At 70.5% G+C, this 226,290-nt stretch carries 226 protein-coding genes, 4 tRNA genes and 1 pseudogene (1 of these 231 only partly in view); 71 read left to right on the forward strand and 160 right to left on the reverse strand.

Annotated features, from left to right (window positions below; all coding sequences use genetic code 11):
• The 49 genes from KBX46_RS03425 to KBX46_RS03665 all read right to left on the reverse strand — a co-directional run.
• The coding region (locus KBX46_RS03425; protein ID WP_210790857.1) for a DUF1707 domain-containing protein at window positions 1–537 on the reverse strand (537 nt) is incomplete at its 3' end.
• 148 nt (window positions 538–685) lie between these two features.
• The gene (map, locus tag KBX46_RS03430) at window positions 686–1,537 is read right to left on the reverse strand and encodes a type I methionyl aminopeptidase (protein WP_099848674.1); all 852 of its coding nucleotides are present in this window, start codon (window positions 1,535–1,537) and stop codon (window positions 686–688) included.
• Window positions 1,538–1,624: 87 nt separating this feature from the next.
• Entirely contained in the window at window positions 1,625–2,278 is a 654-nt protein-coding gene (locus KBX46_RS03435; protein WP_088950228.1) for an adenylate kinase, read from the reverse strand.
• Window positions 2,279–3,607: a preprotein translocase subunit SecY gene (gene secY / locus KBX46_RS03440; RefSeq protein WP_088950229.1), complete on the reverse strand. Its 1,329-nt coding sequence runs from the start codon at window positions 3,605–3,607 to the stop codon at window positions 2,279–2,281.
• A 234-nt stretch (window positions 3,608–3,841) separates the two neighbouring features.
• Complete coding sequence (gene rplO, locus KBX46_RS03445; RefSeq protein ID WP_030329906.1) at window positions 3,842–4,285, reverse strand: 50S ribosomal protein L15; 444 nt, start codon at window positions 4,283–4,285, stop codon at window positions 3,842–3,844.
• Window positions 4,285–4,467, reverse strand: coding sequence for a 50S ribosomal protein L30 (gene rpmD / locus KBX46_RS03450; RefSeq protein WP_007465262.1), 183 nt, complete (start codon window positions 4,465–4,467; stop codon window positions 4,285–4,287). The genes rplO and rpmD overlap by 1 nt, the downstream gene beginning before the upstream one ends.
• Window positions 4,467–5,081 (reverse strand): 30S ribosomal protein S5, encoded by a 615-nt coding sequence (rpsE, locus tag KBX46_RS03455; RefSeq protein ID WP_088950231.1) that lies wholly within the window; start codon window positions 5,079–5,081, stop codon window positions 4,467–4,469. Before rpsE ends, rpmD begins: the two co-directional genes overlap by 1 nt.
• A 33-nt stretch (window positions 5,082–5,114) precedes the next feature.
• Window positions 5,115–5,504, reverse strand: coding sequence for a 50S ribosomal protein L18 (rplR, locus tag KBX46_RS03460; RefSeq protein WP_088950232.1), 390 nt, complete (start codon window positions 5,502–5,504; stop codon window positions 5,115–5,117).
• The gene (gene rplF / locus KBX46_RS03465) at window positions 5,501–6,043 is read right to left on the reverse strand and encodes a 50S ribosomal protein L6 (RefSeq protein WP_088950233.1); all 543 of its coding nucleotides are present in this window, start codon (window positions 6,041–6,043) and stop codon (window positions 5,501–5,503) included. Before rplF ends, rplR begins: the two co-directional genes overlap by 4 nt.
• 16 nt (window positions 6,044–6,059) lie before the next feature.
• Window positions 6,060–6,467: a 30S ribosomal protein S8 gene (gene rpsH, locus KBX46_RS03470; RefSeq protein ID WP_088950234.1), complete on the reverse strand. Its 408-nt coding sequence runs from the start codon at window positions 6,465–6,467 to the stop codon at window positions 6,060–6,062.
• Window positions 6,468–6,583: 116 nt separating this feature from the next.
• Window positions 6,584–6,769 (reverse strand): type Z 30S ribosomal protein S14, encoded by a 186-nt coding sequence (locus tag KBX46_RS03475; RefSeq protein WP_007465272.1) that lies wholly within the window; start codon window positions 6,767–6,769, stop codon window positions 6,584–6,586.
• A gap of 1 nt (window position 6,770) precedes the next feature.
• A complete protein-coding gene (gene rplE / locus KBX46_RS03480) occupies window positions 6,771–7,337 on the reverse strand; it encodes a 50S ribosomal protein L5 (protein ID WP_088950235.1) in 567 nt (188 codons plus the stop codon).
• Window positions 7,337–7,657: a 50S ribosomal protein L24 gene (gene rplX, locus KBX46_RS03485; protein WP_030489591.1), complete on the reverse strand. Its 321-nt coding sequence runs from the start codon at window positions 7,655–7,657 to the stop codon at window positions 7,337–7,339. Before rplX ends, rplE begins: the two co-directional genes overlap by 1 nt.
• Complete coding sequence (rplN, locus tag KBX46_RS03490; RefSeq protein ID WP_007465279.1) at window positions 7,654–8,022, reverse strand: 50S ribosomal protein L14; 369 nt, start codon at window positions 8,020–8,022, stop codon at window positions 7,654–7,656. Before rplN ends, rplX begins: the two co-directional genes overlap by 4 nt.
• 97 nt (window positions 8,023–8,119) lie before the next feature.
• Window positions 8,120–8,398, reverse strand: a complete 279-nt coding sequence (rpsQ, locus tag KBX46_RS03495; protein ID WP_030489590.1) for a 30S ribosomal protein S17 — start codon at window positions 8,396–8,398, stop codon at window positions 8,120–8,122.
• A complete protein-coding gene (gene rpmC, locus KBX46_RS03500) occupies window positions 8,395–8,631 on the reverse strand; it encodes a 50S ribosomal protein L29 (RefSeq protein ID WP_007465283.1) in 237 nt (78 codons plus the stop codon). The genes rpsQ and rpmC overlap by 4 nt, the downstream gene beginning before the upstream one ends.
• Window positions 8,631–9,056, reverse strand: a complete 426-nt coding sequence (gene rplP, locus KBX46_RS03505) for a 50S ribosomal protein L16 (RefSeq protein ID WP_007465292.1) — start codon at window positions 9,054–9,056, stop codon at window positions 8,631–8,633. Before rplP ends, rpmC begins: the two co-directional genes overlap by 1 nt.
• Window positions 9,057–9,059: 3 nt before the next feature.
• Window positions 9,060–9,947 (reverse strand): 30S ribosomal protein S3, encoded by an 888-nt coding sequence (rpsC, locus tag KBX46_RS03510; protein ID WP_088950236.1) that lies wholly within the window; start codon window positions 9,945–9,947, stop codon window positions 9,060–9,062.
• Complete coding sequence (gene rplV, locus KBX46_RS03515; RefSeq protein ID WP_007465297.1) at window positions 9,947–10,405, reverse strand: 50S ribosomal protein L22; 459 nt, start codon at window positions 10,403–10,405, stop codon at window positions 9,947–9,949. Before rplV ends, rpsC begins: the two co-directional genes overlap by 1 nt.
• A gap of 41 nt (window positions 10,406–10,446) precedes the next feature.
• The gene (rpsS, locus tag KBX46_RS03520; RefSeq protein WP_007465299.1) at window positions 10,447–10,728 is read right to left on the reverse strand and encodes a 30S ribosomal protein S19; all 282 of its coding nucleotides are present in this window, start codon (window positions 10,726–10,728) and stop codon (window positions 10,447–10,449) included.
• A 12-nt stretch (window positions 10,729–10,740) separates the two neighbouring features.
• Window positions 10,741–11,580, reverse strand: a complete 840-nt coding sequence (gene rplB / locus KBX46_RS03525; protein WP_088950237.1) for a 50S ribosomal protein L2 — start codon at window positions 11,578–11,580, stop codon at window positions 10,741–10,743.
• Window positions 11,581–11,592: 12 nt separating this feature from the next.
• The gene (gene rplW, locus KBX46_RS03530; protein WP_007465304.1) at window positions 11,593–11,895 is read right to left on the reverse strand and encodes a 50S ribosomal protein L23; all 303 of its coding nucleotides are present in this window, start codon (window positions 11,893–11,895) and stop codon (window positions 11,593–11,595) included.
• Window positions 11,892–12,542: a 50S ribosomal protein L4 gene (gene rplD / locus KBX46_RS03535; RefSeq protein WP_099848678.1), complete on the reverse strand. Its 651-nt coding sequence runs from the start codon at window positions 12,540–12,542 to the stop codon at window positions 11,892–11,894. Before rplD ends, rplW begins: the two co-directional genes overlap by 4 nt.
• On the reverse strand, window positions 12,539–13,204 hold the full coding sequence (gene rplC, locus KBX46_RS03540; RefSeq protein ID WP_099848680.1) for a 50S ribosomal protein L3: 666 nt from the start codon (window positions 13,202–13,204) through the stop codon (window positions 12,539–12,541). The genes rplD and rplC overlap by 4 nt, the downstream gene beginning before the upstream one ends.
• Window positions 13,205–13,215: 11 nt before the next feature.
• The gene (gene rpsJ / locus KBX46_RS03545; protein ID WP_007073037.1) at window positions 13,216–13,524 is read right to left on the reverse strand and encodes a 30S ribosomal protein S10; all 309 of its coding nucleotides are present in this window, start codon (window positions 13,522–13,524) and stop codon (window positions 13,216–13,218) included.
• A 350-nt stretch (window positions 13,525–13,874) separates the two neighbouring features.
• Window positions 13,875–15,068, reverse strand: coding sequence for an elongation factor Tu (gene tuf / locus KBX46_RS03550; RefSeq protein ID WP_088950239.1), 1,194 nt, complete (start codon window positions 15,066–15,068; stop codon window positions 13,875–13,877).
• Window positions 15,069–15,280: 212 nt separating this feature from the next.
• On the reverse strand, window positions 15,281–17,377 hold the full coding sequence (gene fusA, locus KBX46_RS03555) for an elongation factor G (RefSeq protein ID WP_088950240.1): 2,097 nt from the start codon (window positions 17,375–17,377) through the stop codon (window positions 15,281–15,283).
• 75 nt (window positions 17,378–17,452) lie between these two features.
• Entirely contained in the window at window positions 17,453–17,923 is a 471-nt protein-coding gene (rpsG, locus tag KBX46_RS03560; RefSeq protein ID WP_007465317.1) for a 30S ribosomal protein S7, read from the reverse strand.
• 1 nt (window position 17,924) lies between these two features.
• Window positions 17,925–18,299: a 30S ribosomal protein S12 gene (gene rpsL / locus KBX46_RS03565; protein ID WP_007465318.1), complete on the reverse strand. Its 375-nt coding sequence runs from the start codon at window positions 18,297–18,299 to the stop codon at window positions 17,925–17,927.
• A gap of 505 nt (window positions 18,300–18,804) precedes the next feature.
• On the reverse strand, window positions 18,805–19,185 hold the full coding sequence (locus KBX46_RS03570; protein WP_088952026.1) for a hypothetical protein: 381 nt from the start codon (window positions 19,183–19,185) through the stop codon (window positions 18,805–18,807).
• Between the two features lie 577 nt (window positions 19,186–19,762).
• Window positions 19,763–20,131, reverse strand: a complete 369-nt coding sequence (locus KBX46_RS03575; protein ID WP_088950241.1) for a hypothetical protein — start codon at window positions 20,129–20,131, stop codon at window positions 19,763–19,765.
• A gap of 94 nt (window positions 20,132–20,225) precedes the next feature.
• Window positions 20,226–24,113 (reverse strand): DNA-directed RNA polymerase subunit beta', encoded by a 3,888-nt coding sequence (locus KBX46_RS03580; protein ID WP_088950242.1) that lies wholly within the window; start codon window positions 24,111–24,113, stop codon window positions 20,226–20,228.
• An 81-nt stretch (window positions 24,114–24,194) separates the two neighbouring features.
• The gene (locus tag KBX46_RS03585; RefSeq protein WP_088950243.1) at window positions 24,195–27,626 is read right to left on the reverse strand and encodes a DNA-directed RNA polymerase subunit beta; all 3,432 of its coding nucleotides are present in this window, start codon (window positions 27,624–27,626) and stop codon (window positions 24,195–24,197) included.
• A gap of 572 nt (window positions 27,627–28,198) precedes the next feature.
• Window positions 28,199–28,588 (reverse strand): 50S ribosomal protein L7/L12, encoded by a 390-nt coding sequence (rplL, locus tag KBX46_RS03590; protein ID WP_088950244.1) that lies wholly within the window; start codon window positions 28,586–28,588, stop codon window positions 28,199–28,201.
• Between the two features lie 55 nt (window positions 28,589–28,643).
• A complete protein-coding gene (gene rplJ / locus KBX46_RS03595; protein WP_030329872.1) occupies window positions 28,644–29,189 on the reverse strand; it encodes a 50S ribosomal protein L10 in 546 nt (181 codons plus the stop codon).
• A gap of 339 nt (window positions 29,190–29,528) precedes the next feature.
• Complete coding sequence (locus KBX46_RS03600) at window positions 29,529–30,218, reverse strand: hypothetical protein (protein WP_210790860.1); 690 nt, start codon at window positions 30,216–30,218, stop codon at window positions 29,529–29,531.
• Window positions 30,215–31,081, reverse strand: a complete 867-nt coding sequence (locus tag KBX46_RS03605; protein ID WP_210790862.1) for an ATP-binding cassette domain-containing protein — start codon at window positions 31,079–31,081, stop codon at window positions 30,215–30,217. The genes KBX46_RS03600 and KBX46_RS03605 overlap by 4 nt, the downstream gene beginning before the upstream one ends.
• Before the next feature lie 79 nt (window positions 31,082–31,160).
• Window positions 31,161–31,877, reverse strand: coding sequence for a 50S ribosomal protein L1 (gene rplA, locus KBX46_RS03610; protein WP_088950246.1), 717 nt, complete (start codon window positions 31,875–31,877; stop codon window positions 31,161–31,163).
• Window positions 31,878–31,955: 78 nt separating this feature from the next.
• Window positions 31,956–32,387, reverse strand: a complete 432-nt coding sequence (rplK, locus tag KBX46_RS03615; protein WP_088950247.1) for a 50S ribosomal protein L11 — start codon at window positions 32,385–32,387, stop codon at window positions 31,956–31,958.
• A gap of 187 nt (window positions 32,388–32,574) precedes the next feature.
• Window positions 32,575–33,297 carry a transcription termination/antitermination protein NusG gene (gene nusG / locus KBX46_RS03620; RefSeq protein ID WP_088950248.1) on the reverse strand — a complete coding sequence of 241 codons (723 nt, stop codon included), beginning with the start codon at window positions 33,295–33,297 and terminating at the stop codon, window positions 32,575–32,577.
• Between the two features lie 39 nt (window positions 33,298–33,336).
• Window positions 33,337–33,729, reverse strand: a complete 393-nt coding sequence (gene secE, locus KBX46_RS03625; RefSeq protein ID WP_088950249.1) for a preprotein translocase subunit SecE — start codon at window positions 33,727–33,729, stop codon at window positions 33,337–33,339.
• Between the two features lie 214 nt (window positions 33,730–33,943).
• Window positions 33,944–34,016, reverse strand: a tRNA-Trp gene (locus KBX46_RS03630).
• 129 nt (window positions 34,017–34,145) lie between these two features.
• Complete coding sequence (locus KBX46_RS03635) at window positions 34,146–34,538, reverse strand: MaoC family dehydratase (RefSeq protein WP_088950250.1); 393 nt, start codon at window positions 34,536–34,538, stop codon at window positions 34,146–34,148.
• 1 nt (window position 34,539) lies between these two features.
• A complete protein-coding gene (locus KBX46_RS03640; RefSeq protein ID WP_088950251.1) occupies window positions 34,540–34,986 on the reverse strand; it encodes a MaoC family dehydratase N-terminal domain-containing protein in 447 nt (148 codons plus the stop codon).
• A 124-nt stretch (window positions 34,987–35,110) separates the two neighbouring features.
• The gene (rpmG, locus tag KBX46_RS03645) at window positions 35,111–35,278 is read right to left on the reverse strand and encodes a 50S ribosomal protein L33 (protein ID WP_007073056.1); all 168 of its coding nucleotides are present in this window, start codon (window positions 35,276–35,278) and stop codon (window positions 35,111–35,113) included.
• A gap of 134 nt (window positions 35,279–35,412) precedes the next feature.
• Window positions 35,413–35,485 (reverse strand) — tRNA-Met (locus KBX46_RS03650).
• 24 nt (window positions 35,486–35,509) lie between these two features.
• A tRNA-Thr gene (locus KBX46_RS03655) sits at window positions 35,510–35,582 on the reverse strand.
• A gap of 93 nt (window positions 35,583–35,675) precedes the next feature.
• Window positions 35,676–38,204 carry a bifunctional diguanylate cyclase/phosphodiesterase gene (locus KBX46_RS03660; protein WP_210790864.1) on the reverse strand — a complete coding sequence of 843 codons (2,529 nt, stop codon included), beginning with the start codon at window positions 38,202–38,204 and terminating at the stop codon, window positions 35,676–35,678.
• A 50-nt stretch (window positions 38,205–38,254) separates the two neighbouring features.
• Complete coding sequence (locus KBX46_RS03665; RefSeq protein ID WP_157744079.1) at window positions 38,255–38,395, reverse strand: hypothetical protein; 141 nt, start codon at window positions 38,393–38,395, stop codon at window positions 38,255–38,257.
• Window positions 38,396–38,989: 594 nt separating this feature from the next.
• On the opposite strand from KBX46_RS03665, the gene KBX46_RS03670 reads away from it, so the two are divergent.
• Window positions 38,990–39,343, forward strand: a complete 354-nt coding sequence (locus KBX46_RS03670) for a hypothetical protein (protein ID WP_088952028.1) — start codon at window positions 38,990–38,992, stop codon at window positions 39,341–39,343.
• A gap of 439 nt (window positions 39,344–39,782) precedes the next feature.
• On the opposite strand, the gene KBX46_RS03675 is transcribed toward KBX46_RS03670, so the two are convergent.
• The 9 genes from KBX46_RS03675 to KBX46_RS03715 form a co-directional block, all read right to left on the reverse strand.
• The gene (locus KBX46_RS03675) at window positions 39,783–41,171 is read right to left on the reverse strand and encodes a pentapeptide repeat-containing protein (protein WP_210790866.1); all 1,389 of its coding nucleotides are present in this window, start codon (window positions 41,169–41,171) and stop codon (window positions 39,783–39,785) included.
• A 149-nt stretch (window positions 41,172–41,320) separates the two neighbouring features.
• The gene (locus tag KBX46_RS03680; RefSeq protein ID WP_210790868.1) at window positions 41,321–42,757 is read right to left on the reverse strand and encodes a site-specific integrase; all 1,437 of its coding nucleotides are present in this window, start codon (window positions 42,755–42,757) and stop codon (window positions 41,321–41,323) included.
• On the reverse strand, window positions 42,754–42,939 hold the full coding sequence (locus KBX46_RS03685; protein WP_030329852.1) for an AlpA family transcriptional regulator: 186 nt from the start codon (window positions 42,937–42,939) through the stop codon (window positions 42,754–42,756). Before KBX46_RS03685 ends, KBX46_RS03680 begins: the two co-directional genes overlap by 4 nt.
• Complete coding sequence (locus tag KBX46_RS03690) at window positions 42,936–44,690, reverse strand: replication initiator (RefSeq protein ID WP_210790870.1); 1,755 nt, start codon at window positions 44,688–44,690, stop codon at window positions 42,936–42,938. Before KBX46_RS03690 ends, KBX46_RS03685 begins: the two co-directional genes overlap by 4 nt.
• Entirely contained in the window at window positions 44,687–45,229 is a 543-nt protein-coding gene (locus tag KBX46_RS03695; protein WP_210790872.1) for a DUF2637 domain-containing protein, read from the reverse strand. Before KBX46_RS03695 ends, KBX46_RS03690 begins: the two co-directional genes overlap by 4 nt.
• Window positions 45,226–45,414, reverse strand: coding sequence for a hypothetical protein (locus KBX46_RS03700; protein ID WP_210790873.1), 189 nt, complete (start codon window positions 45,412–45,414; stop codon window positions 45,226–45,228). The genes KBX46_RS03695 and KBX46_RS03700 overlap by 4 nt, the downstream gene beginning before the upstream one ends.
• Window positions 45,415–45,417: 3 nt before the next feature.
• On the reverse strand, window positions 45,418–45,684 hold the full coding sequence (locus KBX46_RS03705; RefSeq protein WP_210790875.1) for a hypothetical protein: 267 nt from the start codon (window positions 45,682–45,684) through the stop codon (window positions 45,418–45,420).
• Window positions 45,681–47,276 carry an FtsK/SpoIIIE domain-containing protein gene (locus KBX46_RS03710; protein WP_210790878.1) on the reverse strand — a complete coding sequence of 532 codons (1,596 nt, stop codon included), beginning with the start codon at window positions 47,274–47,276 and terminating at the stop codon, window positions 45,681–45,683. Before KBX46_RS03710 ends, KBX46_RS03705 begins: the two co-directional genes overlap by 4 nt.
• Window positions 47,277–47,451: 175 nt before the next feature.
• Window positions 47,452–47,847 (reverse strand): transcriptional regulator, encoded by a 396-nt coding sequence (locus KBX46_RS03715; RefSeq protein WP_091402451.1) that lies wholly within the window; start codon window positions 47,845–47,847, stop codon window positions 47,452–47,454.
• Between the two features lie 956 nt (window positions 47,848–48,803).
• On the opposite strand from KBX46_RS03715, the gene KBX46_RS03720 reads away from it, so the two are divergent.
• Window positions 48,804–49,247: a hypothetical protein gene (locus KBX46_RS03720; RefSeq protein ID WP_210790880.1), complete on the forward strand. Its 444-nt coding sequence runs from the start codon at window positions 48,804–48,806 to the stop codon at window positions 49,245–49,247.
• On the opposite strand, the gene KBX46_RS03725 is transcribed toward KBX46_RS03720, so the two are convergent.
• The 4 genes from KBX46_RS03725 to KBX46_RS03740 all read right to left on the reverse strand — a co-directional run bounded on the left by KBX46_RS03725 (window position 49,237) and on the right by KBX46_RS03740 (window position 51,603).
• Window positions 49,237–50,013 (reverse strand): glycosyltransferase, encoded by a 777-nt coding sequence (locus KBX46_RS03725; protein WP_308159358.1) that lies wholly within the window; start codon window positions 50,011–50,013, stop codon window positions 49,237–49,239. The two genes, KBX46_RS03720 and KBX46_RS03725, sit on opposite strands and share 11 nt — an antisense overlap.
• A complete protein-coding gene (locus KBX46_RS03730; protein ID WP_210790882.1) occupies window positions 50,001–50,822 on the reverse strand; it encodes a GntR family transcriptional regulator in 822 nt (273 codons plus the stop codon). Before KBX46_RS03730 ends, KBX46_RS03725 begins: the two co-directional genes overlap by 13 nt.
• Window positions 50,823–50,956: 134 nt before the next feature.
• Window positions 50,957–51,202: a precorrin-4 C11-methyltransferase gene (locus tag KBX46_RS03735; protein WP_210790884.1), complete on the reverse strand. Its 246-nt coding sequence runs from the start codon at window positions 51,200–51,202 to the stop codon at window positions 50,957–50,959.
• A 92-nt stretch (window positions 51,203–51,294) separates the two neighbouring features.
• Window positions 51,295–51,603 (reverse strand): hypothetical protein, encoded by a 309-nt coding sequence (locus tag KBX46_RS03740; protein WP_247666963.1) that lies wholly within the window; start codon window positions 51,601–51,603, stop codon window positions 51,295–51,297.
• Window positions 51,604–52,181: 578 nt separating this feature from the next.
• Between KBX46_RS03740 and KBX46_RS03745 the strand changes: the two genes are divergently transcribed.
• The 3 genes from KBX46_RS03745 (at window position 52,182) to KBX46_RS03755 (ending at window position 55,534) form a co-directional block, all read left to right on the forward strand.
• A complete protein-coding gene (locus tag KBX46_RS03745) occupies window positions 52,182–52,604 on the forward strand; it encodes a GntR family transcriptional regulator (RefSeq protein ID WP_210790885.1) in 423 nt (140 codons plus the stop codon).
• 188 nt (window positions 52,605–52,792) lie between these two features.
• Complete coding sequence (locus tag KBX46_RS03750) at window positions 52,793–54,112, forward strand: serine/threonine-protein kinase (RefSeq protein ID WP_210790894.1); 1,320 nt, start codon at window positions 52,793–52,795, stop codon at window positions 54,110–54,112.
• A 60-nt stretch (window positions 54,113–54,172) separates the two neighbouring features.
• Window positions 54,173–55,534, forward strand: coding sequence for a DNA methyltransferase (locus KBX46_RS03755; RefSeq protein ID WP_210790896.1), 1,362 nt, complete (start codon window positions 54,173–54,175; stop codon window positions 55,532–55,534).
• 11 nt (window positions 55,535–55,545) lie between these two features.
• Here KBX46_RS03755 and KBX46_RS03760 read toward each other — a convergent pair whose 3' ends face one another.
• The 3 genes from KBX46_RS03760 to KBX46_RS03770 all read right to left on the reverse strand — a co-directional run bounded on the left by KBX46_RS03760 (window position 55,546) and on the right by KBX46_RS03770 (window position 59,851).
• The gene (locus tag KBX46_RS03760; protein ID WP_210790898.1) at window positions 55,546–56,565 is read right to left on the reverse strand and encodes a hypothetical protein; all 1,020 of its coding nucleotides are present in this window, start codon (window positions 56,563–56,565) and stop codon (window positions 55,546–55,548) included.
• Window positions 56,562–58,940, reverse strand: a complete 2,379-nt coding sequence (locus tag KBX46_RS03765) for a hypothetical protein (protein ID WP_210790900.1) — start codon at window positions 58,938–58,940, stop codon at window positions 56,562–56,564. Before KBX46_RS03765 ends, KBX46_RS03760 begins: the two co-directional genes overlap by 4 nt.
• Before the next feature lie 827 nt (window positions 58,941–59,767).
• Window positions 59,768–59,851 (reverse strand) — tRNA-Tyr (locus KBX46_RS03770).
• A 147-nt stretch (window positions 59,852–59,998) separates the two neighbouring features.
• Here KBX46_RS03770 and KBX46_RS03775 point away from each other — a divergent pair.
• Together KBX46_RS03775 and KBX46_RS03780 are read left to right on the forward strand one after the other, a co-directional pair.
• Window positions 59,999–60,493 (forward strand): YajQ family cyclic di-GMP-binding protein, encoded by a 495-nt coding sequence (locus KBX46_RS03775; protein ID WP_088950253.1) that lies wholly within the window; start codon window positions 59,999–60,001, stop codon window positions 60,491–60,493.
• A gap of 54 nt (window positions 60,494–60,547) precedes the next feature.
• Window positions 60,548–61,186 carry a class I SAM-dependent methyltransferase family protein gene (locus KBX46_RS03780; RefSeq protein WP_210790902.1) on the forward strand — a complete coding sequence of 213 codons (639 nt, stop codon included), beginning with the start codon at window positions 60,548–60,550 and terminating at the stop codon, window positions 61,184–61,186.
• A 99-nt stretch (window positions 61,187–61,285) separates the two neighbouring features.
• Here the strand turns inward: KBX46_RS03780 and KBX46_RS03785 are convergent, their stop codons facing one another.
• The 10 genes from KBX46_RS03785 to KBX46_RS03830 all read right to left on the reverse strand — a co-directional run bounded on the left by KBX46_RS03785 (window position 61,286) and on the right by KBX46_RS03830 (window position 71,452).
• Window positions 61,286–61,555, reverse strand: a complete 270-nt coding sequence (locus KBX46_RS03785) for a hypothetical protein (RefSeq protein ID WP_210790904.1) — start codon at window positions 61,553–61,555, stop codon at window positions 61,286–61,288.
• 228 nt (window positions 61,556–61,783) lie between these two features.
• Window positions 61,784–62,311 carry a dihydrofolate reductase family protein gene (locus KBX46_RS03790; protein WP_210790906.1) on the reverse strand — a complete coding sequence of 176 codons (528 nt, stop codon included), beginning with the start codon at window positions 62,309–62,311 and terminating at the stop codon, window positions 61,784–61,786.
• Window positions 62,312–62,441: 130 nt separating this feature from the next.
• Complete coding sequence (locus KBX46_RS03795) at window positions 62,442–63,701, reverse strand: MFS transporter (protein WP_099848700.1); 1,260 nt, start codon at window positions 63,699–63,701, stop codon at window positions 62,442–62,444.
• A gap of 144 nt (window positions 63,702–63,845) precedes the next feature.
• Window positions 63,846–64,721 carry a zinc metalloprotease HtpX gene (gene htpX / locus KBX46_RS03800; protein WP_088950258.1) on the reverse strand — a complete coding sequence of 292 codons (876 nt, stop codon included), beginning with the start codon at window positions 64,719–64,721 and terminating at the stop codon, window positions 63,846–63,848.
• 124 nt (window positions 64,722–64,845) lie between these two features.
• On the reverse strand, window positions 64,846–66,339 hold the full coding sequence (locus KBX46_RS03805; protein ID WP_210790907.1) for an NADH-quinone oxidoreductase subunit N: 1,494 nt from the start codon (window positions 66,337–66,339) through the stop codon (window positions 64,846–64,848).
• 55 nt (window positions 66,340–66,394) lie between these two features.
• On the reverse strand, window positions 66,395–67,903 hold the full coding sequence (locus KBX46_RS03810; protein WP_210790909.1) for a NuoM family protein: 1,509 nt from the start codon (window positions 67,901–67,903) through the stop codon (window positions 66,395–66,397).
• A gap of 55 nt (window positions 67,904–67,958) precedes the next feature.
• Window positions 67,959–69,887: an NADH-quinone oxidoreductase subunit L gene (locus KBX46_RS03815; RefSeq protein WP_210790912.1), complete on the reverse strand. Its 1,929-nt coding sequence runs from the start codon at window positions 69,885–69,887 to the stop codon at window positions 67,959–67,961.
• On the reverse strand, window positions 69,884–70,246 hold the full coding sequence (gene nuoK / locus KBX46_RS03820) for an NADH-quinone oxidoreductase subunit NuoK (protein WP_099848708.1): 363 nt from the start codon (window positions 70,244–70,246) through the stop codon (window positions 69,884–69,886). Before nuoK ends, KBX46_RS03815 begins: the two co-directional genes overlap by 4 nt.
• The gene (locus tag KBX46_RS03825; protein WP_210790914.1) at window positions 70,243–70,809 is read right to left on the reverse strand and encodes an NADH-quinone oxidoreductase subunit J; all 567 of its coding nucleotides are present in this window, start codon (window positions 70,807–70,809) and stop codon (window positions 70,243–70,245) included. The genes nuoK and KBX46_RS03825 overlap by 4 nt, the downstream gene beginning before the upstream one ends.
• A 25-nt stretch (window positions 70,810–70,834) precedes the next feature.
• On the reverse strand, window positions 70,835–71,452 hold the full coding sequence (locus KBX46_RS03830) for an NADH-quinone oxidoreductase subunit I (RefSeq protein WP_210790915.1): 618 nt from the start codon (window positions 71,450–71,452) through the stop codon (window positions 70,835–70,837).
• 95 nt (window positions 71,453–71,547) lie between these two features.
• Here KBX46_RS03830 and KBX46_RS03835 point away from each other — a divergent pair, with 95 nt between their 5' ends.
• Entirely contained in the window at window positions 71,548–72,123 is a 576-nt protein-coding gene (locus KBX46_RS03835; protein ID WP_088950265.1) for a Uma2 family endonuclease, read from the forward strand.
• On the opposite strand, the gene KBX46_RS03840 is transcribed toward KBX46_RS03835, so the two are convergent.
• Window positions 72,104–72,532 carry an ester cyclase gene (locus KBX46_RS03840; protein WP_210790917.1) on the reverse strand — a complete coding sequence of 143 codons (429 nt, stop codon included), beginning with the start codon at window positions 72,530–72,532 and terminating at the stop codon, window positions 72,104–72,106. The genes KBX46_RS03835 and KBX46_RS03840 overlap by 20 nt on opposite strands.
• Window positions 72,533–72,621: 89 nt before the next feature.
• Here KBX46_RS03840 and KBX46_RS03845 point away from each other — a divergent pair, with 89 nt between their 5' ends.
• The gene (locus KBX46_RS03845; RefSeq protein ID WP_210790919.1) at window positions 72,622–73,641 is read left to right on the forward strand and encodes a glutathione S-transferase family protein; all 1,020 of its coding nucleotides are present in this window, start codon (window positions 72,622–72,624) and stop codon (window positions 73,639–73,641) included.
• A gap of 9 nt (window positions 73,642–73,650) precedes the next feature.
• On the opposite strand, the gene KBX46_RS03850 is transcribed toward KBX46_RS03845, so the two are convergent.
• Both KBX46_RS03850 and KBX46_RS03855 read right to left on the reverse strand, forming a co-directional pair.
• A complete protein-coding gene (locus KBX46_RS03850; protein WP_088950268.1) occupies window positions 73,651–74,613 on the reverse strand; it encodes a complex I subunit 1 family protein in 963 nt (320 codons plus the stop codon).
• A 242-nt stretch (window positions 74,614–74,855) separates the two neighbouring features.
• Window positions 74,856–75,452: pseudogene (locus KBX46_RS03855) on the reverse strand (NADH-quinone oxidoreductase subunit C); the annotation flags it as partial.
• 106 nt (window positions 75,453–75,558) lie between these two features.
• Here KBX46_RS03855 and KBX46_RS03860 point away from each other — a divergent pair.
• The gene (locus KBX46_RS03860) at window positions 75,559–76,605 is read left to right on the forward strand and encodes a glucose 1-dehydrogenase (RefSeq protein ID WP_210790929.1); all 1,047 of its coding nucleotides are present in this window, start codon (window positions 75,559–75,561) and stop codon (window positions 76,603–76,605) included.
• A 16-nt stretch (window positions 76,606–76,621) separates the two neighbouring features.
• On the opposite strand, the gene KBX46_RS03865 is transcribed toward KBX46_RS03860, so the two are convergent.
• Both KBX46_RS03865 and KBX46_RS03870 read right to left on the reverse strand, forming a co-directional pair.
• Window positions 76,622–77,938, reverse strand: a complete 1,317-nt coding sequence (locus KBX46_RS03865) for a DUF2252 domain-containing protein (protein WP_210790931.1) — start codon at window positions 77,936–77,938, stop codon at window positions 76,622–76,624.
• Between the two features lie 36 nt (window positions 77,939–77,974).
• Window positions 77,975–78,556, reverse strand: coding sequence for an NADH-quinone oxidoreductase subunit B (locus KBX46_RS03870; RefSeq protein ID WP_091402527.1), 582 nt, complete (start codon window positions 78,554–78,556; stop codon window positions 77,975–77,977).
• Between the two features lie 135 nt (window positions 78,557–78,691).
• On the opposite strand from KBX46_RS03870, the gene KBX46_RS03875 reads away from it, so the two are divergent.
• The 5 genes from KBX46_RS03875 to KBX46_RS03895 all read left to right on the forward strand — a co-directional run bounded on the left by KBX46_RS03875 (window position 78,692) and on the right by KBX46_RS03895 (window position 83,462).
• On the forward strand, window positions 78,692–79,261 hold the full coding sequence (locus tag KBX46_RS03875; RefSeq protein ID WP_210790939.1) for a SigE family RNA polymerase sigma factor: 570 nt from the start codon (window positions 78,692–78,694) through the stop codon (window positions 79,259–79,261).
• The gene (locus KBX46_RS03880; protein WP_210790941.1) at window positions 79,254–80,450 is read left to right on the forward strand and encodes a hypothetical protein; all 1,197 of its coding nucleotides are present in this window, start codon (window positions 79,254–79,256) and stop codon (window positions 80,448–80,450) included. The genes KBX46_RS03875 and KBX46_RS03880 overlap by 8 nt, the downstream gene beginning before the upstream one ends.
• A gap of 138 nt (window positions 80,451–80,588) precedes the next feature.
• On the forward strand, window positions 80,589–81,533 hold the full coding sequence (locus KBX46_RS03885) for a hypothetical protein (protein ID WP_210790943.1): 945 nt from the start codon (window positions 80,589–80,591) through the stop codon (window positions 81,531–81,533).
• 191 nt (window positions 81,534–81,724) lie between these two features.
• Window positions 81,725–82,285 carry an RNA polymerase sigma factor gene (locus KBX46_RS03890; protein ID WP_088950275.1) on the forward strand — a complete coding sequence of 187 codons (561 nt, stop codon included), beginning with the start codon at window positions 81,725–81,727 and terminating at the stop codon, window positions 82,283–82,285.
• Entirely contained in the window at window positions 82,278–83,462 is a 1,185-nt protein-coding gene (locus KBX46_RS03895; RefSeq protein WP_088950276.1) for a hypothetical protein, read from the forward strand. The genes KBX46_RS03890 and KBX46_RS03895 overlap by 8 nt, the downstream gene beginning before the upstream one ends.
• 91 nt (window positions 83,463–83,553) lie before the next feature.
• Here the strand turns inward: KBX46_RS03895 and KBX46_RS03900 are convergent, their stop codons facing one another.
• The 3 genes from KBX46_RS03900 to KBX46_RS03910 are packed head-to-tail and all read right to left on the reverse strand — an operon-like array spanning window position 83,554 to window position 86,813.
• A complete protein-coding gene (locus KBX46_RS03900) occupies window positions 83,554–85,032 on the reverse strand; it encodes an aminotransferase class V-fold PLP-dependent enzyme (protein WP_210790945.1) in 1,479 nt (492 codons plus the stop codon).
• 21 nt (window positions 85,033–85,053) lie between these two features.
• Window positions 85,054–86,466, reverse strand: a complete 1,413-nt coding sequence (locus tag KBX46_RS03905; protein WP_210790947.1) for an MFS transporter — start codon at window positions 86,464–86,466, stop codon at window positions 85,054–85,056.
• 32 nt (window positions 86,467–86,498) lie between these two features.
• Window positions 86,499–86,813 carry an MGMT family protein gene (locus KBX46_RS03910; protein WP_210790949.1) on the reverse strand — a complete coding sequence of 105 codons (315 nt, stop codon included), beginning with the start codon at window positions 86,811–86,813 and terminating at the stop codon, window positions 86,499–86,501.
• 13 nt (window positions 86,814–86,826) lie between these two features.
• Between KBX46_RS03910 and proB the strand changes: the two genes are divergently transcribed.
• Window positions 86,827–87,984, forward strand: a complete 1,158-nt coding sequence (gene proB, locus KBX46_RS03915) for a glutamate 5-kinase (protein WP_088950280.1) — start codon at window positions 86,827–86,829, stop codon at window positions 87,982–87,984.
• Window positions 87,985–88,074: 90 nt separating this feature from the next.
• A complete protein-coding gene (locus tag KBX46_RS03920; RefSeq protein ID WP_210790952.1) occupies window positions 88,075–89,316 on the forward strand; it encodes a glutamate-5-semialdehyde dehydrogenase in 1,242 nt (413 codons plus the stop codon).
• Window positions 89,317–89,372: 56 nt separating this feature from the next.
• Here KBX46_RS03920 and KBX46_RS03925 read toward each other — a convergent pair whose 3' ends face one another.
• The 6 genes from KBX46_RS03925 to KBX46_RS03950 all read right to left on the reverse strand — a co-directional run bounded on the left by KBX46_RS03925 (window position 89,373) and on the right by KBX46_RS03950 (window position 96,633).
• A complete protein-coding gene (locus tag KBX46_RS03925) occupies window positions 89,373–90,335 on the reverse strand; it encodes a prenyltransferase/squalene oxidase repeat-containing protein (protein ID WP_374224940.1) in 963 nt (320 codons plus the stop codon).
• A gap of 38 nt (window positions 90,336–90,373) precedes the next feature.
• On the reverse strand, window positions 90,374–91,555 hold the full coding sequence (gene moeZ, locus KBX46_RS03930; RefSeq protein WP_088950282.1) for an adenylyltransferase/sulfurtransferase MoeZ: 1,182 nt from the start codon (window positions 91,553–91,555) through the stop codon (window positions 90,374–90,376).
• A gap of 123 nt (window positions 91,556–91,678) precedes the next feature.
• Window positions 91,679–92,500: a DUF3152 domain-containing protein gene (locus tag KBX46_RS03935; RefSeq protein ID WP_210790955.1), complete on the reverse strand. Its 822-nt coding sequence runs from the start codon at window positions 92,498–92,500 to the stop codon at window positions 91,679–91,681.
• A gap of 100 nt (window positions 92,501–92,600) precedes the next feature.
• On the reverse strand, window positions 92,601–93,455 hold the full coding sequence (locus KBX46_RS03940; protein WP_210790957.1) for a DUF3152 domain-containing protein: 855 nt from the start codon (window positions 93,453–93,455) through the stop codon (window positions 92,601–92,603).
• A 5-nt stretch (window positions 93,456–93,460) separates the two neighbouring features.
• Entirely contained in the window at window positions 93,461–94,435 is a 975-nt protein-coding gene (locus KBX46_RS03945; protein WP_210790959.1) for an alpha/beta fold hydrolase, read from the reverse strand.
• A gap of 23 nt (window positions 94,436–94,458) precedes the next feature.
• Complete coding sequence (locus KBX46_RS03950) at window positions 94,459–96,633, reverse strand: hypothetical protein (protein ID WP_247666999.1); 2,175 nt, start codon at window positions 96,631–96,633, stop codon at window positions 94,459–94,461.
• A gap of 1,382 nt (window positions 96,634–98,015) precedes the next feature.
• On the opposite strand from KBX46_RS03950, the gene KBX46_RS03955 reads away from it, so the two are divergent.
• The gene (locus tag KBX46_RS03955) at window positions 98,016–98,654 is read left to right on the forward strand and encodes a TetR/AcrR family transcriptional regulator (RefSeq protein WP_088950287.1); all 639 of its coding nucleotides are present in this window, start codon (window positions 98,016–98,018) and stop codon (window positions 98,652–98,654) included.
• Between the two features lie 64 nt (window positions 98,655–98,718).
• Entirely contained in the window at window positions 98,719–98,946 is a 228-nt protein-coding gene (locus KBX46_RS03960; protein WP_088950288.1) for a DUF3107 domain-containing protein, read from the forward strand.
• A gap of 69 nt (window positions 98,947–99,015) precedes the next feature.
• On the opposite strand, the gene KBX46_RS03965 is transcribed toward KBX46_RS03960, so the two are convergent.
• Window positions 99,016–99,207 carry a hypothetical protein gene (locus KBX46_RS03965; RefSeq protein ID WP_210790961.1) on the reverse strand — a complete coding sequence of 64 codons (192 nt, stop codon included), beginning with the start codon at window positions 99,205–99,207 and terminating at the stop codon, window positions 99,016–99,018.
• A gap of 336 nt (window positions 99,208–99,543) precedes the next feature.
• Here KBX46_RS03965 and KBX46_RS03970 point away from each other — a divergent pair, with 336 nt between their 5' ends.
• Both KBX46_RS03970 and KBX46_RS03975 read left to right on the forward strand, forming a co-directional pair.
• Complete coding sequence (locus KBX46_RS03970; RefSeq protein WP_210790963.1) at window positions 99,544–101,256, forward strand: DEAD/DEAH box helicase; 1,713 nt, start codon at window positions 99,544–99,546, stop codon at window positions 101,254–101,256.
• A gap of 86 nt (window positions 101,257–101,342) precedes the next feature.
• Window positions 101,343–102,503, forward strand: a complete 1,161-nt coding sequence (locus KBX46_RS03975; RefSeq protein ID WP_210790965.1) for an SAM-dependent methyltransferase — start codon at window positions 101,343–101,345, stop codon at window positions 102,501–102,503.
• Here KBX46_RS03975 and KBX46_RS03980 read toward each other — a convergent pair.
• Entirely contained in the window at window positions 102,500–102,958 is a 459-nt protein-coding gene (locus KBX46_RS03980; RefSeq protein ID WP_210790967.1) for a hypothetical protein, read from the reverse strand. The genes KBX46_RS03975 and KBX46_RS03980 overlap by 4 nt on opposite strands.
• 244 nt (window positions 102,959–103,202) lie before the next feature.
• On the opposite strand from KBX46_RS03980, the gene KBX46_RS03985 reads away from it, so the two are divergent.
• Window positions 103,203–103,619: a helix-turn-helix domain-containing protein gene (locus KBX46_RS03985; RefSeq protein WP_088950292.1), complete on the forward strand. Its 417-nt coding sequence runs from the start codon at window positions 103,203–103,205 to the stop codon at window positions 103,617–103,619.
• Window positions 103,620–103,648: 29 nt separating this feature from the next.
• Here the strand turns inward: KBX46_RS03985 and KBX46_RS03990 are convergent, their stop codons facing one another.
• The 3 genes from KBX46_RS03990 to KBX46_RS04000 form a co-directional block, all read right to left on the reverse strand.
• Window positions 103,649–104,575 carry a hypothetical protein gene (locus KBX46_RS03990; RefSeq protein WP_210790969.1) on the reverse strand — a complete coding sequence of 309 codons (927 nt, stop codon included), beginning with the start codon at window positions 104,573–104,575 and terminating at the stop codon, window positions 103,649–103,651.
• 280 nt (window positions 104,576–104,855) lie between these two features.
• Complete coding sequence (locus KBX46_RS03995; RefSeq protein WP_210790971.1) at window positions 104,856–106,979, reverse strand: RecQ family ATP-dependent DNA helicase; 2,124 nt, start codon at window positions 106,977–106,979, stop codon at window positions 104,856–104,858.
• Between the two features lie 39 nt (window positions 106,980–107,018).
• Complete coding sequence (locus KBX46_RS04000) at window positions 107,019–108,848, reverse strand: AfsR/SARP family transcriptional regulator (protein ID WP_210790972.1); 1,830 nt, start codon at window positions 108,846–108,848, stop codon at window positions 107,019–107,021.
• A gap of 143 nt (window positions 108,849–108,991) precedes the next feature.
• On the opposite strand from KBX46_RS04000, the gene KBX46_RS04005 reads away from it, so the two are divergent.
• Window positions 108,992–109,813 (forward strand): hypothetical protein, encoded by an 822-nt coding sequence (locus KBX46_RS04005; RefSeq protein WP_210790974.1) that lies wholly within the window; start codon window positions 108,992–108,994, stop codon window positions 109,811–109,813.
• A gap of 68 nt (window positions 109,814–109,881) precedes the next feature.
• Here the strand turns inward: KBX46_RS04005 and KBX46_RS04010 are convergent, their stop codons facing one another.
• The 7 genes from KBX46_RS04010 to KBX46_RS04040 all read right to left on the reverse strand — a co-directional run bounded on the left by KBX46_RS04010 (window position 109,882) and on the right by KBX46_RS04040 (window position 117,059).
• On the reverse strand, window positions 109,882–110,628 hold the full coding sequence (locus KBX46_RS04010; RefSeq protein ID WP_210790976.1) for an SDR family NAD(P)-dependent oxidoreductase: 747 nt from the start codon (window positions 110,626–110,628) through the stop codon (window positions 109,882–109,884).
• Between the two features lie 120 nt (window positions 110,629–110,748).
• Window positions 110,749–111,852 carry a branched-chain amino acid ABC transporter permease gene (locus KBX46_RS04015; RefSeq protein WP_099848772.1) on the reverse strand — a complete coding sequence of 368 codons (1,104 nt, stop codon included), beginning with the start codon at window positions 111,850–111,852 and terminating at the stop codon, window positions 110,749–110,751.
• A complete protein-coding gene (locus KBX46_RS04020; protein WP_088950297.1) occupies window positions 111,849–112,739 on the reverse strand; it encodes a branched-chain amino acid ABC transporter permease in 891 nt (296 codons plus the stop codon). The genes KBX46_RS04015 and KBX46_RS04020 overlap by 4 nt, the downstream gene beginning before the upstream one ends.
• On the reverse strand, window positions 112,739–113,464 hold the full coding sequence (locus KBX46_RS04025) for an ABC transporter ATP-binding protein (protein ID WP_172862113.1): 726 nt from the start codon (window positions 113,462–113,464) through the stop codon (window positions 112,739–112,741). Before KBX46_RS04025 ends, KBX46_RS04020 begins: the two co-directional genes overlap by 1 nt.
• 11 nt (window positions 113,465–113,475) lie before the next feature.
• Complete coding sequence (locus KBX46_RS04030; protein ID WP_088950298.1) at window positions 113,476–114,219, reverse strand: ABC transporter ATP-binding protein; 744 nt, start codon at window positions 114,217–114,219, stop codon at window positions 113,476–113,478.
• 3 nt (window positions 114,220–114,222) lie between these two features.
• On the reverse strand, window positions 114,223–115,422 hold the full coding sequence (locus KBX46_RS04035; protein WP_210790978.1) for a substrate-binding domain-containing protein: 1,200 nt from the start codon (window positions 115,420–115,422) through the stop codon (window positions 114,223–114,225).
• Between the two features lie 524 nt (window positions 115,423–115,946).
• Complete coding sequence (locus KBX46_RS04040) at window positions 115,947–117,059, reverse strand: glycerophosphodiester phosphodiesterase (RefSeq protein ID WP_210790981.1); 1,113 nt, start codon at window positions 117,057–117,059, stop codon at window positions 115,947–115,949.
• Window positions 117,060–117,200: 141 nt separating this feature from the next.
• Between KBX46_RS04040 and KBX46_RS04045 the strand changes: the two genes are divergently transcribed.
• Both KBX46_RS04045 and KBX46_RS04050 read left to right on the forward strand, forming a co-directional pair.
• Window positions 117,201–118,535 carry a TrkH family potassium uptake protein gene (locus tag KBX46_RS04045; protein ID WP_088950301.1) on the forward strand — a complete coding sequence of 445 codons (1,335 nt, stop codon included), beginning with the start codon at window positions 117,201–117,203 and terminating at the stop codon, window positions 118,533–118,535.
• A 17-nt stretch (window positions 118,536–118,552) separates the two neighbouring features.
• Window positions 118,553–119,224, forward strand: coding sequence for a TrkA family potassium uptake protein (locus KBX46_RS04050; protein WP_308159361.1), 672 nt, complete (start codon window positions 118,553–118,555; stop codon window positions 119,222–119,224).
• A gap of 41 nt (window positions 119,225–119,265) precedes the next feature.
• Here the strand turns inward: KBX46_RS04050 and KBX46_RS04055 are convergent, their stop codons facing one another.
• The 7 genes from KBX46_RS04055 to KBX46_RS04085 form a co-directional block, all read right to left on the reverse strand.
• Entirely contained in the window at window positions 119,266–120,915 is a 1,650-nt protein-coding gene (locus KBX46_RS04055; RefSeq protein ID WP_210790989.1) for a serine/threonine-protein kinase, read from the reverse strand.
• Window positions 120,916–120,986: 71 nt separating this feature from the next.
• Window positions 120,987–122,549: a fused MFS/spermidine synthase gene (locus KBX46_RS04060; protein WP_210790991.1), complete on the reverse strand. Its 1,563-nt coding sequence runs from the start codon at window positions 122,547–122,549 to the stop codon at window positions 120,987–120,989.
• A gap of 36 nt (window positions 122,550–122,585) precedes the next feature.
• The gene (locus KBX46_RS04065; RefSeq protein ID WP_088950304.1) at window positions 122,586–123,590 is read right to left on the reverse strand and encodes a hypothetical protein; all 1,005 of its coding nucleotides are present in this window, start codon (window positions 123,588–123,590) and stop codon (window positions 122,586–122,588) included.
• Window positions 123,591–123,838: 248 nt separating this feature from the next.
• Complete coding sequence (locus tag KBX46_RS04070) at window positions 123,839–124,648, reverse strand: inositol monophosphatase (RefSeq protein ID WP_210790993.1); 810 nt, start codon at window positions 124,646–124,648, stop codon at window positions 123,839–123,841.
• The gene (locus tag KBX46_RS04075) at window positions 124,641–125,093 is read right to left on the reverse strand and encodes a response regulator (RefSeq protein WP_088950306.1); all 453 of its coding nucleotides are present in this window, start codon (window positions 125,091–125,093) and stop codon (window positions 124,641–124,643) included. Before KBX46_RS04075 ends, KBX46_RS04070 begins: the two co-directional genes overlap by 8 nt.
• A complete protein-coding gene (locus tag KBX46_RS04080; RefSeq protein WP_308159363.1) occupies window positions 125,090–126,823 on the reverse strand; it encodes an ATP-binding protein in 1,734 nt (577 codons plus the stop codon). Before KBX46_RS04080 ends, KBX46_RS04075 begins: the two co-directional genes overlap by 4 nt.
• Entirely contained in the window at window positions 126,820–128,019 is a 1,200-nt protein-coding gene (locus tag KBX46_RS04085) for a PP2C family protein-serine/threonine phosphatase (RefSeq protein WP_088950308.1), read from the reverse strand. Before KBX46_RS04085 ends, KBX46_RS04080 begins: the two co-directional genes overlap by 4 nt.
• Before the next feature lie 290 nt (window positions 128,020–128,309).
• Here KBX46_RS04085 and KBX46_RS04090 point away from each other — a divergent pair, with 290 nt between their 5' ends.
• Entirely contained in the window at window positions 128,310–130,730 is a 2,421-nt protein-coding gene (locus KBX46_RS04090) for a M28 family peptidase (protein WP_374224937.1), read from the forward strand.
• A 52-nt stretch (window positions 130,731–130,782) separates the two neighbouring features.
• On the opposite strand, the gene KBX46_RS04095 is transcribed toward KBX46_RS04090, so the two are convergent.
• The 6 genes from KBX46_RS04095 to KBX46_RS04120 all read right to left on the reverse strand — a co-directional run bounded on the left by KBX46_RS04095 (window position 130,783) and on the right by KBX46_RS04120 (window position 135,331).
• Window positions 130,783–131,724 (reverse strand): threonine/serine dehydratase, encoded by a 942-nt coding sequence (locus KBX46_RS04095; RefSeq protein WP_210790995.1) that lies wholly within the window; start codon window positions 131,722–131,724, stop codon window positions 130,783–130,785.
• Window positions 131,725–131,828: 104 nt separating this feature from the next.
• A complete protein-coding gene (locus tag KBX46_RS04100) occupies window positions 131,829–132,845 on the reverse strand; it encodes a hypothetical protein (RefSeq protein ID WP_088952035.1) in 1,017 nt (338 codons plus the stop codon).
• Window positions 132,846–132,988: 143 nt separating this feature from the next.
• Entirely contained in the window at window positions 132,989–133,483 is a 495-nt protein-coding gene (locus KBX46_RS04105) for a GNAT family N-acetyltransferase (protein WP_210790997.1), read from the reverse strand.
• Between the two features lie 203 nt (window positions 133,484–133,686).
• Window positions 133,687–133,941, reverse strand: coding sequence for a Smr/MutS family protein (locus KBX46_RS04110; RefSeq protein ID WP_007465523.1), 255 nt, complete (start codon window positions 133,939–133,941; stop codon window positions 133,687–133,689).
• Between the two features lie 138 nt (window positions 133,942–134,079).
• Window positions 134,080–134,448 (reverse strand): M48 family metallopeptidase, encoded by a 369-nt coding sequence (locus KBX46_RS04115; RefSeq protein ID WP_210790999.1) that lies wholly within the window; start codon window positions 134,446–134,448, stop codon window positions 134,080–134,082.
• A gap of 112 nt (window positions 134,449–134,560) precedes the next feature.
• Window positions 134,561–135,331 carry an ROK family protein gene (locus KBX46_RS04120; protein ID WP_088950313.1) on the reverse strand — a complete coding sequence of 257 codons (771 nt, stop codon included), beginning with the start codon at window positions 135,329–135,331 and terminating at the stop codon, window positions 134,561–134,563.
• 62 nt (window positions 135,332–135,393) lie between these two features.
• Here KBX46_RS04120 and KBX46_RS04125 point away from each other — a divergent pair, with 62 nt between their 5' ends.
• From KBX46_RS04125 to KBX46_RS04135, 3 genes are all read left to right on the forward strand, one after another.
• Entirely contained in the window at window positions 135,394–137,031 is a 1,638-nt protein-coding gene (locus KBX46_RS04125; protein WP_099848797.1) for an ABC-F family ATP-binding cassette domain-containing protein, read from the forward strand.
• Window positions 137,032–137,069: 38 nt separating this feature from the next.
• On the forward strand, window positions 137,070–137,378 hold the full coding sequence (locus KBX46_RS04130; protein WP_088950315.1) for a hypothetical protein: 309 nt from the start codon (window positions 137,070–137,072) through the stop codon (window positions 137,376–137,378).
• A 218-nt stretch (window positions 137,379–137,596) separates the two neighbouring features.
• Window positions 137,597–138,322 (forward strand): methyltransferase domain-containing protein, encoded by a 726-nt coding sequence (locus KBX46_RS04135; protein ID WP_088950316.1) that lies wholly within the window; start codon window positions 137,597–137,599, stop codon window positions 138,320–138,322.
• Between the two features lie 15 nt (window positions 138,323–138,337).
• Here KBX46_RS04135 and KBX46_RS04140 read toward each other — a convergent pair whose 3' ends face one another.
• Window positions 138,338–139,345, reverse strand: coding sequence for a LacI family DNA-binding transcriptional regulator (locus KBX46_RS04140; RefSeq protein WP_210791001.1), 1,008 nt, complete (start codon window positions 139,343–139,345; stop codon window positions 138,338–138,340).
• A 146-nt stretch (window positions 139,346–139,491) separates the two neighbouring features.
• Between KBX46_RS04140 and KBX46_RS04145 the strand changes: the two genes are divergently transcribed.
• The 5 genes from KBX46_RS04145 to KBX46_RS04165 are packed head-to-tail and all read left to right on the forward strand — an operon-like array spanning window position 139,492 to window position 145,259.
• A complete protein-coding gene (locus tag KBX46_RS04145; RefSeq protein ID WP_088950318.1) occupies window positions 139,492–141,006 on the forward strand; it encodes an alpha-N-arabinofuranosidase in 1,515 nt (504 codons plus the stop codon).
• A 59-nt stretch (window positions 141,007–141,065) separates the two neighbouring features.
• Window positions 141,066–142,397, forward strand: a complete 1,332-nt coding sequence (locus tag KBX46_RS04150) for an ABC transporter substrate-binding protein (protein WP_210791003.1) — start codon at window positions 141,066–141,068, stop codon at window positions 142,395–142,397.
• 6 nt (window positions 142,398–142,403) lie between these two features.
• Window positions 142,404–143,369 (forward strand): carbohydrate ABC transporter permease, encoded by a 966-nt coding sequence (locus KBX46_RS33080; RefSeq protein ID WP_210791005.1) that lies wholly within the window; start codon window positions 142,404–142,406, stop codon window positions 143,367–143,369.
• Between the two features lie 10 nt (window positions 143,370–143,379).
• Window positions 143,380–144,237, forward strand: coding sequence for a carbohydrate ABC transporter permease (locus KBX46_RS04160; RefSeq protein ID WP_172862114.1), 858 nt, complete (start codon window positions 143,380–143,382; stop codon window positions 144,235–144,237).
• Window positions 144,234–145,259, forward strand: coding sequence for a glycoside hydrolase family 43 protein (locus KBX46_RS04165; RefSeq protein ID WP_210791007.1), 1,026 nt, complete (start codon window positions 144,234–144,236; stop codon window positions 145,257–145,259). Before KBX46_RS04160 ends, KBX46_RS04165 begins: the two co-directional genes overlap by 4 nt.
• 50 nt (window positions 145,260–145,309) lie before the next feature.
• Here KBX46_RS04165 and KBX46_RS04170 read toward each other — a convergent pair whose 3' ends face one another.
• Entirely contained in the window at window positions 145,310–146,806 is a 1,497-nt protein-coding gene (locus KBX46_RS04170) for an amino acid permease (protein WP_210791009.1), read from the reverse strand.
• Between the two features lie 206 nt (window positions 146,807–147,012).
• Between KBX46_RS04170 and KBX46_RS04175 the strand changes: the two genes are divergently transcribed.
• Together KBX46_RS04175 and KBX46_RS04180 are read left to right on the forward strand one after the other, a co-directional pair.
• Window positions 147,013–148,695, forward strand: a complete 1,683-nt coding sequence (locus tag KBX46_RS04175) for a glycoside hydrolase family 10 protein (protein ID WP_210791011.1) — start codon at window positions 147,013–147,015, stop codon at window positions 148,693–148,695.
• 107 nt (window positions 148,696–148,802) lie between these two features.
• Window positions 148,803–149,342, forward strand: coding sequence for a phospholipase (locus KBX46_RS04180; protein WP_088950324.1), 540 nt, complete (start codon window positions 148,803–148,805; stop codon window positions 149,340–149,342).
• A gap of 138 nt (window positions 149,343–149,480) precedes the next feature.
• On the opposite strand, the gene KBX46_RS04185 is transcribed toward KBX46_RS04180, so the two are convergent.
• Entirely contained in the window at window positions 149,481–152,321 is a 2,841-nt protein-coding gene (locus KBX46_RS04185) for an adenylate/guanylate cyclase domain-containing protein (RefSeq protein WP_210791013.1), read from the reverse strand.
• A gap of 152 nt (window positions 152,322–152,473) precedes the next feature.
• The gene (locus KBX46_RS04190; RefSeq protein WP_088950326.1) at window positions 152,474–152,689 is read right to left on the reverse strand and encodes a zinc ribbon domain-containing protein; all 216 of its coding nucleotides are present in this window, start codon (window positions 152,687–152,689) and stop codon (window positions 152,474–152,476) included.
• Between the two features lie 55 nt (window positions 152,690–152,744).
• Between KBX46_RS04190 and KBX46_RS04195 the strand changes: the two genes are divergently transcribed.
• From KBX46_RS04195 to KBX46_RS04205, 3 genes are all read left to right on the forward strand, one after another.
• On the forward strand, window positions 152,745–154,103 hold the full coding sequence (locus KBX46_RS04195) for a lytic transglycosylase domain-containing protein (RefSeq protein ID WP_210791015.1): 1,359 nt from the start codon (window positions 152,745–152,747) through the stop codon (window positions 154,101–154,103).
• A gap of 75 nt (window positions 154,104–154,178) precedes the next feature.
• Window positions 154,179–155,195, forward strand: coding sequence for a GNAT family N-acetyltransferase (locus tag KBX46_RS04200; RefSeq protein WP_210791434.1), 1,017 nt, complete (start codon window positions 154,179–154,181; stop codon window positions 155,193–155,195).
• Between the two features lie 94 nt (window positions 155,196–155,289).
• The gene (locus KBX46_RS04205) at window positions 155,290–158,562 is read left to right on the forward strand and encodes a lamin tail domain-containing protein (protein WP_210791017.1); all 3,273 of its coding nucleotides are present in this window, start codon (window positions 155,290–155,292) and stop codon (window positions 158,560–158,562) included.
• 59 nt (window positions 158,563–158,621) lie between these two features.
• On the opposite strand, the gene KBX46_RS04210 is transcribed toward KBX46_RS04205, so the two are convergent.
• The 6 genes from KBX46_RS04210 to KBX46_RS04235 all read right to left on the reverse strand — a co-directional run bounded on the left by KBX46_RS04210 (window position 158,622) and on the right by KBX46_RS04235 (window position 165,428).
• Window positions 158,622–159,143 (reverse strand): helix-turn-helix transcriptional regulator, encoded by a 522-nt coding sequence (locus tag KBX46_RS04210; protein WP_210791019.1) that lies wholly within the window; start codon window positions 159,141–159,143, stop codon window positions 158,622–158,624.
• Window positions 159,144–159,717: 574 nt separating this feature from the next.
• Window positions 159,718–160,701, reverse strand: coding sequence for a porphobilinogen synthase (hemB, locus tag KBX46_RS04215; protein WP_210791021.1), 984 nt, complete (start codon window positions 160,699–160,701; stop codon window positions 159,718–159,720).
• 20 nt (window positions 160,702–160,721) lie between these two features.
• Complete coding sequence (locus KBX46_RS04220) at window positions 160,722–162,302, reverse strand: uroporphyrinogen-III synthase (RefSeq protein ID WP_088950332.1); 1,581 nt, start codon at window positions 162,300–162,302, stop codon at window positions 160,722–160,724.
• Complete coding sequence (hemC, locus tag KBX46_RS04225) at window positions 162,299–163,267, reverse strand: hydroxymethylbilane synthase (RefSeq protein ID WP_210791023.1); 969 nt, start codon at window positions 163,265–163,267, stop codon at window positions 162,299–162,301. The genes KBX46_RS04220 and hemC overlap by 4 nt, the downstream gene beginning before the upstream one ends.
• Complete coding sequence (locus tag KBX46_RS04230) at window positions 163,264–164,661, reverse strand: glutamyl-tRNA reductase (protein ID WP_099848822.1); 1,398 nt, start codon at window positions 164,659–164,661, stop codon at window positions 163,264–163,266. The genes hemC and KBX46_RS04230 overlap by 4 nt, the downstream gene beginning before the upstream one ends.
• Entirely contained in the window at window positions 164,658–165,428 is a 771-nt protein-coding gene (locus KBX46_RS04235; protein ID WP_088950335.1) for a redox-sensing transcriptional repressor Rex, read from the reverse strand. Before KBX46_RS04235 ends, KBX46_RS04230 begins: the two co-directional genes overlap by 4 nt.
• Before the next feature lie 373 nt (window positions 165,429–165,801).
• Between KBX46_RS04235 and KBX46_RS04240 the strand changes: the two genes are divergently transcribed.
• On the forward strand, window positions 165,802–167,106 hold the full coding sequence (locus KBX46_RS04240; RefSeq protein WP_088950336.1) for a sensor histidine kinase: 1,305 nt from the start codon (window positions 165,802–165,804) through the stop codon (window positions 167,104–167,106).
• Window positions 167,107–167,218: 112 nt separating this feature from the next.
• Window positions 167,219–167,872 (forward strand): response regulator transcription factor, encoded by a 654-nt coding sequence (locus KBX46_RS04245; RefSeq protein ID WP_088950337.1) that lies wholly within the window; start codon window positions 167,219–167,221, stop codon window positions 167,870–167,872.
• Here KBX46_RS04245 and KBX46_RS04250 read toward each other — a convergent pair.
• The 3 genes from KBX46_RS04250 to KBX46_RS32840 are packed head-to-tail and all read right to left on the reverse strand — an operon-like array spanning window position 167,853 to window position 168,986.
• Window positions 167,853–168,515 (reverse strand): HAD family hydrolase, encoded by a 663-nt coding sequence (locus KBX46_RS04250; protein WP_210791026.1) that lies wholly within the window; start codon window positions 168,513–168,515, stop codon window positions 167,853–167,855. The genes KBX46_RS04245 and KBX46_RS04250 overlap by 20 nt on opposite strands.
• Before the next feature lie 23 nt (window positions 168,516–168,538).
• Window positions 168,539–168,793 (reverse strand): glutaredoxin family protein, encoded by a 255-nt coding sequence (locus KBX46_RS04255; RefSeq protein ID WP_030329740.1) that lies wholly within the window; start codon window positions 168,791–168,793, stop codon window positions 168,539–168,541.
• The gene (locus tag KBX46_RS32840; protein WP_210791028.1) at window positions 168,783–168,986 is read right to left on the reverse strand and encodes a hypothetical protein; all 204 of its coding nucleotides are present in this window, start codon (window positions 168,984–168,986) and stop codon (window positions 168,783–168,785) included. Before KBX46_RS32840 ends, KBX46_RS04255 begins: the two co-directional genes overlap by 11 nt.
• Before the next feature lie 572 nt (window positions 168,987–169,558).
• Here KBX46_RS32840 and KBX46_RS04265 point away from each other — a divergent pair.
• The 3 genes from KBX46_RS04265 to KBX46_RS04275 all read left to right on the forward strand — a co-directional run bounded on the left by KBX46_RS04265 (window position 169,559) and on the right by KBX46_RS04275 (window position 172,671).
• The gene (locus KBX46_RS04265; protein WP_088950340.1) at window positions 169,559–170,512 is read left to right on the forward strand and encodes an ECF subfamily RNA polymerase sigma factor, BldN family; all 954 of its coding nucleotides are present in this window, start codon (window positions 169,559–169,561) and stop codon (window positions 170,510–170,512) included.
• Between the two features lie 281 nt (window positions 170,513–170,793).
• Window positions 170,794–171,672 carry a DUF5667 domain-containing protein gene (locus KBX46_RS04270; protein WP_374224941.1) on the forward strand — a complete coding sequence of 293 codons (879 nt, stop codon included), beginning with the start codon at window positions 170,794–170,796 and terminating at the stop codon, window positions 171,670–171,672.
• Window positions 171,673–171,801: 129 nt separating this feature from the next.
• Entirely contained in the window at window positions 171,802–172,671 is an 870-nt protein-coding gene (locus KBX46_RS04275) for an HAD family phosphatase (protein ID WP_088950341.1), read from the forward strand.
• A gap of 1 nt (window position 172,672) precedes the next feature.
• On the opposite strand, the gene KBX46_RS04280 is transcribed toward KBX46_RS04275, so the two are convergent.
• From KBX46_RS04280 to KBX46_RS04325, 10 genes are all read right to left on the reverse strand, one after another.
• The gene (locus KBX46_RS04280) at window positions 172,673–173,530 is read right to left on the reverse strand and encodes a lysophospholipid acyltransferase family protein (protein ID WP_088952038.1); all 858 of its coding nucleotides are present in this window, start codon (window positions 173,528–173,530) and stop codon (window positions 172,673–172,675) included.
• A gap of 298 nt (window positions 173,531–173,828) precedes the next feature.
• Window positions 173,829–174,902 carry an NAD-dependent epimerase/dehydratase family protein gene (locus tag KBX46_RS04285; protein ID WP_088952039.1) on the reverse strand — a complete coding sequence of 358 codons (1,074 nt, stop codon included), beginning with the start codon at window positions 174,900–174,902 and terminating at the stop codon, window positions 173,829–173,831.
• 122 nt (window positions 174,903–175,024) lie between these two features.
• Entirely contained in the window at window positions 175,025–175,126 is a 102-nt protein-coding gene (locus tag KBX46_RS04290; protein ID WP_007465623.1) for a 30S ribosomal protein bS22, read from the reverse strand.
• 270 nt (window positions 175,127–175,396) lie between these two features.
• Complete coding sequence (locus KBX46_RS04295) at window positions 175,397–175,606, reverse strand: helix-turn-helix domain-containing protein (RefSeq protein WP_007465625.1); 210 nt, start codon at window positions 175,604–175,606, stop codon at window positions 175,397–175,399.
• A 212-nt stretch (window positions 175,607–175,818) separates the two neighbouring features.
• Window positions 175,819–177,003, reverse strand: a complete 1,185-nt coding sequence (locus KBX46_RS04300) for an ABC transporter permease (protein ID WP_210791030.1) — start codon at window positions 177,001–177,003, stop codon at window positions 175,819–175,821.
• Window positions 177,000–177,953, reverse strand: coding sequence for an ABC transporter ATP-binding protein (locus tag KBX46_RS04305; protein ID WP_210791032.1), 954 nt, complete (start codon window positions 177,951–177,953; stop codon window positions 177,000–177,002). Before KBX46_RS04305 ends, KBX46_RS04300 begins: the two co-directional genes overlap by 4 nt.
• Window positions 177,950–179,341, reverse strand: coding sequence for an efflux RND transporter periplasmic adaptor subunit (locus tag KBX46_RS04310; RefSeq protein WP_210791034.1), 1,392 nt, complete (start codon window positions 179,339–179,341; stop codon window positions 177,950–177,952). Before KBX46_RS04310 ends, KBX46_RS04305 begins: the two co-directional genes overlap by 4 nt.
• A gap of 84 nt (window positions 179,342–179,425) precedes the next feature.
• Window positions 179,426–180,715, reverse strand: coding sequence for a hypothetical protein (locus tag KBX46_RS04315; protein ID WP_210791036.1), 1,290 nt, complete (start codon window positions 180,713–180,715; stop codon window positions 179,426–179,428).
• 44 nt (window positions 180,716–180,759) lie between these two features.
• Window positions 180,760–181,560: an alpha/beta fold hydrolase gene (locus tag KBX46_RS04320; RefSeq protein WP_210791037.1), complete on the reverse strand. Its 801-nt coding sequence runs from the start codon at window positions 181,558–181,560 to the stop codon at window positions 180,760–180,762.
• Between the two features lie 105 nt (window positions 181,561–181,665).
• Entirely contained in the window at window positions 181,666–182,586 is a 921-nt protein-coding gene (locus KBX46_RS04325; protein WP_088950347.1) for a proline dehydrogenase family protein, read from the reverse strand.
• A gap of 149 nt (window positions 182,587–182,735) precedes the next feature.
• Between KBX46_RS04325 and KBX46_RS04330 the strand changes: the two genes are divergently transcribed.
• From KBX46_RS04330 to KBX46_RS04340, 3 genes are read left to right on the forward strand one after another with little or no spacing between them, the layout of a single operon-like run.
• The gene (locus KBX46_RS04330; RefSeq protein WP_231927149.1) at window positions 182,736–183,008 is read left to right on the forward strand and encodes a hypothetical protein; all 273 of its coding nucleotides are present in this window, start codon (window positions 182,736–182,738) and stop codon (window positions 183,006–183,008) included.
• Window position 183,009: 1 nt separating this feature from the next.
• The gene (locus KBX46_RS04335; protein ID WP_210791039.1) at window positions 183,010–184,176 is read left to right on the forward strand and encodes a glutathionylspermidine synthase family protein; all 1,167 of its coding nucleotides are present in this window, start codon (window positions 183,010–183,012) and stop codon (window positions 184,174–184,176) included.
• Window positions 184,177–184,195: 19 nt separating this feature from the next.
• Complete coding sequence (locus tag KBX46_RS04340; protein WP_088950349.1) at window positions 184,196–184,783, forward strand: CGNR zinc finger domain-containing protein; 588 nt, start codon at window positions 184,196–184,198, stop codon at window positions 184,781–184,783.
• 29 nt (window positions 184,784–184,812) lie between these two features.
• Here KBX46_RS04340 and KBX46_RS04345 read toward each other — a convergent pair whose 3' ends face one another.
• Both KBX46_RS04345 and KBX46_RS04350 read right to left on the reverse strand, forming a co-directional pair.
• A complete protein-coding gene (locus KBX46_RS04345; RefSeq protein ID WP_088950350.1) occupies window positions 184,813–185,619 on the reverse strand; it encodes a sugar phosphate isomerase/epimerase in 807 nt (268 codons plus the stop codon).
• A gap of 75 nt (window positions 185,620–185,694) precedes the next feature.
• Window positions 185,695–186,639: a Ppx/GppA phosphatase family protein gene (locus tag KBX46_RS04350; protein ID WP_088950351.1), complete on the reverse strand. Its 945-nt coding sequence runs from the start codon at window positions 186,637–186,639 to the stop codon at window positions 185,695–185,697.
• 80 nt (window positions 186,640–186,719) lie between these two features.
• Between KBX46_RS04350 and KBX46_RS04355 the strand changes: the two genes are divergently transcribed.
• The 3 genes from KBX46_RS04355 to KBX46_RS04365 are packed head-to-tail and all read left to right on the forward strand — an operon-like array spanning window position 186,720 to window position 188,136.
• Window positions 186,720–187,517 (forward strand): hypothetical protein, encoded by a 798-nt coding sequence (locus KBX46_RS04355; RefSeq protein WP_210791435.1) that lies wholly within the window; start codon window positions 186,720–186,722, stop codon window positions 187,515–187,517.
• Between the two features lie 35 nt (window positions 187,518–187,552).
• On the forward strand, window positions 187,553–187,753 hold the full coding sequence (locus KBX46_RS04360; RefSeq protein ID WP_145790112.1) for a CopG family transcriptional regulator: 201 nt from the start codon (window positions 187,553–187,555) through the stop codon (window positions 187,751–187,753).
• Window positions 187,753–188,136 (forward strand): type II toxin-antitoxin system death-on-curing family toxin, encoded by a 384-nt coding sequence (locus tag KBX46_RS04365; RefSeq protein WP_210791041.1) that lies wholly within the window; start codon window positions 187,753–187,755, stop codon window positions 188,134–188,136. Before KBX46_RS04360 ends, KBX46_RS04365 begins: the two co-directional genes overlap by 1 nt.
• Window positions 188,137–188,151: 15 nt before the next feature.
• On the opposite strand, the gene KBX46_RS04370 is transcribed toward KBX46_RS04365, so the two are convergent.
• Window positions 188,152–188,730, reverse strand: a complete 579-nt coding sequence (locus tag KBX46_RS04370) for a TetR/AcrR family transcriptional regulator (RefSeq protein ID WP_210791043.1) — start codon at window positions 188,728–188,730, stop codon at window positions 188,152–188,154.
• Between the two features lie 190 nt (window positions 188,731–188,920).
• Between KBX46_RS04370 and KBX46_RS04375 the strand changes: the two genes are divergently transcribed.
• Complete coding sequence (locus KBX46_RS04375) at window positions 188,921–189,247, forward strand: hypothetical protein (protein ID WP_210791045.1); 327 nt, start codon at window positions 188,921–188,923, stop codon at window positions 189,245–189,247.
• Window positions 189,248–189,318: 71 nt separating this feature from the next.
• Entirely contained in the window at window positions 189,319–189,972 is a 654-nt protein-coding gene (locus tag KBX46_RS04380; protein ID WP_210791047.1) for an NADPH-dependent F420 reductase, read from the forward strand.
• 61 nt (window positions 189,973–190,033) lie between these two features.
• Here the strand turns inward: KBX46_RS04380 and KBX46_RS04385 are convergent, their stop codons facing one another.
• Window positions 190,034–190,717 (reverse strand): response regulator transcription factor, encoded by a 684-nt coding sequence (locus KBX46_RS04385; protein WP_210791049.1) that lies wholly within the window; start codon window positions 190,715–190,717, stop codon window positions 190,034–190,036.
• Between the two features lie 23 nt (window positions 190,718–190,740).
• Window positions 190,741–192,024 carry a cell wall metabolism sensor histidine kinase WalK gene (locus KBX46_RS04390; protein ID WP_210791051.1) on the reverse strand — a complete coding sequence of 428 codons (1,284 nt, stop codon included), beginning with the start codon at window positions 192,022–192,024 and terminating at the stop codon, window positions 190,741–190,743.
• 204 nt (window positions 192,025–192,228) lie between these two features.
• Here KBX46_RS04390 and phoU point away from each other — a divergent pair, with 204 nt between their 5' ends.
• Window positions 192,229–192,882, forward strand: coding sequence for a phosphate signaling complex protein PhoU (phoU, locus tag KBX46_RS04395; RefSeq protein WP_088952041.1), 654 nt, complete (start codon window positions 192,229–192,231; stop codon window positions 192,880–192,882).
• A gap of 65 nt (window positions 192,883–192,947) precedes the next feature.
• On the opposite strand, the gene KBX46_RS04400 is transcribed toward phoU, so the two are convergent.
• Window positions 192,948–193,715, reverse strand: coding sequence for a phosphoglyceromutase (locus KBX46_RS04400; protein ID WP_141911319.1), 768 nt, complete (start codon window positions 193,713–193,715; stop codon window positions 192,948–192,950).
• Between the two features lie 152 nt (window positions 193,716–193,867).
• Here KBX46_RS04400 and KBX46_RS04405 point away from each other — a divergent pair, with 152 nt between their 5' ends.
• Together KBX46_RS04405 and KBX46_RS04410 are read left to right on the forward strand one after the other, a co-directional pair.
• Window positions 193,868–195,154, forward strand: coding sequence for an MFS transporter (locus KBX46_RS04405; RefSeq protein ID WP_210791053.1), 1,287 nt, complete (start codon window positions 193,868–193,870; stop codon window positions 195,152–195,154).
• Window positions 195,155–195,252: 98 nt separating this feature from the next.
• Window positions 195,253–196,548, forward strand: a complete 1,296-nt coding sequence (locus KBX46_RS04410) for an MFS transporter (protein WP_210791056.1) — start codon at window positions 195,253–195,255, stop codon at window positions 196,546–196,548.
• A gap of 372 nt (window positions 196,549–196,920) precedes the next feature.
• Here KBX46_RS04410 and KBX46_RS33085 read toward each other — a convergent pair whose 3' ends face one another.
• From KBX46_RS33085 to mshA, 3 genes are all read right to left on the reverse strand, one after another.
• Window positions 196,921–197,802 (reverse strand): hypothetical protein, encoded by an 882-nt coding sequence (locus KBX46_RS33085; RefSeq protein WP_374224942.1) that lies wholly within the window; start codon window positions 197,800–197,802, stop codon window positions 196,921–196,923.
• 360 nt (window positions 197,803–198,162) lie between these two features.
• Window positions 198,163–198,678 carry a YbjN domain-containing protein gene (locus tag KBX46_RS04420; protein WP_088952043.1) on the reverse strand — a complete coding sequence of 172 codons (516 nt, stop codon included), beginning with the start codon at window positions 198,676–198,678 and terminating at the stop codon, window positions 198,163–198,165.
• Between the two features lie 57 nt (window positions 198,679–198,735).
• Complete coding sequence (mshA, locus tag KBX46_RS04425) at window positions 198,736–200,100, reverse strand: D-inositol-3-phosphate glycosyltransferase (RefSeq protein ID WP_210791060.1); 1,365 nt, start codon at window positions 200,098–200,100, stop codon at window positions 198,736–198,738.
• A gap of 203 nt (window positions 200,101–200,303) precedes the next feature.
• Between mshA and KBX46_RS04430 the strand changes: the two genes are divergently transcribed.
• On the forward strand, window positions 200,304–201,071 hold the full coding sequence (locus KBX46_RS04430; protein ID WP_210791062.1) for an SDR family oxidoreductase: 768 nt from the start codon (window positions 200,304–200,306) through the stop codon (window positions 201,069–201,071).
• Between the two features lie 80 nt (window positions 201,072–201,151).
• A complete protein-coding gene (locus KBX46_RS04435; RefSeq protein ID WP_210791064.1) occupies window positions 201,152–201,952 on the forward strand; it encodes a class I SAM-dependent methyltransferase in 801 nt (266 codons plus the stop codon).
• Here the strand turns inward: KBX46_RS04435 and KBX46_RS04440 are convergent.
• Complete coding sequence (locus tag KBX46_RS04440) at window positions 201,949–203,031, reverse strand: UDP-N-acetylmuramate dehydrogenase (protein WP_210791065.1); 1,083 nt, start codon at window positions 203,029–203,031, stop codon at window positions 201,949–201,951. The genes KBX46_RS04435 and KBX46_RS04440 overlap by 4 nt on opposite strands.
• 69 nt (window positions 203,032–203,100) lie before the next feature.
• Between KBX46_RS04440 and KBX46_RS04445 the strand changes: the two genes are divergently transcribed.
• From KBX46_RS04445 to KBX46_RS04480, 8 genes are all read left to right on the forward strand, one after another.
• Window positions 203,101–203,859, forward strand: coding sequence for a maleylpyruvate isomerase family mycothiol-dependent enzyme (locus KBX46_RS04445; RefSeq protein WP_088950360.1), 759 nt, complete (start codon window positions 203,101–203,103; stop codon window positions 203,857–203,859).
• 183 nt (window positions 203,860–204,042) lie between these two features.
• On the forward strand, window positions 204,043–205,350 hold the full coding sequence (locus tag KBX46_RS04450; RefSeq protein WP_210791067.1) for an ABC transporter substrate-binding protein: 1,308 nt from the start codon (window positions 204,043–204,045) through the stop codon (window positions 205,348–205,350).
• Between the two features lie 69 nt (window positions 205,351–205,419).
• Entirely contained in the window at window positions 205,420–206,409 is a 990-nt protein-coding gene (locus KBX46_RS04455; protein WP_088950362.1) for a carbohydrate ABC transporter permease, read from the forward strand.
• The gene (locus tag KBX46_RS04460) at window positions 206,406–207,239 is read left to right on the forward strand and encodes a carbohydrate ABC transporter permease (protein WP_088950363.1); all 834 of its coding nucleotides are present in this window, start codon (window positions 206,406–206,408) and stop codon (window positions 207,237–207,239) included. Before KBX46_RS04455 ends, KBX46_RS04460 begins: the two co-directional genes overlap by 4 nt.
• Complete coding sequence (locus KBX46_RS04465) at window positions 207,236–208,684, forward strand: GH1 family beta-glucosidase (RefSeq protein WP_307871403.1); 1,449 nt, start codon at window positions 207,236–207,238, stop codon at window positions 208,682–208,684. Before KBX46_RS04460 ends, KBX46_RS04465 begins: the two co-directional genes overlap by 4 nt.
• A gap of 20 nt (window positions 208,685–208,704) precedes the next feature.
• Entirely contained in the window at window positions 208,705–209,712 is a 1,008-nt protein-coding gene (locus tag KBX46_RS04470) for a LacI family DNA-binding transcriptional regulator (protein WP_210791069.1), read from the forward strand.
• An 81-nt stretch (window positions 209,713–209,793) separates the two neighbouring features.
• Entirely contained in the window at window positions 209,794–210,207 is a 414-nt protein-coding gene (locus KBX46_RS04475; protein ID WP_099848873.1) for a RidA family protein, read from the forward strand.
• A gap of 1 nt (window position 210,208) precedes the next feature.
• Complete coding sequence (locus KBX46_RS04480) at window positions 210,209–211,105, forward strand: GNAT family N-acetyltransferase (protein WP_088950367.1); 897 nt, start codon at window positions 210,209–210,211, stop codon at window positions 211,103–211,105.
• Between the two features lie 28 nt (window positions 211,106–211,133).
• On the opposite strand, the gene KBX46_RS04485 is transcribed toward KBX46_RS04480, so the two are convergent.
• The 5 genes from KBX46_RS04485 to KBX46_RS04505 all read right to left on the reverse strand — a co-directional run bounded on the left by KBX46_RS04485 (window position 211,134) and on the right by KBX46_RS04505 (window position 215,054).
• Window positions 211,134–211,718 carry a TetR/AcrR family transcriptional regulator gene (locus tag KBX46_RS04485; protein WP_210791071.1) on the reverse strand — a complete coding sequence of 195 codons (585 nt, stop codon included), beginning with the start codon at window positions 211,716–211,718 and terminating at the stop codon, window positions 211,134–211,136.
• 70 nt (window positions 211,719–211,788) lie between these two features.
• The gene (locus KBX46_RS04490; RefSeq protein ID WP_088950368.1) at window positions 211,789–212,517 is read right to left on the reverse strand and encodes an ABC transporter ATP-binding protein; all 729 of its coding nucleotides are present in this window, start codon (window positions 212,515–212,517) and stop codon (window positions 211,789–211,791) included.
• Window positions 212,514–213,644, reverse strand: coding sequence for an ABC transporter permease (locus KBX46_RS04495; protein ID WP_210791073.1), 1,131 nt, complete (start codon window positions 213,642–213,644; stop codon window positions 212,514–212,516). The genes KBX46_RS04490 and KBX46_RS04495 overlap by 4 nt, the downstream gene beginning before the upstream one ends.
• A 101-nt stretch (window positions 213,645–213,745) precedes the next feature.
• A complete protein-coding gene (locus tag KBX46_RS04500) occupies window positions 213,746–214,261 on the reverse strand; it encodes an O-acetyl-ADP-ribose deacetylase (RefSeq protein ID WP_210791075.1) in 516 nt (171 codons plus the stop codon).
• Window position 214,262: 1 nt separating this feature from the next.
• Window positions 214,263–215,054, reverse strand: coding sequence for an EI24 domain-containing protein (locus KBX46_RS04505; protein WP_099848883.1), 792 nt, complete (start codon window positions 215,052–215,054; stop codon window positions 214,263–214,265).
• Between the two features lie 198 nt (window positions 215,055–215,252).
• On the opposite strand from KBX46_RS04505, the gene KBX46_RS04510 reads away from it, so the two are divergent.
• Genes KBX46_RS04510 through KBX46_RS04530 form a run of 5 tightly spaced genes read left to right on the forward strand, consistent with a single transcriptional unit; the run spans window position 215,253 to window position 219,819 of the window.
• Complete coding sequence (locus KBX46_RS04510) at window positions 215,253–216,161, forward strand: ABC transporter ATP-binding protein (RefSeq protein ID WP_210791077.1); 909 nt, start codon at window positions 215,253–215,255, stop codon at window positions 216,159–216,161.
• A gap of 12 nt (window positions 216,162–216,173) precedes the next feature.
• Window positions 216,174–216,908 (forward strand): ABC transporter permease, encoded by a 735-nt coding sequence (locus KBX46_RS04515; RefSeq protein ID WP_210791079.1) that lies wholly within the window; start codon window positions 216,174–216,176, stop codon window positions 216,906–216,908.
• Window positions 216,909–216,919: 11 nt separating this feature from the next.
• Window positions 216,920–218,188, forward strand: coding sequence for a sensor histidine kinase (locus KBX46_RS04520; protein WP_247666968.1), 1,269 nt, complete (start codon window positions 216,920–216,922; stop codon window positions 218,186–218,188).
• Window positions 218,185–218,826 (forward strand): response regulator transcription factor, encoded by a 642-nt coding sequence (locus KBX46_RS04525; protein WP_210791083.1) that lies wholly within the window; start codon window positions 218,185–218,187, stop codon window positions 218,824–218,826. Before KBX46_RS04520 ends, KBX46_RS04525 begins: the two co-directional genes overlap by 4 nt.
• A 24-nt stretch (window positions 218,827–218,850) precedes the next feature.
• Window positions 218,851–219,819 carry a YafY family protein gene (locus tag KBX46_RS04530; protein ID WP_088950376.1) on the forward strand — a complete coding sequence of 323 codons (969 nt, stop codon included), beginning with the start codon at window positions 218,851–218,853 and terminating at the stop codon, window positions 219,817–219,819.
• On the opposite strand, the gene KBX46_RS04535 is transcribed toward KBX46_RS04530, so the two are convergent.
• The 6 genes from KBX46_RS04535 to KBX46_RS04560 form a co-directional block, all read right to left on the reverse strand.
• Entirely contained in the window at window positions 219,810–220,724 is a 915-nt protein-coding gene (locus tag KBX46_RS04535) for an SDR family oxidoreductase (protein ID WP_210791085.1), read from the reverse strand. The genes KBX46_RS04530 and KBX46_RS04535 overlap by 10 nt on opposite strands.
• 218 nt (window positions 220,725–220,942) lie before the next feature.
• Entirely contained in the window at window positions 220,943–221,680 is a 738-nt protein-coding gene (locus KBX46_RS04540) for an alanyl-tRNA editing protein (protein ID WP_141911352.1), read from the reverse strand.
• A gap of 11 nt (window positions 221,681–221,691) precedes the next feature.
• Window positions 221,692–222,579: an alpha/beta fold hydrolase gene (locus KBX46_RS04545; RefSeq protein ID WP_088950379.1), complete on the reverse strand. Its 888-nt coding sequence runs from the start codon at window positions 222,577–222,579 to the stop codon at window positions 221,692–221,694.
• Window positions 222,576–222,890, reverse strand: coding sequence for a DUF2516 family protein (locus KBX46_RS04550; RefSeq protein ID WP_210791087.1), 315 nt, complete (start codon window positions 222,888–222,890; stop codon window positions 222,576–222,578). The genes KBX46_RS04545 and KBX46_RS04550 overlap by 4 nt, the downstream gene beginning before the upstream one ends.
• Window positions 222,891–222,961: 71 nt before the next feature.
• On the reverse strand, window positions 222,962–223,675 hold the full coding sequence (locus tag KBX46_RS04555; protein WP_210791094.1) for a hypothetical protein: 714 nt from the start codon (window positions 223,673–223,675) through the stop codon (window positions 222,962–222,964).
• The gene (locus KBX46_RS04560) at window positions 223,672–224,304 is read right to left on the reverse strand and encodes a helix-turn-helix domain-containing protein (RefSeq protein ID WP_141911357.1); all 633 of its coding nucleotides are present in this window, start codon (window positions 224,302–224,304) and stop codon (window positions 223,672–223,674) included. Before KBX46_RS04560 ends, KBX46_RS04555 begins: the two co-directional genes overlap by 4 nt.
• Before the next feature lie 111 nt (window positions 224,305–224,415).
• Between KBX46_RS04560 and KBX46_RS04565 the strand changes: the two genes are divergently transcribed.
• The gene (locus tag KBX46_RS04565; RefSeq protein ID WP_210791096.1) at window positions 224,416–225,213 is read left to right on the forward strand and encodes an alpha/beta fold hydrolase; all 798 of its coding nucleotides are present in this window, start codon (window positions 224,416–224,418) and stop codon (window positions 225,211–225,213) included.
• Window positions 225,214–225,220: 7 nt separating this feature from the next.
• Here the strand turns inward: KBX46_RS04565 and KBX46_RS04570 are convergent, their stop codons facing one another.
• Complete coding sequence (locus tag KBX46_RS04570) at window positions 225,221–226,180, reverse strand: asparaginase (protein ID WP_088950384.1); 960 nt, start codon at window positions 226,178–226,180, stop codon at window positions 225,221–225,223.
• 94 nt (window positions 226,181–226,274) lie between these two features.
• Window positions 226,275–226,290, reverse strand: the end of a protein-coding gene (locus tag KBX46_RS04575) for a 3-keto-5-aminohexanoate cleavage protein (protein WP_179781158.1). The gene runs 812 nt beyond the window's last position; 16 of the gene's 828 nt are visible here — the last part of the coding sequence; its start codon lies beyond the right edge, outside the window; it ends in the stop codon at window positions 226,275–226,277.

Genomic DNA, 226,290 nt, shown 5'->3' on the forward strand with positions numbered 1-226,290 from the left:
GGGCGGGGGGTTTTCTGGGTTGGTGATGGGGGGTTTGCGCTTTGCCCGTTTGCGCTGTCGCTTGGCCGCTTGGCGCCTTGGCTCTCCCCCGGCCAGCCCGGTGACCGTCTGGACCGCCAGCACCGCGCCCCACGGCCCTGCCACCCAGGCCGGCCAGAAGTAGAGCAGGTCCTGGCTGAGCAGCGACGTCACCGCCCAGATGGTCACCACGATGGCGATCACCTTCAGGTACGGCAGCCACACCTCGGCCAGCCAGCGGGCCGTGACGCCGCGCGCCACCGGCGCAGGCTGGTCACCGACACTCGGCGGGGCAGCCGGGGTGAGCGGCGACAGCGCCGAACGCTCCACCGGCGCAACCGGCGGCAGGTCGGTCAGCAGCCCGTCCAACTCGGCGTACGTGCGCGCGGCGTAGGCACGCTGCAACCGCTCGTCATACTCGTGCAGATCCAGCCGACCCTCGTTGAGGGCGACCCGTAACCGGTCGGCCACCGCCGTACGGTCCGAGTCCGAGGCTCGCATCCCGTCGCGCCCGTCCATGCCGGCAAGCATGCCACCGTCACGCCAGTCATGCCCCACCCCAGGACTCGGTCGATCATGAGGTTATCGCCACCGACGCCGGCGTGTCGTGACCACAACTTCATGATCAACGGGCGGTGCCGGGGGTGGAGGCCCTGGGGTGGGAGGTTCAGGGGGTTTTGGAGGCAGCGGGTTGACGGGCGGTCACCAGGTCGCCCAGGCGAGCCCGGCCGCCGTCGAACGCGGTCAGCACCCAGACCCCGTCCGGCAGCAGAGCCATCGAATGCTCGACGTGCGCCGCAACCGAGCCGTCGCGGGTCACCACCGTCCACCCGTCGGACAACTCGACGGTACGCGGGGACGCCATCGTGATCATCGGCTCGATGGCCAACGCCATGCCGGGGACCAGGCGTGGGCCCTTGCCCGGCCGACCGTGGTTGAGCACGTGCGGGTCCTGGTGCATCTCGGTGCCGATGCCGTGCCCGCCGTAGCCGTCGACGATGCCGTACCGGCCACCCTTGCGGACGGCGGTCTCCACCGCGTGCGAGATGTCGGTGAGTCGGCCCTTGCCGCTGGCCGCACCGCGGGCGGCGGCGGCGATGCCGGCCCACATCGCGTCCTCGGCGACCGCGGCCATCTTCAGCAGAGCCGGGTCGACCTCGCCGACCCCGACGGTGATCGCAGAGTCGCCGTGCCACCCGTCCAGGACCGCACCGCAGTCGATCGAGATCAGGTCACCGGCCTGGAGCACCTGCTTCGGCGACGGGATGGCATGCACGATCTGCTCGTTGACCGAGGAACAGATCGACGCCGGGAAACCGTGGTAGCCCTTGAACGACGGAACGCCACCTGCCTCGCGGATGGTCGACTCGGCGATGGCATCCAGATCGGCGGTGCTCACCCCGGGGGCGACAGCCTCCCGCATCCGGCGAAGCGCCTCGGCGACCACCAGCCCGGCGGCCCGCATCTTCTCGATCTGGTCAGGGGTCTTCAGCTGGATGTCCAGCTGGGGACGACGCATGGAGCGATTACCTTTCGTTGCCGAACAGCGGGGCACATAACGCGTACCCCGCTGTTCGCACTCTATCCGCCGTGGCCCGGCCGGACCTCAGCCGCCGTACGACCGCAGGGCGTCGATGGCCCGGGTGGTCACGTCCTCCACCGGGCCGGTGGCGTCGATCCCGACCAGCTTGCCCTGAGCGCCGTAGTAGTCGACCAGGGGTGCGGTCTTCTCGCTGTATTCGCGGAGCCGCGTCGCGATCGTCTCCGGCTTGTCGTCGTCGCGCTGGAACAGCTCGGCGCCGCACCGGTCACAGATGCCGGGCCTGGTCGTGGCGTCGAACTCGACGTGCCAGATCTTGCCGCAACCCCGGCAGGTGCGCCGGCCGGAGAGCCGCCGGATCACCTCGTCGTCGTCGACCACCAGCTCCAGGACCAGATCGAGCGCGGTGCCCAGGTCAGCGAGGAGCTTGTCCAGAGCGGCCGCCTGCGGAGTGGTCCGCGGGAAACCGTCGAGAAGGAAACCCTCGCTGGCGTCGGGCTCGGCCAGCCGGTCCCGGACCATGTTGATGGTGACCTCGTCCGGAACCAGCTCGCCCGCGTCCATGTAGCGCTTCGCCTCGACCCCGAGCGGCGTGCCCTGGGTGACGTTCGACCGGAAGATGTCTCCGGTCGAGATCTTCGGCACCGAGAGGTGCGCGGCGATGAACTCGGCCTGTGTGCCCTTGCCCGCCCCCGGCGGGCCAACCAGAACGAGTCTCATCTACCGCAGGAACCCTTCGTAGTTCCGCTGCATGAGTTGGCTCTCGATCTGCTTCACGGTCTCCAGACCGACGCCGACCATGATGAGCACAGCGGTGCCGCCGAACGGGAAGTTCTGGTACTGCTGGTTGTCCAGCCAGATGAAGAAGAAGTTCGGCAGGATCGAGATGACGCCCAGGTAGAGCGCGCCCGGCAGGGTGATCCGACTGAGGATGAAGTCCAGGTAGTCGGCGGTCGGCTTGCCCGGGCGGATGCCCGGCACGAACCCGCCGTACTTCTTCATGTTGTCCGCGACCTCGGTCGGGTTGAACGTGATCGAGACGTAGAAGTACGTGAAGAAGATGATCAGCAGGAAGTAGACCGCGATGTAGATCGGGCTGCTCGGGTTGACCAGGTTGTTCTGGATCCACGCCTGGGTCTTGCCCGGGTCGGTCTGATCGAAGAACTGCAGGGCCAGCTGCGGCAGGTAGAGCAGCGACGAGCCGAAGATGACCGGGATGACACCCGCCTGGTTGACCTTCAACGGGATGTAGGTCGAGGTGCCGCCGTACATCCGCCGGCCGATCATCCGCTTGGCGTACTGCACCGGAATGCGGCGCTGCGCCTGCTCGATGAAGGTGACCGCGGTGATGACCACCAGGACCAGCGCGATGACCAGGGCGAACATGTCCCAGCCCTTGCTGGTCTTGATCTGCCAGCCCTCGCTGGGCAGCCGCGCCGCGATCGAGGTGAAGATCAGGACGGACATGCCGTTGCCGACGCCGCGGTCGGTGATCAGCTCACCGAGCCACATGACCATGCCGGTGCCGGCGGTCATCGTCATCACCAGGATGGTCAGGGTCAGCCAGTCCGGGATGCCGGTGCCGGTGGGGATGATCGGGAACTGGTCGCACTTGTTCTGGAACAGCTGCCCGGAGCGGGCCAGGGCCACGAAGGCCGAGGCCTGGAGCACACCGAGGCCGAGGGTCAGGTAGCGCGTGTACTGCGTGATCTTCGCCTGACCGGCCTGGCCCTCCTTGCGGAGCTGCTCCAGACGCGGGATCACGACGGTCAGCAGCTGCAGGATGATCGACGCGGTGATGTAGGGCATGATGCCCAGCGCGAAGACCGAGAGCTGTAGCAGCGCTCCGCCGGAGAAGAGGTTGAGCAGGTTCACCACCCCGGTGGTGTCACCCTGGATGGTGTCGAGGCACTTCTGCACGTTGCCGTACGAGACGCCCGGGCTGGGGAGCGTCGCGCCCAGCCGGTAGACCGCAATGATGCCTACTGTGAACAGCAGCTTCTTGCGCAGGTCAGGCGTACGGAACGCACTGAGAAAGGCGGACAGCAACTTCTTCCTCCTGCGCGAGGCGGGCCGCCGGTGATCCCTGGCGGGTCGGGGTGGATCACGGGCGAGCGCCCGCAATCCATGGCTGGGATGGGACTCTAACAGCCCCACCCCGGTCCGGGCAGATGCGCCCGACTACATAAATCGATTCCGATATTACCGGGCGCTAAGGCCCCAGGCAGACCATGGCGCCCGTCCAGTTGCTCACAACTGAACGGGCGCCATGGGTTGTACGCCTTACAGCTCGGTGACGGAGCCACCGGCAGCAGCGATCTTCTCCTTGGCCGACGCACTGAACGCGTGCGCAGACACCTGGAGCGCCACACCGCCGAGATCCCCGGTGCCGAGGACCTTGACCGGGTGACCCTTGCGGACCGCGCCGGACTCGACGAGCTCCAGCGGGCCGACCTGACCACCATTCGGGAACAGCTCAGCGAGCCGGTCCAGGTTGACCACCTGGAAGACGACCTTGAACTTGTTCTTGAAGCCCTTCATCTTCGGAAGGCGCATGTGGATGGGCATCTGCCCACCCTCGAACGCCGCCGAGATGTTCTTACGGGCCTTGGAACCCTTGGTGCCGCGACCAGCGGTCTTGCCCTTGGAACCCTCACCGCGACCCACACGGGTCTTCGCGGTCTTGGAACCGGGCGCCGGGCGCAGGTGGTGAACCTTGATCGTCATTACTCGACCTCCTCGACCTTCACGAGGTGGCTCACAGTGAAGATCATGCCGCGGATCTCGGGCCGGTCCTCCTTGACCACCACGTCGTTGATCCGCTTGAGACCGAGCGAACGCAGCGACTCACGCTGGTTGTGCTTGGTCCCGATACCGGACCGGAGCTGGGTGACCTTCAGACGTGCCATCAGCGAGCCACCCCCGCACGCGACGCCAGCATGGCTGCCGGCGCGACGTCCTCCACCGGCAGACCACGACGCGCCGCGACCTGCTCGGGGGACTCAAGCCCCTTCAGGGCCGCCACGGTGGCGTGCACGATGTTGATCGGGTTCGACGAGCCGAGGCTCTTCGAGAGCACGTCGTGGATCCCGGCGCACTCCAGCACGGCGCGCACCGGACCGCCGGCGATGACACCCGTACCGGCCGAGGCCGGCTTGAGCAGCACGACGCCAGCGGCGTCCTCACCCGTGATCGGGTGCGGGATCGACTGGCCGATCCGCGGAACCTTGAAGAAGTGCTTCTTGGCCTCCTCGACACCCTTGGCGATGGCCGCGGGCACCTCCTTGGCCTTTCCGTAGCCCACGCCGACCGTGCCGTCGCCGTCGCCCACGATCACCAGGGCGGTGAAGCTGAAGCGACGACCACCCTTCACGACCTTGGCGACGCGGTTGATCGCGACGACCCGCTCAAGGTGCGGGGTCTTCTCGACGGGCGCGTTTCCGCGGCCGCCCTCACGGCGGTTGTCGCGGCGACCACCCTCGTTGCCACCGGACCCGCCGCCACGGCGCTGTTGACCTGGCATCAGCAGCCTTCCTTATCTCTCGTGACGGGGTTGTTAGAACTCGAGCCCGGCTTCGCGGGCGGCGTCGGCAAGCGCGGCGACTCGCCCCGCGTACCGGTTGCCACCGCGGTCGAAGACGACCTTGGAGACGCCGGCGGCCTTGGCCCGCTCGGCGAGCAGCGCGCCCACCTTGCCGGCCAGGGCGCTCTTGTCGCCCTCCGTACCACGCAGCGAGGCGTCCAGGCTCGACGCCGACGCCAGGGTGTGACCCTTGGTGTCGTCGACGACCTGGGCGACCATGTGCCGCAGCGAGCGGGTGACGACCAGGCGCGGACGCTCGGCCGTACCACTGACGTTCTTGCGGACGCGGAAGTGCCGACGCGCACGCCCGACGGCGCGCTTGGCGGCAACGCCGCGGCGGCGCTTGAGCAGCGTGGCGCTCACTTCTTACCTGCCTTTCCAGCCTTGCGGCGGATGACCTCGCCCTGGTACTTCACGCCCTTGCCCTTGTAGGGCTCCGGCGGGCGGATCTTCCGGATGTTGGCGGCGACCTCACCGACCTGCTGCTTGTCGATGCCAGCCACGTGGAACAGGGTCGGCCGCTCCACCGTGAAGGTGATGCCCGCCGGGGCGGGGACGACCACCGGGTGCGAGAACCCGAGCGCGAACTCGAGGTCCGAACCCTTGGCGGTGACCCGGTAACCGGTGCCGGCGATCTCCAGGCTCTTGCGGTAGCCCTCGGTGACACCGACGATCATGTTGGCGACCAGCGTACGGCTCAGGCCGTGGAGTTCCTTGGCCTTGCGCTCATCGTTCGGCCGGTTGACGCTCAGCTGCCCATCCTCGGCCCGCTCGACCGTGATCGGCTCGGCGAGGGTGTGCTCAAGCTGGCCCTTGGGGCCCTTGACCTTGACGGTCTGCCCGTCGATCGTGATGTCGACGCCGGCTGGCACCGGGATCGACTTACGTCCAATTCGCGACATTTCTACCAGTCTCCCGTTACCAGACGAAGGCGAGGACTTCCCCGCCAACACTCCGCTTGCGGGCCTGCCGGTCGGTCAGCAGCCCCTGGGACGTCGAAATGATCGCCACGCCCAGCCCACCGAGCACCCGCGGGAGCCCGTCCGACTTGGCGTACACCCGGAGACCGGGCTTGGACACGCGCTTGATGCCGGCCAGGCTCCGCTCGCGGCTCTGGCCGTACTTCAGCTCGACGACCAGTCGCTTGCCGACGGCGCCCTCTTCGGGCTCCTCGACCGACCAGGCAGCGATGTAACCCTCGGCCTTCAAGACCTCGGCGATGTTCGCCTTGATCTTGGAGTAGGGCATCTTCACCTGATCGTGGTACGCCTGGTTGGCGTTACGCAGACGCGTGAGCATGTCTGCGATCGGGTCGGTCATCGTCATGGATTTCGTCAGCCTTTCTCGCCGGGGTTCCCCGGGCATCAGCCCCGGGCCTACGGCGAAGAGCAATACCTAATCGGTGCAGGAGTTCCCGGCCGACGGCCGGGACGCGGTCGCCCTTACCAGGAAGCCTTGGACACGCCCGGCAGCTCACCGCGGTGAGCCATCTCCCGGATGCAGACCCGGCAGAGCCCGAACTTGCGGTAGACCGCCTTCGGACGCCCGCACCGCTGGCAGCGGGTGTACGCGCGAACCGAGAACTTCGGCTTCGCGGCCGCCTTGATGATCAGCGCCTTCTTGGCCATCTCAGTTCTCCTTGAACGGGAAGCCCAGGAGCTTGAGCAGCGCCCGGCCCTCGTCGTCGGTCGTGGCGGTCGTGACCACCGTGATGTCCATGCCCCGCTGGCGATCGATCCGGTCCTGGTCGATCTCGTGGAACACCGACTGCTCGGTCAGACCGAACGTGTAGTTGCCGTGCCCGTCCAGCTTGCGCCCGTCCAGGCCGCGGAAGTCGCGGATACGCGGCAGCGCGATGGAGAGCAGCCGGTCCAGGAACTCCCACATCCGGTCGCCACGAAGGGTGACCTTCGCGCCGATCGGCATGCCCTCGCGGAGCTTGAACTGCGCGATGGACTTGGTCGCCCGCCGCACCTGCGGCTTCTGGCCGGTGATCGTGGCGAGGTCACGGACCGCGCCGTCGATCAGCTTGGCGTCGCGAGCAGCCTCGCCGACACCCATGTTGACGACGACCTTGACCAGCCGCGGCACCTGCATGGGGTTGCCGTAACTGTGCTGCTCACGCAGCTGGGCCACGATCTCGTTGCGGTACCGCTCCTTGAGGCGCGGCAGGGTCTTTTCGGTAGCCGTGGTCATCACAGGTCCTTACCGGTGCTACGCGCGATGCGGACCTTCTGGCCGTTGTCGTCGAACCGGTAACCGACGCGGGTCGGCTTGCCGTCGGAGTCCAGGACCTGCACGTTCGAGACGTGGATCGGGGCCTCCTGAGTGACGATGCCGCCGGTCTTGGCGCCACGCTGGGTGGTGCTGATACGGGTGTGCTTCTTGACCCGGTTCACGCCCTCGACCAGGACCTTGTCCTGCCGCGGGTAGGCCGCGATGACCTTGCCCTTGGCACCCTTGTCCTTGCCGGCGATGATGACGACCGTGTCGCCCTTCTTGACCTTCACGGTCACAACACCTCCGGCGCGAGGGAGATAATCTTCATGAACCGCTTGTCCCGCAGCTCCCGGCCCACCGGGCCGAAGATGCGGGTACCACGCGGGTCCCCGCCGTCCTTGATGATGACGGCGGCGTTCTCGTCGAAGCGGATGTACGAGCCGTCCGGCCGACGCCTCTCCTTGGCGGTGCGAACGACGACTGCCTTGACGACATCGCCCTTCTTCACACCGGCACCCGGGATCGCGTCCTTGACCGTGGCCACAATGACGTCGCCGATGCTCGCGTAGCGCCGACCCGAGCCACCGAGAACCCGGATGCACAGGATCTCCCGAGCACCCGTGTTGTCGGCGACGCGCAGTCGCGACTCCTGCTGAATCACGTCTATCTCCTATGTCTGCCGGTTCTCCGGCCGCCGTAGCGGCCGGCCGGAGCCTGGCGGAACCTACGCCCGACGCAACGCCGGGCTCGAGCCTTCGCTACTTGGCCTTTTCCAGGATCTCCACGATCCGCCAACGCTTGGTGGCGCTCAGCGGCCGGGTCTCCATGATGAGAACCCGGTCGCCGGTGCCAGCGGCGTTCTGCTCGTCGTGCACCTTCAGCTTGGCCGTACGGCGCATGATCTTGCCGTACAGCGCGTGCCGAACCCGGTCCTCGACCTCGACCACGACGGTCTTGTCCATCTTGTCGCTGATCACCAGGCCCTCGCGGACCTTGCGGCGCGACCGCGCGGCGGCGGTGGCGGTCTCTTCGGTCATGATGCAGTCACCTCAGTCGGCGCGGCCGAGAGCCCCAGCTCACGCTCACGCATGATCGTGTAGATCCGGGCAATCTCCCGACGGATGACCTGCAGCCGCCGGTTGTTGTCCAGCTGCCCGGTTGCGGCCTGCACGCGGAGGTTGAACAGCTCCGCCTTGGCCTCCCGCAGCTTCGTGACCAGCTCCTCTTCGGAGAGCTCACGCAGCTCGGTCGCCTTAACGCCCGCTGCCATCAGGATTCACCCACTTCGCGCGTAACAATGCGGCACTTCATCGGGAGCTTGTGGATCGCGCGACGCATGGCCTCTCGCGCGATCTGCTCGTTGGGGAAGGACATCTCGAAGAGAACCCGCCCCGGCTTGACGTTGGCGACCCACCACTCGGGCGAACCCTTACCGGAACCCATCCGGGTCTCGGCAGGCTTCTTGGTGAGGGCCTGGTCCGGGAAGATCGTGATCCAGACCTTGCCACCACGCTTGATGTGGCGAGTCATCGCGATACGTGCCGACTCGATCTGCCGGTTCGTCACGTACGCCGGCTCGAGAGCCTGGATCCCGAACTCGCCGAAGACCACCCGGTTACCACCCTTGGACGCGCCACTGCGGTCCGGGTGGTGCGGCTTGCGGAAGCCCTTCGGGGGCTTGCGCGGCATCAGCATCTGTCAGCCCTCCTGCTGCGTTTCTGCCGGCTGAGTCGCGGCCGGAGCGGTAGCCGTTGCGGCGACAGCTGCGCTGTCGACCGGCTCGCCACTCGGCGTCTCGGCCTGCTGCGCGATGGTGGTCGCAGCAGCCCGGCCGGCCTCGGTGCCACCAGCCGTGGTGCCGGACGAACCCGACCGACCACGGCGCGGACGCTCGGGACGGTCGCCACGCTCACCACGACGCGGGCGGGACGGACCGGCCTCGGCCGGAGCCTCCCGGCCCGGAACGGCGTCGCCCTTGTAGATCCAGACCTTGACACCGATCCGGCCGAACGTCGTACGGGCCTCGAAGAAGCCGTACTCGATGTTGGCCCGCAGCGTGTGCAGCGGAACCCGGCCCTCACGGTAGAACTCGGTCCGGCTCATCTCGGCGCCGCCCAGGCGACCCGAGACCTGAACCCGAATGCCCTTGCAGACCGGGTTCTTCATCGCCGACTGCATGGCCTTGCGCATCGCCCGACGGAAGCTGACCCGGCTGGACAGCTGCTCGGCCACGCCCTGCGCAACCAGCTGGGCGTCCGACTCGGGGTTCTTCACCTCGATGATGTTCAGCTGAACCTGCTTGCCGGTGAGCTTCTCCAGCTCGCCGCGGATCCGGTCGGCCTCCGCACCCTTACGGCCGATGACAATGCCCGGCCGGGCGGTGTGGATGTCGACGCGAACCCGGTCGCGGGTGCGCTCGATGTCGACCTTGGAAATCCCGGCACGCTCGAGGCCCTTGGACATCATGCGGCGGATCTTGACATCCTCGCCGATGTAGTCCTTGTAGAGCTTGTCCGCGAACCAGCGGGACTTCCAGTCGGTCGAGATGCCGAGCCGGAACCCAGTGGGGTGAACCTTCTGACCCATTACTCGGCGTCCTCCGTCTTGCTCTGCGCTTCGGCCGGTGCGGCCTCCGTGGCCGGGGCGGCCTTCTTCGCCGCGGCCTTCCTCGGCGCTGCCGGCGCGACCGCTTCGACCGCCACAGTGATGTGGCAGGTGCGCTTGCGGATTCGGTACGCCCGACCCTGCGCCCGCGGCTGGAACCGCTTCATCGTCGGGCCCTCGTCAACGAAGGCCTCGCTGACGAGCAGCGCGTCAGGGTCCAGCCGCTCGTTGTTCTCCGCGTTGGCGATCGCGCTAGCGAGCACCTTGTACACCTGCTCGCTCGCAGCCTGCGGCGCGAACTGCAGCACCGTTAGCGCCTCCTTCGCGGGCAGGCCGCGGACGAGGTTGACCACCCGGCGCGCCTTCATCGGCGAGATGCGCACGTGCCGCGCAACCGCCCGCGCGCCCGGAAGCACCGGAGCGTCGCCCTTTCCTGGCATCGCTGTAACCCCTTGTTCCCTCTATCCGTATGCCCGCGGCGTCAGCGCCGACGGCTCTTCCGGTCGTCCTTCTCGTGACCCTTGAACGTGCGGGTCAGCGCGAACTCGCCGAGCTTGTGCCCGACCATCGCCTCGGTCACGAACACCGGGACGTGCTTACGTCCGTCGTGCACGGCGATCGTGTGCCCCAGCATCTCGGGGATGATCGTCGAGCGCCGCGACCAGGTCTTGATCACGTTCTTGGAACCCTTGTCGTTCTGTACTTCCACCTTCTTGAGCAGGTGGTCGTCGACGAACGGGCCCTTCTTCAGGCTGCGAGGCATGTCTTATCTCCCTCAGCCGCGCTTACGCGTGGCGTAGCGGCGGCGGACGATCAGCCGGTCACTCGGCTGGCCCTTACGGCGGGTGCGGCCCTCGGGCTTACCCTGCGGGTTGACCGGGTGGCGACCACCGGAGGTCTTACCCTCACCACCACCGTGCGGGTGGTCGACCGGGTTCATGGCGACACCACGGACGGTCGGGCGCTTGCCCTTCCACCGCATCCGGCCGGCCTTGCCCCAGTTGATGTTCGACTGGTCGGCGTTGCCGATCTCGCCGACGCTCGCGCGGCAGCGCACGTCCACCCGCCGGATCTCGCCGGACGGCATACGCAGGGTCGCGTACGCGCCCTCGCGGCCGAGCAGCTGGATGCCGACGCCGGCGGAACGAGCCAGCTTGGCCCCGCCACCCGGACGCAGCTCCACGTTGTGGATCGTGGTGCCGACCGGGATGTTGCGCAGCGGCAGGTTGTTGCCGGGCTTGATGTCGGCGCCCGGACCGGACTCGACGCGGTCGCCCTGCTTCATGTCCTTCGGCGCGATGATGTACCGCTTCTCGCCGTCGGCGTAGTGCAGCAGCGCAATGCGCGCCGTGCGGTTCGGGTCGTACTCGATGTGAGCGACCTTCGCCGGCACGCCGTCCTTGTCGACCCGCTTGAAGTCGATCAGACGGTACTGACGCTTGTGACCGCCGCCGTGGTGCCGCGTGGTGATCCGGCCGTGGGCGTTACGCCCGCCCTTCTTCGGCAACGGAGCCAGCAGCGACTTCTCCGGCGTGGACCGGGTGATCTCGGCGAAGTCAGCGACGCTGGAGCCACGTCGGCCCGGCGTCGTCGGCTTGTACTTACGGATAGCCATTGTCTACACCCCTCAGCTGACCGGGCCGCCGAAGGCCTCGATGCGGTCACCGTCAGCCAGCTTCACGATCGCCCGCTTGGTCGCCTTGCGCTGACCGAAGCCGGTCTTGGTGCGCTTGCGCTTACCCTGGCGGTTGAGCGTGTTGACCGTCAGGACGCGGACGTTGAAGATCTGCTGGATAGCGATCTTGATCTCGGTCTTGTTCGCGTCCGGGTGCACCAGGAAGGTGTACCAGTTCCGGTTCAGCTCGCTGTAGCTCTTCTCCGAGACGACCGGCGCGACGATGATGTCGCGCGGGTCGGCGATGGTGCTCACTTGCCACCCTCCTCGGTGGTCTCGGCGGGCACGCCCAGGAACTCGTCCAGGGCGTCCTTGGTGAAGACCACGTCGTCGGCCACCAGCACGTCGTACGTGTTCAGCTGGCCGGACTCGATCAGGTGCACCCGCGGCTCGTTGCGCAGCGACACCCAGTTCAGTTCGTCGGTGCTGCTCAGCACGACCAGGACCCGACGGGCCTCGGTGAGCTTGGTCAGCGTGGCCAGGGCCGCCTTGGTCGACGGCTTCTCGCCCGAGACGAACGCCTCGACGACGTGCACCTGCCCGGCGCGTGCCCGGTCGGAGAGGGCACCCCGCAGAGCGGCGGCCTTCATCTTCTTCGGGGTCCGCTGGCTGTAGTCGCGCGGCACGGGACCGTGCACGACGCCACCGCCGGCGAACTGCGGCGCGCGGATCGAGCCCTGGCGGGCGCGACCGGTGCCCTTCTGCTTGTACGGCTTCTTGCCGCCACCGGCGACCTCGCCGCGGGTCTTGGTCTTGTGCGTGCCCTGTCGGGCCGCCGCGAGCTGGGCCACCACGACCTGGTGCATCAGCGCGACGTTGGCCTGCACGTCGAAGATGTCCGCCGGCAACTCGACCGAGCTGCTGGTGGTGCCTTCGACGGTGCGCACGTCAACGGTGGTCACTTGGCCGCACCGCCCTTCTTCACCTTGCTCTTGGCCGCGGTCCGGACCAGAACCAGCGCGCCCTTGGGACCAGGAATGGCACCCCGGACGAGCAGCAGGTTGTTCTCGGTGTCGACCGCCTGGACGGTGAGGTTCTGCACGGTGTACCGCACGCCACCCATCCGGCCGGCCATCCGGGTGCCCTTGAAGACACGACCCGGAGTGGCGCAGGCGCCGATGGAGCCGGGCGAGCGGTGCTTGCGCTCGACACCGTGACCGGCACCCAGACCGTGGAAGCCGTGCCGCTTCATCGGGCCGGCGTAGCCCTTGCCCTTGGTCTTGCCGGTGACGTCGATGGTGACGCCGGCCGGGAACTCCTCGACCGTGACTTCCTGGCCGAGCGAGTATTCCCCAGCGTCCGTGGTGCGCAGCTCGACGATGTGCCGGCGCGGCGCCACGTCCGCCTTGGCGTAGTGGCCGCTGATCGGCTTCTTGACCTTGCGCGGGTCGATGATGCCGTACGCCAGCTGGACCGCTGAGTAACCGTCCTTCTCGGCGCTACGAACCTGGCTGATGACGCACGGGCCGGCCTCGACCACGGTCACGGGAACAACACGGTTGTTGTCCCAGACCTGGGTCATGCCGAGCTTGGCGCCCAGGATCCCCTTGACTTGCCTGTCCATTTGTCCGGTCCCTACAGCTTGATCTCGATGTCGACGCCAGCCGGCAGGTCGAGGCGCATGAGCGAGTCGACCGTCTTCGGGGTCGGGTCGATGATGTCGATCAGCCGCTTGTGCGTGCGCATCTCGAAGTGCTCGCGCGAGTCCTTGTACTTGTGCGGCGAGCGGATAACGCAGAAACGGTTGATCTCCGTGGGCAGCGGCACCGGGCCCGCGACCTGCGCCCCGGTGCGCGTCACCGTCTCGACGATCTTCCGAGCCGAGGAGTCGACGACCTCGTGGTCATAGGCCTTGAGCCGGATGCGGATCTTCTGTCCCGCCATGGTGGCTTCTGTTCCTTCTCTCGATGCCGCTGTGTTGCGGGCGCCTGTACCGGCTGGTACAGGCCCACTTCGCCGACCCCCGCGGTCGGGCGTGTCGCGCCCTCGGATCGGGCTCCGCCCCGTGGTTCCGGAGCGGTGCTGACCGCGCGGTGGGTCAAGGCGCCGATCGCATTACCGCGACCTGAACGCCGTGCGAGGGTGGTTGGCGACTGGGCCGCCAACCACCCCACGCTCGACTGCCTCGCCACCCGGAGGTTCAGCGAAAGCCGAACACAGGCGACGAACTGTCGTTACGCAACCTGACTAGTATGCCGCACGACCGGCGGCGGGTCTAATCGGGGTTACCTAGTTCACTTGATGATCTTGGTGACGAACCCGGCGCCGACGGTGCGGCCACCCTCGCGGATCGCGAACTTGAGGTTCTCCTCCATGGCGATGGGCTGGATCAGCTTCACCGACATGGTGGTGTTGTCGCCCGGCATGACCATCTCGGTGCCCTCGGGAAGGGTGACGACACCGGTGACGTCCGTGGTCCGGAAGTAGAACTGCGGGCGGTAGTTCTGGAAGAACGGGGTGTGCCGGCCGCCCTCCTCCTTGGAGAGGATGTAGACCGTCGCCTCGAACTCCGTGTGCGGGGTGTTCGAGCCCGGCTTCACGACGACCATGCCGCGCTCGACCTCGTCGCGCTTGGTGCCACGCAGCAGCAGGCCGACGTTCTCGCCTGCGCGGGCGTCGTCCAGGGTCTTCCGGAACATCTCGATCGCGGTGACCTTGGTCTTGAAGCTCTTCTCCTTGATACCGACGAGCTCAACATCCTCGTTCGGCAGGAGAACGCCGCGCTCCACGCGACCGGTGACGACGGTGCCACGACCGGTGATCGTGAAGACGTCCTCAACCGGCATCAGGAACGGCATGTCGACCTCGCGCTCCGGCTGCGGGATCGAGGTGTCGACCGCGGTCATCAGGTCCAGCAGCTTGCCGGTCCACTCGGGGTCACCCTCGAGGGCCTTCAGCGCCGAAACCCGAACCACCGGCAGGTCGTCGCCCGGGTACTCCTGCGACGAGAGCAGCTCACGGACCTCGAGCTCGACGAGCTCCAGGAGCTCCTCGTCATCGACCATGTCGCTCTTGTTGAGCGCCACGACGATGTACGGCACACCAACCTGACGGGCCAGCAGCACGTGCTCGCGGGTCTGCGGCATCGGGCCGTCGGTCGCCGCGACCACCAGGATCGCGCCGTCCATCTGCGCGGCACCGGTGATCATGTTCTTGATGTAGTCGGCGTGCCCAGGGCAGTCGACGTGCGCGTAGTGCCGCGACTCGGTCTGGTACTCGACGTGCGCGATCGAGATCGTGATGCCGCGGGCCTTCTCCTCCGGCGCCTTGTCGATCTCGTCGAACGGCGTGTAGGGGTTCAGGTCCGGGTACTGGTCGTGCAGGACCTTGGTGATGGCCGCCGTCAGCGTCGTCTTACCGTGGTCGATGTGACCAATGGTGCCGATGTTGACGTGCGGCTTAGTCCGCTCGAACTTAGCCTTCGCCACTGGTGTCCTCCTGTGGACTTCTTGGTTCGTACGCCCGGCGCGCCGGTCGGCGCTTAGGACTCTGTCGACAGCCTTTCCGGCCAGAAGGCCGGGAAGCCATTGTGGGTTCTGCGGCGATGAAGCCTACAGGCCCGGTCTCACGCGATCCGATCGTGGTGGCCGCGGGCGGGTGAAACCTCCCGCGACCAACCACGAATCACCTGCTCAGGGCGTTACTCGCCCGTTGCCTTGGCGATGATCTCCTTCGCGACGCTCTGCGGAACCTCGGCGTAGGAGTCGAACTGCATGCTGTAGCTAGCCCGGCCCTGGGTCTTCGACCGCAGGTCGCCGACGTAGCCGAACATCTCCGACAACGGCACCAGAGCCCGGACGATGCGGGCGCCGCTGCGCTCCTCCATCGCCTGGATGATGCCGCGGCGGGAGTTGAGGTCACCGATGACGTCACCCATGTTCTCCTCAGGAGTGGTGACTTCAACGGCCATCATCGGCTCGAGCAGCGCGGGATCGGCCTTGCGGGCCGCGTCCTTCATCACCATCGAGCCGGCGATCTTGAATGCCATTTCCGACGAGTCGACCTCGTGGTACTGGCCGTCGAGCAGCGTCAGCTTCACACCCACCAGCGGGAAGCCCGCCAGGATGCCGTACTGAAGCGCGTCCTGCGCACCGGCGTCCACCGACGGGATGAACTCCCGGGGGATGCGGCCACCGCTGACGGCGTTGGCGAACTCGTAGGTCGGCGATTCGTTGTCCAGCGGCAGCGGCTCGACGCTCACGATGACGCGGGCGTACTGGCCGGAACCACCGGTCTGCTTCTTGTGGGTGTACTCGACCTTGTCCACCTTGCGGCGGATGGTCTCGCGGTACGCCACCTGCGGCTTGCCGACGTTGGCCTCGACGTTGAACTCACGCCGCATCCGGTCGACCAGGATGTCCAGGTGCAGCTCGCCCATGCCGGAGATGACCGTCTGACCGGTCTCCTCGTCCAAGCGGACGCGGAAGGTCGGGTCCTCTTCGGCCAGCCGCTGGATCGCGGTGCCGAGCTTCTCCTGGTCGGACTTGGTCTTCGGCTCGATCGCCACCGAGATGACCGGCTCCGGGAAGGTCATCGACTCCAGGATCACCGGGTTCGCCGGGTCGGAGAGCGTGTCGCCGGTGGTGGTCTGCTTGAGACCCTGCACGGCGATGATGTCGCCGGCCTGCGCCGTCGGACGCTCTTCGCGCTTGTTGGCGTGCATCTGGTAGATCTTGCCGATCCGCTCCTTGCGGTCCTTGGTGGAGTTGACCACCTGGGAACCGGATTCGAGCAGACCGGAGTAGACCCGGACGTAGGTGAGCTTGCCGAGGTGCTTGTCCGTCTGGATCTTGAAGGCCAGACCGGAGAACGGCTCCGACTTGGAAGGCTTGCGGAGCAGCGGCGTCTCGCCGTCCGGCGCGGTGCCCTCGATGGCCGGAACGTCCAGCGGCGACGGCAGGAAGTCGACCACGGCGTCGAGCATGGGCTGGACGCCCTTGTTCTTGAACGCCGAGCCGCACAGCACCGGGTTGGCCTTGCCGGCGATGGTGGCACGCCGGATGGCGGCCTTGATCTCCTCGGGGGAGACCTCCTCGCCTTCCAGGTACTTCTCCATCACCGAGTCGTCGACGTCGGCCAGGGTCTCCATCAGCTTCTCGCGCCACTCGGCCGCGGAGTCGGCCAGCTCGGCCGGGATCTCCTCGATCGCGTAGTCGTCACCCTTCTGGGTCTCCCCACGCCAGGTGAGAGCGCGCATGCCGATCAGGTCGACGACACCGATGTGGTCGCCCTCGAGCCCGATCGGGATCTGGAGCACCAGCGGGGTGGCGTTCAGCCGGTCGATCATCATCTGCACGCAGCGGAAGAAGTCGGCGCCGGTCCGGTCGAGCTTGTTGACGAAGCACATACGCGGGACGTTGTACTTGTCGGCCTGCCGCCAGACGTTCTCCGTCTGCGGCTCCACGCCGGCGACACCGTCGTAGACCGCGACCGCACCATCCAGAACCCGCAGCGACCGCTCGACCTCGACCGTGAAGTCGACGTGGCCCGGCGTGTCGATGATCTGGATCGTGTGGCCCTTCCACTCACACTTGGTAGCAGCGGAGGTGATGGTGATGCCACGCTCCTGCTCCTGCTCCATCCAGTCCATGACGGCAGCGCCCTCGTGGACCTCACCGATCTTGTACGTGATGCCGGTGTAGAACAGGATCCGCTCGGTGGTCGTGGTCTTACCGGCATCGATGTGCGCCATGATGCCGATGTTGCGTACGTTGGCGAGCGCGTCTGCGGCGGCCACTTCAATCCCTACTTATCGTCGTCTCGACTCAACTGGTGGCGGTTCCGGCGCCGCGAGGGCGCCGGAACCAGGGTGTTACCAGCGGTAGTGCGCGAAGGCCTTGTTCGACTCGGCCATCTTGTGCGTGTCCTCGCGCCGCTTGACGGCGGCACCGAGGCCGTTGCTCGCGTCCAGCAGCTCGTTCATCAGCCGCTCGACCATGGTCTTCTCGCGACGAGCGCGGGAGTAGGTGACCAGCCAGCGCAGGCCCAGCGTGGTCGCCCGGGTCGGGCGGACCTCGACCGGCACCTGGTAGGTGGCGCCACCAACACGACGGCTGCGTACCTCGAGGGTCGGCTTGACGTTGTCCATCGCCCGCTTGAGGGTGACGACCGGGTCGGTGCCGGACTTCTCGCGGCAGCCCTCGAGGGCCGCGTACACGATCGACTCGGCGAGCTGACGCTTGCCGCGGAGCAGGATCTTGTTCACCAGCTGGGTGACCAGCGGCGAGTTGTACACCGGGTCAGCGACCAGTGGCCGCCGCGGAGCGGGTCCCTTACGCGGCATGTCAGCTCTTCTCCTTCTTCGCGCCGTAACGGCTGCGCGCCTGCTTGCGGTTGCGGACACCCTGGGTGTCCAGCGAGCCGCGAACGATCTTGTAACGCACGCCGGGGAGGTCCTTCACCCGGCCACCGCGCACGAGCACGATCGAGTGCTCCTGGAGGTTGTGACCGACGCCCGGGATGTAGGCGGTCACCTCGATCTGGCTGCTGAGCTTCACGCGAGCGACCTTGCGCAGCGCCGAGTTCGGCTTCTTGGGAGTGGTGGTGTACACGCGGGTGCACACGCCGCGCCGCTGAGGGGAACCCTTCAGCGCCGGGGTCTTGGTCTTGGTCGTCTTCGCCTGGCGGCCCTTTCGGACCAGCTGCTGGATCGTGGGCACCGGGTTTCTCCGCTCCCTTCGGCCGCATTCGCGGCCGCGCCGTCGCTCGTTAGCCGGCCTGATGACCGGCTCTCCTACATTCCGACCAGGGTCACCTTGCGGAGACCCCGGCACCCGCGGTCGGGCGTGTCGCCCTCGTCACGGCCCCGTTGCGACGCTTTCGCGTGCGTACCGGGTTTGTTCACCGGTGCGCGGGTCGCCCCGCCCCGGATCTTTGGCTTGTCGTGCCGCCGCCCGAACTCCGGGGACAGCGCACGCACGAGTTGCCCGGGCATGCCCGGGCACAAGGGGAAAGAGTACCTACCACAACCGCCCAGGTCAAAACGGAATGGCCCGGCGACTGTCTCACATCCGCCGGCCGGATCTCGTCCTGCCCCGTCGCCCGCGATGGGCACCTGCAGACACAAGTGTACCGGCTTCCCCGCGCGGCCACCCGTCGGCCCCAGGCCGGCACCGGGCAGTCACCGCGGGGGCCTCCGCATCGCGGACCGGACGGTGACGGGCCTCAGGCCAGGGTGAGAAGCAGTGCCAGGCCCAGGCCCAGGAGGCTGAGCACTCCTCCCGCCACGCCACAGCTGATTCCGGCCACGGCAAGCCCACGGCCGGTGAACCGGACCGCGGGAGGCGCCACCGGCCGACGGATCTGCCGCTGGCCGAGCAGACCGGTGACGATCGCCGCCACGCCGGCCAGCACCCCGAGCACGGTGAACGCTCCGGAGGCCCAGGCCCCGCCGTCGTCCTTGAAGCTCACCCCGAAGCAGATCACCAGCAGCGAGACCAGGACCGAGGCCACCCCGGCCACCAGCGCCCCGACGGCCAACCCGGAGGTGACCGGCGCCACGTCCAGGTGCACGACACCGAACGGCGTGCCGGGCACCATCTCCACCCGCTTCGGCGGTCGGCGTTGGTCATCGGTGGGCGGCGGCACCGGATGCCCGGTCATGCCACCCCAACCGGGCGCGTGACCCGGTGGCGGCGGCCCCCAACCCGCAGGCACGCCAGGCGTGGACGAGGGCGGACCCCAACCGGAAGGTGCGCCAGGCCCAGACGAGGGCGGACCCCATCCGGGAGGTGCGCCAGGCCCAGACGACGGCGGACCCCAACCCGGCGGGGTAGGCGCACCGGAGACCGGGTACGGCTGGCTGGGGCCGGTCGGGGTGGTCGCGCCCCAGCCGGGGTGCGGCGCGGGAGATGACGGCGCGGGAGATGACGGCGCCGGCGATGACGGCGCGCTCGGCGTGGCCGCGGGCGGGTGCGGCTCGCTGTTCGGGTCCGGTCGCGCCCAGTCACTCGGCTCGGGCGGGGTCGGCGCGTCCGGATGACCGGCCGGTTCGTCCGCAGGGGGCCGCGCCGGTTCCGTCACGAGGTCCTCCTGTCGAAAGGGCACCGCCGCCGCACGGCGGACACCGGCCAGGCTACCGCCGAGGGCACCGCCGTCCGCGCCCGGCGCGGCCACGGGCGGCTCAGTCCATGTTCGCCGGGTAGTCATGGCCGAACGGCGCGCCGGCCAACCGCACCACCCCGATCACCACCGCGGCCACCACGGTGACCGCGACCAGCACGAGGCCGGTCCAGGCCATCCGCTCCCCCCGTCGCAGCCAGGCGCCGCCGGTCAGGAAACCCCCCGAGGCGTACGCCTCACGGCGCGCCTGCCGGGCCAGTTGCAGCGCCACCGTCGCCGGCACCACCCCGCCGATGAAGAGCCCGGTCAGCATGCCGAGCAACCCCAGCGCGAAGACCGCCCGCGCCTTCGTGGCACGGGCCGGATCCGGGTCCAGCGGGTGGCGCAGGCCCTGCTGCGCGACGGGCACCTGCCCGGGTGCGGTCGTCATACCCCCATCATGCCGAACTCGGCCCGGGGGTGGGTGGGTCCGGACACGACGAGGCCCCCGGCGGAAACCGGGGGCCTCGTCGTGCGATTGGTGCTTAGCGGTACGACCCGAAGTCGAAGTCGTCCAGCGGCACAGCCTGCCCGCCGGCCGGCCCGAAGCCGTAGTCGGTTTCCGGGTACCCGGTCATCGAGTAGACCTTGGCCTTGGCCTCCTCGGTCGGCTCCACCCGGACGTTGCGGTACTTGCTGATGCCCGTACCGGCCGGGATGAGCTTTCCGATGATCACGTTCTCCTTGAGGCCGACCAGCGAGTCGCTGCGCGAGTTGATCGCAGCGTCGGTCAGCACCCGGGTGGTCTCCTGGAAGGAGGCCGCCGAGAGCCAGGAGTCCGTGGCCAGCGAGGCCTTGGTGATACCCATCAGCACCGGACGACCAGCGGCGGGCTCGCCGCCCTCCGAGACGAGTCGGCGGTTCTCCGACTCGAACAGCGCCCGGTCGACCAGCACACCCGGCAGGAACTCGGTCGAGCCGGAGTCGATGACCGTCACCCGCTTGAGCATCTGGCGGATGATGATCTCGATGTGCTTGTCGTGGATGAGCACACCCTGCGAGCGGTAGACCTCCTGGACCTCACTGGTCAGGTGGACCTGGACCGCCCGCGGACCCATGATCCGCAGAAGCTCGTGCGGGTCGATGGTGCCCTCGGTCAGCTTCTCGCCGACCGCGACGTGACCGCCGTCGTGGGTCCGGAGCTTGACGCGCTTCGAGATCTTGTCGTAGACGATCTCTTCGCTGCCGTCGTCCGGCACCACGATGATCTTGCGCGAGCGCTCGCCGTCCTCGATCCGGATCCGGCCGGGGGTGTCGGCAATGGGCGCCTTACCCTTCGGGACCCGAGCCTCGAAGATTTCCTGAACACGCGGCAGACCCTGGGTGATGTCCTCACCAGCGACACCACCGGTGTGGAAGGTACGCATCGTCAGCTGCGTACCGGGCTCACCGATGGACTGGGCGGCGATGATGCCGACCGCCTCGCCGATGTCGACCGACTTACCGGTCGGCAGCGACCGGCCGTAGCAGGCCGCGCAGACACCCAGCTTGGACTCGCAGGTGAGCACGCTGCGCACCCGGACCGTCTCCACGCCGGCGGCGACGATCTTGTCGACCCCGATGGAGTTGATGTCCTGGCCGCGCTCGGCCACCACGGTGCCGTCCGGCCCCTTGATGTCGTCGGCCAGCGTCCGGGCGTGCACGCTGGTCTCGGCGTGGGTGTGGACGACGAGCTTGCCGTCCAGCTTCTCGCCGATCTGCATCGGGATCGCCCGGTCGGTGCCGCAGTCCTCTTCACGGATGATGACGTCCTGCGAGACGTCCACCAGACGACGGGTCAGGTAACCCGAGTCGGCGGTCCGCAGCGCGGTGTCGGCGAGACCCTTACGAGCACCGTGCGTGGAGATGAAGTACTCCAGCACGGACAGACCCTCCCGGTAGCTGGCCTTGATCGGCCGCGGGATGATCTCGCCCTTCGGGTTGGCCACCAGACCACGGATCGCCGCGATCTGCCGGAGCTGGAGCAGGTTACCGCGGGCACCCGAGTGGATCATCTTCCACAGTGGGTTCTCCTGCGGCAGCGCGGTGTCCATCTCCTTGGCGACCTCGTTGGTCGCCTTGGTCCAGATCTCGATGAGCTCGCCGCGACGCTCCTCGGCGGTCATCAGACCACGCTGGTACTGCTTGTCGATCCGGTCGGCTTCCTTCTCGTACTTCGCCAGGATCTCCGCCTTGCGCGGCGGAGCGATGACGTCCTCCATGCCGATCGTCACGCCGGACCAGGTGGCCCAGTGGAAACCGGCCTCCTTGAGCCCGTCCAGGGTGGCGGCCAGCGCCACCTTGGGGAAGCGCTCGGCGAGGTCGTTGACGATCGCGGAGAGCTGACCCTTGCGGATCTCGTAGTTCACGAAGCGGTAGCCCTGCGGCAGCGTCTCGTTGAACAGCACCCGACCCAGGGTGGTCTCCACGGTCAGCGCGTCACCCTCGACGAAGCCCTCCGGAGCGGACCACGCCTCGGCGCCGGCACCGTTGTCGACCTCGACCACACCACGAAGGCGGATCTTGACGGGCGCCTGCAGGTGCAGCTCACCGTTGTCGAAGGCCATCCGCGCCTCGGCGTCCGAGCTGAACGCCCGGCCCTCGCCCTTCTCACCGGCGGTGAGGTGGGTGAGGTGGTAGAGACCGATGACCATGTCCTGGGTGGGCATGGTGACCGGCTTACCGTCGGCCGGCTTGAGGATGTTGTTCGACGACAGCATCAGGATCCGCGCCTCGGCCTGAGCCTCGGCGGACAGCGGCACGTGCACCGCCATCTGGTCACCGTCGAAGTCGGCGTTGAACGCCGTGCAAACCAGCGGGTGGATCTGGATGGCCTTGCCCTCGACCAGCTGCGGCTCGAAGGCCTGGATGCCCAGGCGGTGCAGGGTCGGCGCCCGGTTGAGCAGCACCGGGTGCTCGCCGATGACCTCTTCCAGCACGTCCCACACGACCGGGCGCTGACGCTCGACCATCCGCTTGGCGGACTTGATGTTCTGCGCGTGGTTGAGGTCCACCAGCCGCTTCATGACGAACGGCTTGAACAGCTCCAGGGCCATCTGCTTGGGCAGACCACACTGGTGCAGCTTGAGCTTCGGGCCGACCACGATGACCGAACGGCCGGAGTAGTCGACGCGCTTGCCCAGCAGGTTCTGGCGGAACCGGCCCTGCTTGCCCTTGAGCATGTCGGACAGCGACTTGAGCGGGCGGTTACCCGGGCCGGTGACCGGCCGGCCGCGACGGCCGTTGTCGAACAGCGCGTCGACGGCCTCCTGGAGCATCCGCTTCTCGTTGTTGACGATGATCTCGGGAGCACCGAGGTCGATCAGCCGCTTGAGGCGGTTGTTCCGGTTGATCACGCGGCGGTACAGGTCGTTCAGGTCCGAGGTCGCGAACCGGCCACCGTCGAGCTGCACCATCGGGCGCAGGTCCGGCGGGATGACCGGGACGCAGTCCAGCACCATGCCGAGCGGCGAGTTGCGGGTGTTCAGGAACGCCGCCACGACCTTGAGCCGCTTGAGCGCCCGGATCTTCCGCTGGCCCTTGCCGGACCGGATGGTCTCCCGCAGGCTCTCGGCCTCGGCGTCGAGGTCCATGTTCTGGACCAGCGCCTTGATCGCCTCCGCGCCCATGGAACCGGTGAAGTACTCACCGAACCGGTCGCGCAGCTCGCGGTAGAGCAGCTCGTCGGTGACCAGCTGCTTCGGCTCCAGCTTGCGGAAGGTGTCCAGCACCTCGTCCAGGCGGTCGATCTCGCGCTGGGCCCGGTCGCGGATCTGGCGCATTTCGCGCTCTCCGCCCTCCTTGACCTTGCGCCGGACGTCCGCCTTCGCGCCCTCGGCCTCCAGCTCGGCCAGGTCGGCCTCGAGCTTGGCGGCGCGCTTCTCGATCTCCGAGTCGCGGCTGTTCTCGGACTGCCGCTTCTCGGCCAGGATCTCGTTCTCGATCGTCGAGAGGTCACGGTGACGCGACTCCGCGTCCACGCTCGTCACGACGTACGAGGCGAAGTAGATGATCTTTTCGAGGTCCTTGGGGGCGAGGTCCAGCAGGTAGCCCAGCCGGCTCGGAACGCCCTTGAAGTACCAGATGTGGGTCACCGGAGCAGCGAGCTCGATGTGCCCCATCCGCTCACGACGGACCTTGGAGCGAGTCACCTCGACGCCGCAGCGCTCACAGATGATGCCCTTGAACCGAACGCGCTTGTACTTACCGCAGTAGCACTCCCAGTCGCGCTGCGGACCGAAGATCTTCTCGCAGAAGAGCCCGTCCTTCTCCGGCTTCAGGGTGCGGTAGTTGATCGTCTCAGGCTTCTTGACCTCGCCGTGCGACCACTGACGGATGTCGTCGGCGGTGGCGAGACCAATGCGCAGCTCGTCGAAGAAGTTGACGTCGAGCACTATGTCCCCTATGTCGTCGTCTGTACTGCTAATTCTCGGGCGGGGTCGGGGGGCGGGCGACCCGCCCCCCGACCGCTCACCTCAGACCTCTTCGACCGAGCTCGGCTCGCGCCGGGACAGGTCGATGCCCAGCTCCTCAGCGGCCCGGAACACCTCGTCGTCGGTCTCGCGCATTTCCAGGGCCACACCGTCGCTGGAGAGCACCTCAACGTTGAGGCACAGCGACTGCAGCTCCTTGAGCAGCACCTTGAACGACTCCGGGATGCCCGGCTCCGGGATGTTCTCGCCCTTGACGATGGCCTCGTAGACCTTCACCCGGCCGAGCACGTCGTCGGACTTGATCGTGAGCAGCTCCTGCAGGGCGTACGCGGCGCCGTACGCCTGCATCGCCCAGCACTCCATCTCACCGAAACGCTGACCACCGAACTGCGCCTTACCACCCAGCGGCTGCTGCGTGATCATCGAGTACGGCCCGGTCGAACGAGCGTGGATCTTGTCGTCGACCAGGTGGTTGAGCTTCAGGATGTAGACGTAGCCGACCGCGATCGGGTCGGGCAGCGGCTCGCCGGAACGACCGTCGAACAGCTGCGCCTTGCCGGTACGCCCGATCAGCTGCTTGCCGTCCCGGTTGGGCAGGCTCGACTCGAGCAGACCGGAGATCTCCTCCTCGCGGGCACCGTCGAAGACCGGGGTGGCCACGTTGGTGTCCCCCTCGGACTCGTGCGCGTCGATCGAGCGGAGCTGGCGCTTCCAGTCGGCGTCGTCACCCTCGACCTTCCAACCGGTCTTGGCGACCCAACCGAGGTGGGTCTCCAGAACCTGGCCGATGTTCATCCGGCTCGGCACACCGAGCGGGTTGAGCACGATGTCGACCGGGGTGCCGTCCTCAAGGAACGGCATGTCCTCGATCGGAAGGATCTTCGAGATGACGCCCTTGTTGCCGTGCCGGCCGGCGAGCTTGTCGCCGTCCTGGATCTTGCGCTTCTGGGCGACGTAGACCCGGACCAGCTCGTTGACACCCGGCGGCAACTCGTCGCCGTCCTCGCGGGAGAACGTGCGCACACCGATGACCGTGCCGGTCTCGCCGTGCGGCACCTTCAGCGAGGTGTCCCGAACCTCACGCGCCTTCTCACCGAAGATCGCGCGGAGCAGTCGCTCCTCCGGGGTCAGCTCGGTCTCACCCTTGGGCGTGACCTTGCCGACCAGGATGTCACCGGGGACGACCTCGGCACCGATCCGGATGATGCCGCGCTCGTCGAGGTCAGCGAGCATTTCCTCGCTGACGTTCGGGATGTCGCGGGTGATCTCCTCCGGACCGAGCTTGGTGTCCCGGGCGTCGACCTCGTGCTCCTCGATGTGGATCGAGGTGAGCACGTCCTGCTGCACGAGGCGCTGCGACAGGATGATCGCGTCCTCGTAGTTGTGACCCTCCCAGCACATGAACGCCACCAGCAGGTTGCGTCCGAGTGCCATCTCGCCTTCGTCGGTGCACGGACCGTCGGCGATGACCTGACCGGCCTCGACGCGGTCGCCCTCGAAGACCACCGGCTTCTGGTTGACGCAGGAGCCGGCGTTGGAGCGGCGGAACTTGTGCAGCAGGTACGTCCGGCGGTGGCCGTCATCCTGGTGGATGGTGACGTAGTCGGCGCAGAGATCCTCGATCACACCGCCGACCTCGGCGACGACCACGTCGCCAGCGTCGACCGCGGCCCGGTATTCCATGCCCGTACCCACGAGCGGCGCCTCGGCCTTGACCAGCGGCACCGCCTGGCGCTGCATGTTCGCGCCCATCAGTGCCCGGTTGGCGTCGTCGTGCTCGAGGAACGGGATCATGGCGGTCGCGACCGAGGTCATCTGCCGGGGCGAGACGTCCATGTAGTCGACGGCACCGGGGACGACGTCCTCGGTCTCGCCGCCCTTACGACGGCAGAGCACCCGCTCCTCGGCGAACGTGCCGTCAGCCTTCAGGCGCGCGTTGGCCTGGGCCTTGACGAACCGGTCCTCCTCGTCCGCGGTCAGGTAGTCGATCTGGTCGGTGACCCGACCCTCGACGACCTTCCGGTACGGCGTCTCGATGAAGCCGAACGGGTTGACCCGGGCGAAGGTGGACAGGGCGCCGATCAGGCCGATGTTCGGGCCTTCCGGCGTCTCGATCGGGCACATCCGGCCGTAGTGGGACGGGTGCACGTCGCGGACCTCGAAGCCGGCCCGCTCACGGGACAGACCACCCGGGCCGAGCGCGCTCAGCCGGCGCCGGTGGGTCAAGCCCGCCAGCGGGTTGGTCTGGTCCATGAACTGGGACAGCTGCGACGTACCGAAGAACTCCTTGATCGCCGCCACCACCGGGCGGATGTTGATCAGGGTCTGCGGCGTGATCGCCTCGACGTCCTGCGTGGTCATCCGCTCGCGGACGACCCGCTCCATGCGGGACAGGCCGACCCGAACCTGGTTCTGGATCAGCTCACCCACGGTGCGCAGGCGACGGTTGCCGAAGTGGTCGATGTCGTCGGCCTCGTAGCCGTCCTCACCGGCGTGCAGCCGGCACAGGTATTCCACGGTGGCGACGATGTCGTCCTCGGTCAGCGTGCCAGTGGTGATCGGCACGCCAACTTCGAGCTTCTTGTTGAACTTGTAGCGCCCGACCTTGGCGACGTCGTACCTCTTCGGGTTGAAGAAGAGGTTGTCGAGCAGGGTCTGGGCGTTCTCGCGCGTCGGCGGCTCGCCAGGGCGCAGCTTGCGGTAGATGTCGAGCAGGGCCTCGTCGGCTCCGGCGATGTGGTCCTTCTCGAGCGTGGTCATCATCAGCTCGGACCAGCCGAACCGCTCGCGGATCCGCTCAGCCGACCATCCGACGGCCTTGAGCAGGACCGTGACGGCCTGCCGACGCTTACGGTCGATACGAACGCCGACCGTGTCGCGCTTGTCAATGTCAAACTCCAGCCAGGCACCCCGACTCGGGATGACCTTGACGCTGGAGAGGTCGCGGTCGGAGGTCTTGTCCGGCTCCTTGGAGAAGTACACGCCCGGGGACCGGACGAGCTGGCTCACCACGACGCGCTCGGTGCCGTTGATGACGAAGGTGCCCTTGGGCGTCATCATCGGGAAGTCACCCATGAACACCGTCTGGCTCTTGATCTCGCCAGTGGTGTTGTTGGTGAACTCCGCGGTCACGAAGAGCGGAGCGCAGTAGGTCAGGTCCTTCTCCTTGCACTCCTCGATCGAGGCCTTGACCTCGTCGAAGCGTGGCGCCGAGAAGGAGAGCGACATGGTGCCGGAGAAGTCCTCAATGGGACTGATCTCTTCAAGGATCTCCGCGAGACCCGAGCGTGCGTGCGGGTCGTCCGCCGACCGGCCCTGCCAAGCCTCGTTGCCGACGAGCCAGTCGAAGGACTCGTTTTGAATGGCAAGGAGGTTGGGGACCTCGAGGTGTTCGGTGATCCTGCCGAATGAAACTCGGCGGGGAGCGAATGCGCTCGACGTACGACTGGTCTTCGCAGGGCGGGAAGCTGCCAAGATGCGTCCTTCCGAGGACCGGTGCTGCAGAACGGCTGGTACGCGTGCACTCCAATGACCCCACCAGAAATATCCGTAAACGGACATTTCCGAGCAGGGGTCAAGTCGGAAGGCAGCGCAAACTAGCAGTGTAGCCGAGAGGCTAACCGCTGTCCAGCCCACCCCGCAGGTAGTTTGCGGAACGTGCCTCGGCCCCCGTCAACCGGGGTCTGCCGGGCCGCTCAGAACGCAACGTCCCCACTGGGCCGCTCAGGTCGAAGCGGCCGATGGTGCCGCCGCTGTCATACCCACGTCGTGGCCGTCGCAAGCGCGGTGTCTTGCTGGTGTCAGCGTGCCTGGCAGCCTGGGGCCGCGTCAAGGGCCGGTATCCGGGTCGCCGCTTCTTTCCTCCTGGCGGGCGACCCTCCGCGCTCGTTCGGGCCGCTGGCGCCGGTGGTCCTGGCCCAGCTCAGAGCCGGTCGGCGCCGGATCCACCAACACGGCGGGCGGCGATCCGTGTCGGATCACCGCCCGCCGCGATGCGATCGTGTCCCGGCTCACGAGCCGGGACACGCGCGCTGGTGGAGCTCAGGTCACTTGAGGGTGACCTTGGCGCCTTCGCCCTCGAGCTTGGCCTTCGCCTTGTCGGCGGTCTCCTTGTTGACCTTCTCAAGGATGGCCTTCGGCGCGGACTCGACCGCGTCCTTGGCCTCCTTGAGGCCCAGGCCGGTCAGCTCACGCACGACCTTGATGACCTGGATCTTCTTGCCGCCGTCAGCCTCGAGGATGACGTCGAACTCGTCCTTCTCCTCCTCGACCGGAGCAGCAGCAGCGCCGCCGCCGCCACCCGGGCCCGCCATGGCGACCGGAGCCGCGGCGGTGACCTCGAAGGTCTCCTCGAACTGCTTCACGAACTCAGAGAGCTCGATCAGCGTCATCTCCTTGAACGCGTCGAGCAGCTCGACAGTGCTGAGCTTCGCCATATCTGGCGTCCTTTCCTGATTCTGTTAAGTAAGAACTGGTGCGCCGTGGGGACCATCAGGCCGCCTCGGCGCCCTCCTTCTCGCGCTTGTCCTGCAGAGCTGCCGCCAGGCGGGCGGTCTTCGACAGCGGGGCCTGGAACAGGGCCGCAGCCTTGCTCAGGTTGCCCTTCATCGCGCCGGCCAGCTTGGCCAGCAGCACCTCGCGGGACTCCAGGTCGGCAAGCTTCGTGACCTCGGCCGCAGAAATGGCCTTGCCCTCGAAGACACCGCCCTTGATGACGAGCTTCGGGTTGGCCTTCGCGAAGTCGCGAAGCCCCTTCGCCGCCTCGACGACGTCGCCCGAAACGAAAGTCAGCGCGGTAGGACCGGTGAACAGCTCGTCGAGGCCGGTGATGCCCGCGTCCGTCGCAGCACGCTTCGCGAGCGTGTTCTTCGCGACCGTGTAGCTGGTGTCGGCGCCGAGCGAGCGCCGAAGCTGGGTGAGCTGGGAAACCGTCAGACCGCGGTACTCGGTCAGCACGGTGGCGCCCGAGCTGCGGAAACTCTCGGTCAGCTCAGCAACGGCCGTGGCCTTGTCGGCCCGGATCGGCTTGTCCGCCATGTCCCTCCTCTCTCGTTACTCGAGGCTGGTCCCCGTCACCGCCGAGGCGGGAACGGGGGCGGAGGCAGCACGACAACGAAAAGCCCCGGCGCAGGGCGCACGGGGCGAGGGCCGGAAGATCATCACGGTCGGCGGACCATGAACACTGCCGAGTTACGCTTGCCGCCCTACGCGGGTCGCCCGATGTCGCGGGGCCTTCGACCGTGCCGAAGCACGGTGACCAGCGGTCTCTGGGTGGTTCCTCATCCGTGAGAACACGGATGACGGTTGAAGAGTACGCGCCCCGGCCACCAGCGCCAAATCGCGGTGGGTGAGCCGCGCCACGGACGCTGGCAGCGGTCAGCCCTGGGCCCGCCGCCGCCACAGATAGCCGCCGAGCACCGCAGCGCTCCAGGCCAGCGCCCACCCGCTCAACCCCAGCAGGGTCAGCGCGGCCGCGTCGCCACCGGTGGTGCGTGCGGCGGCCATGATCGGCGGCGCCAGCCAGGGGGCCACCGACCCACTCAGGCCGAGCACCACCGCGCCGACCCCGCCGAGGGCCAGCACCGCGACGCCGTACCCGGCACCGCCCACCGACGCCCGGCTGGCCAGCGCGCCGAGGGCAACCGCAGCGGGTACGGCGAGCAGGTGCGCCCACACTCCCAGCGCGAGCCCGACCGGGATCGACCGGTCCCCCGGGTCGACCGGGCCGGAGACCCCGCCGACCAGCCACGGAAAGAGCAGCGCCACGGCCACCGTCACCAGAGCCACCACACCGGCGGCGAGGAGCCCGGCAAGCCGCTCGCGGGCCACCCCGACCGCCACCTGCGCCAGGCGGCGCTGCACGTCCGGCTCCACGTCCAGAAGGATCTTGGTCTGCCAGGCGACGACCGGGAAGAGGACCACGGCCGAGACGCCGTACGCCTCCGCCGGTTGTGCGCGGCCACCGCCGTAGAGGGTGCCGAGAACGACCAGGCCGGCGAGCAACGGGGCCACCGCACGCCCGGTCCGCAGGAAACCGGCCAACCGCATCCGCACCAGGGGGATCACCGGGCCTCCCCCGCTGCTGGCTCGATCATCGGGTCGACGCCCTGGTCGGCCCCGGACTGCGCGGGTGTCGGCTCACCGGTCGCCGATCGGATCGACGGTGCGGCGGGTCGCGCCTGTGCGGCGGCGGTGGAGGCGTCGGCGCGTACTCCCAGGACGTGGTGGCCCTCGGCGCGCAACCGGGCGACGGTGCCGGCGACCCGCGCGGCCGGCACCGCGACCTCGACCACGGCGAACGTCTCGTCCGCCGACGACGTCTCCTCGGTCAGCGAACCGTCGGCCACCAGCCAGCGGCGCGCGGCCGGCAGCCGGATCGTCTCGCCACGGTGGTCGCTGACCAGAACGGCGCCGTCGGCGGCGAGCACCTCGGCGATCAGCTCGGGAACCAGCTCGCGGGTGGCGGCGTCCAGCCCCTCCCACGGCTCGTCGAGCACCAGCAGGCCCGGCGGGCGCAGCATCGCCTGGGCCAGGCCCACCTTCTGCGCGGTGCCCTTGGACAGCTCGGGCAGTCGGACCGAGCGGAAGGCGGACAACCCGAGCCGGTCGGTCCAGGATGTCACCGCCTCGTCGGCCGCCGCTCCGCGCAACCCCGCCACCCGGGCCATCCCGGTGAGATAGCGGACCACGGTGAACGGCTGGTCGGCCGGGAAACGCTCCGGCACCCAGCCCACCCGCGTCGGGCGGCCGGTGACCCGGCCCCGGCCCGGCCGGAGCACGCCGGCGGCCACCTGGAGCAGCGTCGACTTGCCCACCCCGTTGCGGCCCAGCACGACCGCCGCCTCGCCCGGACCGATGTGCACGTCAATGCCTCGCAGCACCCACGGCCCGCGCCGGTGGTACCGCAACCAGACGTCTTCCAGCCGCATGGGCCGAGCCTGCCACATCTCAAACGCGCCGGGGCGCCGCCCCCGTAGTGGCGGCGCCCCGGCGGAGCGAACTGTCGGCTCAGGCCTCGGCCTGGTCCTCCCGGAGGTTCTTCACCAGGTTCGGGTCGACCGGGACACCCGGGCCCATCGTGGTGGTCAGGATGACCTTGCGGAGGTACTTGCCCTTGGACGCGGACGGCTTGGCACGCAGCACCTCGTCGAGCACCGCAGCGTAGTTGTCCACCAGCTGGCTCTCCGTGAAGGAGGCCTTGCCGATGATCAGGTGCAGGTTGGAGTGCTTGTCCACCCGGAAGGTGATCTTGCCACCCTTGATGTCCTGCACCGCCTTGGTGACGTCCATGGTCACAGTGCCGGTCTTCGGGTTCGGCATGAGACCGCGCGGGCCCAGGATCCGCGCGATCCGGCCGATCTTGGCCATCTGGTCCGGCGTGGCGATCGCCGCGTCGAAGTCCAGCCAACCACCCTGGATCCGGGCGACCAGCTCGTCGGTGCCCACCTCGTCGGCACCCGCGGCGGCGGCCTCTTCGGCCTTCGCGCCGCTGGCGAACACGATCACGCGGGCGGTCTTACCGGTGCCGTGCGGCAGGTTGACCACGCCGCGGACCATCTGGTCCGCCTTACGGGGGTCGACGCCGAGGCGCATGGCGACCTCAACCGTGGCGTCGAACTTGACGTTGGTGGTCTCCTTGGCCAGCTTCACGGCCTCGGAGGGGGTGTAGAGCTTCGACCGGTCGATGACATCGGCGGCCTTGCGGTAGCTCTTGCTGCGCTGCATTGCTGATTACTCCTGTGGTCTCTGGCGGGCCGCTCGGCGCGAGCCCTCCCACGGTCGGGTCGAAGGCTTTGGCCGACGTCAGTCGTTGACGGTGATGCCCATCGACCGGGCGGTGCCGGCGATGATCTTCTCGGCCTGGGCCAGGTCGTTGGCGTTGAGGTCGGCCATCTTCTTCTCGGCGATCTCACGCAGCTGGGCGCGGCTGACCGACCCGACCTTCTCGGACTGCGGAACACCCGAGCCCTTCTGCACACCGGCGGCCTTGATCAGCAGCCGGGCAGCGGGCGGGGTCTTCAGCACGAAGGTGAAGGACCGGTCCTCGTAGACGCTGATCTCGGCGGGGACGATGTCGCCCCGCTGGGACTCGGTCTGCGAGTTGTAGGACTTGCAGAACTCCATGATGTTCACGCCGTGCTGGCCGAGCGCGGGGCCGACCGGCGGCGCCGGCGTGGCCTGGCCCGCCGGCAGCTGAAGCGTGAACGTCTTGACGAGCTTCTTCTTCGGAGGCATGTCACTTCCTGGGGCTTGGAGCTGGGAAAATGCGGCTGTCGCCGCCCTCGGAGCGCGCACGGTCAGCGCGGTGCGACAGCGGCGACATTCAAGAGTAGCGCAGGCCGCAGCCCACTCGTCCGCCGAGGTCGAGCGGGAGGGCATACGCCGACGTCGGCGGCGGGCCAGGCCCGCCGCCGACGACCAGTCAGATCTTGGCGACCTGGTTGAAGTTGAGCTCCACCGGGGTCTCGCGACCGAAGATCGACACCAGCACCTTGAGCTTCTGCTGGTCGGCGTTGATCTCGCTGATGGTGGCCGGCAGCGATGCGAACGCGCCGTCGGTGACGGTGACGGAGTCGCCCACCTCGAAGTCGAGGACCTTGATCTCCGGCTTCGACTTCTTCTGCTCGGTCTCGACGGCCGGTGCCAGCCACTTCAGCACCTCGTCGAGGGAGAGCGGGGCGGGCCGGTCGGCCCGGTCGGTCGCGCCGACGAAGCCGGTCACGCCCGGGGTGTTACGGACACAGGAGTACGACTCGGCGGTCAGCTCCATCCGGACCAGGATGTAGCCCGGGAAGACCTTGGCCTGGATCTGGGAACGCTTACCGTTCTTGACCTCGACCTCTTCCCGGGTCGGCACCTCGACCTGGTAGATGAAGTCCTCCATGTCGAGGCTCGTGATCCGGGTCTCGAGGTTGGTCTTGACCTTGTTCTCGTAGCCGGCGTAAGAGTGCACCACATACCAGTCACCCGGCGCGTAGCGCAGCTTCTGCCTCAGCTCGGCAACTGCGTCGAACTCCTCGTCCGGTGCGGGCTCGGTCGTTGGGAACTCCGGCTCGCTGGCGGCCTCAACCGACTCGTCACCAGCCGCCGTCGCGACCGTGGACTGCTCGTCCACCTGTCCGGCGGTCTCGTCGTACTCAGGCACGCTCGCTCACTTCCGTCACTATCGGCTGGAGGCAGCCGGTCAGTCCGAGTTGCCAAAGACAAACAGCACGACCTTGGCGAAGCCGTAGTCCAGCACACCGACGATCGTCAGCATGACCGCGACGAACGTCACCACCACGGCGGTGTAGGTCAGCAACTCCTTGCGGGTCGGCCAGATGACCTTACGCAGTTCGGCTACGACCTCGCGGAAGAACCGGGCGATGCGGCCGAACACGCCCACCCGACCCGTTTCCGACCGGGTGGTCGGCCGGCTGTCTGCCGACTCTGCCCGGGCGCGGGACCGCGTGGCGGTGCCTCCCCGGGATACCGGCTCGTCCGCGCTGGAGGCGTCGTCGTCGGCTACGTCGTCGACGACCTCGTCGTCCAGACGATCGTCGCCGGCGTCCTCGCCGTGCCGCTTGTTGTCGGCCACTTCGCCCTCCGTCGCGGAATCTCGGGTCGCACGCCGAGTGGCGTACGCGGCGCTGGTCACGCCGGCCGGGCCTAACCGTCCCGCGACGGGCCGCGGCCGGTGGATCATCCGGAGGGCCCCGATTGCCTCGGAACCACCCCGCCGATGCCACCACCACGGGCCGGACGCCGCCAAGCTGGCGGCGCGACCCACGGGAACGGTCAGGCCTGAGGCGCAGGGGTGACAGGACTTGAACCTGCAGCCTGCGGTTTTGGAGACCGCTGCTCTGCCAATTGAGCTACACCCCTATGTGGCAACACTCGCCCCACGCGGCCACAGACGACCGAGCAGGGGTCACTTGCCCCACGGCGGACCAGTGTACGGGTAGCCACCCGACTTTCCCAACCGGTCTCCCCGCCACGCGTGGCGGGGAGAGTTCAGCGGGTCGAACGGATGGTCGCCCGTGCCTGTGAGAGCACCTTCTCGCCCCCGCAGACCGCTGTCACATCGATTCGGGTCAGGCCGTCCTCGGTCACCTCACGGACCCGCGCGGTGACCTCGATCTCGGTCCCCTGGTCGTCGTCGGGGACGACCACGGGCCGGGTGAAACGGACGTTGTACTCGACCACCGCGTCGGGTGCCCCGGCCCACTCGGTGATGGCCCGGCCGACCAGCGCCATGGTGAACATGCCATGGGCGATCACCCCGGGCAGACCCACCTTGGTGGCGACCCGGTCGCTCCAGTGGATCGGGTTGAAGTCGCCCGAGGCGCCGGCGTAGCGGACCAGGTCCGCGCGGGTCACCCGGAACGTCTGTGCTGCCAACTCCATCTCAGGCCTCCCCGCGTACGACGTACTTGGCCCAGACGGACACGACCGGGTCCCCGCCGACGGTGCTCACGTCGGTGCGGGTGGTCAGGAAACCGTGCCCACCCCGGGTGCTGACGTCCTCGATGGTGTTGGTGCAGACCAGCTCGTCGCCGGCGACCACCGGCCGGGTGTACGCGAACCGCTGGTCGCCGTGCACCACCCGGCTGTAGTCCACGCCCAAGGCCGGGTCCTCGATGATCTGGCTGCTCGCAGCCATCGTGATGATCACCGGGAAGGTCGGCGGGGCCACCACGTCGGAGTGGCCCAGCGCCCGAGCGGCCTCCGGGTCGTGATGAGCCGGGTCGGTGGCGCCGATGGCGCTGGCGAACTCACGGATCTTTTCTCGGCCCACCTGATAGGGGGCGGTCGGCGGATAGGTCCGGCCGACGAAGGAAGGGTCCAGAGACATGCCGCGAACCTACACGGAAAGCACAATCGCCGATCTGGTCGGCAGGCGGCGGCGGAGCCGCGCCAAACCGGTCAGATCGGCGATTGAAAGCTTCGACAGCGGCCGGCGCGAAACCGGCCCCGGGTCAGCGGGTCTCGCGGTGGACCGTGTGCCGACCGTCGCGCGGGCAGAACTTCTTCAGCTCGATGCGGTCGGGGTCGTTACGCCGGTTCTTGCGCGTGATGTAGTTGCGCTCCTTGCACTCCACACACGCCAAAGTGATCTTCGGCCGGACATCGGTAGCCTTCGCCACGGCGGAGTGCCTTCCTCGCTAACGGAAACAACTACGACGCGCCAGCCTAGACGCTGACAGCGCGGACATGCAAAGTGGGCGCCAGAAGCGCCCATTTTCTTACGACCACCGGCAACGAGCCCGGAAGACGAGAGTAGCGGTGGCCGGACTTGAACCGGCGACACAGCGATTATGAGCCGCTTGCTCTACCATCTGAGCTACACCGCTGCGATGGGTCCAGCTGAACCCTCGAGCCCCCTTACGGAATCGAACCGTAGACCTTCTCCTTACCATGGAGACGCTCTGCCGACTGAGCTAAGGGGGCCTGCGCGATCTCCCCGTGGGGCGCGCAGGAGTAAGAGTACACGGCCCGGCTCGACAGGTGAAATCGGATCCCCGGTGATCGTTTGCGCCCTGCTCAGGGCACGACACGCAGGCGCGGAAGCTCCCCGCTGGCGACCGTCTCCGGCTCGACCTGGGCACCGAACCAGGCAGCCAACCGCTCGTACGGCAGTGGCCTGCTGAACAGGAAGCCCTGCCCGATCTCACAGCCGATGTCCTGGAGAAGCTCCAGGGTCAACTCGCTCTCCACGCCCTCGGCCACCACCGCCAGGCCGAACTGCTGCGAAAGGGTCACCACGGCGTTGACGATCGCCAGGTCCCCCGGGTCGGTCGCCATGCCCTGCACGAAGGAGCGGTCCACCTTCACCTCGTGCACCGGCAGCCGGCGCAGGTGCGCCAGGGACGAGTCACCCGTGCCGAAGTCGTCCACCGACAGCCGTACGCCGAGATCCCGCAGCCGTTGCAGGGTGGGGATCGGCCGGTCCGTGCCGTCCAGCACCCCCGACTCGGTGATCTCCAGGGTGAGCCGCTGCGCCGGCACCCCGTACTCGGTCAACAACTCCTGGACCCGGTCCGGGAAGTGCTGGTCGATGAGCGTACGAGCCGAGAGGTTGACCGCGATGGGCAGCGGCTGGTCGGCCAGCGCCCAGTCCCGGCTGCGCCGAAGGCCCTCCCGGAGCACCACCTCGGTGAGCCGGCTCAACTGGCCGGTGTGCTCGGCCACCGCCACGAAGTCCTCGGGCGCGACGGTGCCGTGCGCCGGGTGCTCCCAGCGGGCCAGACACTCCACACCCACCAGGCGGCGGTCCCGCAGAGTCACCTTGGGCTGGAAGTAGACCTCCAGCTCGTTCTGGTCCAGTGCTCGGCGCAGATCGCCGGCCAGACCCAACCGGCGCAGTGAACGGGACTCCAGCGCGGGATTGAACAGCTGCACGCTGCCCGGCACCGACTTGGCCGCGGTGGCGGCGAGGTCGACCCGCAGCAGCAGGGTCGCCGCGTCGCTGCCGTGATCCGGGTGTACGGCCACCCCGACAGCGGTGTTGACGTCGAGGGTGAGCGCGTTGAAGACCATCTCGTCGCGGATCTGCTCACGCAACTGGCCGGCCAGCTCAAGTGCCGCCTCGGCGCTCTCCAACCGCAACGTCACCAGGAACTCGTCGCCGCTCGCACGGCCGACCAGCGCCGACGACGGAGCATTGGCGCGCAACCGGTTGGCGACCTCGGCCAGGACCTTGTCCCCCGCGGCGTGGCCCAACGACTCGTTGACCTGCCGCAGCCCGTCCACGTCGAACAGCAGCAGCGCCACCACCTCACCGGGCGCACGGATCTTGACCGCTTCTTCCAGCGCGCCGGTGATTCGGCGCCGGTTGGGCAGCCGCGTCAAGGCATCGTGGTACGCGTCGTGTCGCAGTCGGTCTACCAGCCGGGAGTTTTCCAGGGCGACGGCCGCGTGCGCAGCCACCGTCTCGAACAACGGCACGTCCTTGCGAACGAAGTAGTTGCTGTCGCCGAGCCGGTTGGCCACCTCAAGGGTGCCGATGATGACCTGACCAGACCGCAGTGGCAGCACGATCACGTCCTTGACCCTCTGCCCGGCCAACTCGCCACGCAGGTCGGCGTCGGTGGTCATGCCACGCCCGACCGCGACGACGCGACCTTCGTCGCGAGCCCGCTTCCGCAGGACCGCCGGGGTCTTGGCGAGGTCGAGCAGACCGGGATCGTCATTGCGCGCAGTCAGCAGCACCTCCGGATGCCGGCCCTGAGCGGGTAACCAGAGCGTGGCGTACTCCGCCTGCATCAGCGCGCGCACCCGCAGCAGGAGCGCGTCCGCCAGGGTGCCGTCCTGGCCGCTCTCGACCACCGCCCGACTCAGCTCGTACATGTCGGCGAGGGTGCGGTGCTGTCGGAAGAACTGCGCGTACGCGCGATAGACGATGGAGAGGGCGACGACGAGGGCCGCCAACAGCAGCAGCGACCACCAGGTGACCGCGATGAGAATGAGGACGACCAGACCGCTGGCGATGTTGATGGCAGCGGTGAGCAGTGCCGGCGGACACCGTCGGATGGCCTCCCAGCCCACCTGCCATCCCTGCAGGAGCGTGTGCACTCCGGCCACGGAGAGCAGGCTCACCACGTTGACCATGCTGGCCGCGACGAAAAGTATCAGCCAGGTGCCGGGGCCGATACCCTGCACGGACGGCAGGACCTGCAGCACCAGGACCGCCAGTGACGAGCCGGCAGCGGCTCGAGCGACGTTGAACCAGAACTTCGTCGCACCGAAGCGATGCCGCAGGTGCGTGATGACGGCCGCGAGGGTGTAGATGGTGACCACCGTCAGTGGCCGGACGAGGTAGAACGCCATCACCAACGGAATCTCGGTGAGGGTCACCCCGATCGACTGACGGCGAACGGTGAAGTTGAGCACCGGAAGGCCTGCGGCCACCATGCCGACCAGCAGGGCGGCTGCGAGCGGCCATTCCCCGAACGGCTCAGGAGCAACCAGGCCGACGACTGTGGAGCAGACGACGGCCAGCAGCGCCATTGGCCCGGTGATGAGCCAGGCACGCTCGGTGGAGCGGGGGCCCGCGCGGCCGCTACCCGCCATGCAAAGCCCCCTCACCGCCCCGCTGGTCTACATCGTCGAGATTGTGTTCCTCAGTGGGGTGCCGGCATGTTCCAGATGAAGTCCGCCGTGTGCATGTACCCGTCCCAAGGGCCACCGACGAAGACGCCGGCCGCGAGGGCGGAAAGCACCAAGAACGAGCCAAGCAGCCGGCCCAGCGTTCGACCAGACATTTTTGCTCCTGTCGGGGAAGTGTCACAGGGATGGTGGAGGTTCCACGATCGTGCCACACGGCCCGTATGCGGAGAAGCGCTCGGTGCGGGACCGGTCCGAGCGTTGACTAGGTCGCGCCCTTCGGACAGCCCGCTGTGTCGTGCAGTGCCAGATCAGGGCCCGTTCCGCGCGTCAGGCAATTCGGTCGGCGCTTGATACGACCATCAGCACATTTCACCCATGCTGCGGCGCACCACCTGGCTCGTTGCTTGTGATCACTCCCCGTGACCGACCGCCTCGCACCCCGGGCAGCCAAATACATCGACCACCATACCCGTTTACGCCTTGGACACAAGTGGCCTAGACGGACAAGCCACACGCCGACGCCGAGGGCGATAGCAGCCCCTCGGAGAGCTGTCGGCGGGATGACTCACCACGACAGGCATCGATGGACTACGCCCAGAGCCCCGGCCGAGTCCGGGCGATCCGGTGGAGGCCAGCCAGGGTCGGAGCCGTCATTGGCCCACCCCGAGCGCGAGTCGAATGCGGTGGTCTCGGGTGCCGGCCCGCCGATACTGTCCGGGCTCACCAAGAATCCGAACGGCGAGGTCGACATGAACAGCGATGACGGTACGACGGTGCTGTGGCGCCCAACCGGGCCGAACGAGCTGGCTCTCGTCCGCGAGTCCGGATGGCGGGCATGGCCGCCGCGCCTGCCGGATCAGCCGATCTTCTACCCGGTCCTGAACGAGGACTACGCGGTGATGATCGCCCGGGACTGGAACGTGCCCGCGTCGGGCGTCGGCTACGTGACCCGCTTCCGGGTGGAGTCGGACTTCCTGAGCCGCTACCCGGTCCGCCAGGCAGGCGGAAAGACCATTCTGGAGCTGTGGGTGCCGGCCGAGGAACTGGACGAGTTCAACGCTCACATCGTCGGGCTGATCGAGGTCGTACACGAGTTCCGGTAGCCGCCAGCCGGCGGCGGGGGCGTCATCGGATGATCCCGACGGCCTGGGGCCTGTTGTGCTGGACGACGCCGACGAGAGGCAGCACCGTGGCTGATGCCGGCGGCATCACCGGAGCCGGGCGGCGCAGGTCGACCGCCGCGGCTCGTCGAGCGCCCAGACCGATCTGCCCGCCCACTATCTGCCACAACCAGTTGTCGACGACTGGACTCAGCCGGACTCCGCTAGATCAACGACAACGGCCCCTGATCAGCATCTCTGCTGGTCAGGGGCCGTGTCTGCACCTGGTGGCGGGTAGAGGATTCGAACCTCTGAAGCTTTCGCGACGGATTTACAGAGCGTCTGTGGTCTCGCGCCAAGCACTCCCGCTGAGCTGCGGCTTCTCGACACCGGCCGACGCTTCTGCGCCCCAGTGCCCACCATCTGCCCACGCCATGACTACTCACTCTTCAGGCAGGACCAAGCCCTCCGGCCGGCGCCCGGCGGGCCAATAGCTGAACTTGGGCGGCACGTGGAAGGTTGCGTTGTCAAAAGAGACATCTCCGCCAGTAAACTTTGCTTGACGGAAGTGCACCTCCCCACCATTGAACTTCGCCATCCGAAAGGTAGTGTGTCCGCCGCTGAACGCCGCAGCCAGGAACGAAACTTTCCCTCCCTTGAACTTGGCCATGAGGAAGGACACCTTCCCGCCAGTGAAATTGCCCCGGCTAAAGCGCACCACTCCAGCGCTAAACGTCGCATCAAAGAAGGACACTTCTCCATCGGTGAACGCCGCCATGGAGAAGGACACCTGACCGCCGCTGAATGCCGCCCTAAAGAAGGAAACCTCCCCGCCGCTGAAGGCGGCCTGACTGAAGATCACTTGTCCGCCACTGAACGTCGCCCTGCGGAACGACACCTCCCCTTCGCTGAACGTAGCACCGCGGAACGACACCTCCCCGCCACTGAATGTCGCTGCAGCAAAGGACACCTCCCCGCCAATGAAAATCGCCCTGCGGAACGACACTCTTCCGCCGCCGAATGTCGCTGCAGCGAAGGACACTCGACCGCCGCTGAACGTCACATCGGAAAAGTCGCCGCCGTCAAACATGGCGCCGGTGAAGTCAAAGTCGTAGTTGCGCCATGATGTTGGATCATCTCCGGCAAGACGTAGATGCCTGCCGACAAGACGGATGACGGTATGGCGCACCTCTCGCTCTTCCCGAGCGGACCGGGCCGACTCCGCATCCACGATCGGCACATCGTCGTCCGCTGGCGCCTGCCCCTCCTCTGAAGCATCCGGCGGAGGGCTGTAGGGCATGCGAAGGTAGGCGCAGAGGACGTCTATACAGGTTTGCCGCCCTTCCCGCCAATCATCAGCAAGACCGGCCATGGCATAAACGCCCGCTAGGCGTACGGCTGCCTTCTCTGACCCAAGTTGCTCGGATGCTTTAGCGAATCGTTCGTTGAATAGCCGGACACCGTTCCGGTCAGTCTCGATCTTCGCCCGTTCGTCGGCCGCCTCAGCGAGGGCCCTGGTCGCTTCGGCACGGAGGTCAGCGGCATGGGCCAGTTGGTGGGCGAACTCAGCCAGCGCATTTGTGTGCTCCGCTACTCGCTGCCGCCGGTAGGCGACCACTAAGGCGGCGACACCCCCGACACCCGCCACGACTGCGAATACAAGCTTCAAAAGATCAAATAGCGTCGCCGCCGTAACGGTTGCGTCACGCTTAAAGCCAGGCCAGTCGGCGTACCAAAACGCCGCTGCGATCAGCCCTCCGACGAGCAGCAACGCCACCGCTACTGCCAGAGCGATTGACCGGCGGATGCCCCAGAGCCGCAGCTCTGGCACTGGGCTCTCTGTGGCTGTGACCGAACCAAGCGTGACATGGACTTCGGGTCGGCTTAGGTACGTTGATCCGGGCAACTTCACCCTCTCCTTCTAGCGCACGCCGTCCACATCAACGATCAGCACGGCGTCTGCGGCCAGTACCCACGGCCTCATCCCAGCGCATCGCCGATCTTGTCGTTCATCGTGTCGTCTCCGCCGTCGATGCAGTTGGCGTAGACGCGGAGCAGGACGGCGACGCCGTGGCCCAGGCGTCGGGCGACCTCGGTCGGCGGGACGCCGGCATTCAGCCAGAGTGATGCCGCCGCGTGGCGTAGGTCGTAGGGCCGACGGACGAGCGGCGAGCCGACCTGCGATTCGGTCAGCGCCTTCTCGCGGGCGAGCTTCCACCACCGGTCGTAGACCGATTCGGAGAGCGGCCCACCGTGAAGACCCCGGAAGAACCGACCGTCCGGGCCGACTCCGTGGTTGTCGACGTGCGCGCACAGCAGCTCGACGAGCCGGGGCGGGATCGGGACCGTCCGAGTCTCGGCCCTCCCCCGGTGCTTGAGCCCGCGCCGCTCGTGGGAGCCGCCATCATCAGTCCAGTGCGAGCCGGCGCGCGGCGAGGTGCCGGCGAGCACCAGGCGGCCCCAGCGATATTCGATCTTCTCGTGCTCGCAGGACCGGGAAGGCTTGACCGCCGCCAGGTCGTCGAAGTCGGTCCCGCAGTCGACGCACCGGCCGGCAAGGTCGCAGTCCTCCCGCCGAAGGTCCGCGGCTTCCGAGGGACGCATACCCGCGTAGTAGAGGCAGCCGAAGAACGCGGTGACCTTGTCCGCGCGTTTGCCGAGAGATTTCACCGCCTCCAGCAGCGTGGCGACCTGGGCCGGGTTCGCCACCACCCGCCGGTCGATGGACTGCGCCACCTCGGGGGCGGTCCACTGGACCCGGTCGACCGGGTTGGAATCGATCAGCTCCAGCTCGACGGCGTACCCGAGCACGTTGTAGAAGGTGGCCCGCTTGCGCTGGACGGTGGAGGCAGCCGCGGGCCTTCCGTCGAGGCGTACGCACAGGCTGTCGAGGACGCGGCGGACCATCGCGGGCGAGTCCAGCTCGACGACCGGGACCGACGCGGTTTCGAGCCAGGCCAGCGCCGCCGCATGATCGCCGGGGATCTCGTCGGACCAGCGGCGTGGGTTGAGGCCATAGAGGTACAGCGCCTCACGGAGCAGGGCGTCAGTCGGTCGGCCCCGCTTGGCCGGGCGCGTCAGGGTGACCGTGATGGAGGTCAGTGCTTCGACGATCGACCGCCGAGTCTTGGCCGCCGCCCGAGGCCACTTCATCTCGACGTACGCGCGGCTGTGGGCGTACCAGGTGGTGGGGTTCTTGGTTCTGGCTTCGGAGACCGGGCGGCCGGTGGCCGGGTCGAAGGGCTCCCCCGCGTTGGCCGCCTGGACCAGCTCGGCGCGGAACGAGTGCGCCAGTGCCTTGGTACGGAACATGTCCTCGAAGCGCTGGCCGCTCACCGCCCAGCGGACCCGCCAGGGCCGAGCCTTCCGGTCAGCGCGTTTGGCGATCTCCCAGATCTGGACCTCGTAGCTCTTCATGCGGCGTCCTGCTCCAGGTCGCCGAGCCACCGACCGAGCGCCGACCGGCGGACCCGCAGCTGCCCGTTCGGGAGCTTGATCACCCGTGGCCCCTTGCCGGTCTGCCGCCAGTAGAACCAGGTGGAGCGCGGTACGCGCAGCTCGGCGAGCACTTCCGGCACGGTCAACAACTCCTCGTTCACTGCGTTTCCTCCCCGTCGTGCTGTGCGCTGTGCTGAGTTGCCGAGAGATCTGGAGGCTCCTGCGCGGCCCGATCCTTGGCGGCGAGCAGTTCGGATCGCCAGCGGGCCCGTTCGCTGATCGACCGCATGAGCCGGTGGGTCATCGGGCCGACATCGGGGTCGTCGGGTCGGGCGAGTTCCCAGGCGTGCCGGACCCGTTCGGTGGTGTCGCCCTGGTCGTCGACGAGCTGCGTGCCGTCGGTGGTGACGCCGAGCAGTGCCCGGACCCAGGCCCGCGCGTCGTGTTTGTGGTCGGCGAGGGTCTTGCCGGACCAGTCGCGGGAGATGAGGATGCGCCGGCCGCCGATGCCGAGAGTGTCGCGCTGGTGGACCTTGCCCTTGCAGCGGCCGGGCTTGAGCTTGGCGTGTGCCTTCTTGGGCTGGACGCCGTAGAGCAGCCAGTTGGCGCAGCGGTCGGTGCAGGGGGTCAGCTGGAGTTGCTGCCAGAGCCGGTCGAGGTGCTTGCGTTGCCGGTCGGTGGTGGCCTTGTGGCAGTCGCCGGTGTGCTTGGTGATGTATTTCGTGACGTACCGGATGGTCCGTTCGGCGTCCTCGGTGCCGGGCATGACGCCGCGGGCGTCGACCTGGGCGCCGAAGCGGACGACGTGCACCGGTTCGGCGTCCGGGTCGTCGTCGATGGCGTCGAGGGCTTCCGTCCAGGTGGCCAGCGACTCGCGGGTGTCCGGGTCGACCCATGTCGCCGCCTGCTCGTCCCAGATCGGGAGCCGGTCGAGGGTGTAGCGCTGGACGTCGACCGAGGGCCACCACACCTGGTGATAGGTCGCCGCCGCCACGGTGCGGAGCACGTCGCGAGGGATGGTGCCCCGGATGGCGAAGTGGGCGTGCGGGGCGAGTCGGCGTTGCGGCTCGACGCAGCCGGCGTACTGGACGTTCCAGCCCTCGCACCGCCGGAGGTTCTGCCAGAACCGGTCCAGCAGCCGGGGGAAGTGCACGGCGTCCCAGGCGGCGCGGCGGTAGTCGTACCGGTTGGGGTTGACGGGGGTGCCGTCGTGGCGGACCGGGCCATACGAGTCGAGGGTGAGGGTCAGCCACATCGACGGTTGGTAGGTGGAGCCGTCCGGGGCGGTGTAGGTCCTGCCGACGGTGCGGCGCTCGACCTTGCGCCGAGGCAGTTCGGGGGCATCCTGGCGCCGCTTGGTGGAACGCTTGCGTCGCTGGCCGGGCTCGTCGTCCTGGTCCTCGTCGTCGGTGGCGTGTGGTGGCCCGACGCGCCCGCGCAGGCCCTCAGCGGCGATGGCTTCCTCTACCTCGCGGATAGCTTCGTCGAGGTCTGTCACCTGGTCCCACTGGGCGGCGCGTACGGCCTCATCGCGGGAGAACTCCAGGTGTGCGCGGAACAGGATCAGGGACTTCTGCGCCTCTGTCGCGGGTTCTGGGCCCGGTAGTGGTTCGTCGTCGCGGTGCCAGCCCTCGCGGATCTGGGCCTGCCGTAGCCGGCGGTTCTTCTTGGCGCACGGCGGGCACTTGTCCTCGCGGGTCGCGCCGCAGGGCAGGTCGATGACTTCGGTCAGGCCGGTGTCGAGGTCGGTCCGCCGCATGGCGAGCGGGCGGACGCAGACGCCGTACTCGATGGCGATGGCCTTGAGCACGTCGATCGAGCGGGGCAGCGCCATCCGAGCCGCCCGCGACCCCGGCCGAGGAGCAACCGGGGTCGGGGCGGGTTCGAGACCGGGCAGGGTTGGAGCCGTCATCGGATGATCCCGACGACCTGGGGCCGGTTGGGCTGGGCGGCCTTGATCGGAGGCAGCACCGCGGCTGATGCCGGCGGCATCACCGGAGCCGGCGGCGCGGGTTCGAACGGCTGCGGCTCGTCGTACCAATCGCCCTGCGGCTGATCGGGCTGCGATGCCGGCGGGGTGGCGGGTTCGCTGGACAGGACGACCTTCACCAGGGCGAGAAAGGCCAGCGACGGCACCGCCGCGACGATCCAGCCCCAGACGGACGGTTCGGCTTCGGCGACCTGGGCGGCGAGGGAGAGCAGCGCGAACGCGATCAGGAGCACGCCGACCAGGCCGACGGGTCGACCATCACGGCGGCGGGCGCGGATCTCCAGGCCGAGGTAGATGGCCATCAGCTCTACGGCTACGGCGTTGGCCCAGCCGATCCAGTTGGGCTGGCCGTGGGCAACGGTCAGGTCGTGGACGTGGGTAAAGGCGGCGGCGCCGGCCATGGTGCCGACGACGAGCAGGATCAGCACCCGTACGCCGGACTCGGCCCGTTCGCGGATCATCGGCCGTCCCTGTTGTCTTGGACGGTCAGGGTGATGCAGATCTGTTGGCCGTTGAGGTCGCGGCGGCGGTTGACCATGTGCGCCAGGCCGTGCAGGGCACCGGCGAGCCGGTCCGGGGAGCCGTTGAGTTCGATGTGCAGCGGCTTGAGGCGGTGGGTGCCGAGGAAGAAGCTCTTGAGGGACATCGGTTACCTCCGGGCCGGGGCGACGCGGGTACGGATGTGGTCGGGCGGCTCGCCGAGGGAGGCCACCGCTTCGGAGAGGCAGCGCCACAGCGCCCACGCCTCATCGGGGGTCAGGTACATGCGGCGCCGACCGCCACCGACCGCGAGATACACCGGGTACGCGTCGGGCCGGGCAGGGTCGACGCGCACGGACACGGCCGTGCTGGTGCCGCCGTCGGTGCCGGGCGCACGCAGCCGGTAGAAGGTTCGGCCGTCGGTCGGTGCGGTCACCGCGGCTCACCCCCGTCGGTGTCCCGGTCGAGAATGTTCAACAGCGCATCGGGCAGCAGTGGTCCGCGACGCTGCCGGGGCAGAGGCGGCCGGGTCGGTTCGGTGGCGGTTTCCCGGCCCACCTGGGCGAGGATGTCCGCCGCGTCGGCCGGCGCCGGGTACTCGGCGGCCAGTTCCCGAATGTGGTCGTCGGAGATGTAGGAGAAGCGGACCCGGGCCGGTTCCGGCGTGCCGTCGAGGATCACGTAGCCGACGCCCTTGGCCCAGCGGGGCATCTGGTCGGCGAGGGCACCCCGGTTGCGGGCACCGTCGCCCAACACGAGGTCGACCTGAGCGGCTTCGGTTAGGCCGAGCGCGATACGGGTTGGGAACAGGTCCCGGAACGGCAGCACCTCCTTGCGGGGGTCCTGCAACGCGGCCACCACCAGGACGCCGACGCCGGCACCCTGCGACAGCAGCAGCCCGAGGGATCCGGCGATGCGCTTGCGCAGGTCGACGTCCTGGAGGTACGCGGTCAGTGCCGCCATCTCGTCGATGACGACCACGACCAGGGGGTCAGCCAGGGTCGGAGTGTGGACCCGCACCGCGCCGGCAAGCCGGGTTTGCCGTTCCCGCATCACGGTGACGGCCTCGTCGAGCAGGTCGGCCATGGCCTCGAACGACTTGCAGGCGAACCGCGCAAACAACGGCCGACCCATGGCGAACTCCATGCCGCCCTTGGGGTCGATCACCCAGAGCCGCACCAGCCCGGAGGAGATCCCGCCAGCGAGGACGCGGACCAGCGACCACAGCACCGAGCCCTTACCGGAGCGGGTGGCGCCACCGATGAGTACATGCGTGGCGAGCAGGTGCAGGCACCAGTGCCGCAGGTCTTCCCGGCGAGCCAGGGGCAGCGCGGTGAAGTCGGGTACCGACGGGACGTCGAACGGGTCGACCAGGGTGCGCAGCGCGTCCGTGCGGACCACCACTAGGTAGACCACCGACGGCCGGTCCCGGAACCGCAGCCGGTCCACCGCGCCCAGGACCAGCGCCCAGTAGCCCGACCGGATCGGCGGGTCGTCGGGGCGTTCGGAGTAGACCCGGGCGTGTCGCCGGCCGAAGGCGTACGCGAGATTCGCCGTTGCCTTCTGGAATTCCTCGGGTGTCTGGCCGCGGACCATGCGGATGGTCAGCACGTCGAGTGCCTGATCCGAGCGGACCCGCAGCAGCTCCGGCAGGACCGTGCGATGGTCGTAGACCTTGGCCAGGCCGCACAGGGTCATGGCCTCACGCCAGGTCCGCCGGTAGACGAACAGCTGACGGAACCGGCCGAGGATCGGGCCGGCGCACCAGGTCCACCAGGACGACTCGTGCCGCCACCGCCATATCGCCGACACGGCAGCGGCCAGGACCGCGGGCACGATCACGCCGGCCCGGCCGAACTCGCGGTAGAGGCTCACCCCAGCCACGGCCAGGCCGACGGCGATCGGGTGACGGAGGCACCACCACAGGCCCCGCCACAGCCACCGCAGCACCAGGCCGAGCGCGATCAGCCAGACCGGCAGCTCCAGCCGACGCGGCCGGATCACCATCAGATCCCCGGCGGTGGTCATCACGACCTCGCCACGCGGCCGGCGCATCATCGCGCACCCGCCACGACGAGCCGCCGCAGGACGGCAGGCATACGCTTGGACATGTCACTACCTCTCTCGACAGAGCAGGGGAAAGAGACAGAGGGCGGGGCTGCCGTCCGCCAAGACCTGACAGCCCCGCCCCCACCAGATGCGGCTACTGCGCCGCCTTCGTCGCTACGCCCGCCGGGGCACGCATCCCGGTCGCCCGCAGCGAATACGCCATCCGGCCGTTGTTGCCCACGTACGGCGTGACGGTCATGCCGTCGAACTCCACCGCCTCGAACAGGCCGCCCGTCGGCGGGACCGGCTGGTAGTCCGCCGAGATCTTCACCGTCGTCTCCCGCGACCGCTTCCCCAGCTCCGGATCCAGGTCCATCACCCGGACCTGCCACACCCGCTGGCCGGTCAGCTTGTCCTTCGCCGGGCTACGCCGACCGGTCTTCTCGTCGTAGTCCTCGACCTCGCCCAGAGACTCGGGCACCAACGCGCACCCCGCCGGGAACACGTCCTCACACCGCACCGCGAACCTCGTGCCGCCACGCAGAGCCATCGCTCAACCTCCGACTTGTTAACTTGTCTGCCAAGTTGAGATCCAAGGTAGACGGCACTTGGCAGACAAGTCAACAAGTTGTCGCCGCAGAGACCGGAACGGCAACGATGATCAGCGGCAGGCTCCCGCGCGGCTCGATCCGGTGGACGGCCAACTCCGCAGGCAACTACAGGCAGGATCGGCAGGCACACAACCGTTCGCCCATCCAGCAGTTGGGTCCGGGCATCACAATCACCCGAGAGAAACCACAGTTTGTGCTGCCGGAGCTTGGTAGTTCTTACCGCTACCGAGTATGGTGTCGTCGGAACTCAATAGAACTTGCTAAGGAAGACGCTAAGCGTTGAACGTTCAACGCAAGAGATTCTTCGAATAGACGCGTGGTGGTCGGATCTAGGCATCTAGCCAACACGGGTAGCGGACCGCACCCTCCCGTGCCTGGAAGCAGAGGGGTGCGGCCCGCTGGGAGAGCCGGTCCGCTAGTCGGGCTAGCTGGGCCGGCCTCCGCCACCGTTCCGGAACCAGTCCATGACCAGTGCTACCACGATGGGCGCGACCAGCCTGAAGTACCAGGCAACACGGTCTCGTCCGAGGCTCACCAACCAGGACTTTTTCTCGGTACTACCTCGCCGTCGTACGTGAGGAACTACCGATTTTGGTGGCTTAGCCACACGCTCACCTCCTGCGCGAACATAAATGAACCGGCCTCACAATCGCGAGAGGCCGCCATATCTATTCGCACCGCGCGGTGGTCGAGTGCGCGACTCGGACGTATGATATCCCCGCACCTGCGGACGTTTGCAAGTCGGAAGTCCCAGTGTTGCTCTGCCGCTTGCTAGATGCCCTAACCGCTGATCCAGCATAAGAATTATTCGCATTCATCTCCACAGTAGGCAGCTTCTTTCGGTGCTTCGGGCGTCCCGAGGGTGACCGCAACGATGCACGGGTACAGGTGAGCGATGACCAACAAGCGTGACGGCAGGGCCATCGATGATGCGCACTCGCGGCCGATGGGCGCACAAGACAAGACTGTCGAGGCCCTGGGTGAGCTGAGTAAAGCTTTAGAGACCATCCACCGCGTACGCGGGCACCTGTACTCCGTCCATCAGCTCGTAGGTGGCGCAGACCTAACTCTTGATCGCGTGGTTGAGCTGCTACGGCATGCAGGTCATGACGAGGTCGCCCAGCGGGTAGAACAGGAGCTACTGGGACGCAACGTGCTACCCGGCCGCTGGACCTTCCAGATCGTCGAGGAGTTCGACGACGGCTACTACGCCGCGTTCCAGGAGATCGAGCGGGACGCGCGGGAGAAGCTGGCCGGCGGACGGCGGCACATCTTCGAGGCAGAGATGAAGGAGCGGCGGCGTACCCACGGCATGCCGGGGCACGAAGCTACGCCGTAGCGCTGCCGTCGAAGCCGTTCGGGATCATCGAGGCCAGGGCGTTGGCTCGGGCCTCGATGATCCTCATCCGAGCCCGGTACTCGGCCGGCTCTCGGTGCGCGGCCTGGCTGGTCACCTGCCCGGGCCACTTGCGGTAGAGCAGGCCGTATTCGCGGGTGAAGTAGCCCGCGCTGACCGCGTTGGCGGCGAGCAGGAGGCCGGTGTCCTCGGAGGCGGGCAGGGCCATCCAGCCGCCAAGGGCGAAGACGAGGTCCCGCCGCAGGCACAGGGTCGCCGGGTGCACCGATGCCCGGTAGTCGTTGGCCTTCCAGAACGACAGGACCGAACCGCGGTCGATGACCCCGCCGGCCGGGTCCTTGTCCCATCCGGCGGTCGAACCGTCGGGCAGCAGGTCGAGTACCCGCGAGGTGGTCCAGCCGATCTGCGGGTGCGCGCCGAATGCGGCGATGTCCCGGGCGAGTGCGCCGGGGGTCAACTGGTCGTCGGCGTCTAGCACCTTGATCAGTTGCCCGGAGACGCGGGAAAGAGCGAGCGTACGGGCAACACCAGGCCCACCGGGACGGCCGGAGCCGAGACTGATCCGGGGATCGTCAGCCAGCGCGTCGACCAGGGCGCCGGTCTGCCCGTCCTCCTGGACGAGCCATTCCCAGTCCCAGCCGTCAGGCATCTCCTGCTTGGCCAACGACTCGTAGGCGCCAGGCAGGTGCTCGATGCTGGGCGCGTGGACCGGGGTGATGACCGAGACGAGCTGCGTCAAGTTTTCCACCGCTGGAGTTTGTGGGAGTAGACAAGCTCGGCGCGGTCGCCCGGCATCACCACGTCGGCGACCTCGACGACCCGGCCCGTGGTGTCGGTCGAGGTCTTCCGCACGGTGAGCACGGAGACGCCCGGGTCGATGTCGAGCAACTCGGCCTCATCGGGCGACGGCGGACGGGCGCGGATCTCGTCGTCGATACGGTCCAGCTCGATGCCAAGCGTGTAGAGCTGGTGCTGCGTGCCGCCCGGCCACGGCTCCTTGCCCGCGTCGAGCAGGTCCGGGTTCGCGGCCACCAGGTCGTAAGGCAGGTAGGAGTACGACACGGTCAGCGGCGCGTTCTCGTGCCGCGACGACGTCCAGTAGACCCGGCGCAGCAGCGAAGTACCCGGCTCGACCTGCAAGGCCGCCGACATCTCCGCATCAGCCTCCACCCGCGAATACTCGGCGTGGAACTTCAGGTCGTCGACAGTCAGGCCGGTGTCGTGCTCGGTGGCGCCAGTCTTCAGCCGCTCGTCCTCATCGAGCAGGACGCGATCCTTCTCCCACTGGTACCGCTCGGTGTTGCGACGGCGTACCCGCTGACGAGGTGCCCGCACGTAGGTGCCGCGCCCCTGCTCCGCCCGGACCAGGCCCCATTCGCGGAGCTGCCGGATGGCGTTGCGGACGCTCGTGCGCGACAGGCCCGAGGTGTCGGCCAGCTCGGTCTCGCTGGGCATCAGGGTGCCGGGGGCCAGTTCACCGCTCACGATCTTTGCCCGCAACTCTTCGGCGAGTTGCAGGTAGCGAGGGCGCCAGTCCCGGCCTTGCACACCGGTCACCGTACCCCCTAGACGTTCCAACGTCTGCCAGGTGGTGCCGCCGGCGGGCCGTTCAGGAACCGGCGGTACGGCTACCGCTGCGCGCGGTGGCCGCGCAGGGCGCAGGCCAGGAGTACCCCGACGGGTGTCGGCTTTCACTGCGTCTCTCCGGCCCGCTCGCCGCCATCTGCCGGTGTCAGCATCTCCATCTGGGCGTACACCAGCTCGTCAATGAGCCGGTCCACCTGCGCGGACGACAGGAGCACGGTCTGCGTCGCGCCGTAACGGGTCGCGTCGAGCTTCACGGCCAGGTCCCGGCGGGCGAACCGGTCGACGATCAGTTGGACGGTGACCCAGCCGGTCCGCTCCCGTCCGATGGTGGAGAGAAGCCCGCGGTGCATCGGGTCGTTGGGCCCGCAGCCTCGACACCAGACCGGGCACACGAACGGCGCGATCGACGACGGCGACCGACCCCTTCGGAATGGCAGCGCCCTCACTCATCGCCGGCCCCCTGCTGTCCGGTGGCCTGTGCCAGCGATCCGCGAAGTTGCTCGACCAGTTGGGCTGCCTGCGGCACGGACAACTCCGCCCAGGCGTTCCCGGCCCGGCACGTCACGTGAACACCGACCATGGGAACGCCCAGAGTCTCACTGCTGATGAGGTACGTGACGACGAGCCCGCCCGCCCGGCTCTCGCCGACCCGCCGCATGGGGCCGCGATGACGACGGGCCATGTGCGTCATCACCGGCGGCACCAAGTAGCCGCAGCGATCCGGGGCGCACCAGTCCGGGTGGCTCGTCACGGCAGCCGGCTTGTTCGTACGACTCATCGCGGCCACCGCCCGCCATTGCCTCGGAAGAGCTGGGCTCGCGTCATCAAGGGTGCGTACCGGAGCGCAGGCAATTCACGGGTGACACCCGTCGACCACCGCGGCGAGGAGGTAGTAGATCGCGCGCGTGGACTCGACTGAACGTTGCTGGTGATACGCCGGGCAGATGGGCGCCTCCGAGGCCACCAGGACGAGAACCAACGGTGTCGACGATGAGAGCCGGACATCGCACCTCCACAGGTAGGCGGGGACCGGTGGCCAGCCACGGGGGAATGCGGCCGGCCACCGGCCCGGATGAAGACACGGCGCACCGTCCGACGCCGGACGGGTCGGGTATCGCCGAGCCAACTTGTACGCGCGGCTACCGCAACCGGTCCGACAGGACGCCGCGCATCAGGTGCGACCAGGGCGGGCGCGAAACCACCGCTGACACGGGCCGTCACTCCAGCCGCACACCATGAAACGTATCTACAAGTGGACGAGTTGTCTAGACGTCGAAACGGGTCACTTGGTTGGCACTTGGTAAGACAAGTGCCAGGTACGGTGAGCAGGTGCCCACCCCGCACTACGGCCAGCCCCGCTACCGCGCCATCGCCCAAGAGTTGAGTGAACGCATCGAGAGCGGCGTCATTCCGCCCGGAGCCCTCTTGCCGACCGAGAGCGCGCTCACCGCCGAATTTCAGGCCAGTCGCGGGACGATCCGCCAGGCTCTATCCGCCCTACGAGAGAACGGCCTGACTACCACGGAGCACGGCAGGGGCACTTATGCGAACCCTCATCCTTACGAACCGGCTCCGACTGAGAACCTCATTCGGGAGGTAAGGCAGCGTGAGGTCGTTGCGGATATAGAGCTCGCGACACTTTTCAGCATCGAGGTCGGATCGACGTTGGTTTTGCACGAGAGCGTTACACGATCACAAAGCGGAGTGGAGGCAGTCAGCAGGACTTATCGGCTAGCCGAGGGCGACCAATGAGGAATTACCGTCGGGCGCGGAACGCCATGGGACCCCTTCAATCGGCCCCAGGCTTTCCTGTAGACCGCATCCTCACACGGGCGCCTGAGATCCAAGACCCCTACCCCAGTCAGGTATGCACTATTTGCAGGATTTGACCCTTTGTTGAGGGTAGTTGCGCTGGCTGCCTGATCTCTAAGCTAGGTGCCATGCAGCCGACCGAGTCGAACGCGGAGCTGAAGAAGCTCTACCGCCTCGACCCAAAGCCAAGAGGTAATGGCGGTTTTGCGGAGGTGACTGGGGCGGTCCACAAAATAGATGGCTCCGAGGTTGCCATCAAACGCGCCAAACACTTCCCTGAGGCGCAGGATCGAATCAAGCGAGAGATTGTCGCCCAGAAGCAATTGGCCCATCCGCACATCATGCCCATCTTGGACCACGATCCCGCATTCCTTTGGTATGCTATGCCGCTAGCCGAAGGCAATCTTTTCGAGTCACGTGATGACCTTGGCGAAGAGGATTTGGCTTCTATTCTTCTCGACTTAGCCGATGCGCTCGACCTAGCCCACAAACAGGATTTGATTCATCGGGACGTTTCACCCAGCAACATTCTTGGTTTGCCAGGAGCTTCCGGAGGTCGGCTCAGATGGGTGGTGGCGGACTGGGGGATGGTGAGGGTCTCGCCCGACCTTGCGTCTCGGGCCCTTACACGGACTGGTCAACGGATGGGTACGCCCGGGTTCGATGCGCCGGAGCTAGATGATGATCCGAGCCGAGCGACTCCCGCCGTGGACGTTTACAGCCTTGGGCGCGTCGCCGCCTGGTTCTTGACACGCCGTGACCCGAGAGCTGGGGTTCAGTTGCTGCCAGACGGCGAGATGCTTCACTGGCGACCATTCGTACGCGCTTGCACTGAGCAGGACGTGAATCTACGGGTCCCGACGATGGATGGTCTCCGAGAGCTTCTCCAACTTGTCTTCGAGCACCGTGACGACCCGCTGCCTGAGCGAGCAGCCCGACTGCTTGGGATTCTGCTCGATGGTGACGAGGAGGGTCTGACAGAACTGGTATCTCTCGCTGAGAGCTTTCGGGAAGAGCCCCTCATCTTCCTGGACTATCTCGCCCAAATACCCAGCGGCAAGGCCAGGGCTTGGACGACCAGGGAACCTGATCGCGCGGCCTCGCTAGCCCGATCGATGGCTGGGCATCTACTCCGTAGTCCGTGGGGAGACCGTGACGTTCAGTATGCGGCCACTCCGCTGACCTTCGTCCTTACAGTCTTGCGGGCGCTGGTGGAGATGCGAAGCTTCGGACCGGCACAGGACGTGGCCGGGGTGTACTTCGAGGCAGATGTCAAGTGGGACCAAGCATCCCAGCGGACCCGGACTCTCGAGTGGCTAGCAGACTTGAACGACAGCGTCGTCGGCGCAGTCCACCCAGAGCTAGCTCGCAGGCCGGCGGCCGTTGATTACTACAGGGAGCCCGGCTGGCATCCGCGGAGCGTCGCCTTACGCAACCTCTTCGCCTAATGATCTAGAAGATTCGGCCCCAGCGTGGCTTCCGACCCAACACCGTGGTGGAATGAGCGCGTGTCCACCGAGCATGCCCTCCCCCACGTGCCCGAAGTAACCCCATCTGACCGGTATGCGCAGCCTAGCGAGCTGCTCTCACCGCTCACGCCTGCCTCGGGCCGGGGGCGCAGCCATGGTACGAGCAGTAGCGCAGCCTTCGACCGCTGGTTCAGGTACCCTGCCGGCTTTGCTTCCGACTACGTGTCCTTGCTGCTCCGACGTCTCGACATTCCGACCGGAAGCATGATCGTTGACCCCTTCGCTGGTTCCGGCGTTACAGGCACATCTGCGCGTGAAATGAAATATTCGTTCTTTGGCATTGAGGCCCATCCGGCCATCGCAGAGTTGGCCGCATTGAAGCTTCAGCCGCAGCCGGGCGACCCCGGCGAGTTGGTTAAGATCGCCAAACACTTGGCAGCGCGTGCGGAGCAAGGCGTTAAAGACGTTGACCCCGACTTCGAAAAAGAAACGGATTTGATTCAGCGGTCTTTCACTCCGCAGGTCCTCGCGCAACTAGTGATGTTGCGCGATCTCATCAAGGGCGGAGAGGCCGGCGATTGGTACCTCCACGCCAAGTGGGCGTTGCTAAGCACACTGCGCGATGTTGCAGCCGTGCGCGTCGGATGGCCTTACCAGAATCCTACGAAAGCACGCAAGGCGCGCTTTTCTAATGTTCTCACACGTTTTCAGCAGCGCATTTCCTGGATGCGAGACGATCTTGATGTGGACGCACCGAGCGACTCTGAAGAGCTTAAGCTTCAGGTCGTACACGGAGACTCAACCGACCAAAGGTCGTGGGAATTTCTGCCGTCAGGATCCGCACACGGCTGCGTCTCGTCGCCCCCCTATCTGAACAATTTTGACTACGCCGACGCGACACGACTTGAGATGTATTTTTGGGGGGATGTCGGCAGCTGGGCGGAACTGTGCGCAACGATCCGGTCGAAAATGATCACCGCAACTACTCAGCAGAGTAGCGTCGGTGCCGCCGCAGCGGCCAGCGAGATGCTGGAGAGCTACGGAGATGTTGCTAAGCGAATCACCGACGTAACCAATGATCTAAAGACTGAACGCCTTGCTCGAAAACGTGGGAAAGAGTATGACCGCGTTGTCCCTGACTATTTTTCTGCCATAGGAAAGGTCCTAACCAACCTTTCATCGGCCATGAGGCCTGGGGCACCCGTCGTCTGGCTAATCGGGGACAGCGCGCCTTACGGGGTATATGTGGACACGCCTTCAATCATTGCTGAGATCGCGGAACATGTTGGGTTTACAGCCGAGGATGACAAACCCTTGCGGCGACGGGGCCAACGTTGGGCACAGAACACCACGCGCCATCAAGTTGAGCTGTCTGAGCGTCTACTAACGCTGCGTCGATAGTAGGTTCAGGATCACAGGGACGGATCGTTTCCCGGGCGATTACTGGAGAATGACGCCAGCAAGCCGGTCCGGAGGTCCCTGGTATCAGCAGGGCGTTCGAAGATCATCGAATGGTGTGCGAGGTTGCCTGCCTTTGCTCTAAAGGCAACGGCTAACTGGTCGAATGCAAGCGCGAGTTTTTCCTCGGTGAGAGAGGGTCGCCGAGCGAGGTCCCGTCCGACGAAATCGACAACTTCTTGTCGGTGCGCAGTCGGAATGTAGAGAAGTACGCGGCCACTCTTTCTCGCTACCACCAACTTGGGCGCCAGCCGACGGCGCGCTTCACTGAGACCGTATCCCCCCTTGAGGCGATGCTCGCCTGCGGAGCGACCATCGCTACCCGTGACCACTTGGGCGAACCTTTCGGCAGCGGCAAAGACTGCAGAGTCGATAACGTCACGCTCCGGCGACGTCGGATCAGGCTGGATGACGGCCCTTTCAGGCGAATCCGAGCGATTGACCAGCAAGGCGAGCACGACGCCAACTGCAATTGCTTGCATCACCTCTTTCCCTCGGCCGCTCCGAAGATCGATCACTTGGGTTAGCTTTGCCAGCCCCCAAGACCGATAAAACTCAAGCGCTCTATGTTCAGCAGCGGCGATCCTGCCGGGCGACACGATAATTAGGTCGTCATTCAGATCGATTTGCTCTTCAAGAATCTCGATCAGGAGCCGGCCTTCGAGTCCGATGAGAAGAGCGTCATCCCCGCCGTCAATAATCAGAGGCGGGCCTAGCCCATTCAGGCTGCGACGTAGACTCGGTGGAGTTTTAGGAAGGTGCGAGAGCCTTTCCCGTAGGGACTGCCCTCTCGCCAGTGGATCGAAAAACCTCCTACACGCGTCCAAGTCGGCATCGATCCGCGAGGGAACCTCCCCGTAGGTGAGGCGCCATAGCTGGGAAAGGCCCGCCAGAAGCGCCTTAGCCTCTGACTCAGCAAGCACTGCTGGAGCGCCGAATGCCTGTCTAACAGTAGCGGATCTGTCGTAGGTCATAGTGAGAACGCCTCGGTGAGGTAGCCCCGCTGTCTGAGATCCTTGATTCGTGCTCGCTGCTTGTGGTCCCCTCCCTCAGTGGGAGGAATCCTCTCGAGCGGAAGGATCACCACTATCTGGTCATTCGGCTGACGCAGTCGACGGTCATCCAGGTAGGTTGCAAGATCGCGCATTCTTGCAGCATCGAGGAAAGCACCGAACTCATCCAGTGCAATGAGTCGATTCGCTGCCCTAGGCTCCTCCGACTCCAACTGCGCAAGCTGAGCGTGAGTGTAAGCAAAGGCTTGTTGGCCGCTAGAGAACCCGGAAAGCGGCCTGCTCATTTCCTCTCCCGCCGCCGTCCAGTGGACTCTCAAGTCGCGCCAATCCAACCAGAGATCATCAGCATTTTCGAATAGAGATCGACGAAGAAGCGGGTCGGTGAACCAATTCCGCACCTCGCCAGCCAACCACATACGGGCCGCTTCATCCCAAGGAGTGGGGGCGGTTACTACGCCGGACGACTTGCCTAGCTCTCCGTATAAGCGACTGAGGGCTGCCCCAATACCCTGAATTGCAGTGAATTGCTGCTGAAGTTTATCGCGCGCTCGCTCTAGGCGGCCGGAAAGAGCATCTAGATTAGTCGCCTGCTGGATGACTGATGCACGTGGCAATGCAGCAACTTCGGGCACGGCCGTCCGTAGCCAAGCGTGGTCGTCGCTTTGCGTTAGCAGTTCCACAACTTGTGCGACTCGCGACTTTCGATCTTGGAGGACTCGATGTGTCCGCTCCGTGGTCTGAACCGCTTGAACATGCCGTCTCGTCAACTGATCGAGTTCTGAACGCGCGTGCTCACGGCGACCTCGGACACGGACCACCTCGACCTCTGCTTCCCTGCATAGCCGATGAAGCTCTGCGACCAAGGCATCTTCGGTCATGCCGCCGCCCAGGAGCTCTCGGGCGTGCTCTAAACGGGCATGGGCAGCTTGGACTGAGCGGCTTCTCTGATCGAGATCGTTCCGCGTCCTGATGAGCTCGTCGATAGTTTTTGCTGCTTGGGCCGGCAGCGATTCTGATGCTTCCTTCAGGCGCCTCTCTGCGCGCGAAAAGTTAGCTTGGGCCTGCTCTACCTCAGCGAGCTTCCCGGAGGCTTGTACGACTGCATCGATTCGCGAGCGAACCATATCAATCTCGGCAGCTAGCTGTTGCGCATCTCCAGACGGTGTGCGCTCCCGCAGCTTGGCAGCCTGTCGGAGGCATGCATCACGTAGAGCGGCAACGGTCCAACTCGAGGCGCCTTCTTCCTCTTCGAGCAGAAGTGTTTCGCCGAGGTCGTGCCGTTCCGCATCAGACAGTCGGTCCGCAACGTCATCAAGGACTGACACGAGCATCGGCGCAGCATGCACCTGAGGTTGGCGCTCCAGAAGCTCGTTCAATCTGCGGCTGAGTTCTCTTTGGGTAAGTAGAATCTGCTCGTTGTTCGGCTCGACTCCAGCCTCTGTGGTAAGTCTTTCCAGCTCATTCGTAGCCTGCCGAAGCGCGCTGTCGTGTCGGATAAGGAACTTTCTCGCGTTCTCAAACTCGCGCTCGGCCTGCTCATTTAGATGCTGACGACTGCTTGCCTGGGTGATCTGTTGGTCAAGCTGCTCGGTTTTCGCCTCTAGCTCGTCGAGCTCCTTTTTGAGGCGATCAAGCTTGTCTTGCATCTCGGGACCTTGCCCCCGAACTTGGTCAAGGCGGTCCAACACGCCTGCAGCTCGGTCCAATATGTCCATGCGCTGACGCCGTGCGTTAAGCTCGATCGTCAAGATTTCGCTTGCCTTCGCAGATTCCTCTGCCGCTTTCAACTCGGACTGCAACTGTGAGGGCAGGCTCTGAAGTATAAGTTTTTGGACCTCGTCTATTGCGAAGTCGATATCTCGCTGCCTGTCCTCACCTGGATTTTCTAACCAGTCGAAGATGTGCCTGCGGGACGTTTCGACTCGGTTGGCCAAAACCCTCAAGGGCGTTTCAGCGGCGATGATATGGTGAACGCTGAATAGCGTACTTATGTCTCTATAGCTAGCACGCTTACCGTCGACTTCTATTCGCCCTAGCCTGTCCTCCAACGGCCGCGGCTCCATCGGCCATACGGACGGGTCTAGCAACCACTCGATAGTTCCAGCGTGCTGCAAGCCTGTTACCGTCACTCGGGCTTTCACTAGCTGCTCGCGGAAGCTCCGCCAGTCCTGGTCATGTTCGGCGAAGGGTTGATCGCCCGCACATAAGCGCAATAGCTTGATGGCCGCGGTCTTCCCAATCCCGTTGTAGCCCTCGATCCTGCACAGCGGGATGTCTGGAATCTCATCGATGATGCGTAGGCCACGGCGCGACTCGGCCTCAATCCTGATCTGCACTACGCATCAACCTCTCCGCGACAACCTTGATGTCGAGCGGGTCCCCAGTGAGAGCCTTCAACAGGTCGAGGTCGATGAAATCACCAGTCCCGCTGGTGTCATCCCTCGCGTTGCTCAATGACTCAGAGGCGCCCGTAATGTCGCTTACTGCTCGTAAGACTTGCTTCCCCCGACTTACCACAGGCATGCTCCCTCGCCAAGGTGACCGAACTTGTCATTCTTATCTTGTGTAGAGCAAGCGATCAAGATGCCGTTCGGTCACTGGTGCACGGCTGTCACGGATGCCCTCCCTCATGTCTTGCCTCATGTGATCCGTCAGATCTGCCGAAATACTCTTTATCTGATCAAGGCGCCGCGCTCCGCGCGGCGCGGGCGGTAAGCCGGCCGGCGGCAAGCCGCCCCGGCCGCCTGCGGCGCCGGGGCGGAGAGCCACCGACTGCCGCCGGACCGCCGCCCCGAAATCGCTGATCCAGCAGCACGACCACGGCCAGTCGATACGGAAGCCGGCAAGTCGACCTGATCGAGGGCCAAGGCTTCCGACTGCCGCGCCAGTCCAACCCCCGGACTGGCTTGCCCCCGGCCTACCTGCGCAGCCAGGTAAGCCCCACGGCAGCCTCAACCGGTCGCTCCAGGCGCGGTCGCGCCAGGCCGGCAATTCCCCGGAGCACGAGTGTTCGCAGCCTCAGAGAACCCCTGAGAGGCAAGATCGACCTGCCCACCATCTGCCCACAACCAGTCGTCATCGGCTGGACGCAGCCGGACCCGGCCAGACAAACGACAACAGCCCCTGATCAGCATCTCTGCTGGTCAGGGGCCGTTTCTGCACCTGGTGGCGGGTAGAGGATTCGAACCTCTGAAGCTTTCGCGACGGATTTACAGTCCGCTCCCATTGGCCGCTCGGGCAACCCGCCAGGGCACCCCACCGCGTCGTAACGCGGCGGCGGAAGCAAGGATAGCGGCTTCCCCCGGGACCTCCGCAACCGGGTACGGTCAGGGGGTCGTGCCGCTGGTCGGCGGCCGACGGCAAGCCCAGACCGCCGGACAGCAGGAGCAGAAACATGGCAGCGAACCCGTCGTTCGACATCGTGAGCAAGGTTGACCGCCAGGAGGTCGACAACGCCCTTCGGCAGGCGGAAAAGGAGCTCGCGACGCGGTTCGACTTCCGCGGCACCGGTGCGGAGATCTCCTGGTCCGGCGAGGAGGCGATCGGTCTTCAGGCGGAGACCGAGGAGCGGGTCCTCGCCGCACTGGACGTGTTCAAGGAGAAGCTGGTCAAGCGGAACATTTCACTGAAGTCGTTGGACGCTGGCGAGCCGCGCCCGTCCGGCAAGATTTTCAAGATCGACTGCAAGGTGATCCAGGGCATCGAGACGGACAAGGCCAAGGCGATCAGCAAGAAGATCCGCGACGAGGGCCCCAAGGGCGTGCAGGCGCAGATCCAGGGCGACCAGCTACGGGTCACCGGCAAGAAGAGGGACGACCTCCAGGCGGTCATCTCGCTGCTCAAGGGTGAGGACTTCGGCGTCGCCCTCCAGTTCAACAACTACAGGTAAGGCGGCGACCCCCGGCCTGGTAGGCGGGTCGATCATGCTGCAAAGCTGACCCAGATGACCGCCCAGAGTCACTGGCAGGCGTGGCATGAGCCGTACGCCGACGAAAACTCCCCGCTGTCTCGTCGGCTGCGGCTGGTCCAGCAGCACATTGCCTCGTGGCTTGATCAGCGCTTCGACGAACGGCTGACTGCGATAAGCGTGTGCGCGGGGCAGGGTCATGACCTCATCGGCGTCCTCGCCTCAAGGGCTGATGCTCAGCGTGTACGCGGAACCCTGCTTGAGTTCGACTCGGGCAATGTGACTGCCGCTCAGGCCGCCGCCAATCAGGCCGGGATCTCCAACATCGTGATCAGGCAGGCCGACGCGGGCCAACTCTCCGCGTATGCGGGGATCGTTCCGGCCGACCTGGTGCTCATGGTCGGGGTCTTCGGCAACATCTCGGACGCAGACGTGAAGCGAACCGTTGCTGCCCTGCCCCGGCTGTGTGCTGAGGGTGCCACCGTGATCTGGACCAGGACCCGGCGAGACCCGGACCTGACGCCAGCTGTACGGGAGTGGCTCCGGGATGCCGGCTTCGTGGAGCAGGCATTCCACGCTCCAGACGATGTGCAATTCTCGGTGGGCGTTAACCGGTTCGAAGGGTCTCCACAGCTTTTGGACCCTGCGGGAACCATCTTCACGTTCCGGCACTGACGCCAACTGGTCGCTGCCCTATATCTAGCTCTCTGGCCAGGCAACCGATACGCAGCCGACGGCGCCGCGATCCGTTCACCAGCGGGAGAGGGCCGTGTCCTACTGCCTGATGCGCTCCGGATGCACACCGTCGACCATGTCGTGCCCCGGCACCTGGATGCAGAGCGCCCCCGGCTCTGCCCCGCACACCGGGCAGCGCCGCCAATCCTCGATCGAGCCCGGATCGTGCCCCAGTTCAGCAGCCATGCGGCTGATTTCCACCGCCGCCTGATGCAGGTCGTCGTCCTGATGCCGGGTAGCGGCCCGATGGACCTTGCGCACCGCGCTCTTCGCACGCTCTTCCATGGGATCAGGGTCGGGGTCGGGCATGGCAGCGTCGTTCCCGGGATACGCGACCTGAAACGGATTCAGTTGCCGAGCGGCGGGGTTCAGCGGTCGGCCGTCGAAACACCCAGGCAGGCATGAACCTCCGGGTCGGCATGGACCAACCAAGGCCGTCGTCAACCACCGGGTCGGCGTCGACCGCCCCAGCCCGGCGGCGGCTCGCTCCGCTCGTCAGGCGGGAGTCCATCGACGACAAGGCATGGACAGTCGGGTTCAGTAGACGAGGCTGTACCAGTGCTCGGTCTCGCCGGGCAGTGGCACCAACCGCACCTTGGTGCCACCCGGGTGGTCGAACATGCGCACCCCGTCGCCGAGCAGCACCGGGGCGAAGAACATCAGGATCTCGTCGAGCAGACCAGCCTCGATGCATTGCTTGGCGACATTCGCGCCGAGGATGTTGACGTACCGGTCCCCGGCGGCCTCCTTGGCCTGGGCGACGGCGGTGTGCAGGTCACCGACGAACGTGACGTCGGCGGGTGGCTCGGCCGGTGGTTGGTGGGTGAGGACGAACACCGGCCCGTGGTACTGGCCGCCGAACGCGCCTTCGCTGTCGGTGCCGCGGTTGGGGTCGTCGCCGCCGAAGGTGCCGTTGCCGGCCAGGATCGCGCCGACGCTGTGCAGCAGGCGCTCCGCCGTCGGGTTTTCGCCGCCGAGGTGGTCGGTCAGCCAGGACATGTCGCCGCCGGGGCCGGCGATGTAGCCGTCGAGTGACGCCGTCGCCGAATATAGAACCTTGGCCATGCGCCCAGGGTAGGCGGCGGAACTCGGACTCCTTGAAGTCGGGGTATCCGCCGCGCAGGAACACCCCGACTTCAAGGAACCCGAGTGAATCAAGCCCGCACGGAACGCACGCCCGCGGAAGACGGCGGGGTCAGACCGTCACGGGCTGTTCGGCGCGTACCGCCGTGTTTTCCGCACGGGCGATGGGTCCGGCGGGCAGCGCGGCGACCGCGGCCCCGACTGCGACGGCCGCTCCGGCGAAGAGGAACGCCCAGCTGACGCCGCCGGTGTGGTCCACGATCAGGCCGGCCACGGAGCCGCCGGCCGCGCTCGACGCGACCGCCACGGTGACCACCCAGGTGTACGCCTCGTTCAGCATTCCGGCCGGGGCGATCCGGCCGACCAGGGTGTTCTCCAGGGTCAGCGCGGGCGCGATGGCGGCCCCGCCGACGACCAACGCGACGCCCAGCGCCAGCGGGGTGGGCATCACCGCGAACACCACGAAGGTGCCGGCCACGGCGGAGAGCAGCAGGGCGAACTGGCGGGTCATGTTGGGTGCCGGCTTGCGGACGCCGAACCAGAACCCGCCGATGGCGCTGCCGACCCCCCAGACGGCGAGCAGAATGCCGGCCAGGCTCTCCGGGTCGTCGGTGGTGTGGCCGCTCGCGTACGCCGGGACGATCACCCCGGCGGCGCCGAACGCGATGCCGAGGCTGGCCACGCAGACCAGCAGGGCCGGGAATCCACCGACCCGCAGCGGCCCGAGCCCTCTGGCGTGGTGCTCCTTCGCGTGCGGGCGCCAGCCGCGCATCACCTCGCCGAGGGCCACGGCGGTCGTGCCGACCAGGGTGACCACTGCCGCGCCGATCAGCGCGGCTGCCGCGTCGGCGAACAGCACGAAGCCGGCGACGAGCAGCGGGCCGAGCACGAAGACGATCTCGAACAGCGACGTCTCGGCGGCCAGCGCGGTGTTGCGCAGGGCGTACCGGCCGGAGCTGGGGCTGGTCAGGTCGTTCCAGGCGTTACGGATGGCGGCGGTGAGCGGCGGGTACGTGGCGCCGGCCACGGCACTGGCGAGGTAGATGGTGGGTAGGGCGTCGTCACCCGAGCGGCTGGCCAGCAGCAGCGCGATGAGCGCCACCGGGTGGGCCACGGCGGTGACCAGCAGGACGGGGGTGGGCCCGACCCGGTCGGCGACCCGGCCGGCCACGGGGCTGAGCGCGGCACCGGCGACGGCGTAGATCCCGCCCGCGATGGCGGCCAGCGCGTACCGCCCGGTCACCTGCTCGACCACCAGGAGCAGCGCCAGTGGGGTCATGCCGATCCCGAGTCGCCCGATGATGCCGGTGATCAGCAGCATCGGTGCGCCGGGGATCCGCCACACACCCAGGTACTGACGCAGCGCGGCCACCGAAACCTCCGAAAATGTAATGAGCGTGAGCCGTTACGACCCTAACGCCGCCGCCTGACGGGACGACACCTGATATCAGCCTCGACACAGCGCTCCGCCCGTACCCGGCGTGACCGGGTACGGGCGGAGGCGTAAATCAGTGGGTCAGCGCTGGAACTGCACTGGCCCCGCGTTGGCGGCCATCTGCTCCAGCCGGGCGACCCGGTCCTCCATCTTGGGGTGGGTGGAGAAGAGCGCCGCCATGCCGCCGCCCCGGAACGGGTTGGCGATCATGAGGTGGGCGGTGCTGGTGAGCTGGCCCTGGGCCGGCAACGGCCGACGGCGGGCCACCGCGTCGATCTTGCGGAGCGCGCTGGCCAGGGCCAGCGGGTCGCGGCTCAACTCGGCACCCGAGGCGTCCGCCTGGAACTCACGGCTCCGGCTGATCGCCAACTGGATCACCGTGGCCGCGATTGGGCCGAGGATCAGGGTGAGCAGCAGCACGGCCGGGTTCGGCCGGTCCTCGTCGTCCCCGCCGCCCAGCGGGATGAAGAAGGCGAGGTTCGCCAGCAGGGTGATGATGCTGGCCAGACCCGCCGCCACGCTGGAGATCAGGATGTCCCGGTTGTAGACGTGGGACAGCTCGTGCCCGATCACACCGCGCAGCTCGCGGTAGTCGAGGATCTCGGTGATCCCCTGGGTCACGCAAACCGCCGCGTGCTGCGGGTTACGACCCGTGGCGAACGCGTTGGGCTGCGAGGTCGGGCTCACGTAGAGGCGCGGCATCGGCTGCTGGGCGTCGGTAGCCAGCTCCCGCACCATCCGGTACAGCTCGGGGAACTGTGCCTCGGTGACTGGTTGCGCCCTCATCGAGCGCAGTGCGAGCTTGTCGGAGTAGAAGTAGGTGACGCCGTTCATGACCAGTGAGACGACGACAGCGATGACCAGACCGCCACTGCCGCCGAACCAGTAGCCCACCGCGAGGATCAGGGCGCTGAGCAGGCCAAGCAGCGCTGCGGTCTTCAGACGGTTGTGGTGCACGATGTCTCCTTCGGTGCACGGATCGCCGGGATCCGCTGACCGGTGTAACAACCCGGTACCCACCAACCATCCGTCTCAACGCTGAGAGTTCACTGAGACGAGACGAGACGAGGCGCAGGTCAGGTCAGTGGCGGGCCAGATCGAGCACCAGCTGAGGGGCGACGCCGAGCACCACGGCGGCCACCGTCGCCACCGCCAGCACCACGGCCACCACGGGTACGGCAGCCGCACCGCCACCGGCTTGCGCCGCGGCCGGGCCGGGCGTCGTCGTCGCCGGTGCCCAGAGCGCGGCGGTCACCCGCAGGTAGTAGGCGAGCCCGATCACCGCGTTCAGCGCCACCACGAGCGCCAGCCAGGCCGCCCCACCGTCGAGCAGCGCCCGGACCACTGTCACCTTCGCGAACAGGCCGGCGAGCCCTGGCGGCAGGCCGGCCAGGCCCACCAGCGCGAGACCGAGCGCCGCGGCCCGCCAGGGGTGCCGGCGGGCCGCCCCACGGAGGTCGTCCAGCGTGCCGCCGTCCGCACCGGCCGGGCGCAGCGCGGTCACAGCGGCGAACGCGGCCAACTCCAACACCACGAAGAAGACGGCGTACGCCATCGCGGCGGCGTACGCGGCGGAGCGTGCCTCGTCGGTGCGGCCGGCGGCCAGCGCCAACGCCCCCAGCGGGGCGAGGATGTAGCCGGCCTGCGCGACGGACGACCAGGCCAGCAGCCGGACGGTACGCCGCTGGCGCAGCGCGACCAGGTTGCCGACGGTCATGGTGAGCACCGCGAGCAGGGCGAGCACCGGGCCGGTCTGATCCGGCGGGAGTGCCCGCTGCACGACGGCGAGCAGTGCGACCAGGCCGCCCAGCTTCGACGCCGTCGACAGGTACGCGGCCACCGGCAGCGGCGCGCCGTCGTAGGTGGCCGGCGCCCACGCGTGGAACGGCACCGCCGCCACCTTGAAGGCCAGCCCGACCAGCAGCACCGCCACCGCGGCGGTGGTCAGCGGCAGGTCGCGCAACTCCGGCCGTTCGGCGAGCAACGCGCTGAGCCGGTCCAGGTGCAGCCCACCGGTCACCGCGTACAGCAGCGCCGCGCCGAGCAGGGTCAGCGTGGTCGCCACCACGCTGACCACGAAGAACGTCACCGCCGCCTCGGCGCTGGCGAGGCTCCCCCGGCGCAGGCCCACCAGCACGTACAGCGGCAGGGTCAGCGTCTCCAGGGCGACGATCAGGGTGATCAGGTCGCCGGCCGCGCCGAGCACCACGCCGCCGGTCATCGAGCAGGCCAGCAGGAAGCAGTATTCCCCCACCGGCGACCGCCCCGCCCGCAGCGCGGGTGCGGAGAGCCCGAGCACGCCCAGGGTGAGCAGGGCCACCACCGTGCCGACGAGTGCGGCCCGGCCGCCGAAGATCCAGGAGCAGTCCGCGCCCACACAGAACGTCCGCCGCTCCCCAGCGGCGCCGACCAGGGCGGCGCCGACGGCGGTGGCGAGCGCGCCCAGCGCGGCCACCACGATGGTGGCCCGTGGCCGGGCCAGCAGCAGGTCGGTGAGGAGCACGAGCACTGCGGTGCCGGCGGCCAGGTAGGCCGGCAGCAGCGCGACGCTGTCCACGCTCTGCACCACGTTCATGTGAGCCTGCCTCTGTTCGCGACTGCGGGGCTCCGCTTCGCCGTACGCCTGGCGCTCACCGGGAGACCACCCCGATCAGGGCGTCGACGGGAGCCTCGGCGACGCCGAGGACCAGCGCAGGGGCCAGCCCGATGGCCAACGCGAGCAGCACCAGCGGCACCCACGCGGTCAGCTCCGCCCCGGCCAGGCCGGGGCCGACCCGCCCCACGGCGGGGCTCGGACGGTTGTGGGTGACCTGGCGCAGCAACCGCAGGAAGTACGCCGCGGTGAGCGCACCGCCGATCGCGGCCAGCACCCCGAGGGTGGTCCAGAGCGGGCCGCCCACCTGGACGGCCGCGATCACCGCGAACGCCTCACCCCAGAAACCGGCCAGCCCGGGCAGACCGAGCGACGCGACAGCCGCGAACGCCAGCAGACCGGCCAACCGGGGCGCGGTCTCCCGCAGCCCGGACAACTCGGCGAGGGTGCCCGTGCCGGTCCGGTCCTTCACAGCCCCGGCCAGGAAGAACAGCAGACCGGTGATCACCCCGTGCGCGATGTTGCCGATCAACGCCGCCTGGATGCCGATGGTGGTCAGCGTGGCGACGCCCAGCAGCACGAAGCCCATGTGCCCCACGCTGGAGTACGCGATCAGCCGCTTGACGTCGGACTGGGCCAGGCAGACCAGTGAGCCGACCAGGATCGCGGCAACGGCCAGCACGCCGAGCACCGGCGCCGCCCAGCGGGCGCCCTCCGGCGCCACCCCCACCGCCACCCGGATCAGACCGTAGGTGCCCATCTTCAACAGCACGCCGGCCAGCACCACACTGCCCACCGTTGGCGCCTGGGTGTGCGCGTCGGGCAGCCAGGAGTGCAACGGCCACAGCGGGCTCTTCACCGCGAAGGCCAACGCCAGCAGGGTGAACGCGGCCAGCTGGGTGCCCCTGGACATCCCCGCACCGCCGGTCAGGGCCACCACGTCGGCGGTGCCGGCCGCGGCGACCACCACGTACACGCCGACCAGCAGCAACACCGAGCCGAACAGGGTGTAGAGCGCGAACTTGCGGGCCGCCCGACGCCGGTCCGCGCCACCCCAGCCGGCGATGATCGCGTACATCGGCAGCAGGACGACCTCGAAGAACAGGAAGAACAGCACCAGGTCCAGGGCGAGGAAGGTGCCCAGGATGCCCACCTCGACCACCAGCAGCAACGCGACCAACGCCCGGCCACTGCCGCCGTCCGGAACCCGCCACATCGTGTACGCGCAGCAGAGCAACGTGAGCAGCGCGGTCAACACCACCAGCGGCCACGAGATGCCGTCCACGCCGAGGTGGAAGCGCAACTCCAGGCCGGGCACCCAGGGCAGGTCCAGTTGGTGCCACGGGCGCACCGCCGGCGCACCGGCCGACCAGGCGACCCAACCCCGACCGCCGAACACCAGCGGCACCGCGGCCAGCAGGGTCAGGGCCGCCGCGACAGTGCCGACCAGCCGGGCCGCCCGGTCCCGGGGAGTCGCCGCCACTGCGACCGCGCCGAGCGCCGGCACCGCCAGGACGGCGACCAGCAACACCTGCCCAAACGTCATTGGATCGCCTTCGCTCGCGACTGCGGGGCTCGCAAACCCGGCTCACTCCTCGCGCTCACAGCTTCACCCCTATTACGGCGGCCAGCCCGATCAGCAGCGCGCCGGCCAGCACACCGGCGGCGGCCCGGGGCAACGCCGCTCGGTGCAGCGTGGCCAGCCCCGCGCCCAGACCGGACGCGGCCTGGCCGCTGCCCTCGACCGCGCCGTCCACCACCACCTCGTCGCCGGTGCGCGCTACGCGGGCCAGCGCGCGGACGGGACGTACGACAAGGGTGTGCTGGACGTCGTCGAGCCGGAACGCGCGGGCGAAGACCGGCCGCAGCGGGCCCAGCGCGACCGCCGGGTCGGCGGTCGGGTCCCGACGCCAGCCCAGCGTGACCAGCCCGGCACCGACCAGCAGCAACGCGAGCGGCAGCAGCATCCCCGGCCCCACGTGGACCAGGCCGTCCTCGGAGCCCGCCACCGGCACGGTCGGGAAGCGCAGGCGGTCGGCGAACGGCCCGACGAACCCGGCCAGACCGAGCAGCGCGGCCGGCACGGCCAGCAGCAGCACCGGCCAGCGCAGCACCGCCGGCGGGTCGTGCGGGCGGACCAGCGGCAGGCGTGGTGTGCCGAAGAAGGCGCGCAGCAGCAGCCGGCCGGCGTACCAGGCGGTGATCGCCACGCCGAGCAGCCCGGCCATCCACACCAGCCAGCCCACCCACGACGGTGCTGGGCCGGTGCCCTCCAACGCGGCGGACTCGGCGACCGTCAACACGCCGTCCTTGCTCCAGAAACCGGCGAGCGGCGGCACCCCGGCCAGCGCACCCAGGCCCACCACGGTGCACCAGAAAGTCACCGGCATGCTGCGCCGCAGCCCGCCCATCTCCGACATCAGGGTGGTGCCGACCGCGTGGATGACCACGCCGGCGGCGAGGAACAGCAGCGCCTTGAACGCGGCGTGGGTGAGCAGGTGGAACAGCGCCGCAGACGGGGAGCCGACCGCCAGCGCGCCGGTCATGTAACCCAACTGGGACACCGTCGACCAGGCCAGCACACGCTTGATGTCGTCCTGGGCGGTGGCGGCGAGCGCGCCGAGCAGCAGGGTGATCGCGCCGACCACCCCGAGCACGGTCAGCGTCACCGGCGCGGCCGTGAACAGCGGGTAGAGGCGGGCCACGGCGTAGACGCCGGCGGCGACCATCGTGGCGGCGTGGATCAGCGCGGAGATCGGCGTCGGACCGGCCATCGCGTCCGGCAGCCACGTGTGCAGCGGGAACTGCGCGCTCTTACCGGCGACACCGGCGAGCAGCAGCAGGCCGGCAGCGGTCAAGGTCACGCCGGAGTGGTCGTGGGCGAGCACGTCGGCGATCCGGAAGCTGCCCGTCGACACGCCCAGCAGCGCGATGCCGAGCAGGAAGCCGACGTCACCCACCCGGGTCACCAGGAACGCCTTCATCGCGGCGGCCGGCGCGCCGGGCAGTCGACGGTCGTGGGCGATGAGCAGGTACGAACAGAGGCCCATCACCTCCCAGCCGACCAGCAGCATGATCAGGTCGCCGGCGACCACCACCAGCAGCATCGCACCGGTGAAGAGGCTGATCTGGGCCGCGTACGGCGGGTAGCGGTGGTCGACGTCGATGTCGTCGTGCGGGCCGCGTCGCAGATAGCCGATCGAGTAGACCTGCACCGCCAGGGCGACCGCGGTGACCGCCACCGCGACCAGTGCGGCGGCGCCGTCCAGCCGTACGCCGAGGGTCACCATCAGCCCGCCGACGTCGACCCAGGTGGTCGACGTCTCCGTCGGCCCGTCGACAGTCAGCAGCAGCGCGACGGCCAACGCCAGCGCGACGGCCGCACCGGCGACCCCGAGCGCGACGGCCGTGCTGCGGGCCCGATCGCCGCCGGTCGCGCTGTTGCCCCGTGGGGCCGGTGGCAGCAGCAGGCCGAGCAGGCCGGCGGCCAGCGGTACGGCGGGCAGCAGCGCCCCGATCAGCCCGGTCACCGGCGAGCCTCCGTGTCCAGGACGGCCGGCTCTCGCCCGTCGAAGGGCTGCGCCGGCTCGGTCAGCGGCACGTCATCCACCGCGACGGTGGCCCGCAACCGGTAGAGCTGGAGGACGATCGCCAGCCCCACGCCGATCTCGGCGGCGGCGAGGACGATGACGAACAACGCGAAGACCTGCCCCGAGTGCGGCAGCACGGCGCGGGCGGTGGTGTCCGCGGTGACCAGGATCAGGTTGACCGCGTTGAGCATCAACTCGACCGACATCAGCACCAGCACCGCGTTGCGGCGGCGCAACACGCCGTAGACGCCGAGGCCGAACAGCAGCGCGGCGGTGACGTACGGGATGACCGGCCTCACCGGCGACCCCCGGGCTCGACGTCGACCCGGGCATCCGGTGCTGCCGTGGATTCGCGTTGCGGGGCGGGTCGGCCGATGTCCGGCCGGGACAGCACGATCGCGCCCACCAGCGCGGAGAGCAGGAGCACGGACAGCACCTCGAACGGCAGCACCCAGGACTGGAAGATCTGCTCCCCCATCCGCTCCGCGGTGCCCGCGACGGGAAGCGCGACGCTGCTCCAGCGGTACGCGTCGATCAGCAGGACGGTCAGCCCGAGCCCGGCGCCGCCACCGATCAGGGCGGCCGGCCAGCCAGGCCGGTCCAGGTCGTCGGAGGCACCGATCGGGGCCCGGGTCAGCATCACCGCGAACAGCAGCAGGACCACCACCGCGCCCACGTAGATCAGCACCTGCACCCAGGCCACCAGCTCGGCGCTGAGCACCAGGAAGTCACCGGCCAGCGCGCCCAGGCACACCACCAGGTAGAGCCCGGCCCGGACCAGGTGTTTCGTGGTCACCACCAGCACGCCGGCGCCAACCGCCACCGCGCCGAGGGCGAGCAGCAGCACATCCGCTCCGGTCACCAGGCTGCCTCTCCGGCTCGGGCGGTCACGACGCGGGGTCCTGGTCGGCGTCGGATCGTACCGATGGAGGGGCCGGACGGGCGGCGGCCGCCTTGCGCGCGGCGGCGGTCTCCTCCTTGGCCGGCTCACCGCTCGGGTCGTGCGCGGGCGGCGGCGGAACCGTGGCCATCCACTGACCCAGGTGGTCCTTGTCGTGCAGCAGGTCCTTGATGTCGTACTCGGCGTACTCGAATTCCGGTGACCAGTAGAGCGCGTCGAACGGGCAGACCTCGATGCAGATGCCGCAGTACATGCAGAGCGAGAAGTCGATGTCGAACTTGTCGAGCACGTTGCGCTGGCGGGGGCGGGCGGCGCCGGGCACCGCCACCTCCTCCTTGTGCGAGTCGATGTAGATGCACCAGTCCGGACACTCGCGGGCGCAGAGCATGCAGACCGTGCAGTTCTCCTCGGACAACGCGATCACGCCACGCGAGCGGGGCGGCAGCTCAGGGGCGACGTCCGGGTACTGCTGGGTGGTCGTCCGGCTGGTCATCGTCTTGAGGGTGACCGCCAACCCCTTCACCAGGCCCGCGCCGGGCAGGCCACGCGCGCCGGTGGCGCTGGCCGGGTCGCCGTGCTCGCTGGGGTCGCTCATGCCGACCATCCTGCCCTGTGGCCCCGGCGCGCGCGACCACCACCCACAGGTCCAGGGCGGTACCGTGGTCGCGGGGAGAACGAACGCACCTGGAAGGACCTGCCATGACCGCCGCGCTGCAGAGCGACTACCCGCCCGAGAGCGAGTGGACGACTGACGATCTGGATGCGCTGCCCGAGGATGGCCGCCGCCGGGAACTGCTCGATGGAGTGCTGCTGATGTCCCCCTCCCCCACCCGCACGCACCAAATCATCGCTGGGCTACTGATGGCCGAGCTGCACGCTGACTGCCCCGAGGGCTATGACGTGACCCAGGGCGTCGAGGTGCGGATCAACCGCACGCGGTCCTTCATCCCCGACGTGCTGATCACCACGGCCACCGCGGCGGCGCGGGAGCCGTCGAAGTACGAGCCACACGAGGTGGTCCTTGCCGTCGAGATCGTCTCACCGAGCACCCGCTCCATCGACCGGGTGTTGAAGCCGGCGCTGTACGCCCAGGCCGGCATCCCGTTCTACTGGCGGATCGAGACGCAGGGTGGCGCGCTGGAGGTCGTCACCTACCGGATCGACGCGGTGAACGAGGTCTACAGCGAGACGGGGCGGTGGACGAAGTTCGTCGACACCGGCGAGCCCTTCCCGATCAACCTGGCGATCAGTCGGATCACGCCCCGGGTCCGCTGACGACGGTCGGTGGGAGCATCTCGACGCCGAGCTGCTGGAGGAGCTGGAACAGCTCGTTGCAGCTCCACACCTCGACGATTCGGCCCGCCCCGTCGAAGCGCAGGAACGTCGCACCGGAGTAGCTGACCACCTGCCCGGTCGGCGGCACCGGCCCGAACTGCCCGGCGTGCGTGCCGGCCGCCCGCCAGTGCACGGCCACCCGCTCGCCGGCCGCCACCACGTCCACGATCTTGTAACGCAGGTCCGGGAAGGCCGCCCGCCGCTCCCGGTGCCAGGCCAGCGTCGCCTCCGGCCCGGTGCCGCCCAGCCCCGGGCAGTCCTCGGCGATCAACTCGTACGCGGACTCCTCCCGGCGCGCGTTCCACACGTCGGCGATGAACCGGCGGGCCGCGGCCTCCACATCCGTCATGCCGGCAGGGTAACCGGGTCCACTCCGCGTCGCTGAGCGGTAGATCCGTAAGGATGGGGTAGAGACACTGACCAGACCGGGAGGGTGACGTGGGCGAGGAAACAGGCGGGAAGTACGTCGAGCCGGGTGGCGAGTTCACCCGCGACCAGCGGTACATCGCCACTCGGATCACCGAGGACGGGCGGGACGGGTACCCGGTGGAGCCGGGCCGGTACCGGCTGGCGGTCAGTCGGGCCTGCCCGTGGGCCAACCGCCTGATCATCGTGCGACGGCTGCTCGGCCTGGAGGACGCCATCTCGATGGCGGTGGCCGGCCCGACCCACGACGCCCGGAGCTGGACCTTCGACCTCGACCCGGACGGGCGGGACCCGGTGCTCGGCATCGAGCGCATCCAGGAGGCGTACTTCAAGCGCTTCCCCGGCTACGAGCGCGGCATCACCGTGCCGGCGATGGTGGACGTGCCGACCGGGCAGGTGGTGACCAACGACTACGCGCAGATGAGCCTCGACCTGTCGACGCAGTGGGGCGCGTACCACCGCGACGGCGCTCCACAGCTCTACCCGGAGCACCTGCGGGCGCAGATCGACGAGGTCAACGCGGTGGTGTTCCGGGACGTCAACAACGGCGTCTACCGGTGCGGCTTCGCCGGCAACCAGGAGGCGTACGACAAGGCGTACCACCAGCTCTTCGACCGGCTGGACTGGTTGACCGAGCGGCTGACCGACCAGCGTTACCTGGTCGGTGACACCATCACCGAGGCCGACGTGCGGCTGTTCACCACCCTGGTCCGCTTCGACCCCGTCTACCACGGTCACTTCAAGTGCAACAGGCAGAAGCTGAGCGAGATGCCGGTGCTGTGGGCGTACGCCCGGGACCTGTTCCAGACCCCCGGTTTCGGCGACACCATCGACTTCGACCACATCAAGCGGCACTACTACGAGGTGCACCGCGACATCAACCCGACCGGGATCGTGCCGCTCGGCCCCGACCTGTCGAACTGGCTCACCCCGCACGGCCGGGAAACGCTGGGTGGCCGCCCGTTCGGCGACGGCACCCCGCCCCCACCACCAGCCGAGCCGGTAAACCCGGCACATACCCCGCTGCGCTGAGCGGCGCTCCTACAGGGCGACGCGGACGGCTGCCGTGAGGACCAGTTGGGCGAGGGACGCTGGCACCAGCACCAGCCAGCAGAGCCGCTGAAGCTGGTCCTCGCGCAGCCGGGGGTAGGACACCCGGAGCCAGATGATCACGAAGGACACGGCGAAGACCTTCAGCAGCGTCCAGAGCCAACCCAACTGGTCGTCCGCGAACGGGCCCTGCCATCCGCCGAGGAACAGCACAGTGGTCAGCGCGGCGATCACCACGATGCCGACGTACTCGGCGAGCAGGAAGAACGCGAAACGCAGCCCGGTGTATTCGGTCATGTAACCGAAGACCAGCTCCGAGTCGGCCACCGGCATGTCGAACGGCGGCCGGCGGATCTCGGCCACCCCGGCGACGAAGAAGATGATCATCGCGGGCGCCTGCCAGAGCAGCCACCACGGTTGCCACGCCTCGACGATGCCCGACAGGCTGAGCGTGCCCGCCGCCATCGCCACCGACGCGGCGGCCAGCACCAGCGGCAGCTCGTAACCGAGCAGCTGTGCGGCACCGCGCAGCCCACCGAGCAGGCTGTACTTGTTGGCCGACGCCCACGCCGACATCAGCACCGCCACCACCCCGACACCGACCACGGCCAGCACGAAGAACAAGCCGATGTCCAGAGGTTGCCCGACCAGGTCGTTCGGGCCGAGCGGGATGACCAGCAGCACCAGCAGGTAGGGCACCAGGGCCACCACCGGGGCCAGCCGGAACACCGCCCGGTCCGCCTCGCGTGGGGTCACGTCCTCCTTCTGCACGAACTTGACCCCGTCCGCGACCAGCTGGGCCCAACCGTGGAAGCCGCCCGCGTACATCGGGCCGAGCCGGCCCTGCATGTGCGCCATCACCTTGTGCTCGGCCTGGCCCACCAGCAACGGCAGGGTGAGGAACGCGACCAGCACGCCACCCACCCGCAGCACCAGCTCCACCCAGAGCGGCATCAGGTCGTACCCCCGTCGTCGTCGGTGCGCTCGGCGCGGGCCGGCGGGTCCGCGACCGGGCCGGGCGCCGGCTGGTCGGGTGAGCCCGGGCCGGCAGCGGGCGCGGGCTGCTCGGGCACGGCCGGGCCGTCCTCGGCCGCGGCAGACCGGGGAGTACGCGCCGGACGTGCCCCCGGAGCGGGCCGTGCCGGACGGTCACCGGCGGGTCTGGCCGGGGTGCCGCCACGCGGCCCCTCCCCCACACCACCCGCGCCGGCCGGGGTGGGCGTGGGGCCCCACTCACCCGGAGCCGGAACACCCGGCGGGCGGATCGGTCGACGCCCACCGCCGGCCTCCGACTCGCCCGGTTCCTTCGCGCCCGGCCAGGGCTTGGCCACCCGGGAAGCGAGCACGAACTCCTTGCGCAGCGGGTGACCCTCGAACTCCGGGGGCAGCAGCAGCGGACGCAGCTCGCCGTGGCCGGCGAAGTCGATGCCGAACATCTCGTGCGTCTCCCGCTCGTGCCAGGCGGCACCCGGGTAGACGTCCACCACAGAGGCGACAGTGGCCTCGGCACGCGGCAACCGGGTACGCAGCAGCACACCGTGCCGCAGCCGCGTCGACCAGAGATGCGCCACCACGTCGAAGCCCTCGGCCAACTCGTCGACGGCGGAGAGCCAGTCGAAGAAGTCGCAGGCCAGCTCGGTGTCGTCGCGGGCCGCGCGAACGGCGGCCAGCCAGCTCTCCAGTGGCACGTCGACGGTGGCCCGGGCGAACCGCTGCCCGCCGGAGACCGACGGGGTCGCCTCGACCGGCGCGAGCAGCGCCACCAGCCGAGCACCGATGGCTTCGGGAGTCATGCCGCTGATCCTAGTGCCGACCGGGCCCGGGCCCTGGCCGCCGCCGATGCCAGATGATCTGCCGGCTTTGGGCGCGGCGCAGCCCCCGGCGGGGAAAGATGAGGGCGTGCGCGCTGTGACTGTGAAACCCGGGGTCGCCAACTCGCTGAACCTCGTCGAGGATCAGCCGGAGCCGGCTGCCGAGGAAGGCTCGGTCCTGGTCGAGGCGCTGGCGGTGGGGATCTGCGGCACCGACCACGAGATCATCGCCGGAGAGTACGGCGAGGCGCCACCGGGGCGGGACCGCCTGGTCATCGGGCACGAGTCACTGGGCCGGGTGATCGAGGACCCGAGCGGCACCATGCAACCCGGCGACCTGGTGGCCGGCATCGTCCGGCATCCCGACCCGGTCCCCTGCCCCAACTGCGCGGTCGGCGAGTGGGACATGTGCCGCAACGGCCAGTACACCGAACACGGCATCAAGGCGCTACCCGGGTTCGCCCGTGACCGCTGGCGGATCGAGCCCCAGTTCGCGGTCGCGCTCGACCCGGCGCTGGCCCAGGTCGGCGTGCTGTTGGAACCGACCAGTGTGGTGGCGAAGGCCTGGGACCACATCGAGCGGATCGGGCACCGGGCCGAGTGGCAGCCGCAGACCGTCCTGGTGACCGGGGCCGGGCCGATCGGGCTGCTGGCCGCGTTGCTCGCCACCCAGCGCGGGCTCACCGTCCACGTGCTGGACCGGAACACCGACGGGCCGAAGCCGGAGCTGGTCGCCGGGCTCGGCGCCACCTACCACACGGTGCCGGTCAACGACCTGCCCTTCGAGCCGGACGTGGTGATCGAGTGCACCGGTGCGCCCACCGTGGTCCTCGACGTCATGTGCAAGGCGGGCCCCACCGGGATCGTCTGCCTGGCAGGGGTGTCCAGCGGCGGCCGGACCATCAACTTCGACGCCGGCGCACTCAACCGGGAGCTGGTGCTGGAGAACAACGTGGTGTTCGGCTCGGTGAACGCCAACCGGCGGCACTGGGACATGGCCGCGCAGGCGCTGGCCGGCGCCGACCAGGTCTGGCTCGAGTCGCTGATCACCCGTCGGGTGCCGGTGAACAGGTACGCCGACGCGTACACCCCGGGGCCGGACGACATCAAGGTGGTGCTGGAGTTCGCGTCCTGAGCGACGCCACGCCCGATCAGATGCCCGGCAGCCGGCCGTTGCGGAACAGGTCGACGAAGAGCTGGTGGTCCTGCCGGGCGCGCACCCCGTACGCGTGGGCGAAGTCCACCAGGTGGGCCACGAAGCCCGGCTCGTCGGCGTCCACCGCCGCGACGATCGCCTCCTCGGTGGAATAGTCCACCAGGTCGTGACTGGACTCGTCGTCGGCGACCGAGTGCATCCGGGCCACCGCCCGACCGAGGTCGACGAGCACCCCGGTCAGCTCCTCCGGCTCGTTGACGTCCGACCAGTCCAGGTCCGCGGCGTACGGGGAGACCTCCGCGACGAGCTGCCCGGCCCCGTCCAGCTCGGTGAAGCCCAGCCACGGGTCGGCGTGCGCCTGCAACGCCCGCTGCGACTCGGCTGTCCGGTGACCCTGGTGCTGGAAGTAGCCGCGGACCGACTCGTCGGTGACGTACCGCGCCACCGCCGGCACCTGCGCCTGCTTCATGTAGATGACGACGTCGTTCTCCAGGGCCTGGGTGTGCCCCTCCAACAGCAGGTTGTACGACGGCAGCCCGGCCGAGCCGATGCCCACCCCCTTGCGCAGCACCACGTCCTTGATCCGCGCCGCCACCGGCCGAAGCTGCGTCGAAGCGTTCGGCAGGGTGCCCAGGTACTCCTGGAAGGCGGCACGCACCCGGTCCCGGGTGGCGTCGTCGATCTCGAAGACCCCGTCACCGATGGAGAACCGTCGCTCGTAGTTGTCGATGGTGGTCTGCGCGGCCAGCAGGTCGACGCGGGTGTTGAGCCGGGCCTGCTGAAGCACCCGGCGCAGCACACCGTCGGCATTCTCCAGGGTGATCGAGCCGATCGCGTCGTCCCCTCCGGCGGCGATCGCCCGCAGCTCGGTCAGGTACGACCGGGCGAAGCCGGCCACCAGATCGCCGATCGCCGTGTCGGAGAGCGCCTTGCCGTAGCCGAGCAGCGCCACGCTGGCCGCGAGCCGCCGCAGATCCCAGGTGAACGGCCCGACGTACGCCTCGTCGAAGTCGTTGACGTTGAACACCAGCTGCCCGGAGGCGTTCATGTAGGTGCCGAAGTTCTCCGCGTGCAGGTCACCGTGGATCCACACCCGGCTGGTCCGCCCGTCCAGGAACCGGTCGTCGGCGAAGTCGCCGAGCTGGTCGGCGTAGAACAACGCCGCGCTGCCCCGGTAGAAGGCGAACGGCGACGCGGCCATCTTGCGAAACTTGCGGCGGAAGGCGGCCGGGTCGACAGCCATCGACGCGCCGAACTCCTCGGTGAGCACGTCGATGATGTGGGCGGACCGCTGGTCCACGGAATTGCTCATAGTGCGCAGGCTAGCCGGGCCCGGCGAGCACCGGAGTCAGCTCGCGGTGGGTGGGCGTACCGGCGGGGCCGTGAGCGAGTCGACCGAGCGTGGCGCGGCGGCCTCGCGGGGCGGGGCGTCCAGCGGCGCGGCGAGCACATCGCGCTGGGGCACTCCGCCGATGCCGGACTGCTCGGCGGCGATCTTCTCCTGTAGGCGCAGGATGCCGTGCAGCAGCGCCTCCGGGCGCGGCGGGCAGCCGGGCACGTACACGTCGACGGGGATGAGCTGGTCGACGCCCTTGGTCACCGAGTACGAGTCCCAGTAGGGGCCGCCGCAGTTGGAGCACGCGCCGAACGAGATGACGTACTTCGGCTCGGGCATCTGGTCGTAGAGCCGCTTGATGGCCGGGGCCATCTTGTCGGTCACGGTGCCGGAGACGACCATGAGGTCGGCCTGCCGGGGGCCGTGCGCGAACGGGATCACGCCTAGCCTGATGAAGTCGTGTCGACCCATGCTGGTGGCGATGAACTCGATCGCGCAGCAGGCCAGCCCGAAGTTGAAGACCCAGAGCGAGTAGCGGCGCCCCCAGTTCAGCACGAACCGGATCGGCTCACCGAGCACTGCCGGTAGCTGCACCTCGGGCCTCCCTCAGCTGTCTCCGAGTCGACAGTCAACCACAGGCACCACGGCGGCAACCCGCGCAACCGATACCCGCGTCAGGGCGTGTGACCGACGTGACCGCGTTGGCGGCACGCGTACGGGGAGGACCAGATGACGGTGATGAGGGAGCCACGGCTCGACGAGCCGCCACCCGAGGGGACCGCGGAGCGGTCGGCGCGCTCGCAGGAGCGCGAGGTGATCGACTTCGACGGGCTCTACCATGCGCACTTCCGGTCGTTGACGCTGCAACTCGCCGCCTACTGCGGTGACCTGTCGCAGGCACAGGACCTGGTGCAGGAGGCGTTCTGCCGTGCGTTCGCCCGCTGGTCGCGGGTGTCCCGCTACGACGATCCGGTGGCCTGGGTGCGTCGGGTCTCCTGGAACCTGGCTACCAGCCGCTGGCGGCGGCTGCGGACAGCCCAGTCGTGGCTGCACCGGCAGCGCGAGGAGCACATGCCGGGGCCGGGGCCGGACCGGGTCGCGCTCACCGCCGCCCTGGCCCAGTTGCCGAACAACCAGCGCCGCGCCGTGGTGCTGCACTACCTGGCCGATCTCAGCGTCATGCAGATCGCGGCGCAGGAGGGAGTGCCGGAAGGCACTGTCAAGTCCTGGCTGCACCGAGGACGGGCAGCCCTAGCGGTCAGCCTGGCCACCGCGAACGAGGTGAACGACAATGACTGAGCTCGACGATATCCTGGTCGGCGGCGAGTTCGCCGCGTTCCGCGAGGCGTACGCCCCGGCGGTGCACCCGGCCGGGACGGCTGCGGTGCGGGAGACAATCCGCCGTCGGCGCCGGCGTACCTCGATGGTCACCGCGGCGGCCGTTGTGCTCGCCGTGGCGATCCCGGTGGGCGCGAACGCAGCCCTGCACCGGCCGCCCGAGCCCGGACCGGCTCAGACCGTGACTCCGACCCCGTCGGGGACGAGCGCCTCGCCCACCCCGCCCACCTCGCCCGCACCGAGCACGGCCAGCCCCACCTCGGCCGCGCCGGACGGCCGGATCACCCGGTCGCAGCTGCTCGCCGCCCGACTCGCCCTGCCGCGCTGGCCGCAGGGCGCCCCGACGACCTGCCTCACCGACGAAGTCCGGCTCCGGTCCGGGTCGCAGCAGGACTCGGTGCCGACGCTGCTGGGCGACCCCCGCTACGCCGACCTCGACGGCGACGGTGCCACTGAGACGGTCGCCCTGGTCGCCTGCCGCCAAGGCGAGGCCTCGGCCAAGCAGGTGATCGCCTTCGACCGGGACGGGGCCGGCCGCGTGGTCACGATGGGCCGAGTGGTCGGCACCCGGGAGGGGATGGACGACGTCACGGACTTCGCCGTGCAGGCCGACGGAGAGATCCGGGTGCACGTGGCGGACATCCAGCCCTGCTGCAGCACCCCGGAGTGGGCGCCGCAGCGGCAGTGGCGGACGTACGCCTGGACCGGCGAGCGGTTCGACCAGACCGCCGGGCCGACGAAGTTCGGGGTCGACCCCCGGCTGACCGACCTCACCCTGACGGCCGGTGACCTGATCGTCGGGGCACCGGACGCGAAGGGCAAGCGGGCCGCCACGGTGACCGTCACGGTGGTGAACAAGGGACCCGTAGACGTGCCCCTGCTCGGGTTCAGCAACTTCTACACAGTTGGGGAGCCCGCCGGCGGGGACCTGGCCCGGTGCCGGGAGGTGCGCTCCGATGGGCCGGACGCCTGCGTCCTGGACGGCCTGCCGGCCGGGGATCGGAAGACGTACACCTTCACGTTCCGCTACGCGCCGCCGAGCATCGACAATCCGCCGAACCTGCAGGTCATCCACTACGACTCCCAGGAGCGGTGGTGGAGCGACCTGAAATGGACTGACAACGAGGTCGAGCTGAAGACGGCCGGCTAGCCGCGCGACGACCCGGGCCGCGGTGTCAGATTGGCGACAGGCGCAGCCGCAACCAACCATCCACATAGGACGTGTGCACACCATCGGGCGACGGAGATGCCGCCGCCCAGCAACGGGGATCCACGGGAGGACTTCGACATGACCACACGCACCGTACGGCGGCTGGCCGCCCTTGTGCTCGGCCCGGCAGCGGCGCTGCTGGCGTTCAGCGCACCCGCGGCGGCGGCACCTGCCGGCCACGGCCTCGACGCTGACGTCTCGGTGGGCCAGCTGGTGCTCAACCCGACCGAGCGCGGTTACCAGGGCAACCTGCCGATCACGGTGACGAACCGCGGTCGAGCCGACACCTACTTCAGCGTCACGATCGTCGAGCCGGTCGCCGGCTCCATCGGCAACCTGTCGCCGGACAGCGCGTGCGGGTTCCAGGGCCTGCAGGACAACCGCCGGGTCGTCAACTGCTCGGTGCCCGGCGACAACCTCAAGCCGGGCGAGCGGCGGTCGTTCACTGTCGCCTTCCAGGCGCTCACCACGCCACGCGGCGTCGCGATGATCGCGAGGGGAGGCAGGGTCGAGGTGAACGTCGGCGACGGCAGCGAGGCGATCGGGGACACGGAGAGCTTCGCCGCGCGCTTCCGCTCCACCTCGGGCTCTCTGCGCAACCCCGTGCCGTACGTGCAGGACAGCCAGGCACGAGCGTCGATCAGCACGGCCGCCGCGGCCACGCTGGTGCGGCAGGAGGACGGCAGTTACCAGGGCCGACTGCCGGTGACCGTCCGGTGGGCCGGTGACGCCGCGCACGATCTCCTCTTCGGCGAAGCGACCACGTTGCCGGCCGGCGTGCAGATCTGGGGCACCGACCCGCAGGACATGCCGAGCTTCTTCACCAACTTCGTCGTCCCGGGTGGGCGCTTCATGGCCGGCGAGGAGCGGAGCTTCGATGTGCTGCTCCGGGCGGAGCCCGGCACCGTCCCGGGTGATCTCGGTGCCGCCACCTTCCAGCTCGACACCCAGTGGGACAGCATCGTGGTGGCGGACGCCAACCCGGCCGACAACACCGCCTCGTTCACCGTGGCAGCCGCCTGATCACGAGGCACCGCCCGACCAGGGCCCGGGACCACTGCGGTCCCGGGCCCTCGTCGTCGCCGGGGTCGCACCCGAGCAGCTGTCCGGGACCCGACAGACAGTTCCGCCGGTACCCCGCAACCGGCTGGCGCGTCCGGCTGTGTGATCGATGCGGGCGGACGTACGCCCGTGGCTACCGCGGGGGAGGACGGGTGGTTGTGACGAGAGACGAAGGTGTGGGCGGGCGTCCACCGGACTGGCCGGGAACCGCCGTCCTACCACCGACGAAGCTGGTCTTCGACGACTTCTACCACGCGCACTTTCGCGGGCTGGTGGTGCAGCTGACCGCATACACGGGCGACCGTGGGCAGGCGCAGGACCTCGTCCAGGAGGCGTTCTGCCGGGCCTACACCCGCTGGGACCGGCTCGCCGGGTACGAGGATCCGCTGGCCTGGGTTCGTCGGGTCGCCTGGAACCTCGGCCACAACCGGTGGCGGCGACTGCGGACCGCCCAGTCGTGGCTGCTGCGGCAGCGGGAGACACACGTCGCGGGGCCGAGCCCCGACCGGGTCGCGGTCGACGCCGCACTGGCGAAGTTGCCGCCGAAGCAGCGGCGGGCCGTCATCCTGCACTACCTCGCCGACCTGACGGTCGCCGAGATCGCCGACCAGGAGCGGGTCGCGGAAGGGACCGTCAAGTCCTGGCTGCACCGGGGCCGGGCGGCACTCGCGACCCACCTGCACGACCCCAACGAGGAGGTGCGGGATGTCTGAGCAGGAGCCCCTCGGCATCGCCGAGGAATTCGCCCGCTACCGCCGTACCGTGCTGGCGGAGGTCGAGGCGCCCGGGCCCGCCGCCGTCCGTCGGGCCGCACGGCAGCGCGGCCGGCGCCGGCTGGCCGCGACGACCACGGCGGCGCTCGCGCTGCTCAGCGGTTCCGCCATCGGGTACGCGGCGACGAACGGCCCGGACCCTCAGCCGGGCCCGGTCGAGCCGACGCCGAGCGTGTCGGCGTCGCCGACGCCGAGCGACATCCCCAGTCCCTCCGTGACCAGCGCCAGCCCGACCTCGACAGTGCCCGACGGTCGCATCAGTCGAGCCAAGCTGTTGGAGACTCCGGTGACCCTGCCGGCGTGGCGGGCCGGTCCGGGCTGCCCGACGTCACAGATCCGGCTCACCGCTGACGCTCGTGAGGGCACGAACTGGCTCATGGTGCTCGACCACGGGGACGTGGACGGGGATGGTGCGGTGGAAACCGTGGCGCTCGTGCAGTGCGTGCTCGGCACGGGCGGACCGATGCAGGTGGTCGCCTTCGACCGGAACGAGGACAACGAGGTGATCACGCTCGGCCGCGTGGTGGCGAGCACCCGCGACAAGCCACAGTGGCTGTTCGCACTTGATGTGGTGGACGGCGGCACGGTTAGGGTGCAGGTCGGCGACCTCGCGCCCGGGGGCGGCTGGGACGCCAGGTGGTCGCAGCGGCAGTGGCGGAGCTATCGCTGGACGGGTGACGCCTTCGCGCAGACCTCCGGGCCGACGACCTTCGGTCCGAATCCACACCTCGTGAACCTCTCGGTGACGGCCGCCGACTTCTCCTGGGGTCCGAAGGAGCCCGACGGGACCCGAACCGGCACGATGGAGGTCGTTGTCCGCAACGTCGGTACGACGCCCGCCGCCCTCGTCGAGTTGAACCTGGGCTTGCAGCCCGGTGCCGTCGCCGAGGGCGGAGGCTGGTCCGTCTGCGCGGGCGGACCCCCGTCGAAGTCGCCACTCACCTGCCGCATCGGACCCCTCGCTCCCGGTGCTACGCGCACCCTCCAGCTCGGGCTGCGGGACAAGAGCACGATGAGCGGCAGCGGCATCGCCCGGGTCAGGCCGATCGGTGCCGCTGACAACCCGCTGTTCGAGTCGGCGCAGGAGGACAACGAGGACCGCTACCGCTACCGATGAACCATCCAGTGGTACGGCACGCCCGAATTCCCGGCGTGCCGTACCACCGTCCGTGGCTGCTCCGGACGACGGGCACACGGTCGTCGCCGCGTCACCAGGCGGGACGTTGAAGCAAGCCCACGAACTCCACAAGCAGTCGTTCCCGCAACCGCGCCGGGGCCGCGTCGAGCAGGGTGTTCACGGCCGCCATCCGATCCAGGGCCCCGGTGCCGAGGCCCAGCCCGGCGGCCAGGCCGGCAACCAGTTCCGGGGTGAGCGCGTCCGGGGTCAGCGACGTCGCCAGCGCCCGCAGTTCGGGCGGGAGGGCGACCGGGCCGGTCGCCCGAGCCGCCGTCACCGCGTCGGCCAGGTCCGGGCCGAACTCGGCCACCCGGGGCGCGACCGAGGCGGTCACCGTGAGGTGCACGCTTGCCGGCAGGCCGGCGTACGACAGCTGGGGTTGGGTGTGCCAGCCGCGTGCGGTCAGCTCGTCGACCAGGACGAACAGGTCGGGGCCGTCGTCAGTCGCGGTGAAGCAGACCACCGTGGACTCCGGCTCGGCCATCAGCCGCAGCCCGTCAACGGCGCGGACCGCGTCGGCCAGGCCGGCGACCGCGTCCCGGGTGACGCCGGCCAGCCGCAGGTAGCCGGCGTCGCCGAGGTGTCGCAGGGTGGCGTACGCGGCCGCGATCGGCCCTCCCGAACGGGTGGACGCGATCACCGGGTTGATCATCGTGTAGCCGGGCCAGTCGGCGTACGCGAAGTACTGCGGCGCACGGAGCGCGGCGTCGCGGTGCAGCAGCACCGACACGCCCTTCGGCGCGTATGCGTACTTGTGCAGGTCCACCGACATGGAGGTGACGCCGGGCACCGCGAAGTCGAACGCCGGCACCGGTTCACCGAGGCGACGCAGGTACGGCAGGGTCCAGCCGCCGAAGCAGGCGTCCACGTGGCAGCGCACCCCGGCCTCGGCGGCCGCGCCTGCGATCTCCGCGACGGGATCCACCACCCCGTGCGCGTACGACGGCGCGGAGCAGGCCACCAGCACCGTCTCCGGGCGGATCGCGGCGGCCATCGCGGCCGGGTCGGGGCGCAACGTGTCCACCGAGACCGGCACCACGTCCAGCGCCACCCGCAGGTAGTGCGCCGCCTTGGCGAACGCGGCGTGCGCGCTCGACGGCACCACGATCCGGGGTTCGGCGATCTCCGGGTGGGCGTCCCGGGCCGCCTTGACCGCGAGGATCAGCGACTCGGTGCCGCCGCTGGTGACGCTGCCGACGACGTCCGGCGCGGTCGTGCCCGGCCCGCCGCCGAGCACCCGGCCGGCAGCGCCGACAAGCGCGTTCTCCATGGCCAGCAGGGACGGGAAAGCGGTCGGGTCGAGCCCGTTGACGTGGGCGCTCTCCCGGTGCGCGGCGGCAGCCAGGTCGTCCAGCCCAGGCACCGCCGGGTCATAGACGTACGCGAACAGACGCCCGCCGTGCGTGGGCCGGTCGGCGGCACGCAGTTGGCGAACCTCCGCGAGCGCGACATCGGCGGCCACCCCGTCGGACGACAGTGCCCCGCCCGCAACCCTGCTCTCGTCGATCATGGAGTCGTGGTGCCTTTCTTTTTAGGTTTTGCCGCTTTCATCCCCCACCACAACTCCATGATCGACGCGTCCGTTGCTAGTGGCGGCGGCCAGCACGGCGGGGGTCAGGGTGTAGCGGCGGAGGAGGAGGATCGGAGGGCCGATCAGCAGGGCCGGGAGGACCGTGAACCCGAGGAGGACGCCCAGCCGTGCCGTGTCGGACTGGGTGGCGGCCGTGCCCGTGTCGGAGGAGACGTACCCGGAGAGCTGGAGCACAAGGCCGTAGATGCCCGGGCCGAGGGCCAGACCGAAGGTCTCCCCGGCGGTCCAGAGGCCGGTGAAGACGCCAGCCTGCCGCCGTCCGGTGCGCGCCGTGTCGTACGCGATGCAGTCCGGCAGCATGGCCAGCGCGAACACCTGCTGCCCGGCGTACCCGACGCCGAGCACCGCGACCACCAGGTAGACGGCGACCGGTGGCAGCACCGGGGCGGCGACCAGGGCGAGCGCCCCGGCAGTGAGGATCAGCGCGGCGACGACAAGTGCGACCCGCTTGCCCAACCGGGCGCCGACCCGGGACCAGAGCGGCATCACCAGCAGTGCCGGCCCGACGAAGCAGACGAAGAGCAGAGTCGGGCCGCTCTGCTCGTCGCGCAGGACCTGCCCGGCGAAGTAATTGACCCCGGCGAGGATGGTCGCCACGCCCGCGGACTGCACCACGAAGCAGATCAGCAGCGCCCGGAACGGCCGGTTGGCGCCGGCCACGGCGAGTTGGGCGCGCAGTGTCGGCTCGCTGCCGCCCACCACACCCCTCGGCGCGGACCGGGTGCCGAGAAACGCGCCGAGGGCGCCGAGGACGATGAGCGCCGCCACGAACAGCCCCATCCAGCGGTGCCCGGGCACGCCGTCGCCGCCGGCCGTCACCACCAGCGGGGCAACCGCGCCGGAGACCAGGATGGCCAGCGCAAGCACGGCGATCCGCCAGGTCATCAGCCGGGTGCGCTCGGCGTAGTCGTCGGTCATCTCGGCCGGCATGGCCACGTACGGCACCTGGAAGAACGCGAACGCGGTGGCGGTGGCCAGGAAGGCGAGTGCCACGTACGCCACGGCGGCCGGACCGTTGCCGAAGGGCGCGGCGAAGATGGCCGCGAACAGCACGGCGAGCCCGAGACCGGCGACGAGCAGGTACGGCCGGCGAGCGCCCCAGCGTGACCGGGTGCGGTCGGAGATCCGCCCGGCGACCGGGTTGACCAGCACGTCCCATGCCTTGGGCAGCAGCACCAGCAGGGCGGCCAGGCCGGCGGCCACGCCCAGCGTGTCGGTCAGGTACGGCAGCAGCAGCAGTCCGGGCACGGTGCCGAACGCGCCGGTGGCCAGCGAGCCGAGCGCGTACCCGGCGTGCACGCCACGGGGCAGCCGGCCGTTGGCTGACGAGCCGGCGCCCGGCTGCGTTTTCATGGGGCCGAATGTTACTCACGTCTGGACGGCGGTCACATCCCCTCATCAGGCGACCAACGGGCTGCCCTGATGTCCACGCCCTCGCCGCGCAACGGCACCCCCTCGGCGCGCAGCCGGGCCCGCGCCTCCCGCTTGTGGCCCGGCGGCAGCCGGCCGGCGGAGGTCACCACCCGGTGCCAGGGCACCGAACCGCCGTGGCGGGCCATGATGTTGCCCACCAGCCGAGCCGAGGCACGGCCCGAGCGCTCGGCCAAGGCGTCGGCGACCCCGCCGTACGACATCACCCGACCTTCCGGGATCCGCTCGACCAGGTCGAGCACCGCCTCGACGTACTCGTCAGGTGTCACAATCGGCCACCATATGGGAACGCCGCCGGGCGATGCGGCCGTGACCACGCAGAATGGGCGGGTGCGCGACGCAGTCACGACGGCCCGGCGGGTCGTCGTCAAGATCGGATCCTCCTCGTTGACCACCGCCACCGGCGGCCTGGCCGACGAGCGCGTCGACACGCTGGTCGACACCCTCGGTCGGCTCACCGCCGAAGGCCGCGAGGTGGTGCTGGTGTCCTCCGGCGCGATCGCCGCCGGCCTCGCCCCACTCGGCCTGATCCGACGCCCGCGCGACCTGGCCACCCAGCAGGCAGCCGCCAGCGTCGGGCAGGGCCTGCTGATCGGCCGGTACGCGGCCAGCTTCGCCCGACACGGCCGCACTGTCGGGCAGGTGCTGCTCACCGTCGACGACGTGACCCGGCGCGCGCACTACCGCAACGCGTACCGAACGCTGCGCAAGCTGCTCGACCTGCGGGCGGTGCCGATCGTCAACGAGAACGACACGGTGGCCACCCAGGAGATCCGGTTCGGCGACAACGACCGGCTGGCCGCGCTGGTGGCCGCCCTGGTGCACGCCGACCTGCTGGTGCTCCTCTCCGACGTGGACGCGCTCTGGACCGGCGACCCCGCCAAGCCGCAGTCGACCCGGATCACGGAGGTCCACGGCGACGCGGATCTCGCCGGGATCACCATCGGCGGGGCCGGCCGGTCCGGTGTCGGCACCGGCGGCATGGTGACCAAGGTCGAGGCCGCCCGGATCGCCACCGGTTTCGGCATCCCGGTGGTGCTCACCGCCGCCGACCTGGCCGGTGCGGCGTTGGCCGGCGAGCCGGTCGGCACCCTGTTCCACCCGCAGCGGCAGCGCCCGACGGCCCGGCTGTTCTGGCTGGCCCACGCCACCTCGCCCCGGGGGCGGCTGCACCTCGACCCGGGTGCGGTGGCCGCCGTCGTCGGGCGGCGCAAGTCGCTGCTGCCCGCCGGCATCACCGCCGTGGACGGCACGTTCACCGCTGGCGACCCGGTGGATCTGGTGGACACCGCCGGCGCGCCGGTCGCCCGAGGGCTGGTCAACTACGACGCGGTGGAGCTGCCCGGGCTGCTCGGCCGCTCCACCTCCGAACTCGCCGCGGCGCTCGGCCCGGCGTACGAACGAGAGGTCGTCCACCGCGATGACCTGGTGCTGCTCTAAGGAGTCAACAGTGAGTGAGCGTCAGCGAACGAATCATCGGCTCAGGGCGGTGGTGCCTCAGGGCGGCACGGAGCGCAGCGGAGTGCCGGCATGAGCGTCAGCGAGCAGGCCCGACGCGCCCGGGTGGCGGCGGAGACGTTGGCCGTGGCCACGCGTACGGTCAAGGACGCCGCGCTGGTGGCGATGGCCGACGCGCTGGTGGCGCGTACCCCGGAGATCCTGACCGCCAACGAGACGGACCTGGCAGCCGGCCGGGAAGCCGGGCTGAGCGCGGCCGTGCTGGACCGGCTCGCCCTCGACGCCGGCCGGGTGGCCGGCATCGCCGACGCGCTGCGCCAGATGGCCGCGCTGCCCGATCCGGTCGGCGAGGTCGTCCGCGGCTCGACCCTTCCCAACGGGCTGGAGCTGCGCCAGATCCGGGTGCCGTTCGGGGTGGTCGGCATCATCTACGAGGCGCGACCGAACGTGACAGTGGACGCCGCCGGGATCTGCCTCAAGTCCGGCAACGCGGCGCTGCTGCGCGGGTCGTCCTCGGCGGCGCACTCCAACGCCGCGCTGGTCGCGGTGCTGCGGGACGCGGTCGCCGACGCCGGGCTGCCGGCCGACGCGGTGCAACTGCTCGACGCCAGCTCCCGCGACTCGGTCAAGGAGCTGATGCGCGCCCGGGGGCTCGTCGACGTGCTGATTCCGCGCGGGGGCGCGTCGCTGATCCGCACGGTGGTCGAGGAGTCGACCGTCCCGGTGATCGAGACCGGGGTGGGCAACTGTCACGTCTACGTCGACGCCGCCGCCGATGTGGCCAAGGCCGTCGCGGTGACGCTGAACGCCAAGACGCAACGCCTCTCCACCTGCAACACCGCCGAGTCACTGCTGGTGCACGCGAGCGTCGCCGACGCGTTCCTGCCGCCGATGCTGGCCGCTCTCGCCGAGGCCGGGGTGACAGTGCACGGCTCCCCCGAGGTGGCTGCCTACTCCGCCGCCGTGGTCCCGGCCACCGAGGAGGACTTCGCCACCGAATACCTGTCGGCCGACATCTCGGTCGCCGTGGTCGACTCGCTGGACGCGGCGGTCGCACATATCCGCCGCTTCGGCACCGGGCACACCGAGGCGATCCTCACCGACTCGGCGAGCGCGGCCCGCGACTTCGTCGCCCGGGTGGACGCGGCGGCGGTGATGGTGAACGCCTCCACCCGGTTCACCGACGGGGGCGAGTTCGGGTTCGGCGCGGAGATCGGCATCTCCACCCAGAAGCTGCACGCCCGCGGCCCGATGGGTCTGCCCGAGCTGACCAGCACCAAGTACGTCGTCACCGGGGACGGGCACCTGCGCTGAGGCCTGCGTCCAGGTCCTCGGCCCGACCGAGGATCTGGACAGGCTGTAGGCCAGCCTCAGCCCGGCTGCGAGGCGGCTCCGGCCGTCGCGGGCCGGGCGGCCCGGATCGCGGACAACGTGGCGTGCACGTCGAATTGGTGGCCGTCGTCGCTCTCCCAGCCGCCGTCGCTGCGCTGCGTCTCGGTCAGCCGGCGCAACGCCCGCACCATGATCCAGTCCTGCGGGTCGATGCCGGCCCGGCGCAGCGTGGATGCCAACCACGCCACGTCCCCAGGGGACATCTTCGGCATCCGTTCGGCGAGCACCACCTGGATCCGCGCCGACTCCTGGAACATCTCCTGCCGGTGCAGCACGGCCGCGCTCAGCCAGCCGGCGGCGAGGTACGAGGGCCAGCTACCATCCGGGCGCAGCCGCGCGGCGAGCGAGTGGGCCGCCGCCTGCACCACCCCGGCGTACGCCCCACCGACCCGATGGTCGAGCGGGCCCGACGCGCGGGCGTCCAGGCCGGCGACGGTGAGCCAGAAACCGGCGTTGGCCGTCTGGAGGAACCCGGCCTCCGGATCGCCGGGCCGGGCCCACTCCGGGGCCGAGTCGGCCAGCGACGCGTCCTCGTCCCAACTGCCGTCGGCCTGCTGTCGCGATGCCAGCCAGTCGAGCGCCCGGCGAGCGGCGGGGCGGCCGAGCGCACCCAGGTCGTCCAACTCGGCGAGCCGGAAACAGGTGGCGTCGATCGAGGCCATCGCACCGCCCCAGGTGGCTGGCCAACCGCCGTCGGGTGACTGGCCGATCTCGGCCGTCTCCAGCAGCTCGGGGGGCACGGCGGTGCCGTTGCGAAGCCAGGAGAGGCGGGCTCGTTCCACCGCGTCCCCATGCGCCACGACGAACCCGATCGCCGCTTCCAAGTCGACCACGGCGGGAACGCTACCTGCGCAGACGCGATTCCGCCTCGGAGAATCGGTTGGCCCGGAGTGGCTGCGTCGCTCCGGGTGCCCGGGCGGGGCGGCGTCACGTGCGTCGATTTGCCGGGGCGGCGGTGTGGGCCGCCCCGGCACATCGATCAGTACGCGGGCAGCGCCGGGTCGATCTGCTTGATCCAGGAGAGCACGCCGCCCTGCACGTGCACGGCGTCCCGGAAACCCGCCGCCTTGAGCGCGGCGAGCGCCTCCGCGGACCGGACGCCGGACTTGCAGTGCAGCACGATCTGCCGGTCCTGCGGCAGCTTCGCGAGGGCCTCGCCGGAGATGATGTCGCCCTTGGGGATCAGCGTGGAACCGGGGATGCGGACGATCTCGTACTCGGCCGGCTCCCGGACGTCGACCAGGAAGATGTCCTTGCCGGCGTCCTGCCACTCCTTGAGTTCGAGTGCCGTGATCGTCGCGTCGAGCGTCGCTTCCTGGGCCTCCTCGGAGACCGCGCCGCAGAAGTCCTCGTAGTCTTCCAGCAGGTCGGTGACCGTCGGGTTCTCGCCGCAGAGCGCGCAGTTCGGGTCCTTACGGACCTTGATCTTGCGGTATTCCATCTCCAGGGCGTCGTAGACCATCAGGCGGCCGACCAGCGGCTCACCGATGCCGGTGAGCAGCTTGATCGCCTCGTTCACCTGGATCGAGCCGATCGACGCGCAGAGCACACCGAGCACGCCACCCTCGGCGCAGGAGGGGACCATGCCGGGCGGCGGCGGCTCCGGGTAGAGGCAGCGGTAGCAGGGGCCGTGCTCGGCCCAGAACACCGAGGCCTGGCCGTCGAAGCGGTAGATCGAGCCCCAGACGTACGGCTTGCCGAGCAGCACCGCCGCGTCGTTGACCATGTAGCGGGTGGCGAAGTTGTCGGTGCCGTCGACGATCAGGTCGTACTGCGCGAAGATCTCGCGGACGTTCTCCCGGTCCAGCGCGGTGTTGTGGATCTCCACGTTGACCAGCGGGTTGATCTCACGGATCGACGCGGCGGCGGACTCGGCCTTGGACCGGCCGATGTCGGACACGCCGTGGATGATCTGACGCTGGAGGTTGGACTCGTCGACGGTGTCGAAGTCGATGATGCCGAGGGTGCCGACCCCGGCCGCGGCGAGGTACATCAGGGCGGGTGACCCGAGGCCACCGGCGCCGACACAGAGCACCCGGGCATTCTTCAGCCGCTTCTGCCCGGTCACCCCGACATCCGGGATGATCAGGTGGCGCGAGTAGCGGCGGATCTCGTCAACGGTCAGCTCGGCGGCGGGCTCGACGAGCGGGGGCAACGACACGGTGGACTCCCCGGGATCGGCGGTGTGAACCGCGCCATTGTTGCTCGCCGGAGCCCTGCTCGGCCATGAGGGACGACACGTGGTCCGCGATGCGGGAGCGGGAATAACCGACGACCCGGTCGATCAGGGGACGATGTCACCCGCGTAGCGACGGCCGTCGAGGTAGGGCCAGGCGTTGGCGACGCAGCCGTTCAGGCCGTACGTCTGCTGCTGCATCACCGGCGCGGGCTCCCCCGGCCCGGGGCAGGCCTCGTGCTCCTCGCCGAACTCGTGGCCCACCTCGTGGTTGATCACATAGGTGCGGTAGGTGTCCAGCGAGGCGCCGTAGTCGGGGACCGCCTCCATCCAGCGGGCCAGGTTGATGATGACCTGGCCGGGCAGGCGGCAGGAGGTGTAGCGCTCGGTGGTCAGCCCGCCCTCGGCGCACATCCGCTCGGACGTGACCGGGGTGGCCAGGTAGATGGTGAAGTCGGCGGCCCCCGCGTCGGCCACCCGTTGCACCCGCAGGTCGCCGGAGGCGATCCAACTGCGCGGGTCGCCCAGCACCTCGTCGACAGTGGCGGCGAACGCGTCGGCGTCCTGGCCGGTGCCACGTTCGACAGCGACCCGGTAACGGCGCAGCGGACCGTCCGCACCGTGCTCGGGTGTCTCGCCGTCGGCTGCGGTGAATCGTCCCGCTCCGACCGACGGGTAGCTGGTGGGCACCGGGTGCGCGACCACCCCGCCCCCGTGACCCATGCCGCCCTGGGTCGTGGCGGGAGTCTCAGCTGGCGGCTCGCCGGTGCGGTAGAGCGTCACGCCGATCGCGGTGGCGAGGACGAGCAGGCCGAGCAGCAGGCTGCGGCGGCGGCGGCGGTGCATCCGGACGAGCGTGGGACGCACGTACGCCGAACGGCCCGACGGGTCGGGCGGCTGGGGTGGGCCGTAACGGGACGACGGCGTCATGACGTCGAGCCTGCCAGATTATTCGGGCATTTCTCCGAATTTGCCGCTTTTGCCGCAAGACGCCTGATGGGGCTGGAAGGTCGGCGTGTCGGCCCGTCGGTCAGAGGGCAGGACCTGCGTAACGACGCCCGTCGAGGTACGGCCACTGGTTGACCCGGCACCCGTTGAGGAACAGCGTCTGCTGCATCATCACCGGCGCTGGCCTGCCCGCCCCCGGGCAGCGCTCGTGCCGATGCCCGAGCTGGTGACCCACCTCGTGGTTCACCACGTAGGTCCGGTAGACCGCCAGCGGCACGCCGGCCGAGACGAAGTGCGGCACGGACAGCCGCCACCGATCCAGATTGATGATCACCTGGCCGGGCGCGCGGCAGGACGTGTACGGCCGACCCCCGACCCGGATGTCCACCCCACCGTCGGCGCACATCCGACCCGCCGTACGGGCGGTGGCCAGGTAGACGGTGAAGTCGCGAGGCGCGGCCCCGGGCACCTGCTGAAGCCGCAACCTGCCGCTGTCGACCCAACTGCCCGGCCCGGCGAGCGCCGTCTGCACCGCCAGCGCGAACTCGGCGGCGTCCTCGTTGCTGCCCGACTCCACAGCGACCCGGTAACGCCGCAGCTCACCCGCGCGACCCAGCACCGGGCCGGATCGGTCGTCGTAGCCGAAACCCCCCGTGCCGGCACTTGGGACCGCACCGGGCGCCCGCAGCACCGGAGACGGGCTGGACGCAACCGCCTCGGAGGGCGACGGGCTGACCGACGGCGGCAGTGGCGCGGCCACCAGCGGCGGCAGCGAGGCGATCTCGTCGGCGGCCAACCGGTCGGCAGCGGGATGCCCACCCGGCCCCTCGGCGATCACTGTCACCACCGCGCCGACAGCCAACACCACCGCCACCATTTGGGCGAACAGCGCGAAGCGTCGCTGACGGCGACCGGGGAGGGGGGCTGAGCTGGGCATCCACGTCAGCCTGCCAGATCAGGCCGCCTGGCGGTGTCCCCCGTTTCGGCGAGGAGGCCGACCACCGCCCGGGCAACCAGCCGGGGCACCTCCAACTGCGCCACATGACCGACACCGTCGAGCATCATCAGCCGACTGTCCGGGATGACCCGGGCGGTCTGCGGCGCGACCCGCACGTCGACCAGGCGATCCGCTCGGCCGCCCACCACCAGGGTCGGTGCGCGCACCGCCTCGGCGAGGCGCCACAGCGAACCCGGCCCGGGCAGGTACGCCCGCAGAAAGCTGGAGACCAGACCGCGGAACGTCCGGACGTACGCGGCGGCGTAGTGCTCCGCCTCGTACCGGACCCGGATCTCCTCCAGCGCCTCGGCCCGGCGCTGGTCGCAGATGCGGCTCAGATCGGCGACGCACGCCTCCAGCACCTGCTGGGCCATCACCTCGGGAGCGAGCTGGGTGAGGTGCCGGGCGACCAGCCGTTCGCCGCGCGGGATGGCGAGCACCGGAAGCATCCGCCCCTGCAACGAGCGACGGAAGTCGAGGAACGGCAGCGCCGGGGAGATCAGGGTGAGCGTACGGACCAGGTCGGGCCGCAGCCCGGCCACCTGGACCGCGACCGTGCCGCCCAGCGAGTTGCCGAACAGGTGAACCGGGCCCCGACCGGAGTGCTCGATCCAGCGGACCACCAGATCAGCGAACGCCGGAATCGTGTAGCGGGGGCCCGGCTCGCTACGGCCGAAGCCGGGCAGGTCGATGGCCTGACCATCGAGCCGGTCGGCGAGCAACCCGGCCAGGTCGGTCCAGTTCTGCGACGACCCGCCCAGCCCGTGCACGTACAGTGCCGGCTCCGCGCCGGCAGCGGTGGCCGGGGTGTCCCGTACGTAGGTGACTCGGCCGTCGAGGCGGACCTCCCTGCCCGGCCACGGTGGCGGGACATGGTGGTCGGGGAGCAGGTGGTCCGGCCCGAGGGTGGCGCGTCTCATCGTTCCAGTCTGCCTCGGACCACTCAGGACAGCAGCGCCTCCAGCCGACGGTTCACCGCCGCGAGGGTCGCCCGGACCACCGCCTGCCGGGGATCACCGGCGACCAGAGCCGAGCCGGCGAGCTGCTCGACCCAGCCCTCACAGACGAGCAGTGCCACCACGGTGGCCACCTCGCAGTTGCCGAACGGCACCACCGCCGCGTGCTCGACGAAGCAGCGCCCCCGCTCGGCGTTCTCGGCGCCGCGTAGCAACTCGTCCACCGCGGCGGCGGCCGCGACCGCGCAGAGCCGCAGCACGTAGCCGTCCACCGCCGGCCCGGTCGCGTACCCGGAGGCGCTGTCGCCCCCGGCCAGCAGCCGGACCTCCACGTTCGCGTCCAGGCCGAAGGTGCTGACCTGCACGTGGTCGATCACCACGCGGGGCCCCGGCGTGCCGCCGGTGTCCAGCGGTCGGGACGGCGCCGACTCCGTCGTGGTCACCTGACCACCGGAGTACGACGTGCCGAGCGTCGCCGGGCTCCCGGTCGCGCCACCGGCCGGCGCGGCCGAGACCGATCCCGGCTCCTCGACCGTGGCGCGACCCCGGTGCGGGGCGTTCGACCGGCGGCGGCGCGAGATGTCGGTGGCGGGCCTCTGCTCAATGCCTGCCGGCATGGCCTCCACCCGAGCACCCGGCGGACGACCGCTCGTCGGCGTCTCGACCGCCCGCACCTCGCCGGTACGCGCTTCGGCGCCGGCATCGCGTGCGGTCACGCTCTGCTCCGGGGTGCGCCGTTCGGCGGCCCGGGGTTCGGCAACGCGACGGCGAACCGGCGGCGGCGGAGTGCTGGGCAGACCGGGCACGTTCTGCGGGGCGGCGGCCAGCCCCATCCGATCCTGAAGCAGCCGGGCCACCTGTCGGCTCACCTCGGCCGGGTCGGCGCCGTCGGCCAGGTCGAGCCGGAGACTGTGCGCTCCCGCCGGGGTACGACGCAGCGCAGCGTCGCGGACACCGGCCACCTCGCGGACGGCGTCCAGGATCGCGTTGACGTCGAACCCCTCGGGGCGCTCCCGCAACGGGGCTGGCTCGTCGTCCCGACGAAGGTGGGTGGCGATGCGGGCGAGTTCCGGAGTTTCGGCGGGTGGCTCCACAGCTGGCGGCTCCGGCACGACGGGCACGTCCGGTTCTGCGGGGACGCGCTGCGGCAGCACCACCGCTTTCGGGTCCGACTGCCGGGCGTCGTCGGCCGGTTCGGACGACGACGTCGGGTCGGGTGCGGATCGGCGAGCCGCATAGGGGGAGGCGGACACGGGTCCTGGCCGGTCGTGGGGCTCGGACCCGTTCGTGGCAGGGGGCGCAGTCGATCCCGTCGAGGACGACGTGAGGTCACCGGGTGACGGGGCGTTGGTCGGCGCGGCCGGGCGGTGCGAGTCGACGGGAGACGGGCCGGGCAGGTCAGGCGTCGCCGGGCGGAGCCGGAATGGCGCGGTGGCTGGTCGGATCTCGGGCCGTGGCATGCCCGGGGTCTCGCCGTCGTCACCGCCACGGGGCATGGACGACTGGATCGCCCCCCACGAGGAACGGTCGACGGGGGTGGCGGGGATGCGGCCCTCGGACCAGTCCGGCCGTTCTTCCCGCGCGGTGCTCGCCGGGCTGGTGGGCGGCCCGCCAGCCCAGGTGGGACGCTCGGCGACCAGGGGCGGGCCCGCCGGAGCCGGTGGCGCCTCGGCCAGTGCGGGAGGTGGCCCGGCTGGCGCCGGCGGTAGCGCGTTGGCCGATGCCGCGCTGGCAGCCCAGGAGGGCCGCGCCGGCGGCGCACTGGTCGGCTCGGCCTCGGCCGCACCGCCAGCCCACGACGGGCGGGCCGACGGCGTACCGGTCGATGCCGGGTCGGAACCCCCGGCCCAGGACGGCCGCGCCGGCGGGCCACTGGTCGGCTCGGACTCGGCCGCACCGCCAGCCCACGACGGGCGGACCGACGGCGTACCGGTCGGCGCGGGGTCGGAACCCCCGGCCCAGGACGGCCGCGCCGGCGGGCCACTGGTCGGCTCGGACTCGGCCGCACCGCCAGCCCAGGACGGCCGGTCGATCCGGGGCGTACGGCTGGCTCCGGACCCGGCCCAGGACGGCCGGTTGGCCGGCGGACCGCTGGTCGGCGTCGGGCCACCTGCCCAGGCCGGGCGCTCCACGGCCGGTGGCGGCGTGCCCGGCGGGACCAGCGGCGGCGTGCCTGACGACGGCACGCCCGGCTCGCCGGTCGGGGGCTGGTCCGGGTCGACAGCCCGGAGCGGGCGATCGGTGGGCGGGACAGCGGGCGGGGCTGCCCAGGTCGGCCGGTTGGCCGGGGGACCGCTGGTCGGTTCGGCCGAGCGCTCCGGCGCTGCCTCGGACGCGACGTCGCTCCGGACGGGGTCGTACCCGCGGGGCGGCTCGGCGCGGACCGGCTCGTACGGGCGGGGTGACTCGGCCCGCAGCGGCTCGTACGGCTGGATGGGCTCGGCGACCCAACCCGGCGCGGACGCGTCGGTGGTCGGCGGACCAGCCGGCTCGTCGTCCGGACGGGACCAGGGCGGCGCCCAGCCACCGCCCCAACTCGGGCGGTTCCAGCTCGGCCCCGACCAGTCCGGCTCGATGGCCGACGATTCCCCGGCCCGGTGCGCGTCACCCGGGCGGGGGCCTTCGGCGGCGCGAGCCGGCTCGGTCGCGTCGGCGGGCCCGGCGGGCCCCGAGGTGCGTCCCGGTGCTGCCTGGTGCTCCGGAGCGAGCGGGTCCCGCCGGTCGCGTGACCCGGCGGCCGGTGGGTCCTCGGCGGCCAGCCGCTCGGCGTTGGGCGCGTGGAAGCCGGGCGGCACCTCGAAACCCGACGCGGCGGTGCCGACGGGCGGCACCTGGACCGCGGGCGGCGCGGAGGTGGGCAGGCCGGGCTCGGCCCAGCGGGCGCGGTGGGCGGCGGCCGGATCGGCGGCGGAGCGGTCGGGCTCGTCGACCCCCTGCTCCACACGCGGGGCGGGACGTTGGGCAGGCACCACCAGTCGGTCGCTGGCCGGCTCGGGGCGGCCCTCGACGGGCAGCCCGGGGGGTGCGCTCACCGGCGTGGGACGTCCCACTGTCGGTTCGAGGCCGGGGCGACGGACGCCGTTGGCGTCATCGGGATGGTGCACACCGTTGGCGTTGTGGCCGTTGACCCGGGTCGGCGGATCGAGGTCACCCGGCAGCCCGGCCAGCGGCGACGGCAGGTCGCCATGCCTGGTGGAGGAGGTGCGCCAGCCGGACGCGGGGTCCGGCTGCCAACGCGGCGCCTGTTCCCGGGCATCCTCGTGGTCGGCGGCTCGCGGCCACCCACCGGCCGGGGGTGCCCACCCGCTGACGGAACGGCTCGGGTCGTCGTGCTGACCCGCTCCGTCACCGTGCTCTCCCGGGGTAGCGGCTCCGGGTTGACCTGTTTCACTCACCGCGCGCTCCTTGGTCGCCCCCGCTGAGGCTACCGTGTGCCGAGAGTGGCGATAAGTTACAGCGGCGGGCCATTTCCACGACGGTGGTCGCGGGCCTCGCCCGGTCTGGGGGGAAAATGCCGGCTCGTACGGAGAACTCGGAGGAACCCATGACCGCTGCGGGCAACGGTGCACAGACCGCTGGACGACCCACCCGTCTGCCCCGCTCCGCGCGTCGTAAGCAGCTTCTCGCTGCGGCGCAGGAGGTGTTCGTCGCACAGGGTTACCACGCCGCCGCGATGGACGACATCGCCGAGCGGGCCGGGGTTTCGAAGCCCGTGCTCTACCAACACTTCCCCGGAAAGATGGATCTCTACCTGGCGCTGCTCGACACGCACTGTGACGCCATCGTCGCTCAGGTGCAGGACGCGATGCACGGCACCAGCGACAACAAGGAACGGGTCAGCGCGTCGGTACGGGCGTACTTCGACTTCGTCGACCACGAGAGCGAGGCGTTCCGGCTCGTCTTCGAGTCGGACCTGCGCAACGACCCGGCGGTGCGGCAACGGGTGGAGCGGGTCGAGCAGGGCTGCATCGCGGCGATCACCGACACCATCATCTCGGACACCGGCGTGAGCCGGTCGCACGCCGAGCTGCTCGCCTCCGGGCTGGTCGGCGCCGCGGAGACGGCCGCGCAGTTCTGGCTGGCCGGTGGCCGGCAGGTGCCGAAGGCCGAGGCCGAGGCGCTGGTGGCCGCGCTGTCGTGGCGGGGCATCGCGAGCTTCCCGCTGCAAGGTGAGTCAGCCTGACCGCCGACCCCGTGATCGGATAGCCTTCGCAGGGCGGTTCTTTCGCCCCAGTTGAGGAGGCACAGTGGAGGTCAAGATCGGCGTGCAGTACGCGCCGCGTGAGCTGGTAGTAGACAGCGCGCAGTCGCCGGCCGAGATCGAGCAGATCGTGACCGACGCCTTCGCCGGTAACGGCGGCACGCTCTCCCTGACCGACGAGAAGGGCCGACGGGTCATCGTGCCGGTCGAGAAGGTCGCCTACGTCGAGATCGCCGAGGCGTCGTCCCGGGCGGTCGGTTTCACCGTCCGCTGACCGGTCCGGCCATCGCGGCAGGTCGGCATCGGCCCACCTGCCGCAGGCCGGCACCGGCTTCCCGGGCGGTCAGTTGTTCAGCCCGGCGGCGGCCATCCGCGCTGTGTGCGCGGCGGTGAGCCTGCCGAACAGCCCCGGCACGTCGACCCGGTCGCCCCGCGCGATCAGCGCGGTGATTGCGACCCGCTCGGCGGCGGAACCGGCTCGCCTGGGACAACGCCTCGCCGACCAGCCGCCGCGCCCACATGGAGAGCCGGCCACCCGCCCGGTCCGGTTCTTCCAGCCGCGGGACCGGGGATGCTCGGCGTGGACACGAGCGCAGGCCAACGGCATCCCACGCGCCGGATTGACGTGACGTAGGTCACAATTACTTGCCCCGCGTGACGAGTGGCCGGGTGGGAATCGGGACGGGCGCATCCCTGTTCAGGTAGCATGGAGCAGTTGCCGTGGGCGCCGATCTGATCGAAGCTCAGCCCGCGGCGCGCGTGCGGCCCGGTCCGGCTCGGCAATCTGCCGCCGACCGTGTGGCCCGCGTCATACCGAACGCGCCCTGAGGACATGACGGGCGCACCCACGAGAGGGCACCCCCACATCCACATGAGCGACCTGAATCAAGATTTGATGGACGGCCAGGAACTGGCCCCCACTGCCCCGGTTCGACCGGAGGCCCCCACGTTCGCCGCACTCGGCGCCCGCGCCGAGACCGTCGAGGCCCTGGCCGCGGCGGGCATCACCCGCGCCTTCGCCATCCAGGAATACGCGATCCCGATCGCGCTGCGCGGCGTCGACCTGATCGGTCAGGCGCCCACCGGCACCGGCAAGACCCTCGGCTTCGGCGTGCCCCTGCTGGATCGCGTCTTCGCGCCGGGCGAGGGCAGCGACGGCGTCCCCCAGGCGCTGGTCGTCGTCCCCACCCGTGAGCTGGGCATCCAGGTCGCCAAGGACCTGGCCGCCGCCGGCCGGACGCGGGGCGTCCGGGTGCTGCCGATCTACGGCGGCGTCGCGTACGAGCCGCAGATCGACGCGCTGCGCAAGGGCGTCGAGATCCTGGTCGGCACCCCGGGCCGGCTGATGGACCTCCAGAAGCAGAAGCACCTCCGTCTGGACCGGGTGCACGCGCTCGTCCTCGACGAGGCCGACCGGATGCTCGACCTGGGCTTCCTCGACGACGTCGAGAAGATCCTCGCGATGCTTCCGGAAGACCGGCAGACGATGCTCTTCTCGGCCACCATGCCGGACCCGATCGTCACCCTGTCCCGGCGCTTCCTGCGCCAGCCGATGACGATCCACGCCGGGCACACCGCCGAGACCGGTCCGTCGCCGCAGACCCAGCAGCTCGTCTACCGCACCCACTCGATGAACAAGGTCGAGGTGGTGGCGCGCATCCTCCAGGCGGAGGGGCGTGGGCTGACCATGATCTTCACCCGCACCAAGCGGGCCGCCGACCGCGTCGCCGAGGACCTCGACTTCCGCGGGTTCGCGGTCGCCGCGGTGCACGGTGACCTCGGCCAGGGTGCCCGCGAGCGGGCGCTGCGGGCCTTCCGGGCCGGCAAGATCGACATCCTGGTCGCCACCGACGTGGCTGCCCGAGGGCTGGACGTCACCGGCGTCACCCACGTCATCAACTACGACTGCCCCGAAGACCAGGACACCTACACCCACCGGATCGGTCGTACCGGCCGGGCCGGCGCGACGGGTGTCGCGGTGACCTTCGTCGACTGGGACGACATGCCGCGCTGGCGGATCATCGACAAGACCCTGGGTCTGGAGATGCCGGAGCCGCCGGAGACGTACCACACGTCGCCGCACCTCTACACCGACCTGCACATCCCGACCGAGGTCAGCGGCACCCTGCCGACGGCCGAGCGCACCCGCGCCGGGCTGTCCGCCGAGATCGAAGAGGACCTGGGCGGGACGACGCGCTCCCGTCGGGGCGACAGCGGTGGCGGCCGGAGCCCCCGACGCGGTGAGAGCCGTGGCGAGGGGCGAGGCGAGCGCCGTGGTCGGGGCGACAGCCGCCGCGACCGCTCCGACGCCGGCACGCCGGCAGCGGCCGAGGCCGAGGCACCGGCGATCGCCGAGGCTGGCGACACCACCGACGAAGGCACCCGTACCCCGCGCCGCCGGCGTCGCCGCCGGGCCGGCGAGACGGTCGTGGGCGAGCCGACCGCGGTGATCTCCGCCGATCCTGGCAGTGACGCCGAGCCGGCCGCCGCGTCCGACGGCGAACCGTCCAAGCCGCGCCGCCGCCGGCGCCGCCGTGGTGGCGGTTCCGGTGCGGGTACGCCGGCCGAGGCGACCGCGGACTGACCCACAGCCACACCTGACATCCCCCGCACCGCCTCGCGCGGTACGGGGGATGTTCCCTTCCCACCCCACCTGCCGAAGATGGAACGATGCCGGAACCACTGGATGTTGCCCTGACCGAGGTTCGGGCGCTGCTGCTCGACCCCGCGCTGACCCGGGCGGTCGCCGCCGGACGACGCCGTGGGCGCCATCCCGTGGTGGCTCGGGCCGAACTGCGGCCGGTGCGGCTCAAGGCCGGCCCGCGACTGCAGATCGCCACCTCCGACGGCACCCGCCCGTACACCCGCAACGTCGCCCCCGGTCCGGAGGCGATCCAGGCGATCGACGAGCTGCTGGCCGAACCGTTCGGGAACTGGCACGTGGAGACGGCCGACGCGACGCTCCAACTCCGGGTGACCAAGTCCGGCGAGGCGCAGGTGCACCGCGCCGCGACGTCCCGCCCGGCGGCCACACCGAGCGGGAACGACCGGACGAAGGAATACCTGCTCGACCCCGGTGACCCGATCTTCGCCGAGATCGGTGGCTCGGCGGCCAAACGCCGCCAGGTGGACGCGTTCCTGCGTGCCCTGGCCGCGACCCTTCCCGACGATCTGACCGGTTCGCTGCGGGTGGTCGATCTGGGCTGCGGCAACGCGTACCTCACGTTCGCCGCGTACCGCTACCTGGCAAGTCGAGGGCTCGACGTCCAACTGATCGGCGTGGACGTCCGGGAGGACCAGCGGCGACGCAACACCGAGCTGGCGCAGCGGCTGGGCTGGGCCGACCAGATCAGCTTCGTCGCCGGCACGATCGCCGACGCCGTCGTCGACCCCGCACCCGACCTGGTGCTGGCGCTGCACGCCTGCGACACCGCCACGGACGAGGCGTTGGCCCGCGCAGTACGCTGGGAGGCCCGCTGGGTGCTGGCCGCGCCGTGCTGCCACCACGACCTGGCGAAGCAGCTCCGCGCCCACCCCACCCCGGCACCGTACGAGCTGCTGACCCGGCAGGGCATCCTGCGCGAGCGCTTCGCCGACGTGCTCACCGACGCACTGCGCGCCGGGTTGTTGCGGGTGCACGGGTACCGGGCCGAGGTGGTGGAGTTCGTCGACTCCCAGCACACGCCACGCAACCTGCTGATCCGTGCCCGCCGCACCGGTGGCGAGGCCAGCGCACAGCAGAACGCGGAGTATCGCGAACTGGTGGACCAGTGGCAGGTCACACCCCGACTGGAGACCCTGCTCTCCGCCGCCGAGGAACCCGCCGCCTAGCGACGGCGCTCGCTGCCGCCACTGCGGTCCCGGGCACCGTTGCGCTCGCCGGCGCCACGGTCGAGGACCGATATCCGGTCGCCGCCGTTGCGCTGGGTGGCGCGCTCACCGTCGCCCAGGGCGGTCGGGAAGGGCACGACCTTGCCCGTGCTCTCGGCGTTGCCGGCGGCGGCGAAGGCGTTCCAGGAGATGTCCACCAGCAGCTTCTTGGTCTCGGCGTGTCGAATGGCAGCGCTGTGCTGCAACGCCATCCGGGCACCCAGCACGACCGCGACCAGCGTGGTGGTGATCGCGCCGGTGGCGGCCAGCACCTGGAGACCGGTCGCGGAACTGGTGCGGAGCACCAGAACCAGCAGCCAGATCCAGAACGCGGCGGCAAAGACGCCGGCCTTGGCAACGAAGAACAGGCTCACCGCACCGGGCTGGTACGGCTGGGGGCGGCTCGGTTCGGCCATGGTGCTCCTCGGGCGGTGGTGCGGTCGGACGCGGCAGACGGGACCATGCCGGGACGGGCACCGAGCTTAGTGGAAGAACGATAGTGATCGCTTGATGCAATTTTCGGTCGGCATCATGCTGTCGCGGAAAAGTCTCGTCCACGGGACAGATTGTGCGGTCAGTCAATTGTTTCCGGCTGTGGGCGTACTACCCTCGGAAAGGCGCATCGTCCCGGTGCTGCGGCAGGGGGAAAGACATACAGGGATGGGATCAGCCGAGGTATCACCGCAGATGGCCTTCGCCCGCTTCGTCCGGCGCGCCATCGATGACGCTCGTGACGAACGTGGCTGGACCGTGACCGATCTTGCCTCGCACACGGGCGTGGGACGCTCCACCGTGTTCCGCTGGTTGGCGGGTGACTGGCAGGATTATCCCGAGCTGGCCAAGGTGCGCGGCTTCTGCGCCGCACTGGACCTACCGGTCGCTGCCGCGTTCCGCGCGCTCGGGCTGCCCGACGCCGGCCCCACCCCCCGTCGACGCCACGACGACGGCCCCGTCGAAGCCGACGTCCGCGCCATCCTGGACCGGCTGGCCGACCCGACGGTCCCCGCCGAGGAGAAGCACCACATCCGCGACCTGCTCCGCTACCTGGCCCGCCGCCCCATCCGCCGAGCCGGCTAACCCCCCGGGGCGGAGGGGCCCGGGTGGGATTAGGGGACCGTGAGGGTGAACTCGGCGGTGTGGACTTCGGTCCCTACCTGGAAGTCCAGGTACAGGCGGTAGCGGCCGGGGCCGGGGGTGGTCAGCCAGAACTTGATCTGGCCGTCCACCAGCTCTGGTTCCGGGTGCACGTGCAGGTAGCCGAGGTCGCCCTCGCGCAACGCCACCAGATGCCCGTACGCCCCGAGGTACCGCTCCAGCGGGGCGGCGCCGCCAGCACCGTCGACCCGGAACGTCAGCGGCACTGTCGCCCCCGCCTGCGGGGTGCCCTGGTAGCCGACCGTGAACCGGTCCACCGTCGTCGAGGTGGCCGGACCCGGCAGCGAACGAGGCTGGTAGTCACCGGGCACGACCAGGTCCGCGCCGAGGGTCACCGCGGTCTGCGCGCCGTTGTCGGCGACGACGGTGAAATCGGCGTACGCGCGCCAGACCCCGGACTGCGCGAGGGTCAACGGCACCGACCAGGTGCCGTCCGCCGCCATGGTCGGGTGCAGGTGCTGGTAACCGGTCAGGTCCCGGCGGACGACGATGAGGTGCATCGGCTTGTCGTGCACGACGGCGAAGCGGGTGACGGGCCGGCGCTGCACGTCGCGCACCTGGAAGCGGAGCTGACCGGGCCGGCTGGCCGCGAACTCGGTCGTCAGGGGCGCCAGGGTGAACCCGGCTGAGCTGACCGCCAGACCGCCCGGTTCGGTGGCCGTGCCCTGATCGGTGCTCGCGGCGCTGCCGTGGTTGTGCGGCCCGGTCCCCGGTGGGTCGGTGTGATCGGCGGCCAACGACGGGCTGCCGGTGACGGTGCCTGTCGTGTTCATCCGGCCGAGGCCGAAACCGAGCAGCACCGCCAGCACCAGCCCACCGACCACCAACGCCAGCCGGAGCGTGCTCCGGTCCGGCGCGGCGGAGACGTGGTCAGGCACCGCCGACACCCAGCACGTGGACCGCCTCGGCGACGGCGGTCCTACCCGTGACGTCGTGCGCGCGGGTGACGGGCTGCTGGTCGGTCATACCGCCCACGGTACCGCCGCGTCGGGGCGGCCCAGGCCGACGCCCGGACGGCGTGGCGACGGTCGCATTCGACGCCGCCCGGGAACTTTCCCACCCGACCGGCGCAGACCGCGCCGCAACGCCGGTCAACGCCCTCGACCAGGCATGGACGGCGCCCCGAACCCGTGCAGCGCCGAGGACCCGCCCGGCGGGTCAGCCGGCGACGGCGAGGGCGAGCGGGAGCACGTCGGGCGCACCGGCCCGGCGCAGGGCCCGAGCCACCAGCGTCATCGTCCAACCCGAGTCGATCAGGTCGTCGACGAGCAGCACCGGGCCGTCCAGGCCCGCCAGGGCGTCCGCCAGGTCGGTCGGCACGGTGAAGGTGTCGTGCAGCGCGCGTACCCGTTGGGCGCTGTTGCCGCGCGGCCCGGCCGGACCGCCCGGACCGGCCGGGACGACCTCGCCGAGCAGCGGCAGCCGGCCCACGGCGGCGATCCGCTCGGCGAGCGACCCGACCAGTCGGGGCCGTCGCCGCGAACCGACCGCGACCACCCCCACCGGCCGGCGGGGCCACGGGTCGTCGCCGTGCGCCCACGCCTTCAACACCTCCACCACCGCGCCGACGACGTCGTCGGGCACCGGCGCGTCCAGCGCCTCCGGGCCGACGAGATCACGCAACCGGCCACCCCAACCGAGGTCCGACAGGCGCCCGACGGCACGGCCCGGCAACGCCTGCTCCGCGGGGGCGATCCGGCCCTTGAGGGGTACGCCCACCGCGTCCAACCCGGTCGGCCAGAGCTTCTTCGGGGCGATCTCCACGCCGGGGCGGCCCAGGAAGGCCTGCGCGGCGGCGAGCGCGGCTGTCGACACGTCGGCGGAGAAGAGCGGGTCGGCGCACCTGTCGCACCGGCCGCAGTCGGTCGCCCCGGTGTCGTCCAGGCGTTCCCGTAGATACCGCATCCGGCAGTCGGACGTGGTCGCGTACTCCCGCATGGCCTGCTGCTCGACGGTGCGCGCCTCGGCGACGCGGCGCAACCGGGCCTCGTCGTAGACCCAGGGCTCGCCGGTGGCGAGCCATCCACCGCGCACCCGGCGGACCGCGCCGTCCACGTCGAGCACCTTGAGCATCAGCTCCAGCCGGGTGCGGCGCAGGTCGACGAGCGGTTCGAGGGCCTGGGTGGAGAGAGGGCGGTCGGGGTGCAGGGCGGCCAGCACGGCGCGCACCTGCTGCTCCGGTGGGAACGCCAGCGAGGCGAAGTATCGCCAGATGGCGGCGTCCTCGACGCCGGGCAGCAGCAGCACCTCGGCGTGCTCGACGGCGCGGCCGGCGCGGCCGACCTGCTGGTAGTACGCGATCGGCGAGGGCGGCGCGCCGAGGTGGACGACGAAGCCCAGGTCAGGCTTGTCGAAGCCCATGCCGAGGGCGCTCGTCGCGACCAACGCCTTGATCTTGTTGTCGAGCAGGTCCTGCTCGGCGGCGCGCCGGTCGGCGTCGTCGGCCTGCCCGGTGTACGACGCCACCGGGTAGCCCCGGGACCGCAGGAACTCGGCCGTCTCCCCCGCTGCCGCGACGGTCAGCGTGTAGACGATGCCCGAGCCGGGGAGCTGATCGAGGTGGTCGGCGAGCCAGGCCAGCCGGTGTGCCGGGCTGGGCAGGTCGAGGACCCCGAGGCGCAACGACTCGCGATCCAGGGTGCCGCGCAGGATGAGGGCGTCGCCCAACTGGTCCGCCACGTCCTGGGTAACTCGCGAGTTGGCGGTGGCGGTGGTCGCCAGCACCGGGGTGCGCTCGGGCAGCTCGGCGAGGAAGGTGCGCAGCCGCCGGTAGTCCGGCCGGAAGTCGTGCCCCCAGTCGGAGACGCAGTGTGCCTCGTCGACCACCAGCAGCCCGGTGGTGGCGGCCAGCTTCGGCAGCACCCCGTCGCGGAAGTCCGGGTTGTTGAGCCGTTCCGGGCTGATCAGCAGCACGTCCACGGCACCGGTCTGGATCTCCGCGGTGATCTCGTCCCACTCGTCGAGGTTCGCCGAGTTGATCGTGCGGGCTTTGATGCCCGCCCGGGCCGCCGCCTCGACCTGGTTACGCATCAGCGCCAGCAGCGGCGAGACGATGACGGTCGGGCCGTGCTCCCCGCGCTCGCGCAGCAGGGCGGTGGCCACGAAGTAGACCGCCGACTTGCCCCAACCGGTCCGCTGCACACAGAGCACCCGTCGCCGGTCGACGACCAGTGCCTCGATGGCCCGCCACTGGTCCTCACGCAGACGGGCGTGGTCACCGGCCAGCCGGCGCAGCACCGCCTCGGCCCGCTCCCGGATTGCCGCCCGCTCTGCTGTCTCCACCCGGCATTTCTACCAGCCCAAGTCGGATAACCCCCACGATCAGCGGGGCACAGTGGGCCCCGCCTCCACCACCGCCGGCGTGTCCGTCGGCAGGACGGGCGGCGGCAGGAACAGCAGGACGCCGCGGAGACCATCGACAACCGCGAGGGGCAGCGCGCAGCGCGCGGCCAATTCCTCCATCGACGCGTACGGGCCGCGTACCCACCGGTCCATCGCCACCTGCTGGCGTTGCGCGTCGGTGAGCCCGGGCAGTGTGGCGAGCACGTGGTCGGGTACGGCGTTGATGTCCACGAGCCCGCCGTCGTCGAAGGCGCGGGGCAGGTCGGGGCGGCCGATCGCGAACTCCAGACGCGCCGAGGGATAGCGGTGCAGCAGGTTGCGCGCCTGCTCGCGGCGCAGCCGGCGCTCCTCGTCGCGTGCCTGTGCCATCTGCGGCCGACCGGTGATCCGCCCCCAGACCCACCGGTTGAGCAGGACCACGTGCAGGGCGCCCACCAGCCAGCAGAGGCCGAGCACGCCGAGCCCGAGGAACGCCTCGGCCGCCGAGTCCTCCTTCTCCAGGTCGTCGGTGGCGATCATGAAGACCAGCAGCACCGCGGTGAGGAGATAGCCGACGGCCGCGAGGCCGAGCCGTCGACTGCGGCGCCGCACCGCGTACGCCAGCATCACCAGCCAGGTCCCGGTGCCGAACGAGAGCAGTGGCAGGAGGGTGCCGGCGACGGTGGCCGTGGTGCTCACCCACGTCGGCAGCGGGTGCCGCTCCCGGCGCGGCTGGTCGACCGCGAACGGGGACGGCGGCCCGGCGGGCAGGCCGGCCAGAGCGGGGTACAGCGGCGAGGGCAGGTCCGCGTACGGCGGGACGGCCGCCTGGGGCAGCGGGCCCGACGCTTGGGGCGATGGGCCCGAGGCCCGGGGCGGTGGGGTCGCCTGGGGCGGTGGGGTCGCCTGGGGCGGGATGGCCTGGGCGGGCGGTGGTGCGGAGGGCGGTGCGGCCGGGGCAGCCGGATGTGAGTCGGCGGACGGGTGCGCCGGCACCCTGTTCTCCGCCTGCCGCGCGGCGGAAGCCGAAGCTGGCCACCCTGTTTCCGGGACGCCGGCGGTGAGGGTCGGGTCGGCGCGCAGGATCCGACCGTGCAACTCGCGTAACGCCTCGCCGGGCCCGATGCCGTATTCCTTCCGGAGCAGGCTGTCGATATCCCGGTAAGCGGCCAACGCCTCGGCCTGCCGTCCGCTGCGGTACAGCGCCAGCATGTACTGGTGGCGCAGCCGCTCCCGGACCGGGAACTCGGCCACCAACTCGACCAACTCGCCGACCAGCTCGCGGTGCCGACCGCTGTCCAGTTTCAGCTCCGCGCGGGTCTCCAGGGCGACGGCCCGCAACTCCACCAGGCGGTGCCGGGCAGCCTCGAACACCGCACCGGAGAAGCCGGTGAACGGCTCCCCGTGCCACAGGTCCAGAGCGGCGGTCAGCTCGGCGAGCGCCTGCTCCGTGACGCCGGACTCGTGCCGGCGCCGGGCGGCCTGGACGCCCCGCTCGAAACGGACCGCGTCCACCGCCTCGGGATCCACCCGCAGCAGATAGCCGGCGTCGGTCAGGCTGAGCACCTGCCCCGGTGTACGCGGCGACCGGTCCGGCTCCAGCACCCGGCGCAGCCCTGCGACGTACTTCTGCACCACGTTGGGGCCGTTCGCGGGCGGATCGTCCGGCCAGACCGCCTCGACGATCTGCCCGGTGGCCACCGGACGACCCGTGGAGAGCAGCAGCACGGCCAGCACCGCCCGCTGCTTGCCGGGACCGAGGTCGATTTCACGGTCGGCGAACCAGGCCCGCTGAGGCCCGAGGATCTCGAAACGCAGCGCTCCCGACATGCGAATTTCCGCTCCTGACACCCCCGACGATCGCCGGACGGCAGTGCCCGGCAGCCGGACGGCAGCATATCGGCAGCCGTACCGCCGTGCCCGGCGGCAACATGGTCATCGGCACAAGCCACGCAGCGAGAAAGAGAAATGTGATGACACAGGCAACGGGCAGCGCGAGCACCATCCGACGGACGGTGGGCGCGGTCACCGCCATGCTGGCCACGACCACCCTGGTGGTTGGGTGCGGGCCCAAGAGCGAACCGACCTCGGCACCGCAGAGCGGCCCGAGCGCCAGCCCGACCGTCGACCCGAAGCAGGCGCTCCTCGACGCCGTCCCGGACGGCACCGAGGGGACGTTCAAGTTCAGCGGCAAGGACTCCTCCAGCACGCACAGCGGGCGGGTCGACCCGGCTTCGAAGGCTGTCGAGATCAACACCACTGGCGCACCGGGCTCCGACGGCATCACCACGAAGATGTCGTTCCTGCTCATCGGTGAGGAGGTCTGGCTGAAGGCGAAGTTCAGCGGCCAGCCGGGCCTGCCGAAGTTCCCGGACAAGTGGATGAAGCTGGACCGCACGAAGCTGGCCGAGAGCGACACCATCCCGGCCTACGACGGCGCGGACCAGGGCAACGCCGGCCCGCTCATCGAGGCGGCCACCTCCGTCAAGGAGCAGAGCCCCGGGCAGTACGTCGGGGTCGTCGACGTGAGCACTGGCAACGCGGCCCAGGTGCTGGAGGAGGGCGAGGCGGCAGCGCTCGGCGAAGCTGCCAAGTCGGTGCCGTTCACCGCAGTTGTCGACGCGGACAAGCACCTGACCTCGCTGACGCTGAAGATCCCGGCCGCAGGCAAGGCGAAGGCGTACGACTACGTCGTCACCTACGCCGACTACGGCACCTCGCCGAAGATCAGCGTGCCGACCGGTTCCGCCGCGACGAAGGCTCCGGCGATGGCCTACGAGATGCTGAACGGCTGACCCACGACGCAGGAGGGCGGCGGCCACACGGGGGGCCGCCGCCCTTCAGTCGTTCATGGGGGCGTGCATCAGCGGCCGAGGACCGAGCCCCCGTTGACGCCGAGGACCTGACCGGTGACGTAACCGGCGGCCGGGCTGGCGAGATAGCGGACGGCCTCGGCGATGTCGTCCGGCAGGCCGGCCCGCCCGACCAGGGTCGCCGCTACCCGCTTCGCGTGCCCCTCGGCGGTCATCCGGTCGCCGAAGAACTCGGTCTCTGCGACATAGCCGGGGCTCACCACGTTGACCGTGATCTGGTCCGGGCCGAGCTGAGCCGCCAGGTCGTACGCCCAGCCGTGCAGGGCCGCCTTCGCCGCCGAGTACGCCCCGCCGCCGCCGCGCTGGGCGGCGATCGAGCTGACCAGGATCACCCGCCCGCCGGGGCGACGCAGTGCCGGCCGCAACGCCTCGGTCAGCAGTACGGCGGTGAGCACGTTGGCGTCCAGGTTGGCCCGCCAGTGTGCGGCTGTCCCGGCCAGGGTGCCGGTGTCCCCGCCCAGGTAGCCGCCTGCGTTGTTGACCACCACGTCGACCGGCCGAGCGTCGACCGCCGCGAGCACCCGGTCGAGCTGCTCCGGGTCGGTCAGGTCGGCGGTGACCGCGTTGACGGCGTCGGCCCGACCACACTCGGCGGAGATCCGCTCGGCGGCGGCCGACAGCACATCCGACCGCCGGCCGACGATCAGAACGTCGTACCCGTCCCGAACGAGCGCCTCCGCAACGGCGGCCCCGATCCCGGTCCCACCCCCACTGACAACAGCAACCCGAGAGTCCATCTCCCCAGCCTCCCCCTCCGCAACAACACCCCGTCGATCATGAAGTTATCGCCATCCGCCACGGCGTGTCGTGGCTATAACTTCATGATCGACGGGGGCAGAAGGGGGGGTTGGGGTTGGTCAGCGTGGGGGGCGGAGGGTGCGGGTTAGGTGGGACAGGCGGGGGGCCAGGCTCGTCAGGCCTCCTGGGAAGAAGTAGACGGCCAGGATGAAGACAGTGCCCAGGACGAACAGCGGCTGGCTCAGCGGGTGGCTGAGGACGGCCGGCAGGTTGTCCACCGCGTCGCTCGTGCCGAACGCGGTGAGCCGGTGGTCCAGGTACATGTAGAGGACACCGCCGAGCACCGGCCCCCACCGGGTGCCCGGTCCACCGAGCACCACCATGACCAGCAGCGACAGGGTCAGCTCGGAGGACGTGATGTGCGGCGACGCGCCGCCGACGATGAGGACGTAGACCACCCCGCCCGCCGACGCCAGCCCGCCGGCGAGGGTGAACGCCACCAGCTTGTAGCGGTACGGGTCCAGCCCGAGCACACCGATCCGCCGCTCGTCGTCACGCAGCCCGGCGAGCACCCGACCGGTCGGGGAACCGCTCACCCGGTGCACCACGAAGACCACCAGCGTCAGGTACGCGAGCGCCAGCCAGTACAGGTTGACGGTGTTCGTCACCCCCACCAGCCCGGCGGGCAGCCCGGACACGTCCAGCGGCAGACCTTCCTCGCCGCCGGTGAGCCCACCGAAGTCCCGGGCCACCAGGATCGCGCCGACCTGGGCGAAGGCCAACGTGACCATGGCGAACGCGATGCCCACGGTGCGCAGCGCCACCGCGCCGAGCAGCGCGGCGAGGATCGTCCCGCCGGTGATGGTCAGCAACGCCGCCTGCCACAGCGGCAGACCAGCCCGGGTGATGAGGATGTCGGTGCCGTACACACCGGCCGCGAAGTACAGCGCGTGCCCGAAGGAGAGCATGCCGGTCCGGCCGAAGAGCAGGTCGTACCCGGCCGCCAGACCGCCGAAGATCAGGCAGATCGCGAGCAGTTGCAGGGTGCCGGGCGAGTTGACCGGTCCCTCGAAGATCCCCGGCAGGGAGATCGTCGAGTACGGCAGGATCGCCAGCACGACCAGCGCGACCAGCGGCAGGAACGGGCGGACCCGGTGCCACCGCCCCCGCTGCGGGGTCAACTCGTCGGGCACCTGCGCGGGAGGCGCGTCGATCACCGTCATGCCGTTGCCACCTTTCCGGCGATGCCCTGCGGGCGCAGCAGCAGCACCACGGCCAGCAGCCCGACCACGCAGATGTCGCCCAGCCCGGACGTGCCGTAGTAGTTGACGAACTGCTGCACCAGACCGACCACGACCGCCGCGTACGCGGAGCCGACCACCGAGCCCATCCCGCCGATCACCACCACGATGAACGCGAAGATCAGCAGCGAGCTGCCCTGACCGGGCGAGACGGTGCCGAAGTAGACCCCGCCGAGCGCACCGGCGAGCGCGGCGGCCGCCCCACCGATCGCGAAGACCAGCGTGAACGCCTTGCGGACGTCGATGCCGAGGGCGGTCACCATCTCCCGGTTCTCCACCCCGGCCCGGATCACCAGGCCGTACCTTGTCCAGCGCAGGAACGCCAGGATCGCACCGAGCACCAGCACCGCCGCGATGATCAGCAGCAGGCCGCCGTTGGGCACCTGCGCGCCGAGGATCCCGGTCACCTGCCGAGTCCAGTCGGGACGCGGGAACGGGCGTGCGTCCGCACCCCAGGTGGCCTGCAACAACGCCACCCCGGCCAGGGACAGGCCGACGGTCACCAGCACCTGCTCGATGGTGCGGGAGTAGAGCGGGCGGATCAGCACCAGCTCGACCAGGATCGCGACCAGCGTGCCGGCGGCCACCCCGAAGGCGACAGCGAGCACGAAGCCGAACCCGTCGGAGCCCGCGCCCGGCAGGTTGCCCGCCGCCCACCAGGTGCCGTACGCGCCCACTCCGAGGAACAGCCCGTGCGCGAAGTTGAGCACGTCGGCCAGACCGAAGACCAGGGACAGGCCCGACGCGACCAGGAAGTACAGCGCCGCCAGGCCCAGCCCGGTCAACGCCAACAGAATCACGGTCCCCATCAGTGGGACACCTCCGCCGAGCCCACACCCAGCAACGACTTCGTCAGCGCCGTCTCCAACAACAGTTCACGGGCGTCGCCGGTCCAGGCCACCTTGCCGGCGGCCAGCACCACCGCATCGCGGGCCAGTCGGCGTACGACGGCCAGGTTCTGCTCGACGAGCAGCACCGGCACCGACTCCGCGACCCGTTCCAACACCTCGGCCACCTCGGTCACCACCTTCGGCGCCAACCCCTTGGTCGGCTCGTCGACCAGCAGCAGCCGGTTGTCGTTGAGCAGCACCCGCCCGATCGCGAGCATCTGCTGCTGCCCGCCGGACAGCGAACCCGCCCGTTGCCGTCCGCGCCGGTCCAGCTCCGGGAAGAGCGCGAAAACCTTGTCGTACGCCGGGCTGGTGCCGCGCCGCTCGGCGAGCCGCAGGTTCTCGGCGACGGTGAGGCCGGCGAACACGCAGCGGTCCTCGGGCACGTAGCCGAGCCCACCGCGGACCAGCCGGTGCGTGCGCTGGGCCAGCAGGTTCTGCGCACCCATCCGGATGGTGCCGCGGACCTCCCCGGCGGGCGGGGTGAGGCCGACGATCGCGCGCAACGTGGTGGTCTTGCCGACGCCGTTGCGACCGAGCAGGACGGTCACGCCGGTCGGGGCCACCGCGAAGGACACCCCCTGCAGGATGTGCAGCCCGGAGATCCGGACCGACAGGTCCTCCACAGTGAGAACTGGTTCCATCAGACCCGCGCTCACAGCGACTCCCCCAGGTAGGCCTCTTGCACCGTGGGGTTCGCCATCACCGTCTCCGGCGTGTCGCAGGCAAGCAGCGCGCCGTGGTGCATGACGGCGATCCGGTCGGCCAGCTCCAGGATGACGTCCATGTGGTGCTCGACCATCAGCACCGCCCGGCCGCTGTCGCCGGTCAGCGACTTGATGACGGCCACCAGTTCGGGGATGTCCTCGGCGCTGACGCCGGCCATCGGTTCGTCCAGCAGCATCACCCGCGGTTCACCGGCGAGCAGCAGGGCGATCTCCAACTTGCGCTTCTCGCCGTGGGCCAGGGTGCCGGCGAGTGCCGTACCCCGGTGGGCGAGACCGACCCGGTCGAGCGCCGCGTCGGCGGCGGCGGCGACCTCCCGGTCGGCCGCCGCCCGCCGCCACAGTGCCATCGAGCCCCCGCGGTGCGCCTGCACGGCGAGCCGGACGTTCTCCCGCACGCTGAGCGAGCCGAAGACCGAGGACGCCTGGAAGGTACGGCCCAGTCCGAGGCGGGCCCGCCGGTGCGGCGGGAGCGCCCCGATGTCCTGACCGTCCAGAACTATCCGGCCCTCCGTGGCCCGGCGCAGGCCAGTGATCAGGTTGAACAGTGAGGTCTTGCCGGCGCCGTTCGGCCCGATCACGCCCAGGAACTCCCCGGGCGCGAGGTCGAGGTAGACGCTGTCGACGATGGCGACCTCACCGATCCGCCAGGTCAGACCGCGGGTGGCGAGCATGGGTCAGCCCTTCATCGCCACGGCCGGTGGCGCGGACTCGTCACCGGTGAGGCTCTTCTGCGCGGTGGCCGTGAACTCGGTGCCGCTGCCGGTCAGCTTGGCCTGGAACATCGGCTGGAGCAGCGCGTGGTCGGCGGCCCGGATGGTCATCTTGCCCTTGACCCCGTCGAAGCTCCAGCCCTCCAGGGCGGTGACCATCTTGTCGACGTCGTCCCCGCCCTCCTGCGCCGCGCGGACCACCATCTGGGCGGCGGCGAAGCCGTCCGGGTGGAACAGGTCGATGGTGGTGACCTTCGCCTTCAGGGCCTTGCTGGCCTCGGTGTCGCTCGCACCGTCGAAGTAGTGCGACAGGAAGGAGATCTTGGCGCCGGCGGTGCCAAAGGTCTGCCACGAGGCGCGGATGTCCAGGCCCGTGACGACAGTGGTGGACGAGAGCACGCCCTGCTGGTCGAGGGTCTGCCACATCGCCGGGGCGGTGGTGCCCGCCCAGGCCACGAACAGCAGGTCCGGCTTCGCCGCCTTGATCTGGCTGGCGAACGGGGTGAACTCGGTGGCGCTGGCCGGCGCCCGGACACTGCTCACGGTGGCGCCCGCGCTGCCGATGACGGCCTTCACGGCTGCCTCGTTGGCGTCACCGAACGCGCCGTCCTGGGCGAAGACCACGATCTTCTTGCCGGCCGGGTCGCCGATGAACGACTTGGCGGTCACCACGTCCTGGTAGGACTGCCGGCCGGAGCGGAACGTGTACTTGTTCGCGCCGGTCACCGCGTCGGTGGCGGCCGGGCCGGAGACGAACAGCACCTTGTTCTGCGCGGCGATCGGCGCGACCTGGAGCGCCACGCCCGAGGCGGTGGAACCGGCAATGATCTTCGCGCCCTTGCCGATCAGGTCCTTCGCGGCGGAGACCGCCTTGGCCGGGTCGCCCGCGTCGTCGACCTCGGTCAACTCGATCTTCCGGTCACCGACCTTGCCGGTGCCCTTGGTGGCGAAGTCCAGCCCCGCCTTGAAACCCTCGATGTACTGCTTTCCATAGCTGGCCAGGGCACCCGACTGGGAGTACACCAGGCCGACCTTGACCGGCGCGGCGTTGTCGCCGCCGCCGGTGGCGGTGTCCTGCGGGCTACCACAGGCCGTGGCGGCCAGCGCCGCGGCCATCATCGTGGCGGCGGAGAGGAACACCCGCCGCGTCGTCCGGACCGTCATTGCGACTCCACATGAGGACTCGGAGGGAGAGAACTTCTTCGTGACGGCTCACGCTAGAAGTGACGTCACCCACGAGCTATGTGGCGGAAACACACAAGTAACAGGAATGAGGTGGCCGGGGGTTACAACGGGCCGCACGGTCACCGGAGAGTCGGCGCTCCCGGTGGCCTGAACCTCCACGGACCATCCGAGGTCTGTGTCGCCTCGCCCCATCTGCCCCGATCGGTCAACCACAGGGACCGTCATGGGTCGCCGCGCGCGGGCAGCGCCGACGACCGTCGAGCGGGCGAAGATCGCGCCAACTTCCCTGTTGTTGCTGTCTCAATCCGCCGCAAGGCAGCAACATCGGTGAAGTTGCTGCCGCGTCCGGACCCCGGACGTGTCGCTGGCCCGCCGTCCGGGTGGCGGACGGCGGGCCAGCGGGTGGGCCGGGCGTGATCGGCCCGGCGGTCGGCTCGGAGCGGATCAGCTCCGGGCCGAGGTCGGCTCGGCGAGGGCAGGTTCCCCGCCGAGCCGCAGAGAGGTCAGTTCCCGGCTAGGGCGGCGACGGCGGTGTCCGGGTGGTCGCTGAAGACGCCGTCCAGGCCCAGGCCGAGGAAGAGTTCGTACTCGGCGGTGATGTCGCCGCGCGCGTTGGGGTCGGTGCCGATCCGGAAGTCCACCGGGAGGAACTGGTTCTCCGCGCGGAACGTCCAGGAGTGCACGAGCAGCCGCTCACGGTGCGCGTCGCGCACCACGTTGGTGGGGGCGAGCAGGGCGCCGGTGGCGTCCCGGGGCACGAGCAGGTTCTTGTTCGCCCCGATGCCGTCGGCGTACCCGGCGATCCACTTCAGCCCGGCGGGCGTGACGAGGTCCTGGTAGCCGCGGGTGTCACCGGCGACGGTGAAGTCGTACGGGCGGCCGGCGGCGTCGAGCAGTTGGACCAGCTTCACGTCGGTGATCCGGCTCAGCCGTCGCAGGTTGGCCGTCTCGAACGACTGGATGAAGACGGGCGAGTTCCTGCGGTCCAGCTTGTTCTGCCGCAGCACCCGCAGCAGCGGCTCCTCCAACGGCAGGCCGATCGACGTGAAGTAGGTCGGGTGCTTGGTCTCCGGGTAGATGCCGATGGTGCGGCCCCGTGTCCGCCCTTCGGTCCGGGCCAGGTCGATGACCTCCTGGAGGGTGGGCACCTCGAAGCGGCCGTCGAACGCGGTGTTCGCCACGCGGACCTGCGGCAGTCGTTCCTTGGCCCGCAGCGTCTTCAGCTCGGCCAGTGTGAAGTCCTCGGTGAACCAGCCGGTCACGGCGACACCGTCGATGGTCCTGGTCGCCTTGCGGGCCGCGAACTCCGGGTGCGTCGACACGTCGGTGGTGCCGGAGATCTCGTTCTCGTGCCGGGCGACCAGGACGCCGTCGGAGGTGGACACCAGGTCGGGCTCGATGTAGTCGGCGCCCATCCGGATCGCCAGCCGGTACGCCTCCAGGGTGTGTTCCGGTCGGTAGCCGCTGGCGCCTCGGTGACCGATCACGATCGGCCGGTCGTTCGCCCGGGTGCGGTCCGCGCCGGTCGAGGGCTCGGCGGCGGCGATGGTGGGCACGGCCATGGCGGCGGCGAGCAGCACGCCGGCCAGGCCGAGGGTCGAAAGGGTACGTCGCAACGCCGTCTCCTGTCGTGGGGGTGAGCCGCTTCAGGAGACCGCCCCGGATTGGCCGGCAGTTGGTCGAGGGTTGGCCGGGAGGTGAATCTCCGGAATGAGCGTTCCCGCTCCGGGCGACGGGCGGGAAAGGAAGATTGTCTGGTGCGCCGGTTTTTCCGCAACCCCGTGCGGCTGGTGCCGCTGGGGTTCCTGGTGCCGATCCTGCTGGGCACCGGCCTGCTGATGACCCGCTGGTCGACCATCGAGCATCAGCGTCCACCCCTGGTCACCGCGTTGTTCACCGCCACGTCGGCGGTGTCGGTGACGGGGATGGCGATCAACGACACCCCCAACTACTGGTCCGGCGCCGGCCTTGTGGTGATCACCGTGCTCACCCAGCTCGGTGGTCTCGGCATCCTCACGGCGGCGGCGCTGGTCATCCTGGTGGTCTCACGCCAGCTCGGCCTGCGCAACCGGCTGCTGGTGCAGGCCGAGACGGCGGAGTTCGGCATCGGTGACGTGGGCCGGCTGCTGCGCCGGATCGCGATCACCGTCTTCGCCTGCGAGGCCGTGATGACGGCTGTTGTCGCCGGCCGCCTCTGGTGGGCGTACGACTATCCGCCCGGACGGGCCCTGTGGTCGGGCGTGTTCCACGCCGTCCAGGCGTTCAACAACGGTGGTTTCGCGCTCTACACCGAGGGTCTGCTGGCCTTCGACCGTGATCCGTGGGTGTCGTTGCCGCTGGCGTTCGGGGCCATCGTCGGCGGGCTGGGGTTTCCGGCCCTGTTCGAGGCCGCCCGGGAATGGCGCAAGCCGGCTGGCTGGGCGGTGGCCACCAAGTTGACCATCTGGGGCAGCGTGGTCCTGCTGCTGCTCGGCTTCGTCGGCCTGCTCGCCGCCGAGTGGACCAACGCCAGCACCATCGGCTCGTACGACGTCGGGGGCAAGGTGCTCGCGTCGTTCACCCAGATCGCGTTGAGCCGCACCGGTGGCTTCAACGTGCTGAACATCGCCGACCTCCAGGAGGAGAGCTACCCGCTGCTGATCGTGCTGATGTTCATCGGCGGTGGCAGCGCCAGCACGGCCGGCGGCATCAAGGTGTCCACGTTCTTCCTGCTCGCGTTCACCATCTGGGCCGAGTTGCGCGGCGAGCCCGACGTGACGGTCGGGCACCGCCGGGTGGCCACCGCGAGTCAGCGGCAGGCCGTGACGGTGGCCCTGCTCAGCGTCGCGCTGGTGACGGCCGGGACCATGCTCCTGCTGCTGCTCACCGAGGGCGTGCGGTTCGTCGCTGCCTTGTTCGAGGTCACCTCGGCGTTCAGCACCACCGGGCTCACCGTCGGTCTGGCCAGCGAGCTGCCGGCCAGCGGCCAGTTGGTGCTGACCGTGCTGATGTTCATCGGCCGGGTCGGGCCGCTCACCCTCGGGTCGGCGATCGCCCTGAACACGCGGCGCAGGCTCTACCGCTACCCCCAGGAACAACCCATTGTCGGCTAGGCGCGAGGAGGGTCGAGGTGTCGGCGAGACGATCGGACGGCGGCGGCGGCATCGTGGTGATCGGGTTGGGTCGCTTCGGCTGCCATCTGGCCGCGTCGCTCAACCGGATGGACCGCGAGGTGCTGGCCGTCGACCGCAACCCGGATCAGGTGCAGCGCTTCTCGGCGCAGCTCGACCGGGTGGTCCAGGCCGACGCGACGGAGGACGGTGCGCTGCGGCAGCTCGGAGTCACCAGCTTCGGCCGGGCGGTGGTGGCCATCGGGGCGTCGGTGGAGGCGAGCGTCCTCACCGTGCTGGCGTTGGTCGAGCTGGGTGTGCCGCAGATCTGGGCGCGTGCCACCTCGCAGAAACACGCCAAGATCCTGTCGTCGGTCGGCGCGCACCACGTGATCTTCCCGGAGGCGGAGACCGGCGAGCGGGTGGCGCACCTGATCGTCAGCCGGCTGCTCGACTTCATCGAGTTCGACGACGACTTCGCCATCGCCACCGTCCGGGTGCCGGAGTCGCTCGTCGGGCGCACCCTGCTCGACCTGCGCCCGGAGGAGCGTTCCGGGGTCCGGGTGATCGGCGCGAAGGCACCTGGTGAGCGTTTCCGGTACGCCTCGGACGACACAGCGCTGGCGCAGGGTGGGCTGCTGGTCGTGGAGGGTGGGATCGACCAGGTGCAACGGTTCGCAGGGCGACGCTGACCGTCACTTCTTACCGCCAGGCCCCTTCCCCTTGCCCTTTGTCACTTTCCCGCTTTTCCCGGGCCACCACCCGGCCCTTTGCCCTTGCCGGGCTTCTCAGGCTTGGCCTTGGGGCCACCCGAACCCGGGCCGCCGCCAGCTGTCGCCGCCTTCGGCGGGGCCTTGGGTGGTGTCTTCGTCGTGGTGGCGGCTGTGCGCGCCGGGGCGGTGGACGGCGTGCTGCCGGCCACCCCGGAGACGCGTACGCCGCAGGCCACGTCGCCGAGCCGGAACTCGACAGGCAGCTGGTTCGCCCCGCTGTACGTGCCGCTGAGGGTGAGCTTCTCGGCCGCGCCGGGCGCCAGCGTGGTGCGCTCGGCCACCGGCCGGACCAGCACCGTGTTCCCCTGCTGCTGCACCGGCGCGGGCTCCGCCTTCGTGACGGTCTGCTGACCGGGGAAGGTGAAACTCATCGCCCAGTCCCGCAGCTCGCTCTCACCGGTGTTGGTCAACGTCAGCTCGGCGGCGAAGTCGGTGCCGGAGTCCGTGCGCAGCGCGTACGCCACCTCGCACGGCACCTTCTCCGGCAGGCCCATCCGGGCCTCGGTGGTCGGCCGGCCCTCGCCGCTGGCCGGGGTACGCGAGGTGAACCCCCACATCACGCCGGTGACCGCGATCAGCCCGACAGCGGCCACCCCGGCCTCCACCCGCCGACGACGGCTCACCCGCTGGCGGACCCTCTGGTCCCGTTGGCGGGTACGGGAGATCGGCAACGCGTCGGTCTCCGCCGACCAGGGCAGGATCGTGGTGCCCGCGCTGGCGAGCGCGGCCGGGTCCAGCGGCCCTCCGGCCGGGGAGACCGGCACCGCCGCCAGCATCCCGGCCGCGTCGGCGAGGGTCCTGGCCACCTCGGCGGTCGCCGGCCGGTCCGCGGGTTGCTTGGCAAGGCAGCGCCGCACCAGGTCGGTCACCTCGTCGGGCAGCCCCGGCACCTCCGGCATCGGATCCGGGTCGGTGTACATGTGCGCCCGCAACATCTGGGTCGTGGTGTTGGCCTGCCACGGCAGCCGGCCGGTGAGCATCCGGTAGAGCAGCAGCCCGACGGCGTACACGTCGGTGGCCGGGGAGACCTGACCGTTGTCCAGCCGTTCCGGGGCGAGGTACGCGGGGGTGCCCAGCAGCGTGCCGTCCGGCCCCTTCTCGCTCTCCCCGACCAGCGCGGAGATGCCGAAGTCGACGACCTTGACCCCGGTCGAGGTGAGCATCACGTTGCCCGGTGTCACGTCACGGTGCACCACACCGCGGGCGTGCGCGGTGGCCAGCGCCGAGCTGACCTCCGCGCCAATGGTCATGGCCTCCCGCCAGGGAAGCTGGCTCTCCCGGCCCAGCCGGCTGGCCAGGGAGGTGCCGTCGATCAGTTCCATCACGACGTACGGCACGGTCAGCCCGACCTGCTCGGACTCGCCATAGTCGTACACGTTGGTGATGTTGGGGTGGCAGAGCCGCGCGGCGGCCTGCGCCTCGATCCGGATCCGGTGGCGGAAGGCCCGGTCGCTGGCCAACCGGGAGGCCAGCACCTTCACCGCGACCTGGCGACCGAGCACCTCGTCGTACCCACGCCAGACCACCGACATGCCACCCGCGCCGAGCTGCTCGATCAGCCGGTACCGCTGATCGAGCAGTTGCGCGCCCTTTCGGTCCCCACCACCCATGGTGTGCGTTGTTGCCCACAAGGAACCGACCTACACCCGGAGGATCGGAATCGGTCAGGATTGTCACTCGTTCAGGCGGTCGCCAGCAGTTGGTCCACCGGGGCGTAGTCGTCGGTCAACACCATCGCCCCACCGACGAAATCCGTCAGCTCCGCGCCGGACAGCAGGCTGACCTTGGGGTCCACCTCGCTCAGTCGGGTGCGGACGGCGTCCAGCGGCAGCGGCGCGTCGGAGCCGACGATGAGGAAGTTGGAACCCTGCTCCTCGGCGAGCGCCTCCGGCGGCGCGATCAACGCGACGTGCCGGAACTCGGCCGCCACGGTGGCCAGCTCGGCACGGATGAACCGCAGCGGCGGGTAGTCGATGACGTTCTGCACGTACACGCCGCCGGGGCGGGTGACCCGCCGGACCTCGGCGGCCATCTCCCGGGTGGCCAGGTGCCAGGGCACCACCAGGTGACCGAACGCGTCACCGACCACCAGGTCGCGGCTGTCCGTCGGCTCGCCGACGACCAGCATGCGGGCGTCGCCCACCACCGTCCGCAGCTGCGGCCCCGGGCGTACGCCCAGCTCCCGCTCGCCCAGCTCGACCAGCCCGCCGTCGATCTCGAACACGACGTTCTCGGTGCCCGGCCGGGTCGCGGTCAGGTAGGTCGGCACGGTGAACCCGCCGCCGCCCAGGTGCAGCGCGTCCAGCCGCTGACCGGCCGGCGCGGCGACGTCGGCGACCGCGCCGATCCACTTCGTGTACGCGTACTCCAGGTGTTTCGGGTCGGCGAGGTCCACGTACGAGTGGTGGGCCGAGTTGAGCAGCAGCGTCCGTCCGGTGGGCCGGTCCGGGTCGGCGGCGACCCGGGCGCAGTGGTACGCCGTCTCGATGTCGCACGGGTTGGGCGCCACGGTGGTCAGCCCTGCCCCGACCAGGCCGAGCACGGCCAGCGCGGCCCGGGTCCGGGCCGGACCGGGCAGCTCGGTGGGCTCCTGCCGGCGCAGGTACCAGCCGAGGCCGAGGCCGACCAGCCCGAGCGCGACCGCGAGGGTCAGCAGGATGACGGTGCTGCGCAGCGCTGCGACCAGCACGAAGCCGGTGAGCAGGGTGGCGGTGATGCCGCCCAGCGTGCCGATCCCGGAGAGTCGACCGACCACCTGGCCGGTGCGGCGCAGGTCGGCGAGCTGGAGCTTCACGACCAGCGGGGTGACGGCCGCCAGCAACGCGGCCGGCACGAACACGGCCAGAGCCACCAGCAGCAGGATCGCGCTGGCCGCGCCGCCCCGCAGCACCTCACCGGCGTACCGGACGACGGGCAGGGTGATGGCGGTGGCGATGCCGGCCAGCACCAGCGCCGGTGCCAGCAGGCCACGCGGGTTGCGCCGGTCGGCCAGCCAACCACCGGACCAGGCCCCGTACGCGATAGCGGCCAACGCGATGCCGATCACCGAGCTGGTCACCTGGAGGGTCACCCCGACGTAGGGGCCGACCAGGCGCAACGCGACGGTTTCCAGCACCAGTACGGCGCCGCTGGAGAAGAAGACCAGGAAGGCGGCCAGGCCGTTGGGCAGCGCCCGGCCGGTGACCGCAACGGGCGGGGCCGAGGACGCCGGCGGGGCCGCTACGTCGGACGGTGGGGTGCTCATCGTCGCGATGGTACGCAGCGAAGCTGGTGCTCCGGGTCAGTACATCGAGAGATGAACATGGTTCGTGTGGGATGCGGCGGGGCTGCCGCTGCCGCTGTACGAACGCCACCCCGTGCCGGGGTGCCAGATCTGCCTGTACCAGATCACGTAGAGCACGCCGAGACGGTCGGCGTTTCGCACGTGCCAGGCGGCGAGGCTGTCGCCGTACGCCTTGTCGCCACCGGTCGCGTTGCGATCCTCGAAGCCGTTCGTGGCGGCCGCGAAGTCGCAGGCACGCCCCTTCGGGTGCTCGCCGCCGCCGCCCTCACGCTTACAGGAGACGTGCCGCTTGTAGCCGGCCGCCTGGGTCTGCTTGAGCGCGTTCAGGGTGCGCGGGGTGATGCAGCCGGAGGTGGTCGGGTCCTTCACCGAGCACGACTCCGACGGCCAGGACCCGTCCGAGTTGCGGGGGGCCGGCTTAGCCGAGGTGGAACTGCCGCCGCTGAACCCGTTGCTGCTGCCCGAGCTGACCTCGGCGAGCGCCGCCTCGGCCTCCTTCTTCTTCTTCGCCATCACGGCGAGCTGCTTCTGCTGCTCACGGACCTCGGCGTCGATGGCGATCTTGGCCTGCTGCGCCTGCTCCCGAGTCTCGACGAGGTCACGCAGCCGCTTGCTGTCGCGCTGGGCCATCATGTCGAGGTCGCTGACGCGTTCCAGGAACGCCTGCGGCGTGCTGGTGTTGAGCAGCATGGTCGCCGGGGTGAGCCGGCCGACCCGGTACGACTGGGCGGCGACCTCGCCGACCTGGGCGCTCAACCCGACCAGTCGACCCTCGACCGCCGCCAACTCGCCGGTCAGCGCCGTCTGGCGACGCTTGGAGTTGTCCAGTTTGGCCTTCGCCTCGATGTGCCCCTTGGCGGTCAGCTCCAACGCGTCCTGCAGCTTCTTGCTGCCCCCCTCGCCGGGTTCCGCGTACGCGGGCACGGCGGCGCCGCCAAGCACGAGTGCGACGGCGGCGAGCAGAGCGAACAGAGTGCGGCGACCGAGCCGCGGGCGGAGCATGGTCCTGGGCACGAAAGCGTCCTTCCGTCGACCGCCGGCCCCCGGTGAACCACTGCGCGGCGGCGTCCCCGCCGGCGCCGGTCGGCGGCCTGCTGGCGGAGACCGCCGGTCACGATACCGGACTGTGGGCTGCTGACCATCCCCCTGACCTCCGGGCCGCCCAGATGTCGACAGAGCGTCCCAGCGCCATCGCACAGAGCGTCCAAGAGCCTCGCGCAGAGCGTCCGGGAGCCCGCGCAGCGCCCGGATCAGGGGCTGAGCAGGGCGTCGCGTACCTCGTCCCAGATCTGCTCGTTGGCCGCGACGAGCAGCCCGCGGCCGTCGTCGGAGGGGTGGTAGTCGGCGCCGTCGAACCTGCGGGCGACGCCACCGGCCGCGCGGACCAGCAGGGTGCCCGGGGCGTGGTCCCACGGCAGGGTGCGCCAGAAGAGGACGAACTGCTGCTCACCGGTGAGGATGTCCAGGTATTCGCGGCCGGCACAGTGCTGGCCGGGCAGCAGCTCACCGAGGTGTCGACCGCCGGCGCGGACCCGGTCCCGGATCTCCGGCGGCAGGAACTTGGTCATCGCCGCGCCACGCAGCTCGCCGAGCGGAGGCAGCGAGGCGGTGGTGTCGACCGGTCGGCCGTTGAGCAGGGTGCCGTCGTCCGCCGAGCCCACGGCGAGGGTGTCGGCGAGCGGGTCGAGGATCCAGCCGGCGTTCGGCCGCCCGTCGGTCAGCAGCGACACCATCAGGGCGAACGGCCGGCGACCAGCGGCGAAGTTGGCGGTGCCGTCGACCGGGTCGACCAACCAGACGTCCCCGCCGTCGCCCAGGTGGCGCAGCAGCGCCGGGTCGTCGGCGACGCCCTCCTCGCCGACCACCATCGAGCCCGGACGCAGTCGGCGCAACCCCGCCGACAGCAGCTCCTCGGCCCGCTGGTCGGCGACGGTGACCACCTCACCGTGCGCCTTCTCCGAAACGTCCGCGTCGTCGAGCTTGCGGAACAGCGGCAGCACGACCTGGTCGGCGGCCTCCCGGAGCAGGTCGCCAACGTCGTCGAGCAGGGTGTCAGCCACGCGGCGGCAACTTGACCACGCTGACGAAGAACTCGTCGATCTGGCGGACCACCGAGATGAAGCGCTCGAAGTCCACCGGCTTGGTCACGTAGGCGTTGGCGTGCAGCTGGTAGCTGCGCAGGATGTCCTCGTCGGCTTGCGAGGTGGTGAGCACCACGACCGGGATCCGGCGCAGTTCCTCGTCCTTCTTGATCTCTTCCAGCACCTCCCGGCCGTCGCGGCGGGGCAGGTTGAGGTCGAGCAGGATCAGGTCGGGGGCCACCGCGTCGGCGTACTGGCCCTCCCGCCGCAGGTAGGCGAGCGCCTCGGCGCCGTCGGAGACGACGGTCAGCCGGTTACGCAGCTTGTGCTCCTCGAACGCCTCCTGGGTCATCAACACGTCACCCGGGTCGTCCTCCACGAGCAGGACCTCGATCGGGCTCTTGCCATCCGCCGGCGCGGTCATCCCACCGTCTCCCTCATGTCACCCGTTCTACCGCTTTCCGGCGCCCCGTCGGCCCGGTCCGGCTGGTCCGACCCTCCGGACTGCTCCGCCGAGTCTGCCGGATCCTCGTTCGAGGCCGTCGTGTCGCCCGCCGCCAGGGCCGGCGGCGCCTCGGCCGAGTCGACAGCGGCAGCCGCCTGCACGTCCGCCGGGAGCGCCGGCAGGGTGAAGCGGATCGCGGTGCCCTCCGGTACGTCGGTGTCCACCCACACCCGGCCACCGTGGTATTCGACGATCTTCTTGACGATGGCCAGCCCGATCCCGGTGCCCGGGTACGCGTCCTTCGAGTGCAGCCGCTGGAAGATCACGAAGATCTTGTCGGCGAACTCCGGCTCGATCCCGATGCCGTTGTCCTGACAGGTGATCTCCCACTCGGCGCCCACCAACCGGGCCGAGATGTGCACCTTGGGCGCGACGTCCGCGCGCCGGAACTTGATCGAGTTGCTGACCAGGTTGGCCAGCAGGTTGGTGAGCAGCGGTTCCTCACCCGAGATCACCGGCAGGTCAGTCCAGGTCAGCTCGGCGTCGGCGTACTGCCGCGCGGCCTCGGTCTGGCCGGCCACGTCGCCCATCACCTTGTTGAGGTCGACCTCGACGAAACCGGTGGTGAGCCGGCCGATCCGGGAGAACGCGAGCAGGTCGTTGATCAGGCGCTGCATGCGTTGCGCGCCGTCCACCGCGAAGGCGATGTACTGGTCGGCCCGCTCGTCGAGCTGCCCGGCATAGCGGCGCTGGAGCAACTGGCAGAAGCTGGCCACCTTGCGCAGCGGCTCCTGGAGGTCGTGCGAGGCCACGTACGCGAACTGCTCCAGGTCACGGTTGGACCGGGTCAGCTCCTCGGCCTGCTTCTGGAGCTGGCTGTTGACCCACTCGATGCGCTCGCGGGCAGCCCGCACCTCGGCCAGGTCGGCGGCGATCTTCTGACGCATCGCGTCCACGTCCTCGCCGAGCTGGATGAACTCCGGCGGGCCGACGGTGGCGATGCGGTGCTGGTAGTCGCCCTCGGCGACCTCGCGGACCTGGATGGCCAGGGCGGTCAGTGGCCGGACCACCATCCGGTCCAGCGAGAGCAGCAGGACCGCACCGGCCACGACCACCACCAGGGCGGCGACGATCAGCAGGACGACCAGCACGTTGCTGCTGGTGCGTACGTTCCTGGCGGTCTGTTCCCGGGCGGCCAGGACCTCCTCCTGGAGGTCGTTGACCGCAGTGCGCACGTCGTCGAACTGCTGCCGGGCCTGCTCGGTGACCAGTGCCTGGCCCGCGCTGGTGCCGCTGCGCTCGGTGGTGGTGATCACCGGCTCGGCGACCGACTGCCGCCACTGCGCGATGCGGTCCTCGACGGTCCGCAGCTCCTGGCTGATCTGCGGATAGTTGTCGAGCAGCCCTCGCATCGAGGCGGTGACGCTCTTCTCCTGGTCGAGCCCTTCCCGATAGGGGATCAGGTCGTCCTGGTCACCGCTGACCGCGTAGCCGCGGATCGCCGTCTCCTGGTCGAGCAACGCGTTGAGCAGCTCCTGGGACTGCACCCGCAACGGGCCGGTCTCGTTCAGGACGGCGTCGATCTGGGTGCGGTTGCGGGCGGCCATCGCCGCCTCCGCGCCGGCCAGGGCGATCAACAGGAAGCCCACGACGGTGAGCAGGCTGATGACCCGGCGGCGCAGACTCCAGCCGCCGACCACCGGCTTCACCGGCCACCACCCCGGCTGACCAGCAGCATGGCCACGTCGTCGGCGAGCGCGCCACCGTTGAGCCGCTCGGCCCGGCCGACCAGCCAGGCCGGCAGCTCGGGCAGCGACACCGACCGGTTGGCCGGCTCGTCGAGCAGCCCGGTCAGCCCCGGCACGTCGAGGCGTTCGTTGCCCGCTCCCACCCGCCCCTCGATGAGGCCGTCGGTGTACATCAGCAGGGACCAGTCATCGGTGTCGAACTCCAGGTCGTAGGCGATCGGCCGGCGGGGTCGTACGCCCAGCAGTCGGCCGCCGGGCGCGGGCACCGGGGCGACCCGGCCGCCGGAGAGCAGCAGCGGCGGCGGGTGCCCGGCGAGTCGGACGGTAGCCCGGTTGGCGTCCAGGTCCAGTCGGGTGGTGGCCACCGTCGCGAAGATCTCCTGGAGGCGGCGCTCACTCATCAGCACCTGCTCCAGCGCGGGCAGCACCTCGTCGTCCGGCACTCCGGCGAGCACCAGGGCACGCCAGGCCACCCGCAACTCGACGCCGAGAGCGGCCTCGTCCACCCCGTGCCCGCAGACGTCACCGACGATCAGGTCGATGCGGTCCGGGCGGGTCTGCACCACGTCGAAGAAGTCCCCGCCGATCAACGCGGCGTGCCGGCCGGGCCGGTAGAAGGTGTGCACCGCCACCTGGTCGGTCGTCATCAGCGGCTGGGGCAGCAGGCCGCGTTCGAGTCGCGCCGACTCGGCCTGACGCAACTCGACCTCGCGCAGCCGTCGGGCGTTCTCGTCGGCGCGCTTACGCTCAACGGCGTAGCGCAGCGCCCGGGTCAGCAGCACACCGTCGACCTGACCCTTTACCAGGTAGTCCTGTGCGCCCTCGGCGACCGCCACGACGCCCAGGTGCTCATCCGAGCGGCCGGTCAGCACGCAGACCGCGGCGCCGCTGGACATCTCCAGCACCTGGCGCAGCCCGTCCAACCCCTGCGCGTCGGGTAGGCCCAGGTCGAGCAGGACGCAGTCGACGTCGACGATCCGCTGTCGCGCCTCCCGGAGGCTGGTGGCGACCGTCAGATCGATCATCGAGTTCGTCTCGGCGAGCAGCTCGCCGACCAGGAAGGCGTCGCCCTCGTCGTCCTCCACCAGCAGCACCCGCAACCGCTCGCCAGGTGGCAGGTTGGCATGCCGTGCCAGACCGCCGTGCGGGTACGGCACTACTGGGGAACCGGTCAGACCGGCTCCCCGGGTCGGCCGGGTCACCGCCGCGAGGCGCGGGAGTTCGCTGGTGATGTCGGGCTCCTTCCGAGTGCCCTGCTGATCCTGTATTAGACAACGGTCGCACACAACACGATGGCTCCGGCGCGGGCGGGGGCGGTGCGGATCACTGCCCGTCGGATGACAAACCGGGCGGGCGGTCGATGGGGGCCCTACCGGCCGTCCCATCGGTGACCGCTGACGGGCAGGATGGTGCCACCCCAGGCCCCACCACCCCCCGAGGAGTTCCCGTGGGCGCACCCACCACCCCGGCCACGACGGGCACGCCGGCCCGTCCGGCTCCAGGCGTACCCCCTGCCGACCGGGCCCTGACGCGACCTCGCCGGCGGCTCCTGGCCGCCGCTGCGGCTCTGGTCGCGCTGGCCGCCGTCGGCGCCGGCAGCCTGCTCGACCTGCGCACCCCGACGCCGAAGCCGGCGGACGCGCCGGCGGGTGAGTTCAGCGCCAGCCGGGCGTACGAGGACGTCCAGGTGATCGCCGCCCGGACGCACGTCGCCGGCAGCCCGGCCAACGACCAGGTCCGCGCGCACCTTGAGCAGCAGTTGCGCGGCCTGGGCCTGGAAACCGAGGTGCAGGACACTGTGGCACCGGAGGCCGGCCAGCTCAGCGGGGCGGCGGGCGGGGCGACAGTGGCCCGCGTACGCAACGTGGTGGCCCGGCTGCCCGGCACCGACTCGACCGGTCGGGTCTTCCTGGCCGCCCACTACGACTCGGTGCAGACCGGGCCGGGTGGCAACGACGACGCCGCCGGCACGTCGGCCATCCTGGAGGTGGCCCGCGCGCTGACCACCGGCCCTCGGCCGCGCAACGACATCGTCTTCGTGCTCACCGACGCCGAGGAGGCGTGTCTGTGCGGCGCTGCGGCGTTCGCCAGCAGTCACCCGCTGGCCGCCGACGGCGGGGTGGTGCTCAACCTGGAGGCGCGGGGCTCCACCGGGCCGGTGATCATGTTCGAGACGTCCCGCAACAACGCGAAACTGGTGGACATCTTCGGCCGCGCCGCACCGCACCCGGTCGGCACCTCGTTCGCGGTGGAGATCTACCGGGCGCTGCCCAACGACACCGACTTCACCGCTTTCCTGGACCAGAAGTTCATCGGGCTGAACTCGGCGTACATCGACGGTGGCGCGATCTACCACACACCGTTGGACACGCCGGAGGCCATGGACCGGGGCAGCCTCCAGCAGCACGGGGACAACGCTCTGGGCCTGGCCCGGGAGTTCGGCGCGACCGACCTGACCGAGCTGCGCTCCGGGCACGACGCGACCTACTTCCCGGTTCCCGGCGGCCTCGTCCGCTACCCGGGCACGCTCACCCTGCCGCTGGCCCTGCTCGCGGTGGCGGCGGTCGCCGCGCTGGGCTGGCTGACCCGTCGGCAGGGCCGGGCCAGCGGCGGCCGGCTCGCCGCCGGCTTCGGGCTGGCCCTGGTGCCGATCGTGGTCGCGCCGGTCGCCGCCCAACTGCTCTGGCTGGCGATCACCGCGATCCGACCGGGGTACGCGGAGCTGCTCGACCCGTACCGGCCGATCTGGTATCGCCTGGCCGTCGTGGCGCTCGCCGCCGCCATCCTGTTCGCCTGGTACGCGTTGACCCGCCGCCGGATCGGCCCGGCCGCACTCGCGGTCGGCGGGCTGGCCTGGCTGGCGCTGCTCGGAGTACTGCTCGCCGTGGCGGTGCCCGGCGGGGCGTACCTCACCACAGTGCCGGCGCTGGCCGGCGCCCTCGGTGGGCTGGTCGCGCTGCGTACCCGGCAGACCGGGCCGTGGCCGGTGGTGGCCGTGACCGCCGCCGCGGCCGTCGGTGTGGTCATCCTGCTGCCCACCGTGGTGCTGCTCTTCCCCGCGCTGGGGATGGGCATGGGCGGCGTTGCCGCGCTGGTCGCGGTGCTGCTCGGCCTGACCGCCCTGCCGGTGGTCGACCTGCTGCACCCGCAGGCCGGCGGCCAGCGCGGCCTGCTGGCACTGCGGGCCCGACGGCTCGGCGCGCTCCCGGCCGCCGCCACGGCCGTGGCGGCGGTGGTGCTCGCCGGGGTCGGGCTGGGCGTCGACCGGTTCGACGCCGACCATCCCGCGCCCACCCACCTGATGTACGCGATGGACGCCGGCACCGGCCAGGCCCGCTGGCTCAGCCACGAGAGTGACCCGCAGTCGTGGACGGACGGCTACGTGGACGGGACGGCCGACGTCGGGGACGACTTCCCCGGGCTCGGCGACGGTGAGCTGCGGGCCGGGCCGGCGCAGCCGGCGAACCTGCCGGCCCCGAAGCTGGACGTGGTGGCCGACGCCACGGCTGGTGGAGAACGCACGCTGCGTCTGCGGCTCACCCCGCAGCGGGCCGCCCGGCTCGCCACCCTGCACGTCGACACGTCGACCGCCACAGTGCTGCGGGCCGAGGTCGCCGGGCGGCCGGTGCCGGTGGAGCCCCGGGAGGGCAAGTGGGGCTTCGGGCTGGTGTTCCACGCCCCGCCCACCGAGGGCATCGAGGTCACGTTGACAGTGCGGCCCATCGCCGGGCAGGTGGCGTTGCGGGCCATGGACGCCAGTGACGGGTTGGACGCGCTGCCCGGCTTCCGCGCCCGGCCGCCGGCCGTCGGCGTCGTCGGGTCGCACAGCTCCGAGATGCTGGCGGTCGCCCGCACCTATCCGATCTGACCCGAAGCGGCCCGGCGGAGTTCCTCCTCCGCCGGGCCGCCGCTCTTCGGCGTCAGTGCGGCGCGGCCGGGCCCAGGTCGCTGGGGTCGGTGTTGCCGCCACAGACGATCACTGCCACCCGCTCCCCCGCCTGCGGCACGTACGCGCCGCCGACCAGCGCGGCCAGCGCGGTGGCGCCACCGAACTCGGCGGCGACCCTCAGCTCCGACCAGAGCAGCCGACGCGCCCGCACCAGATCCTCGTCGCTGACCAGCACGGACACCACTCCGGTCCGGCTGGCGGTGTCGAACGCGATGTCGCCGATCCGGCGGGCGCCCAGCGAGTCCGTGGCGATACCGCCCACCTCGATGTCGACCGGTCCGCCCGCCTTCAGCGCGGAGTGCAGGGTGGGGATCTGCTCGGGCTCGACGGCGACGACACGTACCGACCCGTCGAACCAGCTCGCGATGCCGGACACCAGCCCGCCGCCGCCGACCGCCACCAGCACCGTGTCGATCCCGTCCACCTGCCGTTCCAGCTCCCGGCCGACGGTGCCCTGACCGGCCACCACCTCCGGCTGGTCGTACGCGTGCACGACCAACGCGCCGGTCTCGTCCGCCCGCTGGGTGCTCGCGGCCAACGCCTCGGCGTAGTGCTGGCCCACCTGGCGCACCTGGGCACCCAGCCCGGCGAGCCGCTGCACCTTGACCGGTGAGGAGGTCACCGGCACGAACACCTCCGCCGGCACGCCCAGCGACCGGGCCGCGTACGCGACCGCTAGGCCATGGTTTCCGCCGGACGCGGCGATCACCCCCGTCGGCGGCAGCGGCCCCTGGAGCATCCGGTTGAACGCGCCGCGCGGCTTGAAAGAGCCGGTGTGTTGGTGCAGCTCCAGCTTGAGGCTGAGCTGCCCGGGCACGCCCAGGTCGGCGCCGTCGACAGCGATGACCGGGGTTTCCCGCACCCGCCCCTGCACCAACGCGGCCGCCGCCTCGACGTCGCTTCTGTTCACCATGGGAAACGCCCTTCACTACGACCGTCGTCGGTGAGCCATCCTATGGAGCTTCGCCGGCCATCCTTCGCCGATGCCCTCTGCGACAGTGGCGGGGTCCGCCCACGTCAGCGCGGTGGATGGTCACCGCGGTCGGCGGCGCGCCGCAGCCGGCGGTGTTCGGCGGTCACCACCCCCAGCAGGGCCAGGTCGAGCGCGACCACGGCAACCGCACCGAACTGGTTGACAGTGAAGTTGAAAACCTGCCCGAACAGCAGGTTGACCAGCAGCGCGAGCTTGAAGAACCGGAACGCCTCGGGCCGGTTCGGGCGCAGCAGCCACGCCGCCCGCAGGCTGAGCACCGCCGTGACCAGCGCAGTGGCGGTGACACCGACCACCGCACCCCACTCGCGCTCCTGGTCCAGCTCTCCGGTCACACCGTCCAGCAGCACCGCCACCATGATCAGCACCGGCTCCACCACCAGGTAGGCCACCACCAGCCAGACCAGCCAGCGCTGCCTTGTCGCCCAGACGGCGAGATGCCGGAATCGGTCCGCCGCGCGCTGCCAGAACCGGACCGGGGACGGTTCCCGCCGAGGCACCGTGTCCAGCAACTGCTCCATGGCCGCCTCGGTGGCCGGCCCGGCACCCCGCACGAGACGCCGTACGTCCGCCCGGCGCCGGTCGGTCAGCCCGGCGGGCAGACCGCTGAGCACCATGTCCAGCGCGTTGGCGGTGCGCTCGGCCGAAGTCAGCCGGGACCGGCCGGTACGCCCGCGTACCGCCTGGGTGAGCAGGACGAGCAGGGCGAACGCGACGTAGATGATGGCGGCGGCCGGGGCGTAGAAGTAGTCGGTGCCGGTGGTGACGAACTTGCCCACCTCGTCGATGAACAGCCCGAACCCGACGCCGCCGACCACCGCCCCGGCGGTACGCGGCCATTCGCCGAGGAAGACCAGCGGGATCCCCAGGCCGACCGCGAGCAGCAGGCCGCCCCAGAGCACGTGCGCGATGTGCAGCCCACCGCCGCCGAGCTGCGGATAGTTGGTGGCCTCCAGGTATGCCCGCAAGGCCAGCACGGTGACCACGCCGGAGAGCACGAACGCCTGGAGGTGGGACGCCGCCTCAACCGCCCGGGTCGGCAGCCTGCGGGCCAGCCACCCGAATCCGGGGCGGCGGCGCGCCGGTCCACTTGACGTGCCCCGAAACCTGGTAGCCACGCGGATCCCTGCCCTCGTTACTGCTCGTCGCCGCCATCATCTCGCTCGGATGACCGAGACCGCAGTCGCTAATCCACTCTCTTACCGAGGGAAAGACCGGCGTCGGTGTAGCCGTGCCGGCTGTAGAAGCGCACGGCATCGACGTTGCGATGGTGGATGCCGGCCGACAAATACGTGATCCCCCGGCCGCTTGCCCACCGCTCGGCCGCCGCCAGCAACGCTGATCCGACGCCAAGTCCTCTGGCATCGGGCAGCACAACCGTGTGCACCTGGGCCGACGGCTCGGGGCGCAGGATCTGATGCTCGGGCGGGTCGGAATGCCGCAGCACCTCGACCATCCCGACGACCTGGCCGTCACGAGCCTCAGCAACGAGGACGCCATCTTGTCCGGCCTCGTCGGCCAGCACCGCGGTGAAGTGGCGCACTACCGCGTCACGCTGCGGAACGCGGTAAGTGGCGGCGTCGAGCGCAAGGTGCGCTTGAGCGTTGGACAGGCGCAACTCCACCAGCGAAGCAACGTCCGCCAAGCGCGCCGGCCGAACCGTCAGCGGTGACTCCTGCATCATCCCGATCCTAGGACCGACGCGGCCACTCAGGCGTCCCGGTCATGATCGCCAGGACTGGAAATGGCGCGTCGAACAGCCCGGGCTGCTTGGTCAGCAGGTCCAGTTCCGTGCGCCGGCCGATGAACATCGACTCTCCCGAAGCTAGATTGAATCTAGCTTCGGGAGCGGTCTATCTAAAGCACAGGCCGCTAATGCCGTCGCTACTTCCAGCGGAAGTGCACGAAGAGCCTGCCGAAGTTCTTCGAGTCCTTCTCCACGCGGTGGTAGAGCTGCTTGACGTCCTTCTGGTCGAGGAACCGCAGCACGCGCTTCTTGAGCTGACCGGACCCCTTGCCGGGGATGATCTCGACGAGGGTGGCCTTCTTCGCCACCGCCTCGTCCATGATCCCGCGCAGCGCACGGTCGATGTCCTGGCCCTTGTTGAAGATCTCGTGCAGGTCCAGCTTGAGCTTCATGCCGCAGTCCCCGGCCGGTCAGGTCCCATGTCCGCCATCCTAGGGCCCGTTTCACGAGGACCGGCCGGCCCGCGGCGGGCCCGGAACGACGGAGGGGCGGCCCCGGAGGACCGCCCCTGCCACGTCACCGTTCCACGCTCAGCGTGCGCCGCCCACCCGGGTCTCCACCCGCTCCAGCGCGATCCGGTAGTCGTCGTTGGTCGCGTACATCGCCGCGGCGATCCGCAGGTGCCGCAGCGCGTCGTTGTGCCGGTTGAGCCGCTCCAGCGTCCGACCGAGCACGTGGTGCGAGTAGTGGTCGCTCGGGTCCCGGTCGACCAGCTCCCGCAGGTGCTCCTCGGCGCGGTTGAGCTGCGCCGACTGGAAGTACGCCCGGGCCAGCAACTGCCGTACGGCCGTGTTGCCGGGTTCGGCGTCGATGATCGGCTCCAGCAGTCGGGCCGCTCCGCTCGGGTCACCGGTTTCGAAGAACATGGTCGCCCGCCGGTAGTCCGCCAGAAGATCCATCTGCCCTACCCCCTCGGGTCGCACCGTCACCTGTTCCGACGCTGGCACAACACCGGGCGTTTGGCGACTGTTCCCGGCAGTCGCGATCGGGTCAGTTGCGGCACCGACAAGGTCAGGTGCGGGCGTCCCGGCGGCCGACGGACAGCTCCCACGCGCGGACACCGCCGACGATCCCGGCGGTGTTCGGCACCACCACCACGTCGTCGCCCATCCGGGCCAGCTGCTCGGGCCTGATCAGCCGGGAGTTGCCCCCGCCCAGGTAGAGGCGGTCCCAGCGGAACACCGGGCGGAGCCCGTCGACCACCTGCCGGATCCGCCGGGACCAGAAGGCGTCGCCGAGCCGCCGGCGTTCCGGCTCACCCACATACGTGTCGTAGGTGGTGCCCCACCGCACGGGCGCGTGCGACAGCTCCAGGTGCGGTGCGAGCACCCCGCCGTCGAAGAGCGCGCTGCCCAGCCCGGTGCCCAGGGTCAGCACCAGCTCGCAGCCGGTGCCGGCGACCACCCCGGCGCCGTGCACCTCGGCGTCGTTGAGCACCAGCGCCGGCACTCCGAACGCGTCGGCCAGCGCGCCCCGCGCGTCCCAGCCGGACCACTCGGCGAGCAGGTCCGGGTCGACGCGACTGCGAGGGCCGCTGCGGGTCACGTAGTGCGGCGTGGCGACCACCACCCCGTGCCGGATCATTCCGGGTACGCCGACGGTCAGGCGGTCCGCCGTTGGCAGGCGCCCGCCCAGATCGAGCAGGGTCCGGACGAAGAGCTCAGGCGGCAACGGGTACGGCGTGGGCACCCGCAACGGCCGGGCCCGCATCGTTCCCGCCTCGTCGAGCACGGAGGCCTTGATGCCTCCGCCGCCGCAGTCGATCGCGAGTGTGGTCACCACGTCGTTGAGTCTGCCCGCTGCCGGCCGCTCGTATGCGCGGGGCCGGATAGGCTGCCGTCCTGATGAGCGCCACGATGATCGTCAAGGACCTGGCAGCCGGGCACGGCGACCGCCCGCTTTTCGCCGGATTGGACCTGGTGGTCGCCCCCGGTGACGTGATCGGCCTGGTCGGGCCGAACGGGGCCGGCAAGTCGACGCTGCTGCGTACCCTCGCCGGGTTGCTGCCGGTCGAGGCCGGCACCGTGCGACTCAGCCCGCCCTCCGCGAGCGTCGGGCACCTGCCGCAGGAGCCGGAACGGCGGCCGGGCGAGACGGTACGGGACTTCCTCGCCCGACGGACCGGGGTGACCGCCGCGCAGGCGGCGTTGGACGCGGCGACCGAGGCGTTGACCGCCGGGGCGGCGGGTGCTGACGATGCGTACGCCGACGCGCTGGAGCGCTGGCTCGCCCTCGGCGGCGCGGACCTGGACGAGCGCGCCGAGCAGGTGAGCGCCGACCTGGGGCTCGCGGTCGACCTGGACCACCCGACGACCGGGTTGTCCGGCGGTCAGGCGGCCCGGGCGGGGCTGGCGTCGCTGCTGCTCAGCCGCTACGACGTGTTCCTGCTCGACGAGCCGACCAACGACCTGGACCTGGCCGGGTTGGAGCGCCTGGAGGAGTTCGTCACGGGGCTGCGCGCCGGCACGGTGCTGGTCAGCCACGACCGCGAGTTCCTCACCCGCACGGTGACCCGGATCCTGGAGTTGGACCTGCCCCAGCAGCAGGTGCACCACTACGGCGGTGGCTACGCGGCCTACCTGGAGGAGCGCGAGGTGGCGCGCCGGCACGCCCGCGCCGACTTCGAGGAGTACGCCGACACCAAGGCCGGCCTGGAGGCGCGGGCCCGCACCCAGCGTGGGTGGATGGAGAAGGGCGTGAAGAACGCCCGCCGCAAGGCCACCGACAACGACAAGATCGGTCGCAAGTTCCGCAGTGAGTCGAGCGAGAAGCAGGCCGCGAAGGCCAAGCAGACCGAGCGGCTGATCGAACGGCTCGACGTGATCGAGGAGCCGCGCAAGGAATGGGAGCTGCGGATGGAGATCGCCGCCGCCCCCCGCGCCGGCGCCGTCGTGGCCACGCTGCGAGGTGCTGTGGTACGCCGAGGCGGGTTCACCCTCGGCCCGGTCGACCTCCAGATCGACTGGGCGGACCGGGTGGCGGTGACCGGGGCGAACGGCTCGGGCAAGTCCACCCTGCTGGCCGCGCTGCTGGGGCGGCTGCCGCTGGACGCGGGCACCGCCACACTCGGGCCCGGCGTCGTGATCGGCGAGGTGGACCAGGCCCGAGGGTTGTTCCTCGGCGACGCGCCGCTGATCGACGCGTTCCACGCGGCCGTACCCCACATGTCGCCGGCGGACGCGCGGACCCTGCTGGCCAAGTTCGGGCTGCGTTCGGCGCACGTGCCGCGACCGGCGGCCACCCTCTCCCCCGGTGAGCGGACCCGGGCGGCGCTGGCCCTGCTCCAGGGTCGGGGGGTCAACCTGCTGGTGCTGGACGAGCCCACCAACCACCTGGATCTGCCCGCCATCGAGCAGCTTGAGTCGGCGCTGGCCAGCTACCCCGGAACGCTGCTGCTGGTCACCCACGACCGGCGGATGCTGGCCGCGATCGAGACGAACCGGCGGCTCCGCGTCGACGGCGGGCGGATCGCCGAGGATTGATCCGTGCCGGCGGGCCAGCGCGGGGTGAGAATGACGCCATGCTCAAGTGGGAGTACGCCCTGCTGGTCCGCCGCCGCCAGGCCGCGACCAACGACCTCGGCTGGGAGGTCGTCTTCGTCTGGTACGGCCCGGACGGCTCGATGGTCGACGTGACGCCGTACGGCGACACTGCCCTGGCCCACCTGAACCGGGCCGGTGACCAGGGCTGGGAGTTGGTCGCGATGAGCGAGGACCCGTCCCTGCCCGGCAACAACGAGCTGCACCGCTATCACCTCAAGCGGCCGAAGCCGGCCGAGCCGCCACCCCGCCAACGGATGCGCGGCGGTCGCCGTACCCTCTCGGGCTGACTCGAGCCGGCTGGCCGGCTCGGCCCGTGCCGGCGGTGGCTCCTTCGAGCGTGATGCCACACAGTCATCTTGATGCCTGTGTGGCATCACGACGATTGCCGTCCTGCCCCGCATCCTGCGACACGCCCATGGCCCGCCGCGCCGGGGCAGGCGACGACGCGGACGAGCGGGGCATAACGGGCGCGATTGCGGGTATCGCGCGGCGGGAGGTGGCCCGAATGGTCGCTTTGGCACTGACTCCGCCCTCGGCCGACCGGCTGCGGGCGATCGACGATTCCCTCGCCCAGGCATGGGCGGACCAGGCTCGACACGACGACCGGCTGCGGGGCCTCGCCGTGGAGGTGCGGTTCGACCGGGGGGTGGCCCATCTCAGCGGAGACGTCGCCGAACCGAGCCAGTTACGGCTGGTACGGGACCTGGTGGGCCGGCTGGCCGGCGTCTACGGCATCTGGTGCCGGGTCGGCATCGGTGGGCGGGCGCCGGTGGTCGTGGACCTCGGTTGCGGGCCGACCAAACAGTGGTCGAGCAACCTGGGGCTGGACATCTATCCGGCGCCGGGGGTGAACGCGGTCGCGGACCTGTCCGGCTCGCTGCCACTCGCGGACAACTCGGTGGACGTCCTGTTCGCGGTGCACATCCTGGAGCACCTGATCGACTTCCTGCCGCTGGTGGACGAGTGTCACCGGGTGCTGCGGCCGGGTGGCGTGCTGCACGTGATGAGTCCCTGGTGGGGGCACGTGAACGCGGTGGCCGACCCGACCCACGTCCGGCTGATGGACGTGCAGACGTTCAAGGGGATCTGCCAGGGCCGCCCACCGGGCACCCCACGGTGGTATCCCCTGCACGCAGGCTGTGACGGCGCCTCGATCTTCGCCGACCTGACTCCGCTACCACCGGACGCCGACACCGCCCCGAAGTCCCACCTGGCCCGCTTCTTCGACTGACCGGCCCGGCGCTGGTTACGGGGTCCGGGTGGATTCGCGGATTTCCAGGCGGTAGGGGGCGGAGACCTCCTTCGCCGGGGCGGTGCGGTCGCCGTCCAGGCGGTTGGCGAGGAGTTCGACCGCCAGTTGGGCGATCTTCTCTTTGTCCGGGGCGACGGTGCTCAGGGTGGGGATGGAGAACCGGCCGTCCTCGATGTCGTCGAAGCCGACCACCGCCACGTCCTCGGGCACCCGCAGTCCCGCCTCGTGCAGGGCACGTAGGGCACCCAGGGCGAGCGTGTCGTTGAAGCAGAAGACGGCGTCGGGGCGTACGCCGGAGGTGAGCAGGCCCTGCATGGCGGCCGCACCGTCGGCGCGGTGCCAGGCCGACGCGGGCGCCACCAGGGCTTCGTCGTAGTCGAGCCCGGCGGCGCGCAGCGCGTCGGCGTAGCCGGCCAGGCGCAGCCGGGCGCTGGCGCCCTCGTCGGTGCGCTGGGAGCCGATTGCGGCGATCCGGCGGTGGCCGAGCTGGATCAGGTGAGCGGTGATCTCCCGGGCGGCGGTCACGTTGTCGATCACCACTCGGTCGGCGGGGCCGTGTTCGACCCGCTCGCCGAGCAGCACCATGGGTGTGCCGTCCAGGCCGGTCAGGTCCTCGGCGGTCAGCGCCAACGGGCTGAAGATGAGCCCGTCGATCAGGTGGTCGGTGATGCCGGAGGCGACCACCCGTTCCTGCTCGCGCCGACCGCCGGTCTGGTCGATCAGCACCGTCCAGCCGTAGGCGGCGGCGGCGTTGACCACGTAGCGGGCCAGCTCGGCGAAGTACGGGATGTCCAGTTCCGGAACGGCCAGCGCGATTACGCCGGTGCGGCCCTTGCGCAGGTGGCGGGCCGAGAGGTTGGGCCGGTAGTTGAGTTCGGCGATCGCCTCCTCGACGCGGGCACGGGTGTCCGGCCGAACGTGCACGTAGCCGTTGACGACGTTGGAGACGGTCTTCACCGACACCCCGGCCCGTTCAGCCACGTCCTTGAGCCTGTGTCGCACTCCGCAACCTCCCCGATGTAACCCAGCGCACCATACCTCGTCATCAGCCCTTTACAACGTTGCCTACAACGTTGTAGAAACGATGGACACCGGGTGAACGGTGACCGCGCTCACCCGGCATCGGCACGAGGAAAGGTGGCACCCCCTTGCGGACCGCGCAGCTGACGATCGACCCGGCCTTCTCCATCGGCCCGGCCGACCGACGCCTCTTCGGCTCATTCGTCGAGCACATGGGGCGGTGCGTCTACGGCGGCATCTACGAGCCCGGCCACCCCAGCGCCGACTCCCGGGGCCTGCGCCGCGACGTGCTGGACCTCACCCGTGAGCTGGGCGTCTCGGTGGTCCGCTACCCGGGCGGCAACTTCGTCTCCGGCTACCGCTGGGAGGACGGGGTCGGCCCCGTCGGCAACCGGCCCCGCCGACTCGACCTGGCCTGGAAGACGATCGAGACCAACGCGTTCGGGCTGGACGAGTTCATGACCTGGGCCGCCGAGGCCGGCGTCGAACCGATGATGGCGGTCAACCTCGGCACGCGTGGGGTCCAGGAGGCACTGGACCTGCTGGAGTACGCCAACCACCCGGGCGGCACGGAGCTCTCCGACCTGCGGCGCAAGCACGGCGCCGAGGACCCGTACGGGGTGCGGCTGTGGTGCCTGGGCAACGAGATGGACGGCCCGTGGCAGGTCGGCCACAAGACCGCCGACGAGTACGGCCGCGTCGCCGCCGAGGCCGCCCGCGCGATGAAGATGATCGACCCGTCGATCAGCCTGATCGCCTGCGGCAGCTCCAACCGGCGGATGCCCACCTTCGCCTCCTGGGAGGCGACGGTGCTGGAGCACACCTACGAGCACGTCGACTACATCTCGGCGCACACCTACTACGACCCGTCCGACGGCGACCAGGCCAGCATCCTGGCCTCGGCCGTCGACATGGACAACTTCATCACGGAGGTCGTCGCGACCGCCGACCACGTGGCCGCCAAGCAGCGGCACAAGCGCAAGCTGAAGATCTCCTTCGACGAGTGGAACGTCTGGTACGAGTCCCGCCTCCAGGCCGACCTGGACCGGCGCGGCTGGGTCGAGGCTCCGGCGCTGATCGAGGACGACTTCACAGCGGTCGACGCGGTGGTCGTCGGCGACCTGCTGATCACCCTGCTGCGCCACGCGGACCGGGTCGGGGTGGCCGCGCAGGCCCAGCTCGCCAACGTGATCGCGCCGATCCGCACCCGCAACGGCGGCCCGGCCTGGCGGCAGAGCATCTTCCACCCGTTCGCGCTGACCGCCCGGTACGCCCGGGGCACCGTGCTGCGCACCGACCCGGTGTCGCCGCGCTACGACACGAAGAAGTACGGGGACGTGCCGGTGCTCGACACCGTCGCCGTGCACGACGAGGAGACCGGCGAGTTGACCGTCTTCGCGGTCAACCGGGGCTCCACCGATCTCCCGCTGGAGATCGATCTGCGCGGGCTGCCGGGTATGTCCGGCCTGTCCTTCCAGAGCATCGCTGCCGGGTCTGACCCGTCGGCGACGAACACCGAGGCCGACCCCGACCGGGTGACGCCTCGGGACCTTCCCACCCCCACCCCCGACGGCGGCCGGTGCACAGTGCGCCTGCCCGCCGTGTCCTGGAGCGTGCTCCGCTTCGGCCCGGCCAACGCGTAGGTGCCACACCGGTTCTGAGCAGGCACAATTCATCCGTCCCCCACAAGGAGAGATAAAGCATGATCCAGAACGACATGAGCCGGCGTCGCCTGCTCGGCCTCGGTCTCGGACTCGGCGCCGCGGCCTCGCTGACCCTCGCGGGCTGCGGTGGCGGCGACGACAGCGCCTCCGGCCCGGCCGCGGGCAACGGGGGCAAGGAGTACACCGGCCCCAAGGTGGACCTGAAGCTGTGGAACGGCTTCACCGGCGGTGACGGCGAGATCTTCAAGGCGCTGGTCAACCAGTTCAACACCGAGCACAAGAACATCGCCGTGTCGGTGGCCACGTACCAGTGGGAGGACTACTACAACAAGCTCCCCGGCGCGGCCTCCAGCGGCAACGGCCCGGACATCGCGGTCATGCACATGGACCAGCTCGCCACCTTCGCCGCCCGCGGCGTGATCACCGAGCTGGACGACGTCGCCAAGAACCTGGAGCTCGCCGAGGGCGACTTCGCCCCCACCGTGTGGAAGGGCGGGCTCTACAACAACAAGCGGTACGGCATCCCGCTGGACATGCACCCGCTGGGCTTCTACTACAACAAGTCCGTCATGCAGAAGGCCGGCCTGGACCCGAACAAGCCCCCGACGACGAAGGACGACTACGTCGCCGCGCTGACCGAGCTGAAGAAGGCCGGCATCCAGGGCTTCTGGGTCAGCCCGTTCCAGTTCACCGGCGGCATGACCTTCTACTCGCTGCTCAACCAGTGGGGCGCCACCCTGTTCGACGCCGAGGTCGCCAAGGCCACCTTCAACTCGGACCCGGCGGTCGAGGCGTGCACCTGGCTGGTCGACATGATCAAGCAGGGCTTCTCTCCGGCCAACGTCGGTCAGGACGCCGACTACCTGTCGTTCAAGAGCGGCAAGAACGCCTTCACCTGGAACGGCATCTGGCAGATCAACGATCTGAAGAAGAGCCCCGAGGTGCAGTGGGGCGTCGCTCCGCTCCCCCAGATCGGCAGCAAGCCGGCGGCCTGGGCCAACTCGCACAACTTCACCATCGTCAAGCAGCGGGCCAACGACGCCAACAAGGTCTCCGGCGCCAAGGTCTTCATCAACTGGCTCAGCGAGCACTCACTGGACTGGGCGAAGGGCGGCCAGATCCCGGCCCGTAAGGCCGTCCGCGAGGGCGCCGAGTTCAAGGCGCTGCCGGAGATCTCGTCGCTCGCCCCCGAGCTGGAGTACGCGGCGTTCCCGCCGGCGGCCCCGGGTCTCGGCGAGGTCATGACCACCTTCTACAACTCCTTCAACGAGGCGGCGCTGGGCAAGAAGTCGCCCAAGCAGGCGCTGGACGACGGTGTGGCGAAGGCCAACAAGCAGCTCGAGGACAACCGCAAGAAGTACGGGAGCTGATAACCCGTGGCGGACGTGATCGAGGTCGGGGCGGCGCGCGGTGACGCGCCGCCCCCGGCGGCCAGGGCAGCCCGCCGGGCCGCCTCGGCGGGTCGGACCGGACGGGCGACGCCATATCTGTTCCTCGCCCCCTACCTGGTCCTGTTCGGGGTGTTCGGCCTGCTGCCGATCATCCTCGGCCTCTGGCTGAGCGTGCATCAGTGGGACTTCCAGCTGCCCAACCGGCCGTTCGTCGGGTTGGACAACTACAAGCAGCTCTTCTCCAGCGACTCCGCCGTCTACGGCGACTGGTGGCAGAGCATCCGGGCCACCGCGATCTTCACTGTGCTGTCGGTGCCGCTGCTGGTGGTCGTACCGCTGGGGTTGGCACTGCTGCTCAACCGGTCCTTCCCGGGCCGGACGTTCTTCCGGGCGATCTACTTCGCTCCGTACGTGCTGGGTGTCGCGGTGATCGGCCTGCTCTGGCGGTTCCTGCTCGACGCCAACCTGGGCCTGGTCAACCGGCTCCTCGGCGTGGTCGGGTTGCCGTCGGACACCCCCTGGGTGACCAACATGCCGTGGGCGTGGATCTCGCTGGTCGGGGTGACCGTCTGGTGGACCTCCGGCTTCAACGCGGTGATCTACCTGGCCGGCCTCCAGGACATCTCGCCGGAGCTGTACGAGGCGGCCCGGATGGACGGCGCGAACGCGTGGCAGCGGTTCCGCAACGTCACGCTGCCCGGGCTGCGGCCGGTGCTGCTCTTCGTGATCACGACGACCGTGCTCGCCTCGGCGAACATGTTCGGCCAGTCGTTCCTGATCACCCAGGGGACGCCCGGCACGGAGACCCGCACTGTGGTGTGGTTCATCGTCGAGGAGGGCCTGCGCAACAACAACGCTGGTCGGGCCGCCGCGATGAGCATCGTGTTCGCCCTGCTGCTGGCGGTCGTGAGCATCGCCAACTTCCGCCTCTTCCGCTACAAGGAAGACTGAGGGGACCGCCATGACGACGCCCACGCCGACCACCGACGGCTCCGCACCGGGGCTGCGCCGGGTCGGGCTCTACGCCACCCTGGTCGCCCTGGCCCTGATCTTCCTGGTCCCGCTGGTGTGGATGGTCATCACCTCACTGAAGACCTACACGGCCGCCCAGCAGATCCCACCGAGCTGGCTGCCGAACCCGCTCGCCGGTTACGGCTACGAGCAGATCCTCAACAACTCGGCGAACCCGGTGCTGCGCTGGTTCCTCAACAGCATGGTGGCCGCCACGCTGCACTCGGCGTTGGTGCTGGTGACCGCCTCGATGGCCGCGTACTCCCTGGCCCGGCTGAAGTTCCGGGGTCGTGGGGTGACCTTCGCACTGATCGTCGGGACGCTGTTCATCCCGCCGACCTCGCTGATCATCCCTAACTTCCTGATCGTCGACCAGCTCAACTGGATCGACACGCTCGCCGTGGTCGTGGTGCCCGGCGCGGCCAGCGCGTTCGGGGTGTTCTTCCTGCGGCAGTTCTTCCTCTCCCTGCCGAACGAGCTGGAGGAGGCCGCCACGCTGGACGGCGCCAACCAGTGGCAGATCTTCTACAAGGTGGTGCTGCCGCTGTCCAGGCCGGCGCTGGCCACCCTGGCCGTTTTGTCGTTCCTCACCAACTGGAACGACTTCCTCTGGCCGATCTTCGTGCTGTTCAGCCCGGAGAATCTCACCCTGCCGCCGGGCCTGGGCCTGCTCCAGGGCTCGTACGTCACCGACTACCCGGTGATCATGGCGGGCGCGGTGCTGGCCAGCCTGCCGGTGCTGATCCTCTTCGTGCTGGCCCAGCGGCACATCATCCAGGGTGTCTCCCGCAGCGGTCTGAAGGGATGACGCGTACGACCGCCCGGCGACGTGGCGCGGCGGCGAGCGTTCTCGCCGCCGCGTTGCTCGTCGCGGGCTGCTCCGACGGCACCGAACCCACCCCCACGAGCAGCGGGAGCGACTCCAGCGTGTTCACCAACCCGGTCGTGAAGACCGACGCCCCGGACCCGCAGGCGATCCAGGTGGGCGACACCTGGTACCTGTTCCACACCAACTCCGGCGGCCGCAACGTCCCGGTGCTCACCTCGACCGACCTGGTCGACTGGACCGAGGCCGGGGATGCCCTGCCGGGGATGCCGGACTGGGCGGACGCCGGGAAGACCTGGGCACCTGAGGCGATCCAGCTCGCACCGGAGGTGTTCCTGCTCTACTACACGGTCGCCGGCCGGGAGTCCGGCCGGCAGTGCGTCGGGCGGGCGGTGGCGAGCGCGCCGCAGGGGCCGTACTCCGACGACGCGGCCGGCCCGCTGATCTGCCAGGCCGACCTGGGCGGGGCGATCGACGCCAGCCCGTACCGGGACACCGACGGCAGCCTGTGGCTGCTGTGGAAGAACGACGGCAACGCGATCGGGGTGGACACCTGGCTCTGGTCGCAGCGCCTCGCCGACGACGGCCTGACCCTGGTCGGTGAGCCGACGAAGCTGCTGAAGCAGACCGAGCCGTGGGAGGGCACCCTGATCGAGGGGCCGTTCTTCCACCGTCAGGACGGTCGGTTGCTGCTCTTCTTCGCCGCCAACGCGTACGACCGGGCCGAGTACGCCGAGGGCTACGCGGTCTGCGAGGGCCCGACCGGCCCGTGCGTGAAGGCAGGCGAGAACCCGATCCTGAAGAGCAACGAGGCGGCCTCGGGCCCCGGCCACGCGTCGATGGTGGTCAAGGATGGGCGGACCTGGCTGCTGTACCACGCCTGGCCGCCGGGCCAGGAGGGCAGCACCGACCCGGGCCGGCAGGTGTGGCTCGACGAGGTGACCTGGGCCGACGGCAAGCCGGTCGTCAAGGGCCCGACGGCCGCGCCGCAATCCCGCCCCTGAGCTGGCCGTGCGGAAGGGTCCCGAAGCTGGGGCCCTTCCGCACGTGTCGGTCAGGCGGTCGGTTCGCGGGGGGCCGGGGCAACCGCCGGTTCGTGCTGGGCCAGCCGGTTGCGGCGGTGGCCGTAGCCGAAGTAGATGATCGCGCCGAGCAGCATCCAGGCCAGGAACCGCAGCCAGGTCTCCACCGACAGGTTGAGCATCAGATAGAAGCAGGCCAGCGCGGAGACGATCGGCAGCACCGGGGAGAACGGCACCCGGAACGGCCGCTCCAGGTCGGGGCGCTTGCGACGCAGGATCGGCACCGCGACCGACACGAGCACGAACGCGCAGAGCGCGCCGATGCTGACCAGGTCGGCCAACGCGGACAGCGGCAGGAAACCGGCCAGCAACGCGACTGCCACCGTCATGATCGCGGAGATCCGGTACGGGGTGCCCCAGCGCGGGTGCACCTTCGCGATCGAGGGCGGGATCAGCCCGTCCCGGGCGATGGCGAACCCGATCCGGCCCATCGCCACCAGGTCGACGAGGATGACGCTGGTCAGGCCGGCGACCGCGGCGATGGAGACCAGCACCGCCGCCCAGCCCGCGCCGACCGACTCGAACGCCGACGCGATAGGGGCACCCCGGTCGATCTCGGTGTACGGCACCATCCCGACCACCACGAGCGAGACACCGATGTAGAGCACTGTGGAGATCAGCAGCGTGCCGAGCAGACCCAGGGTGAGGTCCCGCTTGGGCTTCCGGGTCTCCTCACCCAGGTTGGCCACGGCCTCGAAGCCGGTGTACGCGAAGAAGACCACTGCGGCGGCGCTGAGCACCCCGACGAAGCCGAAGACCGACGGCTCCAGCCCGAAGAGCGCCTGCGTGACCGGCTGCTTGATGCCGTCGTCGCCGCTGCCGGCGGGCTCGGCCGGTGGGATGAACGGGGTGAGGTTGGCGGCCTTGACGAAGAAGAGGCCGGCGACCACCACGAAGACGCAGATGGCCACCTTGACCAGCACCAGCAGGTTGGTGATCCGGGCGGATTCCCGGATGCCGACGATCGCGACGATGCCGAGGATCAGCACGATGGCGATGGCACCGATGTTGACAGTGCTGCCCTCCTCGCCGAACCAGCGGGTCGGCAGGTCGAGCAGTTCGGCCAGGTAGCCGGACCAGCCGCGGGCCACCACGGCGGCGCCGAGCGCGAACTCCAGCAGCAGGTCCCAGCCGATGATCCAGGCGACGATCTCGCCCATCGTGGCGTACGCGTAGGTGTAGGCGCTGCCGGCGGTCGGCACGCTGGAGGCCAGCTCGGCGTAGCAGAGTGCGGCCAGCAGGGCGACCATGCCTGCGATGGCGAAGGAGATCACCACGCCCGGACCGGCGCTGTCGCGGGCCTCGATTCCGGTGAGGGTGAAGATGCCGGTGCCGATCACGATGCCGATGCCGAAGCCGGTGAGGTCGATCGCACCGAGCCGCCTCTTCAGCCCCAGCTGGCCGTCGCTGCCGTCCGCCTCACCTTGAGCTATCACGTCCTTGATCGGTTTTGTGCGCAGCACGGACATGCGCTCACCCCTCCCACCACCGTGCGACCACCCCCGTGGCGGCCGGTGACCGGCGTTGCTACCCAGCGACGGGAATGGTCAACCACGAGCCCTTGCGGTAACGGCCCGACTGTGAAAATTTCCTACCAGCGGTAGATAGCCGTCGGCGAATCTTGCCGAGGGTGCCGCGCTCATCACACGGGAGCCCCAACGGAGGGACACACCGCATGAAGCCAACTCGCCTCGCAGCCGCCGGGCTGATCACCACCCTGCTCGGCAGCCTCGTCGCCGCCGCCCCCGCGAACGCGGCGCCCGACACGGCCAGCGCCACCAGCACCTCCAGCACCAGTTGCACCACCGACCCCGCCACACCGAAGCGACAGTTCCGGGCCATGTGGATCTCGTCGGTGGTCAACATCGACTGGCCCAGCAAGGCGTCCCAGACCAGCCCGGACCGGGTCGCCGCCCAGCAGGCCGAATATCGGGAACTGCTCGACCTCGCCGAGCGACTGAACCACAACGCCGTCGTGGTGCAGGTCCGGCCGACCGCCGACGCGCTCTGGCCGTCGCCGTACGAGCCCTGGTCGGAATACCTGACCGGCACCCGTGGGCAGGACCCGGGCTGGGACCCGCTGGCGTTCCTGGTCGACGAATCACACAAGCGCAACCTGGAATTCCACGCGTGGTTCAACCCGTACCGCGTCTCCATGCCGGCCCCCGGCGGCGCCGGCGCGGACCTCAACCTGCTCGCCCCCGGCCACCCGGCCCGGCAGCACCCCGACTGGACCTTCGCCTACCCGCCGGCCGGCGTGGCCGGCAGCCGGCTCTACTACAACCCCGGAATTCCCGAGGTACGTGAGTTCGTGCAGACCGCGATGATGGACGCGGTCAGCCGGTACGACGTCGACGGCGTGCACTTCGACGACTACTTCTACCCCTACCCCAGTGGCAGCTACCAGGTGCCCGACGACGCCGCCTTCGCCGCACACAACCGTGGCTTCACCGACCGGGCGGACTGGCGGCGGGACAACATCAACCTGCTGATCCAGGAGATGAACGGCAAGATCAAGGCGGCGAAGCCGTGGGTGAAGTTCGGGGTCAGCCCGTTCGGCATCTGGCGCAACCAGACCGCCGACCCGCTCGGCTCGGACACCACCGGCAGCCAGTCGTACGACATCATCTCCGCCGACACCCGCAAGTGGGTCAAGCAGGAGTGGATCGACTACGTGGTGCCGCAGCTCTACTGGTACATCGGCCAGTACCCGGCCGCCGACTACGCGCGGCTCGTCCCGTGGTGGGCCGAGACGGTGCGCGGCACCCGCGTGCAGCTCTACATCGGTCAGGCCGACTACAAGAGCGGCGACCCCGCGTACGGGCCGTTCTGGCAGAACCCGCGCGAGCTGTCCGACCACCTGACGCTCAACCGGTCGTACCCGGAGGTGCAGGGCAACGTGCACTTCTCCGCCGTCCAGGTGCGGGCCAACCGCCTCGGCGCCACCGACATCTACGCGGCCGAGCACTACTCCCGGCCCGCGCTGGTGCCGGCCATGACGCACCTGCCGGCCAAGCCACTGCTCTTCCCGGTGGTCACCAAGGCGGCCCGACAGGCAGACGGAGTACGGCTGACCTGGCGCCAGCCGGCGGACGGCGCCGGGCCGTTCGGCACCGCCACCTCGTACGCGATCTACCGTTTCGACGGCACCACAGTGCCCGGCCGGTGTGGCACGGCGGACGCCGCGCACCTGGTCGACACCGTCCGGGCCACGCCCGGCGGGGCACAGTCCTGGGTGGACACCTCGGCCGTGCCCGGTAAGCGCTACACCTACCAGGTGACCGCGCTGGACCGGTCGGCCAACGAGAGCCCGGCCAGCCCGCCGGCATTCGTCTGTTTGAACGCATGTCACCAATAGTTGGCGAGGCACATACCGAGCAGTTGATCAGTTGATCGAAACTGATCGACATCCGGTGACCCGCCGGTAACTTCCGTCCCACCCGCCCACCCCCGCGGAGGTAACCCGTGCCCCGACGTCTCGCCACCCTGTTCGCCTCGGGCGCGCTCGCGCTGCTCGCCACCCTCGCCATCGCCTCCCCCGCCGCCGCCGTCACCCCCGCGCAGAAGCTGTCCGTGCTGTCCAGTTGGACGCAGACCAGCGCGTCCAGCTACAACGCCTGGAACAGCGCCCGGGTCAACCGGGCCCCCTGGGCCGAGTACAACTTCAACTGGTCCACCGACTACTGCTCGTCCAGCCCGGACAACCCGCTCGGGTTCACCTTCAACCTGGGCTGCTACCGGCACGACTTCGGCTACCGCAACTACAAGGCGGTCGGCCAGTTCCCCGCCAACAAGTCCCGACTGGACAGCGCGTTCTACGAGGACCTGAAGCGCGTCTGCACCACGTACAACGCAGTCGTCCGACCGGCCTGCTACAGCCTGGCCTGGACCTACTACCAGGCGGTCAGCGTCTTCGGTTCCGTGGCGGCCGTACAGCAGGCCGACATCGACCGCGCCGCGAAAATGAAGGCCAAGGCCGAAGCCGCAGCCGCAGCCCGCGCCTAACCCCCTAACCCCACCCCAACTCCCTTGGCGGCGTTGATCAAGAGGTTTCGGTCACCGGGAGCCTGTTTCCTGACGCAAATCTCTTGATCAACAAAGCTGAGGGGTGGGGGTGGGCCGCAGTGGGTGGGGTCGGGTTGGTTAGGCGCGTTCGGTTCGGGTTGCCGGGTGGCGGTCCGGGTCGACGGGACGGCGGGGGGTTGGCTGGGACAGGCCGGTGCTGAAGCGGGTCGAGTCGGCCGCCAGGTCCGGGTGTTCCACGTCGAGGGCCAGCGCCGCCGCCTCGTCCAGCCCCAACTCGGCACCCTCGCCGTACGCGTCGTCGAAGGCCGCGTCGCCCAGCACCGTACGCAGCTGCGCCTGCTGCTCCGCCCAGTAGCCGCCGTAGATGCCCGGGGTCGCCCGCATGCTCGCCCGGGTGGCCTGCGCCGCCCCGAACAGGCGAGCCGCGGTCAACCGGTCCCCGCCGATGGCGCAGCGCACCGCGACCGCGTTCAACGTGTCGCACGCCCGGCCGTGGTAGCCGTGACCCATCCGGGAACGCAACGCCACCAGCAGGTGCTCGTGTGCGGCGACGACGTCGCCCCGGGCCAGCGCGACCATCCCGAGCAGCATGTCCACCGAACGCCGACCCCGCTCCACAGGCCGGGCCGCCTCCACCGGGCGGACTGCCCCGAGCAGGTCGGCCGCCTCCTCCAGGGCACCCCGCCGCCACAGCAGCTCGGCCAGGCTGAACACCGCGAACAGCGCTTCGCCGACCACGTCCTGCCCGTGCGCCCAGTCGATGACCTCCCGGCACACCCGCTCGGCCTCGACGAACTGCCCCATGTCCACCAGTGGCGCGGCCCTGCCGGCGAGCACCCGAGCCAGCAACCCGGCGTCACCGGCCTGACGGGCGGCTGCCTCCGCGCGCTGTGAGTAGCGCAGCTCCTCCGCGAACTCGCCGTCGGCGCCGGCGTGCAGCGAGTGCATGTGGTACGCCGCCGCCAGCTCCGCCTCCGGGATCCGCTCGCCCGTTTCGGCGATCCGCCCGTACAGCCGGAACAACCACAGCCGCCCCTCCCGGGCCAGGCCCCGCTCAAGCCACCACTGGTCCAGGCCACCAGCCAGACCCAGACCGGCACGGGCACTGCCACCGGTGGCGCACCACCGCAGCGCGGCGCGCAACTCCCCGGCCAACGGGTCCAGGGCGTACAACGACAACGTGACGGGCCGGCCGTCCTGGCCCAGGTGTGCCTGGCCCAGCGCATGCGCCGACCAGGCCACGTGCCGGTTTCGGGCGGCCTGCTCCTCACCCGCCTCGGCCAACCGCCGCGCCGCGTACGCCCGGATGGGGTCGAGCATCCGGTAGGTGCTGCCCGCCGCACGCGGCTCGGCCAGGACCATCGATTTGTCCACCAGCACCGACAGCGGGTCCAGCGGGTCGTCGCCCAGCAGCCACTCCACCGTGCCGAGGTCAACGGGCCCGGCGAAGACCGCCAGCCAGCGCAGCAGGCGGGCGGCCCGGGGCCCCAGCGTCCGGTACGACCAGGTGACGGTGGCCTGCATGGTCAGGTGCCGCTCGGTGGCCGAGCGATGCACCGCCCTGGTCGCCGGGCTGGGCGGTGTCGCGCCGGCCGCCGCCGCGACCAGGTCCACGGTGTCCTGCTGGTTGCCGGACCAGCCCCGCTCCACCGGCGGCGGCTCCGGGTCGTCCCGGCCGGCGTCCAAGGTGCCGAGCACGTCGTCCAGTCGCTCGGCGAGCTGGCCGACGGAGAGCACCCGCAGTCGGGCTGCGGCCAACTCGATGGCGAGCGGCAACCCGTCGAGCCGCTGCACCACCCGGCGCAGATCGGCCGACTCGGCCGGATCCGGCTGCCGGCCGCCGCGCGCCGCCGCCGTCCGGTCCAGCAGGAGCGCCACCGCGTCGCTCTCCGCGCCGTCCGGCCGTGGGTCGACCGAGAGAGGCGGGATCCGCCACACCACCTCGCCCGGCAGGCTGAACGACTCCCGACTGGTGGCCAGCACCCGTACGCCGCTCCCACCGGACAGCAGCCGCGCGATCACCTCCGCGCAGGCGGCCGGTTGGGTGTCGCAGGTGTCCAGTACGACCAGCATGCGGCGGTTGGCCGCGTACTCGACCAAGGTGTCCAGCATCGGCCGGCCCGGCTCGGGTCGCAGGCCGAGCACCGCGGCGACCGCGAACGCCACCAGCCCCGGGTCGGTCACCGCGGCGATGTCGACGAACCAGACCCCGTCCGGGTACGCCTCGACGACGCCGCTGGCCAGCTCCACAGCGAGGCGGGTCTTGCCCGCGCCGCCCGCCCCCAGCACGGTGACCAGGCGGTGTTGTCGCACCAACAGGCCCAGCTCGACGCGCTCGGTCTGCCGACCGACGAACGAGGTCACCTGGGTCGGCAGGTTGTGCGGCACCGTGTCGGCGGTGCGGGGCCGGGGGAACTGCCGCTCCAGGCCCGGTGCGATGAGTTGGAACAGCCGCTCCCGGTCGTCGAAGCCGCGCAACCGGTGCAGGCCCAGGTCGAGCAGGGTCGCACCGGGCGGCAACGGCTCGGCCCGACGGGCGGTGGACGCCGAGCAGAGCACCTGCCCACCGTGGGCGGCGGCGGCCACGCGGGCGGCCCGGTGCACCTCGGGGCTGGCGTACTCGCCGTCGCGCGGCTCGGCGTAACCGGTGTGCAGGCCCATCCGCACCCTGGGTGCGGCTTCCGCTGTGGGCCAGTCGTGGTTGGACAATGCCCGTTGGGCGGTCAGGCAGGCGGTCAGCGCCGCCGCCGGGTCCTCGAAGGCCAGGAAGAACGAGTCGCCCTCGGTCAGCAGCTCCGCGCCACCCGTGCTGGCCAGCGTCCGGCGCAGCAACCGCCGATGCTCAGCGAGCACCGGTCGGTAGTCCGGACCGAGCAGTTGGGCCAGCCGGGTCGAGCCCTCGATATCGGTGAACACGAAAGTCACCCAACCGCTCGGGAGCTGGATCCGTGGCGACATGCGTGGAACCTCCGCCCGTGACGTCGGATTCATGCTGCCTGAATCCGAGCGATCACGCATCGTGAGAACGGCCGGGCAGGTGCCGCCTCAAGGTGCCACTCGGACCCGCTCCCGGCAAGGACTGTCCACCAGGCGGCGGAGAACTGCCCCGATCAGCAGCCGCAGGCGCCACCGCAGCAGCCACCACCGGCGGGTGCCGGAGCACCACCGGCGGAACCACCCCGGCCGGTGACCGCGACGGCGGAAAGCAGCTTGACCGTGTCGGCGTGTCCCTGTGGGCAGGTGGCCGGCTCACCGGCCGCAGCCATCGAACGGTTGACCTCGAAGGTGTCTCCGCAGGCGCGGCAGCGGAACTCGTACCGTGGCATGGCACCCAGCGTACGTGGATCTGGCATTCGGCGGGGCATGGGTGATACTCGAAGGGTGGTGGACGGTGAGGACGACACGCGTGTGCAACCGTTACGACCGGCCGCGCCGCTGGACGGCCCACTGGAGGGCTCGGGGGCCGCGCCCGATCCGGTGCGCGCGGTGCCCCGTCCCCGCAGGCCCTGGCTGAGCGGACGGTCCGGGGCTGGGCCGACCACACCAGCGGCCACACCCACACCGACCGCCCCCGACCCGGCCGCGAAGGTCGAGGCCACCACGGTCGCGGACCCGAAGACCGCAACCCCGAAGACCGCAACCCCGAAGACAGCGGACGCCATGGTGGAGGACGCGAAGGCGGACGCCGTGGCCGACGATGCGAAGGCCGCCGCCGTGGCCACCGCGGATCCGGCGAAGACCATGGTGGACGGCGTACCCGTCGTACCGGCGTCCGATCCCGCCCGGCGGCGGCGGGTGCCGTTCGCGCACGCAATACGGCTGGAGCCACGCCGGGCAGCGGCCTCCGCGGCCCACGCGACCCGCGCCTGGGCTCGTCGGCCGAGCGGTCGACTCACCCTGCCCGGTGTGTTCCTGCTGGCGCTGGTGGCCGCGACCGCGGCGGCCGGTGCGCTGCTCGTGCCGGCCACCATCCGCGCACCACGCCCGGTCGCGGCCGACTCCTCCGCCACGCCGGCCGTACCGCCAGCGGCGCCGTCCGGCTTCCCCACCGGCCCGCTGCCCACCGGACCGGTGCCGACCGGCCCGCTGCCCAGCGGTGGGCTGCCCGGTGGCGGCCTCCCCGGCAGTGGGCTGCAGACCGGGCCCGCCATCGGCCCGGTGGTCGGGGGTCGACCCTCGGACGCTCTGGCCGGTTGGGCTCAGCAGGTCGGTGCCAAGGTCGGTGTCCCCGCGACCGCCATGCAGGCGTACGGGTACGCCGAGCTGGTGCTCGCCCAGACCAACCGCAGCTGCGCGTTGAGCTGGACCACGCTGGCCGCGATCGGCAAGGTCGAGTCGGGGCACGGCTCGGCCAACGGCGCGCGGTTGGGGCCGGACGGCATGGCGCTGCCGAAGATCATCGGGCTGCCTCTGGACGGCAAGGACGGCCGAATGCGGATCATCGACACCGACCGTGGGGCGCTCGACGGAGACCCGGACCTCGACAAGGCGATCGGACCGATGCAGTTCATCCCGACCACCTGGCAGGAGATCGGCGCGGACGCCGACAACGACGGCAAGAAGGACCCGCACGACCTGGACGACGCCGCCCTGGCAGCGGGAAACTACCTCTGCAAGGGTGGCCGGAACCTGAGCATTCCGGGCGACTGGTGGAACGCGATCCTCTCCTACAACGACGTGCGGCGCTACGCCCAGGACGTCTTCGACACCGCGAACCAGTACGGACGGGCCAGCCGCTAGTGAAGTGATCGTCTCGATACGTTGGAGAACTGGACACTTCCCCCCGGCCTCTGTTAGCGGCAAGCTAGACAGGTGATGGTGCGCGAGTGGGACCCCAGGACCGCGTCGTCCGCCGAGATCGCGTCGCTGCTGGCGACGCTGAACGCGGTCCTGGCGGCCGATCTGCCGCAGGACCCGCCGTGGCGGGAGACCTCGCTGCGGGAATACCTCGCCGAGGTGATGCCCGGCGAGCGGCGGATCTCCTGGATCGCCCAGGCTGAGCCGACCGACCCCGGCGACCCGGGCGCGGTGCTCGGCCAGGTGCACGTGCTGCTCCTCGGTGACATCGGCGTGCTCGAGGTCCTGGTGCACCCGTCCGTGCGGCGCAGCGGTCTCGGTCGTGACCTGGTGATGCGCGCCGCCCGCCGGGTCTACCAGGAGGGCTTCCAGTCGATCGGGGTGGAGGTGGTCGGCGACACGCCGGCAGTGGCCTTCTACGAGTCGCTCGGCTTCGCCCGGGAATACGTGGAGACCCGCAGCGTGCTCGACCTGACCGCTGTCGACTGGGCCGAGCTGGCCGGGATGGCGACCGGCATCGGGGCGGGTTACCACCTGGAGTTCTTCCCCGGCGGGCCACCGGATGACCTGATCGAGGCGTACGCGCGGGCGAAGGCCGAGGTGCGCGACGTCGATGACGGTGAGCTGCGCCCCAGCTCCTACGATCCGGAGCGGCTGCGCGACAGCCTCGACACCCTGCACCGGCGGGGCATGAAGCCGTACATCGTGCTCGCCCGGCACGAGCAGAGCGGCGAGGTGGCCGGCCTTACCGAGGTGGTGGTCCCGGCGCAGCACCCCACCCGTGCCGACCAGTACGACACGATCGTCGCGCAGGACCACCGGGGCTACGGCATCGATCGGGCGATCAAGGCTCGGATGCTGCTGGAGCTGCGCTCCGCCGAGCCGGAGCTGATCGAGGTGCAGACCTGGAACGCGCAGGCCAACGAGGCGATGTTGAAGGTCAACGCGGAGTTGGGTTACCGGTCCGACCGGGACTGGTGCGAATACAGCGTGGACGTCGCTGAGCTGGTGCACCGCCTCGACCCACCCCGCTGAGGGAATTCACGAAACTGTCCACTTGGGGATGGACGGCGGACAGCCGCGCACCTTAACGTGCGTTCGACCCCCATCCACCCATCGTGGAGGCCCTATGCGCCCGCGCCGCTCAATCGCCGCGCTCGCGACCGCCGCCGTGACCATCACGGCGCTCGGCGTCGCACCCACCGCGGCCAGCGCCGCGCCCACCGACCTGTTCATCTCGGAGTACGTCGAAGGCTCGTCGAACAACAAGGCGATCGAGCTGTTCAACGGCACCGGCGCCGCCGTGGACCTGACGGCCGGCGGCTACCAGTTGCAGCTCTACTTCAACGGCTCCACCACGGCCACCACGATCGCGCTGACCGGGAGCGTGGCCGCTGGTGACGCGTTCGTGTTCGCGAGCGCCTCCGCCGGGGCCGCCGTCCTCGCCCAGGCCGATCAGACCACCGGAGCGAGCCTGTTCAACGGTGACGACGCGATCGTGCTGCGCCGGGGCGCCACAGTGCTCGACTCGATCGGTCAGGTCGGGGTCGACCCGGGCACCGAGTGGGGGGCCGGCACGACCAGCACCGCCGACAACACCCTGCGCCGGCTGCCGACCGTGGCCGCCGGCGACACGGACCCGTCGGACGCGTTCGACCCGGCCGCGCAGTGGGCGGGCTTCCCGGTCGACACCTTCGACGGGCTCGGCGCGCACACAGTCGACGGCGGGGGTCCGGTTGACGTGCCGGCCACGCTGACCTGCGGGGGGCCGTTGGTCACCGCGGCGGGCACGGCCGCGACGCGCGAGGTCACCGCCACCGACCCCGATGACACGGTCGTCGATCTGGCGGTGACGGGGGTCAGCCCGACGCCGACCACCGGCTCGATCACCCGCACCGCGTTCACCCCCGCGGAGGGGTTGGGCGGCACCGCCCGCGCAACGGTCGGCACCAGCGCCGACCTGACCGCCGGGGCGTACACCGTCACCCTGACCGCGACCGACGCGGACGGTGGCACCGCCAGCTGCGCGCTGGTCGTGCAGGTGACCCGGGAGCTGACCGTCGGCGAGGTGCAGGGTCCGACCACCGACGCCGAGTCCGGTCCGAGCGACCGGTCGCCGCTCGCACCGGCGAGCGGCAACGGCACGAGCAGCACGCTGTACGACGTCCGCGGCGTGATCACCCAGTTGACCCTGGCGCGGACCTCGGCGGGGGCGGAGCAGCACGGCTTCTTCCTCCAGAGCCGCACGGGCGACACCGACGGAGACCCGACCAGTTCCGACGGCATCTTCGTGTTCATGGGCACGTTCACCTCACTGGTCGGCGGTTACGTCCCGACGGTCGGCGACGAGGTGGTTTTGCGGGCCCGGGTGTCGGAGTACTTCGGCTTCACCCAGCTCTCCGGCGCCTCACTGGTCCGCCGGATCGCTGGCGGGCTGGCCGTGGACACCGCGGTCGAGGTCACCGACGCGGTGCCACCGGCCGAGGTGACCGACGCGCAGCGTTTCTGGGAGCGGCACGAGGGCGCCCGGATGCGGGTACGCGCGGGCAGCGGCGCGGTGAGCGGACGGGACGTCTTCTCGTCCACTGCCGACGCCGAGCTGTGGGTGGTGGACCGGGACGATCCACTGCTGGACCGCGCCGACCCGTACACCCGGCGGGTCTTCCGTGATTCGCACCCGCTGGACAACGACCCGACCCGCCGTTTCGACGACGGCAACGGCCAGCGGACGCTGCTCGGCAGCATGGGTGTGAAGGCCACCGCCGGGGACAGCGCCGCGCTGCTCCCGCCGGCGCACACCTTCGACACGCTGCGCGCGGACGCGGTGGGTGGGGTCTACTACTCGTTCGAGAAGTACGGCGTCCAGGTCGAGCGGGCGGAGTTCGACGCCGGGGCCGACCCGTCGAAGAACAACCCGCCCAAGCCGGCCGACCGGTCGCAGGAGGTGGCCGTCGCCACCTACAACGTGGAGAACCTGTACGACTACCGGGACGACCCGTTCGACGGCTGTGACTTCACCGGCAATGCCGGCTGCCCGGGCGTCAACCCGCCGTTCGACTACGTGCCGAGCAGTGAGGCGGACTACCGGCAGCAGCTCGGTGCTCTCGCCGACCAGATCGTCAAGGATCTGCACGCACCGGACCTGATCCTGGTGCAGGAGGCCGAGGACCAGGACATCTGCACGGTTTCCGGCACCACGTTGAGCTGCGGTGACACCGACAACGCGGACGGCGCTCCGGACAGCATCCAGGAGTTGGCGCTGGCGGTGGCGGCAGCCGGTGGGCCGGCGTACGCCGCTGCCTATGACCGGACCGGCGCGGACGCCCGCGGGATCACCGCCGCCTTCCTGTACCGCACGGACCGGTTGTCGCTGGCGGCCGCGACGGCGGACGACCCGCTGCTGGGTTCGGCACCGACCGTTCAGTACCGAGCTGCGGGGTTGCCGGCCAACGCGGACGTGCAGAACCCGAAGGCCCTCAACGCGGTGCTGCCGTCGGACGTGGACACGTCGACCGGTCGGGACGGCAGCAACGTCTTCACCCGCGCTCCCCAGTTGGGCAAGTTCACAGTGGCCGCCGCACCCGGCTCGACGGAGCGGTTCACCCTGTACGCGCTCAGCAACCACTACTCCTCGGGCCCGGACAGCCGGGTCGGGCAGCGGCGGGAGCAGGCGCGCTACGGCGCGGCGATCGTCACCGCGATCGAGGCGGGCGACCAGACCGCCCGGGTGGTCTACGGAGGGGACCTGAACGTCTTCCCCCGCCCGGACGATCCCATCGCGACCGGCAGCCAGCCCACTCCCTCGGACCAGCTCGCACCGCTCTACGAGGCGGGCCTGCACAACCTGTGGGACAACCTGGTGGCGGACGTGCCGGCTTCGGCGTATTCGTACAGCTTCGAGGGGCAGGCGCAGACGCTCGACCACCTGTTCGTCAACGACGCGCTCTACGGCGACCTGGTGCAGGTGCGGGCCGCGCACATCAACGCCGACTGGCCGGCGGAGTTCACCGGCGACGGGTCGCGGGGTTCCAGCGACCACGACCCGCAGGTGGCCCGGTTCCGGTCCCGGGCGTCGTTGACCGTCGCCGACACGGCGGTGGTCGAGGGCAACCAGGGCACCAGGCAGCTCACCTTCACCGCCACGGTGTCCCGGCCGCTGTCCCAGCCGGTGCTGCTCTGCGCCACGACGGTCGGCCTCACGGCGCAGGGTGGCTCGGATTTCGACCCGTACGTCGGTTGCAAGGTGTTGGCGGCCGGGCAGACGTCGGTGGCGTTCCCGGTGTCGGTGCGCGGTGACCGTAAGCGGGAGGCGGACGAGAAGCTCACGCTGCTGGTGGCCGGGGTCCCTGGTCTCCGGCTGGCTGACCCGCTCGCGATCGGCACGATCACCAACGACGACTGACGTCGCGTTTTCCCGGCGAGGCCCGCAGATCCGTTCCGGATCGGCGGGCCTCGCTGGTGTCAAGGCGAGACCACCCCGCGCGGGGGCCACGGCGGTCGGGGCAGGTGCCGGTGTTGAGCCACACGCACCTCCCACTGGCTTCGGCGCCGCATCGCGTCCCGAACTGCCCGGTTGCGGTAGAACGTCTCGGGCGGGCGGGCCAGCCCGTAGATGTCCGCCCACCATTCGCCCGGCTCAGGGTCGAGAATGGTGTCGAGGTGCGACGGGTAGCGACGCTCCGCGCCGTTGTACGTGTCCTGCCAGTCCTGCATCGGTTTGAGCACCCGGCCGAACTCGTCCACCACGGCCAGCCGGCAGCCCAGCACACCGATGATGCGCCGGAGCAGGACGATGCTCGGCATCATGCGGCCGGCCTCGATCCGGCCAATGGTGGCATGGTGCACACCCGCCCACCGGGCCAGCTCGCGCTGGCTCAGGTCGGCGCGACGGCGGACCGCCCGGACGATACCGGCGGCAGGCCAGGGCGCGTCGGAAGGCTCGCTGAGCAGGACCGGCTCGGCTGAGGCTGACGAATCACTCATGCCGCCACCGTCCCGCCTGGTGGAGCTGGCCGCAATCCCGCTTACCGTGCCTGTGGATAACCAGCTGACCTGTGGATATCGTCCACGGCCCGGGGGATCACTCTCCGTGCTCGCGGCACCAATTGCACCGCCACTACAGCGCGTCACGGGGCTTTACGTTGCTCCGTCGAGCAGCCAGACCAGGCCCAGAAACGCCACCGGGCTGACCAGGGGAATCCCCAACCTCGCCAGCAGACACACCACCCCCGCTCGCCCCCTTTGCTCTGCAGTTCAATATGCACCGAGAGCGGAGGGTGAGCGTCGCCGTCGTGGGTGCAGAGCAAAGGCGGCAGGGGAGGTGGTGGCGGCGGCTCGTCAGATGGTTACGCTGCGCTAGCCGTTATCGCCGGGCAGGACCGCAGGTCCGCAGGTCGGTGGGCCCGCAGGTCGGTCGGTCCACGAGCCGGAACGGCCGGGAAGCTCAACCGCGCCCGCCGACGGGACACGCGGTCAGGACGCGCCGGCCGTGCGCGAGCCGGTGCCGCGCCCGCCCCCGCACGCTAGGAAGACAGCGCGGTCAGAGTTGGACCTGGGGTCAGTAGCGCTGGCGCAGCAGCCCGGCGGCCTCGACCGCCCAGTAGGTGAGGATGACCTTCGCGCCGGCCCGCTTGATCGAGGTGAGCGTCTCCAACATCACGCGCTCCCGGTCGATCCAGCCGTTCGCGGCGGCAGCCTCGACCATCGCGTACTCACCGGAGACCTGGTAGGCGGCGACCGGGACGTCCACCGCGGCCCGCACCGCCGACACCACGTCGAGGTAGGGCAGCGCCGGCTTGACCATCACCAGGTCGGCGCCCTCGGCGACGTCCAGCGCCACCTCACGCAGCGACTCGCGCAGGTTGGCCGGGTCCTGCTGGTAGGTGCGTCGGTCGCCCTCCAGCGCCGACTCCACCGCCTCCCGGAACGGGCCGTAGAAGGCGGAGGCGTACTTCACGGCGTACGCCAGCACGGCGACATCCTGGTGCCCGGCTGCGTCGAGCGCCCGGCGCACCACGCCGACCTGGCCGTCCATCATCCCGGACGGCCCGACCATGCCGGCCCCGGCGGCGGCCTGGGCCACCGCCATCTCGGCGTACGCGGCCAGGGTGGAGTCGTTGTCCACCTCGCCGTCGGGGGTGAGCAGGCCGCAGTGCCCGTGCGAGGTGAACTCGTCCAGGCACAGGTCGCTCATCACCACGGTGTCGTCACCCACCTCGGCCACCACGTCGCGGATGGCGACGTTGAGGATGCCGTTCGGGTCGATGCCGCCGGAGCCGGTCGGGTCCCGCCGTTCCGGCACACCGAAGAGCATGATCCCGCCGACGCCGGCCTGGACCGCCTCGGCCGCCGCCTTGCGCAGCGAGTCCCGGGAGTGCTGGAGCACCCCCGGGAGCGAACCGATGGCCCGCGGCTCGGTCAGCCCTTCCTTGACGAACATCGGCACGACCAGCTCGGCCGGGTCGACTCGGGTCTCCGACACCAGCCGGCGGATCGCCGGGGTGCGGCGCAGCCGGCGGGGCCGGATCTCGGGGTACGACATGGAAGGGCCTCCTCGAACGACTACCGGAAGCGCAGAGCGGTCGGGCCCTGCACCTTCGAGCCGCGGCGCTGCTTGGCCGGCATGGCGGCCAGCTTCTCGCGCAGCTCGACGGCGTAGGCGGCGAGCGCCTCCACCAGGTCGGGCACCGAGGCGTGTGGCGGCTGGACGTCGACCCGCAGGCCGAACTCCGTCGCGGTCTCCGCCGTCTTGGGCCCAATGACGGCAACAACGGTCCGGGCGTGCGGCTTCCCGGCGATGCCGACCAGGTTGCGCACGGTGGAGGACGAGGTGAAGAGCACCGCGTCGAAGCCGCCCGACTTGATGGCGTCCCGGATCTCGGCGGGCGGCGGCGCGGCCCGCACCGTCCGGTACGCGGTCACGTCGTCGACCTCCCAGCCGCGCTCGGTGAGCCCGGCGGCGAGCGTCTCGGTGGCGATGTCGGCGCGCGGCAGCAGCACCCGGCCCACCGGGTCGAGGATCTCGTCGTGCGGGGAGAACTCGGCCAGCAGCCCCTCGGAGGACTGCTCCCCGGTGGGGATCAGCTCCGGCTGGATGCCGAACGCGCGGACCGCGTCCGCCGTCGCCTCACCGATGCAGGCGATCTTGACGCCGCCGAAGTGCCGGGCGTCCAGACCGTGCTCGGCGAACTTCTCCCAGACCGCGCGGACCGCGTTCACCGAGGTGAAGATCACCCAGGCGTACCGGCCGTCGACCAGGCCCTTGACCGCACGCTCCATCTGCGCCGGGGTGCGCGGCGGCTCGACCGCGATGGTCGGCACCTCACACGGGATCGCCCCGTACGCGCGCAGTCGGGCGCTCATCACGCCAGCCTGCTCCTTGGTGCGGGGTACGAGCACCTTCCAGCCGTACAGCGGGCGGTTCTCCCACCAGCTCAGCTTGTCGCGCTGACCCACCCCGACACCGACGGTGAGCACCACCCGGCCGGTGAAGCCGAGCGCGGCGGCCACGAAGCTGTCCACTGTCGACGTGGTCGTGTACTGGGTCTCGCCGGTGCCGTCGCCGGTCACGCCGACGCCGGTGGTGCCGTCGACCCCGGCGGCGAGCAGCCCGTCCCGGACGGCGGCGAGGTCACCGGCGTCCACGGCGAGCGCGAGCGAACCCCGGCCGACGGCCGTGGCCAGCGCCTCGAAGTCCAGTGTGCTGACGTCCTCGACGTCGGCAGCCGTCCGCACACCCGGCAGCGGCACACCGGCGTAGGTGGCCACACCCTCGGCCTGGCCGACGCCGGGCACCACCTCGAAGTGGGCGGCGGTGCGGGCGACGGCCTGCACCTCCTTGACCACCGAGTCGTGGCCGAACGGGTCGCCGGCGACGAGGTGCACCGCGTTCAACCCGGAACGGGCCGCGGAGATCAGCACCTTCGCCACGTCCCCGGGCGCGCCCTCGGCCGGCGTGAACTCGGCATCGTCCCTGGCATCGGCACGAACGACGGCGAGCAACGACTCCGGGACTCCCCGGTCGTAGATCACCTGGTCGGCGTCGACCAGGGCGTCGTGTGCCCGACGGGTCAGCAGACCTGGGTCACCGGGGCCAGCCCCGACGAACGCGATACGGCCGACGGGCTTACGGGTGCGGGTCATTCTGTGCTCCCAAATTGCTGGGTCCCCGGGCCGGTGTGTCCTTCGTGGCCGAGGATCGAGTCGGCGCCGAGGTCGAGGAGTTCGGCGGCGAGTGCCTTACCGATCTCCGCCGCGTCGGCGGGCGTTCCGGTGCGGGACAGCCGGAGGTCACGAGTGCCGTCCGGGCTGATCACCGCCCCGCGCAGGTAGATCTCATCGCCGTCGTCACCTTCGGCGAGTTCGGCGTAGGCGGCGACGGGTGCACTGCACCCGGCCTCCAAGGTCGCCAGCAACGCGCGTTCCGCGGTGACCGCGGCGCGCGACGGTGCGTGGTCGAGCAGCGCGAGCAGCTCGACCAGGTCCTGGTCATCGACCCGGCACTCGACCGCCAGCGCACCCTGGGCGGGTGCGGGCAGCATGAGCATCGGGTCGAGGGTCTCGGTGATCGCGTCGGTCCGACCGATCCGGGCCAGCCCGGCCCGGGCCAGCACGACCGCGTCGAGGTCGGCCTCGGGGCCGAGCACCCGCGCCAGGCGGGTGTCGATGTTGCCGCGGATCGGGGTGACCTCCAGTTGCAGCCCGAGGGCGTGCAGCTGGGCGATGCGGCGCAGCGCGCCGGTGCCCACTGTGGCACCGGGCGGCAGCTCGGCGAGCGTCCGCCCGCCCTGGGCGATCAGCGCGTCGCGCGGGTCCTGTCGGGCCGGCACCGCCGCGATGTGCAGCCCGGCGGCGGCGGCCGTGGGCAGATCCTTGTAGGAGTGCACAGCGAAGTCGATCGTCCTGGCGGTCAGCGCGTCGCGCAACGCGGAGACGAACACCCCGACGCCGAGCCGGTGCACCGGCGCGTTGGAGCGGTCGCCAGCGGTGATCACCTCCACCAGCTCGACCGGGCGGCCGGTGGCGGCGGTCAACGCCTCGGCGATCTGGCTGGACTGGGCCATCGCCAGGGCGCTGCCCCGGGTGCCGAGGCGCAGGGGGGCGGTCATCGCGCACCTCCGGTGGGCGGGGTCGGCTCGGTGGCGTCGGCTCCGGACACCGGGTCGGTGCCGAGCAGTGCCGCGCCGAGGTCGGGGGTCAGCACGTCCGGGACGGTGTCCACCGGAGAGGTCTGCGGGACCTCGAGGTCGAACAGCTCGCGCAGCAGGGCCGCGTACTGGTCGCCGCCGGGCTCCGCGGCCAACTGGCGCACCTTGACGGTGGGCTGGTGCAGCAGTCGCTGCACCACCCGGTGCACGGTGCGGGCCACCTCGGCCCGCAGGTCGTCGCCGAGGTCGGGGCGGCGCTGGGCGAGCCGGCGCAGCTCGGCGGTGACCACGTCGTCGGCCCGGCCGCGCAGGGCGGCGACGGTGGGTGCCACGTCGGCGCCGCGCAGCCAGGTGAGGAAGCCCTCCACCTCGGCCAGCACGATCCGTTCGACGGCGGCGGCGTCGGCAGCCGCCGGACCGTCGGCGAGCAGCGCTGCCATCCGGTCGATGTCGATCACCTCGACGCCGGGCAGCTCGGCGACACCATCCTCGACGTCGCGCGGGACGGCCAGGTCGAGCAGAACCAGCGGCCCCCGGGCCGGGTCCCGCTCGGCCAGCGCCGCGCTGACCACCGGACGGGTGAGGACCGGTTCGGTGGACGCGGTGGCGGCCACTACGATGTCCACTGTGGAGAGGGTGTTGGCCAGCTCGGTCATTGGCGCCGCACTCGCCCCGTACGACTCGGCGAGCCGGACGGCCCGGTCGGCGCCCCGGTTGCTGACGGTGAGGGGCCCGGCGCCCAGCCGGGACAGCGTGGCCACCCCGAGCGAGCCCATCGCGCCGGCACCGACCACCAGGGCCGGGTGGCCGTCGAGGTCGCCGTCGAGGTGCCCGGCGGCCAGCTCCAGCGCTGCGGTGACGACGCTCTGGCCGGCCCGGTCGATGCCGGTCTCGGCGTGGGCCCGCTTGCCGACCCGCAACGCCTGCTGCATCAGCTCGTGCAGCAGCCGGCCGGCCGAGTCGGCGCCGGTGGCCCAGTGGTACGCGTCGCGCAGCTGCCCGAGGATCTGCGCCTCACCGACGACCATCGAGTCCAGGCCGGTGGCGACCCGGAAGACGTGGTCGACGGCGGCGGTGTCGTAGTGCACGTACAGGTGGCTGGCGAGCGCCGCCGGCGGGCTGCCGGCCTGCTCGGCCAGGACGGCGCAGACGTCGCCGAGCCCGCCGTGGAAACCGGACACGGCGGCGTAGACCTCCACCCGGTTGCAGGTGGAGACGATCACCGCCTCGGCCACGTACGGCTGGGCGATCAGGCGGTCCAGGGTGCGGGTCAGGTCGGCGGGGGGCACAGCCAGCTGCTCCAGCGTGGCGACCGGGGCGGTCCGATAGGACGCGCCGACGACGAGCAGTTTCACGTGCCGATCGCCTCCTGGGTGTCGGTGGCCGCGAACCCGCCCGGCAGGGCGGTGAGAGCGGACCCGCCGGTGGCGGGCAGCGCGGTCAGCGATGCCTTGCGGTGCTCGTGGAAGGACAGAATCTGCAGCTCGATGGCGAGGTCGACCTTGCGTAGGTCGACCCCCTCCGGAACCGAGAGTACGCACGGTGCGAAGTTGAGGATGCTCGTCACGCCGACGGCGACCAGTTGGTCGGCGACCTGCTGGGCGGCTGCGGCCGGGGTGGCGATCACGCCGATCGCCAGGGATTCCTCCGCGGCGACCGTCGGCAGGTCGTCGACATGCCGGACAACCAGGCCGTTGATCTCCTCACCGACCCGGGAGGGATCGGCGTCGAGCAGTGCGGCGATCCGGAAGCCCCGGCTTGCGAAGCCGTCGTAGCCGGCCAGGGCGTGACCGAGATTACCCACGCCGACCAGGGCGACCGCCCGGCGTTGAGTGAGCCCGAGCACAAACTCGATCTGCTCGATCAGCAGCGCGACGTCGTAGCCGACGCCCCGGGTGCCGTACGAGCCGAGGTGGGAGAGGTCCTTGCGGAGCTTGGCGGAGTTGACACCGGCGGCGGCGGAGAGGCCCTCGCTGGAGACGGTCTCGTGCCCGGTGTCGGCGAGGTTGTGCAGCGCGCGCAGGTACTCCGGCAGCCGAGCGACGGTCGCCTCGGGCAGATCCGGTAGCGCCGGTACGGCACCGGCGCGGCCGGGCGCGCCTGGGTGACGGTGCTGACTCATGAGACTCCGTGCGGTGCGATCCTCGGCCAACTCCGCTGGTCGGCCGCTTATGGACTCCCGCTGGCGACCGAGATTGCCGGCTGTGCTAGCAGGGCGCGTCGGAGTCACAGAGTAGGCGCTTGTGAAGACGTGCACAAATCGCGATCTTGCCGCTGCGCCACGCAACCTCACCAGCACCTCCATTCCGCAAGATCGATCCGGCGGGCCTCCGCTCACGCCACCCGGGCGATTATTGCTCAATCCCGACTTCTCTGACCAATCCCGCGCCGAGCCTCACAGGGACCGTCCCCGCCAGGTGGTAGGGGCAGCACTACGGGGGAGAGGCAGGGCTTCGGGATGGGGACCCGAAGCCCGCATGCCTAGCCTTTTGGGCATGACCGCCGTTGCCGCCACCAGCGACCAACCGACGCTGGCACCGAGCATCCCCCGCCAACTCTTCGTCGACTCCGGGTACGTGCTGCTCGGCCTGCCCCTGGCGGTGGCCAGCTTCGTGGTCCTCATCGTCGGCACCGCCGTCGGCATCGGCCTGGTGGTGACGGTGGTCGGCCTGCCGATCCTCAGCGGCACCCTGTACGCCGCCCGTGGGCTCGCCGACATCGAGCGGCTGCGGCTGCCCGCGGTGCTCCGGCAGCCCCGGATCCGGCCGCACTACCGGCTGCCCGAGGCGGGCGCGAACGCCTGGCGACGGATCTTCGTGCCGATGCGGGACGCCCAGTCCTGGCTCGACCTGGCGCACGGCATCCTGCGGCTGATCGCGGCGGCCGGCACCTTCGTGGTGGCCCTGGTCTGGTGGGCCGGAGCGATCGCCGGCTCGCTGTACTGGGCCTACGACTGGGCCCTTCCCCGAGCCGACGGCGAGGGTGACAAGGACCTGGCCCAACTGCTCGGCCTGGGCGACTCGACCACCGCCCGAATCGGCTTGAACACCGCGATCGGGGTGTTCTTCCTGATCACCCTGCCGATCGTGATCCGGGGTTGCGCGCTTCTCCAGGCCAGCTTCGCCAAGGCCATGCTGACCGGGGTGGCCGAGATGCGCGACCGGATCACAGTGCTGGAGGAGCAGAAACGGGCCGCCGTGTCCGCCGAGGCGTCCGCGCTGCGCCGGTTGGAACGCGACATCCACGACGGCCCCCAGCAGCGCCTGGTGCGCCTGGCGATGGACCTCAGCCGGGCCCGGATGCAGCTCGCGTCCGACCCGGAGGCGGCCGGCCGGACCATCGACGAGGCGGTCACCCAGACCCGGGACACGTTGGCCGAGCTGCGGGCGCTGTCCCGGGGCATCGCCCCGCCGATCCTGGTCGACCGGGGCCTGCCCAGCGCCCTGGCCGCGATCGCCGCGCGTGGGCTGATCCCGATCGAGCTCCAGGTGGATCCACAGCTCGGCACGCCGGGCGGGCGGCTCGACCCGGCGGTGGAGAACACCGCGTACTTCGTGGTGTCCGAGGCGCTGACCAACGTCGCCAAGCACGCCCGGGCCACCGAGGCCGTGGTGGCCGTCGCCCGGCAGGGCACCCACCTCCAGGTGCGGGTGGGCGACGACGGTCAGGGCGGCGCACACCTGGCCAAGGGGCATGGGCTGGCTGGCATCGCCGACCGGGTCCGGGCCGCCGGCGGTGAACTGGTGGTGGTCAGCCCGGCCGGCGGCCCCACCGAGATCCGCGCTGAGCTTCCCCTGTGAGCGCGAGGAGTGAGCCGGGTTTGCGAGCCCCGCAGTCGCGAACGAAGGAGATGCTGTGATCAGTCCCGCGCCGCGCCCCCACTACGGGCCGGACGTGGTAGACAACACAGCCATGCGCATCGTGATCGCGGACGACGCCGTCCTGCTCCGGGAGGGGCTGGTCCGGCTGCTCACCGAGAGCGGCCACCAGGTGGTGGCTGCCGTCGGCGACGGCGACGCGCTGGTCGAGGCGGTGGTGGAGCACCGCCCGGACGTGTCGATCGTCGACGTCCGGATGCCGCCGTCGCACACCGACGAGGGGCTGCGGGCAGCGGTGGAGGCACGCCGGTTGGTGCCGCGTACCCCGATCCTAGTGCTCTCCCAGTACGTTGAGGTCTCGTACGCCGATGATCTGCTCGCCACCACCGGCGGTGCCGGCGGCGGGATCGGCTACCTGCTCAAGGACCGGGTGGCCGCGATCGACGAGTTCCTGGACGCGCTGCGCAGGGTGGCGGCCGGCGGCACGGTGCTCGACCCGGAGGTGGTCGGTCAGCTCTTCGCCCGGCGCCGCCGCGACGACCCGCTGAGCGAGCTGACTCCCCGCGAGCGCGAGGTGCTCGCCCTGATGGCCGAGGGCCGCTCGAACACCGCCATCGCCCGTTCCCTGGTGGTCAGCGACGGCGCGGTGGAGAAGCACGTGCGCAACATCTTCACCAAGCTCACGCTGCCGCCCGACACTGAGCAGCACCGGCGGGTGCTGGCCGTCCTCACCTACCTGCGGAACTGATCTCCCGGGCCAGGGTCACCGCGTCGGTGAGCGTGTCGGCCACCGGGTGACCGGAGTCACGCAGCCGTGCCGGGTCGGTGAACCCGCCGGTGTAGAGCACCGCACGGCCGCCCACCGCGAGGGCCGCGTCCGCGTCGTCGATGGAGTCACCGATCAGCACCACCGAGGCGCCGTCCACGCCCAGCTCGGTGAGGTGCAGCTGGAGCGACTCGGCCTTACGGCCGCCGCCGACCGTGGCCCGCAGCCCGTCGACCCGGGCGAAGTGGCCGGTCAGCCCGTACGTGTGCACGGTCGGCACCAGCTCCTCGTGGAACCACATGGAGAGCAGGCTCTGGCCGCCCGGCCAGGCGGCCATCGCGGTGCGCGCGTCGGCGGCCAGCTCACAGGTGGTCAACCCGATGCGGTACGCGTCGTGGAAGATCCGGTCCAGTCGGCCGAACTCGTCGTCGTCGACGGCCTGGCCGAGCACCTCGGCGTAGTACTCGGCGATCGGTCGGCGGAACCGCACCCGGTGCTCGTCCAGGGTGACCGTCGGCCCGCCCAGGCTCGCGAACACGACGTTGGTGGCGGACACCACCAGGCTGAGGTCGTTGAGCAGGGTCCCGTTCCAGTCCCACACGAGGTGGGGGTGCGCAGGGGTCATCAGAGCACCTTAGGCGGCACCGCTCAGAGCTGCGGGGTGGTCAGGTCCCGCAGCAGCCGGTCCTCCTCGACCCGCCAGTAGCCGTGCTCCTTGCCGTCGAGCATCACCACGGGCAGCCGGTCCCCGTACTCCCGCTCCAGCCCCTCGTCGCCGGTGACGTCCCACTCGACCCACTTGTCGCCGGTGACCGCCACCACCCGGTCGAGTGCGGCCTTGGCGTCGTCGCACAGGTGGCAGCCGGGTCGGGTGATCAGGGCGAGCCGGGCGTCAGTGGCCATCGGTTACCTCCGTGCGGGTGTCGGCGGGTGCGGGTGGGTCGGCTGGCGTCGCCGGCCGGAGCTGGACCTTTTTACCTTGCCGAGCACGGCGGCAGGGCGCCGGCACCACGTACGCCCGCACAGTCTCGCCGGTCCTCGGGTGCGGCACACCCCGTACCGCCGACTCGGCCTCCCCGGGGTGCCCGGTGGACACCTGCTGACCGGTGACCTACGGCGAAGCGCGCCGCGGCGGCGGGCTCCACCCGCGCCGCACTGCGAAAGTCCCATGAACGGGACTCACCTGTGTGCCACCGGCGGACCGTCCAGGTCCTGTCGATGGGACGGGCAGCACCGTCCACAGACGCCTCGGCCAAGCAGGCGCGCCACTCGACGCGGCGGCCCAGCCGAACGGGCAATCAGCCCCCGACCAGGTGATCCATCCTGGAACACCGCGCCGATGCAAAGTCAAACGCACACGACGGACAACCGGTCCGCCACCGGTGCGGCGGAGCGGGAAATACTTCCGCCTTGTGTAACGGACTTGCCACGCGCGGGTGACGTTGGCCCTATCATCACTCGGGTCGGCTCACCCCATTTGCCGTGAGTCGACACCCCTCAGCCCGAGGAGGCCCCCGTGCCTGTGAGCGCATTGGACCAGCACCTCCAGGGGAATTGCCGCCCGCCGGCAACTCCCATGACCGTCCTGCCCGACCGGGATCCCGGTCGGCCCGTCCCGATGACCTACAGACCGGCCCGTCCGGTGGCCAACGGGACGGGGGCAGCCCGGTGACCACCTTCGGTTACGCGGAACGCCCGCTCGGCCTGACCGGTCAGCCGGCCCGCTCCCACGTCAACGAGCGGCCCATGGCCCGTTCCCCGCTGGACGAATCACACGGCACCGCCGTGCGGGGCGACGGCGCGGCGCATCGGACACGCAGCCGGCCACACCACAACGAACCGACGCCACGGCCCGCGGTGCCGGGCGGAAACGGTGGACCGCCCGGGGGTCGCGTCGCCGTACCGCCCCGGCCGTTGCCAGCGCAGGGTCGTCGGGTCAGCGACACACCAGCGGTGACCACCGACCCGGCGGCGGGTGAGACAGCGGTGATCCCGGCAGTGCCGGCCACCACCGCCACCACCCCGACCGGCTTCCCGAGCCGCCCGGACCCGTCCGACCCGGCCACCGAGGTCTGGACGCTGATCGAGCGGGCCCAGGCCGGCGAGTCCGAGGCGTTCGGTCTGATCTACGACCGGTACGTGGACACCGTGTTCCGGTTCGTCTACTTCCGGGTCGGCAACCGGCAACTCGCCGAGGACCTCACCTCGGACACCTTCCTGCGCGCGCTCAAGCGGATCGGCAGCTTCACCTGGCAGGGCCGCGACCTCGGCGCCTGGCTGGTGACGATCGCCCGCAACCTGGTCGCGGACCACTTCAAGTCGGGCCGCTACCGACTGGAGGTCACCACCGGCGACGTGCTCGACGCCGACCGGGAGGACCGGGGCCCGGAGGGCAGCCCGGAAGCCGCGGTGGTGGAGCACATCACCAACGTCGCGCTGCTCACCGCCGTGAAACAGCTCAACCCGGAGCAGCAGGAGTGCATCGTGCTCCGCTTCCTCCAGGGCTTCTCGGTCGCCGAGACGGCCCGTGCGATGGGCAAGAACGAGGGCGCCATCAAGGCCCTCCAGTACCGGGCGGTTCGCGCCCTGGCCCGCCTCCTTCCCGACGGCTTCCAGCCGTAGATTGTTTCGGCGGGGCCGATGGACGCCGATCAACGTCCTTGCAGGTCAGAGTCGGTCCCGCCCGGTGACGACGATCACTTTCTGTAATTTCCGGCCCGCCAGGCCCGTAACCCGTGCCCGGTCCGCCGCGTTTCTCCGGGTGCGACCGGTGGATGTCCTGGCAGGCCCGGGACACCGAGGTCCGACCGGCACGCCGGCGGCACCTCACCTCCGTGGTGTCACACTGCCGCCCGGTCGCTGGCAACGACCGCGGCCGACCGGCCGTGACCAGCGAGAGGGAGGTGCCTGCGGTGGACAACATCCTCTTCTCCCGCCGGCGCGCCGAGCGCTTCGCGCAGCTTCTCGACGAGGCCAACGGCGCTCGACGACACCACGTGCGATCCCGGGTGGACGGTCAACTCGCGCCGCTCGTCGCGGTGGGTCAGCAGCTCACCGTCGACCCTCCGGCTGTCGAGGTGAACCCGGACTTCCGTACCGGCCTGCGGGCAATGCTGCTCGCGACCGCCGAACGCGAAGGACTGGGCACCGCACCGGCGGCCAGCGAACCAACCACCACGACGACGACCCGCGGGCGGCTGCTGCCGGCGGTCACCGCTCGGCGGGCCCGAGCCCGGGGCGCGATCCTGATCGGCATCGCGGCCGGCGCCATCGCAGTCTCCGGCATCTCCGCCGCCAGCGAGAACGCCGTGCCCGGCGACGCGCTCTACGGCATGAAGCGCTCGACCGAACGCGCGCAACTCGCCCTGGCCAGCTCGGACATCAGCCGCGGCCAGCTCTTCCTGGACTTCGCCCGGACCCGGGTCGGTGAGGCAGCCAAGCTGCGCGGCGACCGGATCGGCTACAGCGCGGTCCTCGACGACATGGACGCCGACACCCGGCAGGGCGTACGCCTGCTGACCGCCGCCGCCGTGCAGCGGGCCGAGCCGGGCAGCCTGGACACACTCAACACCTTCGTCTCGGGGCAACGCCGGGCGGTGAGTGGCCTGCTCGACGGGGGCACCCGCGCCGACCGGGCCCGGACCCAGCGGTCGCTGGTCCTCCTGGACACCATCCGGGAACGTTCGGATGCGCTGCGCGCGGCAATCGCCTGCGGCCTCCCGGCCCCGACCGCCAGCGACACCCTCGGCCCCAACCCGAGCGCCTGCCCCGGGGCGCGCTGACCCGCACCCCCCTATACCGCAGGTCCGACCGGCCGCGCCACAGTTCGTTCTGTGCTCGGCCGGTCGACCGTATCCGGCGGCTACCCTTCGCTGGAAGGCATCCGTCGTACCGGTGAGGAAGGGAGTCGCGTGGCGCGCAGCCGTAAGGTGACGGTCAGCACCGACGCCGAGGGGCACACTGCGGGCTGGGCGGAGACCGACCTGGCCCCGGCCACCGCACCGGATTCGACGGCCGCGGCGTTCTTCGACGTGGACAACACCATGATGCAGGGCGCCTCGATCTACTGGTTCGCCCGTGGGCTCGCCTCCCGCAACTACGTCACCACCTCCGACCTGGCCCGGTTCGCCTGGCAGCAGCTCCGGTTCCGGCTGCTGGCCCGGGAGCACGCCGGTGACATGTCGCTGGCCAAGGAGGCCGCGCTGGCCTTCGTCCAGGGCTGGCGGGTCGACGAGGTGGAGCACCTCGCCGAGGAGATCTTCGACGAGATGATGGCTCCCCGGATCTGGGCCGGCACCCACCAGCTCGCCCGAGGTCACCTGGGCGCCGGCCAGCGGGTGTGGCTGGTCAGCGCGGCGCCGGTGGAGATCGGCCGGGTGATCGCCGCACGGCTCGGCCTGACCGGTGCCATCGGCACGGTCGCCGAGATCGTCGACGGGGCGTACACCGGGCGGTTGGTGGGTGACCTGATGCACGGGCCGGCGAAGGCCGAAGCGGTCACCCAGCTCGCCGCTGTGGAAGGGCTCGACCTGACCCGCTGCGCGGCCTACAGCGACTCGGCCAACGACCTGCCGCTGCTCCGTGCGGTGGGCAGGGCGGTGGCCGTCAACCCGGACGGCAGCCTGCTGCGGCAGGCCCGCCAGCACGGCTGGGAGGTACGGGACTTCCGCACCGGCCGGCGCGCGGTCAAGATCGCCGTGCCGTCGACCGCGGCGGCCGGTCTGGTCGCCGGCGCGGTCACCGCCGGCCTGGCGTTGCAGCGCCGCCGTCGCGCCGACTGACTCAGGGACCGAACGGGTCGGGCCGTCGCTCCAGCAACGTGTGCAGGGTCTGCTGGATGGTCTCCCGCACCTGGTCGGCGAGGTTGAACACCACCAGCGGGTCGTCCGCCGAGTCGGTCAGGTGGGCCGTCGGGATGGGCGGGCAGAACTCGATCAGCCACTTGCTGGGCAGCGGCACCATGCCCAGCGGGCCGAGCCACGGGAAGGTCGGCGTGACCGGGAAGTAGGGCAGCTTGAGCAGTCGGGCCAGGGGCTTGATGTCGGCGAGCATCGGGTAGATCTCCTCGCCACCGACGATGGCGACCGGCACGATCGGGGTGCCCGTGCGCAGCGCCGCCGAGACGAAACCGCCCCGCCCGAACCGTTGCAGCTTGTACCGGTCGGCGTAGAGCTTGCCGATCCCCTTGAAGCCCTCGGGGAACACACCGACCAGGTCTCCCCCACCGAGCAGCCGCTCGGCGTCCGGGTTGCAGGCCACCGTGCCGCCGGTCTTGCGGGCGAGCTCGGACACCACCGGCATCCGGAAGACCAGGTCGGCGCCGAGCAGCCGTAGGTAGCGGTGGGCAGGGTGCTTGTCGTGCAGCGCAGCCGAGAGGATCAACGCGTCCAGCGCCACCGTGCCCGAGTGGTTGCCGACCACCAGTGCGGGCCCGTCGACCGGCACGTGCTCCACCCCACTGACCTCGGTGCGGAACCAGTCCCGGTAGAGCAGCCTCAGCAGCGGGTGGAAGACCGCGTCGGTCAACTCCGGGTCGAAGCCGAACTCGTCGACCTCGTAGTCGCCGGCGAGCCGTCGGCGCAGGAACGCCAGGCCGTTGGCGACCTTGCGGTCCCAGTGGTCCCCCGGCCGGTCCGCCACGGCCGGCGGGGTGCCACCCGGCGTCGATGCGTCGACAGGGGCGCCCGCGTCCGCGCCGACGGGCTCGTCGGTGGCCGCGGTGTCGACCTCGTCGGCCGGCGTGGGCGTCGGTGTCGGGGCGACCTGCGCCGCCGGCCGATGACCGTTGCGCCGCGCCGGGTCCGCGTCCGCTGCGGGCGACTGCTGGGGTACGTCGAAGCGCCCGACCCCCTGCGGGTCACGCCCCTCTGCCGGCCCGGTCATGACGCCACCTCGGTTCGCGACTGCGCGGCTCGTACAACCGGCTGACTCCTCGCGCTCATGGCCGCTCCTGAACCGCGGAGCGGACCTGCCGGATGCCGTCCAGGACGAGCTGCTCGGCAACGGCCAACTGGCCCCGGGTGACCACCACCCCACCCTGGTGGGCGCGGATGAAGTCCTCGAACGCCTTGGCGGTGGAGCGGGGCGTGAAGCCGTACTCCTGCTCAAGCCGGCTGGTGTCGACCACCCGGCCGTGCACGAAGAGGTCGACCTGGTCCAGACCGTAACGGCCGAAGCCCATGGAGCGGGCCAGCGCGGCGGCACCGGAGAGGCCCGGTTCCAACACCGGCACGGCCACCCGTCCCGCTCGCCGGATCGCCTGGGACAGCGACAACACCCCTGGGCCGGCGACGTTGTACGTGCCCGGGTGATCTTCCACGATCGACCGGTGCAGCACCTCCAACGCGTCGTCGAAGTGCAGGAACTGCAGACGGGGGTCACGGCCGAAGACGGTCGGCACGAAGGGCTGCGCGAAGTAGCGGGTCAACGTGGTGTCGGCGGTCGAGCCGATGAACGGCGCGAAGCGCAGCACCGTCGCGGTGACGTCGGACCGACGGCGCCGGAAACCGCGGACGTAGCCTTCGAGGTCGAGGATGTCGCGGCCGAAACCGCCGCGCGGGACCTCGCGTGGCTCGGTCTCCTCGGTGAAGACCGCCGGGTCCCGGAACGACACCCCGTACGCGGCGGTGGACGAGCGGACCACGATCTTGCGCAGCCGAGGTGCCCGTTGGCACGCAGCCAGCAGGTGCATGGTGCCGATGACGTTCTGGTCCTTCATGGCCGACCGGCCACCGTGCTGCGGGTCGGGAGAGCTGACCAGTGCGAGGTGCACCACCGCGTCGACGTCCAGGTCGGCGAGGAGCCCACCGAGCGCATCGTTGTCGACGCGGATCCGTTCGACCCGGTCGAGCAGGTCGGTGAACTCGGTGCCCGAGTCCGGTGCGTCCACGCCGATGACCCGCTCGATCCGCGGGTCGGCGGCGAGTCGGGCCGCCACGTGGGCACCCAGATAGCGGCCGACCCCGGTGACGACGACGACCCCCGGGGCACCTGAGGTGCCACCGGGGGTCATCTGACGCACCTACCCCGGCAGGATGGACCGAGCCGGGACGACCACGGCCTGATCACCTGAGCCTCCGGGGGTCGACAGTTTGGCAAGCGACGCCGAACGCCGGGCTCTGAGCCCGGCGGCGATCACTTGCCGAGACGGCGACGCTGGACGCGGGTCTTGCGCAGCAGCTTGCGGTGCTTCTTCTTAGCCATGCGCTTACGGCGCTTCTTGACCACCGAGCCCATACGACAGCCTTTCGATACAACGTTCGGGGCGGACCGGATGACACCACGCAGGTGGCGACGGCGACCGCTTGCGGACAACGGACCGGACCAGTCTGGGCGGCGGGACGCACCGGTGGGGTCTCGGTCGGGCTCCAGGGTAGCCGGAGAGCGTCAGCCGGACCAACGCGCCCCCGTCGGGGCCACCTTTCGCTCGCGCCTGCGGGGCTCGCAAGCTCACTCCTCGCGCTCACCGATGCCGGTCACAAGGCACCTGGAGGGCGGAACGGTGGCTCAGGCGGTTTCCTGAAAAGCACCCCGAAGATATTCGTGCACCGCATGCTCGGGCACCCGGAATGAGCGGCCGACCCGGACGGCGGTGAGCTCACCGCTGTGCACCAGTCGATAGACCGTCATCTTCGACACCCGCATGACCGTCGCCACCTCAGCGACGGTCAGGAACTTGACCTCCGACAGCCGTCCGTCGGACTGCGACCCGGCCATGGCTCACCGACCCATCCCATGCCCGGCGCGTGCCAACCCGACGGATGCTCCGGGCCGGGCCGGCGACGCGCGTGTTACCAGTACGGTAGCGGGGCGGTTGTGACCGGCGCGATCCCTTCGTACAACTGATCATGCTTCGATCGCTGGTTCACCCGATCCGTGCTCCCGGTATCTGCCCGCCTGAGACCGCCGTCCGATTGCTTCGACCCTGCTCATTCGGCGCGCAGCGCGACCACCGGGTCGAGCCGGCCGGCGCGCTGCGCGGGCACGACCCCGAAGACGATGCCCACCACCGCCGAGACCCCGAAGGCGAGCGCCAACGACCACCAGGTGATCGCGGCGGGGATCGGCGACAACTCGTTGACCAGTAGGGCGGTCCCCACGCCCAGCGCCATCCCGGTCAGCCCGCCGATCGTGGTGAGCAGCACCGCTTCGAGCAGGAACTGCACCCCGATGTCGCGCGGGCGCGCGCCGACGGCCTTGCGGAGCCCGATCTCCCGGGTCCGCTCCCGGACGCTGACCAGCATGATGTTGGAGACGCCGACGCCGCCGACCAGCAACGAGATGCCGGCGATGGCGGCCAGGACGCCAGTGAGGACGCCGAGGATGTCGCCGAGCACACCGAGGATCTGCTGCTGGGTGACCGCGCTGAACTCGGTGTCGGGGTGGCGGCGGTTGAGTTCGGCGACGATCCGTTCGCCCAGTTCGTCGATGCGCTCCCGGTCGGGTGCCTTCACCGCGATGCCGTCCACCCGCTGGGTGCCCCACAGTCGCTGCGCGGCGGTCACCGGTACGTGCACCTCGTCGTCCCGGTCGACACCGAGGCTCTGCCCCAGTGGCGCGAAGACGCCGATCACCCGGAACCGCACCCCGGCCAGCGCCACCTGCTGGCCGAGCGGGTCCCGGTCGGGGAAGAGCGCGCGGGCCACCGAGTCGCCGAGCACCGCCACCCGCCGACTGGTGTCCACGTCGGTGCCGGTGAGGTAGCGGCCCCGGGCCAGCGACCGGGTGAACACCGCCGGGGTGGTTTCCAGCACCCCCTGCACGGTCGTGAAGTCCGAGCGGGCGCCGGCTCGTGCGGTCGCACCGGAGGCGACAGTGACCGCCACCCGGTCCGGGTCGCCGACAACCCTGGTGACGGCGTCCACGTCCTTGAGGGTCAGCGGCGAGACCACCGGCGCGTTGCCCACCTCGATCCGGCCGGGGACGACCAGCAGCAGGTTGGAGCCGAGGCCCTCGACCTGTTGCTCGACCTTCTGCTTGGTGCCGGTGCCGATGGCCACCAGCAGGACCACCGAGGCCACCCCGATGATCACCCCGAGCATGGTCAGCGCGCTGCGCAGCCGGTTGGCCCGTAGGGCGTCCAGTGCCACCCGCCACGCCTCGGCGACCCTCACGTCGCACCTCCGGGCCGCTGGACACCGGGCTCGCCCGGGTCGGCCCCGCGCGGAAGGCGCCCGGTGGCTCCGGCGGCGCCACCGGAGCCACCGGACGGGTGCCCCGGACCGCTTCCGGACGCGGACCGGGGCTCCGCGCTGGGAGCGGGGACCAGTGTCGCAGGTCGACCGTGATCAACGGACGGCGGTCGATCATGGTCGGAGTGCGGGTCGTCGCCGTCCGCGTCCGCCGGGCGTACGACCGCGGCGCCGTCGGCCGCGGCGCTGTCCGCCACGACCGCGCCGTCGCGCATCGTGATCCGGCGACGCGCCCGCGCCGCCACCTCCTGATCGTGGGTGACCATCACCAGCGCCACCCCGGACTCCGCGTTCAGTCGCTCCAACAGCTCCAGCACCGCCGCGCCGGTGACGCTGTCCAGGTTGCCGGTGGGCTCGTCGGCCAACAGCACCGTCGGTTCGGTGACCAGCGCGCGGGCGATGGCGACCCGTTGCTGCTCACCGCCGGACATCTGGTTGGGCCGGTGGTCCAGTCGGTGCCCGAGGCCGACGCGGCCGAGCATCGCCGCCGCCCGCTCGCGGCGCTGCCGGGCCGACACACCCCGGTAGACCAGCGGCAGGGCCACGTTCTCCACCGCCGAGGTACGCGGCAGCAGGTGGAACGCCTGGAAGACGAACCCGATCGTCTCGTTGCGCAGGGTCGCCATCTCCGGCGGGGTCAGCGCGTTGACGTCCCGCCCGCCGATCACCAGACGACCACCGGTCGGCCGGTCCAGCCCACCGAGCAGGTGCATGAGCGTGGACTTGCCCGAGCCGGACGGGCCGACCAGGGCCACGTAGTCCCCCGGTTGCACGACCAGCGACACCCCGCGCAACGCCTCCACGGACACCCCTTCGAGGTGGTACGTCCGGGACACGTCCACCGCCTCGATCGCCGGCGGGGCGCCGGTCACCGCACCTCCTGGCCGTCGCGCACCTGGTCGGTGCCGCGCACCACGATCCGGTCACCGGGTTGGACACCGTTGAGGATCTGCACCAGATCCGACCCCTGGACGCCCACGGTCACCGCCGCCCGGCCGGCCCTGCCCTCGCGGACCACCCAGACCGCGTCCCGGCCGTCGGCGGAGAACACCGCCGAGGCGGGAACGGTCACCGCGTCGGCTGCCTCGCGGACCCGCAGGTGGACGATCGCGTTCATGCCCGGGCGGGGCGTGGGGGCCGGCTCGTCCTCGGCCAGCTTCCCGGCGCCCAGTGCGAGGCGCACCCGGTAGCTGACCCCGCCCTGCGCGGAGCTGGTGGGCAGCACGTCGACCGAGCGGACGGTGGCGTCGTAGCTGGCGCCGGTGACGGCGTCCAGCTCGACAGTGGCCGTCACACCGGCCTTGACCAGCAGCACGTCGGTCTCGTCCACCTCGGCGAGCAGCCCCAACTGCCCGGTGTCGACCACGGTCAGCACCGGCGTGCCGGCGGTGACCCGGCCGCCGACCGCGACCGCGTCGTCCACCCCGGCCGGCGGTCCACCCTGGCTGGGGGCCAGCACCGACGGGTCGAGGCCCGCGGCCTGAGCGCCACCGGCCTGCTCCAACAGCCCGGCGAGGCCTCCGGTCCCGCCGCCGCCGGCCCGGGTGCCGCCGGGTTGCACCACACCGGCGATCGGAGCGCGCAGGGTCAGCGCGTCGACTGTCGACTTCGCCAGGTCGTACCCCTGCTGGGCCTGGAGCCGCTGCGCCGCGGACAGCGCGCCGACGGCGGAGTTCAGCCCGCTGATCCCCCGCTGCACCGCGCGGACGGCCTGGTCGGCGCTCCGGGCGGCGGCAGCGTACTGCCGCTGGGCGGACGTCACCTGGGTCAGCAGCGCGTTCTTCAACTGTGGGTCGGCGATCTTCTCGGCGGCCTTCCGGGCGGCGTCGAACGCCTCGTTCGCGGCCTTGTCGGTGTCGCGCCGGCTGCCGGTCAGGTCACCCGTCGAGACACTCCGCCCGGCGCGCTTCGCCGCGTCCAACGCCTCCTTCGCCTGCCGCAGCCGCTGCTGGGCGGAGGGCGAGTCGACCACCGCGAGAACCTGGCCACGCTTCACCGACTGTCCCGGTTGGACGCGCAGGCTGGACAGGGTGCCGTCGGCGGGAGCGGTCAGGGTGGCTGCGGCCCGGGCCGTCACCGTCGCCGGCGCGTCGATGACCTCGCTGACCGGGTTGCGGGCGGCCGAGGCGAGCGCGACAGGCGGCTGGTCGTCACCGCACGAGGCGGCGGTGGTGGCGGTGAGGACGGCGACGGCGGTCAGGGCGATGAGCAGGCGGGGCCGCGTGGTGCTGGCGGGCCGCGGCAACTGAGGGCGGCGCACCCATCGATGGTACGACCAGCCGTCCCGCTGACCGCGAGCCGCTCGGTCACTCCCGCCCGAAGGCCCTGGACGACGAGGTGTCGGTCAGGCGGTGGCGGCGCGGACGTACGCGACGCACTCGTCGTGCAACGTCGACCACTGCTCGCCGAACGCCTTCTCGGCGGCCACGTCGAGGGTCCTGCGATCGTGCACCACGGTCTTGAAGAAGGTGAGCAACCGCAGCGGCCCGTACCGGTCGACGAGATGCCGAACTGCCAGGTAGCCGATGCCATAGCTGGCGGCGACCCGTTCGGCGGAGGCGTCGTCGGCGGGGTTGATGCCCTCCAACTGGCCATCCCAGCCGCCCCGGACCAGTTTCCGCACGTCGGCGATCCCCTCGTACCGGTCGACCGCCTGGCCGCCGGCGCCGGCGAACTCGGCCAGCCCTTCCACCAGCCACCAGGTGTCCTTGCCCGGGTAGCCGCGCTCCGGCAGTGAGGCCGCGTGGGTCAACTCGTGCCGGAGCAGGTCGTCGGTGCCGCTGCTGGACAGCCCGTCGGCGTTGAGCACCACCTCGTGGTGCCCGCCGCCCACTGTCACGGCGTAACCGCCGGTCCACTCCGGCCGGTCGCCGCCGTACCAGCGTTTCCACTCGTTCCGGCCGGCGTAGAAGATCCGGTAGCGGTCCGGCGGCGAGCCGGTCACCGCGTACCCGTCGGCGACCCTGGCCGCCGCCTCGGCCTGGGCAAGCAGGCCGGGCAGCTTGCCGCGCAGCGCCGGGGTGGTGGCGACGATGGTCCGCGCGCCGATCGCCACGGCCAGGTCGCTGATCTCCCAGGGGCGGGTGCCGGTCTCCACCGACCTGGATTCCTCCATGGCGACCAACCGGGGCTGGTCGCCGTTCTCCCGCCAGCGGGTGCCGATCAGCACCGGGCTGGGCTGGCAGTTCGGTGCGACGAAGCAGTACTGGAACCGCACCAGGAGCCGCCACTCGCCCGGCTTGTCGGTGATCGGCGCGGGCAGACCGCTCGGCTCGGCCCGCCAGACGGTGACCTTCAGCCCGCGTAGGGCGGCGAATCGGCGGCGCAGGTCACTGTGCGCGGCGGGGTCGGCGACGGCGAGGAAACCGGCGCGGTCGCCGCCGAGCAGGGCAGTGGACTGCCGTTGAAGCTGGGCGGTCATCCGGTCGGCCAGCCCTCGGGCCACCGTGGTGGCGGGATCGTCGGCCGTCGAGACGCCGGCCCGGCTGATCGTGGACCGGGTGCCGTTCTCCCGGATCACTCCGACGACGAGCAGCGCCGGCAGGCCACAGCCCAGCAGCAGGAAGACCACCACGAGCACCGTCCACAGCGGCCAGAGCCGCCGTGGTGCTGGCTGCTGCACCCCGTCAGTCACCCGCCGAAGGGTACGACCAATTGCTGAGAGGGGCGAGGCCGACCCTAGGCGTCGGTGCACACCGCCAGGAAGCCGAGCAGCTCCTCCGCGGTGCGCTGCGGCCGGTCGGCGTGCGGGTAGTGGCCGGACTCCTCGATCATCCGGGCCTCGGCGGTGCGGAAGAGCCGGCGGGCGGCCCGGGCCTCCGCGCCCGGGTCGGGGAAGTCCGGATCCCTGGAACCCATCAGCACCAGCACGGGTTGCCGGACCTGGGGGGCGCGGGCCGTCCAGCGCGGCTCGGCCGGCGCGATCACGCCGCGCGTCGCGGCCATCCGGCCAGGTTCACGCAGGTTGGCCACCATCGACCGGCGGTACGCGGCGTCGTCGGCGGGCCGGTGCACCGGGAAGAGCGTGTTGTGGAACCTCCCGAACAGTCGCGGGCTGCGCAGCACTGCGGCCTGCGTCAACCGCAGCAGCGGGTTGAGCTTCGGCTGACCGACGAACGCGCCGATCTGCACGATGCCGGAGACCAGCTCCGGGGCGTCGGCGGCGGCGAAGACCACCGCCGCGGCGCCGGACGAGCTGCCGACCAGCACGGCCGGCCCGGCATCGAGGTCGCGGACCACGGCCAGCAGGTCGGCGCCGACCTCGGCCGGTGCGTACGTGGACCAGCCGGCACTGGACTCCCCGTGCCCCCGGACGTCGACTTGGGCGACCCGGTAACCGGCTGCCACCAGCAGTGGCGTGAGATGCCGGAAGCTCGCCCGGTTCTCCCCCATGCCGTGCACGAGGACGACCAGCGGGCCCTGCCCGTGCGCCTCGTACGCGATGTGTCCGCCGTCGCGCCGCACCTGGCCACTTGTCACAGCTCAGAAGCTAAGGCTCCTGGTCAAGGTCGTCACCCGGATCACGCGAAACGGGCCGGCGCCGACCCCGGGGGGGGCACCGCCGGCCCGTCGACCGATGTCGGGTTACTTCTTGGAGATCAGGGCGCGGCCGAAGAAGACCAGGTTGGCCGGGCGCTCGGCGAGCCGGCGCATCAGGTAGCCGTACCACTCGTCGCCGTACGGGACGTAGGTCCGCACTGTGTAACCCTCGCCCGCGAGGCGCGCCTGCTCCTCGGGGCGGATGCCGTAGAGCATCTGGAACTCGAAGCGCTCCGGCCCCCGGTCGAACCACCGGGCCCGGTCCTCACCGATGGCGATCATCCGAGGGTCGTGGGTGGCCAGCATCGGGTAGCCGTCGCCGGACATCAGGATGTTCATGCAGCGCACGTACGACTTGTCCACCTCACGGGCCGACTGGTACGCCACCGACTCCGGCTCCTTGTAGGCGCCCTTGCACAGCCGCACCCGCGACCCGGCCGAGGACAGCTCCCGGCAGTCCGACTCGGTCCGGCGCAGGTACGCCTGGAGCACCGCGCCGGTCGACGGGAAGTCCTTGCGCAGCCTGCCCAGCACCTCCAGCGTCGAGTCGGTGGTGGTGTGGTCCTCCATGTCCAGGGTGACAGTGGTGCCCGCCGCGTCGGCCGCCGCGCAGATCGCCCGCGCGTTGTCGTACGCCAACTGCTCGTCGAACATCTGGCCGAGCGCGGACAGCTTCACACTCACCTCGGCGGCCGGGGTCAGCCCCGCGGCGGCGAGCATCTTCAGCAGCTTCAGGTATTCGTCGCGGGTGGCGACGGCCTGCTCGGGGGTGACGGTGTCCTCACCGAGGTGGTCGAGGGTGACCGCGAGACCGTCGTCGACGAGCCCGCGGGTCGCGCGCAACGCGTCGTCGGTGGCAGCGCCGGCGACGAACCGGCGGACGACGTCCCGGGTGTACGGGGCAGTCGCGACGAGCCGCTCGACCTGGGATGACCGGGAGGCGGCGAGGATGACGGAACGGAGCATGAGCCGAGCGTAACGCCCCTGCCAGGGCCCCCGCCGAGGGGCGGCGGTGCGGCCCGCCCGGATGCTGGGAAGGGTCCGTTCCACAACAAAATCCCTCCTGACCCAGGGGCGGGACGGCGGCGGTGGCGCCGATCGGCTACAACGATGCCGTGGACCAACGCCCTCGCCGCCGGCTCCGGTCGGCCTCCGTGCAGCTCGGCGCGCTCACCGCGCTCGCGCTCGCCCTTTCCGGCTGCAACATGACCTCGGACGACGACGATGACGACGACTGCGCCCTCGGGCCCGTCGGCGGCGGCGACACCGTCGCGCTGGCGATGCGGGTCCCCGACTCCGCCGCCGGTCGTGCCGCACCGGAGCCGACCACCGCGGCTCTGCCCGATCGCGGCGGGTTCGGCACCCACCTCGCCTCCTGCGGCGGCTGACATGCGCCGTGTGACGGTCACACCCCGACCCGACTGGGACACCACCATCCGGGAGCAGGGGCTGGTCTACGTCGACACCGAGCTGCCGGACGGCGGGATCATGTCGTACTGGGACGAGACCGCCGCGTACGCCTTCGGCCTGGACGAGGTGCTGCGCCTTGAGGAAGCCACCGAGGAACTGCACCGGATGTCCGTGGCCGCCGCCGAGCACGTGGTGACCCACCGCCGGTACGCCGAGTTCGGCATCCCGGAGTGGGCGGCCGACGCGGTGGCCCGGTCACTGCGCGAGGCGCCACCCACCCTCTACGGGCGCTTCGACCTGGCGTACGACGGCACCTGGCCACCGAAGATGCTGGAATACAACGCGGACACCCCGACCGCACTGGTCGAGGCGAGCATCATCCAGTGGTACTGGCTGGAGGAGACCCGGCCGGAGCTGGATCAGTGGAACAGCCTGCACGAGCGGCTGGTCGGCGCCTGGGCCAAGATCGGGGCCGGGTTGCACGAGCGCCGGGTGCACGTGCTCTGGTCGAACGAGGAGGAGTCCGGCGAGGACCACATGACCGCCGGCTACCTCGCCGAGACCGCCCGACAGGCCGGCCTCGACGTCGAGTTGCTCCCCATTCAGAAGATCGGCTGGGACGGCCGGCGTTTCGTCGACGCCGACGACCTTCCGGTGACCACGTGCTTCAAGCTCTACCCGTGGGAGTGGATGCTGGCCGAGCCGTACGGGCCGGCGGCGCTGGCCCCGGGCACCCCGACCACCTGGATCGAGCCGGCCTGGAAGCTGCTGCTGTCCAACAAGGCGCTGCTCGCCGTCCTGTGGGAGCTGTACCCCGACCACGAGTACCTGCTCCCGGCGTACCTCGACTCGCCGCGCGGCATGTCCGAGTACGTGGCCAAGCCCCTGCTCGGCCGGGAGGGTGGCTCGGTGCGCATCGTCACCGCCGACGAGGAGATCACCAACCCGGGGATCTACGGCGACGAGGGCTGGTGCTACCAGGAGTTCCGGGCGCTGCCGCAGTTCGAGGGCAACCGGATGGTGCTGGGCAGCTGGATCGTCGACGGCGAATCGGCCGGAGTGGGGGTGCGGGAGAGCGCCAGCCTGATCACCGACGGCTACGCGCGGTTCCTGCCGCACTACATCGACGCGCCGCGCACCCCGTGAGTCGTCTACCGTTGGGGGCGTGAACTTCGACGCGTACGCCCGGACCGGTGTTGACCTGGTCAACGCCCGCCTGGACGACCTCGACGACCTGCGGGCCCTCTTCCCCGACGACAACGCCTGGATGCGCGACGAGGTCGCGGACCGGGACGTCGCGATTTTCCGACGGGCCCAGAAGCGGTTGCGCGACGTCTTCGAGTACGGCACCTCCGGGCGTGACGGCCAGGCGGTCACCGAGCTGAACGCGCTGCTGGAGGCGTTTCCGGTGCAGCCGCGCATCTCCGGGCACGACTCCAGCGACTGGCACATGCACGTCACCAGCCGGGGCGCCTCGGTCAGTGCCGAATACCTGGCCGGCGCGGTCTGGGGGCTGTCGGTCTGGCTCTGCGAGTACGGCAGCGCCCGGTTCGGGGTCTGCGCCGACGAGCGGTGCGGCAACGTCTACCTGGACACGTCGTCCAACTGCTGCCGGCGGTTCTGCTCGGAGCGGTGCGCCACCCGTTCGCACGTGGCGGCGCACCGGGCCCGCAAGCGGGCGGCAATCGGCGAGCAGGTGACGGTCGCCGCGCAGCCGACCGCCGGCGTCGACTCGCTCTCGCCGGTCAGCTGACACCGCCCCGCCCGGTTCGGGCGGACGGGTCAGACGTCGACAGGTGACGGCGCGGTCAGGTGCTGGCGGGCGAACTCCAGCGCGGCGCGCAGGTCGGCCTCGCGCACCGCGCGGCTCTTCGCGCCCCGGGTGGCGACCTCCACCGCCACCGACCCGGTGAAGCCACGCCCGGCAAGCGAGGAGAGCAGCTCACCGCACGGCTGGGTGCCACGACCGGGCACCAGGTGCTCGTCGCGGCCCTCACCGGTGCCGTCGCCGAGGTGCACGTGCGCCAGGCCGGCGCCCATCCGGTCGGCCATCTCCAGCGGGTCGCTGTGCGAGGCCGCGCAGTGCGACAGATCCAGGGTGTACGACGGGTAGCCGGTGTCGGTGGGATCCCAACCCGGGACGTACGGGACGAACTGCCGACCGGCCATCCGCACCGGGTACATGTTCTCCACGGCGAAGCGCAGCCCGGGGAACCGGTCCCCGACGGTGGCCAACCCCTCGGTGAAGTTGCGCGCGTAGTCCCGCTGCCAGGTGAACGGCGGGTGCACCACGACGGTCGGCGCCTCCAGCGTCTCGGCCAGCTCGGCGGCCTTGCGCAGCCGCTCCCACGGGTCCGGGCTCCACACCCGCTGGGTGACCAGCAGGCAGGGCGCGTGCACCGAGAGCACCGGCACGCCGTAGTGCTCCGAGAGGCCGCGCAGCGCGCCAACGTCCTGGCTGACCACGTCGGTCCAGACCATCACCTCGACGCCGTCGTAGCCGAGTGCCGCAGCCAGTTGGAACGCCGCCGCGGTCGGCTCGGGAAAGACCGACGAGCTGGACAGGAGCACGGGAACGCGGGAAGTCACATCAACCAGCGTAGCCCGGCAGCGCCCGGGACATCGTGACGAGCGCCGGCAAACCGACCGAAACCGGGAGCCCGCTCAGATCGGTTCGAGTTGATCCAGCCGACGGAGGATGACCCCCTCACGCAGCGCCCACGGACAGATGTCCAGCGAGTCCAGATCCAGGCGGCGCATCACCGCCTCGGCGACCACCGCGCCGGCCAGCAACTGGTGGGCCCGACCCGCACTGACACCCTCCAGCTCCATGAGCTGCGCCGGTGGGATGTGCCGAATGAACCCGATGACCTGCCGCAACCCGGCGCGGGTCAGGCTGCGACGCACCCAGAGCCCCGAACCGGACGGTGCCGCCCCGGCCAGTCGGGCCAGGGTGCGGAACGTCTTCGAGGTGGCCACCGTCCGATCCCAGCCGACCTCGGTCATCTGGTCGACCACCTTGTCCAGCCGGCCGTCCACGTACTCGCGGAGCTTCTCGACGGCCTCCGCCGACGGCGGGGCCGCGCTGGCCGGGTCGACCCGCAGTCGCTCCCGGGTCAGCCGGCCGGCGCCGAGCGGCAGCGAGACCGCGGCGGCAGGGTCCTCGTCGATCCCGGCGGCGATCTCCAGGGAGCCACCGCCGATGTCCAGCACCAGCAGCCGACCAGCCGACCAGCCGAACCACCGCCGCACGGCCAGGAACGTCATCCGCGCCTCGTCCGCGCCGGAGAGCACCGCCAGCCGTACGCCGGTCTCGTCCCGGACCCGGGCCAGCACGTCGGCCGCGTTGGTGGCATCGCGCACCGCGGACGTGGCGAACGCGATGAGGTCGTCGGCCTCCAGCCCGGCGGCCGCCGCCTTCGCCATGCCGACGGCCTTGACCAGCCCGTCGGCGCCCGCCTCGGTCAGCGCACCGTCGGGGCCGATCTGCTCGGCCAGCCGGAGCACCACCTTCTCGGAGTGCGCCGGCCACGGGTGCGCGCCGTGGTGCGCGTCAACCACGAGGAGGTGCACCGTGTTGGATCCAACGTCGAGGACACCCAGTCGCATGGTGAAGACCCTAGGCGCAACACGTTTGCGCGGCTCGCCGGCCTGCGGACGTCACCGCGCGTACGCTGGGCCGGGTGACGATGGAGCTCCGTGTGCTGGTGGACGACCCGGGCGATCCGCGCAGTCGCGAGGTGCCACTGGATTTTCCCCGGGAGTGGATCGAGTTCGCCGACCCGGCTGACGAGACGCACCTGATCCGGGCCGACCTGACCTGGCTGCTCTCCCGCTGGACCTGCATCTTCGGCAAGGGCTGCCACGGCATCATCGCCGGTCGGGCCTCCGACGGTTGCTGCTCGCACGGGGCGTTCTTCACCGACTCGGACGACGAGAAACGGGTCCGCAACGCCGTCAAGCGGCTCACCCCGGAGACCTGGCAGCACTTCCGGCGCGGGTTCAAGAACTGGACCGACGAGGACACCATCGACGGCAAGAACCCGGCCCGCCGCACCGCCACCCAGGGTGCCGAGGGCCCGTGCGTGTTCCTCAACGACGCCGACTTCGCCGGCGGCGGTGGCTGCGCCCTGCACGGCCAGGCGTTGCGCGACGGGGTGCACCCGTTGGAATACAAGCCGGATGTCTGTTGGCAGTTGCCGATCCGCCGCGATCAGGACTGGGTCAAGCGCCCCGACAACTCCAAGGTGCTGGTCTCCACCCTGTCCGAGTTCGACCGGCGGGGCTGGGGAGCCGGCGGGCACGATCTGGACTGGTGGTGCACCTCCTCGACGGACGCGCACGTCGGCGCCGAGCCGATGTACCTGTCGTACGGGCCGGAGCTGACCGCGCTGATCGGCGCTGCCGCCTACGAGCGGCTGGCCGAGCTGTGCGCGGCCCGGACGAAGCAGGGCATGGTCGCCCCGCACCCCGCCGACCAGATTTAGCAGATCTTGGTAGCAGAGTTGCTACCATTTTCGGCATGGCCATGACGCTGCGACTTGACGACGACCGTGAACGGCGACTCCGTCTCGTCGCGGACGAAGAGGCACGGTCGATGCACGCCGTCGTCGTCACCGCGATCGACGACTACCTGGCCCGGCGGAACGCCAAGGAGTTCGGCGACCTCGCCGACGAGATCATCGAGCGTCACGCCACGCTGCTCGCTCGCTTGGCGGAGTGATGACGGAGATCCGTTACCCCACGCTCGCTGACGTGGCGGGCATCGCCCGCAAGATCGGCGTTGGGATCAGGGACGCCGGCCTCGTCGAGTCGGCTGTGGCCCGGCCGCAGACGAGCGTGTTCGGGGAAGACGCCTACCCCGACCTGTGGACCAAGGCGGCTGCACTGCTGCACTCACTGGTCAACAACCACCCGTTCGTGGACGGCAACAAGCGGATCGGCTGGATCGTGGCGATCACCTTCCTGCTCCAGAATCACGCCGTCACCATCGCTCAGCTCGACGAGGTCGACCAGGACATCGCGTACGACCTGGTCATCAGCGTTACGGAAAGCCGGCTGACGGAGGTGGCCGAGATCGCCGCCGCGCTGCGCAAGCTGTTCTGAGCGCTCGGCGACGGGTCAGCGCAGGGCGTCGTCGACCAGGGTGCGGGCGCTACACCGAGCCGCCTCGGCGATAGCCGGGTCGCCGTCCAGCACACCGCTGGCGAGCCCGCCGTCGAGCAACAGGGTGAGCTGCCGGGCGAGCAGTTCCGGTTCGGCAGCGCCGGCCTGCCGGGCCAACTCAGTCACCCAGGCGCGGACCACGGTCTTGTGCTCGACTGTCCGGGCGTGCACCGGCCCGCCCGCAGGTGACTCGGCGGCGGTGTTGATGAACGCGCAGCCGTGGTATCCGTCCCGGCGACAGGCTCCGACCAGCGCGTCGAACATTCCGACCAACTGGTCGCGCGGCTCGTCGCCGGCGTCCCGGGCCGCCGCCCGCAACGCGCCGAACCACGCCTGGTCAACCCGATCGAGGTACGCCAGCACGAGATCGTCCTTGCGCGGGAAATGCTTGTAGAGCGTCGCTTTCGCCACGCCCGACTCGGCGATCACCGTGTCCACCCCGACGCCACGCGGCCCGTGCGAGTAGAACAGCCGGAACGCGGTGTCCAGGATCCGGTCCCGGGCCGAGCCGGCCGGGGTGCGGGGCGCGGGCATCGGCACTCCCTCGATCTGCTGGTGGCGGCACAGATCCTACAGACGGTTCCGTCTGCAATCCCACCGCGTCAACGGCCGGCACCACCTGGGCGTGGCTCGCCTGGGCGTGGGTCGCCTGACCTCCGCCTTTGGCGCGTCCACTGTCCGGTCCTGGGGGCACCCCCGCGACCCCTGTAGAGCTGCCCCAGATATGGGGCGGAACCTTCAAAGCGAGCAGCACGGGCAGCACGGGCAGCACGGGCAGCACGGGCAGCGCGAGCAGCGCGAGCAGCGCGAGCAGCGCGAGCAGCGCGAGCAGCGCGAGCAGCGCGAGCAGCGCGAGCAGCGCGAGCAGCGCGAGCAGCGCGAGCAGCGCGAGCAGCGCGAGCAGCGCGAGCAGCGCGATTCCAGTCCGCCTGGAGCCACACGCCTGACCCGCCCCACATCTGGGGCAGCTCTACAGGTTGCGCAGGGCACACCCAGCCCCGCCCTGGCACGTGGCCTTACGTGCACGAAGCTTTGCACGGGGCAGCAGTAGACAGACCTGTCTGTTAGTCTGCCGACACTCAGCACGAGTCCACCCGGCACACCGACGGAGGATCGATCGACATGCGTATCGCAGTTCTCGGAACCGGCTCGGTCGGGCAGGCGATCGCCGCTCGCACCGCGGAGTTGGGCCATCAGGTCACCATCGGCACCCGCGATGTCGCGGCCACCCGGGCCGGCGATTACGCCGCCTGGTCAGCGCAGCACCCCGAGGTCGGCCTGGCCACCCTGGCCGAAGCCGCCAGCGCCGCCGAGCTGGTGGTGAACGCCACAAACGGCAACGGCTCGCTCCCCGCGCTGAAAGCGGCCGGCGCACCGAACCTGGCCGGCAAGGTGCTGCTCGACATCGCCAACCCGCTCGACTTCGGCGCGGGCTTCCCGCCCACCCTGTCGGTGCACAACACCGACTCCCTCGCCGAACGCATCCAGCGCGAGTTTCCACAGACCTTGGTGGTCAAGTCGCTCAACACGCTGACCGCCGAGCTGATGGTGCATCCGCGTCAGCTCGCCGACGGCGAGCACAGCGTCTTCGTCTCCGGTGACGACGCGGAGGCCAAGCGAATCGTCACCGGGCTGCTCATCAGCTTCGGGCACACCGACGTGATCGACCTCGGCGACCTCTCCACCGCGCGGGGCACCGAGATGCTGCTGCCGCTCTGGTTGCGGCTCTACGGCCGGCTCGACACCGCCATCTTCAACCTCAAGGTCGTCCGCTGACCGAGCGCCAACAGCCCGAAGGGGGCCTGCGTCGAACGCAGACCCCCTTCGGGTACGCCGATCACGGCTCGAACTTGTAGCCCAGGCCCCGGACGGTGACGATGAAACGCGGCGCGGACGGCTCCGGCTCGATCTTGGAACGCAGCCGCTTCACGTGCACGTCCAGCGTCTTGGTGTCACCGACATAGTCGGCGCCCCAGACCCGGTCGATGAGCTGGCCACGGGTCAGCACCCGGCCCGCGTTGCGCAGCAGCAGCTCCAGTAGCTCGAACTCCTTCAACGGCAGCTGCACAGCGCCGCCGTCGACGGTCACCACGTGCCGCTCGATGTCCATCCGCACCGGCCCGGCGGCCAGCGTCGGGGCACCCGCCTCGGCCACCTCCGGGCTCTGCCGGCGCAGCACCGCCCGGATCCGGGCGACCAGTTCCCGCGGCGAGTACGGCTTGGTGACGTAGTCGTCGGCGCCGATCTCCAGCCCGACCACCTTGTCGATCTCGCTGTCCCGGGCGGTGACCATGATGATCGGCACGGCCGAGCGCTGCCGCAGTTGCCGGCAGACCTCGGTCCCCGACATCTCGGGCAACATCAGGTCGAGCAGCACGATGTCGGCGCCGGTCCGGTCGAACTCGGTGAGGGCGTCGGGTCCGGTCGCGGCGACCGAAACCTCGAAACCCTCCTTACGGAGCATGTACGACAAGGCGTCGGAGAACGACTCCTCGTCCTCGACCACGAGAACGCGGCTCAACGGGGATTTCCTTTCCATTGCTGTCAGACCTGCCGTAGCCCAGCCGGACCGGACTCGATCCCAACCGGCGGCAGTGTCGCCAGGAGGTCGTCCGGTGGACTGGCAGGCAGCCGGAGGGTGAACGTCGATCCACCACCAAGAGTGCTCGACACCTCGACCCGTCCGCCATGGTTGCTCGCGATGTGTTTCACGATCGCCAGCCCGAGCCCGGTGCCGCCGGTGGCACGCGAGCGGGCCTGGTCGGCCCGGTAGAACCGTTCGAAGATCCGGTCCACGTCGGTGGGCGCGATGCCGATGCCCTGGTCAGCGACGGCGATCTCGACGTGCTCGTCGTCGCCGCGCAGGGTGACCCGCACCGCGGTGTCCGCGCCGGAGTAGTTGATGGCGTTCTCCACAAGGTTCGCCACCGCCGTGGCGAGTTGCGAGTCGCTGCCGTACGCGGTGAGGCCCCGCTGACCGTCCACGGTCACCTCGACACCTCGGGCGGAGGCGGTGGTGCGGGTCCGATCGACGACCTCGGCGATCACCCAGTCCAGCGCGACCGGCTCCGGTGGCGGCTGCGGTTCGGCGCCCTGCAACCGGGTCAACTCCAACAACTCCTGCACCAGCCGGCCCAGCCGGGTCGACTCGTGCTGGATCCGTTCGGCGAACCGGCGGGCGGCCACCAGGTCCTCGGAGAGGTCGGGCGCCGCCGCGTCGGCCGGTTCGGTCGCGTCCAGCAGGGCCTCGGCCAGCAGTTGAAGCGCGCCGATCGGGGTCTTCAGCTCGTGGCTCACGTTGGCCACGAAGTCGCGTCGCACCCGGGTCAGCCGGTGCGACTCGGTCACGTCGACCGCCTCGACGGCGACGAACCCGTTGCCCAGACCCATCGCCCGCAGGTGCACGCCGAGCGGGTTCTCGCCCGCGCTGTCGCGACCTCGGGGCAGGTCAAGCTCGATCTCGCGTCGCACGCCGGTGCGTCGCACCTGACCGGCAAGGGTACGGATCAGCGGGTGCGCGGCTATCGAGCCGGGGCTGCTGCCGGCACGCAGAAGCCCCATCGCGCGGGCGGCCGGGTTGATCAGCACGGGCTCGTCGTCGTTGTCGAGTACCACGACACCGGCCCGGAGCGAGTCGATCGTCCGGCGGCCGAGCCCGGTCTGCTGCTCGTCGGCTATCGCGGGCCTCCCCCTGCTCCAGCGGGAGCTCGCGCCGCCCGTCGACGTGGAGCGGCCGTCCCGCGCGGGCAGGAACCGAGGCAGCAGGAAACCGGCGGCCAACCCGGCCACCAACGCCACGGCGACCACGACCGCCACTGCCCACTCCACCCGGCGATCGTAGGGTCATTGTTAACCTGGCTACCACACAGATCGGGACGAACCACCCTCACTTTCAGAACTGTTCACCCCCGCGTCTGGCGTCGTTCACCGTGGTTCATCCGGGGTCCGTCCGAGCGCCCTACCGTTGGCGTCGCACCTGCTCAACCCCCTGCGCCGGCACCCGTCGGCGGCGACCGACCACAGGACGTGATGATGCGCGACGAGTTCCGGGCCGACCTCCAGATCGTCAGCCAACTGCTGGTGGACATGGCGGAGGGCGTCCGCGCCGCCATGCGCCAGGCCACCCGCGCCCTGCTCACCGCCGACCGGCAGGCCGCCGAGACGGTCATCGAGCGGGACGCCGAGATCGACGACCTCTACCGGCACGTCGAGGAGCGGGTCTGTGACCTGCTCGCCCGACAGGCGCCGGTCGCCTCCGACCTCCGGGCGATGATCACCGCGCTGCACGTGGCCGCTGATCTCGAACGAATGGGCGACCTGGCCGAGCACGTGGCGAAGACCGCGCTGCGCCGGCACCCCTCCCCGGCCGTCCCGGCCGAGCTACGGACGGTCTTCACCGAGATGTCCGAGATCGCCGACCGGATGGCGGTGAAGATCGGCTCGGTGCTGGCGAAGCCCGACGTCGACCTCGCCAGCGAGCTGGACGGCGACGACGACGCCATGGACGAGCTGCACAAGAACCTGTTCGCGGTGCTCCTCGGCGACGACTGGCCGTACGGGGTGGAGACCGCGATCGACGCCACCCTGCTGGGTCGCTTCTACGAGCGCTTCGCCGACCACGCGGTCAACGCCGGCGAGCACGTGATCTACCTGATCACCGGGCAGAGCGCGCCCACCAGCAACTGACGTACGAGACGAGAAAGGGCCCCCGGTCATCGCTTCGCGCGTGACAGGGGGCCCTTTCCGACAGTTCAGCGGCCCTGGTTGGCCACCGCCGCGGCGGCTGCCTTCGCGGCGGTCGGGTCGAGGTAGGTGCCGCCCAGCGTGAGCGGGCGCAGCTGCGGGTCCAGGTCGTAGCGCAGCGGGATGCCCGTCGGGATGTTGAGCTTGGCGATCGCCTCGTCGGAGATCTGGTCGAGGTGCTTGACCAGGGCGCGCAGCGAGTTGCCGTGCGCGGCCACCAGCACCGTCCGGCCGGCCAGGATGTCCGGCACGATCGAGTCGTACCAGTAGGGCAGCATCCGGTCGACGACGTCCTTGAGGCACTCCGTGCGCGGCATCAGCTCGGTCGGCAGCAGCGCGTAGCGGGGGTCACCCACCTGCGACCACTCGTCGTCGTCCGCGATCGGCGGCGGCGGCGTGTCGTACGACCGGCGCCAGAGCATGAACTGCTCCTCGCCGTACTCGTCGAGGGTCTGCTTCTTGTTCTTGCCCTGCAGGGCGCCGTAGTGCCGCTCGTTGAGCCGCCACGACCGGCGCACCGCGATCCAGTGCCGGTCGGCGGCGTTGAGCGCCAGCTCGGCGGTGCGGATCGCACGGCGCATGACGCTGGTGTGCACGACATCCGGCAGCAGGCTGTGCTCGCGCATCAGCTCACCGCCGCGCCTCGCCTCGCCCTCGCCCTTCTCGGTCAGGTCGACGTCCACCCAACCGGTGAAGAGGTTCTTGGCATTCCAGTCGCTCTCACCGTGTCGCAGCAGGACCAGCGTCCCGACGGTGGGCCCTTCGCTCGCAGTCATGCGGATCATCCTGCCTCAACCGCCGAGGGGACACGCGGGCAGCCGTCGTGACGACCACCACGTGAAAATCCGGGTGACCAGCGGCTCGGCTCGCCACTAGGGTCGTAAGGCGCGACGGTCATATCGGTCATTACTTGCAAGCGGGGCGCCATATGCGGACGATGCGGAGCTGGTTCCGGGACACCACCGGCGGCCTGCCCACCACCTTCTGGTACCTGTGGTCGGGCACCCTGATCAACCGGCTCGGCTCGTTCGTCCTCGTGTTCCTCGCCATCTACCTGACCCAGGAACGCGGCTTCTCGGCCTCGCAGGCCGGGTTGGTGATCGGCCTGTGGGGCGTCGGCGGCGCGTTCGGCACCACCGCCGGCGGCACTCTCGCGGACCGGTGGGGCCGGCGGCCGACGTTGCTCACGGCACACGTGGGCGCCGCCGCGATGATGCTCGGCCTCGGCCTGGCCCGGGACCTCTGGGCGGTGGCGCTGGGCGCCCTGCTGCTCGGCATGTTCGCCGAGGCGGCCCGACCCGCGTTCGGCGCGATGATGATCGACGTGGTGCCGGCGAAGGACCGGCTGCGGGCGTTCTCGCTCAACTACTGGGCGATCAACCTGGGCTTCGCCTGCGCCGCCGTCCTCGCCGGTCTCGCCGCGCAGGCGGACTACCTGCTGTTGTTCGTGGTCGACGCGGCCACCATGCTGATCACCGCGCTGATCATCTTCAGCCGGGTGCCGGAGACCCGACAGGCCCGTTCAGTCACCGCCACCGCAACCACCACGGCTCCGCGCGGCGCCCTGCGCACGATCCTCACCGACCGGGTCTACCTCGGCTTCGTGGCACTCAACCTGTTCGCCGCGCTGGTCTTCCTTCAGCACATCTCGATGCTGCCGATCGCGATGGGCGACGACGGCCTGAGCCCGGCCACCTACGGCTCGGTGATCGCGCTGAACGGCATCCTGATCGTGGTCGGCCAGCTCTTCGTGCCCCGACTGATCCGGGGTCGGAGCCGCTCACACGTGCTCGCGCTGGCATCCGTGGTGATGGGCGTCGGGTTCGGGCTGACCGCGTTCGCCGGCACCCCCTGGTTCTACGGGCTGACCGTGCTGATCTGGACGGTGGGCGAGATGCTGAACTCGCCGTCCAACTCCACTCTGATCGCCGAGCTCTCCCCCGCCGAGCTGCGCGGCCGCTATCAGGGCGTTTTCTCGCTCTCCTGGCAGATCGCCGGGGCCAGCGCGCCGATCCTGGGCGGCCTGGTGCGCGAGCACATCGGCAACGACGCGCTCTGGTACGGCTGCGCCGCGCTCGGCGTCGTGACCGCGGTGGCCCACCTGGTGTCGGGGCCGGCCAGGGAGCGGCGTGCCGCCGCGCTGCGCCGCTCCGGCGAGGCGCTGACACCGGTCACCGCCACCCGGGGGTCCCAGCCCGCCGAGGCCGCCGTCTGACGACACGCCCGAGGTTCGGGCTTCAACTGGCGCGAGGCGGCCCGGGTTTTCTACCGTGCAGGTGAAACGGTTAAGAAACTGAACTGTAGGGAGGTCGGTTGTACGCCGCGCGGCGCTGGTGGCACGACACCGCAGGCGGACTCCCCGCCACCTTCTGGTATCTCTGGGCCGGCCTGCTGATCAACCGGGCCGGCGCCTTCGCCATGCTGTTCCTCTCGCTGTACCTCACCGACGTACGCGGGGCGAGCGTCGGGCTGGCCGGCACTGTCGTCGGCGCGTACGGGGCCGGTGGAGCGGCCGGAGTGCTGCTCGGCGGGGTGCTCGCCGACCGGTGGGGTCGCCGGGCGACGCTGCTCGCCGCGCACCTGGCAACGGCCGCCCTGATGGTGGCGCTCGCCTTCAGCCGACCCCTTCTCCTGATCGCGGTGCTCGCCGCGCTCGTCGGCGTGGTCCACTCGATGCCCAGCCCGGCGTTCGTAGCGGCGATCGTCGACGTGGTGCCCGCCGAACGCCGCTCACGCGCCTTCAACCTCCAGTTCTGGGCGTTCAACCTGGGCATGGCTGTCGCCTCGTTGCTCGCCGGGGTGCTGGCCGAGGCGAGCTTCACCGCGCTGTTCCTGGTCGACGCCGGTGCCACTCTGACCGCCGCCGCCGTGATCGGCTGGAAGGTGCCGGAAACCCTGCGGCTGGCCAAGCCCACAGCCGACCGTCCGCCGGCCGCTCGTCCGGCCACCAGGTCCGTCCGGCCCCGCCGGCCAGGGCTGCACACCGCGCTGACCGACCGCACGTTCCTGGTCTTCGTCGGGCTCACCTTCGTGCTGGCCGTACTCACCATGCAGACGTCGACGATCATGCCGTTGGCCATGCGGGCAGACGGCCTGGGCCCGTCGGCGTACGGGGTGGTGGTGGCACTCGGCGGCGCGCTGATCGTGATCGGGCAACTGTTCGTGCCCCGGCTGATCGACCGGCACCGCAAGGACGTCGTGCTGGCCGCCTCCACCGCACTGCTGGCGCTCGGCTTCGGGGTGTTGGTCGTCGCCGACGAACTGGCCGTCTACCTGGGCGCCGCGGTGGTCTGGACGATCGGCTCGATGCTCGCCGCCCCGCCCAACGCGCAGATCAACGCCGACCTGGCACCGCCGCAGTTGCGCGCGCGCTACCAGTCGGTCTTCTACCTGACGTTCCCGGCAGCCGCCTTCATCGCTCCCACCCTCGGCGGAGTGAGCCTTCAGCACCTCGGCGACCTGCACTGGCTGATCGTGGGTGGGGTGGGCCTGCTGGCCGCGCTCGGGCATCTGCTGGCCGGGCCATCCCGGGAACGACACGTCGCCGCGCTGCGTCAGGCCGCCCGGCCGGAATCGACAACAAGCGCAGATCGCGTCCCAACGGCGTAATCGGCATTCCACGGCAAAGCGCCCGCCACGACCCGAAAGTCATGGTGGGCGCCCGCCGGTGGGGCCGGCGGCGGCGGGCAGACACTCACCCCCGTAAGCGTCGCCCGCTCACGCCGCCGGTCCAAACAGGTGGTAACCGTCCCCCAACGGTTGTCCACCCGTCCCCTCGCACCTCGCCTGGTGCGCGGATCTGATCGATCCGCCGCTCCCCCGAACGTTTCCAAGCGTGGTGCGGTGCAATAAAGCTAGTTCGCCCGGATTCTGGATTCAACCCAGATCGGCTGTCTCGCCCGTCACAACTGGCGAGTATCCGCTGTTCCGGCCTCGGTCATTGGCAACAGCCGCGTACCCGGCAGCCATTCCCGCAAACGCCTAACCGTCTTCCCGATCGGGTGACTCGGTCCGGAAGAAGTTGCTCTGCCGGCCGTCGCGCATCTGTTCCTGATAAATCAGGTTCAGCTTGCGCAGGTCGAAAGTATAAAACCAGTCATCCCAGGTGATTTCCCGAATCCGGCTGCTTTCCCGGTATCCGGGGATGTTGAAGGTCAACACACCCGCTCGACCGTCCCGCTCGGTGCCGGCGATGGTCGCCGGCTTTGCCCCGCGTTCCCGGGCCCAGCGCTGGATCACCTCGTGATTGGCGGTGATCAGGCTCCGCCCGGGCCGCTCCGGCCGATCCGTCAACGACGAGATCACCTGTGAGCTGCGGACCGACCGTCCGGTTCCCCGTCCGGTTCGGATCCCCCCGGCTGCCGCGCCGCCACCGGCCGGCGCGGTGCGCTTGGCAGGGGCCGCACGCTTTGCCGTTGTGCGCTTGGCGGGCGCCGCCCGCTTCGCCGTCGTGCGCTTCGCCGCTGCCGTACGCTTCGCCGCCGGCCGCGCCGGTGCCTTCTTTGCCGGCGCCTTGCGGGCTGGCGCCGTGCGGGCCGTCGCCGTCCTGCGCGCGGCCGTCGACGTCGCCGCCGTCGTCTTCTTGGCGGCTGTCGTCTTCTTCGCGGCTGTCGTCTTCTTCGCGGCTGTCGTCTTCTTCGCCGCCGTCGTCCGCTTGGCCGCCGTCGACTTGCGGGCGGCGGTCGTCTTCTTCGCCGCGGCCCGCTTCGCCGGTGCGCTCTTGTTCGCCGGCGCGGCCTTCGCCCGGCTCGGCGCCGCCCTCGCCGCCGACTTCTTGGTGGCGGCGGCACGACCCGCCGACGCCCTGGTTCCGGTGGCCCGACCCGACGGGCCGGTGCTGCTCCGACCCGCGCCGGCCCGCATCGAGCGCACCAACTGTTTCACCAGGTCGGGCTTACGCAGCGCGGAGATCCCGGAGACCCCGCGTTTGCGCAGTTGCCCTCGGATGTCGTCCACCCGCATCCGGGAGATCTCCGACTCGGAGACTCCCGGGGTACCCGGCGTCTGGTTGCCGGCCTGTCGCTTCGTCCTGGTCGCAGTCGCGCCGCGACCTGAGCTGTTCCGCTGAGCCATGAGATGCTCCGCTCCTTGGCACTCCGTCCTCGGCGCGCGGGGGTCCCTTGCCGCACCGCGCGGTGCGGCATACCCGTCAGGAGCAGTCCGAACCACCCTCATGTCGGAGGCGCGGAAGGCGCGGGCGCCGAGCGCGGTGCAGCTGTGTGGTCAGGCCGGGTCGGGGCCGGAGCCGGAGGGCTCGAAGAGATGGGCGAACGCGGCCAGGTTGGCTGTCGACTCGCCGCGCTTGACCCGCCACTCGTACTCCCGCCGGATCGAACTGCCGAAGCCGATCTCCAGCATCGTGTCGAACGACTCGTCGGAGTAGGTGAGCACGGAACCGAGCAGCCGATCCAACTCGTCGGCGTCCACGCCGGCCGGGTTGACCCGACCGGTCAGGTACACGTCGCCGACCGCGTCGGTGGAGAAGGAGACGCCGTACATGCGGGCGTTGCGCTGCAACAGCCAGGCCCACAGCTCCTCGCGGCGCTCGTCCGGCTGACGCATCACGAACGCCTCGATGCGCAGCGCGTGCTCGCCGACGATCAAATTGCAGATCGTCTTGAGCTTGTGGGTGCCCGGCAGGGTCACCGCGTACGAGCCGGGGCCGGTCGACTCCCAGGCCAGGTCACGCTCGGCACAGACCGACTCGATCAGGGTCGCAAGATCGCTCTTCGGGCTCACCGGACCCACTCTACGACCGACCCGGCCGACGCACCGGTTGGCGACCGGTGTACCCGGTCACCAGGAGCAGGACAGCGCCGGATCACCGGCCAGGTCCGCCGCGAGTCGGGCGCGGTGCACGGCGATCGCCTCGCCGTACACGCCGAGCAGGCCGGTGACCGTGCGGTCCCAGGAGAACTGCCGGGCGTGCTGCTCGGCGCCGCGGGCCAGCACCGCCCGGAGTGCCCGGTCCGGCAGCAGGCGGCCCAGCGCACGTGCCCAGTCGACCGGGTCGTGGCCGTCGATCAGTACGCCGCTCACGTGATCCCGTACGGCGGTGACCAGTCCTCCGACGGCGGCGGCCAGCACCGGCGTACCGCAGGCCTGTGCCTCCAGGGCGACCAGCCCGAACGATTCGTTGTGTGACGGCACGGCGACCAGATCGGCGGCCCGGTACAGCGCGGGCAGATCGTCGCCGGTGAGCGGGGGCAGGAACCGCACCCCGTCGGTGACGCCGAGCGTGCCGGCCAGCTCGATCAGGGCGGTCGGCCGGTCCAGGCCGCTGCCGCTGGGCCCGCCGCAGATCACCACTGTCACCTGGTCGGCCAGTGCCGGGTCGCGCTCCCGCAGCGCGGCGATCGCGCGGATCAGCACGTCGGGGGCCTTGAGCGGTTGGATCCGACCGACGAAGGCGACGACGTACCCCTCGGCCGGCAGCCCCAGCCGGCGGCGAGCCTCGCGGGCAGCCGCGGACCGCTCGCCCGGCGCGGGCCGGAACCGGCCCAGGTCGACACCCGGCTGTACGACGGACACGCGGGCGGGGTCGGCGTCGTACCTGTCGAGGAGGTCGCTGGCCTCGACCCGGGTGTTGGCGACCAGCCGGTCCGCCTCGGCGACCACCTGCTCCTCGCCGATCACCCGAGCCTTCGGCTCTGGTCGGTCACCGGCAGCGAGCTGGGCGTTCTTGACCTTCGCGAGGGTGTGCGCGGTGTGCACCAGCGGCACACCCCACCGCTCCTTGGCCAGCCAGCCGACCTGGCCGGAAAGCCAGTAGTGGGAGTGGATCAGGTCGTAGTGCCCCGGCGGGCGGGACGCCTCGGCGCGCAGCACCCCTGCGGTGAAGGCGCAGAGCTGGCCGGGCAGTTCCTCCTTGGTGAGGCCCTCCAGGGGCCCGGAGGTGATGTGCCGGACCTGCACGCCGGGTGCCATCTCGACAACCGGGGGGAGGTCGCCGGAGGTGGCCCGGGTGAAGATCTCCACCTCGACGTTGGCCTCGGCGAGCCGCCGGGCGACTTCGAGGATGTAGACGTTCATTCCGCCGGCGTCGCCCGTGCCGGGCTGGTGCAGGGGGGAGGTGTGTACCGACAGGGTGGCTATGCGGCGAGGCCGGGGCCACGGTTGGGCACCTCGCTGACGCCCGACACCGGTGTGCATTTCCGCCACATCCGCTCCTTTGCCACGGTTGATGCCGTCCGCACGACCGGCGCTTCTCGGTCAACCTGTACGCCGGATGTCATCTTCCCCATCGGGCTTCGGAAATTCCCGGCACGGCCCCCATGGGTGACGGACCTCATCACCGGGACGCCGTCAGTGGCTGCCCCCGCGCCCGGTCGGGGCGGGTCGTGCGGCCGGGGGACAATGTCGAAATGACCTCTGTCGCCATCGTCACCGGAGCATCCAGCGGGATCGGCGCGGCCACCGCCCGTCGGCTCGCCGCCGAGGGCTTTTACGTGCTCGCCGCCGCCCGCCGCGCCGAACGCCTCGCCGACCTGGTCGCCGAGATCACCGCCGCCGGCGGGCAGGCCACCGCGGTGACCTGCGACATCACCTCGGACGAGTCGGTGGCCGCGCTGGCCGAGGCCGCCGACCAGGCACCCGGGCCGGTCACCCTGCTGGTCAACAACGCCGGCGGGGCACGTGGACTGGACCCGGTGGAGTCCGGCTCGGTCGCCGACTGGCAGTGGATGTACGACGTCAACGTGCTCGGCACGCTGCGGGTCACCCAGGCCCTGCTGCCCGCGCTGGAGGCGTCCGGTTCCGGCACCATCGTGGTGGTCTCCTCCACCGCCGGCCTGACCGTCTACGAAGGTGGGGGCGGCTACACGGCGGCGAAGCACGCGCAGACCGCCATCGCCGGAACCCTGCGTCTGGAGCTGTGCGGCCGGCCGCTGCGGGTGATCGAGATCGACCCGGGCATGGTGAAGACCGACGAGTTCGGGCTGGTCCGCTTCGAGGGTGACGCGGAACGGGCGGCCGCCGTCTACGCCGGGGTGCCGGGGCCGCTGGTCGCCGAGGACGTCGCCGACTGCATCGCCTGGTGCGCCACCCGCCCGGAGCACGTCAACATCGACCGGCTGGTGGTCCGGCCACGGGCGCAGGCCGCCCAGCACAAGGTGCACCGAGTCAGCCAGTGAGGCGCGAGGAGTGAGCCGGGTTTGCGAGCCCCGCAGTCGCGAACACCAGCGGCCAGTGAGGCGCGAGGAGTGAGCCGGGTATGAGCGGCGTGGCGCGGCGTCGGCCGCTCGGCGTGGTCACCCGGGGCACGACCAACCCGAATCGACTGCGTCGGGTGGACAACTGGATCGTCGCCACCTGTGCCGACAGGCTGTCGGCGGCGGCCGACCCCCTGGTGGTCGACCTCGGCTACGGCGCCACCCCGGTGACCGCTGTGGAACTGCGCGCTCGGCTGGCGGCGGGGGTTCGTCCGGACGTACGGCTGGTCGGGTTGGAGATCGACCCGGCCCGGGTGGCCGCGGCGGCGCCGGCCGCCGACCCACCCGGCCTCACGTTCGCCCGGGGTGGGTTCGAGCTGGCCGGGCTCCGGCCGGTGCTGGTCCGCGCGTTCAACGTGCTCCGACAGTACGACGAGAGCGAGGTGCCGGACGCCTGGCGGACGATGACCGCCGCGCTCGCCCCGGGTGGGGCGCTCGTCGAGGGCACGTGCGACGAGTTGGGCCGCCTCGCCAGTTGGCTGCTGATCGACGCCCACGGCCCCCGGACGCTGACTCTCGCGGCGAAGCTCACCACGCTGGGCAGCCCCGCGGAGCTGGCCGAGCGGTTGCCCAAGGCGCTGATCCACCGCAACGTTCCCGGTGAGCCGGTGCACGATCTGATCCGCGCGCTGGACGACGCCTGGCAGGCCGCCGCCCCGTACGCCACCTTCGGCCCCCGCCAACGCTGGCTCAGAGCGGTGAGCCGCCTCCGCGAGACCGGCTGGCCCGTCCTCGACGGCCCCAGCCGCTGGCGCCAGGGCGAGTTGACCCTCCCCTGGCCCCTCCCGGCGCGAGCTGGTTAGAGGACGCAGTTCACCAGGACTGGTTCGGGGTGGAGGGTTACGCCGAAGCGGGCGTGGACCTGGTCGCGGATGTCGCGGGCCAGGGCCAGCAGGTCGGCGGTGTGGGCGGTGCCGCTGCGGTTGGTGAGGGCGAGCGTGTGCTTGCTGGAGATGGCCGTCCCGCCCGGGCCGGGGTGACCCTTGGTGAAGCCGGCCTTGTCGATCAGCCAGGCCGCACTGACCTTGACCATGCCGTCGGCTCCCGGCCAGGCGGGCGGGTCACCGATGTCGGCGGCGCGTTCCCGGAGCAGCTCGTACGTCGCCCCGTCGAGCACCGGGTTGGTGAAGAAGGAGCCGACGGAGCGGGTGTCCGGGTCGGTGGCGTCGAGCACCATGCCCTTGCCGGCACGCAGCCGCAGCACCGCCGCCCGGGCGTCCGCCAGCGGCACCTGGTCGCCCACCTCGACACCGAGCGCCCTGGCGAGCTCGGCGTAGCGCACCGGCCCGGAGAGCGGGGACCGGGTGAGCCGGAAGTCGACGGAGAGCACCACCCAGCGGTCCGCGTACTTGAAGATGCTGCCTCGGTAGGCGAACCCGCAGTCGGCGGCGGCGATGATCTGGCGGGTGCCCTCGACCCGGTCGTACACCTCGACGCCGGTGATCGTCTCGGCGACCTCCTGGCCGTACGCGCCGACGTTCTGGATCGGGGTTGCGCCGGTCGAGCCGGGGATGCCGGAGAGGCACTCCAGACCGGCCCAGCCGTTGGCGACCGTGGCGGCGACCAGGTCGTCCCACGGTTCGCCGGCCTCGACCCGTACGGTGACCGACCCGGCGTCCTCCGCGACGACGCGCAGGCCCCGGGAGCGCACCAGGACGACGGTGCCGGGGAAGCCGGAATCGCCGATCACCAGGTTGCTGCCACCGGCCAGGACCAGGACCTGCTCGTCCGCGTCCCGGACCGCGCGGATGATCTCTTCGGCGCTGCCGGCGGCGACGATGCGCGCGGCCGACCCACCCATCCCTAGAGTCGTGTAGCTGGCCAGTGGACCAGGGATGGCACGATCGGCTGCGGTTGTCGGCTGGGCGGAGGCGTCTGGCACGCCCTTCACCTTAGGCTGAGTAGTAGCCGTGGCACCCACTGGTCGCCCGGCACCCCCGGGAGGATGGCGATGAGCAGACTGCAGGGCAGCAAGGATTTTTGGATCGGGGCGCTCCGGGCGGAGGGTCCGGCATTCGCGGCGGCGGTGGCCGAGGCGCCGCCGGAGACACCGGTGCTGTCCTGTCCGGGCTGGACGGTCAACGACCTGACACTGCACCTCGCTGGCATCTATCACTGGGTGTCGTCGTTCGTCGGCTCCGGCGCGACCGCGCAGCCGGCCCGCCGCGAGCCGCTCGAGGCGGACCCGGGCGTGAGCCCGCTCCAGCTCTGGCAGCAGGGGTACGACCGGCTGTTGACCGTCTTCGACGGCCTCGACCCGGAGGCACCGGCGTGGAACTGGGCGCCGCAGCCGAAGAAGGCCGGCTTCTGGCCGCGTCGGATGGCTCACGAGACGGCGGTGCACCGCTGGGACGCCCAGCTCGCCATCGGGGCCGGTGACCCGGTCGAGGCGAAGCTGGCGGCCGACGGGGTGAGCGAGGTTCTGGACACCTGGCTGCCTGCGGGCCGGCGGCACGTGCCGGGCGACTGGCACGGGGTGGTGCAGCTTTCCGCGACCGACGCGGCCCAGGACTGGTATCTGCGGCTGCGCGGCGAGGGGGTGGCACTGCTCGACACCGCGACCATCTTCGACCACGACGACCACCATGCCCGGGCGCAGGTCAGCGGCAACGCGAGCGACCTGCTGCTGGCGCTCTGGGGTCGGGTGAGCTTCGAGACGCTGGATGTCGCCGGCGACCGGGGCCTGCTGGAGGGTCTGCGCCCCGACTGAGCGGGCCTCTTCGACGAGGGCGTCACCCATTGACGGGGGCGCCCTCGAACTCGTCGTGGGTCACGTCGGGATATCAAAGAGAGCGCTCTCTTGACAGGGCCGGACACGTCCCAGCACCCTGTCCGTGAGAGCGCTCTCTTAACCATCTGCCACCACCGACCACCTTGAGAGAGGTCGAAACCCATGGCTGTCTTCCCGCGCCGCCGGCTCGCCGCGGTAGCCCTCGCCGCGACCACCGCCCTGCTCGTCACCGCCGGCTGCGGTGGCGGCGACGAGCAGAGCGGGGACGGGCCCGTCACCCTGACCGTCGACGTCTTCGGTCAGTTCGGTTACGAGCAGCTCTACCAGGAGTACATGGCCGCGAATCCCGACGTGAAGATCGTCGAGCGCGGCACCGGCACCAACCTCGACGAGTACTCACCGAAGCTCACCCAGTGGCTCGCCGCCGGCCGGGGCGCCGGCGACGTGGTGGCCATCGAGGAGGGGCTGATGGTCGAGTACAAGGCCAACCCCGGCAACTTCGTCAACCTGCTGGACCACGGCGCCGCCGACCTCAAGGGCAACTTCCTCGAATGGAAGTGGAACGCCGGCATGACCGCCGACGGCAAGCAGCTCATCGGCCTCGGCACCGACGTCGGCGGCATCGCCATGTGCTACCGCAAGGACCTCTTCGAGAAGGCCGGCCTGCCCACCGAGCGCGACGAGGTTTCCAAGCTCTGGCCCACCTGGCCGGACTACATCGCCACCGGTGAGAAGTTCGCCGCGGCCAAGACCGGGGCGTCCTTCCTCGACGCGGCCACCAACACGTTCAACACGATCCTGCTGCAGACCGCCGGCAACAGCAGCGGCTACAGCTACTACGACACCAGCGAGAAGCTGGTCGTCGACAGCAACCCGGCCGTGCGACAGGCCTACGACACCACCATGGACATCATCGACTCGGGCCTCTCCGGCAAGTACGGCTCCTGGTCGGAGGAGTGGGTGTCCGCCTTCAAGCAGTCGAAGTTCGCCACCATCGCCTGCCCCGCCTGGATGACCGGCGTCATCGAGGCCAACGCGGGCCCGACCGCCCAGGGCAAGTGGGACATCGCACGGGTGCCCGGCAACGGCGGCAACTGGGGCGGGTCGCACCTCGCCGTGCCGAAGCAGAGCAAGCACCAGGCCAAGGCGATCGAGCTGGCCAAGTTCCTCACCAGCGCCAAGGGTCAGATCGGCGCGTTCAAGGCCAAGGGCCCGCTGCCCTCGTCCCCGCAGGCGCTCGACGACCCGGCGATCACCGGCGCCACCAACACGTACTTCTCCGGGGCGCCCGTCGGCTCGATCTTCGGCACCGGCGCGAAGAGCCTCAAGCCGGTCTACATGGGCCCGAAGAACCAGGCCGTCCGCACCGAGGTGGAGAACGCCGTGCGGACCGTGGAGCTGGGCCAGCGCAGCCCCGCGCAGGGCTGGACGGACGCGGTGACCAACGCCAAGAAGGCCGCCGCCAAGTAGCCCGAGCGATCGTGCGGGCGGGCCCCGGTCCCCGGAGTCCCGCCCGCACGGCGAAAGGAGTCCCCGGGCATGACCGCCCAGCTCGAAGCCCGCCCGCCGGTCGCACCGGCACCCCCGCGTCCGACAGGTCGCTTCAGCCGGCTCGACACCCGGTTCTCGCCGTACCTCTACATCGCCCCGTTCTTCCTGATCTTCGCGATCTTCGGGGCCTACCCGCTGGCGTACACCTTCTGGGTCTCGCTGCACGACTGGGACCTGCTCGGCACCGACCACCCGTTCGTCGGCGCCGAGAACTACACGCGGCTGCTCGCCGACACCGACTTCTGGCACGCGCTGGTCAACACGCTGGGCATCTTCGTGATCTCCACCGTCCCACAGCTGCTTGCCGCGCTCTGGCTGGCCAATCTGCTCAACCGGGGCCTGCGGGCGCGTACCGGCTGGCGGATGGCGGTGCTCGTCCCCAACGTGACCTCCACCGCCGCCGTGGCGATCGTGTTCGGAGTGCTCTTCGGCCGCGAGTTCGGCATGATCAACTGGCTGCTCGACCTGGTCGGGATGGACCCCATCGGCTGGAAGTCCAACCGGTTCGCCTCCTGGGTGGCCATCTCCGCCATGGTCGACTGGCGGTGGACCGGCTACAACGCGCTGATCCTGCTGGCCGCCATGCAGGCCATCCCCAGGGACCTGTACGAGGCCGCGGCGATCGACGGCGCCAACCGGGCGCGGCAGTTCTGGTCGGTCACCGTGCCACTGCTCAAACCGACGATCATCTTCTGCACCATCATCGCCACCATCGGCGGGTTGCAGCTCTTCACCGAGCCCCGGATGTTTCACTCCGGCACCAACCCGATCCGCGGCGGGCCGCTGCGCGAGTCGCAGACCCTGACCATGTACATGTTCGAGAACGCCTTCGCCCCGCACTACAACTTCGGCTACGGCTCGGCGGTCGCCTGGCTGCTCTTCGCGCTCATCGCGATCGTCGCGGTGGTCAATGTGCTGATCCTGCGCCGCCTCGGCGGCGGATCACGCCCCGACGCACGGAAGGGATCGGCGCGATGAGCCGGCTCTGGCGGGCCAGCCCGCTCACCTACCTGGCCCTGGTCGTCGCAGCCGGCCTGTCGATCTTCCCGATCTGGTGGATGATCGTCGTCGCCAGCCGCTCCAACGACGCGATGGGCCAACTGCCACCCCCGGTCACCCCCGGCGGCAACCTGGGCGCGAACATCTCCCGGCTGTTCGACAACACCGACGCGTACTTCGCCACCGGCCTGATCAACTCGACGATCGTGGCCACCACGGTCACCGTGTCCGTGGTGTTCTTCTCCAGCCTGGCCGGGTTCGCGTTCGCCAAGCTGCGGTTCCGCGGCCGCAACGCGCTGCTGCTGGTCATCATCGCGACGATGATGGTGCCGACCCAGCTCGGCTTGATCCCGCTCTACCTGCTGATGACCCGGCTGCAGTGGAACGACCGGCTGCCCGCGGTGATCGTCCCGGTGCTGGTCACCGGGTTCGGGGTGTTCATGATGCGGCAGTACGCCGGCCAGGCCATCAGCGACGAGCTGATCGAGGCCGCCCGGATGGACGGCTGCGGCACCGCCCGGATCTGGTGGCACGTCGTCGTGCCCGCGCTGCGCCCCGCCGCCGCCGTGCTCGGCCTGCTCACGTTCATGACCACCTGGAACGACTTCCTGTGGCCGTACGCTGTGCTGAACGACCCGGCGAATCCCACAGTGCAGCTCTCCCTGCGGGCGCTGTCGGACGGTTACTACCAGGACATGTCGCAGGTGTTCACCGGGACAGCGATCGCGACGCTGCCCCTGCTACTGGTCTTCGTGTTGTTCGGCCGGCAGATCATCGGCGGGATCATGGAAGGTGCGGTCAAGGCGTGAGCGAGCGAAGCGAGCCAACCAGCAGGCACAGCAACGAGGCGTCGACGACGCCGCGAAGCGGTGGCGTCGACGAACTCCGTTTCCCCGACCATTTCCTCTGGGGGGCGGCCACCGCCGCGTACCAGATCGAGGGCGCGGCCCGCGACGACGGTCGCGGTCCGTCCATCTGGGACACCTTCAGCCGTACGCCGGGCAAGGTGTACCAGGGCCACACCGGCGACGTCGCCTGCGACCACTACCACCGGTACGCCGACGACGTGGCGCTGATGGCCGAGCTGGGCCTGCGGGCGTACCGTTTCTCGGTCGCCTGGCCCCGCATCCAGCCCGACGGCACCGGCCCGGCCAACCCGCGTGGGCTGGACTTCTACGACCGCCTCACCGACGCGCTGCTCGACCGGGGAATCGACCCGATCGTCACCCTCTACCACTGGGACCTGCCGCAGGCCCTGGGCGACCGTGGCGGCTGGACCAACCGGGACACCGCCGAGCACTTCGCCACCTACGCCACCGCCGTGTACGCCCGCCTCGGCGACCGGATCGACGTGTGGACCACGCTCAACGAGCCGTGGTGCTCGGCCTACCTCGGCTACGGCAACGGGGTGCACGCCCCGGGCGAGCAGGACCCGGGAGCGGCCTTCACCGCCGTACACCATCTGCTGCTGGGCCACGGCCTGGCGGCGCGGGCGCTGCGGTCAGCCGGCGCGCGCAGCGTCGGCATCACCGTCAACCCGGCCGACGTGCGACCGGCCGACCCGGAGAGCGCGGCGGACGCCGCCGCGGTGCGCCTGGTCGACGGCCTGCACAACCGGATCTTCCTCGACCCGCTGCTGGCCGGCGGCTACCCGGACGACGTCCGCGAGCACGTGGCGCGGATCATCGAGCCGACGTTCATCCGCGACGGTGACGAGAAGCTGATCGCCGCACCGATCGACCTGCTGGGGATCAACTACTACGCGCCCGGTTACGTGGCCGGCCGACCCGACGGCGCCGGCAACGACGCCTACCCGGGCACCGAGGGCGCTGTGCACTTCGTGCCACCGACCGGGCCACTGACCGACATGGGCTGGATGATCGAGCCGGCCGGGCTGACCCGGTTGCTGGAACGGATCGCCACCGACTACCCCGGCGTGCCCCTGCTGATCACCGAGAACGGTGGGGCGTTCCCTGACAAGCCGGGCGCCGACTCGCCCGACGGGCCGACGCAGGTCATGGACACCGATCGCATCGCCTACCTCGACGGGCACCTGCGCGCGGCGCATGAGGCGATCTCCCGGGGCGTGGACCTGCGCGGTTATCTCGTATGGTCATTGCTGGACAACTTCGAGTGGGCGGAGGGTTACCGCAAGCGGTTCGGGATCGTGCACGTCGACTACCTGACCCAGCGGCGCACACCGAAGGCCAGCGCCCGGTGGTACCAGGAGGTGATCTCCCGGAACGGGCTGTGACAAGCGGGGGGAAGGGCGCGATGACGACGGCGCAGCGGCCGACGCTCGAAGCGGTGGCGGCGCGGGCCGGGGTGTCCCGCGCCACCGTGTCGCGGGTGGTCAACGGTTCCACCACCGTCGCGGAGCCGATCCGGGAGGCGGTCACCCGGGCCGTCGCCGAGCTGGGGTACGTGCCCAACCTGGCCGCCCGCAGCCTGGTCACCCAGCGCACCGACTCGATCGCCCTGGTCATGCCGGAGGCGGCCACCCGGGTCTTCTCCGACGACCAGGTCTTCCCCGGCATCATCCGTGGCGTCAGCCAGGAGCTGGAGGCGGCCGACAAGCAACTGGTGCTGATGCTCGCCGGTTCGCCGGCCGGGCATCAGCGGGTCGAGCGGTACACCACCGGTCGGCACGTCGACGGGGTGCTGTTCGCCTCGCTGCACGGCGCCGACCCGTTGCCCGGCACGCTGGCGCGGCTCGGCATCCCGGTGGTGGTCAGCGGTCGGCCGCTCGGCGACGTGCCCGTGCCGTACGTTGACGTGGACCACGTGGCCGGGGTGACCACAGCCGTCCGACACATGATCGACATCGGTCGGCGGCGGATCGCCACCATCGCCGGCCCACAGGACATGGTCGCCGGCATCGAGCGACTCAGCGGTTACCGCAGCGCGGTCGCCGACGCGGGGCTGCCCGAGCTGATCGCCATCGGCGACTTCACCCGCGAGTCCGGTGCGGCGGCGATGCGTCGCCTGCTCACCGAGCACCCCGACCTGGACGGCGTCTTCGCCGCCTCCGACCTGATGGCGCACGCCGCCCTGCGGACGCTGCGCGAAGCCGGCCGGCGGGTGCCCGACGACGTCGCGGTGGTCGGCTTCGACGACATCGAGACGGCCGCGTACACCGAGCCACCGCTGACCACCGTCCGGCAGCCGATCGTGGAACTCGGCCGCCGGATGACCCGCCAACTGCTCCGGCTGGCCGCCGGGGAGGAGATCGAGCAGGCGGTCATGTTGCCGACCGAGCTGATCCGACGAGCCTCCGCCTGACCACGCCGCCCGCAGCAGGATCCGCGCAACTTCGGGGTTAATGGTTCGCCCAGGTCTGCGATCGTCGCTAGCCTCGCCGGCATGCCGGATGCTGTCGCGTTGCTGCACGTCCCCGCCCTGTCCGACGTCGCCGAGTACGCGTACGCGGCCATCGTCGAGCCGCCCGCCCGGCTGGTGTTCACCGCCGGGGCGTGCCCGCTGGACGCCGAGGGACGTACCGTCGCGCCGGGCGACCACGCCGCGCAGGCCCGGCAGGTGATGGCGAATCTGGAGACCGCCCTCGCGGCGGCCGGCGCCACGCCCACCGACGTCGTCAAGACCACCGTCTACGTGGCGTCGTCGCAGCAGAAAGACCTGGTGACCGTCTGGGAGGTGGTGCGGGACTTCTTCGGCGACCACGACCCGCCCAGCACCCTGCTCGGGGTCGCCGTGCTCGGCTACACCGACCAGCTCGTCGAGGTAGAGGCCGTCGCCGCCGTACGGACGGAGGCCTGACATGCGCATCCGTGTGGCGCGACCCGACGACGCCCCGGCCGTGGTGGCCCTGAGGGCGACTGTCTACCCGTACCTGGTGCGCGGGGTCGAGTCGACCCGGAAGATGATCGCCGAACCGCCGCCCGAGGAGGACTGGACCGCGTTCGTGGCCGAGGTCGACGAGCGGGTGGTCGGTTGGGTGTCCGCCGAACGCATCGGCACCACTTCGGCGGCGGACGTCGGTGGCATCAACCTGCTGCACGTGCACCCGGAACACCGGCGGCACGGCATCGGCACCGCCCTGCTGACCGCCGCGACCGACTTCCTCCGCCCGTTGGGAATCCGCCGGGTGCGTGCCATGGCGCAGCCCGACGCGCTGCCGTACGCCCGGCGGCACGGCTACGAGCCCAGCCGGGAGGTGCGCTACTCGGCGCTCGACCTGAATCCGGCACCCGCGCTGCCCGACCCGCCTCCGGGGGTGCGGCTGCTTCCGATCGCCGACCTGGACCCGCACCTCCTGTACGCGGCGGACGTGGCCTCGGCGGCGGACGAACCGGGGGATGTGCCCGTCGACGCGAAGAGCTACGAGAGCTGGCAGTACGACGTGTGGGACAACCTCGGGCTGGACAAGGCGTCCAGCATCGCGGCCGAGGTCGGTGGTGAGGTGGTCGCGTTCAGCCTGGTGAAGCGGGACGGGGACCGGATGTGGTCGGACTACACCGGCAGCATCCCGACCTACCGGGGCCGAGGGCTGGCGCGGCTGGCCAAGGTGGCCGCGCTGCACCGGGCCGCCGCGAACGGCGTACGCGTCGCGTACACCTCGAACGACGAGGCGAACGCGCCGATGCTGGCGATCAACGCCCGGCTGGGCTATCGGCCGGTGACATCCCAGTGGTCCTGCCTGGCCAACCTGAGCTGATCGTCGTCGCCCGGTCGGGCCGAGCCCTTCAGCCGCTGTCGAGATCGAGGTACGGGCTGAGTAGTTCGCGGGCGAGGCCGGTTGCGGTCCGCAGGGGAAGCCCTCCCTCGATCATCCGGCTCAGGGCGTAGACGATCGACTGGACCAGTTCTGCCATGCGGACCGGGTCCGACGAGCCGTGGTCCGTGAGCGCGGCCCGCAGCGGGGCTTCCAGGCTGTCGTGCATGAGCCGACTGGACGCGGCGAGTGTCTCGCTGCTGCCGGCCGATGCCAGCGCACGGGCCAGTGCGTGATCGCCTCGGGCAACCAGTTGCAGGTTGGCTTCCACGTACGCCTGGATCTTCGGCCCGGGGCCGGCGGCCTCGTCCATGTGCTTCTCGACGTACGCCGACCAGCGGGGGAACGTGTCGATGACGAGTGCGTCGAACATGTCGGCGCGGGACTTGAAGTACGAGTAGACGCTGGATCGGGCGAGGCCGGCATGCTGGGCGACCTCGGCCAGCCCGGGGATCTGCTCGGGGTGTTTCGACAGCAGGGTGCGGGCCGCGTCGAGCAGCGCGGCGCGTTGGGAGGCCCGGTGCTCAGCGACAGTCGCGGCCTGGATCTTCGGCACGCCGCCCCCCTTGTTCCGGACGGACGTGGCCGGCCTGGTCGTGCGCCGCGCCCGCACCCTGCCGTCGTGGCTAGCTGCTGGCCGCGAGCTTGCCGTCGACCATCTCGTAGACGGTGTCACAGTATTCCAGCACATCGTGGTCGTGAGTGACCATGACCACCGCGACCGACCGCTGCCTGGCCTCGTGGGCCAGCAGCCGCACGATGTCGTGGCTGCGCGCCCGGTCCAGCGCTGCTGTCGGTTCGTCGACCAGCAGCACGCTGGGCTCGGTGACCAGCGCTCGGGCGATCCCGACCCGTTGGCGTTCGCCACCCGACAGTTGGTGCGGGCGCCGGTCGGCCTTGTCGGTCATGCCGACGTCGGCGAGCAGCTCCAGCGGGTCTCGGCCGGACCGCGTCGACCGTGGTCCCAGGCGCAGGGGCAGCCGCAACTGGTCGACGGCGGTCAGCGCGGGCAGCAGGTTGCCCGACTGGAACACGAAGCCCACATGTTGGCGGCGCAGGGCGGTCCGTGTGCGGCGGCTCGGCACTGTCATGTCCTGACCGGCCACGGTGACGGTCCCCTGGTCGGGCCGGGCCAGGCCGCCGGCGACGGCCAGCAGACTGGACTTGCCAGCACCGGACGGGCCGACGATCGCGGCGAGCTCACCGGGTCGCACCGTCAGGTCGACGTCGTCGAGCGCCTGCACGGTCTCGGCGGCGTCGCCGTGCCGCAGGGACACCGCACGCATCACCAGGCCGAGCCGCTCGGACGAGTCAGCGGGTGCGGTCGAAGCGGTCGGAGCGGGACTGCTGCTCATCGGTTTCCTCCCAGAGCGGTGGCCGGGTCGACTGAGGTGATGCGGATGACCGCCGCGGCGGCTCCCACCAGGCCGAGGACGACGAGGCCGATCGCGGCGGCGGAGATGCTCGGCATGCTCAACGCGAACGGGACACCGCTGCCGGTGATGAAGGCACCGAGCGCCAGCCCCAGCCCCACGCCGACGAGGACAGCGACCGCCAACAGGACGAACGCCTGCGTCAACGCGTCGCGCAGCACCCAGCCGGTCGAGGCGCCCAGCGCCCGCAGGACGGCCACCTCGGGCTTGCGTTGGATTGCCCACACCGCGAAGAACGCTCCGGCCACCAGCGCCGAGATCGCGTACAGGAATCCCTGAATCAACTGCAGCGTCGTCGTCTCGGCCGTGTATCCGGGCGAAGCCCCGTAGGACTCCTTCAGGGTCAGGCTCTCGGTTCCGGTGGCGGCGTCGCCCGCAGTCAGATCGACGGACTTCCCGTCGTCCGAGCGGACCGCAACCGCCGTGATCTCCGTTGCGGCCCTTGACGGCAGATCCGCGTCGGGGGCGGTGCCGGATTTGATCGCCTGCCACGCCGCCAACGGCACGTACGCCACGTCCACGTGCCCGAAGGTGTCCTGTTGCTCGGTGACACCGACGACCCGCAGCCGCGTACCGACCCGATCCACGGTGACCGTGTCGCCCATCCGCAGCCCTGCGTCCAGCGCCGTGGGGCTCACCACGATCCCGTCCGCGGTGCCCAACCGCTCACCCTGGCTGACCCGGGGCGACAGGAACGAGTCGGGTTGCACTCCGAACAGCGCGAGGTCGACCTCGGTTCCCCGATCGGTACGAGTGTTCACCAGCGTGTTTCCGAACGGCGCCGCGTCCGCGACGCCCGGCTGGGCACCCCAGCTGTCGACCGCCGACATGTCCACGACGCTTCGTGAGAACGCGGAGTCCCGCTGGACGCCGTGCGCGAAGGCGAACGACGTGACCGGCAGGTTCTGCAGCCCGGAAACGCCGTCGCGCACCAGGCCGACCGACAGCCCCGACAGCATCACCATCAACACGGCGATCAGGGCGATCACGGCGCCCATCAGAGCGAACCGCAACCGGGCGAAGCTCAGCTCACGAATTGCGAGGAACATCAGCGCCCGCCCTCGTGGATTGTCGACATCATGTCGGCATCTTATCAACACGCTGTCGGCAAAGCGCCGCCTGCCGGTGGCACGGTGGCCGGGCGTACCGCTCAGGCGTCGTCGAAGACCCGGCTGGCCGCGGCATGGGTCGCCGCCCCGAACAGCACCAGGCGGCCCTCGACGACGGTGGCGGGCGTGGCCGCGCGCAGCACCGTCAGGGCCTGCCGGACCGCGTCGTCGATCGGCCAGCCGTAGATGCCGGCGGAGATCAGCGGAAAGGCCACGGTTGTCGCGCCCAGTTCGTCGGCCACGCGGAGACTGTTGGCGTAGCAGTCGCGCAGCAGCGCCGACCGGTCTTCGCTGGCGGACCAGACCGGCCCGACGGTGTGGATCACCCAGCGTGCCGCCAGCTCCCCCGCGGTGGTCGCCACCGCCTGGCCAGTGGGCAGACCCCTGCCGTAGCGGGATGCCCGCAGCGCCCGGCACTCGGCCAGGATGGCCGGCCCGCCACGTCGGTGGATGGCGCCATCGACCCCACCCCCACCGAGCAGGGACGAGTTGGCGGCGTTCACGATGGCGTCGACCTGCTGCGTGGTGATGTCCCCCTCGACCAGGGTGATCTCCATGTCAGTCCTTCTCGATGGACTGGCCGAGCGATCGGCGGGCCAGCAGAGTGGCACCGGCGACCGCCGCCGGCATGATCAACACTGCGCCGAGCGGGATGAGGAAGCAGAGGAAGACGGCAACCCCGAAGCCGAGCGCGGTGGGTCGGTCGGCCTTCAAGATCGTCCGGCGCTGCGGCAGCCGCATACCGCGCCGGTAGAACGGCGCCCCGACCAGCTCCACGGCGAGGAACCAGCCGCCCACTGCCGCGCCGATCACCGGGACGACCGTCTGGCCGACCACGGGGATGAAGCCCGCGAGGAAGAGCGGAATCCCGACCAGCGCGGTGAGCGCCACCAGTCGTACCGAGTCGGCGAGGCTGCGCCGCAACGACGACCAGAAGGGCACGTCCACCGCGCCCGGCGTGCCGCCGTACCGCTGCTCGACCTGCTCGGAGATCTTCTCGTAGAACGGGTCGCCGATGACCAGGGTGACCGCGGTGAAGGTGAGCACGCCGAGCAGGCCGCCGAGCCCCAGGAAGGCCAGCCCGGCGATCACCCGGACCAGGCTGCGGGTAGTGCTCGACCAGTCGTCGGCGAACGGGGTGACCAGCGCGGCGAGGTCGTCCACGAAGTACACCAGGGTGGCGAGCGCGGCCAGGAAGAACGCGCCGGAGATCAGCGCCGGCACGACCCCGAGCAGCATCAACCCCGGGCTGCGGACATAGAGACCCAGTCCGCGCACGAGCAGCCCCGCCCCGGCGAGGAAACGGCCGACGACTCCGGTGACCGGGCTGGCGACTCTGCTGACATCCACGATCGAGCAGCCTATCGACCGATGATCCGGCCCGCCGGGTGGAGCCGTACCAGCGACTCTTCGCGTCCACATCAACCGGTTGGCGGACGGGAGTGATCCACCGGGAACGCCGGAGATCATCTCCGACCAGTCGATTCGCCGGCGGGTCACCCCGACAACCCTTGAGGGGTACGAAGCCAGCGGCGGAAGGGCGGCACGATGTCGGTCATCGAGGTGACCCACCTGAGTAAGCGGTACGGCGATCTGGTGGCCGTCCAGGACGTGTCGTTCACGGTGGAGCCCGGGGAGATCTTCGGCGTGCTCGGCCCGAACGGCGCCGGCAAGACCACCACCGTCGAGTGTGTCGCCGGGCTGCGTGTCCCCGACGGGGGCGGGGTGTCGGTCCTCGGGCTCGACCCCCGCCGGGACGCGGCGCAGCTCCGGCAGCGGGTCGGGGTGCAACTCCAGGAGAGCCAACTGCCGGACCGGCTGCGGGTGGCGGAGGCGCTGGAGCTGTACGCCTCGTTCTACCGCAACCCGGCCGACCCGGCCGCTCTGATCGACAAGCTGGGCCTCGGCGAGAAGCGGAACACCGCGTACAAGAAGCTCTCCGGCGGTCAGAAGCAGCGACTCTCCATCGCGTTGTCCCTGGTCGGCAACCCGGAGATCGCGATCCTCGACGAGCTGACCACCGGGCTGGACCCGCAGGCACGCCGGGACACCTGGGGTCTCATCGAACAGGTCCGGGACAGCGGAGTGACGATCGTGCTGGTCACCCATTTCATGGAGGAAGCGGAGCGGCTCTGCGACCGGGTCGCGGTGATCGACCGGGGGCGCGTCGTCGCCCTGGACAGCCCGGCGGGCCTGGTGTCGGCGGTGGCTCCGGAGCAGCGGATCCGGTTCCGGCCGTCGGCCCCGGTCGACGACCGGCTCCTCACCGACCTGCCCGAGGTTTCCGCCGTGCAGCGCACCGGCAGCCAGGTGGTGGTGACCGGCACCGGTGACCTGCTGCACGCCGTCACCTCGGTCCTCGCCCGCCACCAGATCGTCGCCGCCGACCTGCGGCTGGAGCAGTCCACCCTCGACGACGCCTTCGTCGAGCTGACCGGGCACCGGCCCGTCGACTGAAAAGGGGCAAGCATGCACGCCTTCCGTCAGATCCTGAGGATCGAGGCGCGGCTCTACCTGCGGGACCTACCGACACTGCTCACCACCATCGGGCTGCCCACAGTGATCCTGGTGGTGCTCGGGTTGGTCCCCTCGCTCCGCAAGCCGGATCCGACCTTCGACGGGCAGACCTTCGTCAGCTACTTCGCACCTTCGCTGCTGGTGGTCACCCTCGCCATGGTCGGGGTGAACACGCTGCCCACGGTGCTGGCCACCTACCGGGAACGCGGCGTGCTGCGTCGGCTGGCGACCACTCCGGCGCATCCGGCCGCTCTGCTCGCCGCGCAACTGGTGCTGGCCCTGGCCGGGATCCTGGCCAGCGCGCTGCTGCTCATCGTCGTCGGCCGGTTGGCGTTCGGGGTGCCGTTCCCTCGGCACCCGCTCGGCTTCACCCTGGCGTTCGTCCTCGGCACGGCGGCGCTGCTGGCGCTCGGCCTGCTGGTCGCCGCCGTGGCCCGCACGACGAAGGCGGCGCAGGCCCTGGCCGTGCCGCTGTTCCTGGTCACCATGTTCTTCGGCGGGGTCTACCTGCCCCGGTTCCTGCTTCCGGACGCCGTGGCGCGGATCGGCGACTACACGCCGCCCGGGGTGCAGGCGCTTCTGGACGCCTGGACCGGAACGTCGCCGCAGCCGCTGCACCTGGCGATAATGGCGGTGATCGCCGTGGCGGCCGGCGCCAGCGCGGCGAAACTGTTCCGCTGGGAGTGAGCGGAGATGCGATGACCAGCAGCGGTGGGCACGACCGTCTGACCAGTTGGCGAGAGCGCGAGGCTGCCCTCTATCGCGTGTTCCCGTATGGCGGGCTGGCTCTGGGCACCCTGCTGGCCCTCGTCGCACCGGCGCCCGCCAGCCCCGGGGCGGTGCCGACCCTCGCTGTGGCCGTGGCGGCCGGATGCTGGGTCGCCTGGTTCGTGACCCTGCACCCCGGCTGGCAAAGTCGGCGCAGGCCGATGGCGGTCTACTACGCCGGGCTGCTCACGTTCGCCGCCGCTCTCGTGGCCGCCAGTCCGTGGTACGGCTTCTTCGCCTGGATCGGTTACATCCACGCCTTCCCGGTGCTGCCCGGGCGTTGGCGGGTCGCCGGGATGGTGACCACGGCGGCCCTCGTCGCCACGTCTCAGGGCGGTGGTCTGTCGGTGGTGGTGTCGCACTGGCTGCTCTGGCTGGTGCTGGTGCTCTTCAACCTGCTGGTGGCCGGCTCGGTGAGCTGGTTCGCGATGATCGCCGAACAGGAAGACGTCAAACGTCGGCGGTTGATGGCGGAACTCGGCGAGGCCAACCGTCAACTCACCGAGACGGTCCAGGAGAACGCCGGGCTGCACGCCCAACTGCTCACCCAGGCACGGGAGGCCGGCGTGCTGGACGAACGGCAGCGGATGGCCCGGGAGATCCACGACACCCTGGCCCAGGGGTTGACCGGCATCATCACCCAACTGGAGGCGGCCGAGCAGACCCGCGACCGCTCCGCCGACTGGCGGCGGCACGTCGACAACGCGCTCGCACTGGCGCGGGAGAGCCTCACCGAGGCCCGCCGCTCGGTGCGGGCCGTCCGCCCGGAGACGTTGGAGACAGCCCGGCTGCCGGACGCGCTCGTCGAGCTGGGCGGGCGCTGGTCGGCTCTGAACGGGGTACGGGCCGAGGTCGCCACCACCGGTACGCCCCGCCCCCTGCACCCGGAGGTCGAGGTGACCCTGCTCCGGGCCGCCCAGGAGGCGCTGGCCAACGTGGCCCGGCACGCTTCCGCGTCACGGGTCGGGCTGACCCTGTCGTACATGACGGACGTGGTCACCCTCGATGTCCGTGACGACGGGGCTGGCTTCGACGTCACCGGGCAGCCGGCGCCCCGCGAGCCGGGCGGCGGGTACGGGCTGACCGCGATGCGGCAGCGGGTGACCCGGGTGGGTGGCGAGTTGGCCGTCGAATCCGAACCAGGAGGCGGCACCGCCATTTCGGCGTCCGTCCCCGCGCTCCCGGGAGGTGCCGGTTGACCGCCCCGATACGGCTGCTGATCGTCGACGACCATCCGGTGGTGCGCGACGGGTTGCGGGGGATGTTCACCGGCGACCCCGGGTTCGAGGTGGTCGGCGAGGCCGCGGACGGCGCGGAGGCGGTGGCCCTGGTCGCGACGGTGCGGCCGGATGTGGTGCTGATGGACCTGCGGATGCCCGGAATGAACGGGGTGACCGCCATCGGCAGGCTGGCCCGCTCCGGCAGCACCGCCCGGGTGCTGGTGCTCACCACGTACGACACGGACGCCGACGTGCTGCCCGCCATCGAGGCCGGTGCCACCGGCTACCTGCTCAAGGACACGCCCCGCGAGGAACTGGTCCGCGCTGTACGGGCCGCCGCCCGGGGCGAGTCGGTGCTCGCACCGAGCGTCGCCGGGCGGTTGATGGGCCGGCTGCGTGCACCGGTCGAGGAGCCGCTCAGCCAGCGTGAGCTGGAGGTGCTCACCCTGGTGGCCCGTGGTGCCTCCAACCGGGAGGCGGCGGCTCGGCTGTTCATCAGCGAGGCCACCGTCAAGACGCACCTGCTGCACGTGTACGCCAAGCTCGGGGTCAACGACCGGGCTGCCGCGGTGGCCACCGCGTACGACAGGGGGTTGCTGACCCCCGGCGGGCGGTGAGTGAGGGCCGGGCAGGATGGGCGGGTGCGCGCCTCCCGGCTGATCTCGCTGCTCCTGTTGTTGCAGGCGCGCGGGTCGATGACGGCGGGTGAGCTGGCGCGGGAGCTGGAGGTTTCCGAGCGGACCGTCTACCGGGACGTGCTGGCGCTCTCCGCCGCCGGGGTGCCGGTCTACGCCGACCGGGGCCGCGCCGGCGGGTACCGGTTGCTCGGCGGTTACCGCACCCGACTGACCGGGCTGACCCGGGACGAGGCGGAGGCGCTCTTCCTCTCCGGGCTGCCCGGCCCCGCTGGAGACATGGGGCTCGCCGACGCGGTCGCCGCCGCCGAGTTGAAGGTGCTCGCCGCCCTGCCGCCGGCCCTGCGCGACGCCCCGGCCCGTGCCGGGCAGCGGTTCCATCTGGACGTGCCGGGTTGGTTCCGGGAGACCGCGCCGCCGCCGTGGCTGACCGAGCTGGCCCGGGCGGTCTGGCGTGACCGGGTGGTGGAGCTGCGCTACCGGCGCGGTGACCGGGAGGTGGCCCGGCGGGTCCAGCCGTACGGGCTGGTACTCAAGAGTGGTGTCTGGTATCTGGTCGGCCGCGTCGACGACGACACCCGCACCTATCGGGTGGACCGGGTGACCGGGGTCGAGGTGGGCGAGGAGAGCTTCGAGCGGGACGAGGGCTTCGACCTGGCCGGGCATTGGCGCGAGCAGGCCGGGTCGTTTCTGCGGACCGTGCTGCGGGCCGAGGTCACCGTCCGGCTCAGCCCGGCGGGTCTGCGCCAGCTCCGGCACCTGGTGGATGCCCCCTTCGTGTACGACGAGCTGGTCGCCGCCGCCGGAGCACCCGACGGGCAGGGCTGGGTGGTTGGCCAGCTGCCCGTCGAGTCCGTCGAGGTCGCCTACCACCAGCTGCTGGGGCTCGGCCCCGAGGTGGAGGTCCTCGGCCCGCCCGAGCTGCGGCGGTTGTTCACCGACGCGGCCGACCGGCTGCGGGCGCTCTACCGGTAGCCGGTGACGTCCGAGGGCTTGCTTGCGTCGACCACCTCGACGATGTACCGGAACCCCTCCGGCTGACTGCCGTCGAGGTCGGTGAATCCGTACACCTTGGACAGTGTGCCGGCGTCCACGGACTGGCCGTTCCAGCGGGCCTTCTCCTCGTCGGCGGCGAGCGCCGCCACCGCGCGGCCGACGAAGGCCGGGGTCTCCGAGATGAGGAAGTTCGGGTCGGTGGCGGCGCCGTCGCGCCAGTTGTCCTCGGTCACTCCGAAGTGCTCCAGCATCGCCTCGGAGCGGATCCAGCCGGGGGTGAGCGCCACCGCCGTGCAGCCGTGCGGCTTCAGCTCGTGCGCCTGGCTGAAGGCGAGCCGGTTGACCGACACCTTGGCCAGGTCGTAGAAGACCGAGAGCCGGTAGTTGTCGTCGTTGTACGCCTTGGTGCCGTCGCCCATCTCCACCAGCAGCCCGCCCGGCTTGCGGATCAGCAGCGGCAGGGCGAAGTGGCTGGTGATGATGTGGGTGTCGATGGCCAGTCGCAGGGTCCGGAAGCCCGCGTCCAGTGGCTGCTCCCAGACCGGCTTGTCCCAGGTGACCAGCGGGTCGCCGCCCCAGATGTCGTTGACCAGCACGTCGAGTTGGCCCTGCTCGGCGTCGATCCGGGCGACGAGGTCGCGGACCTGCTCGGGCACCAGGTGGTCGACCTGGACGGCGATGCCCGTGCCCCCGGCCTCGGTGACCAGCTCGGCGGTCTCCTCGATGGTCTCCGGCCGGTCCATCTCCGAGCGACCGGTGCGGCTGCTGCGACCGGTGGCGTACACGGTGGCGCCAGCCGCGCCGAGCTGGACGGCGATCTGCCGACCCGCGCCCCGGGTGGCACCGGCGACGAGCGCGATCTTTCCTGCGAGCGGTTGTGTCATATCTGCGAGGTTGTCAGCGATACCTGACAACCGACGTCCGAATTCCCGGACCGCTCTGATGAACCGGGAAGGGGAGACCTCGGCGCTCCCTGTAGAGCTGCCCCACAAACGGGGCAGCACTCGCCGTCCGCACCGCGCCCCATATTTGGGGCAGCTCTACAGGGCCACTGCAGGTATCCCGCCGCCCAGCGACCTCTACCGGTCCAGCCTGAGCCGTCTCAGTCCACCAACCGGACGCGGACCCGGCGGTTGGCTCGGCCCTTGCTCTCCACCTTCACGACCTGCACCTTGCCGATCTGGGCTGTGGACGCGACGTGGGTGCCGCCGTCGGCCTGCACGTCCAGGCCGACGATGTCGACGATCCGGACCTCCTGCTCATCCGGCGGGATGAGGTTGGACTGGGTACGGATGATGTCCGGCAGGGCCAGCGCCTCGGTGCGCGGCAGCACTCGCGTGGCGACCGAGCGGTCGGCGGCCACCTCCGCGTTGACCAGCTCCTCGATCCGACTCTTGAAGTCCGGGGGCACCTCGGGGAGGTTGAAGTCCATCCGGGCCTCGCCCGGTTCCATCGAGTTGCCGGTCACGAGCGCGCCGAAGTCGCGGAACACCACACCGCAGAGCACGTGCAGCCCGGAGTGGGTACGCATCAGCCGGGTGCGGCGCTCGTCCTCCACCGCGCCGACGACCTCGGTGCCGGCGGGCGGCAGCGGGTCACCCTCGGCGGGGATCAGGTACGGGTCGTCGCCCTTGCGGGTGCCGACGATCCGGGTCTGCACGCCCTGCCACAGCAGCACGCCGTGGTCCGGCGGTTGGCCACCGCCGCCCGGGTAGAACGCCGAGCGGTCCAGCACGATGCCCTGCTCGGCGTCGGCGTGCAGGACCGTGCACGTCCACTCACGCAGGGTCGGGTCAGCTAGGTCGAGCCGGTGCGTCCGGCCATGTTGTGTGACGCCCATGACAGGGCACGTTACTCGTTGAGGAAGCCGGCGATGCGGTCCCGCAGGTCGGCGCGTTCCGACCAGAGGACGCCGGGCCGGTCGTACACGTGCAGGGTGGCCTGGGGCAGCGCAGCGGCGAGTCGCTCGGCGACCTCGACCGGGTGCAGGTCGTCGCCCGCGTTGGCGATCACCAGCGCTGGCGCGGTCACCGCCGCGAGGGCGGTGGTGTCGCGCAACGGCGTCTGCTCGGCGAGGCCCGCCAGGCCGGCGGCCAGACCGTCGCGGAGCAGCTGGTCGAGCCGTTGCCGCAGGTACGCCCAGCCGGCGGGAGTGTTACGCACCGCAGGAGGCAGCTCCAGGGTGACGACGTCGGCGACCGCCGAGGCGTCCCCGCTCTCCACCGCCTCCAGCAGGTCCGTGATGCGTTCCTGCGCGACCGGGCCACGCGGCCGGTCGAGCACCGCGGGTAGGAAGAAGACCAGCTTCTCGAAACGGTCCGGGCTCTCCACGAGCAGCCGGCAGAGGGCACCGGCGCCGAGGCTCGCGCCGAACGCCCGACTGGCCCCGCCGAGGTCCGCGATCGCCCGTAGGTCCCGAGCGAGGTCCAGGTAGTTCCACGGCCCGTCCGGGGCCTCGGAACGGCCATGCCCACGGAACTGGAAGAACACCTTGCGGCCCGTCACCCCACTGCCGAACGGGCGGGTGGTGGCGATGCCGTTGCCCAGCCCGTGCGCGAACACGGTCACCGGGTCACCGGTGCCGGTGACCAGCCGCTCCAGCCGTACGCCGTGCGGGGTGGCGACCAGGTCGGTGTCCGGCTCCGGCAGCGCCGGGCGGCCGGTACGCGGCCCACCCGGACCGGGCCCCCAGGTGCGGGGGCCGCTGTCCGGTGGGGGTGGCCAGCGGAAACCTCTCACCAGAACCCTTTGCCGTCGCTGAGGTCGCGAAGGCCGACCCGAACGTCGAGCAGGTAGATGAGACCGGCGGCGATGCCGACCAGTCCGAAGAGGCTGATCGGCCCGAAGCCGAGCAGGGTCAGCACGAGACAGACCGCCAGGATGGCGATCCAGCCACCCTTGGGAAGTGTCCCGATGGCGGGGAAGGCGTCGGAGCGCTGGGTGATCGCGTGGACCAGGGCGACGCCCTGGACGATCAGCGCGAAGACGAGCAGGATCAGCTCGATCACGTAGCGGACTTCGAACGCGAAGATCGGCGCGGCGTTGGCCATGCCGGCAAGCTTATGTCGAGGACCCCGGCTACGTCCGACAAGGACGCCGCCGGGGTCGTCGACATGGCGAACTACTCGGCCGCCGGGCGGGTCCGCTTGGTGGCCCGGGGCAGCTTCGCCGACGGGGTCGCGGCCGGCTTGGCGGCCTTCGGTGCACGGGCTGCCTTCTTGCCGGCGGCCGGCTTGGCCTCGGCGATCTCGGCCACGTCGGCCGGGGTCGGCACGTCGACCGGGGCCGTGGCGGCGGGAGCCGGGGTGGCGGCGGGAGCCGGGGTGGTGGTGGCGGTGGTCGCCGGCACACCCTCGGTGGCCTCGATGTCGGCGTTGACCGTCTCGGCGGCCTCCAGCACACCGGCGCCGACGACGCGCTCACCACGGGCGACCAGCGCACCGTACGCGGCGAAGGCCCGCTCCTGGGCGGCCTGGGCGCCCGCGTACACCATGATGGCGTTGCGGGTCGCGGCAGCGCGCAGCTTGTCGAGGTCGGTGACCTCGCGCAGCTTGGCCAGGTCGGCGGCCTCGCGCAGCTTGGCCAGGTCCAGTTCGGCCTGCGCCCGCTCGCGCAGCGTGCCGGCGGTCTCGTTGGCGGTACGCAGGGTCTCGGTGGCCTTCTGGCGCAGCTCGTAACCGGTCAGCACGGCCCGACCGCCCAGGTCGGCGACGACCCGGGTGCTGAGGACGCCGACCACGGCCGGCAGTTTGCGCAACTGCTCGATGGCCAGCTCACCGGCGCCAGCGGCGGCGTAGATCGGGGCGGGGATGCGGTTGGTCTTCGGCTCGCTCATGACGTCTCCTCTTCGGCCGCCGTGGCGGCCTCGCGGACCGCCGGACCGGCGGCCTTCTTCTCGGGGGTGTTGGTGCTGCCCGGGGCGGGTGCGGTGCCCGCCTCGGTGACGGCAACCGACTCGAGTACGGCCTCGGTCGGGGTGCCGCCTGCGGTGGTGGGGCCGGTGGCGGCCAGGTTGGCCACGTCGGCGGGTTGATCGCCGACATCGGTCGGGGTGGTCGCCCCGGCCGTGCCACCGGTGGACCCGGTGCCGCTGCCCTCGGCGGGGGCCTGGGCGTCGGCCAGCCGGGTGTTCTCCCGGCGGAACGTCTCGTAGATCTGGGTGAGTGACTGCTTCTGGGCCATCGTCAGGTCGGCATCAACGGCGATGGCCGCGAGCACGCCGTGGCCTTCCTTGTCGTCGAGCAGCCCGGCCCGCAGGTACATCGCCGGGGTGGAGACCCGCAGCGCGCTCGCCAGTTGCTGAAGCACCTCGGCGCTGGGCTTGCGCAGGCCGCGCTCGATCTGACTGAGGTACGGGTTGCTGACCCCCGCCTGCTCGGCGAGCTGACGGAGCGAGATCTTGGCGTTCCGCCGAAGATCGCGGATGAACCCGCCGACGTCGGGAAGGTCCTTCGGTGTGGCCATGACTGCGACGCTAACCGGCCGCGCTAGCTCTTGCAAGCAAAACGCTAGCCACAGTTAGCAAGGTCTCAGCGGGCGGTTGCGCCCCGCTCCCCCGATCCGTACGGTCCGTCCGTGCACAAGATCACAGTCAATGGAGCAAGCATCGCGTACGACGAGGCGGGCACCGGTTCGCCCGTCGTACTGCTGCACGCTGGCATCGCCGACCGGCGGATGTGGCGAGGGCAGCTTCCCGCGCTCGCCGCCCGCCACCGGGTGATCGTCCCGGACCTGCGCGGCTACGGGGACTCGGAGCTGCCGCCGACCCCGTTCGCGCACCACGACGACGTGGCCGGCCTGCTGGACGCGCTCGACCTGCCCCGTGCCGCCCTGGTCGGCTGCTCCTTCGGCGGGGCGGTCGCCATCGACACCGCACTGGCCCACCCCGACCGGGTGAGCGCGCTCGCGCTGTTCGACACGGCGGTCTCCGGCAACGAGTGGTCCGAGGAGGCGAACGACCTCTGGGACGACCTGGTCGGCGAGGTCGACCCCGACGACTTCGTCGCCGGCGCTGCCGGTGAGGTGCGGTTCTGGGTGGTCGGCCCGGGCCGCCAGCCGCAGGACGTCGACCCCGCGCTCCTCGCGTTCGCGCAGGAGATGGACCAGCGTGCGCTCGCCGCCGAGTTGGCGCTCGGTGCGGTCGAGGTGGGAGAGCTGACGCCGCCGGCGATCGGTCGCCTCGGCGAGCTGACAGTGCCCGTCCTGGTCACCGCCGGCGCCGCCGACGTACCGGACATCAGCCGGCTCGCCGACCGGATCGCCGCCGAGGTCCCCGGCGCGGTACGGCTGCCGGACGTGCCGGACGCCGCACACCTGTTGCCGCTGGAGCGTCCGGAGCCGGTCAACGCCGCACTGCTCGACTTCCTGAGCTAGACGACGGTCACCAGAGCGGGCGGACCGCGCCGACCGGGACACCGCCGCCGAAGAGCGGCACCTCGGCGTACTCGGTCAGCACCGGGGCGTCCACGCCGAGCCGGCGCAGCGCGGAGACCAGCACCGGCATCCGGGCCCGGTCGGCGCCGTCGTCGATCTTCAGTGCGACGGCGCCGACACCCGGCAGGGCCACCGCGATCACGCCCTCGGCACCGACCTTGGCCAGCAGGCCCGGAACGCCGCGCATCAACCGGGTGTCGTCGGCCTGGGTGCCACCGACGATCTCCGGGTACGCGCGCATCGCGTCGGCCACCGTACGCGGCACCGAGCCGGGCTCGGCGTCGACCAGCCGGAGGAACGCCCCGGCCAGGCCGGTGAGCGACACCGCGAGCACCGGGGCGCCGCAACCGTCCACGCCCACCGCCGCCGCCTGCTCGCCGGTGAACTCCTCGATGGCCGCCCGCAACCGCTGCTGCAACGGGTGCTCCGGCCGCCAGTAACCATCCAGCGGCCAACCGGCGGCCTCGCAGGTCAGCAGCATCCCGCTGTGCTTGCCGGAGCAGTTCATCTGCACCCGGTTCGGGCCGCCCCCGGCGCGCAGCACGGCCTCCCGGGCGGCCACGCCCACCGGCAGGTCGGGCGGGCAGTGCAGGGCCGAGGCGTCCAACCCGGCCCGCTGGAGCAACGCACCGACCCGGGCCAGGTGGAAGTCCTCACCGGCGTGACTCGCCGAGACCAGCGCCACGTCGGCCGGGTCGGTCAACGGCAGGCCGGCACGCAGCATCCCGATCGCCTGCATCGGCTTGCTGGCCGAGCGGGGGAAGATCGGCGACGTCACGTCCCCGGCGGACGCCACCGCCGCACCGGCGGCGTCCAGCACCACCACCGAGCCTCGGTGCGCCCCCTCCACGAACCCGGAACGGACCACCTCGGCGAGTGGAGAGCCACCCTCGTACGTCTTCGTCACGCGCTGGACGGTACCGACGGTGCCGGGGTGCCCGTCGGCGGGGTGACCAGGTGGTCCTCCGCTCGGGTGACAGGAGCGTGGGACCGGCCCGGCCTTACAGACCGAGCAGC

It is taken from the genome of Micromonospora sp. C81 (genome assembly GCF_018070425.1).
Classification (GTDB): Bacteria; Actinomycetota; Actinomycetes; order Mycobacteriales; family Micromonosporaceae; genus Micromonospora; species Micromonospora zamorensis.

What these genes read in the sequence shown, in the direction of transcription:
- map (WP_099848674.1), bottom strand. Translation starts at nt 1,537, where the DNA reads ATGCGTCGTCCCCAGCTGGACATCCAGCTGAAGACCCCTGACCAGATC.
- KBX46_RS03435 (WP_088950228.1), bottom strand. Translation starts at nt 2,278, where the DNA reads ATGAGACTCGTTCTGGTTGGCCCGCCGGGGGCGGGCAAGGGCACACAG.
- rplO (WP_030329906.1), bottom strand. Translation starts at nt 4,285, where the DNA reads ATGACGATCAAGGTTCACCACCTGCGCCCGGCGCCCGGTTCCAAGACC.
- rpmD (WP_007465262.1), bottom strand. Translation starts at nt 4,467, where the DNA reads ATGGCACGTCTGAAGGTCACCCAGCTCCGGTCCGGTATCGGGACCAAG.
- rpsE (WP_088950231.1), bottom strand. Translation starts at nt 5,081, where the DNA reads ATGCCAGGTCAACAGCGCCGTGGCGGCGGGTCCGGTGGCAACGAGGGT.
- rplF (WP_088950233.1), bottom strand. Translation starts at nt 6,043, where the DNA reads ATGTCGCGAATTGGACGTAAGTCGATCCCGGTGCCAGCCGGCGTCGAC.
- rpsH (WP_088950234.1), bottom strand. Translation starts at nt 6,467, where the DNA reads ATGACGATGACCGACCCGATCGCAGACATGCTCACGCGTCTGCGTAAC.
- KBX46_RS03475 (WP_007465272.1), bottom strand. Translation starts at nt 6,769, where the DNA reads ATGGCCAAGAAGGCGCTGATCATCAAGGCGGCCGCGAAGCCGAAGTTC.
- rplE (WP_088950235.1), bottom strand. Translation starts at nt 7,337, where the DNA reads ATGACCACGGCTACCGAAAAGACCCTGCCGCGCCTCAAGGAGCGGTAC.
- rpsQ (WP_030489590.1), bottom strand. Translation starts at nt 8,398, where the DNA reads ATGACCGAAGAGACCGCCACCGCCGCCGCGCGGTCGCGCCGCAAGGTC.
- rpmC (WP_007465283.1), bottom strand. Translation starts at nt 8,631, where the DNA reads ATGGCAGCGGGCGTTAAGGCGACCGAGCTGCGTGAGCTCTCCGAAGAG.
- rplP (WP_007465292.1), bottom strand. Translation starts at nt 9,056, where the DNA reads ATGCTGATGCCGCGCAAGCCCCCGAAGGGCTTCCGCAAGCCGCACCAC.
- rpsC (WP_088950236.1), bottom strand. Translation starts at nt 9,947, where the DNA reads ATGGGTCAGAAGGTTCACCCCACTGGGTTCCGGCTCGGCATCTCGACC.
- rplV (WP_007465297.1), bottom strand. Translation starts at nt 10,405, where the DNA reads ATGCCAGGAAAGGGCGACGCTCCGGTGCTTCCGGGCGCGCGGGCGGTT.
- rpsS (WP_007465299.1), bottom strand. Translation starts at nt 10,728, where the DNA reads ATGCCTCGCAGCCTGAAGAAGGGCCCGTTCGTCGACGACCACCTGCTC.
- rplB (WP_088950237.1), bottom strand. Translation starts at nt 11,580, where the DNA reads ATGGCTATCCGTAAGTACAAGCCGACGACGCCGGGCCGACGTGGCTCC.
- rplC (WP_099848680.1), bottom strand. Translation starts at nt 13,204, where the DNA reads ATGGACAGGCAAGTCAAGGGGATCCTGGGCGCCAAGCTCGGCATGACC.
- rpsJ (WP_007073037.1), bottom strand. Translation starts at nt 13,524, where the DNA reads ATGGCGGGACAGAAGATCCGCATCCGGCTCAAGGCCTATGACCACGAG.
- rpsG (WP_007465317.1), bottom strand. Translation starts at nt 17,923, where the DNA reads ATGCCGCGTAAGGGACCCGCTCCGCGGCGGCCACTGGTCGCTGACCCG.
- KBX46_RS03575 (WP_088950241.1), bottom strand. Translation starts at nt 20,131, where the DNA reads ATGACGACCGCACCCGGGCAGGTGCCCGTCGCGCAGCAGGGCCTGCGC.
- rplL (WP_088950244.1), bottom strand. Translation starts at nt 28,588, where the DNA reads ATGGCGAAGCTCAGCACTGTCGAGCTGCTCGACGCGTTCAAGGAGATG.
- rplJ (WP_030329872.1), bottom strand. Translation starts at nt 29,189, where the DNA reads ATGGCGGACAAGCCGATCCGGGCCGACAAGGCCACGGCCGTTGCTGAG.
- KBX46_RS03605 (WP_210790862.1), bottom strand. Translation starts at nt 31,081, where the DNA reads ATGCGGCTGGAAGACGTCTGGTTGCGGTACCACCGGCGCGGGCCGTGG.
- rplA (WP_088950246.1), bottom strand. Translation starts at nt 31,877, where the DNA reads ATGCAGCGCAGCAAGAGCTACCGCAAGGCCGCCGATGTCATCGACCGG.
- rplK (WP_088950247.1), bottom strand. Translation starts at nt 32,387, where the DNA reads ATGCCTCCGAAGAAGAAGCTCGTCAAGACGTTCACGCTTCAGCTGCCG.
- KBX46_RS03635 (WP_088950250.1), bottom strand. Translation starts at nt 34,538, where the DNA reads ATGGAGTTGGCAGCACAGACGTTCCGGGTGACCCGCGCGGACCTGGTC.
- KBX46_RS03640 (WP_088950251.1), bottom strand. Translation starts at nt 34,986, where the DNA reads ATGTCTCTGGACCCTTCCTTCGTCGGCCGGACCTATCCGCCGACCGCC.
- KBX46_RS03660 (WP_210790864.1), bottom strand. Translation starts at nt 38,204, where the DNA reads ATGGCGGGTAGCGGCCGCGCGGGCCCCCGCTCCACCGAGCGTGCCTGG.
- KBX46_RS03665 (WP_157744079.1), bottom strand. Translation starts at nt 38,395, where the DNA reads ATGTCTGGTCGAACGCTGGGCCGGCTGCTTGGCTCGTTCTTGGTGCTT.
- KBX46_RS03670 (WP_088952028.1), top strand. Translation starts at nt 38,990, where the DNA reads ATGAACAGCGATGACGGTACGACGGTGCTGTGGCGCCCAACCGGGCCG.
- KBX46_RS03680 (WP_210790868.1), bottom strand. Translation starts at nt 42,757, where the DNA reads ATGAAGAGCTACGAGGTCCAGATCTGGGAGATCGCCAAACGCGCTGAC.
- KBX46_RS03690 (WP_210790870.1), bottom strand. Translation starts at nt 44,690, where the DNA reads ATGACGGCTCCAACCCTGCCCGGTCTCGAACCCGCCCCGACCCCGGTT.
- KBX46_RS03695 (WP_210790872.1), bottom strand. Translation starts at nt 45,229, where the DNA reads ATGATCCGCGAACGGGCCGAGTCCGGCGTACGGGTGCTGATCCTGCTC.
- KBX46_RS03700 (WP_210790873.1), bottom strand. Translation starts at nt 45,414, where the DNA reads ATGTCCCTCAAGAGCTTCTTCCTCGGCACCCACCGCCTCAAGCCGCTG.
- KBX46_RS03710 (WP_210790878.1), bottom strand. Translation starts at nt 47,276, where the DNA reads ATGACCACCGCCGGGGATCTGATGGTGATCCGGCCGCGTCGGCTGGAG.
- KBX46_RS03715 (WP_091402451.1), bottom strand. Translation starts at nt 47,847, where the DNA reads ATGGCTCTGCGTGGCGGCACGAGGTTCGCGGTGCGGTGTGAGGACGTG.
- KBX46_RS03720 (WP_210790880.1), top strand. Translation starts at nt 48,804, where the DNA reads ATGACCAACAAGCGTGACGGCAGGGCCATCGATGATGCGCACTCGCGG.
- KBX46_RS03735 (WP_210790884.1), bottom strand. Translation starts at nt 51,202, where the DNA reads ATGCACCGCGGGCTTCTCTCCACCATCGGACGGGAGCGGACCGGCTGG.
- KBX46_RS03750 (WP_210790894.1), top strand. Translation starts at nt 52,793, where the DNA reads ATGCAGCCGACCGAGTCGAACGCGGAGCTGAAGAAGCTCTACCGCCTC.
- KBX46_RS03760 (WP_210790898.1), bottom strand. Translation starts at nt 56,565, where the DNA reads ATGACCTACGACAGATCCGCTACTGTTAGACAGGCATTCGGCGCTCCA.
- KBX46_RS03775 (WP_088950253.1), top strand. Translation starts at nt 59,999, where the DNA reads ATGGCAGCGAACCCGTCGTTCGACATCGTGAGCAAGGTTGACCGCCAG.
- KBX46_RS03780 (WP_210790902.1), top strand. Translation starts at nt 60,548, where the DNA reads ATGACCGCCCAGAGTCACTGGCAGGCGTGGCATGAGCCGTACGCCGAC.
- KBX46_RS03785 (WP_210790904.1), bottom strand. Translation starts at nt 61,555, where the DNA reads ATGCCCGACCCCGACCCTGATCCCATGGAAGAGCGTGCGAAGAGCGCG.
- KBX46_RS03790 (WP_210790906.1), bottom strand. Translation starts at nt 62,311, where the DNA reads ATGGCCAAGGTTCTATATTCGGCGACGGCGTCACTCGACGGCTACATC.
- KBX46_RS03805 (WP_210790907.1), bottom strand. Translation starts at nt 66,339, where the DNA reads ATGAACGTGGTGCAGAGCGTGGACAGCGTCGCGCTGCTGCCGGCCTAC.
- KBX46_RS03810 (WP_210790909.1), bottom strand. Translation starts at nt 67,903, where the DNA reads ATGACGTTTGGGCAGGTGTTGCTGGTCGCCGTCCTGGCGGTGCCGGCG.
- KBX46_RS03830 (WP_210790915.1), bottom strand. Translation starts at nt 71,452, where the DNA reads ATGGTCGGCATGAGCGACCCCAGCGAGCACGGCGACCCGGCCAGCGCC.
- KBX46_RS03835 (WP_088950265.1), top strand. Translation starts at nt 71,548, where the DNA reads ATGACCGCCGCGCTGCAGAGCGACTACCCGCCCGAGAGCGAGTGGACG.
- KBX46_RS03840 (WP_210790917.1), bottom strand. Translation starts at nt 72,532, where the DNA reads ATGACGGATGTGGAGGCCGCGGCCCGCCGGTTCATCGCCGACGTGTGG.
- KBX46_RS03850 (WP_088950268.1), bottom strand. Translation starts at nt 74,613, where the DNA reads ATGCCGCTCTGGGTGGAGCTGGTGCTGCGGGTGGGTGGCGTGCTGGTC.
- KBX46_RS03865 (WP_210790931.1), bottom strand. Translation starts at nt 77,938, where the DNA reads ATGAGCAATTCCGTGGACCAGCGGTCCGCCCACATCATCGACGTGCTC.
- KBX46_RS03875 (WP_210790939.1), top strand. Translation starts at nt 78,692, where the DNA reads ATGACGGTGATGAGGGAGCCACGGCTCGACGAGCCGCCACCCGAGGGG.
- KBX46_RS03880 (WP_210790941.1), top strand. Translation starts at nt 79,254, where the DNA reads ATGACTGAGCTCGACGATATCCTGGTCGGCGGCGAGTTCGCCGCGTTC.
- KBX46_RS03885 (WP_210790943.1), top strand. Translation starts at nt 80,589, where the DNA reads ATGACCACACGCACCGTACGGCGGCTGGCCGCCCTTGTGCTCGGCCCG.
- KBX46_RS03895 (WP_088950276.1), top strand. Translation starts at nt 82,278, where the DNA reads ATGTCTGAGCAGGAGCCCCTCGGCATCGCCGAGGAATTCGCCCGCTAC.
- KBX46_RS03900 (WP_210790945.1), bottom strand. Translation starts at nt 85,032, where the DNA reads ATGATCGACGAGAGCAGGGTTGCGGGCGGGGCACTGTCGTCCGACGGG.
- KBX46_RS03905 (WP_210790947.1), bottom strand. Translation starts at nt 86,466, where the DNA reads ATGAAAACGCAGCCGGGCGCCGGCTCGTCAGCCAACGGCCGGCTGCCC.
- proB (WP_088950280.1), top strand. Translation starts at nt 86,827, where the DNA reads ATGGGAACGCCGCCGGGCGATGCGGCCGTGACCACGCAGAATGGGCGG.
- KBX46_RS03920 (WP_210790952.1), top strand. Translation starts at nt 88,075, where the DNA reads ATGAGCGTCAGCGAGCAGGCCCGACGCGCCCGGGTGGCGGCGGAGACG.
- KBX46_RS03935 (WP_210790955.1), bottom strand. Translation starts at nt 92,500, where the DNA reads ATGACGCCGTCGTCCCGTTACGGCCCACCCCAGCCGCCCGACCCGTCG.
- KBX46_RS03940 (WP_210790957.1), bottom strand. Translation starts at nt 93,455, where the DNA reads ATGCCCAGCTCAGCCCCCCTCCCCGGTCGCCGTCAGCGACGCTTCGCG.
- KBX46_RS03945 (WP_210790959.1), bottom strand. Translation starts at nt 94,435, where the DNA reads ATGAGACGCGCCACCCTCGGGCCGGACCACCTGCTCCCCGACCACCAT.
- KBX46_RS03955 (WP_088950287.1), top strand. Translation starts at nt 98,016, where the DNA reads ATGACCGCTGCGGGCAACGGTGCACAGACCGCTGGACGACCCACCCGT.
- KBX46_RS03970 (WP_210790963.1), top strand. Translation starts at nt 99,544, where the DNA reads ATGAGCGACCTGAATCAAGATTTGATGGACGGCCAGGAACTGGCCCCC.
- KBX46_RS03975 (WP_210790965.1), top strand. Translation starts at nt 101,343, where the DNA reads ATGCCGGAACCACTGGATGTTGCCCTGACCGAGGTTCGGGCGCTGCTG.
- KBX46_RS03980 (WP_210790967.1), bottom strand. Translation starts at nt 102,958, where the DNA reads ATGGCCGAACCGAGCCGCCCCCAGCCGTACCAGCCCGGTGCGGTGAGC.
- KBX46_RS03985 (WP_088950292.1), top strand. Translation starts at nt 103,203, where the DNA reads ATGGGATCAGCCGAGGTATCACCGCAGATGGCCTTCGCCCGCTTCGTC.
- KBX46_RS04000 (WP_210790972.1), bottom strand. Translation starts at nt 108,848, where the DNA reads ATGTCGGGAGCGCTGCGTTTCGAGATCCTCGGGCCTCAGCGGGCCTGG.
- KBX46_RS04005 (WP_210790974.1), top strand. Translation starts at nt 108,992, where the DNA reads ATGACACAGGCAACGGGCAGCGCGAGCACCATCCGACGGACGGTGGGC.
- KBX46_RS04010 (WP_210790976.1), bottom strand. Translation starts at nt 110,628, where the DNA reads ATGGACTCTCGGGTTGCTGTTGTCAGTGGGGGTGGGACCGGGATCGGG.
- KBX46_RS04015 (WP_099848772.1), bottom strand. Translation starts at nt 111,852, where the DNA reads ATGACGGTGATCGACGCGCCTCCCGCGCAGGTGCCCGACGAGTTGACC.
- KBX46_RS04020 (WP_088950297.1), bottom strand. Translation starts at nt 112,739, where the DNA reads ATGGGGACCGTGATTCTGTTGGCGTTGACCGGGCTGGGCCTGGCGGCG.
- KBX46_RS04025 (WP_172862113.1), bottom strand. Translation starts at nt 113,464, where the DNA reads ATGGAACCAGTTCTCACTGTGGAGGACCTGTCGGTCCGGATCTCCGGG.
- KBX46_RS04030 (WP_088950298.1), bottom strand. Translation starts at nt 114,219, where the DNA reads ATGCTCGCCACCCGCGGTCTGACCTGGCGGATCGGTGAGGTCGCCATC.
- KBX46_RS04035 (WP_210790978.1), bottom strand. Translation starts at nt 115,422, where the DNA reads ATGACGGTCCGGACGACGCGGCGGGTGTTCCTCTCCGCCGCCACGATG.
- KBX46_RS04055 (WP_210790989.1), bottom strand. Translation starts at nt 120,915, where the DNA reads ATGGGTGGTGGGGACCGAAAGGGCGCGCAACTGCTCGATCAGCGGTAC.
- KBX46_RS04060 (WP_210790991.1), bottom strand. Translation starts at nt 122,549, where the DNA reads ATGAGCACCCCACCGTCCGACGTAGCGGCCCCGCCGGCGTCCTCGGCC.
- KBX46_RS04065 (WP_088950304.1), bottom strand. Translation starts at nt 123,590, where the DNA reads ATGCTCCGCCCGCGGCTCGGTCGCCGCACTCTGTTCGCTCTGCTCGCC.
- KBX46_RS04075 (WP_088950306.1), bottom strand. Translation starts at nt 125,093, where the DNA reads ATGACCGCGCCGGCGGATGGCAAGAGCCCGATCGAGGTCCTGCTCGTG.
- KBX46_RS04095 (WP_210790995.1), bottom strand. Translation starts at nt 131,724, where the DNA reads ATGGTGAACAGAAGCGACGTCGAGGCGGCGGCCGCGTTGGTGCAGGGG.
- KBX46_RS04105 (WP_210790997.1), bottom strand. Translation starts at nt 133,483, where the DNA reads ATGCAGGAGTCACCGCTGACGGTTCGGCCGGCGCGCTTGGCGGACGTT.
- KBX46_RS04110 (WP_007465523.1), bottom strand. Translation starts at nt 133,941, where the DNA reads ATGAAGCTCAAGCTGGACCTGCACGAGATCTTCAACAAGGGCCAGGAC.
- KBX46_RS04115 (WP_210790999.1), bottom strand. Translation starts at nt 134,448, where the DNA reads ATGGATCTTCTGGCGGACTACCGGCGGGCGACCATGTTCTTCGAAACC.
- KBX46_RS04125 (WP_099848797.1), top strand. Translation starts at nt 135,394, where the DNA reads ATGAGCGCCACGATGATCGTCAAGGACCTGGCAGCCGGGCACGGCGAC.
- KBX46_RS04130 (WP_088950315.1), top strand. Translation starts at nt 137,070, where the DNA reads ATGCTCAAGTGGGAGTACGCCCTGCTGGTCCGCCGCCGCCAGGCCGCG.
- KBX46_RS04135 (WP_088950316.1), top strand. Translation starts at nt 137,597, where the DNA reads ATGGTCGCTTTGGCACTGACTCCGCCCTCGGCCGACCGGCTGCGGGCG.
- KBX46_RS04150 (WP_210791003.1), top strand. Translation starts at nt 141,066, where the DNA reads ATGATCCAGAACGACATGAGCCGGCGTCGCCTGCTCGGCCTCGGTCTC.
- KBX46_RS04160 (WP_172862114.1), top strand. Translation starts at nt 143,380, where the DNA reads ATGACGACGCCCACGCCGACCACCGACGGCTCCGCACCGGGGCTGCGC.
- KBX46_RS04165 (WP_210791007.1), top strand. Translation starts at nt 144,234, where the DNA reads ATGACGCGTACGACCGCCCGGCGACGTGGCGCGGCGGCGAGCGTTCTC.
- KBX46_RS04170 (WP_210791009.1), bottom strand. Translation starts at nt 146,806, where the DNA reads ATGTCCGTGCTGCGCACAAAACCGATCAAGGACGTGATAGCTCAAGGT.
- KBX46_RS04175 (WP_210791011.1), top strand. Translation starts at nt 147,013, where the DNA reads ATGAAGCCAACTCGCCTCGCAGCCGCCGGGCTGATCACCACCCTGCTC.
- KBX46_RS04185 (WP_210791013.1), bottom strand. Translation starts at nt 152,321, where the DNA reads ATGTCGCCACGGATCCAGCTCCCGAGCGGTTGGGTGACTTTCGTGTTC.
- KBX46_RS04190 (WP_088950326.1), bottom strand. Translation starts at nt 152,689, where the DNA reads ATGCCACGGTACGAGTTCCGCTGCCGCGCCTGCGGAGACACCTTCGAG.
- KBX46_RS04200 (WP_210791434.1), top strand. Translation starts at nt 154,179, where the DNA reads ATGGTGCGCGAGTGGGACCCCAGGACCGCGTCGTCCGCCGAGATCGCG.
- KBX46_RS04205 (WP_210791017.1), top strand. Translation starts at nt 155,290, where the DNA reads ATGCGCCCGCGCCGCTCAATCGCCGCGCTCGCGACCGCCGCCGTGACC.
- KBX46_RS04210 (WP_210791019.1), bottom strand. Translation starts at nt 159,143, where the DNA reads ATGAGTGATTCGTCAGCCTCAGCCGAGCCGGTCCTGCTCAGCGAGCCT.
- hemB (WP_210791021.1), bottom strand. Translation starts at nt 160,701, where the DNA reads ATGTCGTACCCCGAGATCCGGCCCCGCCGGCTGCGCCGCACCCCGGCG.
- KBX46_RS04220 (WP_088950332.1), bottom strand. Translation starts at nt 162,302, where the DNA reads ATGACCCGCACCCGTAAGCCCGTCGGCCGTATCGCGTTCGTCGGGGCT.
- hemC (WP_210791023.1), bottom strand. Translation starts at nt 163,267, where the DNA reads ATGACCGCCCCCCTGCGCCTCGGCACCCGGGGCAGCGCCCTGGCGATG.
- KBX46_RS04235 (WP_088950335.1), bottom strand. Translation starts at nt 165,428, where the DNA reads ATGAGTCAGCACCGTCACCCAGGCGCGCCCGGCCGCGCCGGTGCCGTA.
- KBX46_RS04240 (WP_088950336.1), top strand. Translation starts at nt 165,802, where the DNA reads ATGACCGCCGTTGCCGCCACCAGCGACCAACCGACGCTGGCACCGAGC.
- KBX46_RS04245 (WP_088950337.1), top strand. Translation starts at nt 167,219, where the DNA reads ATGCGCATCGTGATCGCGGACGACGCCGTCCTGCTCCGGGAGGGGCTG.
- KBX46_RS04250 (WP_210791026.1), bottom strand. Translation starts at nt 168,515, where the DNA reads ATGACCCCTGCGCACCCCCACCTCGTGTGGGACTGGAACGGGACCCTG.
- KBX46_RS04255 (WP_030329740.1), bottom strand. Translation starts at nt 168,793, where the DNA reads ATGGCCACTGACGCCCGGCTCGCCCTGATCACCCGACCCGGCTGCCAC.
- KBX46_RS04285 (WP_088952039.1), bottom strand. Translation starts at nt 174,902, where the DNA reads ATGACCCCCGGTGGCACCTCAGGTGCCCCGGGGGTCGTCGTCGTCACC.
- KBX46_RS04290 (WP_007465623.1), bottom strand. Translation starts at nt 175,126, where the DNA reads ATGGGCTCGGTGGTCAAGAAGCGCCGTAAGCGCATGGCTAAGAAGAAG.
- KBX46_RS04295 (WP_007465625.1), bottom strand. Translation starts at nt 175,606, where the DNA reads ATGGCCGGGTCGCAGTCCGACGGACGGCTGTCGGAGGTCAAGTTCCTG.
- KBX46_RS04325 (WP_088950347.1), bottom strand. Translation starts at nt 182,586, where the DNA reads ATGCTCCGTTCCGTCATCCTCGCCGCCTCCCGGTCATCCCAGGTCGAG.
- KBX46_RS04335 (WP_210791039.1), top strand. Translation starts at nt 183,010, where the DNA reads ATGCGCCGTGTGACGGTCACACCCCGACCCGACTGGGACACCACCATC.
- KBX46_RS04350 (WP_088950351.1), bottom strand. Translation starts at nt 186,639, where the DNA reads ATGCGACTGGGTGTCCTCGACGTTGGATCCAACACGGTGCACCTCCTC.
- KBX46_RS04355 (WP_210791435.1), top strand. Translation starts at nt 186,720, where the DNA reads ATGGAGCTCCGTGTGCTGGTGGACGACCCGGGCGATCCGCGCAGTCGC.
- KBX46_RS04360 (WP_145790112.1), top strand. Translation starts at nt 187,553, where the DNA reads ATGGCCATGACGCTGCGACTTGACGACGACCGTGAACGGCGACTCCGT.
- KBX46_RS04365 (WP_210791041.1), top strand. Translation starts at nt 187,753, where the DNA reads ATGACGGAGATCCGTTACCCCACGCTCGCTGACGTGGCGGGCATCGCC.
- KBX46_RS04370 (WP_210791043.1), bottom strand. Translation starts at nt 188,730, where the DNA reads ATGCCCGCGCCCCGCACCCCGGCCGGCTCGGCCCGGGACCGGATCCTG.
- KBX46_RS04375 (WP_210791045.1), top strand. Translation starts at nt 188,921, where the DNA reads ATGGGGCGGAACCTTCAAAGCGAGCAGCACGGGCAGCACGGGCAGCAC.
- KBX46_RS04380 (WP_210791047.1), top strand. Translation starts at nt 189,319, where the DNA reads ATGCGTATCGCAGTTCTCGGAACCGGCTCGGTCGGGCAGGCGATCGCC.
- phoU (WP_088952041.1), top strand. Translation starts at nt 192,229, where the DNA reads ATGCGCGACGAGTTCCGGGCCGACCTCCAGATCGTCAGCCAACTGCTG.
- KBX46_RS04400 (WP_141911319.1), bottom strand. Translation starts at nt 193,715, where the DNA reads ATGACTGCGAGCGAAGGGCCCACCGTCGGGACGCTGGTCCTGCTGCGA.
- KBX46_RS04405 (WP_210791053.1), top strand. Translation starts at nt 193,868, where the DNA reads ATGCGGACGATGCGGAGCTGGTTCCGGGACACCACCGGCGGCCTGCCC.
- KBX46_RS33085 (WP_374224942.1), bottom strand. Translation starts at nt 197,802, where the DNA reads ATGCGGGCCGGCGCGGGTCGGAGCAGCACCGGCCCGTCGGGTCGGGCC.
- KBX46_RS04430 (WP_210791062.1), top strand. Translation starts at nt 200,304, where the DNA reads ATGACCTCTGTCGCCATCGTCACCGGAGCATCCAGCGGGATCGGCGCG.
- KBX46_RS04435 (WP_210791064.1), top strand. Translation starts at nt 201,152, where the DNA reads ATGAGCGGCGTGGCGCGGCGTCGGCCGCTCGGCGTGGTCACCCGGGGC.
- KBX46_RS04445 (WP_088950360.1), top strand. Translation starts at nt 203,101, where the DNA reads ATGAGCAGACTGCAGGGCAGCAAGGATTTTTGGATCGGGGCGCTCCGG.
- KBX46_RS04450 (WP_210791067.1), top strand. Translation starts at nt 204,043, where the DNA reads ATGGCTGTCTTCCCGCGCCGCCGGCTCGCCGCGGTAGCCCTCGCCGCG.
- KBX46_RS04455 (WP_088950362.1), top strand. Translation starts at nt 205,420, where the DNA reads ATGACCGCCCAGCTCGAAGCCCGCCCGCCGGTCGCACCGGCACCCCCG.
- KBX46_RS04460 (WP_088950363.1), top strand. Translation starts at nt 206,406, where the DNA reads ATGAGCCGGCTCTGGCGGGCCAGCCCGCTCACCTACCTGGCCCTGGTC.
- KBX46_RS04470 (WP_210791069.1), top strand. Translation starts at nt 208,705, where the DNA reads ATGACGACGGCGCAGCGGCCGACGCTCGAAGCGGTGGCGGCGCGGGCC.
- KBX46_RS04475 (WP_099848873.1), top strand. Translation starts at nt 209,794, where the DNA reads ATGCCGGATGCTGTCGCGTTGCTGCACGTCCCCGCCCTGTCCGACGTC.
- KBX46_RS04480 (WP_088950367.1), top strand. Translation starts at nt 210,209, where the DNA reads ATGCGCATCCGTGTGGCGCGACCCGACGACGCCCCGGCCGTGGTGGCC.
- KBX46_RS04490 (WP_088950368.1), bottom strand. Translation starts at nt 212,517, where the DNA reads ATGAGCAGCAGTCCCGCTCCGACCGCTTCGACCGCACCCGCTGACTCG.
- KBX46_RS04495 (WP_210791073.1), bottom strand. Translation starts at nt 213,644, where the DNA reads ATGTTCCTCGCAATTCGTGAGCTGAGCTTCGCCCGGTTGCGGTTCGCT.
- KBX46_RS04500 (WP_210791075.1), bottom strand. Translation starts at nt 214,261, where the DNA reads ATGGAGATCACCCTGGTCGAGGGGGACATCACCACGCAGCAGGTCGAC.
- KBX46_RS04510 (WP_210791077.1), top strand. Translation starts at nt 215,253, where the DNA reads ATGTCGGTCATCGAGGTGACCCACCTGAGTAAGCGGTACGGCGATCTG.
- KBX46_RS04515 (WP_210791079.1), top strand. Translation starts at nt 216,174, where the DNA reads ATGCACGCCTTCCGTCAGATCCTGAGGATCGAGGCGCGGCTCTACCTG.
- KBX46_RS04520 (WP_247666968.1), top strand. Translation starts at nt 216,920, where the DNA reads ATGACCAGCAGCGGTGGGCACGACCGTCTGACCAGTTGGCGAGAGCGC.
- KBX46_RS04535 (WP_210791085.1), bottom strand. Translation starts at nt 220,724, where the DNA reads ATGACACAACCGCTCGCAGGAAAGATCGCGCTCGTCGCCGGTGCCACC.
- KBX46_RS04540 (WP_141911352.1), bottom strand. Translation starts at nt 221,680, where the DNA reads ATGGGCGTCACACAACATGGCCGGACGCACCGGCTCGACCTAGCTGAC.
- KBX46_RS04550 (WP_210791087.1), bottom strand. Translation starts at nt 222,890, where the DNA reads ATGGCCAACGCCGCGCCGATCTTCGCGTTCGAAGTCCGCTACGTGATC.
- KBX46_RS04555 (WP_210791094.1), bottom strand. Translation starts at nt 223,675, where the DNA reads ATGAGCGAGCCGAAGACCAACCGCATCCCCGCCCCGATCTACGCCGCC.
- KBX46_RS04560 (WP_141911357.1), bottom strand. Translation starts at nt 224,304, where the DNA reads ATGGCCACACCGAAGGACCTTCCCGACGTCGGCGGGTTCATCCGCGAT.